Raw genomic sequence first — 230,686 nt, 5'->3', positions numbered from 1 at the left:
CTTTATTTCGCCAAGCTGTTCGGGGTGGAGGAACGGGTCGATATAAGCCCCCTGTTCGAAACGGAAAAGGCGCTGGAAACCGGCAGCCGCATCATCGAGCAATTGCTGGAGAACCCGCATTACCGCACCTATGTGCAACGGCGCGGGCGGCTTTGCATCCAGACCGGCTATTCCGATGCCGGCCGCTATCTGGGCCAGACGCCGGCCTCTGCCTCCATCGAGCGGCTGCGGCTGCGGGTGCTGCGCCTGTTCACGCGCCATGCGCTGAGCAATGTGCAGCTTGTCATCTTCGACACGCATGGCGAAAGCATCGGCCGCGGCGGCCATCCGGCCGGCCTGCACAACCGGCTGGCCTATGTCAGCCCGCCGGCCACGCTGGCCTTCGCCGCCAAGCACAATATCGAACTGAAGCAGGAGGTCAGCTTCCAGGGCGGCGATGGCTACACCTATTTCGTGACGCCGGCCTCCGCCCTGGCTGTCGTGACCCGCATCCTGGAATATATGATCGGCACGGCCAAGCCCGACCTGGACCATGACGTGTTCTATGCCAAGGGCGACTATATCCGGGAGTTCTTCACGACCGTGAAGGCCTTCCAGGTCGGCCTGGTGGAGGACCCGAACTATGGTGAACTGCTGGCGGCCTTTGGCACCAACCTGCTGTTTCCCAGCGGCAGCCGCGCCATCAAGCGCCAGCACGACAGCGCGCCGGACCCCGCGGCGGAGGTGCTGGCCGGGCAGTTCCGGGCCATCCCGCACAATGCCATCCTTCTCCAGCTCGGCCTGCCCGCCAATGTCCTGTCCGGCGTGGGAGAGGCGATCGACCGCGACCCTGAGCAGTTCCGCACGCTCTACGCCTCATCCCCGCGTTTCCGCGAACTGATCGGCATCGTCGTCTACGGCTCGGCGGTGTCCTGCCCGGACGCGCTGAAGGCCTATGTCGACACGCTGGACCCGGTCCATTGGCTGACCCGCGCCGCCCGGACCGGCAATCCGCTGGAAGCCGACGACATGCGCCGCATCGCCGCCGTGCTGGAGGAGACGCCGACCCAGGCCCGCCTGGTGCGCATCTTCCGCAAGCTGTACCGCGATTACGGCGTGCTGCGGCAGAACCTGGAGCGGGCCGGCGCCGCCCCGCCGCCGAATCCGGAACTGGAACGGCATCTGGCCCTGCTGCATGCCGTGCGGCTGTCGCTGATCAACCAGATTTATCGCCTGGCCGTGCATATCCCGGAATTCTCCAGCCAGCATTCCATCACCAACCAGCGGCTGGTGACCCGCCTGCTGCATCTGGACGTGCCATGGGCACTGGATCAGTTGGCCCGCATCTTCCCGGCCCGCAACGAGGTGATGCTGGATGAAGGGTTCGGGGAGGTGGCGACCTATGTCAGCGACGAAAGCCAGGATTACAGCCAGGAAAACCAGAACATCTTCCGGCCCATCGCATCGCTTTACGAGTTGATCCGCCGCACCAGCAACGCCCTGACGCAGCGCATCGGCTTCTTCGGATAGGCATCATGTGGACGAGGGGGCCGGCCGGGACATCCGGCCCCCATCTGTCCCATGCCAGGGGTCAGGCCAGGGGTCAGGCCAATGGCCCTTGCTGTCAGTGCTGCTCGGCCACCCACTGAAGACGGCGGCGCAGATTTTCTTCCGCCGTCTTCAGGTGGCGCTTGAACAGGGACAGCGCCGCAGCGGCATCCCGGCGGATCAGGGCCTCCAGGAAACCGTCATGCTCGGCCACCGATTCCGCCGGCAGATGTTCCAGCGGGCCGCGCAGGTTCTGCACCCGGATGATCTGACGCGAGACCAGCAGATGGGCATCGATCAGCGGTTCATTGCCGCTGGCCAGCACGATATGCCGGTGGACATCGTTGTTGGCATGCAGGAAGCCAGCGATGTCACCATTGGCCGCACAGGCCTTCATGCCATCATTGATGCGCAGGATGCCGGCCAGTTGGGCATCGTCGGCATTGCGGCAGGCCAGTTCCATGCCCAGCATCTCCAGCGCCTGGAGGAGATCATATTGCTGAAGCGTCAGTTCGGGCGTCGGCGTCGTCACCACCGCACCCTTGTTCAGCATGATCTCGATCAGCCCCTCCGCCGCCAGGGCCTGATAGGCCTCGCGCAGCGGGGAACGGGAAATGCCGAACCGCTCGCACAGCAGGCGTTCCTGCAACCGCATGCCAGGCTGCCAGATACCCTCGATGATCTCGCTGCGCAGGCGGTTGCAGACCTCGATCTGGAGGGAGGAACGGGGGATGATGTGGTCGGGCATGATCTCGGGGGGCCACGGGGTTTCGCAACGCCCTGATACCTACCTTGTCGATTGCACTTTGTCGACAAGATCGCGTCATACCGCTCGTGCGGCGCGCCCGAGCCAACGAATGTTGGCGCCGGCGATGGGGCGGTGACCAGAACCAATTGGTTCTGGTCACCGCAAAATAGTATCAGTGGGTGACCGCCCCCCGGTCGGCAGGCCCGACCAGACGGCGATATTTGGCCAGCGTGGGCGGCAGGTCGGCCGGCTCGGCGGGGATCCAGGCGCGCCGCCGCTCCTCCAGCACCGCCGGATCGACCTTCAGGTCCAGCGTGCAAGCCTGTCCGTCGATGGCGACGATATCGCCGTCGCGGATCAGCGCGATGGGGCCGCCGGCCGCCGCCTCCGGCCCGACATGGCCGATGCACAGGCCCCGCGTGGCACCGGAGAAACGGCCGTCGGTCAGCAGCGCCACCTGTTCACCCATTCCCTGGCCATAGAGCAGGGCGGTGACGCCCAGCATTTCCCGCATGCCGGGCCCGCCCTTCGGTCCTTCGCCGCGGATCACCAGCACGTCGCCGGGTTGATAGGCGCGGGCGCGGACGGCGGCCACGGCCGCCTCCTCGCCCTCGAACACGCGGGCGGGGCCCTCGTGGCGCACGCGCTTCAGACCGGCCACCTTCAACAGCGCGCCGTCCGGGGCCAGCGACCCGCGCAACACCACCACGCCCCCCGTGGGCGCCAGCGCCGCTGCCGCGGACCGCACCACCTCCCCGTCGGGCGGCGGGGCCGCCGCCGCGACCTCCCCGATGGTCCGGCCCGTCACCGTCGGGCAGTCCGGATACAGCAATCCCGCCTCCAGCAGGGCGCGCAGCACCACGGGCACGCCGCCGGCCATGTGCAGGTCGCGAGCCCAGAAGCGTCCGCCCGGCTTCAGGTCCGCCAGCAGCGGCGTGCGGTCGAAGATGGCGGCGATATCGTCCAGGGTGAAGGCGATCCCCGCCTCGTGCGCGATGGCCGGCAGGTGCAGGGCGGCGTTGGTCGATCCGCCCGTGGCAGCAACGGTCATGGCGGCATTGGCCAGGCTGTGGCGCGTGACCAGTTCGCGCGGGCACGGCCCGCCAGCCCGGATCAGCCTGGCCAGGGTGCGCCCCGCCTCCCGCGCCAGGGCCAGCCGCTCGGACGCCACGGCCGGCATCATGGCCGTGCCGGGCAGGGCCAGGCCCATGGCCTCGGCCGCCATCGCCATGGTATTGGCCGTGAACTGCCCGGCACAGGACCCGACCGTGGGCACGCCGGCCCGTTCCAGTTCCGTCAGCTCCGCCTCGGTCATGGTGCCGGCATAGACCTGGCCCACCCCTTCATACACATCGACGATGCCGATATCCCGGCCACGCCAGCGCCCCGGCAGCGCGGCCCCGCCATAGACGAAGACCGCCGGCCGGTTCAGGCGGACCATGCCCATCATCAGGCCGGGCAGGGTCTTGTCGCATGCCGCGAAGCCGATGACCCCGTCATAGGCGTGGGCACGCGCCACGGCATCCAGGCTGTCGGCGATGATCTCCCGCGAGACGAGGCTGTAGCGCATGCCGCCATGGTTCATGGACATGCTGTCGGCCACCGTGATGGTGGAAAACTCGAACGGCGTCACCCCGGCCCCGGCCAGCCCCTCCCTGGCCGCTGCCGCCTGCGGGGCCAGCGACATGGAACAGGGGGTGACACTGGCCCCGGTGGAGACGATGCCGGCGAAGGGCTGGGCGATGGCGCGCTCGTCATGACCCATGGCGCGCAGGAAGGCGCGGTGCGGCGCGCGGTCCAGACCGTCGGTCACGATGCGTGACGGCAGGCGGGGCGTGTTGTCGGTGGGCATGTCAATCTTCCCCGGTCTTGGCATAAAGGCGCGGCAGGCGCGCCAGATCCGCCGGTCCCAGCCCCAGGGCCAGGGCTTGGCGGTAAAGGGTGCGGGCGGCGGACAGGAGCGGCATGTCGGTTCCGGCCAGCGCCTCGGCCGCCGCCTCCACATCCTTGGCCATGGTGGCGATGCGGCCGCGCGGCGTCGGCTCGGCATCCGATACCATGGCGGCACCGAACTGGCGCAGCGGCGGGCTGTCGGCGAAACCGCCGGCCAGCGCCCCCGGCAGCCTGGATACATCCAGCCCCAGGGCGTGGCCGGCCGCCACCGCCTCGGCCAGGGCCAGCAGGGTGTTCGCAACGATGATCTGGTTGCACAGTTTCGTGGCCTGTCCCGCGCCCAGCGCTCCCATGGCGGTGACATGGGCGGCCACAGCGTCCAGCAGCGGACGGGCGCGGCCGATATCGGCCGCATCGCCGCCGCAGAAAATGGTCAGGCTGCCCGCCATCGCACCGGCCACACCGCCCGAAACGGGCGCGTCCACCCAGGCGCGGCCGGCACGGGCCGCCAGATCGCGGGTCGCCGCGACACCGATGGTGGAAAAATCCACGATCAGCGCATCCGGCCCCGCCCCGGCCAGGGCCCCATCCGGCGCGAACAGCACCTGTTCAACGGCCGCCGCATCCAGCAGGCACAGCGCGATGATGTCCGCACCGGCCGCCGCGTCGGCCGGTGCGGATGCTGCGCGCATGGCCGGACCGGCCAGCGCCGCCGCCTTGTCCAGGCTGCGGTTCCAGATGGCCAGCGGCAGCCCCGCCGCCGCCACACGGGCCGCCATGGGCGCCCCCATCAGCCCCAGCCCCAGAAAGGCGACGGACGGTGGCGGGGCGGTCATGCCGGGGTTCCCGCCACGTCGATGACGATCTTGCCGCGCGCCTGCCTGCTTTCACAATATTCATGGGCGGCCACCATCTCCGTCATGGGCAGCACGCGGTCAATGACGGGGCGGATGCGACCGGCCCGCACCAGATCACCGACGATGCGCAGCGCCTCGCCGTTCGGCTTCATGAAGGCCCAGGCATAGCGCCGCCCCAGGGCCTTCTGCGCCGCCACCCGTTCGGCGAACAGCGCCTCGCCCCTGGCCAGCCCCTCCTCCAGCCCGTGCCGGTCGATCAGCAGCAGCTTGGGCGTGACGATGCTGACATAGGCGGCGTCCGCCCCCGTCTTCAACGCGCCCAGCAGCTTGTCCTCCACATCGAAGGACGTGTCGAAGGCCACGTCATATCCATGCAGATGGTCCGCAAAATCCTGCCGCGTATAATCGATGACGGTGTCGGCCCCCAGTTCACGCACCAGATCGACATTGCGGGTGGAAACAATGGTCGCCACCTCCGCCCCCCAGGCCTTCAGCAACTGGATGGCCAGGCTGCCGACCCCGCCGGCGCCACGCGGCACGACCACGCGCTTTCCCGCCGCATTCTCCGGCGTCAGGCCGGCATGGTCGACCAGAGCGGCCCAGGCCGTCAGGATGGCATAGGGGATGGACCCGGCCTCCGCGAAGGACAGCGACGGCGGTGCCGGGGCGGCCCAATCGGCCGGGATCGCCATGTAATCGGCCGTGCCGCCCGACAGGGTGCCGGCCCAGACCGCATCACCAGGCGTGTACCCGGTCACCCCCTCCCCCAGCGCCGCCACGGTGCCGGCCACGTCGCGGCCCGGGATGTGCGGCTGCTTCACGAAGCCGATCTTCTCCCAATAGGCCGCGCCATAGCCGCCGCGCACGGCGCAGTCGATGGGATTGACAGAGGTGGCATGGACCCGCACCAGGATCTCGCCCGCCCCCGGCACCGGTATGGGCGCATCGTCGACAAGGTGCAGCACCTCGGCCGCGGTGCCATAGGTTGAATGCTGGATGGCTCGCATCTTCTTCGTTCTCTCCTGGTATGTGCTTTTCCCCGGGAACACCGGGTCCCTTCGGGGGGGGTGATGTTCCCCGGTGTCAATCGATGCGGGTGGCCGGCACTTCCGGGACGACGCGGTTCTCGATATGGCCCAGGCCTTCGATCTCCACGCGCACGCGCTGGCCGGCCCGCAGCCAGCGCGGCGGGTTGAAGGCCGCGCCCACGCCGCAGGGGCTGCCCGTCGACAGGATGTCGCCCGGTTCCAGGGTGAAGACGGCGCTGATATAGGCGATCATGGCGGCGATGCCGTTGATCAGTTCCCCGGTATTGCCGTCCTGGCGCAATTCCCCATCCACCCAGCTTCGGATGGACAGGGCCTGCGGGTCCGGCACGGCGTCGGCCGTGGTCAGCCAGGGACCGGTGGGGCCGTGGGTGTCGAACGACTTGCCCAGGATGGCCGTGGGCGCCTTCAACTGCCAGTCGCGCACACTGACATCGTTGCAGACCATATAGCCGGCGATGACGGTGTGCGCCTGTTCCGGCGGCACATGCCGGCACCGGCGGCCGATCACGACGCCCAGTTCAGCCTCGTAATCCAGCTGTTCCGAAGAGGCGGGCAGCTCGATCGGGTCATAGGGACCGGCAAGGCAACTCACCTGCTTGTTGAACCAGACCTGATTGGACAGGTCTGGAATGGGGATGCCCTTTCGCCGCACCTCCTCCACATGCGAGCTGTAATTGAAACCGATGCCCAGGAATTTGCGCGGGCGGGGCACGGGCGGGGCCAGGTCGGCGCTTTCCAGCGCGATGCCGTCGCCGCGATGGCGTTCCAGGCCCGCAGCCACCGCCGCCATCGCCGCCGGACCACCATTCAACAGCGCTTCCATGCTGTCCGGCAGGCCGGGCGACAGGCCGGCCACGGGCAGGATGCGGTCCTCCCGCAGCACGCCCAGGATCCGGCGCGCCCCCTCGCGGTATGTCACCAGTCTCATGGCGCGTGCCCCCCGTCCGTCAGCGTGCCTTCAAAGGTCACGGTCAGCCGGCGGCTGCAAAAACGCCAGCCATCGGCGGTCAGCATCACCTTGTCGGTGGAATGGCCCAGCACAAGGGTCGCCCCCTTCTGCGGGGCCGGCGGCACACCCACTGCCGTCATCACATTGGCCTCGGCCAGATAACCGTCACCATCCGGCGTCAGGCGCAGGTTGGACCAGTAATGGCGCGACAGCCGGTCACCGCGGGCCGACCGCTGCGTGAACCAGCGGTCGATCTCCGCCCGGCCCTGCAGGGTGAAATGCGGCGTCTCCACCGTCGCGTCCGGGGTGAACAGGGCCGCCACGCTGGAACCGGCGCCATTATCCACGCGCCAGGCGAATTCCGTCAGCAGCCCGCCGATGGCGTCGCGCGCCAGTGCCAGGCCGGCATCGCCGTGCGTCATTGCTTCCTCCCTCTCTTCGCTTGAGATCGCGGGGGCTTGGGCGGGACGCCGGCCCTTGTCGGCCGGTGGCATTCCCGTCGCCCCCTGTCCATTTCACTCATACCGGAAAAATGTCGATTGTCAAATGGTCGACAATATGTGATCGTCCATTAATCGAATGACGGGTCAATGTTTGCCCGGCCGGCGCCATGGCGCGGCCGGCACCGCCCGCACCCGACATCCCAGGAACAACAAGCAGGGAGGAAGCGATGACGCAGGCAAGCCCCACCGGCCCCCGCGTTCTGGAAACAAGGCCCATCAAGCCGGAAAAGCTGGCCCATGTGGTGATCCGCACCCGCCGCTTCGCCGAAAGCCGGCAATGGTGGGCAACCGTGCTGGATGCGGCCCCGGCCTATGAGAACGACCGGCTGTGCTTCATGACCTATGATGACGAACATCACCGGATCGGCCTGATCAACATCCCCGAGCTGGGGGATACCGATCCCGGCACCAACGGGGTGGAGCACGTGGCCTTCACCTACGCCACGCTGGGGGACCTGCTGGCCACCTATCGCCGGCTGTCGGCAGAGAGGATCGCGCCGTTCTGGACCATCAATCACGGCCCCACCATCTCGATGTATTACCGCGACCCGGACGGCAACAAGGTCGAACTGCAATATGACGTGTTCGACCGGGCGGGCGTGGATGCCTTCTTCGCCTCCGGCGCCTATGAGGAGAATTTCATGGGCATCATCTTCGATGCCGACGATATGGTGCGCCGGTACGAGGCGGGCGAACCGATCGGGACGCTGACAGCCCGCCCGCCCCTGCCACCCGGCATGGGACCATGGGACATGCATCGCGCCTGACGCAAAACGGAAGAACAATCGCCCGGACAAGGGCGGAAGAGAGCTTTTGGGAGGAAGAATTGATGCTGTTCGACAAGAAGGTGCGCGCCCTGTTGCTGGCGGGCGCCGCCACCGCCCTTGTGCCCGTGGCCCCGGCCCAGACCGGCGACGGCCTGCTGGAAGAGATCGTGGTCACCGCCCGCAAGCGGGCCGAGAACCTGCAGGACACGCCCATCGCCATCACCGCCGTCACCGGCGCCGCCATCGAGGAAAAGGGCCTGACCAGCCTGTCGGAAATCAGCTACAGCACGCCGAACCTGGTGCTGAACGGCTCCGCCCCCCTGTCGGGCAACCCCGCCGCCGCCGTGGTGTTCCTGCGCGGCGTGGGGCAGATCGACTTCGCCATCCATACCGATCCCGGCGTCGGCATCTATGTCGACGGCGTCTATGTCGCGCGCAGCGTCGGCTCCGTGCTGGACCTGCTGGACCTGGAGCGCGTGGAGGTGCTGCGCGGGCCGCAGGGCACGCTGTTCGGCCGCAACACAATCGGCGGCGCCATCAGCCTGACCTCGCGCGGGCCGGGGGACGAACTGGGCGGCCAGGTCGCCGTGACCATGGGGTCGGACAAGCGGCGGGAGGCGCAATTCTCCCTGGACGTGCCCGTCAGTGAGACCGTATCCACCAAGTTCAGCGGTTTCACCCGGCAACGCGACGGCTATGTCAGGCGGTTGCAGACGGGCGAGAAGATGGGCGACGACGATGTGCTGGCCGGACGGTTCCAGTTGCGCTGGCAGGCCAGCGAGAACCTGACGGCGCTGGTCGCCGCCGACGTGACGCGGCGGCGGGAGAAATCCGCCCCCAACGTGGCGCTGGACCTGGACCCGGATGCCTTCCCGCTGGCCTTCCTCTACAATAACCGCATCGCCACCAACCCGATCTGCCAGACCGCCCCGGACACCAGCCGCGACTGTTTCGGCGCCGCATGGCAGACGGGTACCCCCTATGCCACCAACGGTACGCGGCAGACCAAGGCCGATGTCGATGTGTTCGGCACGTCCCTGACCCTGGATTGGGAGGGGGATGGCGTTTCGGTGAAGTCCATCACGGCCTATCGCGAGATGCAGGCCGTGTTCGGCCGCGACACCGACCACACGCCCTTCGACTATCTCTATAGCGCCAACGACCAGGAACAGGACCAGTTCAGCCAGGAATTCCAGGTGACGGGCCGGTCGTTCGATGATCGGTTGAAATGGCTGGTCGGCGCCTATTATTTCAAGGAAAGCGCCTTCGACGATTATATCAGCGCCGGCGCCGTCAATGGCAGCCGCGGACTGAACCATGTGCGCAACAGCAACTGGGCGCTGTTCACGGAAGCCACCTACGACCTGACGCCGGACCTGCACCTGACGGCGGGCCTGCGCTACACGGACGAGACCAAGAAGCTGCGCACCGACCAGTATGTGAATACCGGCATCCGGTCCCCCATCGGCACCATCATCGTCGCCGACAATAGCTGGCAGAGCCGCAGCTTCACCGAAGCCACGCCGCGTGTCACCCTGGCCTATGATGTCAGCAGCGCGCTGATGGCCTACGGCACCTACTCCGAAGGGTTCAAGAGCGGCGGGTTCAACGCGCGCTATTCCTCCCCCGTGGCCGCACCCGTTCCCTATGACCCGGAATTCGCCACGCTTTACGAGGCGGGTTTCAAATATGAAAGCCCGGCCCGCGACCTGCGCCTGAACCTGGCGGCCTTCCGCACCGACTATGACGATATCCAGGTCGATTTCAGCTATCCGGGCGTGCTGGGCACGCTGGTCGGCAATGCCGCCGCCGGCCGTATCGAAGGGGTGGAGGTGGAATTCACCTGGTATCCGCTGCCGGGCCTGCATCTGGATGGCAGCGTCAGCCACCTGGATGCCCGCTATACCGGCGTGGATGCCACGGTGCCGGGGATCGCGGACGGCAACCGCCTGCCGCTGGCACCCCGCTGGTCCACCAACCTGGGGGCTGCCTACAGCTTCGACCTGCCGGCCGGCGCGCTGCTGACCCCGCGCGTGGACTGGGCCTACCGGTCCAGTGCCGATTACGACGCCGTCAACACCCCCATCATCCGCCAGCGCGGCTATCACCTGCTGAATGCCAGCATCGCGTATGAGACGGGCGACGGGTCCTGGCGCGTGACGCTGGGCGGCCGAAACCTGACGGATGAGCGCTATCTGACCTCCGCCGGCTACAGCGATGCGGCCGGCGTGGCAGAAGGCGTCTACGCGCGGCCGCGCGAATGGTATCTGTCGGCACGGTACAGCTTCTGATGAAAGGGACACCGCCGATGCGGCCCGAACCGCTTTCCCCCGCGCAGCGCCGGACCTTCCTGCTCTGCTTCGTCGTTGCCATGCTGGACGGGTTCGACACGCTGGTGGTGGCCTTCATCGCGCCCGTGCTGGAACAGGACTGGGCGCTGGATCCGGCCCGGCTGGGCCTGCTGTTCGGGGCGGGTCTGCTGGGAGCCGCCCTAGGCGGGTTCATCGGGGGGCCGCTGGCCGACCGGTTCGGCCGGCGGCGCACCCTGCTGGGCTGCGTCGCTCTTTTCTCCGTCCTGACGCTGGTCTGCGCCGTGGCGCCGGATTTCACCACGCTGCTGGTGCTGCGGCTGCTGGCGGGGCTGGGGCTGGGCGGCGCCATCCCCAACATCACGGCGCTGACAGCGGAAAACGTGCCGGCGTCCCGCCGTTCATCCCTGGTCACCCGCATGTTCATCGGCTTTCCGCTGGGGGCGGTGGTCGGCGGCGGCATCTGCGCCCTGATGGTGCCGGAGGTGGGATGGCGTTCGGCCTTCTGGCTGGGCGGTGTGCTGCCGCTTGTGCTGCTGCCGGCACTGTGGCGCCACCTGCCGCGGTCACTGGCCGCGGCGGGCGCGGCGGCACCGGCAGGGGCAGGGGCCGCCATCGCCGGCCAGTTCCGCGATGGCCGGGCCGCGGCAACGCTGCTGCTGTGGCTGGGGGCGTTCGGCATCCTGCTGGTCAGCTATTTCCTGATCAACTGGACGCCGATGGCCCTGTCCGCCGCCGGCCTGCCCACGGGCTGGGCCGTGGCGGGGGGCGTCGTGCTTAATCTAGGCGGCGTCGTCGGGGCCCTGTCGATGAGCCTGATCATCGACCGTTTCGGCCCCTTCCGCTGCGTCGGGCTGGCGCTGGCGGCGGGCAGCCTGGCCGTGCTGGCCATGGGTCTGGCCGTGGATCACCCGGTCGTGCTGGCCCTGCTGGTGCCGCTGGTCGGCTTCATGGTGATCGGGGCGCAGTTGAACATCCCGTCCATGGCGGCCCAACTATTCCCGGCCGCCATGCGGGGCACGGGCGTGGGCTGGACCATGGCGGCCGGCCGGGCCGGGTCGATCCTGGGGCCCACGCTGGGCGGCGGCCTGATGGCCACGGGCATGCAATGGGGCGTTCTTTTCGCCCTTGTCGGCCTGTCGGCGGCCATCGCGGCGGCGGCCCTGTTTGTGGCCGGGCTGAAGCGGCCGGCGACAGCCTGACAAGGGCGGCACAGGCCATCAACGGACAGGCGCAGACCGGTCGCGGGGGAACCCGTACCGGTCCGCGCCTGTTACCCCTGGGTCCAAGCGCCGCGCCGGCTGCGCACCCATGTTGATGGCAGGAGATGATGCAAAGAGAGCTTCAAATCGCATTCAAGGGCCTGGACAGTTCCCCGGCACTGGAATCCCTCATCCGCGAGCGGGCCAGCCGCCTGGAAAGGCAATATCCGCGGCTGGTGGGCTGCCGGGTGGTGGTGGAGATCCCGCATCGCGGCTCCCGGTCGGCCAAGGTACCCATCGCCGTCTCGGTGGAAGCCGAGGTGCCGGGCCGCCCCGCCATCGTCGGCAAGGACCAGACGGAACGGCGGGAGGCGAAGGAGGATTACACCGCCGCCCTGAACAACGCCTTCCATGCCGTCGAACGCCAGCTCGACAAGCTGGCCGACATCCGCAACCAGGATGTGAAACCCCATGCGGCCGATGGCCGGAGCGGCATGGTGGTCCGCCTGTTCCCGGAGCAGGATTACGGCTTCATCGAAGCCGACGGGTCACCCGAACTGCATTTCACGCGCAGCGCCGTGGCCGGCGATGCGTTCGATGAACTGACGGTCGGCATGATCGTGCAGATCACGCCGGCAACCGACGAAGGACCGATGGGGCCACAGGCAAGCTCGGTGCGGTTGCTGGACCGCAGCATGACGCCGTCCTGACCGGCAGCACCGGCATGGGAAGTGGGCCTTGGCGCCAGTTTGCCAAGGCCCGACCCGCCTGTACCACCCCCTTCACCATTACGATATCCGCGCGCTGGCCGTGGCCCGGCACTTTGCCGCCCCGCCATAATCGGGGATAGTGGCTGTCCATGGGCAGTCAGCCAGCAAGGCGGGAAGGCACGTTTTGAGCGAAACCGACGCACCCGGGGCCCCCGCCCGGCCGCCACGCCGCCGCCGCCGGTCGCAGCAGGAGATCATCACCCGCATCCTGGCGGCCGCCCAGCAGCAGTTCAACGAACACGGCTATTCCGCTGCCACGACGAAGGAGATCGCACGGCAGGCGGACGTCTCCGAAACGCTGCTTTACCGGCATTTCAAAAGCAAGGCGGGCCTGTTCGACCAGGTCGTCTTTGATCCGTTCGACATCCTGGCCAGCCAGCTTCTGGGCGCGCGCGACAAGACCCGCGACTGGAACATCGACCCGGCGCAAGGCCGTGTGCTGCTGGAACGGATGCTGGGCTTTCTGGAACAGAACCGCACCTTGCTGTGCGACCTTGCCGTCAAGGGGCTGGCGGAAACCGCCGATGAGCGGGCGGAACAGCGGCTGGACGGCATGCGCCGCCATTACCGGATCGCGGCCAGCCAGGTGGAGGCCTTCCACCGCGCGCGCGGCCATGCCTGCCCCGTCGATCCCGACATCGCCGTGCGGCTGTCATTGGGCATGCTGCTGTCATCGGTGCTGTTCAGCGAATGGCTGTTTCCCGACGGCGCGCCGCCGCGCGACCGGCTGGTCGAGAATATCAGACTGATGATGGTTCGCGCCCTGGCGACGCGCGGGGCCGATCCGGATTGATCCCGACCTGCGGCTATGTAGTGATACTGCATAAGCCACAAGGACGGGGAGAAACCGATGTCCAGGCAACCGGATCATGTTCCGGCCGACCGCGTCGTGCATTTCGATATCTACGACGTGCCGGGCGCGGATGAGGATATCCAACTGGCCTATCGTGCCTTCCAGCAGGCGCATCCCGACATCTTCTGGACCCCGGCCAATGGCGGCCATTGGGTGGCGACGCGGGCCGACGATATCGAGGCCATCCAGCGCGACCATGAGAATTTCTCCCACCGGCGCATCACCATCCCGCCCATGCCGCCGGAATATCCGCGACAGATCCCGCTGGAGGTGGACCCGCCGGAACATGCCGCCTATCGCCGGCCGCTGACCCGCGCCCTGCTGCCCCGGGTGGTGAACGCACTGGAGACCAAGATCACCGGTCTGACCGTGCAACTGGTGGAGGCGCTGCTGCCGCGCGGCGAATGCGAATTCATCGAGGATTTCGCCAAGATCCTGCCCATCGCCGTCTTCCTGGACCTGGTCGACCTGCCGCGCGCGGACCGGGCCCTGTTGCTGCCGCTGGCCGAGGATGCGGTGCGGGGCACCAGCGTGGAGGCGCGCCATCGCGCCCATGCCGGCATCGCCGCCTATCTGATGCCCTGGATCGAGGCGCGACGCGCCCATCCGGGCGACGACCTGCTGTCGCAGATCGTCAATGCCGACATCAATGGCAAAAAGATCAGCCAGGCCGAGGCCGTGGCGTTTGCCTCCCTGGTGCTGTTCGGGGGGCTGGATACGGTGGCGTCGTCGCTGGGCTTCATCGCGCATTTCCTGGCCCGCAACCCGGACCATCGCCGGCAATTGCGCGAAGGGCTGGATGATCCCGCCTTCATGCAGGGCGCGATCGAGGAACTGCTGCGCCGGCACGGGGTTGCCAATACGGCGCGCACCGTCACCCGCGACATGGAATTCCGGGGCATGCAGTTGCGGGCCGGCGACATGATCCTGCCACCCAATCTTCTGTACGGGCTGGACGAGCGCAAGGTGCAGGACCCGCTGCGCGTGGATTTCACCCGCCCCTTCCCCGTGCCGCACGCCACCTTCGGCAACGGCCCCCATACCTGTCCCGGCGCCGTGCTGGCCCGGCGGGAGATCAGGGCCTTCCTGACCGAATGGCTGCGCCGCATCCCCGATTTCGCCGTCAGGCCCGGCACGAAGCCGCGCCTGGCGACGGGCATGGTGAACGGGGTGCTGAGCCTGGAACTGGTCTGGTGAGAACAAGTACATATCGGGAGGAAACCATGTCCATCGACCTGCCCCTGCTGGGCCGGCTGTTCGGCCTTGCCGGGCGCAATGCCATCGTGACCGGTGCGGCCACCGGCATCGGACGGCGCACAGCCGAACTGTTCGCCGCCGCCGGCGCCCATGTCGCGGCCCTGGACCTGAATATCGCCAAGGCGGAGGAATTCGCCGCCCGGGTCCGCGATGCCGGCGGCCAGGCCACGGCCATCGCCATGGACCAGGGCGATCCGGACAGCATCCGGGCGGCCTTCGAGCAGGTGGACGCCACGCTCCCCCGCATCGACGTGCTGCTGAATTGTGCGGCCATCTACCCGCGCTGCAATTTCGAAAAGGCGACGACCGCCTTCCTGGACCGCATGCATGCGGTCAATGTGCGCGGCGTCTTCCAATGCACGCAGGAAGCCGTGCGCCGCATGAAGGCGACGGGCGGCGGCTCCATCATCAGCATATCGTCGGTCACGGCGCTGCGGGCCGGCATCTACGACAACATCCAGTACGGCATGTCCAAGGCCGCGCTGAACGCGATGACGCAATCGCTGGCCCTGGAATATGCGGAGGCCGGCGTGCGCGTGAACGCGATCATGCCCGGCGGTATCGCGACCGAGGCGGCCATTGCCTCCACCCAGGTGGGCGACCCGTTGCGCGGCCCGTTCCTTCAGCCCGGCCGCGTGCCGCTGGGGGGTGAGAATGCCGAGCCGCAGGTCATCGCCAATGCCTGCCTGTTCCTGGCGTCCGATGCCTCCCGCTTCGTCACCGGCCAGTTGCTGGCGGTCGATGGCGGCTTCCTGATCAGTTGACACCCCCGCCCCCGAGGATTGCCATGGACACGCACGCCATCCCCCGCATCCGCGATTTCGACGATCCGGATTACGATCCGTTCAACGCCATGGGCACGCTGGGCGGCGAGTACCGTATCCGGGACTGCTATCCCGAACTGGCACGCCTGCGCCGCCTGTCGCCCGTGTTCGACGGCGATATCAGGGTGCATTTCGGCCTGGCCCCCGATCTGACGATGAAGCACCTGCGCCAGTTCGCCGTGCTGGGCCACGCCGAATGCGTTTCGGTCCTGTCGGATTCCCGGACCTTCTCCAACGAGATCTACAACAATAACCTGGGGGTCTATTTCGGCCGCTCGGTCACCACCATGGACGGCCAGGCCCATTTCGACAACCGCCGCCTGTTCCAGAAGGCGTTCAACCCGAAGATGGTGGAGGATTGGGGCCAGCAGATGATCCCCCGCATGATCCATCGCCTGATCGACGGGTTCGCGGGCGAGGGGAAGGCCGAACTGGTCAGCGGGTTCACGCTGCATTTCCCCTTCCATTTCATCCATGAACTGATGGCCCTGCCGGAAGAGGACCGGGCCATATTCCACAAGCTCGCCTTTGGCCAGATCGGCATCATCTTCGACCATGAGCATGGGATGGATGCCATCAACAAGCTGAAGGAATATCTGACGGCCATCGTCCATCACCGGCGCGCGCACCCCCTGTCGGACAGCGATCTGATCAGCAATCTGGCCCGGCTGTCCGGCCCCGGCGGGGAACTGGAGGATGACATCGTCATCGCCTTCTTCCGGCAATTGATGAATGCCGGCGGTGATACCTCCTATCACGGTTTCTCCAGCGTGCTGGCGGCCCTGCTGACCCATCCCGAGCAGTTGGAGGCCGTGCGGCGGGACCGGTCGCTGGTGCCGCAGGCGCTGGAGGAGGGGCTGCGCTGGAACGCACCCGTGCCCGGCATCTCCCGCACCCCGACGCGGGAGATCGAAATCGCCGGCACCCTCCTGCGGCCGGGAGACCATGTACTGGTCATGCTGGGGGCCGCGAACCGGGACGAGAACGCATTCCCCGATCCCGACCGGTTCGACATTTTCCGCAAGCCCACGGGCCACATGCCCTTCGGGCACGGCCGGCATATCTGCATCGGCCAGCATCTGGCGCGCATGGAAATGACCGTGGCGCTGAACGCACTGCTGGACCGGCTGCCGGGCCTGCGGGCCGACCCCGACCACCCGCCCCCGGAAGTCGTGGGCTTCGCGCTGCGCGGCCCGCACGAGGTGCATGTCCGCTTCGATCCGGCATGAGCAGGAGTAAAGACACGATGACCACCCCCACCCTGGACCACCCCGCCAACCGCGCCGTCCAGTCCCTGCTGGACCGGCTTGTCGCCGAGGGGCGGGAAATCGGCGTACAGGTCGCGGCCTATCTGGGCGACGATCTGGTCGTCGATTGCTGGAGCGGGCACCGCGACCAGAACGGCACAGCCGTGACCGCTGACACCCTGTTCAACGTCTTTTCCGTCTCCAAGGCACTGACGGCCACGGCCGTGCATATCCAGGCGGAGAACGGTCACCTGGACTATGATGCACCCGTCGCCCGCTACTGGCCGGAATTCGCGGCGGCGGGGAAGGAAAAGCTGACCGTCGCACAGGTGCTGACCCATTGTTCGGGCCTGATGCAGATGCCGGCCGACGTGACGGTGGCGCAGATGTGCGACTGGGATTGGATGACCGGCTGGCTGGCGGCCCAACCGCCGCTGTTCGCACCAGGCACGCAAAGCGGCTACCAGTCGATGAGCTTCGGCTGGATCCTGGGGGAACTGGTCCGCCGCACCGATGTGAGCCGCCGCCCCTTCGGTTCCTTCGTGCGGGAGGAAATCCTGCTGCCGCTGGGAGCGCCGGATTTCTGGCTGGGCATCCCGGCGTCGCAAGCCCACCGCGTCGCCACCCTGGACGGCAGCGCGGTGCAGGCGGCACCCGACGGCACGCTTTACCGCGTCACCTGCCCGATGCAGGTGGACCTGATGCCGGACCCCTTCTCTCGTGCGGGCGTGCAGCAGGCCTGCATTCCGGCCGTGGGCGGCATCTCCAACGCCCGCAGCCAGGCACGGCTGTTCGCCATGCTGGCCAATGGCGGCCGGTTCCAGGGAACCCGGCTGCTGTCGGCCGACCGCGTGGCCGGCTTCAGCACGAAGCGGCATGATTTCGGGCCCGATCCCGTCTTCTTCGGCATGGATGTGCCCATCGGGCTGGGCGGCTATTGGCTGGGTGGCGACAATCCCCCCATCTCCGCCCTGCGCAACCCGCGCGCCATCTGCCATCCCGGCATGGGCGGGTCGCTGGGCTGGGCCGATCCCGACCGCAGGCTGGCCGTCGCCTTCTGCCACAACCGCATGTTCGACGCCTATACGCCGGACCAGGACAGCCGCACCCTGGTGGGCGACGCCATCCGCGCCGCACTCGGCCTGTCCTGACCGCTGGGAGCATCCGCCTTGACCGCGACATTGCCCATGTTCGACTACATTATCGTCGGCGCCGGTTCGGCCGGCTGCGTGCTGGCCAACCGCCTGTCGGAACAGCCGGGCGTCTCCGTCCTGCTGATCGAGGCGGGGCCGCCCGACAGCAGCCCCCTGATCCACATGCCCAAGGGCTTCGGCAAGCTTCTGTCCGACCCGAGGCATGCCTGGTTCTTCCAGACCGAGGCCGGCGACGGCATTCCGTCGGAAACCTGGGTGCGCGGCAAGGTGCTGGGCGGGTCCAGCGCCATCAACGGCATGATGTATTTCCGCGGCCAGCCGGACGATTACGACGAATGGGCGTCCCTGGGCGCCACGGGCTGGGACTGGGCCGCCATGCGCGCCTGTTTCCGGGCCATGGAGAACCATGCATCGGGCGCCGATGGGGAACGCGGCACGGGGGGCCCGCTGAACGTGTCGGTACCGACCGAACTCGACCCGCTGTCGCTGGCCCTGATCGAAGCGGGGGTGGCCATGGGCATACCGCGCAGGGATGACCTGAACCGCCCGGACCAGACCGGCATCGGACCCGCCCCGCGCACCATCCATCGCGGCCGCCGGTCCAGCGCCGCGCAGGCCTTCCTGAAACCGGCGCGCAACCGGCCTAACCTGACCGTCGTGACGGGCACGACGGTGGAGAAGGTGCTATTCGAGGGAACACGTGCCACCGGCGTGGCCGGGCACGATGCCGGCGGGGAGCGCCGCTTCCTGGCCGGCCGGGAAGTCATCCTGTCGGCCGGCGCCCTGCACACGCCACGGCTTCTCCAGCTTTCCGGGGTGGGGCCGGCGGGCCTGCTGCGTGACCTGCATATCCCCGTGGTGGCCGACAATCCCCATGTCGGAGAGCATATGCTGGAACACCGGCTGCTGATGATGCAATACCGGATGCTGCGCCCCTTGAGCCAGAACCGGGATTTCAGCGGCTGGCGGCTGGTGGCCAATACGCTGAAATACCTGATGTTCCGGCGTGGCGTCATGGCGGCCGGCGCCTATCAGGCCGCCGCCTTCATCAATGCCGTCGACCGCGACGGCCGGCCCGACACCGAACTGCTGGCCGCCCCCTATTCGCTGGAGATCAATGCCAAGGGCGTCGGGTTCGAGAAGGCGCACGGCCTGCACCTGTTCGCCTATCCCCTGCGGCCGCGCAGCGAGGGCAGCCTGCGCATCCGATCCAGCGATCCCGCCATGCCGGCGGCCATCCGTCCCAACTATCTGGCCGATCCCTATGACCGGCAGGTGACGGTGGCCGGCTTCCGCTTCATCCGCGAATGGATGCGCCATCCGACCCTGGCCGGGCTGGTGGGCGACGAGACGGCCCCCGGCCCCGGTGTGCAGAGCGATGACGAGATCGTGGCGGCCTTCCGCGGCATGGGTCAGGCCGGCTACCATGCCTGCGGCACCTGCCGCATCGGCGACCCGTCGCGCGGCGTGGTCGATGCCCGGCTGCGCGTGCATGGCGTCGGCGGGCTGCGCGTCGTTGACGGGTCGGTGATGCCGACCATGGTCTCGGCCAACACCAACGGCCCCATCATGGCCATCGGCTGGCGGGCGGCGGACCTGATCCGGGAGGAAGGGCGGTAAAACACCGCCCCCTTCCCACCCTTCACAGCATCATCAGCCCGCCATCGGCATTGATGGTCTGGCCGGTGACATAGCGGCTGTCGTCACCGGCCAGAAACACGGCGACCGGTCCGATATCGGACACAGGGTCTCCGAAGCGGCCCAGCGCGATCTCCTTGCGGTAGATTTCCGCCTCCTGCGGATGTTCGTCCAGATACTTCACCGCGATGGGGCTGAGCGCCGCGGGGCAGATGACATTGACACGGATGCCGTGCGCACCCCATTCGCGGGCCGCCACGCGCGACAGGGCGCGCACGCCCTCCTTGGCGGCGGCATAGATGCCGAAGCCCGGACCGCCATGGATCCCCTCGCGCGAGCCGAGATTGATGATCGACCCGCCGCGTTCCTTCAGGTGCGGGAAGGCCGCCTGCATGTGGTAGAGCGTACCGATGGGGCCGCTCTCCAGCGTCAGGGCGATGGTGTCGTCGTCGATCTCCTCCAGCTTCTGGCCGGGGTGGGAACTCTGGGCATTGTTGACCAGCACATCCAGCCGGCCGAAACGGGCGATGGTGGCGGCCACGGTCCTTTGTGCATCGGCACGCCGGCGGACATCGGCCGCCACGCATTCCACCGCGGCACCACCCGCCCGCAGGGGCCCTGCAGCCGTTTCCAGCTTGGCTGCGTCGCGGCCCGTGATGACCAGCGATGCCCCGGCCGCCGCCAGGGCCGTGGCGATGCCCAGCCCGACCCCCTGGCCGCCGCCCGTCACGATGGCAACCCTGCCCGTCAATCCTGCCATTGCATCCTCTCCTGATGTTTCACGCCCTCAGCGCGGCAGGCCCAGCACCCGCTCGGCCAGCACGTTCTTCAGCACCTCGTTGGTGCCGCCGGAAATGGTCCAGGCATAGGACCAGAGATAGGCGTCGTAGCTGTCGTTGGTCTGGTTGCTGTCACCGGTCATGCGCGGCACCGCCACCTGCCCGTCCAGCCCGGCCCGGGCCAGCATGAAAGCCCAATGGTCGTGCAGCAGTTCCGAATAGAGCAGCTTCACATAGCTGGGCAGGGGCGAATTGCCCATGTGCGGATCGGCGATCACCTCCGCCATCATGCGGTCGATGACGGCGCGCACGGCCAGCAGCCGGCCGTAAAGCCGCATATAAGCACGGCGATGGGCGGTATCGGCCCACCAGGCGACCTTGCCCGCCCTCGCATCGGCAAGCAGCATGTCCATGCCGCACTGAAGCCGCGCCGCCAAATCCACGATGATCAGGCCGCGTTCGGCCGACAAGGTGGACTGGGCGATGCGCCAGCCGTCATTCTCCGCCCCGATCAGGTTTTCCGCCGGGATTTCGACATCATCCAGGAACAGTTCGCAGAATTCCGCCCCGCCATTGATCTGCGGGATGGGCCGCCGGGTGACGCCGGGGCTTTCCATGTCCAGGATGAAATAGGAGATGCCGGCCTGCTTCTTCGGCGCCTGCGGATCGGTTCGGGCCAGCAGCAGGCAATAGCGGGCATGCATGCCGTAGGAGGACCAGACCTTCTGGCCGTTGACGACATAGGCGCAGCGCCCGTCCGCCCCCTCCCGCCGTTCCGCCCGCATGCGCAGCGATGCCAGGTCGGACCCGGCACCGGGCTCGGAAAAGCCCTGGCACCACACCTCACCGCGGTCGCGCACGCCCGCCAGATAGCGGTCGCGCTGTTCGGCCGTGCCATGCGCGAACAGGGTGGCCGGCAGGTGGAACAGGGAGATGGTGAACATGTCCGGACGCGGAGCGTCGGCGCGGGCCAGTTCCTCGTTCAGGATCACGGCATGACGCAGCGACAGTTCCTCCCCGCCCCAGGCGCGCGGCCAGTGCGGCGTAGCCAGCCTGACGCGGCGCAGTTCATCGAACCACCAATGCTGGAAGGCGACGTAGTCGCTTTCGGGCGCCCCCACCAGCTTCGCCTTCCAGTCCGGGGACAGGACGGCGGCCAGCCATTCACGGATGGCAGCGCGGAAGGCCCCCTCGTCCTCCAGATGGTCCAGCGGCATGGGATGGGTTTTCATGCGGCACTCTCCGTCAACAGCGTGGCGGCACGGTCCAGTGCCGCATCCTCCCCGCCGAACAGCAGGCGGTTCAGCCAGGCGCGCTTCAGGTAATGGTGGCATTCATGTTCCCAGGTGAACCCGATGCCGCCGTGAAGCTGGACCGCATCGTCGGCGATGGTCACATAGGCGTCGGCGGCCTGCGCGCGGGCCAGGTGGGCCAGGCCCAGGGACCGCGCGCCACCATCTTCCCCCGCCACCTGTACCGCCATGGCCACCAGGGCACGGGCGGATTCCAGGCGCAGCTTGTGGTTCGCCACCCGGTGCTTCAGGGCCTGGAAACCACCGATGGGCTGGCCGAACTGCGTGCGGATCTTCAGATATTCGATGGTCTTGTCCAGAATGGCTTCCGCCCCGCCGATACTGTCGCAGGCCACCGCCAGCGCCGCGTGCCGGCACAAGGCCGACCCATCCACGGGCACCGCCAGCACCGGTGCCTCATGCAGGTCCAGGACCGCCATGCCGCGCGTGCGGTCGACGGCGGGGGTCGGCGTAACCGTCACCCCGGCCGCCTGGCGCGGCAGTAGCAGATGGCGCCCATCCGTGGTGGCCAGCAGATAGAGGCCGGCGGCATCGCCATGCAGCACATGGGGCACCCGCGCCGTGATCCGGTCGCCCGGCGGGAGGTCCAGATCGAGCGCCAGGGTGGCGAACATCTCCCCCGATGCCAGCAGGGGCAGCCACTGCGCCCGCACCGCGTCCGGGGCGCCCTTCAGCGCGTCAGCCACCAGCAGCGTGGATGGCAATGGAAGGCAGGCGGGACCGCGCCCCAGTTCCTCATACAGCACGGCCAGCGCCGGCAAGCCCAGCCCCAGCCCGCCATCCGCCTCCGCAATGCCCAGCCCGGCCCAGCCCAGGCCCGCCACGGTGGCGGCCAGCGCCGCGTCGAACGCGCCCCCGTCATGTACATGGCGGCGTACCCGCCCGGCATCGGTCTCCGCATCCAGCACCGCGCGGAACTCCTGCCGCAACTCGGCCAGATCGATCGCGTCGCTCATCCCCGCCTCTCCCCCACCTGTCAGGCCAGCGCCAGTCCCATGGACACGAAGCGCCGCCGCTGTTCCCCGGCATCGCCCAGCCAGGCCGACAGGGTCAAGGCCCGCTTCACATAAAGGCCCAGGTCGTGTTCCTCGGTAAAGCCGATGGCGCCGTGAAGCTGGATGGCCTCACGCGCGATGCGGCTGGCGGCCTCCGAACAACGGCCCTTGGCGCGCAGGGCGGCGAGTGGCAGCGCCGCCGGGTCACCCGCCCGCGACAGGCCGAAGCCCAACGCCGCCACGGCGCGTTCCTTCTCGATGTAAAGATCGACGGCCTTGTGCTGCAGGGCCTGGAAACTGCCGATCAACTGGTCGTACTGCCGGCGGATGCCCAGATATTCGATGGTCATGGCCAGCATATGCTCGGCCAGGCCCAGCAGGGCAGCGGCCGCCACGATCCGCGTCTCGTCCAGGGCGCGGGCGATGGCGGCCGCTGCCGCCCGTGGCGGGACCAGCAGCGCATCGTCCGGCACGGCCACGTCAGCCAGCACCACCTGCCCCAGCGGGCTGTCATCCGCCCGCCAATGCCAGGAAAGTGCGACGCCGGCGGCCTCCACCGGCAGGACGAACAGCCCATGGCCCTTGTCCAGCCGGGCCGGCACCAGAAGATGCGTGGCGCCGGCCGCCCCGGCCACGGACAGGGCCCGGCCGGTCAGGCGGAACCCCTCCCCTTCATCGGCGGCCGTCACGACGGGCAGTCCTGCATCGAAATCCAGCGCCAGCGCGGGTCGGACAGCGCCCGACACCAGCCCTTCCAGCAAGGCCGCCCGCGCCGGGCCGGCCGGGGCATGCACCAGCACGCGCGCCGCCAGAACGGCACGGGACAGCAGCGGCTCGGCCATCAGCCCCTTTTCCAGCTCGCGCAGCAGGCCGGCCATCTCGGCCAGGCCCAGGCCGATGCCCCCATCGGCTTCCGGCACCAGCACGCCGTACCAGCCCAGTTCGGCGAAGGTGCCGGCCAGATGCGCATCATATCCGGGCAGGGTGCGGCGCAGGCGGCGGGTGCGCTGGTGGTCCCCATGGTCGGCGACCAGCCGCACCGCACCGTCGCGCAGTTCGGCGACCATGCCCTCGTCGGCGGAAATCCGGTTCATCGCGTCCCTCACGATGGCAGGCCAAGCACGCGCTTGGCCAGGATGTTGCGGTGGACCTGCACCGTGCCGCCATAGATCATGGGTGCGCGGGCCGTCAGGTAATCGCGCAGCAGGTCGGGCGTGCCGTCGGTGAACGGCACCTCGCCCCCCAGCCCGCCGCGTTCGCCCGCGACCTCCAGCGTCAGTTCGGTGATGCGGGCATAGGTCTCCGTCGCCACGATCTTCAGGGTCGACACCTCGAACCCGAAGGAGTGGCCGGCGCGGATCTCCTGGGCCAGCCTTTCATACATCTCGGCATTGTCGGCCAGATCAATCTGCAATTGCGCGATGCGGTCCAGCGTGACCGGATCGCGGTCGCGCCCCGCCAGCTTCGCCACGCGCACCAGCCGGTCCATGGCTTGTCGGCCCATATGCGGCGACCCGGCCCAGACCCGCTCGAACCCCAGCAGGGACTGCGCGACTTTCCAGCCATTGTTCAGCCCGCCGACCAGATTGGCCACAGGCGCGCGGACATCATCCAGGAACACCTCGGCGAATTCCGCGTCGCCATTGATGGTGACGATGGGTTTCACCGTCACGCCGGGCTGGCGCATGTCGACCAGGATGAAGCTGATGCCCGCCTGCTTGCGCACGCTCTTGTCGGTACGGGCCAGGACGAAGATGTGGTTGGCATCGACGGCACCGGAGGTCCAGATCTTGTGGCCGTTGATGATGAACGCATCACCCTCGATCCGCGCCTCGGTGCGCAGGGCTGCCAGGTCCGACCCGGCCCCCGGCTCGGAGAAACCCTGGCACCACAGATGCTCGGCCGAGATGATCTTTGGCAGGTAATGCGCAACCTGTTCGGGCGTGCCATGGGCCAGCAGCACGGGCCCGACATTCAGCACGCCTTGTTCCATCACCCGGGAAATACCGGCGCGCGCCCATTCCTCCAGATAGATCAGGTGCTTGGCCTGCTTCAGCCCCATGCCGCCATGCGCCACGGGCCAGCCGGGCGCCAGCCAGCCATGCGCGGCCATGGCCCGGTACCAGCCCTGGGACTGTTCCCAGCGCACATGTTCCTCCCCGCGCCGGATATGGGCGGGGCAGTGGGTTTCGATGAAATCACGGGCCGCGGCGCGGAACGCCTCGTCGGACAGCGCATTCCAATCCTGCATCTTCACCTCTCCTTGGACCCGCGCCTATACGCCCATCAGGGCCAGCACTTCCCTGCGGCTTTTCTCATCGTCGCGGAACACGCCCATCATGCGGCTGGTCTTCATGGTGACGCCCGGCGTATTGACGCCGCGCGCCGTCATGCAGCCGTGCGTCGCCTCGATCACTACGGCCACGCCCAGCGGCTTCAGATGCTCCCAGATGCAGTCCGCCACCTCCGCCGTCAGCCGTTCCTGCACCTGCAGGCGGCGGGCGAAGGCATGCAGCACGCGGGCCAGCTTGGAGATGCCCACCACATGTCTGTCGGGAAGGTAGGCGATGTGCGCCTGGCCCGTGATCGGGGCCATGTGGTGCTCGCAATGCGACTGGAACGGAATATCCTTCAGCAGCACGATCTCGTCATAACCGCCGACCTCGTGGAATATCCGCGACAGATGGAAGGCGGGGTCGTCGGCATAGCCGCGGCAATATTCCCTCCACGCCTTGGCCACGCGGCGCGGTGTATCGGCCAGCCCCTCGCGGCCGGGATCGTCCCCGGCCCAGCGGATCAGGCGGCGGATGGCATCCTGGATGTCGTCCGGGATATCGGCACCGGCGTTTGGTGATGTCGTCATGGTCCTGGCATCGGGTTCAGGGCGTCTCTGTTCCGGCATCATAGGAAGCCCCGTCCCATCGCCGCCAGCGATGCCGCCGCCCGGGGCCGAATGGATCATGCTTCTGATCCTTGGCCCCCCGCCGCACCGGCCCCTCACCCCTGGCGCCGGCCGCCGCAGACCTCCGTGTCCGTGCCCGTGATCATGGCGGCATCGTCGCTGAGCAGGAACAGGACGGTGGCGGCCACCTCCTCCGGCGTCACGGCCCGGCCGATCAGTTGCGCGCCCGAGGCGACGGTCACCTGCTGTTCGGGCGTCAACATACGGGCAACCACGGGTGTGGCGACCAGCCCCGGCGACACGCTGTTGACGCGGATGCCCCTGGCGGCATGGCTGTGCGCGGCATAGGCGGTCAGGTGGACGACCCCGGCCTTGGCCGCGCAATAGGCGGGCGACGCCACGGGCGTGACGATCCGGCCCGACATGGACGCGGTGTTGACGATCGCGCCGCCACCGCGCGCCGCCATGACGGGCAGTTCATGCTTCATGCACAGGAAGGTGGAGGTCAGCGACACGGCCAGGGTCCAGTCCCAATCCTCCCGCGACATGTCCTCCATCCCGCCATGCCGCGACAGGCCGACATTGTTGAAGGCATGGGCCAGCGGCCCATGGGCGGCCACTGCCGCCGCAATCAGGGCCGCGATGTCACCCTCCGCCGTGGCGTCAGTGCGCTGGAAAAGGGCCTGCCCGCCCGATGCGGTGATTTCCGCCACCACGGCCCGCCCGCCTTCCGCGTCCAGGTCACCGATGGTCACCAGCGCCCCTTCCCGCGCCAGGGCCAGGGCTGCGGCACGGCCGATGCCGGACGCGCCGCCCGTCACCAGCACGGATCGGCCCGCGAAACGCTGTCCGCCGGTCATTTCATCCCCCCTTCCACAGGCAGGCCGGTCAGGCCCGTCACGTCCACGCCCTGCCAGAAATCCGTCCAGCCGGGAAAATCCCCCGGCAGGCGGGGCGGCAGGTCCCGGCCCGGCCAATCGTTGAAGGGCGCCGTCGGCCGCTTGGCCCAGTCACTGGCATACCAATGCTTTTCCCGGCGCCGCACGAAGAACCATTCGCCGTCCACCCGGGCATATTCATCGAAATAGAGGATGGCCATGGTGATCCAGCGCCCGGCCTCCTCATGCTCCGCCCGGCAATAGACCGCGCCGGTCGCCCGGTCGGGGCCGTCGAAATCCAGCTTTTGCCCGCAGATCAGATGGACGGAACGGTAGAAGCCGCGCAGCAGCGGGGTGATGATGGATTTCAGCACGTCGCGCCCCCGGCCATACCGGCCGCAATCGACATCGGGCACGAAAAGGCCGGTCCAGGCGTCGATATCGCGACCATCCACGGCCAGGGCATAGCGCACGGGCAATTGCTGGATGGCCAGATGCGATTCCATCCGGTCCAGGCGCTGTTCAAGGGTCGGTTCCGTCGCGGTCATCAGGTCAGCCTTTGCAGGTTGGCGGGGTCGAACGGCAGGAATGGCTGCCCCGTCCGGACCCGTTCCAGCCAGCACGGATCGTTCAGCAGGGACCGGCCGACCGCGATCAGGTCGAACTCTCCCGCCCGCATCCTTGCCAGCACGCGGTCCAGATTGTTGGTGGCGGTCTGGCTGTCGTCGATATGGCGCGCAGGACCGCGCGCCTTGTCCAGCCCGACACCACCGACGGCCATCGACGGCACCCCCGTCAGAAGACGCATCCACCCCGCCAGGTTCAGGGCGGAGCCATCGAAGACCGGCGTATCGAAATAGCGCTGGCTGCCATCGAACAGATCCACGCCGGCATCGGCCAGCGGACGCAGCAAACGGCCCAGATCGTCCGGGTTGTCGGCCAGTACCGCCCGGTAATCCTGCATCTTGAACTGCGAGAGGCGCAGGCAGATGGGCATATCCGGCCCCACGGCGGCGCGCACGGCGCGTACCACGGCCGCCCCGAAGGCCGCCCGCCGTTCCGCGTCCCCACCCCAGCCATCATCCCGCCGGTTGGTGAAGGACCACAGGAAACTGTCGATCAGATAGCCGTGCGCGCCATGGATGGCGATGCCGTCGAAGCCCAGCCGCTTGGCCGCGCCCGCCGCCCGGCCATAGGCGTCGATGACATCCTGGATGTCGCCGTCACCGGCCGGCAGCGTGACGGGCAGCGCGGCCGCCTTGGCCTCGGCGGGGATGGAGATGGTGCCGTCCGCCGGACCCCAGATGCCCGACGGGCGCAGCGACGGCGTGCGCACCCCCAGCCGGGTACTTTCCACATTCCACATCGGCCCCTGGTGCCAGAGCTGCGGCCAGATGCGGCCGCCGGCAGCATGCACCGCCGTCACCACGCCGGACCAGCCGGCCAGCGCATCGGCCCCGAACAGGCGCGGGGCGGCCGGATGGTCCACGGAAAGCGGATGGTCGATCGCCACACCTTCCGTCACGACCAGCCCCACGCCATGGGCGGCACGGCGGGCATAATAGCCGACCACGTCCGGCCCCGGCACCCCGTCCGGACTGGCATAGCGCGACATGGGCGACATCACCACGCGGTTGGGCAGTTCCAGCCCGCGCAGCCGCATCGGGCGCAGCAAGGGTTCGATATCCACCGGCGGGCCTCCCACCCCGTCAAATCCGGCCCACCATCAAGACAGCGGCGGGCCAGGACAAGCGGGCCCCGGACAGCCATCGCACACGTGATGTTATCGGCCGGGGGGCTGAACAGGCGCCCCGGCCATGCGCTAATCAGCCGGCAGGCCTCAATGGAACCGGAACGATTGAAGATGAGACGCGCCGTCATCGCGACCCCGCTGCGCACGCCCGTGGGCAAGTTCCTGGGGCGGCTGCAGGATATGCCGGCGGAGGCCCTGGCCGCCCATATCGTCAAGGCCGTCATCGACCGGTCCGGCATCGATCCCGCCGCCCTGGACGAAGTGGTCTTCGCCCAGAGCTATGCCAACAGCGAGGCCCCCTGCATCGGCCGCTGGGCGGCGCTGGCCGCCGGGCTGCCGGTCGAGGTGGCGGGCATCCAGGTGGACCGCCGCTGCGGTGGCGGCCTGCTGTCCATCGCCACCGCCGTGATGATGGTGGAAACGGGCGCCGCCGATGTCGTGCTGGCCGGCGGCGTGGAAAGCATGAGCAATATCGAATATTACAGCACCAGCATGCGCAAGGGCGCACGGTCCGGCACCGTGTCCTTTTACGACCGGCTGGACCGGGGCCGCGAACGGTCGCAGCCGGTTGAACGGTTCGGCCCCATCTCCGGCCTGATCGAAACGGCGGAGAATTTGGCAAGGCGTGACGGCATCGGACGGGAAGCGGCCGACGCCTATGCCGCGCGCAGCCAGAGCCGCGCAGCCGCCGCTTGGGAAGCCGGCCTGTTCGCGGATGAGATCGCGCCCGTGCCCGTGCCCGGCCGCAAGGGCGCCATCGACCTGTTCGACCGGGATGAGGGCGTGCGCGGCGATACAAGCCCCGAAAGCCTGTCCGCCCTGCGCCCCATCATGAAGGGCGGCACCGTCACCGCCGGCAATGCCGCCCAGCAGAACGACGCCGCCGCCGCCTGTCTGGTGGTGGCGGAGGATCGCGCCGCGGCCCTGGGGTTGGTGCCCGTGGCGCGCCTGGCCGGCTGGGCATCGGCCGGCTGCGATCCGGCCATCATGGGCATCGGCCCCGTGCCGGCTGTGGCCAGGCTGTTCGCCCGCACGGGCCTTTCCTGGGACGATATGGACCTGGTGGAACTGAACGAGGCCTTCGCCGTACAGGTGCTGGCCGTGCTGAAGGGCTGGGGCTGGGACGACCCGTCGCGCCTGAATGTCAATGGGTCGGGGATTTCCCTGGGCCATCCGATCGGCGCCACGGGCGTGCGCATCATGGTCTCGCTGCTGCACGAGATGCAGCGGCGACGGGCCCGTTATGGGCTGGAAACCATGTGCGTCGGCGGCGGCCAGGGCGTGGCGGCCATCTTCGAGCGGCTGTGAGGAGGGGGAACGGACCATGGCGAGACTGCCCCTGGACAATATCCGCGTGCTGGACCTTTCGCGCGTGCTGGCGGGGCCCCTGGCGGCACAGATGCTGGGCGACCTGGGCGCCGATGTCATCAAGGTGGAACGGCCGGGCAGCGGGGACGATGCCCGCGTCTTCGGCGCCCCTTATCTAACCGGCACGGACGGCAGGCCCACGCGGGAGAATGCCTTCTATCTGTCGGCCAACCGCAACAAGCGATCCGTCACCGTCAATATCGCCCATTCCAGGGGACAGGAGATCGTCCGCGCGCTGGCGGCGAAGGCCGATATCGTGCTGGAGAACTACAAGGTCGGCGACCTGAAGCGCTATGGCCTGGATTATGACGCCGTGAAGGCGCTGAACCCCGGCGTGATCTATTGTTCCGTCACCGGCTATGGCCAGACGGGGCCCTATGCGGCCAAGCCCGGCTACGACGCCGTGTTCCAGGGGCAGTGCGGCCTGATGAGTGTCACAGGCCTGCCCGACGACAAACCCGGCGGCGGTCCCATGAAGGTGGGGCCCAGCATCGTGGACGTGCTGACGGGCCTGAACGTTTCCAACGCCATCCTGGCCGCGCTTTACAGCCGTGACGCCAATGGCGGTACAGGCCAGCATATCGACGTGGCACTGCTGGATTGCGGCGTCGCCGCCCTGTCGCACTATGCCCAGATCCACCTGACCAGCGGCGAGGTGCCGGTGCGGCGGGGAACACAGGGCAATGGCGGCATGCCCTCCACGCTGTTCCCCTGCGCCGATGGCGCCATCATGCTGACGGCAGGCAACGACGCGCAGTATGTCCGCCTGTGCGAGGCGGTGGAGCGGCCCGATCTGGCAGACCACCCGCTGTTCCGCACGAACATCCTGCGCGTGGAGAACCGCGACGCCCTGACCGACACGTTCGACGCCATCTTCCGGCGACGCAGCGTGGCCGTCTGGCTGGAACGGCTGGAAGCCTTCGGCATTCCCAGCGGTCCCATCAATGATATCGGCCAGGTCTTCGCCGATCCCCAGGTGCGTCACCGCGGCATGGCCGTGCCGGTCGCCCATCCGCTGGCACCCGACCTGTCGGTGATCCGCAGCCCGCTGAACTTCTCCCAGACCCCCATCCGAGACTACGCCCCGCCGCCCATGCTGGGCGAACATACCGACGGGGTGCTGGCCGCCGAACTGGGACTGGACGAGGCGGCGTTGCAGGCGCTGCGCGACGATGGGGTGATCTGATCGGACGATGGGACCGACCGTCCCTCCCGCACGCCGGCGGACGGTCAGGGCTCCACCCTGATATCGACACGGCGGCGGGATGTCTCGGTCAACCCGTCGAAGGCGGGGTCGGCCAAGGGCGCGGGATCGGTCTTCCAGTCCAATGTGACACGGTCCGGCGCCACGCCCAGGCTGACCAGCCAGAGCCGTGCCATCTCCGCACGGCGGCGGGCCAGATCGGCGGGTTCGGTCAGGGTCTGGCCGGAAACGTGCTGCACCTCCGTCTCCGCATAGCCGGTGACCAGCACCCTGCCCCCGGCCGCCCGCGCATAGGCGGCGGCATTCACCAGCATCCAGTCGCTTTGCTGATAGACGACGAAATCACGGCCGAAATCGAAGGGAATGGGAAACAGCGTGGCACTGTAGGGCGGCGGCGGGGCCGGGTCGGGCGCATGCAGCGGCCGGATGTTGCGGGGGGGCAGCACGAAGCGGCGGCCCGGAAACCCTTCCGCCGGGATCAGGACGCGGGTGCAGGCCTGCTCCGGCAGGATCGAAACCCGCACCGGTTCCAGCACAGTGGCACCACAGGCATTATCCTGTCTTTCCGCAATGCGCCCTTCGACCAGCACGGCCATGGACCAGTCCGGCTTGGTGGCTGATTGCGTGATGTCGAAGCGCCGGCCCGTCTCCCGTTCCTCCGCCAGCCAGCAGCCGGACTTGCGGCCGGCATCGGTGTCGCGATAGACGGGACAGCCGATGAAGCGCACCGCCTCTGCCGCCGGCGCCGCGCCGGTAATGGTCGCCAAGACCAACAATGCCGGAATGACCCGCCGCATCTAGAGCGCCCCCATCAGATTGACCAGATCGCGCTTCTCCTGCTCGGTATAGCCGATATTGTAGCGCCGGTCGTAATAGTCGATCACGGCCCGCAGGTCGGGGGCGGAACCGTTGGCGAAATAGGGCGCCCGGCCCGTCAGCCCGCGCAGGGTCTGCAGCGTGATCTTGCCCACATCCTCGCACCGGCCTGTGGTCAGGGCATAGCCCGGATCATGGGTATGGATCACCTTTCCGTAATGCGGATGGGCTGGCCCCTGGCAGGTGATGCGGAACAGGGGCAGATGCGGCTGCGGGTCGGCGAACGGCATGGATGTGGTGCCCAGATCCACCTGACCGGGCGCCACATCCATGCCCATCTGGCTCATATTATGGCAGAAGACGCAGGAATTGCGCACGGGGTTGCCGAACCCGACAGGGGAATTGATCCCGGCGCTGTCGGTGATCAGGAACATCTTTTCCCGGAAGACACGCGCTCCCCGCGCCACCGATTCCCGATAGGCACGCTGTTCGGGCGTGATGTCGGCATCGGCGGGGATGTTTTCCCAGGCCGCGAACTCGCTCCACACAGCCGTCCCCTGGCTGCCCAGGCGGCCGGGTTCGGACCTTGCCAGTGTTTCAGGGCCGCCACGGGCTCCCATATCATCCAGTTCACCACCGACCCGGTCGCGCTGCCGCGCCACGAAGATACGGTCCTGGAAATCGCGGATGCGCCGGATATCGTCAGGCGTCAGGGCGTCGAAACCCATATGGGAATGGGCAGCATCGCGCATCTGCGCTTCCAGCGACAGGACGCGGCGATCGGCCATCAGGTTGCCGCTGACCATCCGTCCCGTTTCCGGATCGATGGGCAGCGGCCGGCCCACCTTGGGATCGACGGCGAAACCCATGGCCAGAATATATTTGAAATTCGCCACCGGCCGCGGACGGCGGAACACGGATACCTGCGGGTCGGGGGAAGACAGGCCCCAGACCTTGGACAGGTTGCACCCCGTCGGATCGCGCACGACCTCCAGCGTGAAGTCGGGTTCGATCTTCCGTCCCTCATGATCGGCGGGCGGCCAGGGCCGCGCGATGCGGAACAGGCCATGGTCCAGCAGCAGGGAATGGGATGCCCGCTCCCCCTGGGCCAGGTCGGGGCAGTTGGCACCGTCGACAGCGGCGAACAAAGGGTCCCCGCCGCCCGTTTCATCCCACCGGATACGGGCGGTTTCAGCCGACAGGCTCATCCCGTCCGCGGGCTGGTGGCAGGTGACGCAGGCGCGGCCATATCTGCCTTTCGCCTCGAAGAAGGGATGGCCCTTCGTTTCCATCGGTCCGCCATCCAGCAGCAGGCGGGTAACGCCATCCGGGTCGGCATCATCCAACTGTGCCGGAAACGGCGTGCCGTCACCGGGTGACCACCAGGCCGCACCAGCCGGCAGGGCAAGGGCCGTCGCCAAGGCCAGGGCGGAAACGAAGGACCGCATTCCCCTTATACCTCCGCTCAGAACCGGTAGGTCAGGCGCGCGCCATATTGCCGGCGGGCGCCATAGATGATGCCACCATCGGCAGAAGAGGAGTTCTGCAACTGGCTGGCGATATAGGTTTCATCGAACAGGTTGGTGACGAACAGTTCCAGACGGACCGCCTCCGTCGGGTCGATGGAAAGGCGCGCATCCACGACGTCGCGCGACGGCAGCGTGGTGACGATGCTGGGGAACGGCGTCGCATAGCTCTGGCTCACATGGCTCCATTGCAGGCGGGGGGTTATGGCTGTCTCCCCGGCCATGATTTCGTACTGCACCCCGGCATTGACGGTCCATTCGGGCGAGAAGGGCAATGTGCTGCCCTTGCGCACCAGTTCGTTGCGGTTGGCAACCGTGTTCTGCAAGGTTGTGTCCTTGGCGAATTCCGCGTCCAGATAGCCCAGGCCGGCATTGAAGCCCAGCGCACCGAACCGGCCTTCCAGTTCCAGTTCCCCGCCCATGGCTTGGCCGGCCGCGGCGTTCTGGGTCAGGGGCAGGCCGTTGGCAAGGCTGGCAAGCTGCATGTCCTTGTAGTCGGAATAGAACAGCGACCCGTTCAGGCGCAGGCGGCGATCCAGCAGGGTGGTCTTCCACCCGGCCTCGTACACCAGATTGGTTTCCGGCCCGAAGGCGGGGCTGGCAGCCGGCAGGTTGCCGCCCCCGGCCTTGTAGCCGCGCGACACGCTGGCATAGAGCATCGTGTTGTCGGTGACATGGTAATTGGCGCCGACCTTGCCCGTCAGTTCCTTCGAGCTGAGCTTGCTGACCCCCGTGCCGCCGGCCGAGGCGATGCGGTTATAGGTCTGGTCGTCCCAGGAATGGCGCGCACCCAGGATCAGTTCCCATTGTTCGGTCGCGAAGAAATTTGCCTGACCGAACAGGGACTGCGACTTGTTCGTCACCTTGGAAATGATGGTCGAGGTGGAGGAGACGAAATCGACGGTGTTGTTGTTGTCGCGCAGGACCGACAGGGGGATGTCCTCATCCATGCGGAAGGCGCCGACCACCCAGGTGAACGGCCCGTCGCCCGCCGACAGCAGGTTCACCTCGTTGATCAGGGTCTCGATCGTCGTGTCGGTGAAGCCGACGCGGCCGACATTGGCGGCCGGCGGGCGCGGCAACGCCGTGGCGGTACGGTCGCCATCGGTCTGGTCGGTTGTGCTGCCATCCTGCCAGGATGTCAGGGCGCGCAGATCGACACTGTCGGACAGGGACCATTTCACCTCTGCCGACAGGCGGTATCCTTCCTGCTTCAGGTAGGATATGGCGTCTTCCTGGATGACATAGGGATTGCTGCTGACCGTATCATTGCGCCGCTTGACGGCGTTGTTGTCGGTATTGCTGTTGAAATATTCCCCGCGCAGGTTGATGCGCAGCGTTTCGGCATTGTTGCGCAGCGCGACGTTGATACGCGCCGCCTCCAGGTCGATATTGCCGGGGGAGCTGGGGCTGGGGCCGATATTCTTGGTGAAACTGTCGCGCTTGTCGCGGACGGCGGCCACACGGACAGCCACATTATCGCCCAACCCGACATTCAGGGCGCCGGTCGTGCGGAACCAGTCATAGGACCCGATGGTCTGGTCGATGAAGCCCTTGACCACACCGAATTCCGGCTCCGGGGTGCGCACATAGATGGCACCGCCGGTGGAATTCTGGCCCGTCAGCGTACCCTGGGGACCGCGCAGCACCTCCAGCGAGCCGATATCGTAGAAGGACTGGCTGATGAATTGTTCATGCGGGATCAGCTGCCCGTCGATGTAATAGGCGACACCGGGGCTGGAACTGGGCGCCGTCTGCGCGATGCCGACGCCACGGATATTGACGTAGGTGGAACGGTTCACCTGATTGATGGCGATGGAGGGGGAAACCTGCTGGATATCGGCCAGGTTGGACACGCCCTTGCGGATGATGTCCTCCCCCGACAATACGGTGGCGCTGATCGGCACGTCCTGCAGGCTCTGGGTCCGGCGCTCCGCCGTCACCACGATCTCCTCCAGCACGGGCATGCCGTCGGTCTGGGCCAGGGCGGCCGGGGTGATGGCGCTGCCGGCCAGCAACAGGGTGAGCAGGCGCGCCACCGGACGCGATGCCAGTCTGGTCATGGGGCTTCTCCCTTGAGACGGCCCGGTCGCGGGATGCGGGTCCGGGCTCTTGATTCGTTGAGTTGCCCAACGATACGTCAGGATAAATCGTAATTCAATATAACAGATTATCTCTTCAACGATTTTTCGGCACGCGGCGCCCGAAAGGGAGAAGCCGTCCCCCAAACCCCGCATCACCCCGGGTGCCCTGCCGTGATTTATCGGCGAAAGCCGTACTTGTCCGGAGCGGGGATCAAAGCGCTGCCGCGGCTGCAAGCCCGCCTGTCATCGGCGAGCCAATCATGCCTCGCCGGCCGGCACCATCACAAGACCGCCCGGATTGGCCCAAAATTGATTATATAATATAATTGTTTTGTTTGGACGCGGGCCTTGCTGCCTGATGTTTACCCCTTGAAACAGCTCTGATAAATCCGATCCAGCAGCTCCAGCAGCAGGGTGCGCTCCGCAGGTGACAGATGCGCCATCACGTCCCGCTCTGTCTCCTCCAGGTTGGCCAGAAGCTGCGACAGCGCATCCTGGCCCTTGTCCGTCACGACCAGTTCGTAAAAGCGCCGGTCGGTCGGTGACCGGCGCCGTTCGGCCCAGCCGCGACTTTCCAGGTCATCGACAATCTGCACGGTCGCCGACTTGTCCAATCCCACTTCCCGCGACAGGAGATTCTGGGAAATGCCGGGATTGGCGGCAATGATGGCCAGCGAACTGAACAGCCCGGACCGCAGGTTCCATTCGGCATTGCGGGCAGAGAAATTACGCGACAGATGGTTCTGGATGCGGCGGAGCCGGAAGCCGATAAAGTCACTGAGACGCCCCAGATCCACCTGGGGTGTGTCGGTCGCATCATTCTTGTCGTTCGCCATGGTCATCGTCGGAAAGGAAGAGGGGTTGGCACCAAAACTTGATAGCGGAAAGCGGCCCACCCTGTCCGCAAATTCCGTTCTCCGGGATCGCATTCGCGAATTTAGATAGTTGTGATCATCAACTATATATGTTATGAACGATAACGAAAGGCGAGAGAGCCTTCGCAGGGGCAAACAACCCCACCCGTACATCCAGGGAGGATGAAATGTTCCAGAAGTGGACGCCTCGCGGCGCCGCGCCTGTTGCGCTGGCCGTCGGTCTTTATGCCCTGCCCGCCTTGGCCCAGGCCCAGCCGGCACCGTCTCCCATCCAGCTTGAAGAGATCATCGTGACGGCCGAGCGCCGGTCCACGAACCTGCAGGACACGCCCATCGCCATCACGGCGCTGACGGCAGAAGACCTGCGGGAGAAGGGTGTCGTCGATCTGCGGGGCGTGGCGGAATCCACCCCGAACTTTCAGATGACGACCTCCGGCAACGGCTCCGGCGGCAGCAATTTCGCCCAGTTGTTCATCCGCGGCGTGGGCCAGCCGGATTTCATCATCACCAAGGACCCGGCCGTCGGCATCTATATCGATGGCGTCTATCTGGCCCGTGCGCCGGGTGCCGTACTGGAACTGCTGGATATCGAACGGGTGGAGGTGCTGCGCGGGCCCCAGGGCACGCTGTTCGGCAAGAACACGTCGGGCGGTGCGCTCAACATCACCACCCAGGCACCGTCGGATGATTTCGGCGGCGTGGCCGAAATGCGCATCGGCAATTACGGACGGCTGGATGTCGGCGGCTCTGTCAGCGTGCCGCTGGTGGAAGACACACTGGCCCTGCGCGTCAGCGCCCTGTCGCGCGATCAGGACGGCTATTACAAGCGGCTGCTGCCGTCGGCCGATGGCAGCCAGCGCAACGGCAACGACGTGAATGTGCGCAGCGGCCGCGCCACGCTGGCCTGGACGCCCACCGACACGCTGTCCATCACCCTGTCGGGCGACATCACCCGCGAGCGTCAGGCCGCGACCGACTATCAGGCCGTCGCCATTTTCAACGACGCCGCCAGCGCGCCCAATATCGAGCTGTATAATCGCGTCGTCCTGGCCCCGCAGGGCATGGTCTATGACAATCGCTGGGTGGCGCCCAAGCCCTGGACCACCTATTCGACCTCCACCTCCTACGCCAATTCCGATGTCTGGGGCGTGTCCGGCGTCGTGAACTGGAGCCCCGGGGCGGTGAATGTGAAATCCATCACCGCCTATCGCGACCTGGATGTGCGCAGCAAGGCGGACGCTGACGGCACCCCCGCCGACATCGTGGCATCGGCCGGCATCAGCGTGCAGCAGCATCAGTTCAGCCAGGAATTCCAGTTCAGCGGCACTGCGTTCGACGACCGGCTGAACTGGCTGGTCGGGTTGTGGTATTTCGAGGAAAAGGCCACCGATACGCAGTCCTCGCGCCAGCTTGTCGGTCTGGTCGATGCCCTGCGGGCCGCCCCCAACCGTTCCATCGCCCCGCCGGGCGTGGCGGCCTCGGTCTGCCCGGCCAGCGGCACCGGCCCCGCCTCCTGCCTGGGTGGCGCCAATAATCCCAACAACCTGCGCTATGATCAGGCCCGCCTGGGCAATCGCTGGCTGGATGGCTCCTCCTATGCCGCTTTCGCCCATGCCGGCTATAAGGTCACCGACGCGCTCAGCCTGACGGCCGGCGCGCGGATGAGCAAGGAGAAGAAGGATTTCCGGTACTACGAGGTGCGGCCCTCGCAGAACAATCTGGTCAGCTTCAACAATGTCAGGGCAGGCGACACCTGGGACGTGTTCACGCCCAAGCTGGGCGCTGAATACAAGCTCGACCGCAACATGATGGCCTATGTCTCCTGGTCCAAGGGCTTCAAGGCCGGCGGCGTCAATGGCCGCCCCACCCGCGCCGACCTGTTCAACACATTCGACCCGGAAAAGCTGACCGCCTACGAGGCCGGCTTCAAGGGTGATTTCTTCGACCGTCGCCTGCGCCTGAACCTGGCCGCCTATTTCAGCGAGTATGACGACATCCAGATCACCCGCAACACCACCGATGCCACGGGCGCCTTCATTCGCCTGGAAACCAATGGCGGTGATGGCGAGATCAAGGGGCTGGAAGCCGAAGCCACGGCCCTGCTGGCCGAAGGCCTGACCCTGCAGGCGGGCCTTGGCTATACCGATTTCAAGTTCACCTCCCTGCTGCCGCAGCAGGCAACGCCCGGCACCGTCCTGCTGACGTTGGATAATGAACTGCCGTTCGTTCCGAAATTCACCGCCAATCTGGGCCTGAGCTATGAGGTGCCGGTTTCGGCGGACGGTGCCGCCCTGCGCCTGCGCGGCGACTGGCGCCATTCCAGCAGCTATTACATCGATATCGACAATACCGAAGCCGTGGCCCAGGGCGCCTATGATGTATTCGATGGCCGCATCACCTTCGTGCCGGCCTCGGGCGGCTGGGAACTGTTCGTGGCGATGAGCAACATCACCAACAAGGCCGTGATTGCCAATGGCGTGGCGTCGCCCGCCAATGGCAATCAGATGGTCACCTACAAAGCGCCGCGCATGACCTATGGCGGGGTGCGGGTGACATTCTGAGGGTGTCATCCGGTTAGAACGTATCTGGTGAGTGGAGCCGGTTTGATTTGGTTTCGACCGTCATCCCCGCGAAAGCGGGGATGACGGAAGTGGGGCCGAAGAAAAGACCAACGGGAGGCATCTTGGCACAACGCTTTGACAAACCACCGCCAGCCAAGGGCGGTCTTATGACCCGGATTTCCTTCCTTCTGGGGTCGGCAGGTCTGCTGGTCGCCATGTCCGCCGATGCCATCGCCGTGCTGGGCCGGCATGTCGGCTTCACCTTCCTGGGCGCGATTGAGATTGTGCAGGCCAGCGTGGTGCTGGCGGCCTCGGCCGCGATGGTCGGCGCCACCCTGTCCGGCGCCCATGCCCGCGTTCATATCCTGATCGAGCGGCTGGGCACCCTCTGGCACCGGCGCATGGACCACGGCGCCGACCTCATCTCCTGCCTGTTCTTCCTGTTCCTGGCCGCCGGGTCCGCCTGGGTTGCGGCCGATCTGTGGGCGGGGTTCGAAGTGACGGAGATCCTGGGCCTTCCCCTGCGCTGGCTGCGGCTGGTCTGGATCGGCTCCTGCCTGCTGATCGCCGGCCTGTTCCTGTGGCGCGCCCTGACCCAACCGACGGAGCCCGGCCATGACGCCTGAACTCTGGGGTGCCGCGGGCGTCCTCGTTCTTTTGATCATGCTGACCCTGGGGCTGCCCATCGGCGTCGCCCTGGCCGCGGTGGGGGCCGGGGGCATCGCCATCCTGGTCACACCGGAAGCGGCCATGATCAAGGCCGGCGTGGTGGCGTTTGAGACCATCGCAAAATATGAACTGGGCGTGCTGCCCCTGTTCCTGCTGATGGCGCATCTATGCTTTGCGGCTGGTGCCAGCCGGGATTTCTTCGATGTCGCCGCGCGCTTCATCGGCCACCGGCCGGGCGGGCTGGCGCTGGCCTCCATCGCCGGCTGTGCCGGGTTCGGCGCCATCAGCGGCTCCAGCCTCGCCACCGCCGCCACCATCGGTTCCGTGGCCTTGCCGGAGATGCGCAAGCACAACTACTCCCCCGCCTTCGCGACCGGGGCGCTGGCTGCCGGGGGCACCTTGGGCGCGTTGATCCCGCCATCCGGTGCCTTGATCGTGTTCGGCATCATCGCCGAACAATCCATCGGTCGCCTGTTCGCCGCCGCCGTGATACCGGGGCTGAGCCAGGCCCTGTTCTACATGGTCGGCATCTATATCCTGTGCCGCATCTGGCCCGAACTGGGACCGAAGACGGCGCGGGTGCCGTGGCGGGACCGGCTGCCGGCACTGCGGCGGATCATCGATATCCTGGCGCTGGTCATGTTCGTGGTCGGCGGCCTGATGGTCGGCTGGTTCACCCCAACGGAGGCCGCATCGGTGGGGGCTGTCGGTTCCTTCCTGCTCTGTGCCATCCGGGGGGCGCTGACGCGCGCCGCCATGACCAAGGCGCTGGCGGACACGCTGCGCACCACGGGCATGATCTATGTCGTCATCATCGGCGCCATCCTGTTTTCCACTTTCGTCAGCCTGACCGGCATTACCGGCCACATGTCGGCCCTGGTGACCGATCTGGGGGCCGGCCCGATGGTGGCGGTGCTGGTGATCGCCCTGCTGCTGCTGGTGCTAGGATCGTTCCTGGACGGGCTGGCGCTGATGCTGCTGACGGCGCCCATCTTCCTGCCCATCATCGTTGAACTGGGCCTGTCGCCCATCTGGTTCGGCATCTTCCTGGTGCGCACCATGGAAATCGGCTTCGTGCATCCGCCGCTGGGGCTGAACTGCTACGTCATCCATGGCATCGCCAAGGATATCCCGCTGGGCACCATCTTCCGGGGCATCGTGCCCTTCCTGGCCATCGATTTCGTGCATCTGGCGGTCATCATTGCCTTCCCGGCGGTGACGCTGTGGCTGCCATCCGTGCTGGGGGCATGATGATGGGCAAGTATCTGAAACATCTTCTCGCCGCCTGCGCCCTGATTGCCCTGTCCGCCTGTGGCGGCAAGGAAGAACCGGCGCCCGGCGCCGTCATCCTGTCCTATGCCAGCCCCTATCCGCCCACCCACCCGTTCAGCAGGGCCGATCAGGAGTGGATGAAGGCAGTGACGGCGAAATCCGGCGGCAAGCTGGTGATCAAACCCTTCTGGTCGGGATCGCTGATCTCCTCCGACCAGAGCATGGTGGAAATCCGCCATGGCGTGGCCGATATCGGCCTGATCACGCCCATCTATGCCAGGGGCGGGGCGCATGCCCTGCGCGGGCAGGCCGGTTTCTATGGCGACATCAAGGATCTGCCTGATCAGGTCGCCATCTATAAATGCCTGGAAGCCGCCTTCCCCGTCTTCGGTAAGGAGTTGGAAGGGCTGCATGTGCTGGCGGTACAGGGCGGCAATTTCCCCGGCGTGCTGACGCGGCACAAGCCGATTGAAACGCTGGAGGATTTGCGCGGCCTGCGCCTGCGGGCCCAGACCGAGGCACTGGGCATGCTGCGCGACCTGGGCGCCGATCCCGTCAATATGCCGATGGGAGAGGTTTATTCCGCCCTGGCCAAGGGTGTGATCGACGGGGTCGTGGCCCCGGCAGACACGATCACATCGCTGCATTTCGGGGAAGTGGCGCCTTATTTCACGGCATTGCATTTCGACCGCGGCGCCTATCCGGCGCGTGCCATGTCCGACAAGGCCTGGCAGCGCCTGACGCCGGAATTGCGTCAGGTGATGGTGGAAACGCAGCCGATCTGGGAAGCGGCCCTGGCCCGCCAGATCCTGGTTGCTGAGGAGCGCGGGTTGGAAAAGGGCGCGGATCTGGGCATGCGCATGATCATGGCCCTGCCGCCGGCGGACCAGGAACGGTTCCGCAGCCTTTACGCCGAGAACGCCCGCCGCATCGCCGACGAGCTGGCGCATTTCGACGTCGATGGGCACCCGATCCTGACCCATGCCCAGGACCTGATCGCCGCACGGGCGCGGGGGGAAACCCCGGCCTGTTTCGGCCCCGAAAACCCGCAACAGGCGGAGGTGTCGCCATGACACGCGAAAACCCCCCGCAAGCCCCCCTGGCCGGGCTGCGCATCGCCGATTTCAGTTGGGTGGGCGCGGGCCCCCGCGCCACCAAGGATCTGGCCGATTACGGCGCCACAATCATCAAGGTCGAAAGTGCCAAGCGCCTGGACCTTGGCCGCCTGTCCCCGCCCTTCAAGGATGGAAAGCGCCACCATGACGCATCCGCCTTCTTCGCCATCACCAATACCGGCAAGCAGGGTGTCACCATCAACCTGAACGACCCGCGCGGGATTGAGGTGGCCAAAAAGCTGGTCGCCTGGGCCGATGTGGTGGTGGAGAATTTCGGCAAGGGCTACATGGACCGGATCGGCCTGTCCTGGGACACCCTGAAAGCCATCAAGCCGGACATCATCCTGCTGTCGGTCAGCGTCACCGGGCGCACCGGCCCCCTGTCCGACCTGCGCGGCTATGGCAATTCGGCTGCTGCCCTATCCGGTTTCGCCGCCCTGTCCGGCTGGCCCGACCGGGGGCCGCACATGGCGCCCTTTGCCTATGGCGACGTGGTGGCGCCGATGATGGCGACAGTGGCGGTTCTGGCGGCGCTGGAACATCGGCGGGTGACGGGCGAGGGCCAGCATCTGGACGTGTCGCAGGTGGAACCGATGATGCTGGTCACGTCCGACTGTCTGGCCGACGGGCAGCGCGGGATCGAGCCGCGCCGCGGCAATGATGATCCGCGCATGGAACCGCACGGCCTGTTCCCCTGCCGCGGTCCCGACCAATGGTGCGCCATCGCCGCGCGGGACGATGCGGACTGGCAGGTTTTGGCCGGGCTGGCGGGAATTGATGATCAACGTTTTGCCACGCTTGAAGGACGCAAGGCCCATGCGGCGGACCTGCGCGCGCTCCTGGCCGCCTGGACCCGGACACAGGACAAGCACCGGCTGGCCGACCGCCTGTGCGCCGCCGGGGTGCCGGCGGAAGCCGTGAATGACGGGCGCGACGTGTTCACCGACGCCGAACTGGAACGCGCCGGCCATTACCATCGCATTCAGCATGACAGGCTGGGCGATTGCGAGATGCCGGGACCGCCGCTGCGCTTTTCCGATGCCGCCATCCATGTCGGCCCGCCGCCCTTGCTGGGTGGCGATAACCGCGCCGTCTTTGTCGACCTGCTGGGCATGGACCCAGGCGTGGTCGACGAACTGACCGCCGCCGGCGCGCTGGCGTGAGGGGAATGATGATGCTGAACCATCTGACCATCATCGACGCCACGGGCGAACTGGGCGCGCTGGCCGGCCATATGCTGGCGCAATTAGGTGCCTCCGTGACAAGGCTGGTCCCCGCGGAGGGCGAGAAGGCCGATCCGGTGTGGAACCGGGACAAGCGTTGCGTGGCGCTGGACGATGGCGACCTGCCTTCCCTGCTGTCGGGTGCCGACATCCTGCTGCGCAATGGGCCGCTGCCGGGTGTGGCGCCGGCGGATTATCCGCACCTGATCGATGTGCTGCTGACGCCCTTTGCCTGTACGGACCGCCCGGCCACCGACCTGACCTTGATGGCGCGGTCGGGCCTGCTGCATATCGGCGGCGATCCGGACCGGGAACCGCTGCGCCTGCCGGGGCAGCAAGCCTATGCGCTGGGCGCCATCCAGGCGGTGATCGGCGCATTGACAGCGCTGCATGCCCGCCAGGACAAGGGACAGCGCGTCACCGTGTCGGCCTATCAATCTGCCGTGCTGGCCAATTACCGCGAGCCGGTGATGTGGGATTGGGCCGGCAAGGTCGGCGGGCGGCAGGGCAATCTGCTGGTGCGCGGGAAGTCGGGTGTCAATCAGGTCTGGAAGGTGGCCGATGGCTGGGTCACCTGGGCCCTGGTCGACAATCCCGGCATGATGCGTGCCATGGTCGCCCTGATGCAGGCCGATGACATGGCGGGGCCGCTGGCCGGGGTGGAGTGGGAGAGCATCCTGGTCGCCGATCTGCCGCAGGAAACGCTGAAGGAATGGGAGAAGGTGGTGGGGGCGTTCTTCGCCACCAAAACCCGCGCCTTCCTGGCCGACCAGTCCAACCGCCATGGCATGGGCCTGTCTGCCATTGATGAACCGGATGATGTGCTGAACAGCGCGCATCACGCGGCACGCAGCGCCTTCACCGACTTTGCCGATCCCGTGTCGGGCCGCACCCTCCGCGTGCCCGGCCCCCTGTTCCGGACCAGCCGGGAGGATGCGCGATGAACGGCCCGCTTTCCGGCCTGAATGTGGTCGATTTTTCCAAGTTCCTGCCCGGCCCCTATTGCACCTGGATGCTGGGCAATCTGGGCGCCGATATCATCCGGGTGGAAAACCCGCGCGAACTGGCCAAACAGGCGCAGGTGTTCGGCTGGGACAAGCTGGATGATGATGCCCGCGCGGACTTGCGCGCCCGTGACATCTATGCCCGCAACAAGCGCAGCCTGGTCATTGATCCCGGTCACGCAGACGCCCGCCCCGTGATTGCGGCGCTGGTGGCCAAGGCCGACATTTTGGTGGAGGATTACCGGCCCGGCGTGATGGACAGCATGGGCTATGGTGCCGCCGCCATGCTGGATCTCAACCCACGGCTGGTCTACGCCTCGGTCACGCTGTGCGGACAGACGGGGCCCTACCGGGACAAGCCGGGGCATGATCCGGTGGCACTCGCCATCGCCGGCGCCCTGTCCCGCATCGGGGAGGACCCGGCCAAACCCAGCTTCCCCGGCGTGCCCGTAGCCGATCTGTTGAGCGGATCGAACGCCGTCATCGGCATCCTGTCCGCCATCATTGCACGGGGCGTAACGGGCCGGGGCCAGCATGTCGATGTCGCCATGTCCGACGCCTCGCTGGCCCTGATCGCCAGCACCCTTTCCCGCAATCCCGACCTGTCGAAAGCACCCGGACGCGGCAAGCGACGGGCCGACAGCGGCATCTGGGAAACGGCGGATGGACGTTTCATCACCACCACCGACATGGAACCCCGCTACTGGCAGCGTTTCTGCGTTGCCGTAGGGCGTCCGGATTTCGCCGGCTTGCAGATGGATGTCAGCCGCCGGACGGAAATCGCCGACACACTGGCCGGTATCTTCCGCAGCAAGACCCTGGCCGAATGGCTGGACATATTGGCGGCGGCGGATACGCAATTCGCACCCGTGCATGACCTGCCCGCCGCCCTGTCCGACCCGCACAACCGGGCGCGCCGCATGGTGTTTGACGTGCCGCTGCCGGGTGGCGGCACCGCCCCGCATATCGGCCTGCCCATCCGCCTGTCCGACACGCCCGCCGCCCCGCCGCGACCGGCGGCCCCGGCGGGCGGCGACAGCGACACCATTCTGGCCGGCATCGGCCTTTCCCCAACCGACATCCAGTCCCTGCGCGACAAGGGCGCCCTGTCCGCCCGTCAAGGATCATGAGCATGAGCAGCACCGACAACAGCCAGCAGCGCCCCCTGGAAGGATTGCGCGTCCTGGACCTGACCCGCGCTTTGGCGGGCCCTTATGCCACCCTGCTGCTGGCGGGGCTGGGGGCGGAGGTGATCAAGCTGGAAGACCCGGTCGGCGGCGATCTGGCACGGGAGAACAGCCCCTATGTGGGGCGTGACGGGGTGGTGGTGGAACGCCGGCACGCGGACGATATCTCCATCTCCCACCTGACCCGCGCGCGCGGCAAGCATGGCATCAGCCTGAACCTGAAGCACCCCGACGCCAAGGCCGTCTTTGCCGATCTGGTGAAGGGCTGCGATATCGTGGTGGAGAATTTCACCAGCGGCACCGCCGACCGGCTGGGCGTGGGCTATGACGCCGCCAAGGCCGCCAATCCGCGCGTGATCTATTGCTCCCTGTCCGGTTTCGGGGCCAACGGGTCGGAAGGCGGCAAGGCCATGGATGTGATCATCCAGGCCCTGTCGGGCGCCATGTACACGTCGGGTGCGCCGGGGGAACCGCCGGTGCGCATGGGGGTGCCCATGGCCGACATGCTGGCCCCCGTCTTCGCCGTGATCGGCATTCTGGCCGCACTGGAACAAAGGCACCGGACCGGTGAGGGCCAGCATATCGACGTGTCGATGCTGGGGGCGCTGACGTCGTTCGTCGCCATCGAGAACTGGTCGGCCATGGCCGCCGCCGGCATGCCGTCGCGTACCGGCCTGACGGTACAGCGCCTGTCCCCCTTCGGCGTGTTTGAATGCGCGGACGGTTACATCGCCCTGGTGGCGGTGCATGACAAGCTGGCCGCCGGCCTGTTCCGCGCCATGGGGCAGGTGGAACTGCTCCAGCATCCGCAATTCGCCACCCGCGACGCCCGCGTCGCCAACGCGACCGAACTGGAAGCGCGGATCAATGGCTGGTCACGGGCATTGCCGGTGGCAGAGGTGGTGGCAGCCCTGGAGGCAGAGGGCGTTCCCGTGGCGCCTGTGCGCCATCCGGAGGATGCGCTGGTCGATCCGCGCGTGATGACCCGCAACGAGACGATGCCCATCGCCCATCCCAGCTACAGTTCTGACATCGACCTGCGCACGGCGGGCATCCCCATCCTGTTCTCCGGCGCGCGCACCGGCTTCGACCCCGTCTTGCCGGTGGCCATCGGCGAACATAATAGCGATGTCTATGAACGCCTGACCGGCTACACGCCCGAGCAGTTGCAGCGCCTGAAGCAGCAAGGGGTGATCTGATGGCCCGCCATCCCGCCCTGGCACCGCTGCTGGCCGCCGCCGACGATCCCGCCGGAACGCTGGAAACGCTGCGGAGCCAAGGGTTTCGGCCCATTCGCCTGCTGGGTGTGGATGCCCCCCGCGCCCTTGTGCGTGCGGCAGGCCTGCTGCCCGTGCGGCTGGTTCCCACAACGGACCCGACGCCGATGATGGACGCGCTGATGGGCGGCGCCGGCCTGTCGGTGCGGGGCAAGTCGCTGCTGGAACAGGTGGTGGGGGCCAACGCCAAACCCGACCCGATCCTGATCACCAGCGCCGACAATGAACAGCCCCAGGTCTTCGCCGCCCTGCGCGAACTGGCGCGACAGGCGGGTGACCGGCTAGGGCCGGTGCATTTCCTGGATCGTCTCTATGGCGAGGGGGAAACGGTGGCGCGGTACAATGCCCACCGTCTGGCGCAGGCGCAGAACTGGCTGGCCGATATCCGCGCACCTTTGGGTGATGTGGCCCAGGCAGAAGCAGACGAGGCCCGGTTACGCACCCTGCTGGCCCAGGCGGTGGACCTGCGATCAGCAGGCCGGCTGACGGGGGCCGAAGCGGCAAGGATCGTGGCCGCCGCCGCCATCCTGCCGCCGGAACAGGTTGAAGCATCCCTGTCGGCCCTGCTGGCTGATCCCCCGCCTGTGGTGCCTACAGCATTGCCCCTGTTCCTGACCGGCAGCACGCAGGAAGATTTCCGCACGTATGACGGGCTGGAAGCGGCCGGCGCGCTTGTGGTGGGCGAGGGACAGGATTGGGGGCGGCCCTGGTGCGACATGCAAGCCCCCCTGGCCCGCCGGACCCAAGACGATCCCGCCGCCATCATCACCATGGCCAAAGGCGCCGGTGCCGCCGCCCTGCTCCATGCCCTGCGCCCCGGTGACGAGGCGGCGCCCTGGGATACGAAGCCGCTGCGGACCGCCTGCGCCGCCGCCGGCCTGCCCTTCCTGGCCGTGACCTGGAACGGCAATGGTGAGATGCCCCCGACGCTCGCCCCTTTCCTGGCCGATCCCACGGCCCCGCCGGCACCGCCGGCCCCAAAGCCACCCCCCTCCCCCGCCCGTGCCGGCGGTGGCCGGGCAGCGTTGAAGCCGCCGACGCGCAGCCGCAAATCGCTGTCCGCCGTCGCCAGTTTCGGGCAGTTCCAGCGCGACTGGTTCGCGGGCCTGCGGGCACAGGTGGCGGCCGGCGCGCCGCTGGCCGTGGTCAATGCCAATGCACCGCAGGAAATCCTGCGCGCCATGGACATTCCCTTTGTCGTGAACCAATGGTGGGCGTCCATCGTGGCCGCGAAACAGCAATCCGGCCGCTATTTCCGCCTGCTGCGCGACCGGGATTATCCGGCCGATGTGGAAGCCTACAGCGCCCAAGGGCTGGCCGCCGCATTCGATGAGGATGCGGAGAATGCCCCCTGGGGCGGGTTGCCGAAACCGGATTTCCTGGCCGCCGTGACCGGCACCGACGCCACCCCCCGCCTTTTCCGCCAGTGGGCAATGGAGACGGGGGCCGACCTTTATCTCTACCAGCGCAGTTTCGACAGCCGCTGGCAGCTCCCCACCGACTGGTGGGACGATCTGCCCGGCGACTGGGACCAGCATCTGGAGCCCGAGCGACTGGACCTGATGGAAGGGGAATTGCGGGCCCATGTCGCGCGGCTGGAAGCGGCGACGGGCAAACATCTTGATCCGGAGCGTTTCGCCGAAGTGATGGATCTGGTGAATGAGCAGGAGGAATGGTATCGCCGTACCCGCGACCTGATCGCCGCGACATATCCCGCCCCCGTCAGCATTGTGGATACGATGCCGGCCACCATGGTGCCGCAATGGCATCGCGGCTCCGTCTGGGCCCGCGATGCCGCCAAGGCGCTTTATGAGGAGGTGGCAGCCCGTGCCGCGGCGGGGGATGCTGCCTGCGCGAAGGAGCGCGTCCGCCTGATGTGGGTAGGTCGCGGCCTGTGGAGCGATATGGGCTTCTACCAGCGCTGGGAGGAAAGCCATGGCGCGGTCTTCGTCTGCTCCATGTATCTGTCGCTTGCCGCCGATGGCTATATCCGCCATCACGACCGGGGGCGCGACCCGATGCGGGCACTCGCCGCGCGTTTCGTCACCATGGGCGACGAACTGCGCATGCCCACCTGGGCCGGTGCCTGGCACGTGCGTGATGCCCGCCTGCATGGCGTCCAGGGGGCCGTGGCATTGACCGATGCCGACCCGTTCGTGCTGCGGGCGCTGGAGGAAGCGGGCATCCCCGTGCTGCGCCTGGACCTGGATAATTATAACCAGGAAAGCGCCGATGCGGCCGGCGTGGATGCGGCGGTCACCCGCTTCATCGAGACGGTGGGACCAGGAGCGCACAATATGTGAAGCAGCGCAGCGGCCCTCCCATCGCCCCGCGACATCAAATCAAGGTCTCCGAAGTCGCGCCGTGAACCGCAGGGCGGCCGCCCGCACGGCCGCCCCATCCATGCCCGGGCGGTAGAGGGCGGAGCCCAGGCCGAAGCCATCGGCCATGGGACGCCATTCATGCAGGGTCTCCGGTGTTATGCCGCCCACGGCCAGTACCGGCACCTGCGTTGGCAGCACAGCCCTTTGGGCAGCGAGGAAGCGGGGCGATGCCACCTCCGCCGGGAACAGCTTCAGCCCCGTGGCACCGGCCGCGATAGCCAGCATGGCCTCCGACGGGGTCAGGAAACCCGGCAACGACACCATGCCAGCCGCCACGCTGGCCCGGATCACGTCGGCATCGGCGTTGGGGGACACGACCAGCCGCCCACCGGCACTATGTACCGCCGCCACCTGCGCCCTGTTCAGCACGGTGCCCGCCCCGATCAGCACCCGGTCCCCCAGGGTGCGGGCCAGCCTCTCAATGCTGCGCAGCGGATCGGGGGAGTTCAGCGGCACTTCGATCATCACGAATCCCGCCTCGGCCAGCACCTCCCCCACCCTCTCCACCTCATCCGGGGTGATACCGCGCAGAATGGCGACCAGGGGGCATTCGTTCAGGGCTCGGGTCAGTGTTTCAAGCGCAATCATCGGATCGTGCTCCAGATGGATGTAATACCATGTTGCGGTGAGTTGAACTCATCGCAACATGGTTGGCGCGCCCATGCGCGCGCAAGCCCAGCCGCCGGATGGCGGCACCGGCGCATGAGGGATGCCTTCATCAGGACCATAGGTTCTGATGAAGGCAGATACGTATGATGCCGGCCAGAAAGGCGGCCTGACTGGAGACCGGATGGACGGTTCCACCCGCCGCACCGATGGCGGTCGCGTAGAGCCGGGCCAGCATCCCATCGGCCAGCAGATGCACGGGCTGACCGGGAGCGAGCCCCTGTTCCGCGACATCGCCGCCGATCAGCAGCCCGCTGACCCGCGCCGCCACCGACGCCGGATCGCGCAGGCCCAGCAGGGCCGCGGCCCGTTCCCCGAACAGCCGGCCCAGCGGCGCGCCCTGCATTGCCAGCGCCAGTCCGGCATCGAAATCAGGCCCCGGTTCAACCGGCCCGTCCAGCAGGCCCGACAACAGGCTATGCCGGCGCAGCAACGCGAACAGTTCCCCCGTCATCGCGGTACGAAAGCCGGTAAGCGTGCCACCGGACAGGGTTGCCCATTTGCTGTGCGTACCTGGCTGGCACAGCAGGGCATCGGGTGGCACCAACCCGGCCTGGACGGCGCCCAGGATCTGCACCTCCTCGCCCCGCATCACCTCCGGCCGCAGCGGATCGGCAATCGCCACACCGGGCACGATGGCCGTGCGCCCCGGCTCCACCCAGCATAGCCGGCCGGCCAGCTCGCCCAACGTGACGGGACAGGGAAGATAGGGCACCTCCACCCAGCCCCGCGCCGACCCCACCATGCCGGCCGCGATGACGGTCAGGTCACCAAACCGGGCGCGCAAGGCCGCGATTTCCGCCGGGAACTGGTCGCGGGTCAGGGACAGCACGCCCTTGTCGTCAGCCTGCGTTGTCAGCAGGAAACCATCGGCACCCAACACATGGACGCGCCGGTTCGTGGTTCCCCAATCGATGCCGAGGAAGGCGGGTTTGCTCATGATAATGGAACCTTGAAGGGTCAAACCGGATGCTGGTCAGCTTCACTCATCCGCATCCGGTTCGGCAGCGACCGGCAGGGTCAGTGGAACAGGCTATTACCGTTCCGCCAGCCCGCGCCGGGCCGCGTCGATGCGGTCGGCGCGGCGCATCAGGTCCCAGACGCTGCCCCGGGCCGGACCGGTCCACAGCCGTTCGGCCATGACCAGCATCGGTTCCTCTGCCCGGCTCAGGAAGTAATTGTCCGTGTGCCGTTCCGCCCGGTCCGCCCAGATGGCCAGGGCATAGCCCAGCACCTGCGGCGAGGTATCATGGGGATAATGCTCATGGACCTTCTCCAGGTCGAACAGGCCGTAATTGCTGTTACGGTCGATATCTTCCCACGGGGTCACATACATCGTGTCTTCCGGCGTCAGGATGACATCAAAGCCGTCTTTCTTGATCTGGGCCTCCATATCCTGGTTCCAGACCTCCACGATGATGTCGCGATCCGGCAGGGTGGAGGTCTTGTCATCCTTGAAACCCCACCAGCTCCAGATCATGGTGCGCTTGCCGTGGGCCTTCACCACCTGGTTGGACTGATTGATCCAGTTGATGAAAACATCGCCCGGATATTTCAGGCCCATGCGCTTCGTTGCTTCCATCAGTTCCGGGCAGCGTTCCTTGTCCACGTCATACTGATATTCGTCACCGCCGACATGGAAATAGGGGCCGGAGAACCAGGGAATGAATTCCCCCAGCAGGCCCTTCAGCCATTCGGCATTTTCCGGCTTGGTGATGTCAATGGTCCAGGCCTTGTCCCCGATATCGGGTGCGGCTTCCCGCAGCCAGTGGGACGAGCGCATGGACGGACATTTGAAACCCAGTTCAGGCTTGTAATCGGTCAGGGCCACGGCATGGGCCGGGATGTCGATCTCCGGCACGATGGTGATATGGTGCTGGGCCGCCCAGGCCTCGATCTGCTTCACATCCTCCCGGTTGTAGGAGGCGCCGGCCGGGGCCAGACCGGGATAGCGCGGGCTGTCCAGGCGGAAGGCCGGCCAGTCGGTGAAATGCAGATGCAGGGTATTCAGCTTATAAAAGCCCATACGGGCGATCAGGGCCTTGATGGTCTGCATCTGGAAATAGCGGCGCCCCAAATCCAGCATGACCACGCGCGTGCCATATTGGGGGTGGTCGCTGCCCATCCCGCGCGGCAGCAACGCCTGGGCCGGATCGGGTGCCGTCAGCAGCCATTGCAGCAAGGTGCGCCCGCCATAATAGAGGCCCGCCCCAGCCGATGCCTCCACGGTGACCTTCTTATCGACGGACAGGCGATACCCCTCCGCCTGCAGGGGGGCGGCAGCGGGGCGCAGGGCCACCTCGCCGTCTCGCGCCGTCCTTCGCACGACCTGCCAGGGGCGGCCCGTTACCCTGGCCAGATCCGTCGCCAGCAGTTCCGCTTCCCCCGTCCAGTCGGCGGGGGCAGCGGGGTCCAGCGCCAGGGTGGATGTCGCGGCCAGCGACAGGGTGCCGCCGCTGCCGCGCCATTCCTGCATCAGCGGCAGAAGATGATCGACCGACAGGGTTGCCGTGGCGGCCGGCGCCGGGGGCTGCTGCCCCCAGGCCGGCACCGTCGTCAGGAGCGCTGCCGCCAGCAGGATCGACGCCGCCCTCACAGCTTCACCGACAGCATCAGGGTGAACCGGCGGCCATAGTCGGTATAGCCCAGGAACTGGTTGCTGTAGCGGCCATAGGCTTTCACCTTTTCCTCCGTCAGGTTCACGGCCGTGGCGGTCAATGCCGTGCTTTCTGTCACCTGATAGCCCAGGCGGGCATCGATCTGGTGATAGGGCGCGAAATATTGCGGTTCGCCCGTGCCGTTATAAAGCAGCGAGCCCAAGAAGTCCGACCGCCAGTTATAGGCAAGGCGCGCCGAGAACGGCCCCCGTTCATAGAAGCCCACCAGATTGGCCGTGTCGCTGAGCCCCGGCAGCGCAAAGCTGACATTGGGCTGTGCCTTGTCCAGGGTGGCGTTGCTGGTGACATGGGTATAGTTGGCCTGTACGCCAAAGCCCATGTCGAAGGCATAGGTGAAGGAGGCGTTGACCCCCTCGATCGTCGCCTTTTCCGCATTCACCGGCCGGGTGACGATGAAGGTCTGGTAAGCCGGGTTCGCCACAGAGGATATGACCTCCTCCGCCGTGCCCTGGACGATGAAATTGTCAACCTTCTTGCGGAAATAACCCAAAGCCAGCGCGCCGGTATCGGCGAAGTACCATTCGGCCGAGGCATCGAAATTGGTCGACAGGAAGGGCTTCAGGTTCGGATTGCTGCCCGTGGCGTAGCGGGCCACGACAAAGGTGCTGCCATAGGAAATCTGGGGTGCCAGATCCTCCAGCGTCGGCCGCGTCATGGTCCGCGACACAGCCCCGCGCAGCACCATGTCGGGGTGAACATCCAGCTTCACGTTCAAGGATGGCAGCCAGTTGGTATAAGTGTGGTCGGCGCTGATCTCTGTCAGGTCGGCGCTGGCATATTCCTTGTACAGCACACCGGGATTGTCGCCCGGCTGCACGGCCAGGTTGGTCAGCACCCGCATGCGGCCAGACGAGGTCAGTTCGGTATGGGAGACGCGCAGGCCGGCCGTGACATTGATCGGCATGGACCCGATCGTGTCATCCAGCTTCACGCTGGCATAGCCGGAGGTGACCTTCTCCTTGATCTCGAAACTGTCGCCCGTCTCCACCGCCTTCCAACTGCGGCCATTGGCGATGAATTCGGCCAGACCGCCGGCCCCGGCATTGCGGGTGCGGTTGGCCAGGTTGACGGGGTCGGCCATCCATCTGCGCAGGGCCTCGCCATCGATCCGGAACATGTCGGCGTTCAGCTTGTCGTTGCCGAACCTGTTGCCACCGCGATAGATGCCGCTGACGATGCTGTCATAGTCGATCACCTGTCCCATGGCGTTGGCCTGGTACAGGCGCTGGATGGGCAACGGCGTTTCCCAATTCTCGTTGGTCTTGCGCGCCTCGGTATAGGCGGCCCCCATATCCAGGGTCAGGTTGTCCAGCGCCTTCCAGCTTGTGTCCAGCTTGGCCTGGCCTGTGCTGGCGTCGACATAGGCGCCGCTATTCTTGTTGATACGGGCGCGTAGCAGCCGCTGGTTCGCCTCGTCGACCAGATTGCCGTTCTGTTCGAACCAGGGAACCCCGCCATCCATATGCACCAGGAAGCCAGGCTGATTCAGGATTTCCAGCGTCTGGCTCTCATCCAGGCCGCGATTGTCATTGCGCGCCGTGGAATAGGAGGCGTCGAAGACGGCCTTGAAACTGTCCGACGGTTCCCAGGCTGCGTTGAACCCGCCCAGTTGCGTCACCGTCGGCCGCTTCTTGCGGGTCAGGTTGAAGGCATAGCCGGTCAGGTCATAGCCGATGCCATGGTCGAAGGTGGTGTAGGAACCATTGGCATCGATGACGTTGCGGTTGGTGTCCTGCACAGCCCAGAACCAGTTGCTGGCGCTGTTGATCTCCGTCTCCACCTTGAAGCGGGAATAGAGATAATCCAGGCTCAGCGTCAGGTTCTCCGTCGCCTCGAACTGCACGGCCAGGGTGCCGCCGGTCCGGGTGCGGTCTTCCTCCACCACGGACCGGGTCAGATCCTGCATGCGCCAGGCCTCGTCCCGGTCGTCGGAGACATAGGCATAGGCGTCGGCATCGAAGAACAGGTTGTGGATCATGCCGCTGTTCTGGACATCATAGGTGCGCTGCTTGCGCTCCTGATGCACAAACGACGCCAGAATGCCCAGCCGACCATCATGAAAGCGGTTGGAGGTGACGAAGGAAACCTGCGGCGTGGCCTTTTCGCTGTTCTCCTCGTAATTCACCGAAACATTGCCGGCGAATTGAAAACCCTTGAAATCGAAGGGCTTGGCGGTCACCACATCGACGGTGCCGCCGACCCCGCCCTCCGCCACATTGGCGGGCTGGCTTTTGTAGACCAGGACATTGCCGATCAGGTCCGATGCCACGGTGTCGAAGCTGAAGGAACGGCCGGCATTCTCGCTGGCAATGGGACGACCATTGAACAGGACGTTGGCGAAGTCCGACCCCAGACCATTGATGCTGACATAGCGCCCTTCGCCGCCCGAGCGGTCGATAGAGACGCCGGGGATGCGCTGCAGCGCTTCCGCGATATTGGCATCGGGGAACTTGCCCACATCCTCCGACGAAATGCCATCGACAATGGCGTCCGACGCGCGCTTCATGTCGATGGCGCTTTTCAGGCTGGCGCGCACGCCGGTAACGATGATCTCTTCCAGCACATAGGACTGACTGTCTGTTTCCTGCGCAGTCGCAACCGGCGCGAAGCCCGTCAGCGCCAGCACCGATGCGCCCGTCAGCAGCAGGCCACGCCGTGGAAGACCCTTAAAGAAATGCTCCATCGCTCTACCCCCCGTGCCGGTCGATGCCGGCCGTCTTATGTGTCCCGTTCCTGCCTTCCCCGGGTTCAGTCCCGCATGGAAGCACCGGATGTCGGTAAGTTACATTTTTGAGCGCACAAATCAATCATTTTTGTATCAATGTTACTACATGGAGTCAGAACCGATAATCATGGGCCAGGATCACCGCCTGCTCATGCAGGCCCACCAGATCGCGCAGCGCCGGGCTGTAATAGTCACGGAAGGGACCATGCCGGCTGGTGTTCATCGGCGGTGCCTGCTCCAGGAACAGCGTCGCCAGCGGCTCCGCGGGCACGGCCAGGCCGGCCAGCAGTGCCCGCAACCCGCTACGCAGGTGTTCGGTGGGGATGATCCGCGGTGCAGCAGCGCCGGCATAAAGCCGGCGATAGAGAAAACTGTAGAAGCCCAGGCCGGTGCCCCGGATACCGGCGATACAGCGGCTGGTCAGGTTCAGTCCATGTTGCATGAATTCCGTCGGAAACGCGGCCTCCAGCACCCTTATCCGCGCCGGATCCTCATGCAAAGTGACCAGGTTGCGGATGGTCCCGGCGAAATCCAGTGCGCCATTGTCGGAGCAGGTCAGGAACAGGGCATTGGGCCGTTCCTGCTGGCGCTGGAAGAAATACCAGGAGACGTAATAGTCCCAGGGATTGCGGACGGTGCCGGCCACGGGCAGGTGCCGGTATGATACCGGCAGTTCCGCATAGGGCAGGTGATACCCCGCCCGCCGCGCGCCCGGCACGCATTTCAGCAGCAGTTGGTTGGCAAAAGTCCCGCCGGACTTGTGCAGATGCAGAAAAATGAATTCAGGGCAGATGATCATGTCGGTATGATATCATCCGATGTAGCAAAACTCCATATGGTCCCCTTCATGACCGTAACGATTCGGCAGAACGATTTCCATGCTCCGGCACTGGCGGCCCTGATCGCCGGCAGGCCTGAAAGGGCAGAGGCCCTGCTGCGGCCGATACTGGCCGGTGATCCGGCGGATGCCGCCGGCTGGTCGCTGCTGGCCCGCGCCATGGGGGACATGGGACGGTTCGCGGAGGAGTTGGAATTATGCGGACGGGCCGTGGCACTGGCCCCGACCACCGGCGAATACCGGGCGCAACTGGGCAAATGCCATGCAAGGCGCATGGATATCGCGGCAGCGGAGGAATGCGCGCGGGCGGCACTGGCCTGTTCGCCCCTGTCCGACCTGGTACTGGACGCCATCGCCGCCATCCATACAAGGCTTGGCCAGCATGAAAAGGCGGCCGTCGTGCTGAGCCGTGCCGCCGATGAAGGGTCACGCAACCCGGCCGTCCACTTCAACCTGGGCAGCAGCCTGAAATTCACGGGCGATTTCGACGGTGCCCGCCGGGCACTGGAAACGGCCATCGGTCTGGCCCCGCGATATATCAAGGCGCACGCAGCCCTGACATCACTGGGGGGGATCACAGCCGACCACCACCATCTGGACCGGCTGACCGCCCTGATCGCAACGGTCCCCGACGCCCGCGACCGCATCCATCTGGCCCATGCCGCTGCCAAGGAATGCGAGGCTTTGGGCCGGTATGACGAGGCCTTCATCCACCTGCGCGACGGCAAGGCGGCGCTGTTGAAAGCCCTGGGCGCCGACCCGCGCGAAAGTGCCAAGGCGCCGGCGGCGGTACTGGCGGCCTCCCCCCCTGCCGTCACCGGCACCTGCCGGGCCGAACCCATCTTCGTCGTGGGTATGCCCCGGTCGGGTACGACGCTGGTCGACCGCATCCTGTCAGGCCATCCGGACCTGACCTCCATCGGGGAGTTCCAGCATTTCGCCCAATTGCTGCGCCATGCGACTGGCGTCGCCACACGCCATCTGGTGGATGAGGCGATGCTGGAACGGGTGGCATCGGGCCGCGTGGACCTTGACGGGATCGGCCATGCCTATGTGGAAAAGGGGCGGCAACTGGCCGGCGGGGCGGAACGGTTCCTGGACAAGTTCCACCTGAATGTCCAACTGGTCGGGCTGATCGCCGCCGCGCTGCCCCATGCCCGTTTCGTCTGTCTGCTCCGTGATCCGCTGGACAGCGTGGTCAGCAACTATCGCCAGCTTTTCGAATTTGCCACCCCGCTCTACCGCTATTCCCTGGATCTGGCGGCGGCGGCCGAATTTTACACCGGTTTCCGGCAATTGGCGACACGCTGGGCAGCCTTGCTGCCCGGCCGGTTCAAAATGGTGGCGTATGAGGCGCTGGTGGCCGATCCGGAGCCTTGCGTGCGCGATCTGCTGAATTTCTGCGGCCTGTCCTGGCATCCGGCCTGCGTGCGGATCGAGGAGAACCGCGCCGCCGTGGCCACGGCCAGCGCGGTGCAGGTCCGCCAGCCGATCAACACATCATCGGTGGGCGGCTGGCGCCGCTACGCCGCCCATCTGGGACCGGCGCAGGCGGTGTTGGGATCAGCAGCAGCCTGACCGCGCCAGGAACCGGCCCGCCCGCCCGCCCGCCAGCCCGCCCTCGGCCCAGGCCAGCATACCGTTCACATATACCCGGTCGATCCCCGCAGCCATGGCCCTGGGATCGCTGTATGTCGCCCGGTCCTGGATCAAAGCCGGATCAAAGACGGTGATATCGGCGGCCAGGCCCGGTGCAATGCGGCCCCGGTCGCCAAGCTGGAAGGTGGCAGCCGACAGGCCCGTCATCCGATGCACCGCCTGTTCCAGGGGAAACAACCCCAGGTCACGGGAATACCGGCCCAGCACGCGCGGGAACGTGCCCCAGAGCCGTGGATGGGGTAGTGGATCGTTGGGCAACCCGTCGGAACCGACCATGCAGGCCTCGTGCGACAGGATGCGACGCATGTCATCCTCATGAATCTGGAAATAGCTGGCCCCACCTGGCATCAGCCTGGTCGCCGCCTCCGCCTGGGTGCAGCCCCATTGCGCAGCGATGTCCTTCATGGTGCGGCCAGCCATTTCCGGATGCGGTTCGGACCAGTTGACCAGCACCTCGATCTCCCCATCCGCCAGATCGGCGCGGATGACGGTGGAACCGGCATTGTAGGGGTAGCAATCCATGAAGACCGGCTGCGATACCCGCGCCGCGTCGATCAGGCCCAGCGTTTCCGCCGATCGGCCCCAATTGCGCACGCCGGCGCATTTATGGTGGGAGATGACCAGCGGCAGCCTGTCCGCCGCCGTCACGGCGAAGGCCTCGCGCAGGGCATCGGCCACCCCGTCATATTCGTTGCGGATATGAGCCGTATAGACCCCGCCTTCCGCCGCCACCAGATGCGCCAGACAGGTCAGTTCCGCGATATCCGCCGCCGCCCCCGGCGCATAGAACACCCCTGAACTGAGGCCCAGGGCACCCTGTCGCAGGGCATCGCGCAACAGGTCGCCCATCGCCCCGCATTCGCACGCATCGGCAGGCCGGCCCAGATCATCCATGCACATCAGGCGCAGGGCGGAATGGCCAACCAGGGCGCCGACATTGACACGCGGCACCGTCCGTTCCACGGCGGCACGGTAGCTGGCGAAATCTGGATAGCGGAAATCGCCTGCCGCCCCCAGCAGGTTGAACGGCTCCTCCACCCCGTCGGCAAGGCGCAGAGGGGCGGCGGAAAGGCCGCAATTGCCGACAATGACACTGGTCACCCCCTGGCTGACCTTGGCCGCCATGTCGGGGTTCGTCAGGCAGGCCAGATCGTCATGGGTGTGGACATCGATGAAGCCGGGCGCCACGGCCCGGCCCGCCACGTCGATCTCCTGCCGCGCACGCCGGTCGCGCAGGTCGCCGACGGCCAGGATGCGCCCGCCGCCCACCGCCACATCGGCCGTGAAGCCGGGCGCGCCGGTGCCGTCGATCACGGTGCCGCCACGCAGCACCAGATCGGGTTGGATGTCCGAATCCACGTTTCGGGCCCTTTCAGAAGAAGGTTTTCAGGCCGCCGGTGACGCGATAGCCGTCATCGACTTCCAGCAGCACGCGCCATTTGTCGAAGGTCGTGCAGGGATGGGAAATGCCCAGCGCCACCATGTCGCCCACGTCCAGCGGCGTCGCCGCCGCCGGCATCTCGGCCAGGACATGGGCATGCTGATCGCTCAGCTTCGTGATGCGCCAGCCGGCCACCGGCTGCGGCGCTTCATGCAGCCCCGGCCGGTACCAGGATTTCAGGGTGGGCAGGTCGATATCATGCGACAGGTCGCGCTTGCCGGCCGACAGGACCAGCAACCCCGGCTCCGGCCGCGACAGTACCCGCGCCCAGACCTCCAGCGCCGGCTCCAGGCCGGGCGCCTGGCCGCGTGCCGCCACGTCGCCCAACAGACGACGATAGAAGCCGTCATCATGGGTGATGTAACAGCCGCTGCGCAGGATGGGCACGATATCCGGTGCCCCCACCCCGCCGAACAGCCGGGTCACCAGATCGAAATAGGCCGACCCTCCGGCACTCAGCAGGATATGGTCGGGGTCGGCAAAGCGTCCGTCGGCGCGTAGAATGGTCAGCAGCCGGACGACAATGTCCAGATAGGCGTTCACCGCCTCGGGGCCGGGCAGCAACCCTTCATACCCCTCCACCCCCACCAGCCGCAGCCGGTCCAGGCGCTGGATCTCGTCAGCCAGGGTCAAACCGTCGGCCAGGCTGCGCACACCGCAGCGGCCGCCGGGAAACCCCACCTCGATCATCACGCGGGCCGGTGGCGCGTCGGGCCGGGCCGCCATGGCCGCCTGCACCTGCCGCGCCCCCGCCACACTGTCCAGCAACAGGTGATAGGTGCTGCCGGGAGCCTCGGCGCTCATGCCGGCAAAGGCGGCCAGTTCCGCCCGTCCCAGCACCTCGTTGGCGATCAGCACCCGTTCCACGCCAATGGCATGGCACAAGGCCAGCTGCTGGACATTGGCCACCGTGATGCCCCAGGCCCCGGCCTGCAATTGCCGCTCGAACAATTGCGGGCACATCGTGGTCTTGCCGTGGGGCGCCAGTTTCATGCCGCCGGTGGCCAGATAGGATTGCATGCGGGCAATGTTGCGGTCCATGGCGGACCGCTTCAGCACCGCAACCGGCAGCGGCACATCACCTGCCAGCACCCGCCAGCCCTGATCCGCGATCCGGTCCAGCGTGAAACCAGGGGGCAGCGGCGGCAACCCCTTGGTGCCCGGGGGCAGCGGCTCAGACAGAAGGGGGACGAGGGTCAGCATGATCAGAACTTTTCCAGCGTCAGTTCGGCCGCCATTACCGGATTGCCCGCCGTCAGGCCGGCATCCACGGGCAGCACCACACCGGTGATCATGCGCGCATCGTCACCGGCCAGGAAGGCGGCGGCCTTGGCGATGTCCGACGGGTCGGGGAAGTCGCGCAGCGGGTACCATTTGCGCAAGGACGTAAATATCTCCGGATTGCGCTCTGCCCGCGCGTTCCAAGCCTGGGTGCGCACCGTACCGGGGCAGATGATGTTGGCGCGGATGCCCAGCGGCCCATATTCGATGGCCAGCGAGCGGGTATAGGAGATCAACCCCGCCTTGGCCGCGCTATAGGCCGGATGACCCAGGGCCGTCATGGCGTTGACCGTGCCGATATTGACAATGACACCGGCGCCGCGCGCGATCATGGCCGGCTTCACCGCCTCCACGCAATGATAGGCCGCCGTCAGGTTGATACCCAGATCATGGGCCCAGGCCTCTGGCGTCAGGGTGGCCAGCGCCGTGGCCGCCGCCGCCCCGGCATTGTTGATCAGGATATCGACGGAACCGAATGCAGCCACCGCCGCCCGCACGGCGGCCAGATCGGTCAGGTCGACCGCGACCACCCGCAGCCGCTCTCCGCCATCCATGGCCGTCGCCAGCCGGTCCAGCCCGCTTGCATCCATGTCCAGGGCCAGCAGACGGGCACCCGCATCCAGGAAATGCCGGCACAGCCCGACACCGATACCGCCGGCCGCCCCGGTGATCAGGACGTTCTTCGCCGTAAAATCAGCCATTGGCCCCACCCCCGCGCAATGCCCGCACGGCCCGATCGACCCAGCCGATCTGGGGTGCCGGCAGCAACCCGAAATTATAGAAGGAGATATCGTTGACACCCTGCGCCCGCACGGAAGCCAGCGTATCGGTCAGTTGCGCCTCGCTGCCCATGTCGGGCAGGCCGGGACGCAGGATGACGCCGGGCACCGGTGCCTGACCCGCCAGTAAATCCAGGACATGGCGCAGGTCCGCCGCCGCTTGCGCAGCCGATCCCTGGTAGATGGGCAGTTCCAGCCCGTCGGTGACCCTGTTCAGCGCCCGCAGGTCTCCCCCCTCGCGATAGGTGGTGGCATGCGGGCGCTGGCAGGTGGAGATGACACGCACCGCCACCGCCGCCCGCACGGCAAGGCGGATTTCCGCGCACAGGGCCGTGACGATACCACAGCGCCAGGCGTGAAAAGCCGCCAGCAGGTCCGCGTCCACGGCCGCCGTCGCGCCCGCCAGTCCTGCGTCAATGGCGGCGCGGGCCTGAAGCCGCAGCGTATCGGCATCGATCCCGGCCGCCGTCGCCCCTGCCCGGCAATGGTCGCAGAAGCAAAGGCCCAGCAGTTCCTCGATTTCAGCCGGCAGGCCGCTTTGCGCGAATTCATGGTGATAGCCATGGGCATAGGTCAGCCAGCCCGGCGTTTCCAGCAGCAGGCTTTCCACGTCCAGACTGTCGGCGATGTCGGTACACAGCGCAACGGCATGGTCGCGCACCAAGGGATGGGCCGGGCACAGGCTGTAGACATAGGCATCCCCCCAGGCATTGCGGACGGTGCAGTCCGGATGCGCCATGCCCAAGCGGGTATTGTGGTTCAGCACGGTCCAGGCCCGGACGGGCATCGTCCCGGCCGCGCACAATTCGCCCAGCACGTCGCGCACGCCGGTCACCGCCGCCATCTGCGGTTTCAGCGCGCCATGCCGCACGCGGCCCCGGCTGCGGAAATAGATGGCGCCATCTTCCGGAAAATAAACCCGTGCCACGGGGTCGCGCGGCTGAATGAACTTCCCGGCATGATAAGACGTGGCCACCGTCAGGTGCGTCATGCCGGCATCGCGCATGCGGGCCAGATCACCCGCCGGGTCGTGCAGGTTCCAGGGATAGGCGTACCAGCCCAGCGACAAATCCATGGTCAGGCCGGCTCCCGATAGGCGGTGACATCGACCTCCACCTTTGCATCGACCATCAGCGGTGACTGCACGCAGGACCGGGCCGGCGGGCCATCAGGGAAATAGCTGGCATAGACACGGTTGAAAGCCTGGAAGTCGCGGGCATCATCCAGCCAGACATTGGTCTTCACCACGTCGGCCAGGGTGCAGCCGGCCTTTTCCAGGATGGCGATGACATTGCGCATTGTCTGATGTGTCTGCGCAACGATACCACCATCAATGATCTCCCCGTTCGCGTCCATGGCCACCTGGCCCGACACGAAGACGAAACCACCGGCCCTCGTCGCCTGGCAGAAGGGCAGCGCCTGCCCGCCCGTGCCCGTCTTCACACCACCGATCCGTTCAATCGCCATGATCCAGAAACCTCTCCCGCGACATGCGCCGTTCCATCGGCCTTTCTTCTTCATCCGCCGAATTGATCGGAACGTCAAACATAAAATGTAGCTTTGATACATTATTGATCTAAAATCGGCACCTCGTTCTCGCATCCAGAATCGGAGATCGGGCTGGCAACGCCCGCAAAGCTCTTTGGCCGCCCGCAAGGAGGCAGAGATGCCGGCATAAATTCTATTTATAATCAAATAACTATGACAAAGCCCCCTTCATCCGCCCCCGGCCAGCCAAAAATGTCGTTGATTGTTTGGCCAAAATGTAACAAACATCCAACAACATCAGAACACAGCAGAATCCGGTAGGATGGTCGATGGTATATCAGGACAATGCGGTGCCGGACGATCTGCTGGACCGGATAGAGGCGCTGCTGCCGTCGCTGTCCCGGTCGGAGGCGAAAATCGCCCGCAAGCTGATGGCGGAACCGGAGGAATTCGTGCGCTCCAGCGTGCGGGCCATCGCCGCCGATATCGGGATCAGTGAGCCGACGGTGGTCCGCTTCTGCCGTACCATCGGCTGCGAAGGGTTCCGCGACCTGAAATACCGTATCATTCAGGATCTGGCCCTGCGTCAGGCCCAGCGTGATGCCCGCCTGCCGGTGGAGGCCGGTAGCACCGGCACGGCCACCGAACCGCCTGCCGGGTTCGATGGCACGGCCAACGGTGAATTCGCCCGCCACCTGCATGGCCGGGCGCTGGCCGCCCTCGACGGGGCGATGGCGGGGCTGGACCTGGAAATGATCGGCCGGGCGGCCGCCGCGCTGGCGCGGGCGCGCAAGGTGCTGATCTACGGCCTGGGCGGCAGTTCCGCCATCCTGGCGCAGGAGATGCACAATCGCCTGTTCCGCCTTGGCATCGCGTCCACCTTCTATACCGACAGCTATATGCAGCGGATGAGCGCCGCGACCCTGGAGGCAGCCGACGCCGCCATCTTCGTCTCATCGACCGGGCGGCCGCGCGCCCTGCAGGACAGTGTGGAACTGGCGCGCTATTACCGGGCCCAGACGGTGGCCATCACCGACCGGGACAGCCCGCTGGGCCGCGATGCCGATATCTGCCTGCATGTCGATCTGACCCAATCGGGCGTACATGAATTCCAGCCCAACCCGATGCGGTTTGCACAATTGCTGATGATCGATCTTCTGGCCTATCAGGTTGCCGAAAGCCTGGGTCCCCGTGCAAAACTGATGCTGCGCCAGACCAGGGCCAGCGTCGCCTCCCTGCACGGGATCGCCCCGCAACAGCCCATCGGCGACTGACCGCCTTATACTGTTCCCGGTGATCGGCACCGATCACCGGACCGCAACTGCCGTCGCCCATATCCGTGGGCCTGGCTACGCGCCACGGGGCGCAGGGCGGCAGTCGCCGCCGGATCAAAATCCCGGACAACCGGGGCGGACATGGGGGGTGCGGACGGACGGCAGAACAGCCCGTCCGGATGAAACCCTGTGCCCGGATGAGAACAAGGGAAACAGGGATGAACACGGAATTACCCGGCCCCGCCGCCCCGCGCGGCACCCTCGCGATCCTGGGGGCCATGTTCTTCATCTTCGGTTTCGTCACCTGGCTGAATGGGCCGCTGATCTCCTTCGTGAAGCTGGCCTTCTCGCTCAGCGATGTCGGCGCCTTTCTAGTGCCGATGGTCTTCTACCTCTCCTATCTGGTTCTGGCATTGCCCAGTGCCGCCATTCTGCGCCGGACGGGCATGAAGCGCGGCATGGCGCTGGGCCTGTCGGTCATGGCCGTGGGGGCCGTCCTGTTCGGTCAGTTCGCCACCATGCACTGGTTCCCCGGCACGCTGGTCGGGCTGTTCATCATCGGCGGCGGACTGGCGGTCCTGCAAACGGCGGCCAATCCCTATGTCGTGCTGGCCGGGCCGCCGGAAAGTGCGGCCCGGCGCATCGCGGTGATGGGCATCTGCAACAAGGGGGCGGGCATGCTGGCGCCCATCGTCTTCGGCCTGCTGGTCATGCAGGGCGTGGGTGATCTGGCGGCCGAAGTGGCCGGCACCGCACCGGAGGCGCGCACGCCGCTTCTGGAAAGCTTCGCGCAGAAGGTCCACGGCCCCTATCTGGCCATGGCCGCCATCCTTGCCCTGCTGGCACTGGGCGTCTGGCGCTCTCCCCTGCCCGACCTGCGGGCGGAAGAAGGTGGGGGCGGCGGGGGCAACTGGCGCGATCTGCTGGGCTTCCGCCATCTGTGGCTGGGGGCCGTCGCCCTGTTCCTTTATGTCGGCGTGGAGGTGATGGCCGGCGATGCCATCGGCATCTATGGCGAAGCGTTCGGCCTGCCGTTTGAGCAGACGGCCTATTTCACCTCCCTGACGCTGGGCGGCATGATGCTGGGCTATATCGTGGGGCTGCTTCTCATTCCGCGCGTCGTCAGCCAGGAACGCTATCTGGCCCTGTCCGCGCTGCTGGGTGCGGCGGCGGTGGCGGGGGCCTGGGCGACACAGGGCTATGTCTCCGTGGGGTTCGTGGCGGCCCTGGGCTTTGCCAATGCCATGATGTGGCCCGCCATCTTCCCCCTTGCCATTCAGGGGTTGGGCCGGCACACCGGCACCGGTTCCGCCATCCTGGTCATGGCCATTTCCGGTGGTGCCGTCGTCCCCCAGATGTTCGCCCTGCTGAAGGAGGTGGCGCATTTCCAGTGGGTGTTCCTGGCGCTGATGGCGCCATCCTACCTGTTCATCTGGTATTTCGCCGTGCGCGGCAGCCGGCCTGTCATACGGTCGGCGTGATCGGAGGACAAACCATGTATTTCGACGGGGAATACCGCTTCATCGGCAGCGCCGATCCTGCTCCCGCCCAGGCTGCCATGGCCGCCATGGGGACGGATGCCTGGACGGCGGAGACGGGGCGCCAGCAGGTTTATCGCGCCCATGCGCAAACCGAAACGGTGGGCCTGATCTTCGATCCGGACATGCGGCACACCGATGCCACCATCCAGCCGGCCTTCGCCCGGTTCCAGCCCCTGCTGGAACCGGTGATGGACATCATCCGGGATTTCTACGCCCGCAACCCGCCGCCGGGCACCATCAGCGGCCCCGGCTATTTTCAGCGCATCATCCTGGTGCGGCTGGCGGCCGGGGGCAATATCGGCTCCCACCGGGACAATGGCGCCTCGCTGTCACGGGCGCATCGCATCCATTTTCCCATCGTCACCGCGCCAGGCGTGGATTTCGGCATCGCCGGTGTGGTTCGCCATCTGGCGGCGGGGGAGATCTGGGAGATCAACAACCGCAAGCCCCATGCCGTGCGCAACCAGAGCGCCCAGGCCCGCATCCATGCCATTCTGGATTATGTCCTGCCAGGGGAAATTGTACAGGACCCGGACGGGCAACTGGTGGCGTAATACTATTTTTCGGTGACCAGAACCTATGGTTCTGATCAATGCATCCCATGCGCCAGGCGACGCCATCCGGCAGCTTGGCACAAACCGCTTCAAAAATCCGCGAAGAAGGCGGCCACCTCCCGACTGAAAGCGGCCGGTTCCTCCATGGCGGCGAAATGGCCACCGGCCGGCATCGGCGTCCACCGGGTCACATGATAGCAGCGTTCCGCCACCGCGCGCGGCGGATAGGGCAGGAACTCCGCCGGGAACAGCGCGCATCCCGTGGGCACTGTCACGCGGTCGTCCGATCGCGGCTCGGTGAAGATGCTGTGATACATCCAGATGGCCGACTGCACCGCGTCATTGACCAGATAGATCATCAGGTTGGTCAGCAGGGCATCCTTGCCGAAATGGCCGTCGATATCACCCTTCGTATCTCCCCAGCCATGGAACTTCTCCACCACCCAGGCCGCGAAGCCGAGCGGATTGTCGGCCAGCGCCAGGCCGATGGTCTGGGGTTTCGTGGCCTGTTCCATCATATAGGCGGACTGCATCTGCTGCACGGCCAGCAGCCGCTGGCGCCAGGCCAGCGTTTCGGCATCGTCGCCGGCCGAAGGCACCACCGGCCCCATGAACAGGTTCAGGTGGATGGCGGCCACCACATCGGCATGGTCTCGCCCCAGCCAGGTGGTGACGGCCGACCCCCAGTCCCCGCCCTGCGCCCCGAACCGGGGATAGCCCAGCACATCCACCATCAGGCGGCGCCAGAGCGAGGCGACATGCCGGGGGCCGATGATCCCGTCGGGGCGGCCGGAAAAGCCGAAACCCGGCAGGGACGGCACGACCACGTCGAAACCGGCTGCCACCAGGGGTTCGACCACGCGGTCGAACTCGAAGAACGACCCCGGCCAGCCATGGGTCAGCACCAGCGGCAGGCGCGAACCGTCGCCGCGCAGATGGATGAAATGGATATCGGTCCCGTCCACGCTCGCCATGAACTGCGGCAGCCGGTTCAGATGCCGTTCCGCCGCGCGCCAGTCATACCGCGTCAGCCAATATTGCCGCAGGCCCGCCACCCAGCCGGCATCGGTGCCATAGCGCCAGTCCCGGTCATCGGCCGGGGCATGGCGGCGGGGCGCGGACAATTCCAGCCGCCGGCGGATCAGGTCCAGCGTTTCATCGGGAATGGCAATGGTGAAGGGGCGGGGGTGGTTTGACTGCGTGATCATGTCGTTCATACCGGATGCCCTTTCCCGCTACGCCCCGCCGCCGCCAGAGATGGCAACGGCGTCCCGTCACATTTCCCGCATCCGCTCGCTGTAGGCCGGCCGGGCCCAAGCGATCAGGGCGGCGGCGGCAGCACCCAGCACGACCAGCGACAGCGTGATGGACCAGCCGATCCGGTCGGGATCGGCGAAGACATAATCCGTCAGCCCGCCGATCAGCATGGGGCCCAGCGCCAGCCCGCCCAGGTTCGACACCAGCACGGCCAGCGCCCCGAACCGGCCCCGCATCTCCGGCGGCGATACCATCTGCACGGCGGTCAGCGCCGGGCCGAAGGAAGCGCCGACCGTCAGCATCAGCAGCAGGATGGCCAGGAACATCACCTGGGCCGACCCGGCCAGGATACCCAGGGCCACCAGCGGCGGCGCCAGCAGCAGCATCCAGAAATAAAGCCTGAGGGCGGCATCGCGGATGCCGCGGCCAAACAGCCGGTCGACCAGCAGCCCCATGGACAGGCCGCCCACGATGCCGCCCAGTGTGACGGCCAGGCCCATCATGGCCCCGACCTCCGTAGCACCCATGTCCAGCACGCGGCGGGCATAGGTCGGCGCCCAGATCATGGTGCCCTGCGTGGCCATGGCGGCCAGCAGATACCCGCCCATCATGCCGCCGATCAGCCGCGCATGCCGGCGCAGATGGGCGAAGAACACGCCCCAGCCGGCACCGGCACCTTGTACGGAAGCCCGGGCCGGTTCCCGGAAGCTGAAGGCCAGCAGCCCGATCAGCACCCCCGGCAGGCCGGTGACCACCAGCACCTGCCGCCAGGGCGCCAGCCCTTCCAGCGGACCACCCAGCGGCGAGCGGGTGAAATGATCGAGCAGGAAGCCCCCCAGCGCGAAGGACAGGCCGATGCCGGCCACACCCGCCGCGACGAAGCAGGACATCGGCGTGGCCAGCCTGTGGCGCGGGAATATGCCCGACAGCAGCGACTGCGCGGCGGGGGAGATGGCCCCCTCCCCGAACCCGACCAGCAGCCGGGCGCCGAAAAGCTGCGCATAGTTGCGGGCCAGACCTGTGGCGGCCGCGGCCAGCGACCAGAGCGTGATGCCCGCGAACATGATGCCCCGGCGCGACCAGCGATCCACCAGACCGCCGATGACCAGCCCCATGGCGCCATAGAACAGGGCGAATGCCATGCCCTGAATCAGGGAAAGCTGGAAATCGTTCAGGCCCAGATCGGCCCGCATCTCCGGGATCAGCACGGCAATGACCGTCCGGTCGATCAGCGAGACGATCTGGAACAACACGATCACCAGCACGGCCCACCACGCCCTCAGCGGCGTATAGCCGGGCGCGTACCCTTCCCCTGTGGTCATGCCGGCTGCTCCGCACCGGACGGGGCCAGATGCGACGGGGCGTGCGGCAGGAAAACCGTCTTGATCTCGGTAAAGCCGTGCAGCCCCTCGATCCCGCCTTCCCGGCCCACGCCGGACTGCTTGAAGCCACCATAGGGCAGCGTGAAATCGATGACGCGGCCGTTCTGGGCGAAATTGCCCGTCCGGATGCGCCGGGCAACGGCATAGGCCCGGTCGGTATCCTGGGTGAAGACACCGCCCGACAGGCCATAGGGGCTGTCATTGGCAATGGCGATGGCCTGCTCGACATCGTCGAAGGGGATGATGCTGCCCACGGGGCCGAAAATCTCCTCACGCGCGATGGTCATGGCATTGTCCACCTCGGCGAACAGCGTGGGCTCGATATACCAGCCGCGGGGCAGGTTTGCCGGCCGGCCGCCGCCGGTGACAAGACGGGCGCCTTCCGCCTGGCCACGGCTGACATAGTCGCGGACCCGGTCCAGCTGCCGCCGGGCGACAAGCGGGCCCATCTGTGTGTCCGCCGCGAACGGGTCGCCCACCTGCACCGACCGGAAGGCGGCGGCCAGCGCCTCGGTGATTTCCGCCTGCCGGGCACGGGGCACCAGGATGCGGCTGAAGGCGGCGCATTGCTGGCCGCACAGGCCGATCAGGTTGGGCATGATGCCGCCCACCACGGTGTCGACGGGCGCATCCTCCAGCACGATGGCGGCCGATTTGCCGCCCAGTTCGGTCGTGACGCGGGCCGACCGGGACGCGCAGATGGACGCCACATGCAGCCCCGCCGCCGTGGAGCCGGTGAAGCTGACCTTGTCCACCTCCTGCTTGCGGATAAGGTATTCGGACACCTCGCGCCCGGCCGGCAGGACGGAGAAGACACCTTCCGGCAGGCCCGCTTCCGCCACGCATTCAGCCAGCAGCAGCGCTTCCAGCGGCGTTTCGGGCGACGGCTTGGCGATCACGGTGCAGCCGGCCATCAGGGCCGGCGCCACTTTCAACAGCAAGGTGGCCAGCGGTGCATTCCAGGGCACGATGGTGACGGTGACGCCCACCGGCTCCCGCACCACCACACAGGTGCCACCCTGGGCCGGGGTGCGCAGCTCCTCAAAGCCCGTGCCCTCGGCCAGACCACAGAAATAGTCGAAATAGGCGCGGGCATATTGGGCGAACATGCCGGAATGGGCGATGGGCATGCCCACCTGCGCCGACCAGGCATAGGCGACATCCGGCGCGCGGGCGGCCAGCCGGTCGGCCACGCGGCGCAGGGCCGCCGCCCGGTCCCCCGCCGTCATGCGCGGCCAGGGACCATGGTCGAACGCATGGCGCGCGGCAGCCACGGCGCGGTCGACATCGGCCGGAGATGCCGCGACGACCGCGCCCAGCACCGCTTCCGTGGATGGTGAAACCAGTTCGATCCAGCCGCCGCCGGATGCCGGCCGGACCCACTGCCCGGCGATGAAGAGATGATCCGTGTGCGACAGGTTGGCAAGGTTCGTGGTCATGTCCCGTCCGTGCAGGCAGATGGCGGCAAAAAGGGGTGGCGGGCGGGGAACATCCCTGCCCGCCACCCCCTCGGGGCGATCAGAACTTGTAGCCCAGTTCCACACCGAACATGCGCGGCTCGCCATAGACGCTGGACTGGAAGCCCAGCCCTTCGGCCATCAGCCCCAGCACGCCGACGCGATACTGCTTGTCGAACACGTTCGTCCCGAACAGGGCCGCGCTGACGCCGGAACGGTTGATGTCGTTCCATTCCAGCCGCAGGTTGACCAGGCTGTAGGACGGCTGCAGGCCCTCCAGCTCGAAATCATCGAGATAGATCTTGCTGCGCACGGTGTAATTGGCCGTGAAGGCGGCCGTGCCCATGGCTTCATCGATGGGGAGGTTCACGGTGCCGGTCACACCGAACTGGTGCTTGGGCGTTCCGCGCTGCTCGATCTCCGGCAGGACCGTGCCGTTGGGCATGGTCATGGTGGTGCTGCCCCGCAGGACGTCGACCTTGATGTAGGAATAGAAGCCCGTCAGGCTGAAGGCATCTGTGGTGTAGCTGAAATCCAGCTCGCCGCCCTTGTTGCGCTGCTTGGCCGTGTTGTCGACGACGGTGATGATGTTGTCGACGACGCCGTCACCGTCGGTGTCGAAGCTGGTGGCGCGCTGCTTCTGCACATTCGACCCGTTTTGCAGGAACAGGGCCACGCCACCGGTCAGACGCCCGTCACCCAGCCAGGTGTCGGTCTTCACGCCCAGTTCGTACTCGTCCACCTTTTCCGGCAGGAAGGGCTGCGCCGCGATGGCATTCTGGGCGCGGGTGGAGAAGCCGCCCGCCCGGAAGCCATGCCGGTAGGAGGCGTAGGTCGTCAGGTTGTCGCTGGGCTTGTATTGCAGGGTCGCGTCGTAGGTGAACTCATCGAAGCTCTTCTGATTGGTGAAGAAGCACTGGTCGTAGGGCACCGACTGCACGCCCGGCGTGGTCAGGTTGAGATCGAACTCGCAGGTGCGCAGAACCGGCCGGGTGGGCGACAGCGTGATCTTGCGCTTGTCGTAATTGTAGCGCAGGCCGCCGGATGCCGTCAGATCGGGGGTCAGCTTGTAGGTGCCCGCCACGAAGCCGGCATAGGCCTCGGCGAAACCCTCGCCCGCGCTGTAGCCGACGAAGCGGCTGGCCGTGCCGGTCTGCAGGGCGCCGGCGCCGGCCATGGTCAGTTGCGGCAGGGTGTTCTGGTAGGAACCGTCGATGCCCTTTTCCTTGAAATAGAAGCCGCCGACAATATAGGTGAAATCCCCATCGGCGGACTCGCCCTGCAACTGGAGTTCCTCGGAAATATTCTCCACATAGGCGAACTGCCGCGGCGTGATCAGGAAGGCGGGGATGCCGTCATAATCCTGGACCACGTTCCGGCTCTGGTTGCGATAGCCGAAGATGTTCTTCAGGGTCAGCGTGTCGCTGAGCTCGATGGTCGTCTTGTTGGTGAAACCGTTATTGCGCGTCTTCTCGAACGGCTGGCCCAGCGCATCCATGCGGCCACCCTCGCCGGCGCCCATATCCAGGCTGTAGCGCTTCTTGCGGAACAGTTCGCGCGCGGCCTCGAACTCGGCCGGGATATTGTCGGTGATCAGGCCGCCGCGCCGCAAATTCTCATAGTTGGACAGGGCCGACGGCAGGGAGATGGAGGTCAGGAAGACCGCCGTGCCATTCTCATCGCTGACAAAATGGTCGAAGACCGTCAGGTTCTCCACCCCTTCCCAGGGCTTGGCCAGCAGCGAGATGCGGAACGTCTCGTAATGCTGGTTGTCATATTTGCGGCCGGTCGTCACCTCGTGCGCCCAGCCATCGCGGCGGCGGACCTTGCCGGCCACGCGGACGGCATAATTATCGCCCAGCGGGGCGTTCAGCACGCCATAGACCTCGTACATCTCGCGATTGCCGGCGGAAAGCTTCATTTCGCCTTCCGTCACGCCCAGCACGGGATGGTGCGGCTCGACCAGCACGGCGCCGCCCGTCATGTTACGGCCGAACAGCGTGCCCTGCACGCCCTTCAGCACCTGCACGGATTGCAGGTCGTAAAGCGCATTGCCGAAGCCATAGGGACGGGGCTGGACCACTTCGGCGAAATAGGTGCCGACGGCGGGATCGGTGAAAAGCTGCGTCTCCTGCACGCGCTGGCCGCGCATGGCGAAGGAGACGACGTTGCGCTGGCTGGCGGGGGCCGTGATGGTCAGGGACGGTGTCTGGTATTGCAGGCCCTGCACATCGGTGACGCCGACCTTGGCCAGAGCATCGCCGGAGATGGCGGAGACGGCGATCGGCACGTCCAGCAGTGCCTCCTCGCGGCGGCGGGCCGTGACGATGATCTCTTCCAGCAGACCGGCACTGGCCTGCGGCGCGGTGGGGGCAGCCTCCTGCGCGATGGCCGGTGCGGTGCCGCACAAGGTTGATGTGGCCAGCAGCGCCATGGTCAAGGTGCGCAGCTTCATGACTTCCCTCCCTCAAATAAGGTTCTGTTGTTTTATTTGGACGCGGGAACGGAACGACGCCGATACCAGGCGATGAACCTGGGGCACATCACATCTCATTCCGCTGTATGTCGAACAATGCGTCCTGCCACTCATTAAAATCGATCCAGCCTTTAAAGGAAGCCATCGCCTTCTCCAGCGAAGGATGGATCAGATACATGATCCCCGGCAGGCCGCAAACTCATCACTTGCATCGTGCAAAGCCTTACGGGGACAGGATTGTCAGGTTTCCACCACGACGGGCAGCGACAGGATGCCAGCCACGCCGCCATCCACGTTCAGCATGTGACCGGTGACGTAGGACGCGGCATCCGACGCCAGGAACAGGGCCGGGCCCACGATCTCCGACGGGTCGCCGAACCGGCCCATGGCGATGGCATCGCGGAAGATCTTCGCCCTTTGCGGGTTGCCGACCGTGGGTGCGGCCATGTCGGTATCGAAAAAGCCGGGTGCGATGGCATTGCAGGTGACCCCGCGTGGCGCCAGTTCCGCCGCCACGGACCGGGTCAGCCCCAACACGGCATGTTTGCTGGCGGTATAGGCGGCAAGGTTCGGCCGGCCCGTCTGCGCCACATAGGAGGCGAAATTGATGATGCGGCCCCAGCCGCGCGCCGCCATGCCGCGCGACAATTCCCGGCACAGAAGGTACATGGAGGCGACATTGACGTCGAACATGTTCTGCCACTGGGCCAGCGTGCTGTCGGGCAGCGCGCCCCAGCCGGCGATGGCACCATTGTTCACCAGGATGTCGATGGGCCGTTCATCACCGGCCAGCGACGCGGCGGCGGCCTCCACGGCCGTCAGGTCGGCCAGGTCGAAGCTGATCGTATCCGCACGGCGGCCCAGGGCGCGGACCTCGCCCGCCACTTCTTCCAGTCTGGCACCGTCGCGGGCGGCCAGCACCAGATCGGCACCGCCCCCCGCCAGCCCCAGGGCAATGGCCCTGCCCAACCCCCTGGATGCACCCGTGACGAGCGCACGGCGCCCCGTTGTGGAGAATAATGCTGTCATGCTGTCCTTCCCATTATGCCCCGATGGCTGGCCTCGGGCCTATTGATAGGGCATGGCGGAATCAGCGGGCAGCCGGGCGGGGCAAAGGATCACATCGGCGATGAGGGACGGCGTGACGCGAACACCCCTCCCCCAAGGCACCCGCGCGGGCTTAGAACAGGAACAACGGGACGGGTGGCGGCATGCTGGAAGCCCTTGCGGGCAACCGGGCACGCAGGATATTCGCCGTCCGCGGGAAGACAAGGCAGGGCGGAACATGACGCAGCTCGAAGCGGACTATATCATTGTCGGTGCCGGCTCGGCCGGGTGCGTGCTGGCCAACCGGCTGTCCGCCGATGGCCGCAACCGCGTGCTGCTGCTGGAAGCCGGCGGCGATGACCGCCCCCTGCGGGAACCCGCCCAGTTCGCCAGCAACGTCAACATCCATCTGCCGGCCGGCTTCACCCGCATGCTGGCCGACCCCCGGATCAACTGGAACTATAAGACAGAGCCCGACCCCGGCAGCAACGGACGCCAGCACCATTTCCCGCGTGGCAAGGTGCTCGGGGGTTCCTCCTCCATCAATGGCATGATCTATGTCCGCGGCCTGCCGGAGGATTACGAGGGCTGGCGTCAGCAGGGCTGCACGGGCTGGGCCTGGTCCGATGTGGCGGGGCTGTTCCGGCGCGTGGAGAACCAGACCGGCCGCGCGGACAGCCAGGAGGAGGCGGGCGTCGGTGGCCCGCTCGATATCGGCGACGTCCCCTTCCGCCACCCGGTGCAGCAGGCCATCATCGATGCCTTCGCCGAAGCCGGCGCACCGCGCAGCAACGACCTGAACGGCACGACGCGCGAAGGTGTGGCACCCGTGCGGCTGAACACGCGGCGTGGATTGCGCCGGTCGGCGGCCGTGGCCTATCTGCACCCGGCCATGCGCCGGCCGAACCTGACCGTGGTGACCCGGGCCCTGGCCACGCATGTCCGCTTCTTCGGCTCCAGGGCCACGGGTGTGCATTTCCTGCAGGACGGACAGGCCCGCTGCGCCACGGCCCGGCGCGAGGTGATCCTGGCCGGCGGGGCCATCAACTCCCCGCAATTGCTGGAACTGTCGGGCATCGGCGATGCGCAGCGCCTGTCCTCGCTGGGGATAACGCCGCTGGTCGACAGTCCGCGCGTGGGGGAGAACCTGCAGGACCATTATGCCAGCATGGTCCGCGCCCGCCTGAAGCCCGGCAGTCCCAGCCTGAACAGCCTGTCGCGCGGGCTGGGCCTTCTGGGGCAGGTGCTGCGCTATGCCACGGCCCGGTCGGGCCTGCTGGCCCTGGGGGGATCGAACCTGACGGCCTTCCTGCGGTCCGACCCGGCCCTGGACCTGCCCGATCTGCAATTCTTCGCCAGCCCCGGCACGGTCGATTTCAAGGCCCTGGCCGAAAGCGGGCGCATGCAGATGGAACGGGAACCCGGCATGACCATTGGTGGATATGTCATGCGCCCCCGATCGCGCGGGTCGGTGCATATCCGATCATCGGACCCGGCTGCGCATCCCGCCATCCGGCCGGGATTCCTGTCCGATCCCGCAGACCAGCGGGCAACCGTGGCGGCCCTGGAATGGGCGCGCCGCATCATGGGCCAGCCCGCCCTGGCGCCCTATTTCGACCATGAACTGACACCCGGCCCTGAGGCCGACAGCTACGACGCGCTGCTGGCCTTCTGCCGGGCCGCCGGCTCCACCGGCTATCACCAGTCCGGCACCTGCGCCATGGGTGGTGATGAAAGGTCGGTGCTGGACCCGCAATTGCGGGTGCGCGGCACGACGGGGCTGCGCGTGGTGGACGCCTCCATCATGCCGACCATCGTGTCCGGCAATACCCATGCCGCGACGGTGATGATTGCGGAAAAGGCGTCGGACATGATCCTGGCGGGATAGGACAGCCCCGGATCATACTATTTTGCGGTGATCAGCACCTATTGGTTCTGATCACCGCCCAATCGCCGGCGCCCACATCCGTGGGCGCACGCCGGTGCCAACATTCGTTGGCTTGGCGACGCCGAACGAGCGGTGCTGTGGCGGTCGCCGCCGGACCAAGTTGCGATGAATTCCATTCATCGCAACTTGTTCTCAGACCAAAAGATCGGGGTCGGCGAACAACTGTCTGAACCAGTCGACGGCAGGGTCGGCCTCCGTGCGCCGGTGCCAGACCAGTGAATAGGGAAAGTCCGGCACCGTGACGGGCAGCCGGAAAGAACTCAACCCCTGGGACGTCGCGACCGGGGCCAGCCTGGATGGCAGCGTGGCGATCAGGTCGGTCCCGGCGATGGTCGAGATATTGCTCATGAAGCTGGGCGAGCGCAGCACGATGTTGCGGCTCTGGCCCATCGCCGCCAGGGCCACATCGACCGGGCTGGGATTGGGATCGCGAAACTGTGCGATGGCGTGGGGATAGGCCAGATAGTCGTCCGTCGTGATCTGGCCCCGGCCGGCCTGCATCAACGGGTGCCATTTGCAGCAATAGCCGACGAAACTGTCCCGGAACAGCGGCAGCGACTGGTAGGGCGTTTCCGGAGGGCGCAGGCCCCAGAAGGTGCAATCCAGCTCCCCCTTCTCCAGCAGGGCCAGCGTCTGTTCGCCAACCGGCATGAGGTCCAGCGTCGTATCCGGTGCCAGCAGGCGCAGCTTGCGCATCAGCCGAGGGACAATGGTCAGGGCCGTGAAGTCGCTGATGGCAATGCGGAATGTACGGTTGCTGCTGCTGGCATCGAACTCCCCGCCCGCGACGACCCGGCTCACATCCTCCAATATCTTCGCAACGGGCCCGGCCATCGCCCGGGCACGCTCGGTGGGCACCAGCTTGTTATGGCTGCGCACGAACAGCGGATCGTTCAACATCTCGCGCAGGCGGTTGAGCGCATGACTGACCGCCGGCTGGCTCAATGCCAGCAGGGGTGCAGCGTCCTTGACGGAACCGGTGCGGACGACGGCGTCAAAAACCACCAGCAAATTCAAATCGATACGGCTCAAATTCATGAGATTGATTTCGTCATTCAGTTTTATTCATTTTACTTACTCGGAATCCACGGGTAAAGCAAAAACAAAGGTTTCCATTCCAGACCCAGCGAAAAAGGAATTCGACACATGTGGAGGGATAAATAAATCCTGGACACAAATCCTCTTGACAATCAAATAGGCACGATCAAAAGGTACTTATCATCATAAGGCGCTCCTGAATGGCAGATTCCATAATGTTAAGTACCAAAATTTCTTGTTAACTTTCCATTAACGCCGAGGTTTTTTGTACTTATGAAAGATTATTCAGTGGTATATTTAGTATTATGCGATCATGAATTTTAATTATTTCCACTTTTGGGAAAATTACAGTAAATTTTAGTTATTTTAAAATAACCAACCTTTCGAGTTCATGATTTTCTTGAACACGATCATTCATGAACCGCAAAACCATCAATCAATTGGGTGTTTATGAAAATTCAAAATCTACCTTTCCATGTACATTTCGACCAAGGTGACGGGGCAATGCCCGGCGCTGGATGAATAAACATGACCGGGAGAACCCTGGTCACCGGCCGGCGCCTTCGCATGACGGGCGTTGGCTTTCCGTACAGTTTCCCTGTTGAAATTTCCCTGAAGGCGATACGCGAGGCGTCGACGCCAAGGGGTTAAAAACAAACGGTTTTCAAGGAGAGCGCTATGGGTGTGGACGGCTATGTGTGGCAGGAACTCCGCAATATGGACAGCCGTTTGAACGGGGGCCGGTCGGAGGTCGCCTTCATCGACACCGCGGTGTCGGGCTGGGAAGCACTGGCCGAGGGGGTACCTGCCGGCATCGCCGTCGTGTTGCTGGACGGCCGCGGCGACGGGCTGTCGCAGTTGGCCGACTGGGCCGCCGGCCGTGCGGGCCATGATGCCTTCCACATCCTGTCACATGGCGGCGACGGCTATCTGAAGCTGGGCGCCCTGACGCTTGATGCCGCGATGCTGGCCGAACGCCCCGGCGACCTGGATATGCTGGGCGCGGCCCTGAAGCCGGGCGGCGACATCCTGCTCTACGGGTGTGAACTGGCCGGAGAACCGGCCGGCAATGCCTGGCTCGACCTGTTCGCCGACCTGACGGGGGCCAATGTCGCTGCCTCGACCAACCTGACGGGGGCCACCGATCTGGGCGGTGATTTCGTGCTGGCGGCCCGCATCGGCGTCGTGACCACGCAGGGCTTCGACATCCCCGCCTTCACCGGGGTGCTCAGCACGCTGGATACCCTGCCAACCCTGACCGCCACCGGCGTCACGACCACCTTCGTCGATGAAAGCAATGCATTGAGCCTGTTCTCCGGCTCGACTGCCAGCACCAACGATGCGGGTCAGGTCTTCACCTCGCTGACCCTGACGGTGACAGGCGTCCTTGACGCCTATGAAATGCTCGGCTTCTCCATGCCGAACGCTGTCGCCGGTGCCTTCGGCACACTGGCGCTGGTCAATGGCGCCAGCTTCGCCTGGGTGACCACTTCCGGTTCCGTGGGGGGCACGGTCAGCGTCACTGGCACCACCGCCACCGTCACCCTTTCGGGCTTCGGATATACGGCCAGCGAAATGCAGTCGCTGGTCGACAGCATCGCCTATAACAACACTGCGGAAAATAACAGCAGCACGCCCTCCGACGGCGCCCGCGTCATCACCCTGACCAGCGTCACCGACGATGGTGCCAGCAACAACACCGCCAGCCTTGCCGGCTCGTCCGCGACCGTCAATATCGGTAGTGTCACGCCGCCCCCGACCGGCACCCTGCCGACACTGACCGCCACCGGTGCGACCGCCACCTTCGCCGGTTCCGCCTCCCCGCCGGACCTGTTCTCCAGTGTCGCGGCCGACACCAATGACAGCGGCCAGCTTTTCACCTCGCTGACCCTGACGGTGACAGGCGTCCTTGACGCCTATGAAATGCTCGGCTTCTCCATGCCGAACGCTGTCGCCGGTGCCTTCGGCACACTGGCGCTGGTCAATGGCGCCAGCTTCGCCTGGGTGACCACTTCCGGTTCCGTGGGGGGCACGGTCAGCGTCACTGGCACCACCGCCACCGTCACCCTTTCGGGCTTCGGATATACGGCCAGCGAAATGCAGTCGCTGGTCGACAGCATCGCCTATAACAACACTGCGGAAAACAACAGCAGCACGCCCTCCGACGGCGCCCGCGTCATCACCCTGACCAGCGTCACCGACGATGGTGCCAGCAACAACACCGCCAGCCTTGCCGGCTCGTCCGCGACCGTCAATATCGGTAATGTCACGCCGCCCCCGACCGGCACCCTGCCGACCCTGACCGCCACCGGTGCGACCGCCAGCTATCCTCAGGGCACCTCCACCCCCGTCGACCTGTTTTCCAGCGTCACGGCCGACACCAACGATGTCGGCCAGAGCTTCGTCGGTTTCTCCATTACGATCAGCGGCCTCGCGGATATGATGGAAGGGCTGACTGTTCCCGGCGTGCTCGGGGGGATGAGCAGCGCCGGCGGCCAGGTCGATGTTGGCGGCATCCCGCATGGCAGCTACACCGCATCCGGTAGCGCCAACGCGCAGACCTATGATTTTGCCTTTACGACACCGATCACGGCAGCCCAGCTTCAGTCCATCATCGATGGTATCGGCTATATCAACCAGGCGGCGACCGTGACAGCCGGTCCCCGAACCATCACCCTCAACAGCGTCACCGATAACGGCAGCAGCAACAATGTCGCGAGCCTGAGCGGCATATCCGCAACGGTCAACGTCACCGTGCCCAATCCGCCGATAGTGCAGAGCGCCGCAGTCGATGGTTCCACCCTGGTACTGACTTATGACCAGGCGCTGGACGCGACGAATGTGGCACAGGTCGGGACCTTCGGCGTCAATGCCAGCGGCGGGATGCATCCCGGTGTCGTCATCGTCACGGCCGTGGCTGTCGACAGCGCCAACAAGACGGTGACCCTGACCCTGCAAAGGCCGATATTGTCGACCGAGACGGTCACCGTCAGCTATACGGACCCGACCAGTGGCAACGACACGCTGGCCGTCCAGAACATAGACGGCGACGATGCCGGCTCCATACTCAACATGGCCGTCACCAACAATACCTCGCCCCCCGTCGGGCCCGCGCTGGTCAGCGCCACCGTGAACTACACCAGCATGACGCTGACCTTCGATGATTTCCTGGATCAGCTCAACGCGCCGCTGTCGATGGCCTTTTCGGTATCGGTAGACAGCAGCCCGGTCGCCGTCAGCAGCGTGACCGTCAACAATGACAAGACCATCACCCTGGCCCTCAACGCGCCGGTGGCGTCGGGGCAGACGGTCACCATCACCTATACCGACACGCCCGGCGATGATCTTTTTGCCATCCAGTCAACCACCGGCGCGGATACGGCGACCTTCACCAACCAGTCCGTCACCAACAACACGCCGGCGGCTCCGGCCCTGCAGAGCGCCACGGTCAACGGTTCCACCCTGGTGCTGACCTATGACCAGATGCTGGATGCGATCAACGGGCCGACCGGGACCAATTTCTCGGTGATGGCCGATTCCATGCTGGTGACGGTGACCACGGCCACCGTGGACACCAACAACATGACCGTGACCCTGACCCTGGCGTCACCCGTCGCGGCGGGTGCGGTGGTCACCGTCACCTATATCGACCCCACGACCGGCGACGACACGGGTTCCGTCATCCAGTCGATGGGCGGCATCGACGCCGCTGGCTTCACCAGCCAGTCGGTCACCAACAACACGCCCGGCGGCCCGGCCCTGGTCAGCGCGACGGTCGATGGCGCCACGCTGACCCTGACCTTCGACGATTTCCTGGACCAGCTCAACGCCCCGCAACTGATGGCCTTCGGCGTGACGGTCGGCGGCAGCCCCGCCATCGTCAATAACGTGATCGTCAATGCGGACAAGACCGTCACCCTGACCCTGACCACGCCTGTGACGTCGGGGCAGATCGTCACCGTGTCCTATACCGATCCCACGGCCGGCAACGACACCTTCGCCATCCAGTCCGCCACCGGCAGCGATGCCAGCAGCTTCACAGGGCAATCCGTCACCAACAACACCGTCGCGCCACCCGCCCTCCAGAGCGCGACGATCGACGGCAATACCCTCGTCATGACCTACGACCAGGCGCTGGACGGGGTGAATATACCGACAAGTGCCAGCTTCAGCGTATTCGTTGGCGCCGGACTGGCCACGATCACCAATGTCGCCATCGATGGCCCCAACAAGACGGTGACCCTGACATTGTCGGCGCCGGTCGCCGTCGGCGACACGGTGGCCGTCTCCTACACTGACCCGACCGCCGGTGACGACGTGACCGCCGTCCAGTCCACGGCCGGTGTCGATGCCGCCAGCATCACGAGCCAACCGGTCACCAACAATACATTGCCGGCCACAGTACCGGTCTATGTGTCGAGCGTCGGCTATATCGGTGAAAACACGTTCACGGTTACCTTCGACGTGGCGCTGGACGGGGGCAATCCGCCCCCGTCCAGTGCTTTCGACGTGCAGGTGAACGGCACCAGCGTGCCGGTGACCGGCGTCACAGTCAATGGGGTGAACAAGACCGTCACCCTGACGCTCGACAGCAGCGCGTTGGGCGGGAGCGGCGCCCTGACCGCCGGCGACATCATCGACTTCATCTATACCGACCCGACCGCAGGCAATGATCTGGCTGCCATCCAGGGCACGACCGGTCTCGACGCGGCGAATTTCACTCGTTCCCTCGTTGTCGCGATCGCCCGGCCCGCCGTGGCACCGTCCTTCGTCAGCGCGGCGGTGGACGGCTCCTCGCTGGTCCTGACCTATGACCAGGCGCTGGATGCGTTGAACGGGCCCGCCGGGACCGATTTCACCGTCATGGTCGACAGCCAGAGCGTCAATGTCACCAATGTCGTGATTGATGGCGTCAACAAGACCGTCACCCTGACGCTGGCCACGCCGGTGACCAGCAGCCAGACCGTGACCGTCGCCTATACCGACCCGACCAATGGCAACGATACCAATGCCATCCAGAGTTCCGGCGGGCTTGATGCCGCCAGCCTGCCCGCGACCAGCGTCACCAACAATACGTCCGCAGGCGGCGGCGACACACCGCCGACCCTGACGCTGACACCCGAGAACCAGGGCTTCTGGAGCCTGAACGGCAGCACCGGCTATGATCTGTTCGACACGGTGACCGCCTCCACCGTCGATAACGGGCAGACCTTCACCGGCATGGTGCTGAAGGTCTATAATGTCGCCTACGGGACCGAGTACCTGAATATCGGCGGCACCGACATCACGCTGGCGGCAGGCACGGGCAGCGTCGCCGGCGGCAGCTATGCCGTGACGCTCGCCAATGGCGTCGCCACCGTCACCCTGAGCGGCCTTTCGCTGAGCAACAGCGACATGGGCACGCTGATCGACGGCATCGCGTACAAGGTCACGAACAACAATAGCAGCATCGGCCAGGGCTATACCCGCCCGGTGGTGCTGGAGTCCGTGACCGACAGCGGCGCGTCCAACAACACCACGACTATCAACGAAGTCGCCACGGTGACCTTCGTCGATTCTGTGATGATGCCGACTTTCTTCCTGTCCACAACACCGGACAGCCCGACCTACAACTTCACGCCCGGTGTGCCGACGCAGGTCACCTTCACCGCCACCGTCCTGGCGCCAACCACCATGATCGGCAGCATGGTCACCTTCTCCCTGGGGTTGCCGCAGGGCTGGACCGCGACCCCGTCGGGTACCGTCCCCAGCATATCGGGTTTGCTGAACCTGGGCACCACCTACACGCTGACCTATGACATCACCGCATCCGGCACGGACACTTCGGGGGCCTTTCCGGTCAGTCTCATACCGCAGACCACCGGCGTTTCCCTGAACTATAGTGCCTATAGCAGTTCCGCGATGGTCACGGTGGGGCCGCCCCCCGCACCCGCCTTCGTCAGCGCGGCGGTGAACGGGACCTCGCTGGTCCTGACCTATGACCAGGCGCTGGATGCGTTGAACGCGCCCGCCGGGACCGATTTCACCGTCATGGTCGACAGCCAGAGCGTCAATGTCACCAATGTCGTGATCGATGGCGTCAACAAGACCGTCACCCTGACGCTGGCCACGCCGGTGACCAGCAGCCAGACTGTCTCCGTCGCCTATACCGACCCGACCAATGGCGACGACACCAACGCCATCCAGGGCTCCACCGGTGTCGATGCCGTCAGCCTGCCCGCGACCAGCGTCACCAACAATACGCCGCCGCCCTCTGCCCCCCTCTATGTGTCGAGCCTGGCCTATATTGGTGAAAACACGATCACGCTGACCTTCGACGTCGCGCTGGACGGCGCCAGCCCACCTGCGGCCGGTGACTTCGACGTGCAGGTGAACGGCACCGGTGTCGTGGTGAGCGGGGTCAGTGTCAACGGCGCGAACAAGACCGTCACGCTGACGCTCGACACCAACCCATCAGGCAACCTCACCCTGCTGGCCGGCGATATCATCGACTTCGCCTATACCGACCCGACGGCGGGTGACGATCCGGCCGCCATCCAGGGCACGACCGGCATCGATGCCGCTGACTTCAACCAATCCTTCATCGTCACCACCATCCGCCCGGTCACCTTCCAGAGCGCGACGGTCGATGGCGCCACCCTGACCATGACCTATGATCAGGCACTGGCTTCGCTGCCCGGTCCCGCGCCGGGTGCCTTCACCGTGATGGTCGGCGGCAATGCGGTTGCCGTCAACAGCGTGCTGGTGGACGGTCCGTCGAAGCTTGTCATCCTGTCGCTGGCCACGCCCGTCACCGCCGGCCAGTCGGTCACCGTCGCCTATACCGACCCGAGTGGCAGCAATGACGTCAACGCCATCCAGGATATCACAGGCAACGATGCCTCCAGCCTGACCACCACGCCGGTCACCAACAACACTGCCGTCTCCACCGGCAACACGCCGCCCCTGTTGCACGCCGTGGCCGCCAATGACGGATTCCAGAATGGCAGCGGCGGCAGCGGCGTCGATCTGTTCAACCTGACCGTCGCCGACACGCTGGACATCGCCCAGGCCTTCGTCGGCTTTACCTTGACCGTGCATGGCGTGGATGGCACCGCCAATGAGAAGATCACAATCCACGGGCTGGATATCGATCTGGTCGATGGCGGGAGCTATAACTCCCCCGATCTCATCTACAACGTGTCGGTGACCGGCGATATTGCCACGGTCACCTTTGTCGGCATGACGGCCCAGGTCAATGAAATCACCGACCGGATCGACAACCTGACCTACAGCAATACCGGTACACTCGCCGGCATCACCCCTGGTGACAGTGCCTTTCGCGCCATTGTGCTGCGGTCGGTCCGCGACAGCGGCGGCAGCGATAATGTGACGCAGATCGAAATCGCCACCGGTGTGACGATCGCCCAGTCCGCCCAGGGCGGCGGCACCACCTTCGGCATGGTGGCGAAGGCGATCGACCCGACTGTCACCTTTGATGGCACTACGCCGCAGAAGGTGGAGTTCCTGGTCACCCTGGAAAGCGCATTGTCCGTGATCGGCACCACGATCGGCTTCGCACCCGCGCTGCCGACCGGCTGGACCGCAGGCCCCGTCGTGATCGAATACGTGGACCCGACGACCCTGGCCACCAGCAGCGTCGCCGGCATCACCGGGTTGCAAACCATCGGAACCATGTACAAGGTCTCGTTCGACGTCACGGCCATCGGCTCGGAGGTTTCCGGTTCCTTCCCGATCGGTCTGACATCGACGGTGACGGCCGGCATCCTGTCCGAATATCCCCGCCTGAAGTCCGGCGTGGCGATGATGAGTGTCGAGCTGCCACCGGATGTCACGCCCCCGGATGCCCCGGAAATTACCAGCAGCAGCCTGACCAAGGATGATACGCCGGTTATTTCCGGCACAGCAGAGGCCGGTGCCACCATCACCCTGACCATCGGCGGCGCCACCTACACCACCACGGCCACCGGCGGTAATTGGTCCATCGATACCGGCACCGCCACACCGACCAGCGGCAGCCTGTCGCTGAACGCCAATGGCACCAACGCCATTTCCGTCACCGCCACCGATGCCGCCACCAATGTGTCCACACCGGGCACCCAGACGCTGACCATCGACACGACCGCGCCCGCCGCACCGGTCGTCACCTCCGCCAACCTGACAAACAGCGCAACACCGACCATCAGCGGCACGGCAGAGGCAGGCGCCACCATCACGCTGACCATCGGCGGCGCCACCTACACCACCACGGCCACCGGCGGAAACTGGTCCGTCGATACCGCAACGGCCACCCCGACATCGGGCAGCCTGTCGCTGAGCACCAATGGCGCCAATGCCATTTCCGTCACCGCCACCGATGCCGCCACCAATGTGTCCACACCGGGCACCCAGACGCTGACCATCGACACGACCGCGCCCGCCGCACCGGTCGTCACCTCCGCCAACCTGACAAACAGCGCAACACCGACCATCAGCGGCACGGCGGAGGCCGGCGCCACCATCACGCTGACCATCGGCGGCGCCACCTACACCACCACGGCCACCGGCGGTAATTGGTCCATCGATACCGGCACCGCCACACCGACCAGCGGCAGCCTGTCGCTGAACGCCAATGGCACCAACCCCGTTTCCGTCACGGCCACCGATCCAGCCACCAATGTATCCACACCGGGCACCCAGACGCTGACCATCGACACGACCGCGCCCGCCGCACCGGTCGTCACCTCCGCCAACCTGACAAACAGCGCAACACCGACCATCAGCGGCACGGCAGAGGCAGGCGCCACCATCACGCTGACCATCGGCGGCGCCACCTATACCACCACGGCCACCGGCGGAAACTGGTCCGTCGATACCGCAACGGCCACCCCGACATCGGGCAGCCTGTCGCTGACCACCAATGGCACCAACCCCGTTTCCGTCACGGCCACCGATGCCGCTACCAATGTATCCACACCGGGCACCCAGACGCTGACCATCGACACGACGGCACCCGCCGCACCGGTCGTCACCTCCGCCGCCCTGAGCAACAGCGCAACACCGACCATCAGCGGCACGGCGGAGGCCGGCGCCACCATCACGCTGACCGTCGGCGGCGCCACCTATACCACCACGGCCACCGGCGGAAACTGGTCCGTTGATACCGCAACGGCCACCCCGACATCGGGCAGCCTGTCGCTGACCACCAATGGCACCAACCCCGTTTCCGTCACAGCCACCGATCCAGCCACCAATGTATCCACACCGGGCACCCAGACGCTGACCATCGACACGATGGCACCCGCCGCACCGGTCATTACGTCCGCCAACCTGACCAACACCGCAACACCGACCATCAGCGGCACGGCGGAAGCCGGCGCCACCATCACGCTGACCATCGGCGGCGCCACCTATACCACCACGGCCACCGGCGGAAACTGGTCCGTCGATACCGCAACGGCCACCCCGACATCGGGCAGCCTGTCGCTGACCACCAATGGCACCAACCCCGTTTCCGTCACGGCCACCGATGCCGCTACCAATGTATCCACACCGGGCACCCAGACGCTGACCATCGACACGACGGCACCCGCCGCACCGGTCGTCACCTCCGCCAACCTGACAAACAGCGCAACACCGACCATCAGCGGCACGGCAGAGGCAGGCGCCACCATCACGCTGACCATCGGCGGCGCCACCTACACCACCACGGCCACCGGCGGAAACTGGTCCGTCGATACCGCAACGGCTACCCCGACATCGGGCAGCCTGTCGCTGAGCACCAATGGCGCCAATGCCATTTCCGTCACCGCCACCGATGCCGCCACCAATGTGTCCACACCGGGCACCCAGACGCTGACCATCGATACGATGGCACCCGCCGCACCGGTCATTACGTCCGCCAACCTGACAAACAGCGCAACACCGACCATCAGCGGCACGGCGGAGGCCGGCGCCACGATCACGCTGACCATCGGCGGCGCCACCTACACCACCACGGCCACCGGCGGAAACTGGTCCGTCGATACCGCAACGGCTACCCCGACATCGGGCAGCCTGTCGCTGAGCACCAATGGCGCCAATGCCATTTCCGTCACCGCCACCGATGCCGCCACCAATGTGTCCACACCGGGCACCCAGACGCTGACCATCGATACGATGGCACCCGCCGCACCGGTCATCACCTCGCCCGGCCTGACCAATGACGGCACGCCGGTCATCTCCGGCACCGCGGAAGCCGGCGCCACGGTGATCCTGACCATTGGCGGTGCCACCTACATCACCACGGCAACCGGCGGGAGCTGGTCCATCGACACCGGAACCGCCACGCCGACAAGCGGCACCCTGGCGCTGAACCCGAACGGCAACAACAATGTGTCGGCCATCGCGACCGATGCGGCGGGCAACATCTCCGGCCAGGGCACCCAGACGCTGGTTATCGATGCCACGCCGCCGGGCGCGCCGGTCATCACCTCGTCCGGCCCGACCAATGACAGCACGCCGGTGATCTCCGGTACCGCAGAAGCCGGCACCACCATCACCCTGACCATCGGGGGCGCCACCTACACCACCACGGCCATCGGTGGTGTCTGGTCCATCGATACCGAAACGGCAACCCCGACCAGCGGAACGCTGGCGCTGAATACCAATGGCGACAACAGCGTATCCGTCACGGCCACGGACCCGTCAGGCAATGTGTCCGCGCCCGCCACGCAGACATTGACCATCGATACGACGGCACCCGGCGCGCCCGTAGTCACCTCCCCGTCGCTGACCGGTGACAACACGCCCGTCATCACGGGCACGGCGGAGGCCGGAAGCATCGTCACGCTGACCATCGGCGGCGCCACCTACACCACCCTTGCCACGGACGGCGTCTGGTCCATCGACACCGGGACGGCCACGCCGGCCAGCGGCACCCTGACGCTCAACCCCGATGGCGACAATGGGGTCACGGTGACGGCGACGGACCCGGCCGGCAACATCTCCGGACCCGGCAGCCAGACCCTGGTCATCGACAGCACCGCACCGGCGGCACCCGGCATCGACCTCGTGCCCCCCGGGGAGAACATGCCTGCCATCACCGGCACCGCGGAGGCCGGAAGCATCGTCACCGTCACGGTAGGCGGCGCGACCTATACGACGGTGGCCACGGGCGGTACCTGGACGGTGGACCTGGCCACGGCCACCCCGGTTTCCGGAACCCTGTCGCTCAACCCGGCTGGCGACAACGCCATCACGGCCACGGCGACCGATGGCGCCGGCAATGTTTCCGCCCCCGGCAATGGCAATGTGGTGATCGACGCCACACCGCCGGAGGCTCCGACGATCTCCTCGGCGGCCAACACGGGCAATCCCACACCGGTGATCACCGGCACGGCGGAGGCGGGGGCCACCGTCACCGTCACGGTGGGGGGTGCCATCTACAGCACGGTCGCCACGGACGGCGCCTGGTCCATCGACCTGGGCACCGCAACACCGGTATCGGGCACCCTGTCGCTCGACGTGAATGGCACCAATACCATCACGGCGACGGCGACCGACGCCGCCGGCAATGTCTCCGCGCCGGGCAACCAGTTCCTGGTCATCGACACCACGGCCCCGACCGCGGTGACGGTGGCCTTCGAGGACACCACCATCGATGCCGGCGAGCAGGTGAATGTCGCCTTCACCATTGCCGGGGCAGAGCCGGGCGCCAGCTATGTCTGGACCATCACCTCTTCCGGTGGCGGTTCGATCAGCGGCAGCGGCCTGCTGTCCGCAGCCGATGCCCGCATCAGCGGCCTGAACCTGTCCGGTCTCGGGGATGGGGCGCTCAGCCTGACCGTCACCGTGACGGACGCCGTCGGCAACATCTCCCCGACCTTCACCGCCAGTGCGGCCAAGGTGCAGGTGACGGCGGAGAAGCCGGTGCCGGAGGTCCCGGCCCCGGTGGAGAATATCGACGGCGCCCTGGTGGAGGGCGGCACCGCCACCCTGTCAGACGGCACCCAGGTCAGCACCGTCGTGATCGTCGCCCCGACCGAAAGCCGGGAAGAGGATCCCAGCACCCCGAACCAGAACCTGGCCGATGTGCCGGTGGTGCGGGAACGGATGCTCGACCCGGTCACCGGTCAGGTCAGCACGGTGATGACGTTGAGCGTGGGTGTGCCGATCGGTGTCAATGTCACCAGTTCGGGCAACTCATCGCGCACGACAGGAGCACAGTCGCTGACCGATCTGATCCGCGAGATCGAACAGCGCACCGACGCCGGCTCCAGCTCCCGCACCGACCTGACGGGCGGCGGCACCGGCTTCCTGTCGGTCCTGCCGCAGGACAGCGCGCTGCTGGTCCGCAGCATCGATCTTTCCGGTGCTGGCGACACCAGCCAGCCCGGCGGCAGCACCCTCCAGATCACCGGGAATACGCTGAGCGGGACCCTGCCCACCGCCATCGTGCTGAACACCAGCGCCGCGAACACCCCGATCACGGCCGACATCAACAATGTGGAGTTCATCGCGGTGATCGGTCAGGCAACCCTGATCGGCGGGAAGGGCAATCAGGCGGTCTATGGCGATGCCAGCAGCCAGGTGATGATCCTGGGTCCGGGCGACGACCTGTTGTCAGGCGGTGGCGGCAACGACACCATCGCATCGACGCTGGGCAACGACACCCTGTCCGGTGATGAAGGCGACGATGTCGTACATGGCGGCGAGGGCGACGACTGGGTGATGGGCGGTGCCGACAACGACCTGGTTGGCGGCGGCAGCGGCAACGACTACGGCTTCGGCGGCACCGGCAACGACACGGTGTTCGGCGAGGAAGGCGACGACATCCTTACCGGCAACGAAGGCAACGACACCGTCGATGGCGGCACCGGCAACGACACGCTGTTCGGCGAGGATGGTGACGACCTGCTGCATGGCGGCGAAGGCGACGACATCATCCTCGGCGGCACCGGCAACGACACCGCGATGGGAGGCGATGGCGACGACCTGATCAGCCTGGGCGAGGACGACGATATCGGCGTCGGCGGGACTGGCAACGACATCCTGTTCGGCGACGAGGGCAATGACACGCTGTTCGGCGGCGAAGGCGACGACATCATGAATGGTGGAGCGGGCGACGACCTGATCTTCGCCGATGGCGGGGCCGACACGCTGTGGGGCGGCGAGGGGGCCGACACCTTCGCCTTCGGCCGCCAGTCCGGCGGCACGGTCATCGCGGATTTCCAGGTGGGTGTCGACCGCCTGGCCATCTACGACGCCGGCCTCTCCCTCGCCGATGTCATCGCGTCGGCCCGGCTGGTCGATGGCAACACCGTGCTCGACCTGGGCAATGGTGGTTCCATCACCATCCTCGGTGTCACCGGGCCTGTGGCCACCTGGTTCCTGGACACCGCCGCCACCTGACCCGGCACCGCGCAGGCGGGTGGGGCCGGCGGGACCATCCCCGCCTGCCCCACCCGCCTTGTTCCGATCCATAACGATCTTCCTGCACCGGATGATCGCCGGCAAACACCGATACCGGCACGGCAACCCAAGGCCGTGCTGGTATCGGTGTTTGCCGGTATGGGGATTGTCCGGAACCGATGCGTCAGAATTTCGCGCCTAGCGTCAGACCCCATTCGCGCGGCCGGCCATAGCTGACCTCCGCCAGACCGAAGGCCCCGCTGGCATTGCCCGAGACGAAATAACGCCGATCCGTCACGTTCGTGGCGAACAGGGCAAGCGTCCAGCTATCATCCGGTGCGGTGTAGGTCAGACGGGTGTTGACGATGCCATAGCCGGACTGTGCCACCAGTTCGGTATTGGCCACGTCGTTGTAGAACTTGCTGTAGGCCGACAGGTCGCCGCGCAGGCTGAGCGCGCCGCCATTTTCCAGCACATGCGTATATTGCAGCCCGGTGCTGGCGGTCCATTTCGGGGTCTTCACGAACTTGGCGGCATCGGTGATGGGCAGGATCTGGGTGGGGCCCAGGCCGGTGCCGACCTTGTCATACTGGGCGTCCGTGTAACCGAGCGCCAGGTCGAAATCCAGGCCGCGGGCCGGCTTGGCCCGCACTTCCAGCTCGGCACCCTTGATGGTGCCCTTGGCGGCATTGGCCACGAAGTTGCGCGGCGTCTGGTTCACGGTGAGCTGGATATTGTCATATTTGCTGAGATAGGCGGCGACATTGACGATCAGCCTGTTGTCCAGCCAGCCTGTCTTGGCACCGGCCTCGTAGGTCCAGATGGTCTCGGGCTGATACTGCGTCACCTCCAACTCATCCGCCAGCGGGCGGGCATTGAAGCCACCGCTCTTGAAACCCTTGCCCGCAGAGAAGTACAGCAGCGCGTCGCTGCTGGCCTTGTATTCAAGCCCCAGCTTGGGCGTGAAGGCGTTCCAGTTGCTCGACCGCTGCACATCGGTGAAAACAACCTGATCGCGCTGCCGGCGGTTGAAGACCGAAATCCATTTCTTGTCGCGGTTCCACCGCGCGCCAGCCGTGACGGACAAGGCGTCGGTGAGCTTGAAATTCCCCTGGCCGAACACGGCATAGGAACTGTTGTCGATACGGTTCAGGATGATCGTGGCCGGCGACATGGGCGGGCCCAGCGGCGGCCACAGGCCCATGGCCAGATCGGCCCTGGCATCATCGGTCCCTTCCTCGGTGAAGTAATAGACGCCGCCCACCCAGGTGAAACGCCCGTCAAACCCGTCACCGCTCAACTGAAATTCCTGGCTGAACTGCCACTGGTCGTCATCATTGAAGGTCTCGCGATAGGTGAAGGGCGTATTGTCACCGTCGCGGGCGAAGGTGGCCTGCAATTCGCGATAGGCCGTGATGCTCTTGGCCTCCACATTTCCCAGGTTCCAGGTCAGGGTCCCGGCCAGGCCCCACAGGTCCAGGTCGTTGACATTGGGACCCGAAGCCCAGGTCGTGAAGGGACTGTCGGTGATGAAGGAATTGTTCAGCGTCCTCTGTCCGTTGGGCGCCGTGATGCCCAGGGTCGGCGCCACCAGATCGTTGTAGTTCACCAGGAAGGGAACCCCCGTCAGGCCCGGCGCGGGTGCGATGGCCAGAAGCTTGTTGGGTGCCGAATGTTCACGCGCCCGCGTGACGTCACCCACGAGATGGAAATTGATATCTTCCGTAACATTCGTGGAAATCTGCAGCCGGGCGCTGTCGGCGTTGCGGTCGCCCATATCCTGTCCGTCCGACAGGCGCTTGGCATAACCGTCCCGGTTCAGCGATGAAACCGACAGGCGGGTCAACACCCTGCCATCAGCCAGGGGAAGGTTCAGCGTCCCCTTCACGTCCAGCCGGTTGAAACGCCCCGTGGTCAGTTCCACCCGGCCGGTCAGCGCGTCGGTCGGCCGCTGGGTGGTGATCAGAACGGCACCGCCGATGGTGTTCTTGCCGAACAGTGTACCTTGCGGTCCGCGCAGCACCTCCACGCTCTGCAAATCCACGGCATCCATGATGCCGCCGATGGACCGCGCATAATAGACGCCATCGACATAGAATCCGACGCCCGGATCGCTGAAGATGGCGAAGTCGTTCTGGCCGATGCCTCGGATGAAGACGGTAGCGTTGTAATTGCCTCCCGACAGGGCCGCGGCCCCGTCGAATCGGATATTCGGGGTGAAACGGGCAATATTGTCCAGCGTCTCCACATTGCGGGCCTCCAGCGCCTCGGCGGTGAAGGCGGAGACGGCGACCGGCGTGTCCTGCAACGCTTCCGACCGGCGCCGGGCCGTCACGACGATCTCCTCCAGCGTCGCTGAATCGGCGGGCTGCGCCACCGGCTGGGCCGTGGCGGGCGCCGCCATGGCCATTGCCAGTCCTGATGCCAGCAAAACGCGACAAGCGGTCCGGGCATGCGGCGGCACTCCGGCCGAATGCGGCCGGCGTTCAAGAGAACCCATGGAATCCTTCCTATCGGATCTTGATCTTATTGGTGGCTGCACAGGGACCTGCGGTCCCGCAATTGCTCATATCATTTTTTAACATAATAATTATGCTTCATTCCTTTTTTCTTTGCAAGAAACAAACTGGGGCAAAAAGATTTCCATCACACGTGATTATATTTATACAAGACCAATATTCTCCATATACAAATGTTAATAGTTGATCATTTCAACTAATATGACCGAAACACCAGGCGGCTTGCAATCACAGCGGACCGGAACAACCGCCTTGTCCCTGACGCAGAACGAGGATTCCGGTTTCGCCATGGACCCGCCCGTCCTGTAGATTGATGGCGTCCGCACCGGCGGGGCCGCCGGTGCCATGGAATGGTTGTCAGGACAGTTGGATGCGTGAACAGGCAGAGAAGGGGCGGCGTGCCCTGATCACCGGCATCACCAGCCAGGACGGCGCCTATCTGGCGGCCCTGCTGCTGGACAGGGGCTATCAGGTGACAGGCACCCTGCGTCCCGGCGGCACAGTGCCGGCGGGGGCGTGGCGGTTGGCGGAAATGGGGCTGACGGGCCGGGTGGCAATGGTCACGGCGGACCTGACCGACGCGCAGGCCGCCACCGGGCTGCTGGACGAATGCCGGCCGGCGGAGCTTTATCATCTGGCCGCCCACAGCTCGGTGCATTCCTCCTTCCAGGTGCCCGCACAAACCTTTGCCAGCAACGCCGTCGCCACCACCAACCTGCTGGAGGCCATCCGCACCCGCCACCCCGCCACCCGCTTCTACCACGCCTCGACATCAGAGATGTTCGGGGCGGCGCCGGAGGTGCCGCAGCGTGAAAGCACCCTGTTCCGGCCACGCAGCCCCTATGCGGTGGCGAAAGTGGCAGCCCATCAGATGACGACGCTCTACCGCGTCGCCTATGGCCTGTTCTGCGTCAACGGCATCCTGTTCAACCATGAATCGCCGCTGCGGGGGCCAGAGTTCGTCACCACCAAGATCGTGCGCAGCCTGACCGACTGGCAGCAGGGCCGGCGGGCCGCACCCATGGCGCTGGGCCGGCTGGATGCCCGCCGCGACTGGGGGTTCGCCGGGGATTATGTTCGCGGCATGTGGGCGATGCTGCAGGCCGGACAGCCCGATGATTACCTGCTGGCCACGGGCCGGACCTGGAGCGTGCGCGATTTCGTCTGCATGACGGCCGATGCGCTGGGCCTGCGCCTGGAATGGCAGGGGGAGGGACTGACCGAGCAGGCGATCGACCTGGATACCGGTCGGCCCTGCGTCACGGTCGACCCTTCCCTGTTCCGACCAGCGGAGGTGGGGGAGTTGCGGGGCGACAGTACGCGGGCCCGTCTGCGGCTGGGCTGGTCGCCTACCGTCGATCTGCCGGCCCTGGTCACCATGATGGTGACGGCCGAACAGGCACGCCGGGGATGACATAGGCCGTTCCGGGAACGGCAGCGGTCCCGGCGATGCCCCCACCCGCGCCAGATGCACCAATCCAGTTAACATGAAGCCGCCGGCCTGCCATAAGGACAGCCGGCCCGATGAGCCCGGAACAGGAGCGGTCACGACCCATGCAGACCATCGCCGCGCTGATGGCCGACGCCACCGCCCAGCATGATGCCGGCCGCACCGCCGCGGCGGCGGCCGGATACCGCGCCGTGCTGGCCCGACAGCCGGACCATGGGGAGGCACTGCAACGGCTGGGCGTGCTGCATCTCCAGACCGGCGACCATGGGGCGGCGTTGAAGGTGCTGGACGCCGCGGTGGCGGCCGGGCCGGCCACCCCTGCCCTGCATTCCAACCGCGCCAGCGCCCTGCGGCGGCTGGGCCGCATGCAGGAAGCCCTGGAATCCTGCATGAGGGCCCTGCGTCTGGCGCCGGATTTCACCGACGCCTATGTCAATCTGGTCAATATCCTGGACCAGATGCAGCGCTATGGCGACGCCATCGTGGCGCAGAGGCAGTTGATCATCCTGCGGCCCTTTTCCGGGGAAGCCAGGCTGCAGCTCGCCCGGCTCCTGATCCTGGACAATCAGGCCGAGGCGGCGATCGACGCCCTGTACGACCTGCTGGGCATGCAGCCGCTATCGGTCGCCGCCTATGTCAATATGGGGGTGGCGCTGCGGCGGCTGGGTCGGCACGAGGAGGCGGAGACCGCCTATCGTACCGCCCTGGGCTTCGCACCGGATGATTCCGGCCTGCTCTCCAACCTGGGCATCATCCTGCAGGACCGCGACCGGTATGCCGAGGCGATCGATTGCTTCCAGCGGGCCATCGCCTGTCAACCCAACAGCGCCGCGGCCCATCTGAACCTTTCCGTTGCCTACCGGGATGAAATGCGCATCGCGCAATCGGTGGAGGCGGCCCGTGCCGCCATCCGGCATGACCCCGGCCTGGCAGCCGCCCACAGTGCGCTGGCCGTGGCCCTGCTGATGCAGGGAAACTATGCGGAGGGGTTTGCCGAATATGAATGGCGCAGCCGCATGCCGGACTTCTCCTCCCCCAAGCGGAATTTCACCACGCCCGTCTGGGACGGGAGGGACATGAAAGGCCGTACACTGGTGGTGCATGACGAACAGGGTGTGGGCGATGCGCTGCAGTTCGTTCGCTACCTGCCGCCGCTGCGGGCGCGCGGCATCGATATCGTGCTGGAATGCAACGGCCAGTTGACCCGCCTTCTGGGGAGCATGCCGGGGATGGACAGGGTGGTCGGCCGTTACCAGCCCCTGCCGCCGCATGATGCGCATGTGTCGCTGCTGTCCCTGCCCCATCTACTGGGAGCGCGGATCGACAACATCCCGGCCAACGTGCCCTATCTGGCGACAGAGCCGGCCCTGGAAGCCGAATGGGCGGGCCGGCTGGCAGGCTTCACGGGCCTGAAGGTCGGGCTGGTCTGGGCCGGCAACCCGGAATTCAAGGCCGACCGGCTGCGCTCGCCGGGGCTGGCGGCGTTCCGGCCGCTTCTGGATGTGGCGGGCGTGTCCTTCTTCGGCCTGCAGAAGGGCGCAGGGCGCCAAGACCTTGAAAGCATCGGGCCGCTGCCCGCCTGTTTCACCGATCTGGGGCCGGACATCGGCGATTTCGCCGACACCGCCGCCATCATGGCCAATCTGGACCTGGTCATCACCTCCTGCACCGGGCCGGCGCATCTGGCCGGCGCGCTGGGGCGGCCGACCTGGACTGTGCTGCCCTTCGCCCCCGACTGGCGCTGGCTGGAAGACCGGACGGACACGATCTGGTACCCGACCATGCGATTGTTCCGGCAGGAAAGGCGCGGCGACTGGACAGCCGTGCTGGCGCGGGTGATGGCGGCGCTGACGGAACGGGCCGCTATGTCCAGGGAATGAAGGGACGGATGCCGCCGGCCGCCATGTCCGGCTGCACACACAGACGGGCGCGCCCGTTCAACCGGGCCGCCAACTGGCTGAACCCGCTGGCCGCACTGATGCCGACAATGTCGGCCTGGGTCAGCACATGGAAATCCTGCAGGAATTCCAGCCCCGGCCAGGATGGCGCCGCGTCGTCCAGCGTCACCGGCCGGAATTCCCGGAAGGCGGCACGTACCGAGGGGATATCGTCACTGGCCAGATAAAGGACCGGCCGGTCCAGCGTCGGCCACAGGTCACGCAGCCAGTCGACATACCAACCCGTCTCCGTGATGGGATAGCCGAAGGCCAGGAAGTCGCCACGCCTGATATGGATGGCGACGACGGTCCGTCCGACGGCGCGCAGGGCATCGACCGGCGGGTCGATCCAGGGTGCCCATTGCGGGCGCGGACGCAGCCAGGATCGGATGCGGTCACGATATTCCACGGGGTATTCATAAAGGAATAGCGGCGACAGCACGTCCCGGTCCATCACCGGCGGCCCCTGCCGTTCGCCCGTGACAAATCCGTTCAGCACGCGCCGCGCGAACGGCCACGGTGGCAGCGGGCCACCGGGCGCCGGGTCGTCCAGATCGAAATAGGCCCCCCCGACCCAGTCCGGCGTCTCCAGCACGCAGCCATGCTTTTCCGCGTAAAGCCGCAGCAGCACATATTCCAGCACATTATGGGCAAAGCGCCCCCGGTTGCCCAGCGAGCTGGAGGTAAGGCGCGGCCGGTCAGGCGCCGGATTGGCCGGGCGGTGCCATTGCCAGCCCTGCTGGCGGCGGGTCTGTTCCAGGGCGGCCAGCGACCGGACGGTGAAGGTCCAGCAATTGTCGGTACGCAGCTTCTCCAGCCGGCCGGCCGCCACTGCCGGATCGGCGCCCTCAGCCAGATCCAGCGCCGACAGGGCGGTCAGGCATTCCACCGTGTATTGCCGGCCAGCCAGCGGCACCGTGGCCAGCCGGGTGAACAGGCTGCGCGCATCCGCCAGATGCCCGCGACGCAGCAGCAGCGTATAAAGCAGTTCCAGGCAGGTGGGCACGTCGGTGCCGGACAGCGGCATATACCCGGCCAGGGCCGCTTCCGCTTCCCCATCCCGGCCCAGATCCACCAGCACCGCCACGACCCGCGACCGCGCCGCCGCCAGCCCCAGCCGGGCGGCACGGCCGTAGCATGCCAGCGCCCCTTCCGGGTCGGCCAGCCGATAGCGCAGGTTGCCAAGGTTGAACCAGATTTCCGGCGTCCCGGGGGACAGGCTGGCGGCCAGACGCAGCGCCGCCAGCGCCGCGCCCGTGTCACCCTTCTCCAGCAGGGCATTACCCAGGCCCATCCAGGCGGCCAGCAGGCCGGGTTCCAGCGACAAAGCGCGCCGCTGGCAGGCGATGGCCTCGTCGATCCGGTCGTCCTGGCGCAGAAGCAGGCCCAGATCGTGCTGGATGTCCGCACGCGACGGCATAAGCCGTGCCGCGCGGCGCAAGGCGCGGATGGCATCCGGCCGCCCCGCCCCGCCATGGCCGGCGGATGCCGATCCCAGCGCATGCCAGGCCGGGGCGTTGGCCGGGTCGATCGCCAGCACCCTCCGCCATTGCATCATGGCCGCCGGCGTATCGCCCCGGGCCATCAGGATGTTGGCCAGGTTCAGCCGGGCCTCCAGCAGATGCGGGGCCAGGGTCAGGGCACGACGGATCAGCGTCTCCGCCTCCGTCACCCGGCCGGACTGCCGCTCGGTCATGCCCAGCAGGTGCAGGGCGTCGGCATTCCCGGGTTCCGCCGCCAGCACGTCACGATAGGCTGACGCCGCACGGTCGATCCGGCCGGCGCGATGATGGGTCAGGCCGGCATCCAGGGCATCACGCATCATTGTCATCGTCTTGCCGCCCGGGCCCGCCGGTTCAGATACTGCTTTCGTCCGTCAGGTTGACGGGGCCATGGCGGAAGGGGATCCAGTCCTTCAATTCCGCCGAATATTGCAGCCCGTAGATCGATTTCAGGAAGATGCGGTCCAGCGCCGGGCTTTCGCGCAGTGTCCGCTCCCGATCGACCAGGGGCGAGGGCGCGAACAGCTTCTCCCACAGTTCGGCAGCCTCCACCGGGCGGCCGGCCTTCTGGGTATAGTCGCGGGCGGCATCGCTCAACTGCCAGGTTTCCTCGACCATATCGTAATAGCCCATGATCCGTTCCCCGGTTACCCACATCGCAAGACAGATACAGAAGCCGGTCAGGCCCGGCAAGGCTTGGCGGCAATGGCCTTGGTCCGGGCCAGTTCCGCCAGGGCGGCCATCGCCTGATCGAACACCGGTTCCCAGTCCTGGTCGTCGATCTGGCGGAACAGACGCATGCTGGGATACCAGGGCGTGCCCTGCCCGCGCTCACCATAGATCCAATAGGGCATGAACTGCACTAGGTTCCATACTGGCCGGCCCAGCGAACCTGCCAGATGCGCCGTGGAACTGTCGGTCATGATGACCAGGTCCAGTTGTTCCACCAGGGCGGCGGTATCGGCGAAATCCTCGATATGCGGCCCCAGCGGGGTCACCAGCAGCCGGGAGACGAGGGGGTCGAGCTGTTCCTCCGGCGGGCCCTTCTGCAGGCTGTACAGCCGCACACCGGGCACCGTGCCGAACCGCAGGAACCGCGACAGGCTGGTGGCGCGCCGCCCATTGTCGGCGAAGGTGACGCGGCCCGACCAGATGATACCGACCCGCAGGATACCCGGTTGGGCCGGTCCCAGCACCCGTGCCGCCTTGGCCCGCGCATCGGGCGGGATGTGCAGCCGCACCGGCGGCGGCACCGTGTCGAAACGGGTGCCGCACAGGAACGGCAGGCTCATCTGCGACGCCTGCACATCGAAATCGGGAAAGGCGGATCCAGCGGGCACGAATTCATCGACCGGCAGGCCCCCCAGCACGCGGCGCAGTTCCGGATGGCATTCGAACAGGATGCGCCCGCCGCGTGCCTTCACAAGCGGCACATAGCGTGCGGCCATCAGCGCATCGCCGAAGCCCTGCTCGGTGGACAGGAAGATACGTCGCCCGTCCAGCGGGCTGCCGTCCCAGAGCGTGCCCGGCGTGGGGCGGGTGCGGTATGCCGGGATATGGCGGCGGAACTCGTACTCCCGGAATCCCTCCTCATAATTGCCGACCTGCAGCAGCGTCAGCGCCCGTTCCCAATGCAGGTTGGCCGAGCCGGGATCGTCGGCCAGCGCGCGGTCCAGCATCAGCAGCGCGTCATGATAGGCTGTGGCCTTACGCCGGCCGATGGCGGCGTTGAACAGCAATTGCGGGCTGTCGCCCAGCAGGCGCATCGCCCGCGCATGCGCGTCGCCGGCCTCCGCATGGCGGCCGGCATCGGTCAGAAGATTACCCAGATTCGACCAGATGCCGGCATTGTCCGGCTCGTACTCCAGACCCCGATGGTAACAGACCAGCGCCTCATCGTTCCGGCCCGCCCGGCGCAGCAGGACGCCCAGCATGCTCCATGCCGCACCGTCGCGCGGATTGGCGCGCAACGCCGCCTCCGCCTGCTGGTACAGCGCCTCGTCGCCATTGGCGGGCGCGGGGGCCGGGGCGGGGGGCGCCAAGGGGGCCGGGGCGGGAAACGGCACCGTCACCGAGGCTTGATGGGGCGGCGGCATGGTGCTGCCGCCCGTTGTTCCGCGCTTCTTCTTCGATGTCGCGTTCATGCGGGGTCCCGCTGATGGCTACCAGGCGAACCGGACCTGGGCGGTCAAACCGTGCTGGGTGCGATCGGCGCTCAACGCCGCGTCATAGCGGGCCGTCAGGCGGACATTGTTGGGCAGCGCCAACGCCAGGCCACCGCCCAGCACGGCGGTATCGCGACCGGGCTCCGCGGCACGCACGACGAAATCCTGGCCCAGCAGCGATTGTCGCGTGTTGTAGCCGGGCTTCGACAGGTCATGTTCCCAGCGGGCCGACAGTTCTGGCAGCAGGGTGCCACCGCCATCCAGGGCCACCGGATGGCTGAGCCGCAGGCCAAGCCCGCCGCGAAGGGCAGCGTGGCTGTCACTGTCGACCGACAGGTTCAGGAAGTCCGCGCCCGTTTCCGTGAAGGCATCGGCATCACTGTCATCATAGCGCAGGAAGGCGGAGGGGACCAGCAGCGTACCGCCCAGGTCCACGCGGTAACCGGCCTCCACGCCCGCACCGATGCTCTTGCCGTCGGTCTCGCCGCTGGCGGTGCGGGTGGCGGTGCCGACGGTGACGACGCGGGTCGTCTCGTAATTGCTGAAGGTCAGACCGGCCTGGGCATCGATGAACAGGCCGTCCTGGCTCCAGCCCAGGTAATTGCCGACATAATAGCTGTCGATACTGGCGCGCCCGCTGTCCCGGCGGCCGGTCACCTTGCTGTCGGCATAGCCGACGGCAAAGCCGACCCGGAATTCGTCGCTCATGCCATAATCGACGCCGGCCACACCGCCGGCCATCCGGTGGCGGAAGCCCGGATTGTTGCCGTCGTCGCTGGTGCGCGCCCGGTTGCCGAACGCGCGACCCCAGGATTGCCAACCGGTGCCGCTGCCATGCAGCCCGCCCTGGTGGGTGGCGACCATGTCACCAAAGCCACGGCTGACATCCAGGGCGGCCAGCGGCAGGTTGGCGTTGAATTCACCGGAAACGCCGCCCAGCGCCACCGACAGCCCGTCCATGTCCATCGGGATCAGCGCATTCAGCAGCGGCTGGGCTGCGGCATTGCCGGAGGCTTCCAGCGCATCGACGGCACCGCCGGCCGCAGCCTGGTTTGCGGTCAGGCCGGTCAGCCCGCGATAGGATGCGGCGGCGACATACAGATCGACGCTGGTCGGGCTGTACAGGGCCACGACGCGCGTGCCGGCCGCCAGGCCATCCGTTGGCTGGGTGATGGTCGCGAAGGTGCCGTTGACGCCACCCTCCGCCTGGATCACGCCCGTCAGCCGCTGGCCCAGCGACAGGGTGTAGCTGTTGGTGCCCGCGGTTTCCCCTGCGGCATAGGTGATGCCGCGCAGCACAGGGGTCAGCGTCACGCCGCTGCCGATCGTGTAGCTGTTGCCGGCGCCGGTGACGATGACGCGGGAATAATTGCCAGCACCATTGCCCGTGCCCGGACCGTCGATCTCCAGCGCGAGGGTGGACCCTGCGGCCTGGGTGACCGGACCCGTGAAGGTCAGCGTGCCTGGCGAGTTGCCGGGGCGCAGCGTGCCGGCGATGGTGGTGGCGCCGGTGACATGCCCGCCACCGCGCAGGGTGCCCTGCGCACCCACCGTCACGGTGCTGGCGGCATTGCCGTTGACATACAACTGACCGGCATCGACGGCGATGGCCCCGCCGGTGACGTTACCTGTCAGGGCAGCCAGGCCGCCATCGCGCACCGCCAGGGTGCCACCGGCATTGTCGATGGCACCCGACAGGGTGGTACGCCCTGTGGTGGCGACCACCAGCGTGCCCAGATTGTTGATGTTGCTGGCGATCGTGCCCTGGCCGCCGCCCGTCAGGGTCAGGGGCGTGGCCGCGGCAGCCGTGTTGATGATGGTGCCGGCCAGCGCGATGGCCATGCCGTTATTGTCGATGGTGCCGCCCGTCGTCGCCACGTTCAGCGCCAGGGTCAGCGGCTGGCCCGGCTGGCCCAGCGCGCCGGCCGTCGCCGGACGCAGCGTGCCGCCATCGAAGGTCAGCGTGCGGACGCCGGAAAGGTCGGTGCCCTGTCCGGCCAAATCATCGGTGGTATAGAAAGTCTGGCCTTTGTCGATCACCAGCCCCATATGACCGGAGGGGTTCGGCGTGCAGGACGGGCACAGCGTGACGGTGACATTGTCGATATTCTGGGCCGCACCCAGCGATTCCGCGACGAAGCGCAGTACGGACTGGCCGCTGAACGCCTGGACGTTGAAGCTGTAGGTGGTCCAGTCCGTCGGCACGGCGTCCTCGCCGGCATAGCTGAAGATTTGCGTATCGCCGAAATAGGCGCTCAACACCTCGCCACCTTCGCTTTTGAAGTCGAAGGTGACGGTGTATTTCGCCCCGACGCCCGTGGCGACACCCTGGCTCAGGCTGTTGCTGGAAAACAGGAACTCGGCGCTGTGGCCGGTGCCGTCGGACCCGGCGCCCGCCCTCACCCCATCGGGATCGCTGGCGGTCCAGTTGTCGAAGATCACGGCGTCGGAGCCGGGAACCGACGTGAAGCTTTCAAATCCGCCATTGCAGATCAGCGCACCGGCGTCACACGTGGCCGCACCCGCCTGGGAAGCCGTCACGGCGGGAATTGCCACCCCCATCAGCAGACCGGCCTTTAACCCGACCAAGACATTGGCGGCAATCGAAGACCGGATTGTGACGCGCTTCATGGAAAGGCTCCCAAGATTGATTAATGGCACTTTAACAAGACGCAGTGGCGGTCGATGAATAACCTTGATACCTGATAAATTATGTACCAACAATGATAACGGATAGAATATGGCAATTGAAAAAGTATGCTGCTCGATTATCCGGTTGAGGTAGGCACTCCTTGATTGTAGTGGCCAGCTCCTCATGGAGGGTACGTGGAAGCTGTGACATCCGCCGCAAGAAATACCAGGCTATGCCCAAAAGGATAGACCGCCCCTCCCCTCTCACCCGCCATGCCTGTGCATATTCCCGCTGATCGCCTGCGCCATTCGGCTGGTGACAGCGGCCCAGTCGCCAGGGGATGGCGCCCTGAACATCCGGACGCAATCATACCACGGCGTCCTGTCGGGATGGCGCAGCCAGCGCCAGTCAGCCAGCCAGGGCAAGGCCAGGAAGGTCGGGCGCCCCATGGCACCCGCGACATGGACCATGGCGCTGTCGCAACTGATCACCAGATCCAGATTGGCGATGATGGCGGCACTGTCGACGAAGCTGTTGAAACCATCGTCCTGTTCAGCATCGGCGAGGCAGATGATGCCAAGCGGGCCGGCCAGGGGGGCCAACTGGTCCAGGCCGGCCCGCTGCTGCAGGCTGAACAGGCGGATGCCGGGAATGGCGGCGATGCGGGCGAAGGCGGCCAGCGGGATGGACCTGTCGGGCCCGTTGGCGTGCCAGTTGATGCCAACCCGGAACCCCTCCTGCCCGATCCGTTCCGCCCAGGTGGCGACCAGATCGGCGGGGGGATGCAGATAGGGCCTGTCGCCACCCGGAATGGTATCCGCCCCGGTGCCACACAGGCCCGGCAGGCTCATCAGCGGGGCGAAGCAATCGGCGGGCGGCAGCGGATCGCCATGGCAGACCAGTTGGTCGATATCCGGCACGCAGCCCAATATGTCCCGCATCACCGGCTGGCATTCAAACAGGGTGCGGGCCCCCATCCGCTTCAGCACGCTCATATAGCGGATGAATTGCAGCGTATCGCCCAGCCCCTGTTCGAAATGGACAAGAATGGTCTTGCCGGCCAGGGGGGAGCCATCCCAGCGCGGCAGGCCGGGAAAATGACGCTTCCAGCCCCAGACGGCTTGACGGTCGCGCCAGTCATAATGCGGCCAGCCTTCCTGCAACCGGCCTTGGGAGATCAGACAGGCACCCAGATTCTTGTGATATTCCGGCACGGTCGGGGCCAGCCGGATGGCCCGGCGATACCAGATGGCCGCCGCCTCCGGCCGGTTCTGCCGCCCGATGGCACCCCCCAGATTATTGGCGACCGATGCCATGTCCGGCTTCAATGCCACCGCCAGCCGGTAGGCCCGCTCCGCCTCCGCCGGCCGGTCCAGCGCCATCAGCGCATTGCCCAGGCGGAAGGCCGCATCTGGAAAGTCCGGCTGCTGCCGCAGCAGGCGCGCCAACAGGACCAGGGCCGGTTCCGGCCGCCCCTGTGCCGCCAGCAGGCTGCCCAGCCGGAACAATATATGGGGATGGTCGGGGCGCAGCCGATGGGCTGCCGACAGCACCGGCAAGGCCGCCGCACCCTGTCCGGAATCTTCCAGCGCGATGCCCAGGTTGAACAGGGCGACGGGATGGTCGGGCATCAGGCGCACGGCAGCGGCGAAATGACCGGCGGCCTCTCCCGGCCGCCCCGCCGCATGGGCGGCGATGCCGGCCTCGACCTGCAGACGGAAATCATCGGACATTCCTTGCTTCCCCTGTGGCCCTTCCTTTTGCAGGCTGCCGCCCATGGTATTAGGCACTGACAAGCGGCTTGGCAATGTCGGCCAGCACCGTCATGCTCCCGCCACCCGCCCCCGAAGAGACAACGCCTTGCACCCCGCTTCCCCGCCCGACCTGCTGCGCGCCATCATGGATGCCTATCGCCAGGGCCGGCTGATGGATGCGGAGGGCCTGTGCCGCCGGTTGTTGCAGCAGGACGCCGCCCATGTCGGTGGTCTGTTCATGCTGGCCGTGCTGCGCATGGCGGTGGGTGATGATGATGCGGCGGCACACCTGTTCCGGCGTACCCTGGTGCTGTCGCCTGCCATCGCCGATGCCTATGGCAATCTGGCGGCCATCCGGCAACGCCAGGGGGCCGTAACGGAAGCCGCAAGATTGCTGGACCATGCCCTGGCCCTGTCGCCGGACAATGCCGGCTGGCGGGCCAGCCGCGCCCTGCTGCGGCCGGACGGGGCAGCGGCGACAGGGGATTGCCGGCGCGCGCTGGTGCGGGCACCGGGCCTGTCCGCCGCGTGGCGGGCCATGGGCCATGCGCGGCGTCAGGCGGGCGACGCGGCAGGGGCCGCCACCGCCTTTGACCGCGCCCACCGCACCGACCCGGCCTTTCCCCTGACGCAGGACGAGAGCTTTACCTGCAAACTGCTGGCGGCTGACTGGCGGGATTATGACGGGCAGCGGCAGCGGCTGCTGACGCGCATCGACCAGGGCGGCCCCGCCCTGCCCTTGTTGACGCAATGGATCGGGGCCAGTCCGGCGCAACAACGCCGCGCCGCCGAGCGCGTGTGGAAGCACCAGGGCCAGGCGCTTTCCCCCGTTTCCCCCGCCCCCCGGCGATGGGGCGGCAAGGATGATGGCCGGTTGACCATCGCCTATCTCTCCGCCGATTTCCACGAGCATGCCACCGCCTATCTGATCGCGGAACTGTTTGAGCAGCATGACCGGCAGGGCTTCCGCGTCCTGGCCGGCAGTTATGGCAGAGAGGATGGCAGCGCCATCCGCCAGCGCATCCAGGGGGCTGTGGACCGCTTCCACGATCTGACCCGCATGGGGAATACAGAGGTTGCGGCATGGGCAGCGGCGGAGCACGTGGATATCCTGGTTGATCTGAAAGGTTATACGGCGGGCGGGCGGCTGGACCTGCTGTCACGCCGGCTGGCGCCGATACAGGTGGCCTATCTGGGCTATCCGGGCACAATGGGCGGCGGGGTGCTGGATTACCTGATCGGTGACCCCGTGGTCAGCCCGGCGGACCATCAGGCTTTTTACCATGAAAAGCTGGCCATCCTGCCCGATTGCTATCAGGTAAATGACCGCAAGCGCCCCCTGCCCACCACCATGCCTGACCGCGCCGCCCTGAGCCTGCCGGACCGGGGCTTCGTGTTCGGGGCGCTGCATACGCCGCAGAAGCTCAATCCCGCCCTGTTTGCGCTCTGGATGCGGCTGCTGCGCGCCGTGCCGGATAGTTGCCTGTGGCTGTACGATCCGCACGGGGCCGCCACCGGAAACCTGCGGGAAGCCGCACGACAGGCGGGGGTGAACCCGGCCCGGCTGGCCTTTGCCGGCCCCGCGCCGTTACCCGTGCATCTGGCGCGCTACCGCGCCATCGACCTGTGCCTGGACAGCTTCCCCTATACCGGCCACACCACCACGTCGGATGCGCTGTGGATGGGCGCGCCCGTGGTGGCCATGCTGGGCGACGGCTTTGCGGCCCGTGTATCGGCCAGCCTGCTACGGGCCGTCGGGCTGCCCAACCTGATCACCGCCGATGCGGCGGGGTACGAGGCGCTGGCCCTGGCACTGGCGCGCGACCCACCGCGGCTGGCAAGTCTGCGGCAACATCTGGAACAGGCACGCCCCACGGCCCCCCTGTTCGACACGCCGCGCTTCACGGCGCATCTGGAGGAAGCCTACCGGATGATGTGGGGCCGCCACCGTGCCGGCCTGCCGCCGGACACCCTCACCGTACCGCCACGCGCCTGACCAGGGCGTCGCGCACCCGCGCCATTACCGGCCCCCAATCGCCAGCCCGTTCCTGCCGGAACAGGCGCATGGTCGGATACCAGGGGCTGTCCTCCCCCGCCTCCCGCCAGCGCCAGTCGGCATTCAGCGGCAGCACGGTCCAGACCGGGCGGCCCATCGCGCCGGCCAGGTGCGGCGGTGCGGTGCAGGAGGAAATGACCAGATCCAGACTGGCCATGATGGCGGCACTATCGGCAAAATCCGCAATGGCCGGCCCCAGATCGGTGACGTTGGCCCCCAGCCGCCGGGCCATCCCGTCAAGATCACGCCGCCCCCCACCCTTCTGCAGGGCGAAGAACTGCACGCCCGGCACATCCAGCAGCGGCAGGAAAGCCGCCAGTCCGGGGGAGCGGCGATGATCATCCTTGAAATCCGGATTGCCGGCCCAGACCAGCCCCACCTTCAAACCGCCAGCCCCCGCCAGCCGGTCTGCCCAATGCGCCGCCAGCCCCGGTTCTGCCGCCAGATAGGGCACCGGGGCGGGTATGTCATCCAGACCCAGCCGATGCGGCAGGCTCATCATGGAGACATGGGCATCGTGGGGCGGCAGCGGATCGCCCCGCGCCACGATGCCGTGAACACCCCGAAGGCCGGCGAACAGCCGGGCCAGCGGCCGGGCGCATTCCACCACCACCCGCACCCCACGCTGTGCCAGCAGCGGAGCAAAGCGGGCGAACTGTATCCCGTCACCCAACCCCTGTTCATCATGGACCAGCAGGGTCAGCCCGGCGGGATCACTGCCGTTCCAGGCGGGTGAGGGATAGGGCTGTTCAGGGGGCGCATATTCCTTCAGCCGCGTGCGCCATTCATAGGCCGCGAAACCCACCCGCATCTGCCCTTTCAGCAACAGGCAGGTCGCCAGCAATGTGTTGGCCGGCGCATGGGCGGGATCGGCGGCCAGCGCCTGCCGGCAATAATCCATGGCCGCGTCGATGCGGTTCTGGTTGCGCAGCACCAGCCCGAGATTGAGCCAGGCATCGGCGAAATCCGGCTTCAACCGTATGGCCCGGCGCAGCCATGCCGCGGCCTCATTGTCGCGCCTGCCATCCTGGGCCAGGGCCAGCCCCAGATTATTCAGCGTCGCCGGGTCGTCAGGGACCAGCACCAGCGCCCGGCGATAGGCGTCCACCGCCGCCTCATAGTGCCGCTGGTTCTTCAGGGCGACACCCAGATTGACATGGGCGCGGGCATCATGCGGCGTGAGGCGCAGCAGGTCGCGCCACGCGGTTTCCGCCTCTCCATCACGCCCCAGCGCCATCAGTGACGATGCCAGCAGGAAGCGCTGCAAGGCACTGTCCGGCACCCGCGCGATATAGCGGCGCAGCGGCACCAGCGCCCCTTCATGGTCGCCCATGTCCAGCAGCACGCTGGCCAGATTATGCTGGGCCATGTCCATGTCGGGGTCGATCAGCACCGCTTCCCGGCCCGCAATGGCAGCCTCTTCCAGCCGCCCCAGCGCCCGCAGGGCCGTACAGAGGTTGGTGAAGGCCGCCGCATTGCCATGCCGCCGCCGCAGCGACCGGGCCAGCAGCGGGACAGCCCCCGCCGCATCCCCCCGCGCCAGCACCAGCGCGCCCAGGGCGCTCAACAGGTCCGGGTCATCCGGTCGATCCTGCAGCGCGCGGCGGTATTCGGCTTCCGCCGCCGCCAGCGGTTCATTGCCGCCGCTCATCCCGTCCCCTCCGGTGCCACCCAGCCTTTGGCGATGAAATCCGGCAGCAAAGCGCGCAGGGCAGCGGGGAAATGATCGTCGATGGGCACGCGGGCCAGGGCCGTCCACATGCCGGGGATGGCCCCCTCATCAAACCGGCCGGTGGTGAAGAACCGTTCCAGTCGGGTCCGGTTGGCAGCATCATCCTGTCCGAAACTGCCAATCATCTCCCGATGCGCAAAGGCATCCAGCTTGGCCAGGAACCGGTCGATCCCGCCCATCCAGGTAAAGTGCCAGCCGGCGGCGGGCAGGGGCTGGCCGATGCGCTGCTTGGCCAGATAGCGCATATTGTTGGCCCCCACCCGCTGCACCAGCTCATAGGGGGCCGCCGCCACCGATATCCAGGGATCGGGGGAGCGCAGGTTCAGGAAATAGAGATAGATATCCAATTCCGGGGCGAACAGGGCGGGGCCACCCGGCCCGGCATCGCGCAGATGCTGCACCACGGACGGACGCAGGATTTCATCGGCATCGCTGATGATCACCATATCGTCCGGTCCGGCAGCGGTCAGGCCGCGCAGGATCGCCTGGCGCTGGTGCCCTTCCCGCACCCAGGCAAAGCCGCCGGGATCATCGGCCACCACGACATGAATGATCTTGTCGGCATAGGCGGCGAAGCGCTGGCGGTTTTCCGCGAAATAAAGCGGCTTGGGCGTGCCGGCATGGGTATAGGTCGCCTCCACCAGCACGAAATGATCGACCACGGGCGACAGTTCGGCCAGCCGCAATTCCAGCAGGTCCAGCTCATTATAGAACTGGAAGCAATCATAGATCTTGCGCCCGCCCGGCGGCGGGGCCGGCAGGGTCGGGGTGATGGCACCGGTGGCGTTGAACCAGGACAGGAAGGCATCATAGCCGCGCAGCGTGCCCCACATGACGGAGCGCTCGCCCTCGTCATTATCATCCAGATGCAGCGACTGGCCGATCTGCCCGATCAGGGCCGATGCTTGCGCCTGCCAGCCGGGCTCAAGCCGGCCATTGGCCCCGTCGGTCATCACCGATCCCAGATTTTCCAGCATCAGGCGTTGCGCCAGGGCCAGCCGCGCCTGATTGAGCCGCACTCCCGCCCCCTCGTCACCGCCAAGGGAAGCCGCCTGCCTCAACAGTTCCACCTGTTCCGCCCGCCGCCCCTTCAGCCGGTGGCGCGCCGCCACCATGCGCAGCAGCAGGGCATGACGCTGACCGGCATCGCGGGTGGCCGCCTGCCGGGCCAGGCTGGCATCTTCGCCCAAGGCCGCCGCCACCTGGGCCATGGCGGGGAACAGGCGGGCGGCCTCCGTCCCATCCAGGGAGCCCGCCCGCGCCAGGGCGGCTGTTTCCGACGCCTCCAGCCAGCCGGACAGCAGGGAACGGGCCTGTTTCGTGGACAGCACCGCCGCACTGTCGATCCGCAGGGCGGCATCCGCCAGGGTCAAAGCCAGCCCATGATCGCCCATGCCGTAGGCGGCAGCACCAGCGGCCAGCCGGATGCCGGTATCGTCCGGCACCATATCCGCCACCAGCAGACAGGCCGCCAGCAGGGCGGGCGCGTCCCCGACATTCTGGGCCTGCAGCGCCACCTGCCTAGCGGCTGCCACCAGCATGTCAGCAAAGGGCCCCTTGGCCAGCAGCGGCCAGACCCCGCGCAGCGCCGCGACACGCCGGGCCAAAGACGCCCCATCCTCCCCCGCCGCTGCACCGGCCAGCAGCGCCGGCATCCAGCCCTGCCATTCCGCCATCGGCACCGGTCCGGCCAGCCGGCATGCGCGGCCCAGCGACAGCAGCGCGTCGGTCGCCTGGCCCTGTGCCGCCTGCACCTGCAGCAGCATCCGCCACGCCCCGGCATGGGCCGGGTCCAGCGCCAGCACCTGGGCGCAGATATCCGCCATCCCGTCATGATGGTCCACCATCGCCGGGCCGCGCAGCCGGGCCAGCAGGCCCGGCACGTCACCCGGCGGCGCCTGCCAGACCGTGGCATCCTGCATCCAGGCCTGCCATTGCGCGGCCCGCCGGTTCCAGCCTTCGGCGGCATCGGCCTGTGCCATCTGGGCCCGCAGGTGGCGGGCGGTGGCGGCCGGATCATCCCGGCGGCGGCGCAACTCATCCACCAGCGCATCGGCAAAGCGGGTGGCATGGTCCACCGGATCGGCCGGCACCGGCAGCAGCCGGGCAAAGCCGGCAGCCGTCTCCGTCAGCGCGCCCAGCCGGCTGGACATAACAAGGCAGCCGGCGGCCATCGCTTCCAGCACGCTGATGCAGGAGGTTTCGGCAAAGCGGTTGGGATAGGCCAGGGCCGTTACATCGCGCAAGCCGGCGGCCAGCGCCGGCTGGGTCACCCCGCCAATATACTCCACCCCGTCGGTCCGGCGGCACTGTTCATACAGCGCGCCATAGGGGTCGCGCGCCAGGGGCACCTGATAGGTTTCCAGCGAGGAATAGACGCGCAGCCGCGTGCCGGGAAGGGCGGCCCGGATGCGCGGCATCGCGGCCAGCAGCACATTCAGCCCCCGGAAGGGCGTGCTGGTATAGGCCAGGATGGGCGGCCAGGGCTTGGCCGCCACAATGTCCGCCCCGGCGGGAAACAGGCCGGCGAAACAGGGGGAAGGCGCGTTGCGCATGATATGGCAGCGATGCCGGGGCAGCCGGAAGCGGCGGATGAAATCCTCCCGCTGCCAGCGGCTGACAAAGATGAAGGCATCCCACATGCCGGCGATGGCGGGGTCGGCCAGTCCGGCCACCGCCGGCTGATCCCCGGCATGCTGGGTCCATAGCACCAGATGCCGGTCACCGGTCATGGCGGCGCGCAGCCCACGCACCCCGTCACCATCACAGCCCCCCATCACCACCAGCATGTCGGACTGCGCCAGCCCGGACACCGGCATGGCGGTGTGATGGTGGCACGAAACCCCGTCCACCCTGCCCGGTGTCGTGGTGCCATTGACCAGGGAGACATCGAAACCACCCCGCGCCAGGGCCGGCGCCAGATAGCAGACGGCCGATTGCGTGCCGCCCAGCGGGGCCATCCGCACCGTAAGGGGCGTGTAATCGCCGAAGGTCGTGTCGAAGAAGACGAGTTTCATGACCCTATGGACCGGCACTATCGTTCCGCTTTTTCTTCCTGTTAGCATAATTTGGCTGCTATGGGACGCATTGACGAGACTGGGGCGGGGAAAGCATGCCTATCAACCCGGCGGAATGCCGCCGCCGTCTGGCGGATGATCCGGCCGACCTGATCGCGCTTCAGTCCCTGGCCATGCATATGCGGGACACGGGCGACGGGATGCAGGCCCTGCGCCTTTATCGCCGCGCCCATGTCCTGCATCGTGACACGCCCGCGTTCGATCGACAGGTCGACGCCACCCTGCATGTGGCGCTGAACCAGATATCCGCCCTGCTGGACCCCGGGCATTTCGAGGAAGCGGAGACCCGTCTGGAATGGCTGGCCAGCTTCATCCCGCCATCCGGCGATCTGGCCCGGTTGCTGGCCACGGTCTGGTTCATCCGGGGCCGCGAGGGCGATGCCATCGCCATGCTGCCGCGTGCCGGCATCACGGCGCCGGAGGATAGTGGCATTGCCGTCGCGATGAGGGCGCTTGACACCCATCGCCAGCAATATGGCGTCATCGGCACCGTGATCATCCCCGCCTTCAAGGCGGCCGATACCATCGGGGAAAGCCTGGACAGCATCCTGACCGCGCTGGCCCATTACCGCACCGCATCGGGGCGGGAGGATGCGCAGGTTCATATTGTGGTGGTGGATGATGCCTCGCCCGACGACACGGTGGACGTGGTGCGCCGATGGGGCCGGGCGCATCCGGACCAGGGGCTGGCCCTGATCGTCAACAATCAGAACCGGGGGGCGGGGCGGGCCCGCAATGCCGGCGTCGCCGCCGCCCTTGGTCCCTATCTCTGGTTCCTGGATGCCGACGACCGGTTCCTGGAACGGCATTTCCACCTCACGGCCAGCGTGCTGGATGCCAATCCGCGCTGGGACTATGTGCGCACGGACATCCTGTTCGACCATATCGACGCACAGATATCCACGGCATGGCGCGACGCCTCGGTGCGCACATATCCCTGCAACCTCTGCATCCGGCGGGAAGCCCACACGCGCTCGGGCGGATTTCCGGAGGAAACGCCCTTCTGGCCGGCCACGGCCGACGACGTCGCCTATTCCCGCGCCATCACGCTGATGCTGAAGGGCATACAGATCGGCGTGAAGACGGTTTTCTACCGAATGCGGCCCGGCAACGTCCTGGATCGCCTGCAGGCGGAGATGACCAGCCCCCGCCCCCCTGGAGTGGGGGGAGAGGTCGACGCCCGTTTCATGGCCATCGAGATCCTGATCCGCCGCCGCCTGCACGCGCTGACTGCCGGGCATGAGGCCACGGAGCGCGACCGGGCTAAAACCGCGACGGTGCTGGTGTCCCTGGCCCATGAACGCACCGGAGCGGATGATCACGCCACCGCCCATGCCCTGCTGCGCCGTGCCACGGGTCTGGCCCCCACCCTTGCCACCGCCTGGTTCGAGCTGGGCCTGGCCGCGCATCGCCTGTCACGGCGGAACGAGGCGAAAGCCGCGTTCGCCCGCGCGGTCGGCCTCTGTCCCGACCTGGCGCCCCCCCATGTCAATCTCGGCCTGCTGCTGGCGGAGGATGGGGATGCGGCCACGGCCCTGCCCCACCTGCACCGTGCCGTGGAACTGGCACCCAACAACGCCAACGCCCGTTTCCTGCTGGCCCGCGTCCTGCGCCGTCTGGGCCGGACAGCGGATGCGACGGTGAACCTGCAACAAGCCATCGCCCTTTCCCCCACCCTGGCGGAATATCATGCCGAATGGTCGGGCCTGCTGCTGGACGGTGGCGACGATGCGGCGGCGCTGGCGGCGGCGGACCGTGCCATCTCGCTTTCCCCCGGTCTTTATGGCGGGCACGCGGCCAGGGCCGCAGCACTGGAGGCCCTGGAGCGGCCGGGCGATGCGCTGGCCGCCTGGGACCGGGCCATTGCCTGCAACCAGGGCTATGGAGAGGCGTTCACCCGTCGCGCCCTGCTGCTGCTGACCGGGCAATGGGGCCCAGCGCCCACGCCGCGCGCGCGGGCCCGGAATGACGGTCAGCGGCTCGCCCTGACCCGGCTGGGCAGCAATGGCCGATTCGGCAATCAGATTCTCCAATATGGCACCGCCCGGCTCTACGCGCAGCGCCACGGCCTGACGCTCGAAACACCGCCCTGGATCGGCCGACACCTGTTCGGCCTGGATGATCCCCTGCCCGGGCCGGCCCTGCCCCGGCTGTCGGAGGAAGCGGCAGGATTGGCGACGGGCCTCGCCCCAGGCGCCCCACCCTTCGCCGCCGGTCACGATATCGACGGTTATTTCTGCGGCGACACCACGGCGTTCGCCCCCTTCGCCGACGATTTCCGCGGCTTCTTCACCCGCGCAGAGCGCTGGCGCGGGCGCATGGCGCAGGTGGCGGACCGGCTGCGGCAGGCCGGCGACACCGTTGTGGCCCTGCATCTGCGGCGTGGTGATTTCGGCTGGGGGCCGTTCTGGATCGCACCGGAGGCCTGGTATCTGGACTGGCTGGCGGATATCTGGCCCCGGCTTGAACGACCGGCGCTCTATATCGCCACGGATGATCCCGCCAGCCTGGCCGCCTTCGCCGGCTACCGGCCCCTGACCGCCGCCGGCCTGGGTCTGGCCCCGATCAGCGGCGCCGGCTTCCTGGATGATTTCCAGGCCCTCTGCGCGGCCGACATCCTGGCCATCTCCAACAGCACCTTTTCCTTCACGGCGGGATTGCTGAACGACCGGGCAATGGCGTTCCACCGGCCGGATCGTGCGGCCGGCCTCCTGATCTCCTTTGACCCCTGGGCATCGCCCGCACTTCTTCATTAACCAGTATATTTTTCAACACCATTACGTGTTAACAAATATATAGGGATTTTATACATTCATTAACACTCCGGCAATATGTCGGGAAGAATGATCCGCACCGCATGGCAAACATCAAAACAGTGCAATTCATGGAAATCAGCACTTTGCCTTCGCTTGATACGCTGTGACTTATCCATAAGATATTCCAAATTTTCTCCCGGCACCCGATTTTTGGGTTGCTATACCGCGGACAACAGGCAATACCTCGTTGTATGTAAGAATCTGTCCGGTCTCTGATCGGACGGGCGGGCGCGCACTATGCAAAGGTACGCGCATGTTCGGGGCGGATAGTGGGGATTTGACATGGCTGCTGGCGGTACCCTGACCCTTTCGGGCGGCGCGGACGTAACCCTCTCCACGGGGACGGTCTATTCCTTCGTTGTGGGGGTGAACAGCGGCACCCAGGGCCTCGTGCTGAACACCAACGGCCAGACAATGACCGTTACCAATATCGCCAGTCTGCGCGGCGGCACGAGCGTGGCCCGAAAGGATGTCATCACCCTTGGCGGCACCGCCGGCAATACGATGGCTGTTGCTTTGCTTGAAACGCTGATCGGCAATGTCGGCAAGGACGTCGTGACCCTTGCGACGAACGGCAGCACGATGGTGGTCGACGGCATCGAGACCTTTATCGGCGCCACCACGGGCACCGACTTCCTCACATTGGCCAATACCGGCGGCAACACCATCGCCGTCAGCTTCATCCACAGCCTGATGGGCAGCGACGGCAACGACGTTGCCGTCTTCCTCAATACGAACGGCACCACCACCGCCATCGGCCTGTTCGAAACGATCATCGGCAACGGCGCCAACGATTTAATCGCCAGCGTCGCTTCGGCGGGCGGCCAAACGGCGATGGTTGTCGATTTCGAAATCATCCTCGGCAATGGCAGCAAAATCGACGTCATCAGCCTGGGCGATGGCGGGAACACGATGGGTATCGGGTTCCTGGAAACGCTGATCGGCGGCACCGGCTACGACATCGTCACCAACGGTTTCAAATCCGGCACCATCAACCTGGCTTCCGGCGGCATGACGCTGAGGGTGCATAATATCGAGATGGTGGCCGGCGGCACCTCCGGACGCGATACCCTCATCCTGGGCGACACCAACACCACCATCACCATCGCCGATATCGACACGCTGATCGGCAGCGACGGCGTCGATGTGGTCACGATGGAGGAGCGGCGGACAACACCCATTTTCGGCAGCACTGCGCTGGCCACCACCACCAACACGGGCACGATGCTGGTGGCGATGGTGGAAACGCTGATCGGCACGGCCCAGTACGACACGATCTCAATGTCGGCGCCCGGCGCCACGAACGGCAACACCATCAATGTGTCGATGATCGAGGAGATCATCGGCTCTTCCATTGCCACCGACGATGTCGTACAGATCGACCAGACGGGCGGCAGCACCACGACCATCGCCCTGGTTGAAACCCTGATCGGTACCAGCGGCAACGATTTCGTGCAACTGGCCGCGGTCGGCAGCTTCGCCAACGACATCCTGCTTCAGGGCATCGAAACCATCGTCGGCAGCAAGAATGCCGACTCCGTGCAGTTCACCACCGCCGGGACGCTGACGACGGCGGCCGTGGAAGTGATCACCGGCACCAGCGGCGCCGACACGATCCAGCTTCTGTCGGGCATCACCACCTCTGCCACGATCGAATCCATCGAGACCCTGATCGGCGGTGACAGTACCAACATCATCACCACCACCCAGACCGGGGGCACGACGCTCAGCATCGACATGGTCGGCACGCTGATCGGTGCATCCACCTTCAACGATCTGGTGACCTTGCGCAGTGCCGCGACCGCCATCACGGTCAAGGATTTCGAGACGATCATCGGCAGCGCGTACCAGGACGTCGTGCAACTGGCCGTCAACACCGACCCCACGCAACAGGTTCTGGTGTCCGATGTCGAAACCCTGATCGGCAATGGCGGCGGGGCCATCCTGGCCGGCAGCAGCGGCAATACCGTTACCGTCTCCGCGCTCGCCACGCTGATCGGCGGCGGCGGCAACGATGTGATCAACCTGGGCAGCAACGGCAACACCACGGTCGTCAGCAATGTTGAAACGCTGATCGGCAATGGCGGCACCAACGATATCAGCATCGATATGGTGTCGGGGACCATCTATGTCTCGGGCGTGGACACGGTTCGGACGCCTTCCCAGACCATCGCCGTGGGCGGTGCAACGCAGACCATCGTCATCGGCGGCATCGACAACATATTGCACATGCCTGCATCCGGCGGCAGCAGCGATGTCGTCCTGCCATACGAAACGGTGATCGGCGACGGCGGCACCGACATCATCACCCTGACGCAAACGCAGGGTAGCACGATCGCGGTCCAGTTGCTGGAAACGCTGATCGGCAGCGCACAGAACGAACTGGTCGCGGTTATCGGCGGCGGCGGCAGCACCATGCTGGTGTCTCAGATCGACACCTTCCTGGGCGGCGGCGGCACCGACTTCGTGCAACTGGACAATGGTACCAACATTATCAGCGTCTCGCTGGTTGAAACCATCATCGGTGGCAGCGGGCAGGACGGGGTCCGGCTGGCCAATGGCGGCAATACCATTTCCGTCGCCGCGGTGGAGACGCTGACCGGTGGCAGCGGCACCGACGTCGTCACCCAGCTCGCCAGCGACGGCTCCACTCTCGGCATTTCCTTGATCGAAACCGCGATCGGCGGGGCGGGCCTGGATGTCGTAACGCTGGGATCCAGCGGCAATACGCTGACCGCCTGGCTGCTGGAAAGCATCATCGGCGGCATTGGCGGCGACCTGATCACCGTGGCCACGGCTGGCGCCGGCTTCCCGCCGGCGGCCGGCTCGATCGATGTCCTGATCGATGGCGGCAACGGCAATGATACCCTGATCGGCGGCGACGGTGACGACACGCTGATCGGCGGCAGCGGTGCCGACACCCTGACCGGTGGTGATGGCGAGGATGTGTTCGACGTCACCGATGGTGACCTGATCACCGACTTCACCGACAGCACCGACACGATCCGCATCTCCGGCACCAGCTATTCGATCAGCGACATCACCGTGACCGACAGCGGGGCCGATGCCATCGTGACGATCGGCGCCGGTCCGCCCATCACCATCACCCTGGCGGGCCGCGCCGGGCTGACCACAGCCAACTTCACGGTCAGCAACGCCAATGGTGCCACGCTGCTCACCAGCCGCGTGATCCCCGGCACCCCCACCGACAGCGACAACACCGCCAACAGCATCGCCGAAGGCGCGGCCAACGGCACCGCCGTCGGCATCACCGTGTCGGAACCGAATGGCTTGAGCAGCCTCACCTACAGCCTGACCGACGATGCCGGCGGACGCTTCGCCATCGATGCCACGACGGGCGTCGTCACCGTCGCCGACGGCACTCTGCTGGATTTCGAGACGGCAACCAGCCATTCCATCACGGTACAGGTCAGCGACGGTGCCGCCACCAGCAGCCAGACCTTCACCATCAACGTCACCAATGTCGCCCCCACCACCCCGACCGACAGCAACAGCGCGGCCAACAGCGTCCTGCAAGGCGCGGCCAACGGCACCGCCGTGGGCATCACGGCCAGTGCTACGGACGTCAATGGCGGCACCGTCACCTACAGCCTGGCCGACGATGCCGGCGGACGTTTCGCCATCAATGCCACGACAGGCGTCGTTACCGTCGCCGACGGCACCTTGCTGGATTACCAGACCGCCACCAGCCACACCATTACGGTCCAGGCCAGCGACGGCACCGACACCAGCACACAGACCTTCACCATCAACGTCACGAACATGCCGCCGGGCACACCGGACGACAGCGACAACGCCGCCAACAGCGTCGTGGAAGGGGCTGCAAACGGCACCGCCGTCGGTGTCACGGCGGCAGAGCCGAACGGCCTGCCCAACATCACCTACAGCCTGACCGACGATGCCGGCGGACGCTTCGCCATCGATGCCACGACGGGCGTCGTCACCGTCGCCGACGGCACTCTGCTGGATTTCGAGACGGCAACCAGCCATTCCATCACGGTGCAGGCCAGTGATGGCAGCAATACAAGCAGCCAGACCTTCACCATCAACGTCACGAACGCTGCCCCCGCCACCCCGACGGACAGCGACAGCGCCGCCAACAGCGTCGTCGAGGGTGCCGCCAACGGCACCGCCGTGGGCATCACCGCCAGCGCCACCGACGTCAATGGCGGTACCGTCACCTATAGCCTGACCGACGATGCCGGCGGGCGCTTCGCCATCGATGCCACAACCGGCGTCGTCAGCGTCGCCGACGGCACGCTGCTGGATTTCGAGACCGCCACCAGCCACACCATCACGGTCCAGGCCAGTGACGGGGTCGACACCAGCACCCAGACCTTCACCATCAACGTCACAAACGCCGCGCCCGCCACGCCGACCGACAGCAACAGTGCCGCCAACAGCGTCGTCGAGGGTGCCACCAGCGGCACCGCCGTGGGCATCACGGCCAGCGCCACCGACGTCAATGGCGGCAGCATCACCTACAGCCTGACCGACAATGCCGGCGGGCGCTTCGCCATCGATGCAACAACCGGCGTCGTCACCGTCGCCGATGGCACGCTGCTGGATTTCGAGACCGCCACCAGCCATTCCATCACGGTCCAGGCCAGTGACGGCACCGATACCAGCACCCAGACCTTCACCATCAACGTCACAAACGCCGCGCCCGCCACGCCGACCGACAGCGACAATGACGCGAACAGCGTCGTCGAGGGTGCCACCAACGGCACCGCCGTCGGCATCACGGCCAGCGCCACCGACATCAATGGCGGGACTGTCACCTACAGCCTGACCGACGATGCCGGCGGGCGCTTCGCCATCGATGCAACAACCGGCGTCGTCACCGTCGCCGATGGCACGCTGCTGGATTTCGAGACCGCCACCAGCCATTCCATCACGGTCCAGGCCAGTGACGGCACCGACACCAGCACCCAGACCTTCACCATCAACGTCACAAACGCCGCGCCCGCCACGCCGACGGACAGCGACAGTACCGCGAACAGCGTCGTCGAGGGTGCCGCCAACGGCACCACCGTGGGCATCACGGCCAGCGCCACCGACATCAATGGCGGTACTGTCACCTATAGCCTGACCGACGATGCCGGCGGGCGCTTCGCCATCGATGCAACAACCGGCGTCGTCACCGTCGCCGATGGCACGCTGCTGGATTTCGAGACGGCCACCAGCCATTCCATCACGGTCCAGGCCAGTGACGGGGTCGACACCAGCACCCAGACCTTCACCATCAACGTCACCAATGTCGCCCCGGCTACCCCGACCGACAGCGACAGTACCGCCAACAGCGTCGTCGAGGGTGCCGCCAGCGGCACCGCCGTGGGCATCACGGCCAGTGCTACGGACGTCAATGGCGGCAGCATCACCTACAGCCTGACCGACGATGCCGGCGGGCGCTTCGCCATCGATGCCACAACCGGCGTCGTCGCCGTCGCCGATGGCACGCTGCTGGATTTCGAGACCGCCACCAGCCATTCCATCACGGTCCAGGCCAGTGACGGCACCGACACCAGCACCCAGACCTTCACCATCAACGTCACAAACGCTGCCCCGGCTACCCCGACCGACAGCAACAATGCCGCCAACAGCGTCGTCGAGGGTGCCGCCAACGGCACCGCCGTCGGCATCACGGCCAGCGCCACCGATGTCAATGGCGGCACCGTCACCTACAGCCTGACCGACGATGCCGGCGGGCGTTTCGCCATCGATGCCACAACCGGCGTCGTCACCGTCGCCGACGGCACGCTGCTGGATTTCGAGACCGCCACCAGCCATTCCATCACGGTCCAGGCCAGTGACGGCACCGCCACCAGCAGCCAGACCTTCACCATCAACGTCACCAATGTCGCCCCGGGCACGCCGACCGACAGCGACAATGACGCCAACAGCGTCGTGGAAGGGGCGACCAACGGCACCGCCGTCAGCATCACGGCCAGCGCCACCGACATCAATGGCGGCAGCATCACCTATAGCCTGACCGACGATGCCGGCGGACGTTTCGCCATCGACGCCACAACCGGCGTCGTCACCGTCGCTGACGGCACGCTGCTGGATTTCGAGACGGCCACCAGCCATTCCATCACGGTCCAGGCCAGTGACGGCACCGATACCAGCACCCAGACATTCACCATCAACGTCACGAACGCCGCGCCCGCCACGCCGACCGACAGCAACAGTGCCGCCAACAGCATCGTCGAGGGTGCCGCCAACGGCACCGCCGTGGGCATCACGGCCAGCGCCACCGACATCAATGGCGGTACTGTCACCTACAGCCTGACCGACGATGCCGGCGGGCGCTTCGCCATCGATGCCACAACCGGCGTCGTCACCGTCGCCGATGGCACGCTGCTGGATTTCGAGACCGCCACCAGCCACACCATCACGGTCCAGGCCAGTGACGGGGTCGACACCAGCACCCAGACCTTCACCATCAACGTCACGAACGCCGCGCCCGCCACGCCGACCGACAGCAACAATGCCGCCAACAGCGTCGTCGAGGGTGCCGCCAACGGCACCGCCGTCGGCATCACGGCCAGCGCCACCGACATCAATGGCGGTACTGTCACCTACAGCCTGACCGATGATGCCGGCGGACGCTTCGCCATCGATGCAACAACCGGCGTCGTCACCGTCGCCGATGGCACGCTGCTGGATTTCGAGACCGCCACCAGCCATTCCATCACGGTCCAGGCCAGTGACGGGGTCGACACCAGCACCCAGACCTTCACCATCAACGTCACAAACGCTGCCCCGGCTACCCCGACCGACAGCGACAGTACCGCCAACAGCGTCGTCGAGGGTGCCGCCAACGGCACCGCCGTGGGCATCACGGCCAGTGCTACGGACGTCAATGGCGGTACTGTCACCTATAGCCTGACCGACGATGCCGGCGGGCGCTTCGCCATCGATGCCACAACCGGCGTCGTCACCGTCGCCGACGGCAGCAAGCTCGACCACCGGGCGGCCGCCAGCCACACCATCACGGTCCAGGCCAGTGACGGCACCGATACCAGCACCCAAACCTTTACCATCAACGTCACAAACGCACCGCCAAGCACCCCCACCGACGGCGACAGCTCTATCAACAGCATTGTGGAAGGGGCAGCCAATGGCACGGCCGTGGGCATCACGGCCAGTGCTACGGACGTCAATGGCGGCAGCGTCACCTACAGCCTGATCGACGATGCCGGCGGGCGCTTCGCGATCGACGCCACGACAGGTATCGTCACCGTCGCCGACGGCAGCAAGCTGGACTATGAGACCGCGACCAGCCACACCATCACGGTGCAGGCCAGCGACGGGATCGATACCAGCAGCCAGACCTTCACCATCAACGTCACCAATGTCGGCCCGGGCACGCCGACCGACAGCAACAATGCTGCCAACAGCGTCGTGGAAGGGGCGGCCAACGGCACCGCCGTCGGCATCACGGCCAGCGCCACCGACATCAATGGCGGCAGCATCACCTACAGCCTGACCGACAATGCCGGCGGGCGCTTCGCCATCGATGCCACATCCGGCGTCGTCACCGTCGCCGACGGCACGCTGCTGGATTTCGAGACCGCCACCAGCCATTCCATCACGGTCCAGGCCAGTGACGGCACCGACACCAGCACCCAGACCTTCACCATCAACGTCACGAACGCCGCGCCCGCCACGCCGACCGACAGCAACAATGACGCCAACAGCGTCGTCGAGGGTGCCACCAACGGCACCGCCGTGGGCATCACGGCCAGCACCACCGACGTCAATGGCGGTACTGTCACCTACAGCCTGACCGACGATGCCGGCGGACGCTTCGCCATCGATGCCACGACGGGTGTCGTCACCGTCGCCGACGGCACGCTGCTGGATTTCGAGACTGCCACCAGCCATTCCATCACGGTCCAGGCCAGTGACGGCACCGCCACCAGCAGCCAGACCTTCACCATCAACGTCACAAACGCCGCGCCCGCCACGCCGACCGACAGCAACAATGCCGCCAACAGCGTCGTCGAGGGTGCCACCAACGGCACCGCCGTGGGCATCACGGCCAGTGCTACGGACGTCAATGGCGGCAGCATCACCTACAGCCTGACCGACAATGCCGGCGGGCGCTTCGCCATCGATGCCACAACCGGCGTCGTCACCGTCGCCGACGCCACCAAGCTGGATTACGAGACCGCCACCAGCCACACCATCACGGTCCAGGCCAGCGACGGCACCGCCACCAGCAGCCAGACCTTCACCATCAACGTCACAAACGCACCCCCCGCTACCCCGACCGACAGTGACAGCGCGGTGAACAGGATGGCGGAGGGTGCCAGTGGTGGCACGGCCGTGGGCATCACGGCCAGTGCCACCGACGTCAATGGCGGCACCGTCACCTACAGCCTGCTCGACGATGCCGGCGGCCTGGTCCAGATCGATGCCAATACCGGCGTCGTCACGGTCAGGGATGGCATCAACTGGTCGCAAGGCATTGCCGGCGACAAGACCATCACCGTCCAGGCCAGCGATGGCGGCGGCGGGGTCAGCCAGCAGAACTTCACCTTCACCATCGCCCCCCGGACCACCAGCCCCACCAGCCCGACCCTGGCCCCGGGCAGCAATGCCGGCGTGCCGGATGTCGCCCGGCCGGGCCTGCTGCGCCTGACGGGCACAACGGAGGCGGGCGCCACCGTGACCCTCCTCCTCAACGGCAATGCCAGCGGCCTGACCACGGTGGCCGGCGCCGATGGGGTATACAGCTTCAGCTTCGATGCCAGCGCGTTGACCGGCAACCTGACCTTCAGCGCCACCGCCACGGGCAGTTCCGGTGTCCCCAGCACGCCCAGCGAAACCCGCATCATCACCCTGGACGGGACGTCGCCGACCATCGGGGGCGTGACGCTGATCGATAATCCCACCGCCGAGGCCACCAGCCTGACCTGGCGGATCAGCTTCTCCGAAGCGGTCTATGGCGTCACCGCCGCGGCTTTCGGCCTGATCACGACAGGCACGGCCAGCGGCAGCATCGGCAGCGTCACCATCATCGACAGCCAGACCATCGAGGTCACGGCCACCGGCCTGACCGGCGGCGGGACCGTATCCCTGAATGTCGGTGCCGCCGGCATCACCGACGGGGCGGGCAATGCGGTCGCAGCGCCGACAGCGGGCGCGCCCTTCAGCATCGGCCGGACCGCGATCGTGGCCGGCGGCTTGTCGCGCGATCTTGCCTATGTGGAGGATTCCGGCGCGCTTTCCCTGGCTGGCACCTTCCTGACGGCGGCACCGGCCAATGCTGTGCTGACAGCGGTCCTGACCCTGGCCAACCCGGCATTGGGCCGCATCGAAGGCGGTGGCAGCTACGACCCGGCGACCGGCGTCTGGACGGCGACCGGCACCATGGCCCAGATCAACGCGGCACTCGCGGCGGCCAGTTTCGTGGCCGTGGCCGACAATGACCTGTCGACCAGCGTCAGCCTGCTGATCACCGACAATATTGCCGGCAACGCACCGGTCACCGGCACCATCAACCTGACGGTCACCCCGGTGAATGATGCGCCGGTGGTTGGTGCGCCGATCGGTGACCATGCCGTGGCGGAAGGCGCCACCTTCACCCTGACGGTGCCGGCCTCGGCCTTCACCGACGTCGATACTGGCGATGTGCTGACCCTGTCGGCGACGCTGGCGGACGGTTCCGCCCTGCCATCCTGGCTGCGGTTCGACGCCGCCACGGGCAGTTTCACCGGCACGCCCGGTTTCCTTGATGCGGGGATAGTGCAGGTCACCGTCACGGCGACGGACAGGGCCGGGGCCAGCGCGGGCCAGACCTTCGTCCTGACTGTGACCGACGTCAACCAGGCCCCGGTGGCCGTGGATGATACCGGCACGGTCAACGAGACCGGTATCCTGAACGGCGCCAGCGTGCTGGACAATGATACCGACATCGATCCGGGCGATACCCGGACCGTCGTCGGCGTGAACGGCACCGCCGTGGTCGGGCAGTTCATCACCCTGGCGTCGGGCGCGCGGGTGCAGGTCAATGCCGACGGCACCTATGTCTATGATCCCAATGGCGCCTTCATTGCCCTGCCGGCGGGGGCGACGGGCACCGACAGCTTTACCTACACCATGGTCGACAAGGGGGGGCTGTCCTCCACCGGCACCGTCACCATCACCATCCTGGGCGAGAACAACGACCCGATCCTGCAGGCACCCAAGCAGGTGATCATCGCCAAGAATTCCGGCGCCATCGGCCTGTCCATCGAAAGGCCGGTCGATCCGGACGGCAATGCCCTGTCGGTCACCATCAGCGAACTGCCCAGCAATGGCCGCCTGCTGCGGGCCGACGGCACGGTGGTCAGCCTGGGCGATGTGCTGTCCGCCGCCGAACTGGCCGGGCTGGCCTTCCGGGTGGACCAGGGCTTCACCGGTGTGGCCGGGCGCGTCGCCTACAGCGTGTCCGACGGACAGAGCGAAATCGTCAGCCAGGTGGACATCACCATCGCCGAAGAGCAGATGGTCAGCATCGCCACCAAGCCCGGCACGGCATCGGTCCAGGCCGAGCCGACGGGTGACGGGCTGATCGCCTACAGTTTCGTCATCACCCGCAGCGCCGGCCAGGCACCGGCAACCGATGGCACCGTCTCCATCAACTGGCGGATCGATGCGGGCGGCGGCATCGACCGGTTCGATTTCGCCGGCGACGTGCTGCCGTCGGGCAGCGTGACCTTCAACCCCGGCGAATTCTCCAAGGAGATCACCATCCTGGTGCGGGCCGACACGCTGGAGGAGGGTGACGAGACCTTCACGGTGTCGCTGCACGGGCTGACCGCATCCGGCCTGGTGCTGCCGCCGCGGATCAACAATCCGTCCACGGCATCGGGCACCATCCTGGACAGCACGCGCGACCGCGTGCCGCCGGAGGTGACCGGCATCACGGCACCGGCCGCCGGCACCTATTTCCCCGGCGATATCGTTGAGATCAGCCTGACCTTCAGCGAGGTGGTCACCGTCAATGGCAGCCCGGCGCTGGACCTGCTGGTCGGGGACGCGGCACGCCAGGCCGTCTATGCCGGCGGGTCGGGCAGCAATGTGCTGACCTTCCGCTATGTGGTGGGCGATGGCGACGCGGACCGCGACGGCATTTCCGTCATCGACCGGATCGCCAATGCCGGCACCATCACGGACGCGGCCGGCAACGCCGCCCTGCCCGGCTTCAACCTGAACGGCGTCGATTTCGGCGGCGTGCTGGTCAATTATGTCCGCGGCCGGTCGGTTGACGGTTATATCAGCGGCGCCCAGGTCTTCGCCGACGCCAACGGCAATGGCGTGCTGGACCCGGGCGAGGTGGCGTCCACCACCGATGCGACGGGCAATTACGAGATCGCCGGCGGCGACGGCCCCTATGTCATGGTCGGCGGCACCGACATTTCCACCGGCCAGACATTCAACGGGGTCTATCTGGCGCCGGAACGGGCGACCGTCATCAATCCGCTGACCAGCGCCATCGTCGGGCTTGCGGGCTATCAGGCCGGCAATGCCGCCAATCTGGCGGCGGCGGCCCAGCTCAAGGCGGCTCTCGGCATCGCGCCTGGCCTGGACCTGATGAATGTCGATCCGCTGGACGCGGCCACGGCCGAGGGTGCGTCCCCCGATGCGGTGGCCCAGGCGGTCAACGCCCAGTCCGCGGCGGCAAAGATCGCCAACCTGATCGCGCAGGGCACCGCCGTGATGGACGGTGCCGCGGCGACGGCCCTGCCCACCGGGCAGGCGGGGCTGGCCATCCTGGCCTCGCTGGCCGACCGGATACGCGAACTGCCGGAAGGGGCCACGCTGGACCTGACCAGCAGCGCCACGCTGGCGGCCATCCTGCGCGGGGCCGCCGCCCGGCTGGGCGGCATCGACGCCGACAGGGTCAACGCCCTGTCGGAGGTGGCCGGCAGTATCATCGCCGCCGGCAACGCCAAGGTGGAGGCGGCCTCGGCCACGCCAGACCCGCTGGCCGCCCTGACGGCGATGGCCCGCGTGCAGGTGATCGTCCAGACAGAGGGCATCGCCGCCCTGCGTGACGGCGTGGCCGCGGGCAACCTGGATGCCGCCCTGGCGGCACTGACCGGGGCCAATCTGGACAATGCGGTGGCCGGCGCCGTGGTGGGCGTCATCGTGCCCACGCGGGTGTCGATCACGGCACTGGATGCCGTAAAGCCTGAAGGTGACAGCGGCACCACCGCCTTCACCTTCCAGGTCACCCGCAGCGGTGCCAATCTGGCCGCCGCCACGGTGGATTACCGCGTCAGCGGCAATGCCGGCCTGGACGCGGCCGATTTCGGCGGCGTCCTGCCCTTCGGCACGGTCCATTTCGCAGCCGGCGAGACCGTCAAGATCATCACGATCGAGGTCACCGGCGACAATACGGTGGAAGCAGACGAGCATTTCACCGTGGAGTTGCTGAACCCGTCGCCCGGCATGGACATTCAGGGCGTGCGGGCCGGCGGCACCATCCTGAACGATGATCCGGCGACACCGCGCATGCTGGTGCCGCAGGATGCCGCGATCCTGTCGAGCGGCAGCAGCCGTGTCACGGGCATCACCGTGCAGGCCGCCCGCGGCGGGAATGTCACCGTCACCCTGGCCGCCATCGGCGGGGCCATCCTGCTGATCGGGCCGGCAAGCCAGAGCTTCGGCGACGGCACCGTCACGCTGACGGGCAGCCTGGCCGATGTGAATGCCACCCTGGCCGGGCTGTATTTCACGCCCGCCGCCGGCAGCACCGCCGGTTCGTTGAGCATCACTGCGGGCAATGCCGGCAGCGGACCCAGCGACACTCGCACCGTCGCGCTGCGCGTCGCGGCCCCACCGGAAAATGTGCTGCCCGTCAGCCCGACCGTGGTCGCCGGCATCACCGACGAGATCATCGGTATCGGCGTGATCGACACCGACAGCCCGACCCTGACCGTCACCTTGACCCCGACCGATGGTGTAGTCAGCCTGACCGCCTTTGGCGACGTGACCGTGACACATGGTGCCAACGGTGTGCTGGTGGTATCCGGGTCCACCGCCGCCGTTCAGCAATCGCTGGCCAGCGTGGAGTTCACCGGCCTCGCCGGCCGGCCGACCGCCACGCTGCGGATGGATACCGACGACCATGACCCCATCACGCCGAACGACAGCGACCTGATCACCATCCAGGTGCTGCAGCCGCCGGTCACCAATCTGCCGGATGCCGCCACCGTGCTGCGCGGCACCGCGACCCGGATCGACGGTATCGGGGTTGCCGACGCGGACAGCGACCAACTGTCCGTCACGCTGACACCGACCGGGGGTTCGGTGGCGGTGACGCTGGCCGGCGGGACGGTGCTGACCCAGGTCAGCGACGCGGTGATCCGCCTGACCGGCAGCGTGGCCGACCTGAACGCCACGCTGGCGACGCTGATGTTCACCGCCGGCGGGGACGCGGCCACGGCACAGCTTCGGGTGCAGACATCCGACATGGATCCCCGCACGGCCGACAGCGACCGGACACTCACCATCCAGACCATCGAGGATGTGCTGCGCCTGCCGGCGGGGGGGGCCACGCTCAGCGTCGATCGCTATGCGACGATCATCGGCAATGCCGGGACCGACGTGATCACCTTCGCCCGGCCGGGCGGCACGACCATGGCCGTGATGGATCTGGAAACGCTGATCGGCAGCAGCGCACATGATGTCGTCACCGGCATCGGTGCGCAGGGCATGACCATGACGGTGGCGATGCTGGAAAGCCTGACCGGCACGCCCGGCACCGACGTGATCCATCTGGGCGGCGTCGGCAACACCATCTGGCTGCAGGGTATCGAAACCCTGGTCGGCAGCCGCACCAGGGACCATGTCACGCTGGGCGATGGCGGCAACGACATCACCGTGTCCGCCCTGGAAACCCTGATCGGCGGGGCCGGACTGGACCGCGTCACCCTGGCGGGCGGTGCCACCATCTCCGTGGAGGGGATCGAAAGCCTGATCGGCGGGGCGGGCACCAACTTCGTCTTCACCGGGACGGCCGGCGGCACCCTGACGGCCCAGGGTATCGACGTGCTGGTCGGCGGCAGCGGGCATGACGCGCTGCGGCTGGGTGACGGCGGCAACAGCCTGCTGGTGCGCGGTGTGGAGGATATCCAGGGCGGCGCCGGCCTGGATATCGTCACCATCGGCAATTCCGGTGCGACCATGACGGTCGCCGGGGTCGAGACGCTGGTCGGCGGGGCCTCCAAGGATGTGATCGGCCTGGGCAACCAGGGCAATACCATCCAGGTCAGCAATATCGAGACCCTGACCGGCGGGGCGGGCGCGGATGTCGTCACCGTCACGGGCACCAAGGCCATCCGTTTCGAAGGCGGGGCCGGGGCCGACCATATCACCCTGGGCACCAGCAACGCCGCCGACCAGATCGTCTATCGCGACCTGGGCGATGGCGGGGCGGCAGGGGCGAATACCGGCTTCGATCACATCGCCAACTTCCAGACGGCGAGCGACACGCTGGCATTGATCGGCAACCTGCGTTCCATGCTGGACCGCAACGGCGACGGTCTGGTCCAGGGGGCGGAACGGGGGACCGGCCAGATCGACCTGGCCACCGATGAGGTGGTGCGGCTGACGACGGTGACGGACAATCTTGCCGACGCCAGCCTGGCCTCCATCCGTGCCGCCATCGGCACCCTGCAGAACCAGCAGGTGGGCGGCAGCGTGCTGGTGCTGGCCGGCGACAATGCCAACAATACCGGCATCTACATGGTGACCAAGACCAGCGAGAGCCAGGATGTCGCCGCCAGCGAGATCCGGCTGCTGGGCGTGGTTTCCAACGCCCGGCTGAGTACGGGCAACGTCACCTTCGCATAGTGGCATCGGTCGGACATTTTGACCGGTGCCACGGCGGCGACTGCCGGCACCTGGGGCCTTGCACAACAAAACACCCGCCCGGATGGCTCCGGGCGGGTGAGTCGGGTGGGGGCAAAGGGGTTCGGGGGGTTATTGCCCGCCACCGAGGGCGTGAACATAGGTCGCCAGCACCTTGACCGTGGCCGGGTCAAGCCGTTCGATCCAGGCCGGCATGCTGCCGCGTCTGGCATTTGTGATGCTTTCGATGACCGTGGGCCGGTCGCCGCCATAGAGCCAGATGCCGTCCGACAGGCGCGGTGCGCCCACCTCGTGCATGCCCTCACCCCGCTCGCCATGGCAGGCGGCGCAATTGTCGGCATAGATCGCGGCCCCGCGGCCGATGGCGGCAGCGTCGCCCCCGTTGCCCGACAGCGACAGGACGAAATCGGCCGTATCGGCGATCTGCTCCTTGGTGAGAATGCCGTCAGCGCCGAAACGCGGCATGTCGGCGAAGCGGCTGTTGTCGTTGGCGTTGCGGATGCCATAGGTGATGGTCTGCAGGATCTGGTCCGGCGTGCCGCCCCAGATCCAGTCATCGTCGGCCAGGGTGGGGAAGCCCACGGCCCCCGCCCCGCCGGCCCCATGGCAACCGGCGCAATTGTCCGCGAAGGCGACCCGCCCCGCCGCCTGGACATAGCCCATCAGCGCCGGGTCCCGGCGGATGCTCTCGATATCCAGTGCCAGTATCTGCTCGCGCGTGCCGGCCTGCGCCTCCTTCTGGGCGGCCAGGGTGTCCGCCACCTCCGCCCGCCGGGTCCAGCCCGAGGTGCCTTCGAAATGGCCGGTCAGGCTGGGCCAGGACGGGAAGACAAGCGTATAGGCGAGGCCCCAGACGATGGTGGCATAGAAGGTGTAGAGCCACCATTTGGGCAGCGGCGTGTTCAGTTCCTTGATGCCGTCCCACTCATGGCCCGTCGTTTCCGTGCCCGTGGTGGCGTCCTTCTCGATCTTGCTGGGCATGGTGTCACCTTTCATCGCCGGCCGGGCCGGCACCGTCATTCAGCGGGATCATGGCATCGGCCTCGAACCGGCGCTTCGCCCCGGGGCGGAAGGCCCAGATGACGATGCCCATGAACAGGACCAGGAACCAGACGACCCAGAGCTGTTTCAGCAGGGGAAGAAATTGTTCCATGACCGCCCCCTCACTGCTTCAGGTCGTCGGGATTGATCTGCGTGAAATCGACCAGCGTGCCCAGCATCTGGAGATAGGCGACCAGGGCGTCCATCTCCGTCACCTCGTTCGGCTTGCCGTCGAAATCGCCCAGATGCGCCTTGGGATAGCGGGCCAGGAAGGCGTCTGTATCCTCGTCCGGCAGGGCGCCGGCCTGGATGCGCAGGTCCTTCACGGCATTGGCGACCATTTCGTCCGTATAGGGCACGCCCACCGTGCGGTTGGCCTGCAGGTGACGGTCCATGTCATCGAACGTCAGCGGCCGGTTCAGGAACGGATAGGCCGGCATGATCGATTCCGGCACCAGCGCCCGCGGATCGTTCAGGTGGGCCACATGCCAGTCGTTGGAATATTTGCCGCCGACACGGGCCAGATCGGGGCCCGTGCGCTTGGAACCCCACTGGAACGGATGATCGTACATGCTTTCCGCGGCCAGGGAGTAATGACCGTAGCGCTCAACCTCGTCCTTGAAGGTGCGTATCTGCTGGCTGTGGCAGGTATAGCAGCCTTCGCGGATATAGATGTTGCGGCCGGCCAGTTCCAGCGGGCTGTAGGGGCGCACCCCGTCGACACGCTCGATGGTGGTTTCCACCGTGAACAGCGGCACGATCTGCACCAGACCACCGATCGACACGGTGATCAGGGTCAGCACCGCCATCAGGATGACGTTCTTTTCGATGATCGCGTGGGAGAATTTCATGGTGGCGCCCCTCCTTACTCGGCCGCCACGGCCGCGGGCCGGGCCACCGGCTCCAGGGCCGGGGCGCTGCGCACGGTGCGGATCAGGTTGTAGGCCATGATGATGGCGCCCGTCAGGAACAGCAGGCCGCCGATGCCGCGGATGATGTAGTAGGGGTGCATGGCCGCGACCGTTTCCACGAACGAATACTGGAGGAACCCGTATTCGTCATAGGCGCGCCACATCAGGCCCTGCATGATGCCGCTGACCCACATGGCCGTGATGTAGAAGACGATGCCGACCGTGGCCGTCCAGAAATGCCACTCCACCAGCCGCTGCGAATAGAGGCGCTGACGCTTCCACAGGACCGGCACCAGATAGTAGATCATGCCGAAGCAGATGAAGGCGACCCAGCCCAGGGCGCCGGAATGCACATGCCCGATGGTCCAGTCGGTATAGTGCGACAGGCCGTTGACCGCCTTCACCGACATGACGGGCCCCTCGAAGGTGCTCATCCCGTAGAAGCCGACGGCCGTGACGGAGAAGCGCAGCGACGGGTCGGTGCGCAGCTTGTCCCAGGCACCCGACAGGGTCATGATGCCGTTGATCATGCCGCCCCAGCTCGGCATCCACAGGATGACCGAGAAGACCATGCCCAGCGTCTGCGTCCAGTCGGGCAGTGCCGTATAGTGCAGGTGGTGCGGGCCGGCCCAGATATAGAGGAAGATCAGCGCCCAGAAATGGATGATCGACAGCCGGTAGCTGTAGATCGGGCGGTTGGCGGCCTTGGGGATGAAATAATACATCATGCCCAGGAAGCCGGCCGTCAGGAAGAAGCCCACGGCATTGTGCCCGTACCACCATTGGATCATGGCGTCCTGCACGCCCGACCAGGCGATATAGCTCTTCGTGCCCGTGAAGCTGACCGGAACGGTCAGGTTGTTCACGACATGCAGCATCGCAATGGTGATGATGAAGGCCAGATAGAACCAGTTGGCCACATAGATGTGCGGCTCGCGGCGGCGGATGACGGTGCCGACAAACACGATCAGGTAGATGACCCAGACCAGCGTCAGCCACAGGTCCACATACCATTCCGGCTCGGCATATTCCTTGCCCTGGGTGATGCCCATGAGATAGCCGGTGGCCGCCATCACGATGAAAAGCTGGTAGCCGAAAAAGATGAACCAGCTCCATTCGCGCCCGCCGAACAGGGGCACGCGGCAGGTGCGCTGCACGACATAGAGCGACGAGCCGATCAGCGCGTTGCCGCCGAACGCGAAGATGGCCGCCGACGTGTGCAGCGGCCGCAGCCGCCCGAACGTCGTCCATTCCAGCCCCAGGTTCAGGGACGGAAAGGCCAGCTGGAACGCGATATAGACACCCGCGGCGAACGCCGCGATGCCCCAGAACATGGCGGCAACGACGAAGGCGCGGATGACATCCTCGTCATACGCCTCGACGGGCGTGGCCGCGGCCGAACCCCCATGTGCCCCGTGGGCGATTGCTACACCCATGACAAACCCCCGGTGTCAGCGGAATATTCCTGGATGGGGCGGGCCTTTGCCCTGTCCCCGACGCTGCCTTCATGGGCCTGCCGGCGGGAGGATGCATTGATATGCGTCAAACCGGGGGCCAGCGGGCGCCGCCGCCCCGCCCCGGTAGCGAACCGTCACATGAACGACACGCAGCGGACGCAGGGATGTAACCGGCGGCGCGGATACTCCCCCGCACCCTCCCTTCTTCCCCGCCGCAAGGGTTATCCCACGATGACGCCTGATCATCCGTTCAAGGTGCTGTTCGTCTGCCGCCGCAATGCCTCACGCAGCCTCATGGCCGAAGGGCTGCTGCGCAAATGGGGGATGGGCCGGTTCGAAACCTTCTCCGCCGGGCCCGACCCGCGTGAGATGGCGGACCCGATCACCCTGGACCTGCTGGAAAAGGTCGGGATCGAGACCGACACCCTGCGCCCCAAGCACTGGGACCTGTTCACCGGTCCCGAGGCGCCGGCACTGGACTTCGTCTTCTTCGTCTGCGAGGAGGCGGCGGCCAGGCCGGCCCCGCTTTGGAACGGCAACCCGATGCAGGCCACCTGGCGCTTTCCCGACCCGCTGGCCCTGGAAGGGTCGGAAACGGAGCGCCGTGCCCTGCTGAACCTGGTGTTCGGCATGGTGGAACGCCGGGTGAAGATTTTCTGCGCGCTGCCCGACCATCGCCTGGCCCGCCTGACGGCGCTGGAAGCATCCGACATCGCCCTGGCGGGGTGAACCCCATCGGGCGGACGGGAAGCAGGTGCCGATCGCACCCGTGCCCGTCACGCCGCGGTATCATACCATCGTCAGAATGTTCGACCGATGGGCATGACGGCGTCCGCCGCCGTACCGAATTGCCAACGGTATCAGAAGCCGCTTTCCCGGCGCAGGACGGCAATGGCGCCGGTCAGCAACCGGCCGGCGATGCTTTGGCGCTGCGCGTCGATATGGACCTGACCGCGCAACACCATGGCGGGGACGCCGTTGCCGGTCACGGTCAGCAGCACACGATAGACGGCCTGTTCAGGAACGGGGCCGCGCTGGGGATCGGGCAGGGCCGCGATGCCGCCGCCCTGGAGGGATGCCAGTTCGGCCACGGGCGCCAGCCGGGTCGTCGCCGCCGTGGCAATGGTGTCCAGCCGGAGCGAAAGCCGCGCCCTGTCCCCGGCCTCGGCAATGAAATGCGCTTCGGCGCCCACCTCCAGCCGCTTCAGATCGCGCTCCCCGACATAGGCTTCCACGACGGCACCGCCCGGCATCACCAGCGTGCCCAGCCATTCGCCGGCCGCCACCCATTCCCCCGATGCCAGCGGATGCGACATGTCGGCCAGCACACCGTCGAACGGGGCGGTGATGGTCAGCCGTTCCTTTTCCAGCAGCAGGGCGGCGCGCTTTTCCAGCGCTGCGGCGTAATCCTCCCGCACCACCCGCAGGCTGGCGGCGGATGCCCGGTCCAGCACCAGGAAACTATTCTGCCAGCGCAGGCGCAGCAATTCCCGGTCGACATTGGCCAGCCGGTGGTCCAGCAGGGGATCGACCAGCCGGAACAGCGGCTCACCCGCCTGCACCGCCCCGCCCGCCGCCGGCAATTGCGCAAGCTGGGCGCCCGCGGGGGCATAGAACTGATTCTGCTGTGCGGCGCGCAACAGGGCCGGCGCCCGCACCGTGCCGCCCCAGGGCAACAGCAGCAGGCCCAGCCCAAGCGCCACGAGAAGCCCGGTGCGCAAGGTCGCGGCGTTCCAGCGCAACGTGGTGCGACGCTTGGACCATTCCTTCATTTCCTTCCAGACCGGCATCCCGATGAACCATGCAAGCTCGATGATGAAGAGAAAAATGCCCAGCAGCTTGAAGAAGAAGTGATAGACCAGCAGGGCGATGCCCAGGAACAGGAAGAAGCGGTAAATCCAGGTGCCATAGGCATAAAGCGTCAGCAACCGTTCCAGCCGCGGGGGCAGCACCTCCGGCTTCTCCTCCCCCAGCCCGAACAAGGCCTCCCGCAGGCGCCAGCGGCCCAGGGCAAAGGAACGATCCTGCAGGTTGGCCACGTCCAGCAGGTCGGACAGCAGGAAATAGCCGTCGAACCGCATGAACGGGTTGGTGTTGACAGCCAGCGTCAGCAGCCAGGTGGTGGTCGCCACCATGAACGCGGCGCTGCGCAGCATGCCGTCGGGCAAAAAGCTCCAGGCCAGCGTGGCATAGCAGGCCAGGGCCAGTTCGCTGGCCATGCCGGCGGCACCGATGGCCAGACGCTGTTGCCGGCCGCGCAGTTTCCAGGCCGCCGAGGTGTCCGTGTACAGCACGGGAAACATCACCAGCAGCGCTACCCCCATGCTGGACACGCGGCAACCATAGCGCTTGGCCGTGAAGGCATGACCCAGTTCGTGCAGCACCTTGGTGAAGGACAGGGTCAGCGCGGCGATGGCCGCCCCCTCCAGGGTGAAGAAATGCATGAAGGTGGATGTGAAACTGTCCCATTGCCGCCCGGCCAGGATCAGGCCGACCAGCCCGGCCAGCAGGGTCAGCCAGAAAAAGCCCCGTGTATAGACGAAGGCGACATGCGGCAGCGCCTTTTCCAGCCAGGGATCGGGCCGTACCAGCGGGATGCGCACGAACAGATAATTCTTCAGCAGCCACTTGGACCAGCCCATACGCTGGGCGCCGCGCTGTTCCACCAGCCGGCCGATCGCATCGGGCCCGCGCACCTGCAACAGGTTGGCGCCGGCCAGAAACTTGGCAAACTGTTCCACATCCTCGACATCCACATCCAGGGTGGTCGCCTCGGCCACGGCGGCCGCCACGGCATTGGCCTCGCCCAGGTCCCAGCGGGCCAGCATCTCCATCTCGGGCCAGCCGATCTGGAAGAAGCGGTTGCGGGCCGGGTCCTCCAGCGTCCAGCGCGGCGCGCCATACCGGTCCGGCGGGGCCTGATGCAGGTGCAGTTCCTCCCGCAGGGCAGGCAGCGGAACGGGACGGGGGCCCGCATCGGCGTCCTGCTGCTGGCCGGGCATGGCGAGCGCGATGGCCATGTCAGTCACCAGCCCAGCCAGAGCCGCAGGGCCGCCAGCGGCCGGCGCAGCAGATAAAGCGCCAGCACCGTGCGCCGCCCCTCCAGCTTGGCCGTGCCGCGCAACCCGACGCGCAGCCTTTGCTTGTCGTCTGCGCTATCGGCAATGAAACGGCCCGTCAGGCGATAGGCCATGGTCCCTTCCGGGGTGGGGGCCGCGCGGTATCCGGCACGCAGCAGCGTGGCCGACAGCGGCGCCGCAGGGTCGATATTGAGAAAGAAGGAGATGCGGGCCCCTGGCTCCAGGGTGATGGCGTCCCCGACGCCCAGATGGATCTCCAGTTCGACCGCCGCCGGATCGGCCACGGTCAGGATGCGCTCGCCCAGCGAAACGGGCCGCCCGGCCCAGTCGTCGGGATTGTCATAGATGGCGATGCCGGCCTTGGGCGCCGTCAGCCGGCCGCGACCGAGCGTCTCTTCCAGGAATGCGGCCTCCGCCACCGCCTGTTCCCGGCGTGATGCCAGGATGGCCAGGCTGGCCTTGGCCCTTTCGTCGAACACGGCCTGCTGCTGCGCCTGGCGCTGTTCGGCGTCGGCCACGGCCAGCGCCTGACGCGCCACCTCCAGCCGGCTTTCCAGTTCGCGCGCATCCATCTGCACGAGCGGCTGGCCCTCCGTCACGGGCTCGTTCGGCTGCACCAGGATGCCCTCGACCACCCCGGCGATGGGCGCACGCAGCACGGCCGGATGCAGGGGCACGATCTCTGCCGGGGCCAGCACGGACTGGCGCACGGGGAACAGCAGCAGCAGCAGGGCCGCACCCGCGATCATGGCCAGACGCTTCCTGTCCTTGATCCAGCGCCACCGCCGCGCCGTGCGGCGCGTCAGCGCGTGCCAGGCATGGCCATAGGCATCGCCCAGCAGGTCCAGCAACTGCCGGTCCGGCTCCATGAACGGCTCGTCGCGGGCCAGCAGCAACAGGCCGACAGGCTTCGCCTGCTCCCCACCAGCCGGCGGAAACAGGGGCAGCAGCAGCGCATGGGCCGGCAGGTGTTCAGCCCAGGCCGCCCCCTCCTCCGCGGGCAGGTCGTCGGCGTCCAGCAGCCGCGGACCGCGCTTGGCGTCAACCACCCATTGCGCCATAAGGCGCCCCAGCCAGCGGTTGAAGGGCGCATCCTCGTCCGGAATGGCCAGCCCCGACATGGCCTGGATACCGCCGGTATCGGCCCGCCACAGCACGGCCTGGCGATAGGGCACCAGGGCATGCGTCTCGTTCACCATCAGGAAGGCCAGCTCGGCCGCCGTCGCCGCAGCACGCACCCGGCGTTCCATCTGCACCAGCCCGGCCAGCGCCGTAAGCTGGCGGTCCCGGGGGTCCGTGGCTGTCATGGCGTTCCACCCGCACCGGGCGGGCGCAGGGCAACCGATCCGCTCATGCCGGGCCGCAGGGCCATCACATCGCCCTTGATGCGGCCATAGACGCGCACGGACTGGCTGACGGGATCGACCTGGCCCGACAGCCGCGTCACCTCCGCCTCATGGACGCCCCCCGTCTCGTCCACCTTCAAACGGAAGGCATGGCCGGGCTTCAGCCAGGCGATCCAGGCCGACGGCACGATCATTTCCACATCGAAGGCGCCGGCATCATAGATGGCGACCAGCGGCGCTCCTTCCGCCGCGAAGGCGTAGCGCTGGGCTTCCACCCCGGCCATGCGGCCATCATAGGGGGCCGCGATGACACAGCGGCGAACCATCACGTCGGCCAGGGCCAGTTCGGCCTTGGCTTCCGCCTCGGCACTTTCGGCGGTCGCGAGTTCCAGCATGCTGATGGAGTTGAGCTGGTCCAGCTTGCCCGACACCTCCCGCCGGCGGGCGGCAGCCTGGGCGGCGGCGGCGGCCTGGTCGCGCCGGGCGCGCTGGGCGGCGCAATCGAACACGATCAGCCGGTCGCCGCGGCGGAAGGCCTCGCCATCGCGGAACGGCAGTTCCAGGATCTTGCCGCCCATCTCCGCCGACAGGACAGCATGATGGCGCGGCCTGACCTGGGCCCTGATTTCCGCCGGTGTGGACAGCGATTCCAGGCCCGGCGCCGGTGGCGATGTCTGCGCCAAGACCGGGCCGGCGGCCATCGCAAGGGCACCGGTGAAAACGCGGATAAGGATGGAAAGGCCGGATGGACGGCGCTGCACTATGGCGTTCCCCTGTTCCTGCAACGATATGACGGCGCCTTTATAGCACCACAACGTTGAATGGCATCCATCTCCGATGCCGCATGGACACCGATTTATGAGGGTCCGCTGGCATCAGGGGGCGATGGCGCGCAGCACGATCTCGACATCGTCCGGGCCGGTCAGGGTCAGGGTCCCGTCCTCGTCCATACCATGGCGCTCGACAGCACCCAGCGCCGACAGGAAGGCCTGTTCGCGGTGCATGATGTCCGGCAGACAGGCCATCATGGTGCCGGCCATGGACCGGCCATTGATGGACAGTCCGTCTGCATCGGCGCGGTATCGCGACAGGAAGCGGTTGCAGCCGGACCGGCCCGCCACCGTGCCATCCGGCATGAAAGTGATGGTCAGGCTTTCCGGCTGTGCCAGGGCCTCGCCATTCAGGCTGGTCACCCGCCATTCCCCGCGCTGCAGCACGGCCACCGTGTCACCGCCGCAACCGTCATAGCGCTGTTCGCCTTTGACCACGGCCACCTTGTCGGGGAACGGCACGCCGCTGCGCCGGTCCAGGCACAGGCCGGGTGTCACTGTCACCTTCAGATCGACATCGCCCAGCCGCGCGGCATAACGGTAGCCGTCGGCCAGCAATTGCCGCTCGGGCAGGTGAATGCGGGCGATCTCCGTCGTTTCGGCACCGATGCGCACAAGCTGCAGACGATCCCCCGCGATGCGCAGGGTCCAGGCCGGGCCATAGCCGTGCGCCTCATAGCTGGAACCGTCCCCCTCATCCTCGCCGATCATCTGCAGGCAGCGCGGATAGACGGTGTCGCCCAGGGTCAGCCGCGCCTCCCGCCCCTTGTTCCAGAATTCCAGCGGCTGGCCCGCGGCATCGCCGGTATAGCGGGCGCCGGAAGCCGAGAGGGACTGGGTCAGGCGATGGGTGGCGCCGTCCAAATGCAGTTCCATGGCATCGCCCGCGAACCGCGCCGTCACCTCATGCTCCCCGCACTGGAAGCCGATGGCCGGGGCCGCTGCGGTATCCGCCTCCTCCATGGACACACGGGTCAGCATCAGCACGCCCAGATTGGCCAGCGTCTCGCCCGGATCGATGACATGCGCGCTCTGGATGGACCAGAGCGGACGGCCGCGCTCATCATGGATCACGGCGCGCACCGCATAGCGCCGTCCCGCCTTCAGACTGACGGCCGCCGCCGTCAGGCGGAAGCGCAGCGGCACCTGCTGCCCGGCCAGATCGATGCGCTGCCGGGCCAGGGTGGGGGCATCGGGATCGGCCTGGTCCGGTTCGGTCAGCGTCACCAGAAGGGTGGCACCCGGCGGCAGGGCGATCCGCTCGCGATAAGTCAATTCGCCGATGATGGTGATCAACGGGCGCGCGACCGAGGAAGTCGGGGTCTGGGCGACGGCCGGGTCGAAACAGGATGGAAGCAGGATCAGCCCCGCCATCAGCCACCAGCGAACCCGCCGAACCATACGCGCCCCATCTTCCGCCCGAGACGATCCGCACCTGCGCGGGTGCCGATCATGCATTTATCCGGGGCCGCCTGCCAATCACGAAATGCGGGACGGGGCCGGTGGCGGAGGGCTGGCGGGGCGTCTGACCGGCTGGCGGTTGCCGGGATTTGCGGCTTTGTATCTGAATACGTATGCGTCGCAACGCAGCAATATTCTGCATACGTATTTTCGCGCTCTCCGTTTTTCTGCAATGAAACTAAATTCGGTTGTGCAGCGGGGCCATGAGGAACAAGGGCTGGCCCTGGCGCTGCCGGCGATGGCGCCGGCGATCGGCCAAAGGGTGTGGATGGTGCCACGGGTACACCGCCCCGGTCGGGTCGCCTGCGTCCGCCCGTCTTGGTTGTTGTGTTTTCCGCGGGTTTGGATCAGGTCCGGTGCCGGAAGGGGCAGCGGGCCAATGGCGGGGCATGGGCTTCCAAGGGCCGGCGCGGAACCGGCCGGCAATGAAGCGATGCCCCGAACGGGGTCAACAAGAACAATGGCGTCGGTGACGCGCGTTGATGGGGAGTGAGAGGAATGTCCAAGGTTAATCCAATGCGTTTCGCGTTGCTGGCGACCGTTGCCGGCGCCGCCATGTTGCAGGCCGGCACCGCCGGTGCGGCCGATGCCGGGGACAGCATCGTCGCCCAGCGCACCGACGCCCGGCAGGTGGCCCAGGCCGCCCCCGCCGCAACCGGTTCGGCCGGTGGCGAGATGCTGGAGGAGATCATCGTCAGCGGCTTCCGCCAGTCCCTGCAGGCATCGCTGGAACAGAAGCGCAATGCCACGCAGGTCGTGGAAGTGATCACGGCGGAGGATATCGGCAAGCTGCCCGACAATTCCATCGCGGAAAGCATCGCCCGCCTGCCCGGCATCGCCGCCCAGCGCATCGATGGCCGCGCACAATCCATCAGCCTGCGCGGCCTGGGGCCGGACTTCACCACCACGCTGCTGAACGGGCGCGAGCAGGTGACCACGGGCAACAACCGTTCGGTGGAATTCGACCAGTACCCGGCCGAAATCTCCAGCGGCGTGGCCGTCTACAAGACCTCGCAATCCAATGTGATCGGCCAGGGCCTGGCCGGCACCGTCGACCTGAAGACCATCCGGCCGCTGGATTACAAGGAGCGCGTCGTCGCCCTGTCGGCCCGCACCGAATATGTCACCAACGGCAAGCTGAACGGTGACAGCGACGAGTATGGCTACCGTTTCTCCGGTACCTATGTCGACCGGTTCGCCAATGACACGCTGGGCGTGTCGCTGGGCGTGTCGCACCTGATGCAGCCGACCCAGATCAAGTCGACGCGCTTCTGGGGTGACGGCAACTATCCCATCCCCAATGGAGACCTGCCGGTCAGCGACACCAACCCCTACATCATCGGCGGGGCAGAGGTGCGCGCCAATTCCCAGACGCTGAAGCGCACGGGTCTGGTCGCGACGGTGCAGTACGAGCCGACGGACAATTTCGTCACCACGCTGGACTTCTATTATTCCAAGTTCGATGACATCCAGTATCAGCGCGGGATCGAGATGCCGCTGTTCTGGTCGGCGGCGCAAGTGGGGCCCAACCCGACCGTGCAGGATGGCCTGGTCACGGGCGGCACCTTCTCCGACGTCAAGGGCGTCGGCCGCAGCGACATCCGCGAAACCAAGGCCGACCTCTATTCCGCGGGCTGGAACGGGCAGTATAGCAAGGACGGGTGGACCGTGACCGGCGATGTGGGCTACAGCGCCGCCGATCGTAAATCCTCCCGCTTCGAGGCCTATTTCGGCACGGGCCGCGCCGGCACCGGCGCCACCGACACGCTGGGCTTCACCTCCACCCCCAATGATTTCGGCTGGCAGTTCACCCACGGCCTGAACTATGCCGACCCGAACCTGATGCTGCTGACCGATCCGGGCGGCTGGTCGGGCGGGGCGCTGAAGAAGCAGGGCGCGGACGGGGTCCTTTACGATCTGGACCAGAACGGCTACCTGAACACCCCGACCATCAAGGACGAGCTGTGGTCGGCCCGGCTGGACGTGACGCGCGAGATCGAATCCGAGGCGTTCAGCGCCGTTACGCTCGGCGTGAACTATACCGACCGCACGAAGGATTACACGCAGCCGGAATGGTACGTCGTCACGACGGCCAATTTCCAGAACCCGGCCAACCAGGGTTCCATCACCATCCCGTCCACCGCGCTGCTGCGGCCGACCAAGCTGGGCTTCAGCGGGCTTGGCGACACCATTGCCTTCGACCCGCGCAAGCTGCTGGCCGACGGCACCTATACGCTGATGAAGTGCGAGCGGGCCAACTGCATCAACGACCTCGCCTATTCGATCGACGAGAAGGTGTGGACCGGTTTCGCCAAGATCGATCTGGATGCACAGCTCGGCAACGTCACCCTGACCGGCAATATCGGGGCGCAGTATATCCGCACCGAACAATCCTCCACCGGTCCCAGCATCACCACGGAAAACAACGTCACAAGCTTCAAGATCTATACCGCCGGGGCGAAGTACAACAACTTCCTGCCCAGCGCGAACCTGATCTTCACCATGCCCGACCCGGACCACAAGGTACGACTGGCCGCGTCCCGTCAGATGGCACGCGCCCGGCCCGACCAACTGTCGGCCCTGTCGACCTACAGCTACAACCCGGCGCAGGCGCAGAACCCCGATATCGACTATTCGCCCTGGAGTGCCGGCGGCGACAATAACGGCAACCCGACACTGAAGCCCTGGGTCGCCGATGCCGTGGATGCCACCTATGAATATTACTTCGCCGACGCGGGTTATCTGGCCATCAACACCTATTACAAGTGGCTGAAGACTTATATCTACAAGGAGAAGACGGTGATGGACTTCACCGGCTTCCCCGTGGACGGACCGGAGCCGGTGCTTCGCCAGGGCTATTCGGAACGCCCCTCCAACGGCAATGGCGGCGACATCTATGGCGTTGAATTCGCCCTGGCATTGCCGTTCGATCTGGTCAGCGAGGCGCTGGACGGGTTCGGCATGACGGGTAATGTCGGCTACACCAAGACCACCATCACCCCCGACCCCAGCCAACCGTCCCAGCCCATTCCCGGCTTCTCCAAATATACCGCCCAGGGCACGCTCTATTACGACAAGGACGGTTTCCAGGCCCGCGTGTCGGCCAATTACCGGTCCAAGTTCCTGGCCGAGGTCACGGGCTTCGGACAAAGCCGGTCGCTGCGCATGGGCAAGGGCGAAACCATCATGGACGCCCAGGTCTCATACGAGTTCCAGGAAGGGTCGAGCCTGAAGGGCCTGACCATCATGCTCCAGGGCTACAACCTGACCAACGAACCGTTCATCGCCTATGGCCGGGGTGATACCCGTCTGGTGGAACGGTACGAGGATTACGGTTCGCGCTATCTGCTGGGCGCCTCCTACAAGTTCTGATCCCGCCTCCCTCTGCCCCCTGCCGGCCCGCCGGCGGGGGCTTTCTTTCACATGGCTGGGGGCCACTCCCCTGCCATGGCCGCTGTCAGGCCTATCCGGCGGGGCTTGATATTCACCTGATCAGAACGAGTTTCCTTCGGCCAACGGAGGAACCCCATGCATTGCCCCGAATGTGAGAAGATCAAGGCGCTCGTTCATCCCCTCAACCGTCTGTTGCTGGCCCCGCCCATGGCCCACACGCGGATGAAAATACTGGATGTCGCACGGCGCCGATGCCTGACAATCATGGAGATGGATGATCCTGCTTGTCTGGATATCCGCCTGGCGCGCAGCGATATGGCTGCTTTCCTGACGGATGCCAATGGCGTCCTGTCCCAGGAAGAGACGGAGCATTGCCGCGCCCTGCTGCTGGAGGACGATAAAGAACCCACCATCTCTGATTACATGTCGACACGGACATTACGCTGGTTGATCGCTGCGGTGAAGGGGCAGTGGCTGGTCACCATGCTGGAGCAGGACAGGCTGTTCTCCATGCTGCAACCCATCTGCCGGCCCGACGGCAGCCTCTTCGGTTACGAAGCCTTGCTGCGGGGACGGGAGGAGAATGGCGACATCGTCTCGGCGGGTTCCCTGTTCACCGTGGCGGCCGACACGCAACTCATGTTCACGCTGGATTTAGCGGCGCGACGGCAGGCCATCACGGCCTTTGCCAGACGGCGTGCGCGGGGGATGAAGCTGTTTGTGAATTTCAACCCCTCCAGCATCTATGATCCCGCCTATTGTCTGCGAACAACCCATACATTCGTGCGGGATATGGGCCTGAACCCTGCCGACATTGTGTTCGAGGTGACCGAAACAACGGAAGTGAAGGATCAGGCGCATCTGCGCGGCATCCTGGCCTTCTACCGGCAAGCGGGCTTCCGTGTCGCGCTGGACGATATCGGCGCCGGCTTCTCCGGACTGAACATGTTGCAGGAGTTGCGGCCCGACTACGTGAAGATCGACATGGCCCTGATCCGCGACATCGATCAGGATCATTACAAGCAGAGCATTGTTCGTCATCTGGTCGGCATTGCCAACGACACCGGCGCCCGCATCGTTGCCGAAGGGATCGAAACGGATACCGAGCGGGCCTGGGTGGCGGATGCCGGTGTGGACCTGATGCAGGGATACTTGCTGGGAAGGCCGGCGGCAGCCTGACGGGCTGGTCGTTGCGCATAGGAAGCCAAACCATCCGGGGCCAGACATCATGCGCAAACCCATTCGCACCATCGTGATCGTCGGCGGCGGCACGGCCGGCTGGATGTCGGCGGCGGCCCTGGCCCGGGTGGCCGGCAAGACCCACCGGCTGCATCTGGTGGAGTCCGAGGAGATCGGCACCGTCGGGGTGGGCGAAGCCACGATCCCGCCGCTGGTCACCTTCAACCGTGTGCTGGGCATCAATGAGGATGATTTCCTGCGCGAGACGCAGGGCACGATCAAGCTGGGGATCGAGTTCAAGGACTGGTGGCGCCGGGGGCATCGCTATATGCACGCCTTCGGCGCCATCGGCCGGCCCCTGGGACTGACCCCCTTCCACCAGTTCTGGCTGCGCGCCCGGGCACTGGGTCTGGACGGGGATTGGGAGCAGTATGTGCCCAATACGGTCGCGGCCCGCGCCCTGCGCTATGGCCGGCAGCAGCGGCCGCGCACCCCGCTGGAGCCGCTGACCCACGCCTTTCATTTCGATGCCGGGCTCTATGCCGCCCTTCTGCGCCGCCATGCCACGGCGCAGGGCGTGAAACGCACGGAGGGCCGGATTCGCCGAACCGTGCTGAACGCCTTCGACGGGCATGTGGAAGCGGTGGAGATGGAGGATGGCAGCCGCGTGGCGGGCGACCTGTTCATCGACTGTTCCGGCTTTCGTGGATTGCTGATCGAACAGGCGCTGGGCACGGGGTTCGAGGACTGGTCCCACTGGCTGCCCTGCGACCGGGCCTGGGCCGTGCCCTGTGCCAATGGCGGCGACTTCACGCCCTATACAAGGTCCACGGCGCAGGGTGCGGGCTGGCAATGGCGCATCCCCCTGCAGCATCGCACGGGCAACGGCCATGTCTATGCCAGCCGCTATATGGGCGATGACGAGGCGGCATCCATCCTGATGGGGAACCTGGATGGAGAGGGGCTGGCCGAGCCACGGCTGCTGCGCTTCACCGCCGGGCGGCGCCGGCAGATGTGGAACCGCAATGTCGTGGCCATCGGGCTTGCCGGCGGCTTCCTGGAACCGCTGGAAAGCACCTCCATCCATCTGGTGCAATCGGCCATCTCCCGGTTGCTGACCATGTTGCCGAACGAAGGGATCGATGCGGAGGAGGTGGCGGATTTCAATGAGAAATCCCGGCTGGAATATGAGCGCATCCGCGACTTCATCATCCTGCATTACAAGGCCACGGAACGCGACGACACCCCCTTCTGGCGCGATTGCCGCCATATGGCCGTACCGGACGAGCTTGCCCGCCGGATGCGGCATTTCCAGGCCCATGGCCGGGTCAGCCGGCTTTACGACGAGCTTTTCCTGGAGGTGAGCTGGGTACAGGTTTTCCTGGGCCAGGGGGTCCTGCCTCGAGGCTACAACCCCCTGGCCGACCAGTTGACCGAGAAGGAACTGGTCGCGTTCCTGGCGGAGGTAAGGGCCATGATCGGGCATGAGCTTTCGGCCCTGCCCACCCATGCGGATTTCATTGCCGGCATCGCGGGCGCGGTTTTCTAGACAGGCCCGTGTACGCTCCTGGTGGGCGCACGTCAAAGCCGCCGATTGGCGGCGCCCGGCGCGTGACACCACCGGAAACCCGGCGGGCTCCCATCCGCCGGGCCGGCCCGGCCGCTGCCCTTTGCGGCCGGGTCCTTGCTCCCTCAAGGGAAACTGCCCCGGCCGGCGGGCCCGCCGGCCGGGTCTTTGTACCGACCTGTTGTAATTAGCACGATCGTTCGTTATCTTCCGGGAAGCGAACAAGCGATCGGACATGCCATGACGGCCGGCAGCACCATTGCCAGTCTCCACACCCAGCCCGGCGGGCACGCCGCTTCCCCCGAACAGGCGGCCCCGGAACAGCCGGTCACCATTCCCTGTCCGGACGGGCGGGAACTGGCCGGCCGGCTTTTCACGCCGCCGCACGGGCCGCCGGCCATGGCATTGGTACTTCATGGCGCCACGGGCGTGCCGCGCGACTATTATGCCCGCTTCGCCGCCTGGCTGGCTGGCCGGCGGCAGGCGGCGATACTGATCTATGACTACCGTGATTGCGGCCATTCGGCCCGCGGGCCCGTGCGGCTGGCACAGGCCAGCATGGCGGACTGGGCCGTCATCGACCAGGGGGCGGCCCTGGACTTCCTGTTCGACCGCCATCCCGGTCTGCCGGTGGAGGTGATGGGCCATTCGCTGGGCGGCATGGGCCTGCCGTTCCACGCCAAGGCCGACCGGGTGCGCCGCCTGACGAGCGTGGCCACGGGGCCCGCGCACTGGCGGCGTCACCCGAGCCATTTCATCGGCAAGGCCATGGCCTTCTGGTTCGTGCTGGGGCCGCTGGCCACAGCACTTCTGGGCTACATGCCGGGACGCATCCTGGGACAGGGCGCCGACCTGCCGGCCAACGCCTTCTGGCAATGGCGGCGCTGGTGTACCTCACGCGGGTTCTATCGCCGGGACTGGGGACGCCACCTGCCACAGCCCGACCTGGGCCGGATGACGGGCACCGTCCGGCTGATCGCGATCGAGGATGATCCCATGATCCCGCCCGCGGTCGTGCGCGACCATGCTGCCTTCTTCCCGGCCGCGACCGTGGAACATGCCGTCATCCCCGTGGCCGCCGCGGGTGTTTCGGCCATCGGGCATCTGCGCATCTTTTCGGAACGCTGCAGCAGCGCCTGGCCATTGCTGGCCGGTTCCGACTGAACCCGGCCGCCCCCCATGAGGGGGGGGGCCGGCCGGGGCCCCCGTCAAACCAGGATCGGCGCCCCATCGGCCAATGCCGCCAGGCCATCGGCTGTGACGCGCAGATGGCGCAGATTGCCCGGCGGGCCATTCAGGCTGGCTGCGGCCAGGACGTACCCATCGACATCCCACTGCGCCAGCCGCCAGTCGCCGGCCCGCTCCAGCCATTCCTCGTGTATCGCCATGACGGGGGACGTATCCGGTCCTGCCGCCGGGGTGACGGTGAAGCCCGTCAACTCCTGGGACAGGCCACGGCCCGTGGCCTTGATCACGGATTCCTTGAGGTTCCAGATGCGCATGAAGCGCGCGCGCTTGGCATCCTCCGCCTCCTCGCTGCCGATCTGTGCCACCTCGGCGGCGGAGAACCAGCGGTCGGCGATATCCAGTTCGATCGTGCGCCGCGGGTTGATCGGCTCGATATCCACGCCGACCTCTCCCTGCGCCGCCACGGCGACGGCCACCATGCCGCGCGTGTGCGACAGGTTGAACGACGCCCCGCCGCGCACCAGCGCCGGCTTGCCATAGGGCCCGGCATTGAAGGCCAGCGACCCCGCCGCGCGCCCCGTCCATGCCGACAGGAACAGCCGCGTCAGCCCGTGGGCCGCGATGTAGGCATTGCGGTCGGCATCGAAATGCAGGCGTGCGGCCTGCTCACGCTCCGCCTCATCCAGCGTATTGACCAGCGGCGCCAGTTCCCGGGGGCCCAACTCCTCCACGGCCAGAGTGACCACGATGACGTCATGTCGCCAGTCGCCACGCATGGCAAAACCGTCTCGCATCCGATCCCCCAAACTGTCAGAAGGGGCGGATCATAGGGCGGAAATAACGCTTTGGTAAGGAAAGAAGCCCCGACGAACGAAGGGGGCCGCCCCGCGAATCCTTCAGGTCGGGCAGGGCAGGCGCCAGACAAGGGCCCGGCTGCGATCAGCACCAGCATCCGACCGGCATCGGCACAAACCGATACAAAATGCGAAATCCCTACAATCATACGGCCCGATTCTTGCCGGGATCAGGATTCTGGCGCGCCGCATGACTAAAGGCTTTCGCCGCTTCCCGGCCCCAAGCATTATCGAGCCCTTGCGGCAACGGGCCCGGTCGGGCGGGGACCCCGGGTTGCATTGGTGGGGGCAAGGCATGGGTTTGTGGCGGGGAAAGATGGCACGCCTGGTGGCGGCCATTGCGTTGGTGCTGTTGCCGGTTCTGGCGCCGGCGACGGCTTTGGCCGATGCGGTCGATCAGACCAAGGGTGACTGGAAGGACAAGTTCCGGCAGCTCGACGTGGACCTGCCCACCGCCAACACCTATCGCACGGCGTCCGGCGCACCCGGCCATGAATATTGGCAGCAGCGGGCCGACTACAGCATCGATGTCCGGCTGGAGGTGGGGGCCAAGCGGCTGACGGCGCGCCAGACGGTGCGCTACCACAACAACTCGCCCGATACGCTGCGCTATCTGTGGCTCCAGCTCGACCAGAACATCTACAAGGAAGGCTCCATCGCCGAGCTGACGCGCACCAGCAGCCCCGGCCGGGACGGCGGCGACCAGATCAGCTACGATCAGCTTGCCCGCGCCCAGGCACTGAAGGACATCCGGTACGGGGTGGAGATCGCCGCCGTCACGGACGAGGGCGGACGGCCCCTGCCCTACAGGGTGGTCGACACGATGATGCGCATCGACCTGCCCCGCCCGCTGGCGCCGGGCGCCAGCTACGGCTTCAAGGTGGAATGGGCGCACAATATCATCAACGAGTTGGTGGTCGGCGGCCGCAGCGGCTATGAGCGGTTCGAGAACGGAACGGAGCTGTTCTTCATCGCCCAATGGTTCCCGCGCATGGCGGCCTACACCGACTATGCCGGCTGGCAGCACAAGGCCTTTCTGGGGCGCGGGGAATTTACGCTGGAGTTCGGCGACTACGACGTGTCGGTAACGGTGCCGGCCGACCATATCGTCAGTGCCTCGGGTGAATTGCAGAATGCTGGCGATGTGCTGACATCGGCCCAGCGCGACCGGCTGGCCCGCGCCGCCCGGTCCGATCAGCCGATCTTCATCGTGACGCCGGATGAGGCGCTGGCCAACGAGAAGGAAACCGACCGGGCGATGAAGACCTGGCGGTTCAAGGCCCGCAACGTGCGCGATTTCGCCTTTGCCAGTTCCAACAAGTTCATCTGGGACGCGATGGGGGTGAAGCAGGACAATCCCGACCAGCCGACGGTGCTGGCCATGTCCTTCTACCCGAACGAGGCGGAGCCGCTCTGGTCGAAATACTCGACCTGGGCCGTGGCGCATACGATCCAGGTCTACAACAAATATTCCTTCCCCTATCCCTATCCCACGGCCCAGTCCGTGAACACCTGGGAAAGCGGGGGCATGGAATATCCCATGATCACCTTCAACGGCTACCGCCCAAGTATCGACGCGAAGACGGGCCGGCGCACCTATTCGGCCAATGCCAAATATGGCCTGATCGGGGTGGTCATCCATGAGGTGGGCCACATCTATTTCCCCATGGTCGTCAATTCCGACGAGCGGCAATGGACCTGGATGGACGAGGGGTTGAACACCTTCCTCCAGAATGTGGCGCATCTGGAATGGGAGGAGAATTTCGGCGCCCACCGCCGCAACCCCAACCTGCCGGCCGGCATCACCAGCTACATGGTCAGCCAGGGACAGGTGCCGATCATGACGCAGTCGGACAGCGCCTTGCAATTCGGCCCCAACGCCTATGCCAAGCCGGCCACGGCCCTGACCATCCTGCGCGAGACGGTGATGGGCCGCGACCTGTTCGACCATGCCTTCCGCGAATATGCCCGGCGCTGGAAGTTCAAGCGCCCCACCCCGGCCGATTTCTTCCGCACCATGGAGGATGCATCCGGCGTGGATCTCGACTGGTTCTGGCGCGGCTGGTTCTACACGACCGACCATGTCGATATCGACCTGGCCTCGGTGCGCGAATACCGCATTTCCACGGGCAATCCCGATATCGAAAAGCCGCTGGACCGCGAGCGGGCCGGGCGGGAGGTGCGAGAGCCGCTGGGCCAGACCCGCAATCGCGAGCAGGGGCTGCGGACCCTGCTGGAGCGCCGGCCCGAACTGGCGGATTTCTACAACGAGAACGATCCGTTCACGCCCAGCAACAAGGACCGCAACCGTTTCAGCGACCTGCTGGAAGGGTTGGAGCCCTGGGAACGCGAAGCCCTTGCCCGCGCGGAGAAGGATGGCGACTGGGTCTATTTCATCGATTTCGTGAACAAGGGCGGTCTGGTCATGCCGCTGCCGCTCCAGATCACCTATGCCGACGGAACGGGGGAATTCCTGATGATCCCGGCTGAAATCTGGCGCTATGACAGCAAGGCGGTGACCCGGATGCTGATCCGGCCCAAGCAGGTGGTGGGCATCGAACTGGACCCGCGGCAGGAAATCGCCGATGCCGACCCGTCGAACAATGCCTATCCGCGCCGGATCGCGGCCTCACGCCTGGAACTGTACAAGGCCAAGCGTGACGAGCAGGACATGATGGCCGACATGCTGGTGGAACTGAAGGCCGGCAAGGACGCGCAGGGAACGGAGGGGGAGGAGCGGCAGGTGCCGCTGGCCCCCGCGGGCCAGCAGCCGTGACCGCCCACCTCCTGCCCCGCCGCCGCCTGCTTGCCATCGCCATGGCCGCCGCCGGTAGCACCATCGGGACCGCATCGCCCGGTCTGGCCCATCGCGCCAAATCGGTGCTAACCCTTGTGCGCTGGAATGCGGGCGCCGGCCTGCTGGAGGTGGACCACGCCCTGCACGCCCATGATGGCGAAATGGCGCTGAACCGGATCGTGAAGGTGGCCACACCCGACCTGTCACAGGTGAGGGACCAGGCGCGGCTGGCGCTCTATACGGAGGCGCGCTTCACGCTGACACCGCCGGACGCCGCGTCGCTGACCCTGCGCCTTATCGGGGCGGAACTGGCCGGTGACGATCTGCATGTCTATCAGGATGTGTCGCTGCCGGCGCCGCCGGCCCGCCTGCGGGTCCGCAACACCATCCTGCGCGATGTCTTCCGCACCCAGGTCAACCAGGTGAATTTCGATATGGGCGGCGGTGATCCGTCCCGGATCCGCACCCTTACCTTCATCGGCGCGGACACGGACAAGGACGTCATATTCTGACATTCCGGACCGTTTCCGGCGCGCACCCACCCTTCCCATGCCCGGCTTTTGCGATATCTCCCTGGTGGCGGTGATTGCCAGGGCCGGCACCGGGCCTGTAATGTGCAATCCTGGGCGGAAAAGAAAAGAAGCCAAGAAGAACAATGCGGAACAAGCGGCCGACATCCTTCGATATCGCCGAACTGGCAGGGGTTTCACAATCGACCGTCTCGCGCGCGCTGCGCCGCGATTCCATGGTCAGCGAGGACACGCGGCTGAAGGTGGAACAGGCCGCGCGCCAGTTGAACTACAAGGTCGACGTCAACGCCCGCAATCTGCGGTCCCAGCGCAGCAACACGCTGGCCCTGCTGCTCTATGAGGACCCCGGCACCTCGGAATCGCTGATCAACCCGTTCTTCCTGTCGATCCTGGGCTCCGTCACCCGCGCATCGGCACGGCGCGGCTATGACCTGCTGATCTCTTTCCAGCAATCCAGCACCGACTGGACGGCCGACTATGCCAGTTCCAAACGTGCCGACGGCATCATCTTCCTGGGCTATGGTGACTACACCTCCTATCTGGAGAAGATCGCCAGCCTGGACGAGGCGGGGATCGAATATATCACCTGGGGACCGGTACTGCCGGGCCAGCCCGGCCATTTCATCGGGTCGGACAATGTGCAGGGCATGTCCGACGCCGTTTCTCACCTGATCGCCACGGGCCATCGCCGCATCGCCTTCCTGGGCGACATATCGGAGAATTGTCCCGAATATCGGGACCGCTACCAGGGCTATGTGCAGGCGCTGGCGGCAGCGGGCCTGCCGGCGGACCCCGCGCTACGCCTGGACAGCCAGACGTCGGAGGAGGCGGGCCATGCGGCCGCCCTGCGTCTGCTGGATGCGGGCACGCCATTCGACGCCATCGTTGCCGCCTGCGATCTGGTCGCCATCGGCGCCATGCATGCGCTGCGCGACCGCGGTCTGGCCGTACCGGGCGATGTATCCGTCGTGGGGTTCGACGATATCCAGGCCGCCAGCTACACCAATCCGCCCCTGACCACGGTGCGGCAGGATACGGCGGCGGCGGGCGAATTGCTGGTGGAGAATTTGCTGCGCCTGATGGCCGGCCGGGCCCTCGACCAGACCATCATCCCCGCCCGTCTGGTGGTGCGGCAATCATCGCGGCCGCGCGGTCCCCTGGGGGCGTGACCGGGCTGGCCGGCCGGAGACGGGTCAGCCCTTCGACAATTCACTGTTCAGGGTGGCCACATCCTCGTTGGGTGCGATCTCGCGCGCCTTGATGGCGCTGACGGCCAGCATCTGGCCCATCAGATCTTCCAGGTGGCCGTTGGAGGCGCGCAGGTTGCGCGCCAGGATGCGGACGATGGAAGCGACGAACGGATCGGCCTCCGACAGGCGCTGTCGCACTTTCTCGCCGGAAATGACGATCAGGGTCGTGTCTTCCACCGCGTGGGCACAGGCCGACCGCGTGCCCTCGTCGATCAGGGCCATTTCCCCGAACAGGCAGTTGGGACCGACCTCGGCCAGCACGACGGGATGGTCGGGCTCGCCACGCCACAGGCGGATGCGGCCCGACTGCACCAGATACATGTGTTCACCCCGGTCTCCCGTGGCGAAAAGCTGGGTTCCGGCCTTGATGAACTTGCGGTTCAGGATACCTTCGGCCATCTCACGGGTCCTCATATGGGCATGGGCCTGTTATCGGTCCCGCACCGGGGGCAACGCAAGATTTTGTTGCACCGCTCCCTCATGACGGCGCCGCACCGGGCATGGGCACGGCCGGCCCGTGCCGGACAGCCGGTGAATGGTCAAAGCCCGAGGGGGGCAGAGCCCTACCGGGCCGCGCGGGTCAGGGCTGTGATGAAGCTGTCAAAGCCGGTGCGCAGGCCATCGGCCTTGCGGCTCAGCTCCTCCGACGCAGTGCCCAACTCACCGGCCACGCCCGCCACGGCCTCTGCCGCACCGGCCACACCGGCCACATTGTCCCCCACCTCCGCAGTGGCAACGGCGGCCAGTTGCACATTGCGCGCGATCTCCCGCGTCGCGGCCCCCTGCTGTTCCACGGCGGCGGCGATGGTGCTGGAAATCTGGTCCATCTCGCGGATGGTGCGGTCGATCGTGGCGATGGCGTCCACGGCCTTGGCCATGCGGGCCTGCATCTCCGACACCTGGCGCGCAATATCCTCCGTGGCGCGCGCGGTCTGGCTGGCAAGCTGCTTGACCTCGCCGGCCACGACGGCGAAGCCCTTGCCGGCCTCCCCTGCCCTTGCCGCCTCGATGGTGGCGTTCAGGGCCAGCAGGTTGGTCTGGCCCGCGATCTCGTTGATCAGGTCCACGACTTGGGTAATGCGGCCCGCCGCCTCGGCCAGGGCCACGATGGTCGTATCGGCATTGCCGGCCTCGGTCACGGCATCGCGCGCCACGGCGGTGGAGCGCGCCACCTGGCTGGCGATCTCGGCGATGGACGCCGACAGTTCCTCGGACGCCGACGCCACGATGCTGACATTGCCCGTTGCCTGTTCAGCCGCATGGCTGGCTGAATGGGCTCGCGTGGTCGTGTCATGTGCCGCCTGGCTGATACGCTGGGCATTGCCATCAAGCTGGCTGGCTGCGGATGCCACGCCATGCACCATGCCGCGCACATGCGCGTCGAGCTGGTTGGAGATATCGTCCAGATGCCGGGCATGTCGGGCGGCGTTCTCGTCCAGATAGACGGAGATCACCAGATCCATGTCCAGCATCACGGCCAGGTTGACAGCACGCATCGCCTCAGCCAGACGGGCCTCCGCTTCCTGCGGCCGCAGGCGGCTGGTAGAGCCGCGTATCAGCACGCCATAAAGCCGCGACATGGTCAGCGCATAGCCGCCCAGATACCAGCGCGGCTCCAGCCCCAGAACCGAATGCACACGGCCGATGGCACGCACGCTGTCGAAATAACTGTCGTCGAACCGGCCGGAGAACAGGTTCAGCCAATGTTCAAGCTGGCGCTGGCGCGCATGGCGCATGACGCTCTCATCCTTGAACAGGCGCATCATCTCCGGCCATTGCCGCAGATCGGCATAAAAGGCGTCGATGATCGCGGGAAGTGCCGTCTCGATCCGCGGCCTCAAAGCCGCCAGCACGGCCTGCGTGCCGGCATCGATCCCCAGAAATGCCAGCCGTCCCTTGCGATCAACCACCGTCTGCCCACCCATTCCCGTTCCTGTCCAACTGCCATGCCAAACTGATAGATGCCTGTTTCCCGCCCCAGCTGGGAACGCGCGTGACTATCGGACAACTTCCCGATACACGCAACAGATTGCAACCCGCACAATTGGACGGCACAAATTTGTCGTATACTTACGAAATGTTATCGATAACGATTTGTTATAACGCAACAAGGGCCGGCAACGCCGCCCATCCCCCCTCAGACCTGCGTCCAAGAAAAGGCCCTCCTTCCACCCAAACAGGTGATGGGCATCTGGCCGGTCGATCTCCGGGGCCCGAGGCGGGGCAGGGCTGCAAATGGAAGTCCCCATTTCATATCGCTGACGATATGATGGGCTTGCATCGTGCCCGCCTTCACCCCTTCCGCTGTCTGATATGAGGATCATCGTGAAACATTCACGCAAACGGGTTCTGGTTACGGGTGGGGGGGGCTTCCTGGGCTCGCATCTGTGCGAGCGGCTTCTGCAGGAGGGCAACAGCGTCATCTGCGTCGATAATTTCTACACAGGCACACGCGACAATATCTTCCCGCTGCAGGACAATCCCAATTTCGAAGTGATCCGCCACGACGTGACCTTCCCCCTCTATCTGGAGGTGGACGAGATTTATAATCTCGCCTGTCCCGCCTCCCCCATCCATTATCAGCGCGATCCGGTCGCCACGACCAAGGTCAGCGTCCATGGCGCCATCAACATGCTGGGTCTGGCCAAGCGGACGCGGGCCAGAATCCTGCAGGCCTCGACCAGCGAGGTCTATGGCAATCCCGATATCCACCCCCAGCCGGAAAGCTATTGGGGCAATGTCAATCCGATCGGGCCGCGCAGTTGTTATGACGAGGGGAAGCGCTGTGCCGAAACCCTGTTCTTCGATTATCACCGTCAGCATGGCCTGCGGATCAAGGTGGCCCGCATCTTCAATACCTATGGCCCGCGCATGCATCCCGACGATGGCCGCGTCGTGTCGAACTTCATCGTTCAGGCCCTGCGCCATGAGCCGATCACGCTTTTTGGCGACGGGCAGCAGACACGCTCCTTCTGCTATGTCGCCGACATGATCGACGGGCTGGTGCGGCTGATGAACAGCCCGGACGCGGTCACCGGCCCCATCAATATCGGCAATCCAGAGGAATTCACGATTCGCGAGCTGGCCGAACGGGTGATCGCGATGACCGGCTCCCGCTCATCCATCACCCACCACCCGCTGCCGACGGACGACCCGCGCCAGCGCCGCCCGGACATCACACAGGCCCGGACAGTGCTGAACTGGTCCCCGACCATTCCCCTTCAGACCGGCCTGGAACGGACCATCGCCTATTTCAGGCAACTCCTGGGATGCTGAGACGCCCGGCTCACCATCACCCATGCTGCCGGCGAACGACCCGCGCCAGCGCCGCAGGTGCGGCGTAGCCAGGCCAACGGATGTTGGCGCCGACACCTGATACGTAACTGCATTGATCAGAACCTATAGTGCTGATCAATGCATCCCTCATGCGCCGGGCGCCGCCATCCGGCGGCTTTGGCGCATGGGCGCGCGGGCGCTCAACGCGCCAACCAAAGGTGCGCCAACCAAGGTGCGCCAACCAAGGTGCGATGAGTTCAACTCACCGCACCTTGGTATGAGGCCCGGTGATCGGTTGCGATCACCGGGAACTGGTATCAAGCCCCAATACGCAACGGGAGACCCGTTGCGCACTGCCCCGTCTGTTTGCGGACAGCCTGGGGCTGACGGTCCCGCGCCCGTGTCCTAGATCATGGACGGGGCGGGCGGCAGGCGTTACGATCGGGGCTGGCGGTCGCCTGTCGTGGCCGCCAGTTCGCCGTCCGCACAGGCAACGTAAAGGCAAGAACGGACCCGCCGACCAGGCACTGACAGACCGACCCCGCCGCCCATGGTCCCCCCGGGCGTGGCGCATGGACAGTATCGGACTGCCCTTTTCCTGCGCCGCCCGCCGGGCTCCCGGCTTGGCCCCCCCTTTCTTGGGGCCCGCCATTTCTCGCGCGTCATCCGGCCCCTTCTTCCATTCGGGGGTCCTGCGCATCGCGGACCATGCCCTTGATCCCGTGACCGGCCCCTTCCGGCGGCCGGGACGCTCCATGCAGAAGAACCCGCAGGAGACACCATGCCCATGATGTTCCCCATGACCCGCACGCCCCGTGCGCCGGTCCTTTCCGCATTTTCCCGTCCGGCCACCTGGGTGGGGGAGTGACGATGCAGGGCACAGCGACGACGCCCCCCGATACGCCCCCTCATCCTGCCGACCAGCGCACGCTGAACCGTGCCATCGGCGCGTCGGCCATCGGCAACGCCACCGAATGGTTCGACTACGGCATCTATGCCTATGGCGTCACCTACATCTCCGCGGCACTGTTTCCCGGCGATGTGGACGAGGCCGTGCTGTTCGCACTGGCCACCTTTGCCATCTCCTTTCTGGTAAGGCCGCTGGGCGGCATGTTCTGGGGCCCGCTGGGTGACCGGCTGGGCCGCAAGTCGATCCTGGCGCTGACCATCCTGCTGATGTCGGGCGCCACGCTATGCGTCGGCCTGATCCCCACCTATGACAGTATCGGATTCTGGGCACCGACCCTGCTGATCCTGCTGCGCATGGTGCAGGGATTTTCCACGGGCGGCGAGTATGGCGGGGCGGCGACCTTCATGGCCGAATATTCCCCCGATGACCGCCGCGGCTTCTATGGCAGCTTCCTGGAGTTCGGCACCCTGGCCGGCTTTTCGCTGGGGGCGGGGCTGATGCTGGGCTTTTCGCTGATGCTGGGCGACCAGGCCATGCATGACTGGGGCTGGCGCATTCCCTTCCTGCTGGCGGGGCCGATGGGGCTGATCGGCCTTTACCTGCGGTCCCGCATCAAGGAAACGCCCGTATTCCAGGAGGCGGAGGCCAAGGCGGACGCGGAGGGCCGCGAGGCGCCGGGGCTGGGCGTGCTTTTGCGCCGATACTGGCGGCCCGTGCTGGTCGTGAGCGGGCTGGTGGTGGCGCTGAATGTCGTGAACTACACGCTGCTGAGCTATATGCCGACCTATCTCCAGCGCCGCATGGGGCTTTCCAGCGACGAGGCGCTGATCGTGCCCCTGATCGGCATGCTGTTCATGATGGTGCTGGTGCCCTTTGCGGGCTGGCTGTCCGACCGGGTCGGGCGGCGGCCGATGTGGAAATTCTCCCTGCTGGGGCTGTTCTTCCTGGTCATCCCCCTTTACATGCTGATGGGCACGGGCCTGACGGGAGCCATCGTGGCCTTCATCCTGCTGGGCCTGCTCTATGTCCCGCAATTGGCGACCATATCGGCCACCTTCCCCGCCATGTTCCCGACCCATGTGCGCTTCGCCGGCTTCGCCATCGCCTACAATGTCTCCACCTCCATCTTCGGCGGCACGGCACCGGCCATTGGCAGCGGCCTGATCACCATGACAGGCAACCCGCTGATGCCCGCCTTCTACATGATGGGGGCCTGCCTTGTCGGGTTGCTGGCACTGCGCCACATGCCCGAGACGGCCGGCCGGTCCCTGCGGGAGGATTGCTTCGCCCCCCGGTCATGATCCCAGTCACAGCGGGTGGGGTGGAGAGCCCGGCCCCACCCCACCCGGCCCGCGTCATCCAGCCTGGTCGACGGATCGTCCGGAAACCGTCGTGCCTTCCGATTGGGCGGCAACCGGCACAGGTGCCGCGAAGCGGCGGTATAGCGCCGGCAGCACCAGCAGGGTCAGCAGCGTGGCCGTGAACAGGCCGCCGATGACCACCGTGGCGATGGGCCGCTGCACCTCCGCCCCGACGCTGGTGGACAGGGCCATGGGCACGAAGCCCAGGCTGGCCACCAGCGCCGTCATCAAAACGGGCCGCAGGCGGGTGCGCGCGCCTTGCCGCACGGCCCGGTCCAGGTCCATGCCGCCCTGGCGCAACTGCCGGATATGGGACAGCATGACCAGGCCGTTCAGCACGGCGATGCCCGACAGCGCAATCATGCCCACCGCGGCGGAGATGGAAAACGGCATCCCCCGCAGGAACAGCGCCAGGATGCCGCCCGTCAGCGCCAGCGGCACGCCGCTGAACACCAGGGCGGCATCCCGCGCAGTGCCCAGCGCGCTGTAGAGCAGCAGGAAGATCAGCGCGAAGCAGGCCGGCACCACGACCATCAGCCGCTCGCGCGCCGCGATCAGGTTCTCGAACTGCCCGCCCCAGTCGATCCAGTAGCCGGCCGGCACCGCCACATTGGCGGCGATGGCCTGCTGCGCCTCCGCCACGAAGGACCCGATATCGCGGCCCCGGACATTGGCCTGCACCACGATGCGGCGCTTGCCGTTCTCGCGGCTGATCTGGTTGGGCCCTTCGGCGACGTCGAAACGCGCCACCTGCCCCAGCGGCACGGTCCGGGCATTGCCGGCGGCATCGGGCGGCAGGGGGATGGGCAGGGCCTTCAGCGCGTCGGGATCGTTGCGCAGGCCGCCGGGCAGCAGGGCCACGATGTCGAACCGGCGGTCGCCCTGATAGATCAGGCCGGCTTCCCGACCGCCGACCGCCATGGCGAGCACCTCCTGCACCTCGGCCACCGACAGGCCGAAACGGGCGGCACGGTCCCGGTCCACGGTGACGTTCAGGAAGGACGCACCCGACACCTGCTCCACCCGCACGTCGGCGGCACCGTCGATGCCGCGAACCTGGGACGCAATGGTGTTCGCCGTGTCCAGCAGCGTGTCGAAATCGTCGCCGAACACCTTGATGGCGACGTCGCCGCGCACCCCGGCCAGCAACTCGTTGAAGCGGAGCTGGATGGGCTGGCTGACCTCGTAGACCTGTCCCGGCAGTTCGGCCACGGCGGCTTCCAGCCGGCGGATCAGGTCCGCCTTGGAAAGGCTGCGATCGGGCCACTGGTCACGCGGCTTCAGCATCACGAACATGTGGGAGATGCCGGGGGGCATCACATCCGTCCCGATCTCCGCCGTGCCGGTCTTGGAGAAGGCGAAGGCCACCTCCGGAAAGGCGGTCACGGCCTTCTCGATCTCCATCTGCTGTGCCGTGGCCAGCGGCAGGCCCGTCGACGGGATGCGGAAGGAATTCAGCGCCACATCGCCTTCATCCAGTTGCGGGATGAATTCCTGGCCCAACTGGCCGAACAGCAGCAGGCTGCCGGCAAACAGGCCGGTGGCCAGCGCCGACATGCGCAGCGGCCGCCGCAGGGCCTTTTCCAGAAGCGGCTGGTAGATGCGGCCGGCCCGCGCGATGACGGCGTTCTCCTTCTCCTCCACCCGGCCCTTGACGAAGATGGCGATCATGGCCGGCACCAGCGTCAGCGACAGGACGAAGGCCGCCGCCAGCGCGATGATGACGGTCAGCGCCATCGGCTCGAACATCTTGCCTTCCACCCCCGTGAAGGTCAGCAGCGGCAGATAGACGGTGATGATGATGGCCTGGCCATAGACGGTGGGCTGGATCATCTCCCTGGCGGCCAGTGTCACCTCTCCCAGCCGTTCCTCCAGCGTCAGGACCCGCCCCAGCGCATGCTGGCGTTCCCCCAGGCGGCGCAGGCAGTTTTCCGCGATGATGACGGCACCGTCGACGATCAGGCCGAAATCCAGGGCCCCCAGGCTCATCAGGTTGGCGCTGACGCCGGCCTCCAGCATGCCGGTGGCCGTCAGCAGCATGGTCACGGGAATGACGGCCGCCGTGATCAGGGCGGCGCGGAAATTACCCAGCAGCCCGAACAGCACGGCGATGACCAGAAGCGCACCCTCGGTCAGGTTCTTCGCCACCGTCCTGATGGTGGCGTTCACCAGGTCGGTGCGGTCCAGCACCGTCTTGGCCAGGATGTCGGCCGGCAGGGAAGCGCGGATGATCTCCAGCCGGGCATCGACGGCGGCGGCCACCGTGCGGCTGTTCTGGCCGATCAGCATCAGGGCCGTGCCGACCACCACTTCCCGGCCGTTCTCGCTGGCGCTGCCGGTGCGTACCGCCTGGCCTGGCCGCACCTGTGCCACGTCGCCCAGGCGCACGGGCACGCCGCCGCGGGTGGCCACGACGACACCGGCGATCTGCTCCGGCCCCGACAGGCGACCGTCGGCCCGCACGATGAACAGTTCGCCGTTGCGCTCAAGCTGGCCGGCGCCCAGGCTCTGGTTGGCATTCTCCAGCGCCCGTGTCAGGTCGGCGAAGGAGATGCCGAAGGCGATCAGCTTTCCCGGGTCCGGCAGCACATGGTACTGACGCTCATGGCCGCCGATCGTGTCGATGCCGGCCACCCCGGCCACGCCCTTCATCTGCGGCGTGACGATCCAGTCCTGGACCGTGCGCAGATATGTGGCCCGCTCCACCTCGTCGGCCAGCCTTTCGCCCTCGGGGGTCAGATAGCTGCCGTCGGGCTGCCAGCCGGGCTGTCCCGCCCGCGCCGCGCCGGCGTCGAACGGGGCATATTCCACGGTCCACATATAGACCTCGCCCAGACCCGTGGAGATCGGACCCATGGTCGGGGTCAGGCCCGGGGGCAGTTGCTCCCTGGCCTCGGTCAGCCGTTCGCCCACCTGCTGGCGGGCGAAATAGATATCCACCGTCTCCTGGAAGATGGCGGTCACCTGCGACAGGCCGTTGACCGAGATGGACCGGGTGCTTTCCAGGCCGGCGATGCCGGCCAGCGCCGTTTCCACGGGGAAGGTCACCTGCTGCTCCACCTCGAACGGCGACAGGGCGGGGGCCAGCGTGGTGATCTGGATCTGGTTGTTCGTGATGTCGGGCACGGCGTCGATGGGCAGGCGCAGCAGCGATTGCAGCCCGAAGGCCGCCGCCACCGCCACCAGCAGCACCACCAGATACCGTCGCTGCACGGAAAGGGAGAGGATGCGTTCGATCATGCCGGCCCCCTCAATGCGCGTGCGAATGTTCGGCTTCGCTGCGCGATGCCTCGGCCTTAAGGACGAAGCTGTTGCCGCTGGCCACCACGTCGCCGGGGAACAGCCCGAAGGTGATTTCCGCCACCGCGCTGTTGCGGCGGCCGACCTCCACGGCGCGCATTTCGAACCCTTCGGCATTGCGCACGAAGACCACGTCCTCACCCTTGATGGCCTGGATGGCGTCGGCCGGCACCGTGACGTCGGCCGGCAGGCCGCCGGCCCGGATCACCCCGGCCGCGAAGTCGCCCGGCCGCCAGCCGCCATCGGCATTGTCCAGGCTGGCCACCACACGGGCGGCCCCCGTCTGCGGGTCCAGCGTGGGGCCGGCGAAGATCACCCGTCCCGTTCCCTTCTGGCCATCGGGACCCGTCAGGGCGACCGTCTGGCCGGCCCGCACCTGCGCCACGTCCCTGGCATAGACGGGCAGTTCGACCCAGACTTCCGACAGGTCGGCGATGGTGAATATCTCCTTCTCCGCCGCCAGCAGCTCGCCACGCACGCCCTCGCGCCAGGTGACGCTGCCGGCGATGGGGGACCGGATTTCCAGCCGGGCCAGGGTGCCGGGGTCCTGCCGCGGCAGGCCATCGATATCCGCCCGCGACAGGCCCAGGGCCGCCAGCCGCTGGCGCGCGGCGTCCAGGGTGATGCGGGCCGTGGCCGCATTGGTACGGGCATCCAGGTAATCCTGCTCGGCGGAGATTTTCTTCCGCCACAGTTCCTCCTCCCGCTTCAGGTTGGTCGCGGCCAGCGCGTCATGGCGCAGGGCCGACAGGAAGGCGGCCTTGGCGTCGGCCAGGTCGCGGCTTTCCAGCACGGCCAGCAGGTCGCCGGCCGCCACAGGCTCACCCAACTGCTTGTGCAGTTCGGCGACCACGCCCGGCGCGCGGGTCGTGACATGGGCCATGCGCTCGTCATCGGCCGCAACAGTGCCTGACACGCGCAGTTCGGCCGCCACCTCGCCGGGGGCTGCCGCAACCAGCCGGATGCCGGCCCGGGCGATCTGGGCTTCGGTCAGGTGGATCACCCCTTCCTCGCCCTCATGATCGTGCCCGTCGCCACCCGCATGATCGTGCCCGTCGCCGGCGGCATGGCCGGCCGCAACGCCATGGTCATGGTCATGGTCATGGTCATGGTCATGGTCGTGGCCGCTTTCGAAAACGGCATAGCCGATGCCGGCCACCACCAGGGCGGCCACCGAAATACCGATCAGTCTCGTCTTCATCGGGATCATTCCTCCCCGTCGGGGGCAGCGGCACCCAGCCGTTCAAGCTCGGCCCGCGCATCATGGAAGCCGCGCAGCGCCTCGATCAGGTCGCGCTCGACATCGAACAGGGTCCGCTGCGCGTCCAGCACGTCCAGATAGCCGAACTTGCCCTGGCGATACCCTTCATTGACATTGTCCAGCGCCTGACGCGCCGTCGGCACGATCTGGTCGCGCAGGGCATCGGCCTGTTCGCGCGCACTGTCGAACCGGGCGCGGGCCAGCGCCCGGTTGCGCTCCTGTTCCATCCGCGCGGTCGCCAGGTCGGCCTCGGCAGCCACCATTTCGGCCCGGGCCCGGGCAATGGCGCCGCGATTCTGGTCGAACAGCGGAATGGGCACGCTGACGCCGACCAGGAAGGCGTTGTCCCCGCTGTCGCGGAACCGGCGGAAGCCGGCCGATACGGTCAGGTCGGGCACGACGCGCCCCTTCTCCTGCGCCAGCTCGGCATGGCCCTGCCGCACCTGCGCCTCCAGCCGGCCGATCTCCGGGCTGCGGCCGGGATCGCCAGCCGGCACCGGCGGCGGGGCCGGGTGGCCGGTGCGCATGAACCAGCCATCCTCCAGCGCGGCATCGATGGCAGGCAGGTTCAGCAGGGTGGCCAGCGACTGCCGCGCAGCCGCCTCGTCACGGCCGGCGCGGGCCAGCGCGATTTCAGCCTGACGGCGGTCGATGCCGGCACGGCCGGCCTGGGGCGGGGCCTCTCGCCCGGCATCGACGCGGGCCTGGATGGACCGTTCCGTCTCCTGCGCCAGCCGGACACGCTCGGCGGCCAGCCGCCGCTCGGCCGTGGCGGCCACAGCGGCCGTGAAGGCCTGGCGCACGTCGCGGGCCAGGTCCTGCCGGGCCAGTGCCAGGTCCTGCCGGCTGGCATCGCGCGCGGCGGCCGCGGCATCTTTCCGTGCCCCGCGCTTGCCCCCAAGCTCGATGGTCTGCGACAGGCTGTAGGTGGTCTCCACACTGTCGAAGCCACGATAGGGGCCGGAGCCGCGGAAATTCTCCATCTCCACGGACAGTTCGGGATTGGGCAGCGCCGCGGCCTGCTGCGCGGCACCGGCCGCGGCATCCAGCCGGGCGGCAGCGGCTGCGGTACGGGGGGACCGGGCCAAGGCCAGGGCCACGGCTTCAGCCGGGTCCAGGCGGGCCGGCAGCCCGGAAAGGGGGGATCGGTGGCGCGCGCACCCTGCGCGGCGGCCACCGGCACCCAGCCCATGCAAAGGGCCAGGGCGGTTGCGGTCAGCAAACGCATGTTCTCTCCGCGTGAAAGCACCAGGACGGGACGCGGCAGGGGCCGGTCGGCCCCGAACCACATCCGGTTCAGGCGTCAGGCACGCGGGGGTTTATAGGGCGGGCTTAGATCGGCGGTGGCCGGTGGTGGCGTTTCGACCAGCAGATAGCGGGCCGGCATCCAGACCACAGGCATGACCATGCGCTGCGCGGGCACGGGGCTGGCGGCATGCACATGGCCGCAGCCATGATGGCAGTCGAAGCAGAGCTTGCCCGCCACGCCGTCATGCGCGGCGGGGTCCCCCTCACCCGGCCCTTCCCCTTGCGCATGCACATGCCCCGCATCCACCACATGGCCATGGCCAGGGGGCGTGATGAACAGGGCCAGCAGGATGGCAAGAAGGGCGATCAGGCGCATGGGACGCGACCATAGGGGCAGCAGGCGGCGAAGACAAGCCCGCACGGAAAAGACCGGCGGCGGGCGGCACGAGGAGGAGCCTGCAACCTCCAGCCGCTATAGGGTCAAGGGAAAAACGACGCAGGCCGCCTTACCCCCATCGCGATAAAAGTCACGGTCACGGTCGCGGTAAAGGGGGGCATCCGCTTCCCCGTCTCCCGCCTTTCCGGTCTCCCCCGTCTCCCGCAAAGTGCCATCAGCCCAGCAGCAGCCAGATCAGCAGCAGGTTGAGCGCCACACCGATGGCCATCTCCCCGCGACCGATCCGGAAGCGGGGCTTCACGGGTCCACCAGAGCGGCCCCGACAGCCTGGGGGTCGGGGCTGGCGACAAGCTGGGCAACCCGTTCCAGGACCCGCGTGTCGGCGTTGCCCAACAGGGCATAGACATAGGGGCCGGATCGCCAATAGACCACCTCCCCCTCATCCGTGTGGCCCAGGGTCGGGGGCAGGGTCTGCGGCATGGCGGTGGCCGTATCCTCGGCCACGAACAGGACGACGGTGCCCTTCCTGTCATGCTGCCAGAAGACCTGGATGGCGTCGCCATTGTCCCAGGCCGTAAGCTGGGCGCCCAGCAGGCGCCATTTGGGCGTCGGCGGCCCCGGCACGGGCAGCGGCGGCCGCCCCGCATGCAGGGCCGCCAGCCGGGCCGGCACCGCCGTGTCGGCATAGGTCAGGCCGCGCGTGGCGATATCCTCCCGCATGGCGGTGCGATAGGCCTCCGCCGCCTCGTCGGCGAACAGTGGGACCCGATGCGCCGCCTCCGCCAGCGACAGATAGCCCGGCACAAGCCAGTTGATGCCATATCCGGCACCCAGCAGCACGACCACGGCCGCCACCCGCCGCAGCACATGGCCGGCCTGATCGACCAGCAGGCGGCGGCGCAGGCGGCCGGCAAGCTGTCGCGTGGCGGCGTCCGGCGGCGCGTCGAACCGGTCTTCCCCCAGGCCGACGCGCAGCAGGTCGGCGGTGCCCAGATCGGCCATGACCCGGGCCGCCTCCTCCGGATGGCGGGCCAGCCAGCGCTCGACATCGGCACGGCGGCCCACATCCAGGCCACCGTCGATGAAGGCATTCAGGTCATCCTCGGTGATGGGGTCGAAGGGCGGCATGCGGCCTACTCCACCAGCTTCAGCGCGGGGCGGCGGGTGGGAACGGCGGCCCCCTCCACCTGCTCGCGCAGGGCGGCACGGGCGCGGGCCAGCCGGGACATGACGGTGCCCATGGGGATGCCCAGCATCTCCGCGATCTCGCGATAACTCATCTCCTCCACCACGGCCAGCAGCAGGATTTCACGCATGCCGTCGGGCAGCGCCAGCAGCCGGTCGATCACCTGCTGCACCTCCACCTGCATGTCTGGCCGGGCCGGGCCGGCGCCCGGCGGCAGGGCCGCGGCGGCCCCGTCCAGTGCCGACAATTCCACCCGCTCCCGCCGCCAGCCGGAAACGAAGCTGTTATGGACGATGGACAGAAGCCAGGTGCGCATGTTGGACCCCGGCTTCCAGGTGCGGTGCGCGGCCAGCGCCCGCGCCAGGCTTTCCTGAACCAGGTCTTCCACCCGGTGGCGGTCGCGCGTCAGGACCAGCGCATAACGCCGCATGGCGGGGATATGAAGGGTGATGTCGGGCAGCACGGGGGACAGGGCTCTGGCGCTCGGTCTGTTGCGGGAAAGGCTACCAGCGATATACGCACCAGTCCCGCCTTTATTCCCTGCACCCCCGCATTATTTGCCGGAACGCACCGTCCCGGCGAAAAGGGCCGGCCGTCAGGCCAGGCGCTCCACCACCAGGGCCACGCCCACACCCTGCGCACCCGTCGCCACGACCAGTCCCAGCGTGCCGTCGGCCTCGTCCAGCGCGTCCAGCAGTGCAGACAGCAGGATGGCCCCCGTGGCACCCATCGGATGGCCCTTGGCCAGATGCCCGCCGCCGACATTCACGCGCGCCGGATCGATGGCCCGGTCCCGCAGGAAGGCGGCGATGGTGACCGCAAAGGCCTCCATGAATTCCACCCGGTCCATGTCGGCCAGCCCCAGCCCGGCCCGGGCCAGGGCCTGATCCATGGCCGTGAAGCCGGCCATCAGGCTGTCGCGCGGATCGCCGCCGGCTTCGGCATAGGCCAGGATGCGGGCCCGCGGCGGGCGTTCGCCGCCGGGGCCGCCCACCAGGGCCAGCCCCGCCCCATCCGCCATGGGCGGGGCATGGGCCACGGTGTGGCGATGGTCCAGGGCCGCACCGTCCAGGGCCGGGCGATAGGCATCGGCCAGCTTGGCGAAGGCCGGGCGCAGGGCCGCCAGCCCGTCGGCCCGCGTCTCGCGGGGCAGTTCCTCGCCCGTCAGCCGGCCGGCGGGAATGCGCGAGGCGTTCAGCGCCGGCCGGGCCTCCGCCGCCGCCGCGCGCTGCTGCGACATCAGGGCCATGGCGTCCAGTTCGGCCCGCGACACGCCCAGCCTGCCGGCCAGCAGATCGGCCGCCAGCGCCACGGGGATATAGCGGCGAACAGGCGGCAGGTCGGCAGCCGTATAATAATCCGCATTGTCGCCCATGAAGGGCACGCGGGACATCATCTCCACCCCGCCCGCCAGCACATGCCGGGCCTGGCCCGCCGTCACCAGCGCCGCGGCCTGGCCGATGGCCGACAGGCCCGAGGCGCAGAAATTGTTGATGGAATGGACCGGCACGCCATCGGCGCACAGGCCGGCCAGCTTGGCCACCATGGCCACATGCCCGCCCTGGGCACCCACCTGACCGACGCAGCCGATGATGACCTGATCGGCCAGCATGCCCGCGGGCCGGCCCCGGTCGGCCAGGGCCGTGCCCAGCCCGGCCAGCAGCCCGGCCGGCGTCAGGGCGGCCAGGCCGCCTTCGGCATGGGCACGGCCTCGCGGCGTGCGCACGGCATCATGGATATAGGCGCCCTTCATGCCCCGCCCCCGTTCAGCCGGGGCCGCCAGGGACCGGGGGGGCGATAGGCGAACAGGCCCGGCGGGGCGGCCAGCACGTCGGGGATGGCGTTGAAGGCGACGGCCACCGTGGCGTCGGCCAGGGCGCGGGTGGGGGGGGCCGCGGGATCGGCCTCGCCGATATCCAGGGTCATGCGGATCGTGGGCCGCCCGTCGATCGTGATGGTCCAGTGTCCGCTGCCCCGATCGGGATGCAGCGCCGGGTCAGCCGTCCACAGGATGGAAAGCAGCAGTTCGGCCCCGTTCTCCATCAGGGCCAGCCAGCGCCACTCGGTCGCCGCCACCGTGCCCGCCGGGATGGTGCCGGCCGGGATCACCACGTCGCGCGGGGCCAGCGTCAACTGATGGTCGGGCGTGACGGTGACCAGCCTGGTGCCAAGCGCGTGGGCCGCGAATTGCAGCACCTCCCCGAACAGCTTGGCATAGAGCGTGGCCAGCGGACCCTTGCGGATATCGTTCACCGCCGGGTCGCTGCCCAGCCCCATCAGGTCGAACACGAAGGGTGCCGCGGTCATGGCCGAGGCGTCGACCATCTCGCTGATGCCGATCCGGTCCACCCGCGCGCACAGGCCCGTGGCGGTCAGGGCCAGCCGTTCCACCACCATGCCGGGATTGACCCCCAGCCCGGCCAGCGTCACCCCGCCTTCCAGCGCCGCCTCATGCAGGCGCGCGGCGTAATCGCCGGACTGCGCCGCCGGCCAGTGGAAGCCGGCCAGCGAAATGACGTTCTTGCCCGACCGCAGCAGCCGGATCACATCGTCGGCCAACGCCTCATATGGCAGGGTGATGCGCGGCGTGTGCAACACCAGATCGGCCGGCGTGGCCAGAATCTCCTCGATGTCGGCGGTGGCCAGGATGCCGGTTTCCGGCCGCTTGGCCAGCGCCCCGGCATCCGTGCCGGCCTTCTTGGCGCCATATACATAGACACCGGCAAGTTCCAGGTCGGGATGGTCGATGATCCGGCGAAGCGACGTGCGCCCCATCGATCCCGTTGCCCATTGGATGACACGCACCATGCGGAAGCCCCATATTTGCGCCCGGAACGGCGCAGACAGTTGATCAGGACAGTAAGTATTGTTATGAAAGCCACATAATTCGGTGAATGACAAGATGCATCCAGCAGGGAGGACCCATGTTCACGACCGACGCGGCGCGCATCGCCGATTACGAGGCCCGCGGCTGGTGGGCGGGGACCACCGTCGACGCCATGTTCCAGCAGACGGCCGCGGCCGCCCCCGACGCCCTGGCCCTGATCGATCCGCCCAACCGGCCCCTGCTGGACGGACAGCCGCAGGAACGGCTGACCTGGGCGCAGGTGCGCGACCGCGTGGAACGAATGGCCGCGGCCCTGCTGGCGGCGGGGCTGGTCAAGGACGACGTGATTTGCGTCCAGCTTCCCAACACGACCGACGCCGTGATCCTGTTCCTGGCAGCCGCGCGGCTGGGCCTGATCATCAGCCCCGTGGTTATGCAATATCGTGAGCACGAGCTGTCGCACATCTTCGACCTGACCACGCCCAAGGCTTTCATTACAGTACCCACATTCCATAAGCACGACCATGCCGCCATGGCGGCAGGCCTTCTGGCCAGCCGGCCGGGCCTGCGCCTGCTGCTGCTGGCGACCAGTGCCGAGGGAACGGACCGGGAAGCGGACCTGCGCGCGGCCATGGCGGCCGCCGATCCGGCTCCGGTCGCGGCCCATGTCGCCGCCAACCCCACGGCCGGCGGCGAGGTGCTGACCATCTGCTGGACCTCGGGCACGGAAAGCCGGTCCAAGGGCGTGCCACGCGACCATAATCATTGGGTACTGAACGCCCGCATCGTGGCGGAAGCGGCCGGCATGCGGGACGGCGACGTGCTGCTGAACCCGTTCCCTCTGGTCAATATCGGGTCGATTGGCGGACAGGTGATGCCCTGGCTGCTGCTGCGCGGCCGTCTGGTCCTGCACCATCCGTTCGACCTGCCCTTGTTCCTGGCCCAGGCGGCGGCGGAACGGGTGACCTATACCATAGCGCCCCCGGCGGTGCTGACGGCCCTGCTGAAGCAGCCCGACCTGATGCGCGGCACGGACCTGTCGGCCCTGCGGGCCATCGGCTCCGGCTCGGCACCACTGTCGCCCTGGCTGATCGAGGGATGGAAGGAACAGCACGGGATCGAGATCTGCAACATCTTCGGGTCAAACGAGGGGGCGTCGCTGTTCTCCAGCCCCGGCGACGTGCCGGACCCCACGGAGCGCGCACGGTATTTCCCCCGGTTCGGGGCGGCGGGGCAGGATTTCGACAGCATTGTCCACCGCGTGATCCGCACGCGCCTGGCAGACCCGGACACGGGAGAGGAGATCACCGTTCCGGGCCGGCCGGGCGAACTGCGCATCACGGGGGCTGCGACCTTCAGCGGCTATTGGCGATCCCCGCACCTGACGGCGGCGGCGTTCGACGATCAGGGCTGGTACCGCACGGGCGACCTGTTCGAAATTGCGGGCACGGGGGCGCTGTCACGTTTCTACCGGTTCGTGGGCCGCTGCAAGGAGATCATCGTGCGCGGTGGGGTCAACATCTCCCCCGCCGAACTGGACGAGTTGCTGACCGGCCTGCCGCAGGCGCGTGAGGCGGCAACCGTCGGCATCCCCGACCCCGATCTGGGCGAGCGGGTGGCCGTGGCGCTGGTGCCGCGCGACGGGGCGGAACCGACCCTGGCCGATGTGCTGGACTGGCTGAAGCGCGCCGACGTCGCCGTTTTCAAACGGCCCGAGCGGCTGGTGCTGCTGCCCGTCCTGCCGCGCAACGCCATGAACAAGGTGCAGCGCGACCAGTTGCGCGCCCAGGTCCTGGCCGCCCTGGACGCGGCTTAATGCCAGCGGCCGAAAATCTTGACCGATGGTCAAGGTTTTCGGCACCTCAAACGCCGCACAAGCGGCACGGCGGCAGCCGCCGCCGTGCCAGATTGCGGGCTTGGAGGCGGATCATCCCCCGGCACCCGCCAGGGTGGAGAAGCGGTAGACCGACACATGGCGGTAGGTCTGGCCGGGGTCCAGCCGGGGGCTGGGAAAATCCGGCTGGTTGATGGCATCGGGGAAGCGCTGGGGTTCCAGGCACAGCCCGGCGGATTGGCGGTAGAGCCGTCCGCCCTTGCCGGCCAGATCGCCCGCCAGGGCATTGCCGGAATAGAATTGCAGCCCCGGTTCGGTGGTCGCCAGTTCCATCACGCGGCCCGTGGCCGGGTGTTCCAGGCGGGCGGCCGGTTCCGGGTTCGGCCCGCCACCAGCCCGCAGGGCGAAATTATGGTCATAGCCGCGGCCCAGCCGCAACTGCGCGTCGCCCGCGTCACGGATGCGGTCGCCGATCCTGTGCGGCGTGCGGAAATCGAACACAGTGCCCGCTACGGATGACAGCGCGCCAGTGGGGATCAGGGTAGCGTCCACGGGCGTGAACCGGTCGGCTGCCAGGGTCAGCACATGGTCCAGCACGTCACCGCCGGCCACCGCCCCGCCCAGATTGAAATAGGCATGGCTGGACAGATTGACGATGGTGGGCGCGTCGGTCTGCGCCGTCAGGGTCAGGGACAGCGCCCCCTGCCCGTCCAGCGCATAGACGGCGCGGATGGACAGGGCGCCCGGATATCCTTCCTCCCCGTCGGGGCTGTCATAGCGGAAAGTGGCGCTGCCGGGCGTCACCGCCTCCAGCGTCCATAGCCGCATGTCCAGCCCCTGGTTCCCGCCATGCAGGCTGTTCGGCCCGTCATTGCAGGGCACCTGGAAGGCACGGCCATCCAGCCGGAAGCGCCCGCCCGCGATACGGTTGGCACAGCGCCCGACAATGCCGCCCAGAAAGCTGCGCCGTTCCACATAGCCCGCCAGATCGTCATGCCCCAGCACGACATCACCCATCCGCCCCGCCCGGTCGGGCACCCACAGCCCCTGCAGGCCCGCCCCCAGGGTGATCAGCCGGGCCGTCATCCCGCGTGCATCGGCGATGGTCACCGCCTCCACCACCCGGCCGTCCGGCAGGGTGCCGAACAGGCTGCGGCCCGGCACCGGCGGGAAAGCGGAACCGCCGGCGGCGGAGGCGGCTGGAACCTGCATGTTCATCGGGGCCTCGTCGGAAGAACGGGAGGAATGGGGATGGTCAAAGGGCGGCGGGGTGACGGGCATGACGGGCACGAGCCCCTGATCCCGTCAGCCTCCGTGATAGGTGCCGCTCTTGCCGCCTTCCTTATAGGCCAGATGCACGCCGCCGATGATCATGCCCTTATCGACCGCCTTGCACATGTCATAGATGGTCAGCGCCGCGACCGACACGGCGGTCAGCGCCTCCATCTCCACGCCCGTGCGGCCCTTCAGCTTCACGGTGGCCTCGATCTCCACGCGCGATGCCGCCTCGTCGATGGTGAAATCGACGCCGACCCTGGACAGCATCAGCGGGTGGCACAGCGGGATCAGGTCGGGCGTCTTCTTGGCCGCCATGATGCCGGCCAGCCGCGCCACGCCCAGCACGTCGCCCTTTTCCATCCCGCCATCGCGGATCAGGGCCAGCGTCTCCGGCTTCATGGCGATATGGCCGCGCGCTGTGGCGATGCGCACCGTTTCGTCCTTGGCCGAGACATCGACCATGGCTGCATGGCCGGCCTCGTCGAAATGGGTCAGCGGGTTGGTCATGCCGCCTCGATCATGGGCGTGGACAGGAGTGCGCGGGTCGCGGCCGTCACGTCCGGCTTGGACATCAGGCTTTCACCGATCAGGAACCGCCGCGCCCCGGCACGGGCCAGGCGGGTCAGGTCGGCGGGGCTGTGGATGCCGCTTTCGGCCACCAGGTGCCGGCCGGCGGGCACCATGGCGGCCAGCCGCTCGGTGGTGGCCAGATCGATGGCCAGCGTCTTCAGGTTGCGGTTGTTCACGCCCAGCAGCCCGCCGGGCAGGTCCAGCGCGCGTTCCATCTCCGCCTCGTCATGCACTTCCACCAGCACATCCATGCCGAGTTCCACGGTCGCATCGTAAAGCTCGCGGGCCAAGGCATCATCCAGGCAGGCCATGATCAACAGGATACAATCGGCACCCAGCGCCCGGCTTTCCACGATCTGATAGGGATCGATCATGAAATCCTTGCGCAGGGCCGGCAGGTCCACGGCCGAGCGCGCGGCGCGCAGAAAGGCGTCGTCCCCCTGGAAATACGGCCTGTCGGTCAGCACCGACAGGCAGGTGGCGCCGGCATCGCGATAGGCAGTGGCCAGCGTCGGCGGGTCGAAATCGGCCCGGATCAGGCCCTTCGACGGGCTGGCCTTCTTGATCTCGGCGATCAGGGCCCATCGCCCCTGCGCCACCGTGGCATCCAGCGCGCGCGCGAAGCCGCGCGGGGCCGGTTGCGCCCGGGCCAGCCCGGTCACCATGGAAAGCGGACGCAAGGCCTTGGCGCGGGCCACGTGGTCGGCCTTGTCCGCGCAGATGCGGGCCAGCACGTCGGGTGTCGGATTGCTGTTCATAGGGTCATCGGCACGTTGGTGATGGAAGCCAGCCGGTCCAGCGCCAGGGAGGCCTGTCCGGATGCGATGCAGTCGGCGGCCCTGGCCACGCCGGCCTTCAGGTCGGGCACGGCATCGGCCACCACCAGGGCCGCGGCGGCGTTCAGCAGCACGATGTCCCGATAGGGGCCTTCCTGACCGGCCAGCACGGCGCGCAGGGCCGCCGCGTTATGCTCCGGATCGCCGCCGCGCAGGTCGCCCAGCGTCGCGCGCGGCAGGCCTGCATCCTCCGGCGTGATCTCGAACCGCCGCACCCGGCCATCCCGCAATTCGGCCACATGCGTGGCCCCGGTCGTGGTGATCTCGTCCAGCCCGTCGGCCCCGGACACCACCCAGGCACGGATGGAACCCAGATTGCACAGCACCTGGGCCAGCGGTTCCACCCATTTCGCGTCATAGACGCCCATCAATTGCCGCTTGGCACCCGCCGGATTGGACAAGGGCCCCATCAAGTTGAAGATGGTGCGCGTCCCCAGTTCCACCCGCGTCGGCCCGACATTGCGCATGGCCGTGTGATGGCGCGTGGCCAGCAGGAAGCCGATATGCGCATCGAACAGCGCACGGCGCACCAGCGCGAAATCGGCATCCAGGTTGACCCCCAGCGCCGACAGCACGTCGCCGGCCCCGGACCGGGAGGAGATGGCGCGGTTGCCATGCTTGGCCACGGGCACGCCGCAGCCCGCGATGACAAAGGCCACGGCCGTGGAGATGTTGTAGGTGTGCGCCCCGTCGCCGCCTGTGCCGCAGGTGTCGATGATGCCTTCCGGCGCCTCGATCGCCAGCGCCTTGGACCGCATGGCGCGCACGGCCCCCGTGATCTCGGGCACCGTTTCGCCGCGCACGCGCAGCGCCATCAGGAACCCGCCCATCTGGGCCGGCGTGGCATTGCCCGACATGATGATGGAGAAGGCATGTTCCGCCTCCGCCTCCGTCAGGGTGGCGCCGGTGGCGACCGTCGCCAGCAGCGCCTTGAAATCACCCATGTCCCCCGACATCACCGCCTCACGCCACTCGCAATTGCGGCCCGCGCTTCACGCCGGCCAGGTTGAGGAAATTGTCGAAGATCCTGTGCCCATGCTCCGACGCGATGCTTTCCGGATGGAACTGCACGCCATGGATGGGCAGGGTCTTGTGCGACAGGGCCATGATCATGCCGTCGGGTAGCCAGGCCGTGGCCTCCAGGCAGCCGGGCAGGCTTTCCCGCTCCACGATCAGCGAATGGTAGCGCGTGGCCTTGAACGGGCTGGGCAACCCCGCCATCAGGCCCTGCCCCTGGTGGAACATGTCAGACAGCTTGCCATGCATGGGCTCCGCGGCGCGCACCACCTTGCCGCCAAAGGCCTGGCCGATGGCCTGATGACCCAGGCACACACCCATCAGGGGAATATTGTGGGCCGCGGCGGCCCCGATCAGCGGCAGGCAGATGCCGGCCTTGTCCGGGTCGCACGGGCCGGGGGACAGGATGATGGCCTCCGGCTTCAGCGCCAGCGCCTCCTTCACCGACAGCGCGTCATTGCGCCAGACAGCCATCTCAGCGCCCAATTCGCCCAGATAATGCACCAGATTCCAGGTGAAACTGTCGTAATTGTCGATGAACAGCAGCATGGCTTCATTCCGTGACCGGCCCCCGGGGGCTTGGACCGCAAAGCCTACAGACAGCGGCCCGCGATTTCCAGCCTGTGCAGCCCTGCCAAGGCCGGCCATCGGCAATGCGGATGGGGCATTGCACCCAGCCCCGGATTTGTAGCACTAAACATTCCGTCCCGTTCCCAGACGAGTTGATGCCGCAATGCCCCCCAAGCCCCGGCCCCCCGGCAGCAACCGCCAGCGCCCGCGCGTGCAGGTGCGCCGGCGGCCATCGACCCGTGGCCGTGACGGCCTGCTCCGGGGACGACGTTCCCTGATGCTGTTCCTGTCACGTCTGGGCAGCGGCGGGCGCGTCGGTCTGGCCGTCCTGGCCTTCGTGCTGGTGGCCGGCGCCATGACGGCGCTTCTGGGTGGAGAACGCTACAATCCGGTGCCGGCCGGACCGCCCCTGACCCCGGTGGAGGAGGCGGCGGACGCCTCCGGCCTGGACGAACCGGAAGAGGCCGATGACGAGGACGCGGCGGAGCGGGCCGACCTTCCCGCCCGCCCCGGCCCCGCCCCGGCCGTGCCGGAAACACCGCCGCCCGCCCCGGCCGAACCGCCGCCGGCGGCACCGGCCCCGCCCCGGGAACAGGCACCGCCACAGGCCGCCGCCCCACCGGCGGCGACCCCGCCCCGTCCCCTGCCGCCGCTGGTGGAACCGCCGGCCGGCACACCCGCCTGGCAGCATCACGCCCTGCCGGCACCCGCACCCGATGGCCGGCCGCGCATCGTCGTGGTCATCGACGATATGGGGATCGACCGGCCGCGCACGGCCAAGGTTGTCACCCTGCCCGGCCCGCTGACGCTCGCCTGGCTGCCCTATGCCCGCGACCTGCCGTCCCAGACCGCCAAGGCTCGGGAGGCGGGGCACGAGTTGATCGTGCATATGCCGATGGAACCGTCCGGCAAGGAGGATCCAGGCCCCGGCGCGCTGCTGACCCGGCTGGACGAGCCGGCGTTGCGGCAGCGTCTGGACAACGGCCTGTCGGCCTTCCCCGGCTTCGTCGGGATCAACAACCATATGGGCAGCCGCTTCACGGCCGACCAGCAGGGCATGGCCGTGGTCATGGCCGAACTGGCGGCGCGCGGCCTGATGTTCCTGGACAGCCGCACCACTGCCGACAGCAAGGCCGCCCCCCTGTCGGCGCATTATCATGTGCCCATGGTGGCCCGCGACGTGTTCCTGGACCATGTCATGACGCCGCAGGGCGTGGCCGCATCCCTTGCCAAGGTGGAGGAGATCGCGCGGCGCCGCGGCCTGGCCATCGCCATCGGCCATCCCCACGACGTGACGACGCAGGCCTTGTCCCAATGGCTGCCCACCCTGGCCGACAAGGGTTTCCAACTCGTGCCGCTGACCGCCGCCGTGAAGGCGCCCTGACAGGCCGCATACCCTGCCTTGCGCTGCCGGAACGGCTTTCCGGTCAGGGAAAGCCGTTCCAAGGCGAACCCGGATGGATCGTTCGCCGGCCAACAGGGTGGGCCGGGCATCCGTGCGCCAGTTTGATAGTCTTCATCTATCAAATTTTGAGAATTTATCTATTTCATATATCAACAGCGGGACTATATGGTGTCACCGTAGATGCGGGCCACGGCCCGCGAGCCTTTCAATTTCACACCGGGAATCAGACATGTCTCTCGTGAACACCAAGGTCAAGCCCTTCAAGGCCCAGGCATTCAAGGACGGCAAGTTCATCGAGGTCACCGATGCCGACATCGTCGGCAAGTGGTCCATCTTCTTCTTCTATCCGGCGGACTTCACCTTTGTCTGCCCGACGGAGCTGGGCGACGTCGCCGACCATTACGAGGAGCTGCAGAAGCTGGGCGTGGAAGTGTACTCGGTGTCCACCGACACGCACTTCACCCACAAGGCCTGGCACGACGCCTCCGAGACGATCGCCAAGATCAAGTACACCATGATCGGCGATCCGACCCACGAGATCTCGACGAACTTCGAGGTTCTGCGTCCGGGCCAGGGCCTGGCCGACCGCGGCACCTTCATCGTTGATCCCGATGGCGTGATCCAGGCCGTTGAAGTCACCGCCGAGGGCATCGGCCGCGACGCCGCCGACCTGCTGCGCAAGGTCAAGGCCGCCCAGTATGTCGCCAGCCATCCGGGCGAGGTCTGCCCGGCCAAGTGGCAGGAAGGCGAGAAGACCCTCGCCCCCTCGCTGGACCTGGTCGGCAAGATCTAAGGTCAGGTACCCGGAGCCGCCCCGCCGGGGCGGCTCCCCCCCTTGCTTCCCCTTTTCCCTTTTAAAAATTCCATCAGGCCGCAACTGCCGACACCCGGCGGAACGCTATAGCTTTGCCTGATGTGACCGGAGAACCCGCATGCTTGATAATGCCATGAAGACCCAGCTCAAGGCCTATCTGGAGCGGGTCGTGCGTCCCATCGAGATCAAGGCCTTTGTCGATGACAGCCCGCGGTCCCGGCAGATGCTGGATCTGCTGGCGGATATCGCGTCCGCTTCCGACAAGGTCACCGTCGTGGAAATCCGCGGCGACAAGGATGCCCGCGTCCCCTCCTTCGCGCTGAATTCGCCCGGCCAGGATATCACCCTGGTGTTCGCAGGCCTGCCCATGGGGCATGAATTCACCTCGCTGGTGCTGGCGCTTCTGCAGGTCGGCGGCTATCCGCCCAAGGTGGAACAGGCGCTGATCGACCAGATCAAGGATCTGGATGGCGACTTCACCTTCGAGACCTATTTCTCCCAATCCTGCCAGAACTGCCCCGATGTGGTGCAGGCGCTGAACCTGATGGCCGTGCTGAACCCCCGCATCCGCCATGTCGCCATCGACGGCGCCGGCTTCCAGGCGGAGGTGGAGCAGCGTCAGGTCATGTCCGTCCCCACCATCTACATGAACGGCGCCGTCTTCGGCTCCGGCCGCATGGGGGTGGAGGAGATCGTCGCCAAGCTGGACGCCGGCGCCGCCGTGCGGGAGGCCAAGCGCCTGAACAATCTGGAGCCGTTCGACGTGCTGGTCGTGGGCGGTGGCCCGGCCGGTGCCGCGGCCGCCATCTATGCCGCCCGCAAGGGCGTGCGCACGGGCGTGGCGGCGGAACGGTTCGGCGGCCAGGTGCTGGACACGATGGAGATCGCCAATTTCATCTCCGTCCCCCATACGGAGGGGCCGAAGCTGGCCACGGCGCTGGAAACGCATGTCCGCGACTATGAAGTGGACATCATGAACCTGCAGACCGCCACGAAGCTGGTGCCCGGTGGCGACCTGATCGGCGTGGAACTGGCCAACGGCGCCACCTTGCGGTCACGGTCGGTGATCTTGTCCACCGGTGCGCGCTGGCGCCGCATGGGCGTGCCGGGCGAGGACCAGTACATGGCCAAGGGCGTGGCCTTCTGCCCCCATTGCGACGGCCCGCTGTTCAAGGGCAAGCGCGTGGCGGTGATCGGCGGCGGCAATTCCGGGGTGGAGGCGGCCATCGACCTGGCCGGCATCGTTTCCCACGTCACGCTGCTGGAATTCGACAGCAAGCTGCGCGCCGATGATGTGTTGCAGCGCAAGCTGCGGTCCCTGCCCAATGTCCGCATCATCCTGTCGGCCCGCACGACGGAGGTGACGGGCGACGGCACAAGGGTGAACGGCCTGAAATACGAGGACCGCACCAGCAGCGAAATCCACCATGTCGCGCTGGAAGGCATCTTCGTGCAGATCGGCCTGCTGCCCAACACCGAATGGCTGAAGGGCACGGTGGAGCTGTCGCCGCGGGGCGAGGTCCTGGTCAATGACCGGGGCGAGACCTCCATCCCCGGCGTGTTCGCGGCCGGCGACTGCACGACCGTGCCCTACAAGCAGATCGTGATCGCCATGGGCGAGGGGGCCAAATCCTCCCTCGCCGCCTTCGACCACCTGATCCGCACGTCCGCTCCCGCGGTTGCGCAGGACGCCGCGGCGTGATCAGGTAGGAAGCGGCGCCCCTTCCCTCCCCCCTCCGGGGCGCCGCTTCCCTTATCCCTTGACCGGGCAGCCCATGACCCTGCGTGAACTGCAATATCTGGTCGCCCTGGCCACCCACCGGAATTTCCGGCGGGCGGCAGAGGCGTGCCTGGTCAGCCAGCCGACCCTGTCCACCCAGATCAGCAAGCTGGAGGACGAGCTGGGCGTGCTGCTGCTGGAGCGGGACCGGCGCAAGGTGATGCTGACCGCCGCCGGCCACGACGCCGTGGAACGCGCCCAGCGCATCCTGCGTGAGGTGGACGAGATGAAGGAGGCCGCCCGGCATGCCGGCACGGTGGAGGCCGGCACGCTGCGGCTTGGCATCTTCCCCACCCTTGGGCCCTATCTCCTGCCCTATCTGGTGCCCCAGATCCGCGACCGTTATCCGCAGTTGAAGCTGTTGCTGTTCGAGGAGAAGAGCGACACGCTGCTGGCCCGGCTGGACAAGGGCGCGCTGGACGCGGCCTTCCTGGCCCTGCCCGTGCAGGATGACCGGCTGGTGAGCGCGTTCCTGTTCCGCGAGCCCTTTCTGATGGCCGTTCCCGCCGACCACCCGCTGGCGGCCCAGGGCAGCGTGACGCTGGAGGACCTGCGCGCCCACACCCTGATGCTGCTGGAGGAAGGCCATTGCCTGCGCAATCAGGCGCTGGAGGTCTGCCAATTGTCCGGGGCGCAGGAAACGACGGAGTTCCGCGCCACCAGCCTGGAGACATTGCGCCAGATGGTGATCGCCGGCATGGGGGCAACGCTGCTGCCGGCCCTGGCCGTCAACAGCACGGGCGCACAGGCGGAGAATATCCGCCTGCTGCGGTTCAAGGAGGATGAGCCCAGCCGGGAGATCGGGCTGGTCTGGCGCCGCACCTCCCCCATGGGCTTCTTCTTCCGCCAGATCGCCGATATCTGCCGGCAGGCCATGCAGGACGAGGAAAAGCTCCTGCCGGCCTGACGGCCGGCCTCACCGGCCGATATGTCTGGCCAGGAACCGTTCCCATTCCTTCAGCACCGTGACCATCTGATCGGTGAGCAGCGGGGAATGATCCATGCCCGCGATTTCGACATACTCCACAGGCTTGCCGGCACGGCTCAGCGCCCGCGCCATCTCCTTGCTGTGATCGACAGTGGCCTGGATGTCCAGGTCCCCGTGGATCAGCAGCACCGGCGCACCCACCTTCTCCACATTGTGGAAAGGGGAAATGGGGCGAAGCTCGTCGGGATCATCCCCGAAGAAGATCCCGCGATACAGGTTCCTGGCGCTGCTGGCTCCCACCTCCCGGTAAAGCCGGATCAGATTGGTGACGGGTGCGGTTGCAATGGCGCACTTGAACAGCGCCGGCGTCTTGATCGTGGCCATCAGGGCGGCATAGCCGCCATAGCTCCAGCCCACGATGCACATGCGGGCCGGATCGGCATAGCCCTGGGCCACGGCCCATTGTGCCGCGTCCGTGACATCATCCTGCATCAGGCCGCCCCATTGCCGCTCGCCGGCCTGCTGGAACGCAGCGCCATAGCCGGTCGAGCCCCTGAAATTAGGCTGTAGAACGGCATAGCCCCGGCTGGCCAGAAACTGCGACAGGATGTCGAAGCCGCCATCATCGCGCGCCATCGGCCCGCCATGCGGCATGACGATGAGGGGCAGGTTCCGCTCCGGCATGCCCACGGGCAATGTCAGATATCCCGGAATCTCCAGCCCGTCGCGCGCCTTGAAGGAAACGGGCCGCCGGGCGCTGACAAGATTCTGCGGGATGCCGGGATAGGTGTCGCCGAAGAAGGAATACTCGCCCGTCCGCCGGTCGAACAGACGATAGGTCGTGGGGGCGGCCAGGGAATGGCTTGCGGTCAGCAGGAGGCTGCCATCGGCCGCGGTGTCGATGATGATCTCCCGGCTGTCGGGAACGGCCTTGTCCAGCGCTTCCTGCATCTTCTGGACCGCCGGGTCCAGCCAGCGCCGCTGCGGCAGGTCATCAGTCCAGGTAACCGCCGTCACAGCACCACCCCGCACCATCGCCGCCCCCACGTCGTAACGGGGATCGTCGGCTATTTTCCCGCCGATGGTATCGGTGTCGATATCGTAGGTATAGACGGCCAGCCGGTCGCCCTCGTGCCGGGAGGCCACGAAAAGATCCTTGCCGCTGCGGCCGAACCCCAGCACCGTGAATGCGTCCTCGTCGGAGAGCAGCTTCTGCATGCGCATTTCCCGGAACGGCCCGCCCGGCGCCCGGCTGAGATACCGTAGTTCCAACCGTCGGTCGTCATAGGTCGCCGCGACGCGAATTCCGCCCGTCGGATCGGGAATATAGGAAACGACGTTGGGCAGCGGCCACTGCACCTGGCTGTGCCGCCCCGTCACGATATTCACCTTCACCACACCGGGCCACGGACCGGTGTCGGCTGGATACGCCATCAGCACATGTTCGGCATCGACGAAGTTGAGGATGGGCGTGTCCGACAGATAGAAGCTGTAACCCTTCGGCCGCCGGTCCAGCAGGACCTTCATGTCCTTCATGTCGCGGGAAACCGAGATGACGCGCGAAAATCGCAGCGGCAGGCTCCGTGACGTGCCGACCATGGCGGCGCGCACCTTTTCCGTTCCCAAGACCTCCAGCAACAGCCGTTCGTTGGAGGGCCAGTGGATGCCGGTGATCTCGGCATCATTGGGGGCAAGGATGGACGGGGATTGGTCATCACGCAGCGGCACCGGTCGCACCACCAGATGCTGCCGCCCCCCGATGGGGGTCAGATAGGCAACATGGCTGCCGTCCGGCGACAGGCTGACGTTCGACATCACGGGCCGGTGGGCGAAAACCTCCACCGGCAGGTCCGACGGCCGCATCTCCCGCGCCACCGCCGAACCGGCCAGCATCAACCCCGCCACGGCCCCGGCCAGCCAGCGCACTTGCCACCCGCCCCGCATCATCCGCCCCCCCGTGATCGTTTCCCAATCCGTTACAGCCGGCAGGGTAGAGGATATGGTAAATAAGTGTAAACCTGCGATATCACCACTCTTAAAGGAAACTGTAGGGATCGATATCAACCTGCACACGCACGGAGGCGGGCACATCCACCACCGACAGCCAGTCATGCAGGATGGGCTGCAGGGCGACACCCTTCGGTCCCTTCAGCAGCAGGCGGCGGCGGAAACGTCCGCGCAGCACGGCCAGCGGCGCCGGGGCCGGCCCCAGGATGGTCAGGTCCTCCCGCTCCCGCGGGGCGCGGCGGCCCAGGGCGGCGGCGGCGGCGTCCACGGCCTGCTCATCCTCTCCCGACACGATGATGGCGGCCAGCCGGCCGAAGGGGGGCATCTCCAGCTGCCGCCGCTGCTCGCTCTCGATCGCCAGGAAACTGTCGCGGTCATGGGCGGCCAGCGACTGCATGACGGGGTGCTCGGGCATATGGGTCTGCAGCAGCACCCGGCCCGGCCGCTCCTCCCGGCCCGCCCGGCCCGCCACCTGGTGCAGAAGCTGGAAGGTGCGCTCCGCCGCGCGCAGGTCGCCGCCCGACAGCCCCAGATCGGCATCCACCACGCCCACCAGGGTCAGCAGCGGAAAATGGTGGCCCTTGGCCATCACCTGCGTGCCGATCAGAAGATCGATGGCGCCGGCCTTCACCTGCTCGATCACCTCTCGCATGGCGCGGGGGCCGGCCAGCGTGTCGGATGTCATCAGGGCGACGCGCGCGTCGGGGAACAGGGTCGCCACCTCCTCCGCCACACGCTCCACCCCCGGACCGCAGGCCACGAAGCTGCCTTCCGCCTCGCATTGCGGGCAGGCGTCGGGGCTGCGGGCCTGATAGCCGCAATGATGGCATTGCAGGCGCCGCGACAGCCTGTGTTCCACCAGCCAGGCGGTGCAGTTGGGGCATTGCAGCCGGTGGCCGCAGCCGCGGCACAAGGTCAGCGGCGCATAGCCACGGCGGTTCAGGAACAGCATCCCCTGCTCGCCGGCCAGCATGGTCTGCGATAGCGCCTCGCGCAGGACGGGCGACAGCCATTGGCGCGCCGGGGGGGCCTGCTCCTTGCGGCGCAGGTCGATCAGGGTCACGTCGGGCATGCTGGCCCCGCCATGGCGCGACGGCAGGTCGATGCGGGCATAGCGCCCCGTCTCGGCATTGACCAGCGTCTCCAGCGACGGAGTGGCGCTGGCCAGGACGATGGGGATGCGCCCCAGATGCGCCCGCGCCACGGCCATGTCGCGGGCATGGTAGATGACGCCGTCCTCCTGCTTGAAGGCGGCCTCGTGCTCCTCGTCCACCACGATCAGGCCCAGATCGGGATAGGGCAGGAACAGGGCGGACCGGGCACCGACGATAACCCGTGCCTCGCCCCTGGCCACGGCGCGCCAGGTGTGGCGGCGCAGGGGCGGGGCCATGTCGGAATGCCATTCGGCCGGCCGCACGCCGAACCGGTCCGCGAACCGGTCCAGCCACTGCGCCGACAGGGCGATTTCCGGCAGCAGGACCAGGGCCTGCCGGCCGGCGCGCAGTGCTGCCGCCACCGCCTCGAAATAGACCTCCGTCTTGCCCGATCCCGTCACGCCGTCCAGCAGGGTCGCACTGTAGCCGCCGGCCGCCGCCTTGCCGGCCAGGTCATCGGCGGCCAGTCGCTGCGCGCCCGACAAGGGCTTGGGATTGGCATCGGGGTCGGGGCGGGGAAAGCGCGGCAGGGCCAGCATGGGCACGGTGGCCAGCACCCCGGCCTCTGCCAGTCCGCGCACCACGGCGGGACCGCACCCGGCCTCTGCTGCCAGATCGGCCGCCAGGCGCGGCGGTCCGTCGGACAGCAGGTCCAGGATGCGCCTGCGCGCCGGTGTCAGGCGCAGCCCGTCGGGCAGGTCGTCCCCGGCGCGCATATAGGCCGTCAGGGCGCGCGGATCCTCCAGCGCGGCCGACACCGACACGGCCATGCGCAGCACGGCACCGACGGGCGCCATCGTATAGGCCGCCACCCATTCGATGAAGCGCCGGCCGACATCGGGCATGGGCGGCAGGTCGATATGGCGCAGCACGGGCCGCAGGCGGCGTTCCTCCACGCCGCCCTGCGCATCCCCGTCTCCCCAGACGACACCGAACAGGCGGCGCGGGCCCAGCGGCACCTCCACATAGGACCCGGGCACCAGGGCCATGTCGCCCGGCACCTTGTAATCATAGGGTTCCGGCAGCGGCAGCGGCAATTGCACGCGCACGCGGGCCGGCGGCGCCGTGACCGCGCCCAGCAGGTCGCCCGTCATGTACCGTCATCCACGCGCCGGCACCTGCCCCCGATGCGCCAGGGGGCCCGGCGGGACGCCGCCGGCCGCAAACCGCGATCCATCACGCTTCATCTCTCGGCATGGGCGGGAACGACCGTGGAAATGGGCATGGAAAGGCGACACCGGAACCTTGGCACGGGCGGCCATCCTGGCATAATCGGCAGACCCTGCCAACGCCCTGCCTACCCGGCCATCGCCGCCATTCAAGGACGGGGAGGCAGCAGCCGCCGGTGCGCCACCAGACCGGCCAGCGCACTGCTGCACAGGATGGCTGACATGGGCAGGGGCGACCCGCCTTGTGTCAGCACGCCGACCAGCCCGCCGGCAAGGGCGCCCGCGCAAAGCTGCAGGGCGCCGGCAAGGGAGGACGCCGTGCCGGCCATATGGGGGAAGGCAGCCAGCGCCCCCGCCATGCCATTGGACCCGACCAGGCCCAGCGCGCCCAGATAGAAGAACAGCGGCACGGCGACGCCCCACAGGCCGCCGATCCCCAGACCGGCCGTGACGATCAGCACCGCCCCCGTGGCGGCCGTGGCCAGGATGCCCCAGCCGAGCATACGATCCACACCATGGCGCAGCACCAGCCGGCTGTTGATGATATTGGACACCATCAGCGCCACGACATTGACCCCGAACAGCAGGCCGAACTGTTCCGGGGAAACGCCGAAATGCTCGATATAGATGAAGGGCGTGCCGGAGATATAGGCGAACATGCCCGCCGACACGAAGCTGCCGGGCACCGCATAGCCCATGAAGCGGCGATCCAGCATCAGCAGCATGTAATTGGCCAGCACACCGCCACCCACCCGCGCGCCCGTCACGGGACGACGGGTTTCCCGCACGGTCAACAGGCTCAACCCGGCGATCATCCCGAAGACCGTCAGACACCAGAAGATGCCGCGCCAGCCGATATGGTCCAGCACCATGCCACCAGCCAGGGGCGCCAGCATGGGCGCCACCCCCATGACCAGCATCATCAGCGACATGACAGAGGCGCCGCGGTCGCGGTCAAAGGCATCGCGCACCATGGCGCGCGCGATGACAGGGGCCGCGCAGGCCCCGACCCCGTGCGCCACGCGCCAGGCCGTCAGGGCCCAGATATCACTGGCCAGCGCACATCCGACCCCCGCCAGCACGAACAGGGCCACACCCGCCGCAGCCGGCAGCTTGCGACCGAACCGGTCGCCCAGCGGCCCCCACAGCAACTGTCCCGCGCCATAGCCGATCAGAAAGGATGAGAGCGTCATCTGCACCTGCGCCTGTTCCACGCCCAGGTCAGCACCGATGGCCGGCAGGGCCGGCAGGTACATGTCGATGGCCATGGGTCCGAACATGGTCAGGCATCCCATGACCATGACGAACCAGACGAAGCTGGTGCCGGGCGGCAGGCCACCGGAACCCGGCGCGACATTGCCACCCGCCGTCTGTTCCAGCCGAACTTCCCCCATGTCACCCGTGCGCATCTTCACTGATCCCGGACCCGGCCGGCGGGCCGGTGCGGGCAGGATGCCCGGGCCGGCCGTCACGCGGCAGAAATGGCGGGCGCCCGTTTCATCCCCCGTTTTGTCATTGGCAACGGAACAGGGGCAACAGAACAGGCGCCGGACCCGGTCAGTACCGGGCAGTGCATTAATTAAAGCACCACCCGTGCTGCGACGCACCCGGACCTTGCCCATGGCAGCCGCCCGCCCGCCGCATGGCCGGTCAACCGGCCAGCCGCGTTTCATACTCCTGTTCCAGGGCGGTATGCAGTGTCCAGAAGCCGGGGGCCGCCGCCCCTTCCAGTTCCGCCGACAGGATGCCCAGATGCGTATGCCAGCCGGCCGACACGCTGATCATCACGGCACGGCTGTTCACCCGCCGGTGCGTCAGGATCAGCCGCACCTTCCCGTCACCTTCCGGCCCGTCACCTTCCGGCCCGTCACCTTCGGGTGCCAGTTCGATGGTCACCAGCGACGGATCGCCCCCCGCCTCGTCCCAGGTGAAGGAAAGAAGCCGTCCCGGCTCCCATGCCTGAATGCTGCCCGTGGTGGCGCAGCCATCGGCCGCCACATCCTTGTATTTGTCGGGCACGGCCATATCGCCCGGCCCCAGCCGGGTATTGTGGAATTCCAGCCGGAACGGAGCGCCCATACGCGCTTCCATGGCCCCGAAGGCCAGCCAGCGGCCCCGCAGGTCGCTGTCGGTCAGATAGCGCCAGACCCTGTCCAGGGGGCCGGGCAGCACCCGTTCGAACCGGACCGACCCGGCTTCCGTCACGATACCGAAATCACTCATCACCATCCTCCTCCCGCAGGGCCTGTTCCAGAGCATCCAGGCGACCGGCCCAGAAGCCGCGCACCCGTGCGATCCAGGCGTCCATTGCATCCAGCCCGGCAGGATCCAGGCTGTAGATGCGTCGCTGTCCATCCACCCGCACCCGCACCAACCCCGCCTCCCGCAGCGCCTTCAGGTGCTGGGAAACGGCAGGGGCGCTGATGCGCGCATCCTGCTGCAGGAAGGTTACGATCTCCCCGGCGCCGCGGGGACCATGCCCCAGCATCTCCAGGATCGAACGCCGCATAGGATCGGCAAGGGCGGTGAAGCTGTCCATGGGTCTATGTTTTCATATTCACTTAATTAAGTCAAACAAAAAATATAAACAAGCCGCCCCTGCAAGGCGACCATACAGGTCAGAACGAACGGCAGGGGGGCGGAACGGGTTCACGTTCCGCCCCCCTGCCCTCTGGGCCCCGACCACAACAGCGGAAAGATCAGTTCTGCAGCAGCAGATTGAACCCGCCCCAGATTAGGCGCTTGCCATCGAAGGGCATGTCGGCCATCTCAGCCTGCATGCGCGGATCGGCCATGACCTTGGCATTGACCGCATCGCGCACCTCGCGCGAGGGATAGGTGATCCAGGAGAAGACGACGACCTCGTCCTCCTTGGCCAGCACCGATCGGGGGAAGGATGTCACCTCGCCATAGGGGGTGTCGTCGCCGACGCATTCCACATAGGAAAGGGCGCCATGGTCCATCCATATCTGGCAGGCCCGCGCCGCCACTTCCTTGTAGGCGTCCATCTTGTCCTTGGGTACGGGCAGCACGAAACCGTCGACATAGGTCATCTTCATCTCCCTTGGTGATAGTGTGTCGGCACGCCCCAAGGACGATCCTGCCCCCTTCATCCCGACAGGAGCAGCGCGTTTTTCTTCAGGAAAATCGCCGGCCCATGACAATCGCCCGGAAAGCAGGATCGTGACCGCCGGAAAGGCTTGCCAGCATCCCGCCGGATTTCCATCATGCCCGCCATCCCATCACGCCCCCCTGTCCACGGGATTCCCTCCATGGCACCCGCCTCCGCCCCTGTCGACTGGTCCGTCACCCCCGCCGTGCGGGTGGACGGGCACGTGGCGGGGCGGCTGGTACTGGAACTGGCGGCGGGGCGGCCCGTGCGGCTGGTTTCCGCCCCCGGCATCGCCGGACTGGCGGGGGCCGGGTGGTGGGCCGGGCTGCTGCGGCTGTGGCGGACGGAGGCGACGGGGCCGTTCCTGGCGCTGCTGGACTGCACCGACCTGGAAGGCCAGGTGCTGTCAGCACTGCGCGCCGGGGTGACGGACATCGTGTGGCAGCCGCGGCCGGATGCGGCGGACGGGGTTGCCGCGCGGCTGCTCTCGCTGGCCACGGCCCACGGGGCCCGGCTGCATCCCCCGCCGGTGGGGGTGACAGAGCCGTGCTGGCGGCGCAACCGTGCTGCCCCCTTAAGGCAATACCTGTCTCAATGCCTTGATTTTGCTCAAATGTAACGCGACTACAAACACTACCGGACGGGGGTGCTGCGTTGCATTGCACCCCCTTCTGGGCTATCAAACCGGCATCCGACACGGCCCTTTCCACGGGGGCCCACAAACCTGGCAGGAAAACGAAAATGAAGCTTACCCGCCGCGTGAAGGAAATCCTTTCCTGGTATGAGAGCGACAATCCCGGCACCAAGGCCAATCTCGCCCGTATCCTGATGGAAGGCCGCCTGGGCGGCACTGGCAAGCTGGTGATCCTGCCCGTCGACCAGGGGTTCGAGCATGGGCCCGCCCGCAGCTTCGCCATGAACCCGGCGGCCTATGATCCGCACTACCATTACCAGCTTGCCATCGATGCCGGGCTGTCGGCCTATGCCGCCCCGCTGGGCCCGCTGGAAGCCGGTGCTTCGACTTTCGCCGGCTCCATCCCGCTGATCTTGAAGATGAACAGCGCCAACAGCCTGTCCACCTTCAAGGAAGGTGCCGATCAGGCCGTGACGGCCAGCGTCGATGACGCCCTGCGCATCGGCGCATCGGCCATTGGCTTCACCATCTATCCGGGCTCCGATGCGCAGTTCGGCCAGATGGAAGAAATCCGCGAACTGTCGCGTGAGGCCAAGTCCAAGGGCATCGCCACGGTGATCTGGTCCTATCCGCGCGGCGGTGCCATCTCCAAGAAGGGTGAACTGGCGCTGGATGTGGACGCCTACGCGGCCCACATGGCCGCCCTGCTGGGCGCCCACATCATCAAGGTCAAGCTGCCCACCGCCGACCTGGAGCAGGATGAAGCCCGCAAGATCTACGAGAAGCACGACATTCCGCGCGCCACCCAGGCGGAGCGCGTGAAGCACATCACCCAGGCCTGCTTCAACGGCCGCCGCCTGGTGGTCTTCTCCGGCGGTGCAGCCAAGGGCGAGGATGCCGTGTACGATGACGCCCGTGCCATCCGCGACGGCGGCGGCAACGGCTCCATCATCGGCCGCAATGCCTTCCAGCGCTCGCGCGAGGATGCGCTGGCCCTGCTGGACAGGCTGGTCCGCATCTACCAGAACAAGGAATAAGCGCTTTACGCTTGTTGCTTGAGACGCCGGCGCCCACATCCGTGGGCTGGCTTCACGCCTTCACGTGCGGGCGCGGCGCCGGTCGGCGCGGATAGCAGGGGTCAATGCCATTAACCCCTGCTATATACTGGGCTGCTATGGGGCCCGGCGCGGTTCAACACCGCGCCGGGCTTTTTTCATGACCGCCTCTTCCTCCGGAACCATCCATGTCCGACTGCCGCCTCTATCTGATCACCCCGCCGCGCATCGATCTGGCCACCTTCCCCGCCCAACTGGCATCGGCCCTTGATGCGGGGGACGTGGCCTGCGTGCAGTTGCGGCTGAAGATGGTGGGGGACGACGATATCCGTCGAGCCATCGATGCGCTGCGCCCCATCGCCCAGGACCGGGACGTGGCTTTCATCCTGAACGACCGCCCCGACCTAGCAGCGACCGGCGGCTGCGATGGCGTGCATGTCGGGCAGGAGGACACGCCCTATACCCAGGCGCGCAAGATCATGGGCCGCGACGCCATCGTCGGCGTCACGTGCCATGACAGCCGGCACCTGGCCATGGTGGCAGGGGAGGACGGGGCCGATTACGTGGCCTTCGGCGCCTTCTTCGACACGGCGACCAAGGAGCCCAAGGCCCGGGCCGAGCCGGAGATCCTGTCCTGGTGGCAGGAGATGATGGAGATCCCCTGCGTGGCCATCGGCGGCATCACCGTCGATAATTGCGCCGCGCTGGTGAAGGCGGGGGCCGACTTCCTGGCCGTCAGCGGCGGCGTCTGGAACCATGCGGATGGTCCGGTCGCCGCGGTAAAGGCCTTCAACCAGCGGATCGCCGGCAGGTAAGCGCCGGCCACCGGCCCTGACCGGCCGGCCGGCCGGCGCCCCGACAGGGTCACCCGGCCAGCCGCGCCGCGTGCCAGCGCAGATGGTCTTCCATGAAGCTGGAAATGAAATAATAGGAATGGTCGTACCCTTCCTGCAGGCGCAGGGTCAGGGGGATGCCCGCCCGCGCGCAGGCATCGGCCAGCAATTGCGGACGAAGCTGGCCATCCAGGAACCCGTCGGCCGTACCCTGGTCCACCAGCAGGTCGGGCAGGCGCGCGCCATCCTCGATCAGTGCGACGGCGTCGTGCCGGCGCCACAGGTCCTTGTCGTCGCCCAGATAGGCCGGCAGCGCCTTGTGGCCCCAGGGGACCTGCGTCGGGGCCACGATGGGTGCAAAGGCCGACACCGACCTGAACCGGCCGGCATGGCGCAGCGCCACCGTCAGCGCCCCATGCCCGCCCATCGAATGGCCCGTGATACCCTGACGCTCCATGTCGACGGGGAAATGCGCGGCCACCAGGGCCGGCAGTTCCACCGTCACATAGGTCCACATCCGGAAATGCGGTGCCCAGGGCGCCTCGGTCGCGTCCACATAGAAACCGGCCCCCTGCCCCAGGTCCCAGCCCGCATCGTCGGCCACCCCTTCACCGCGCGGGCTGGTGTCGGGGCAGATGATGACCAGGCCCAGTTCGGCGGCCCAGCGGCGGAACTCCCCCTTCTCCGTCACGTTGGCATGGGTGCAGGTCAGGCCCGACAGATACCAGACGACGGGGCATTTCGCGCCGTCGGCGGCCTGCGGCGGCGTGAAGACGCTGAATACCATGGGCGTGCCCGTCGCCGTGGAGGCATGGCGATAGACGCCCTGCACACCGCCATGGGACCGGGTGGTGGAGACGGTTTCCAGCGCCATGGATCAGAACACCACGACGGAACGGATGCTCTCGCCCGCATGCATCAGGTCGAACCCCTTGTTGATCTCCTCCAGGCTCAGCACATGGGTGATCATCGGGTCGATCTCGATCTTGCCCTGCATGTACCAGTCGACGATCTTCGGCACGTCGGTGCGGCCGCGGGCGCCGCCGAAGGCCGAGCCCTTCCAGACGCGACCCGTGACCAGCTGGAACGGGCGCGTGGAGATTTCCTTGCCGGCTTCCGCCACGCCGATGACCACCGACACGCCCCAGCCGCGGTGGCAGGCTTCCAGCGCCTGGCGCATGACCATGGTGTTGCCCGTGCAATCGAACGTATAGTCGGCCCCGCCATCGGTCAGGGCGACCAGATGCTGGACGATGTCACCTTCGACCTTCTTCGGGTTGACGAAGTGGGTCATGCCGAAGCGGCGGCCCCATTCCTCCTTCCGGTCGTTGATGTCGACACCGATGATCTTGTCGGCCCCCACCATGCGGGCCGCCTGGATCACGTTCAGGCCGATGCCGCCCAGCCCGAAGATCACGACGTTGGAGCCCGGCTCCACCTTCGCCGTGTTGGTCACCGCCCCGACGCCCGTGGTCACGCCGCAGCCGATATAGCAGGACGACTGGAAGGGTGCGTCCTCTCGGATCTTCGCCAGCGCGATCTCCGGCAGGACCGTGAAATTGGAGAAGGTGGAGCAGCCCATGTAATGATAGACCGGCGTGCCCTTGTAGCTGAACCGCGTGGTGCCGTCGGGCATCAGGCCCTTGCCCTGCGTGGCGCGGATGGCCGTACACAGGTTGGTCTTGCGCGACAGGCAGCTTTTGCACTGGCGGCATTCCGGGGTGTAGAGCGGGATGACATGGTCACCGGGCTTCACCGACGTGACACCGGCCCCGACCTCCCGCACGATCCCCGCCCCCTCATGCCCCAGGATGGAGGGGAAGATACCTTCGCTGTCGAAGCCATCCAGCGTATAGGCGTCGGTATGGCAGATGCCCGTGGCCATGATCTCCACCAGCACCTCGCCCGCCTTGGGGCCTTCCAGGTCCAGTTCGACGATTTCCAGGGGCTTCTTGGCTTCAAAGGCGACGGCGGCGCGGGTTTTCATGGGTATCGTGTCCCGATCGGCAAGGGTCAGCAGCAGGCACCCCGTCGCATGCGACATGGGACGGGACCGGCAGACTATAGCCGGAAAGTTCTGGCAACGATCATGCATTTCGGCAAATGATTATTGCACAGTTGGGATAATCAGGCCGGTCACGCGCATGGGTTCCTGGGACGGCATCGACAGTTTCATCGCCGTATGCGAGGCGGAGAGCTTCTCCGGCGCGGCGGCCCGGCTTGGGGTCTCCACCTCCCATGTCAGCCGAGAGGTCGCCCGGCTGGAGGACCGCCTGCAGGTGCGGCTGCTCTACCGCACGACGCGGCGGGTCAGTGTCACCGATGCCGGCCGCGCGTTCCTGGAACGCTGCCGGCGGCTGGTGGAGGAACGTGACGAGGCGTTCGCCGCCATCATTGAACGTGACGGGGCGGCACGCGGCCATCTGCGACTGACCTGCTCCATCGCCTATGGGGAGCGGTTCATCGTGCCGCTGGTCAACCGGTTCCTGCGCGATCATCCGCAGCTCTCGGTCGCCATCGACCTGACGAACCGGCTGGTGGACCTGGTGGGCGAAGGCTTCGATCTGGCCGTGCGCACGGGGGCGAGCCTGGATGACAGCCGGTTGATCGCCGTGCGGCTGGCCACCCGGCGGCGCTACCTCTGCGCCGCTCCCGCCTATCTCCGGCGCCATGGCGTACCGTGCAGCCTGGAAGATCTGGCACATCATGCCTGCCTGACGGGCACGGCGGACCTCTGGCATTTCAGCGAGGGGGAGCGTCTGATCGATTTCCGCCCCGCCGGCCCCTGGCGCTGCAACAGCGGATTCGCCGTGCTGGATGCGGCGCGGCAGGGGCTGGGCATCTGCCAGCTGCCGGATTTCTATGTCGAGGCCGATATGAAGGCCGGCACGCTGGTCAGCCTGCTGGACACCGCCCGCCCCCCCGCGGAAGGCATCTGGGCCGTCTATCCGCACCGCCGCCACCTGTCGCCCAAGGTGGCGCTGCTGGTGGAATATCTGAAACTGCATGTGGGGCGGATATGAGGGCGGATTGCCCGTCGCCCCTCCGGTCCGAAAGGGAGTTTCCATGCGGATACCCCTTTGCGGTGGAATATTAGAACTATCGGATGAATTGACCTGAATTGTCAGTGGCCTGAAATTCCGTCATCCTTCTCCATCCGGCCTGCTTCCTGGCCTCCGACTGGAAATCGATCTCTTGAATATTGCACCCTCTGGACAGTTCGCAGAGAATAGGGCTGGAGAACGCCATCTCCAGCTTTTGATCGAGTGTGTCACCGACTATGCCATTTACATGCTGGACCCGACCGGGATCGTCAGCAGTTGGAATGCCGGGGCCCAGCGTTTCAAGGGATATCAGGCGGCAGAGATCATCGGCCAGCATTTCTCCCGGTTCTTCACGCCGGAGGACCGGGAAGCCGGCATGCCGCAGCATGTCCTGGCCACCGCCCTGCGCGACGGGCGGTTCGAGGCGGAAGGCTGGCGCGTGCGCAAGGATGGCCGGCGTTTCTGGGCCAGCGTCGTTGTGGACCCCATCCGTGACGATGATGGCAGTCTGGTCGGCTTTGCCAAGATCACGCGCGATATCACGGAAAAACGGGAAACCCAACTGGCACTGGAAGAAGCGCGCGACGCCCTGTTCCAGGCGCAGAAGCTGGAAACCATCGGCAAGCTGACGGGCAGTGTGGCCCATGATTTCAACAATCTGCTCCAGGCCATCGGCAGCAGCCTGGAAATGATCGGCCAGCGTGCAGGCTCGCACCAGACGGATATCCACCGCCATCTGGGCGTCGCCCGATCGGCGCTGGAAACGGCCGGGGCCGTGACGCAGCGCCTGCTGGCCTTCGCCCGGCGTCAGCCCCTGCGGCCGGAACCGACCGACATGGCGCGGCTGGTATATGGGATGGCCGAACTGGTCCGCCGTTCCGTGGGGGAGATGGTGCGCGTTGAACTGTCCCTGGCCGATACCGGATGGATCTGTCAGGTCGACCCGCACCAGTTGGAAAGCGGCATCCTCAACCTGGCGCTGAATGCGCGCGATGCCATGCCGGGCGGCGGCACGCTGACCATCGCCACGGCCAATGTCACCCTGCCCCGCCGCATGCTGCCCGGACAGACCATCGAGGCCGGGGATTACCTGATGCTGTCCGTGTCCGACACCGGCATCGGCATGTCGGCAGACGTGCTGTCCCGCGCCGTGGAGCCCTTCTTCACGACCAAGCCCATGGGTCAGGGGACAGGCCTGGGCCTGAGCCAGCTTTACGGCTTCATCCACCAGTCGGGCGGCTTTCTGGAAATGGAAAGCCGCGAGGGGGAGGGCACGACCATCAAGCTTTATCTGCCGCGCCTGGCAGGGGGAATGCACCATGCCGCTCCGGGCGACGAAGTGGTGACACAGGCCCCGCCGCCCCCGCCACCGGTTCCGCAGGAACGGCCCAGCATCCTGCTGGTGGAAGATGAGGTGCTGATCCGCCTCGTCCTGGCCGAGGCGCTGACGGAACAGGGCTATCACGTGCATCAGGCCGGCAATGGCGAGGAGGCGCTGCCCATCATCTCTTCCGGCACGCCCATCGATGCCATGATCACCGATGTGGGCCTGCCCGGCATGAATGGCAGGCTGCTGGCGCAACTGGCCCATGCCCGCCGGCCGCGGATCAAGATCCTGTTCCTGACCGGCTATATCGACCGGGCCGACAGCGAGGCGTTACCCCCCGGCAGCGCCCTGCTGTGCAAGCCGGTGTCCATGGTCACCCTGCTGGCCCGGCTGCGTGCCGTCCTGTCCGGCTGAACGCCGCTGGCGGTTTGTTCGAATATCCGTCGGATCGCCGTCAAATTGCCTGCATATCGACAGATCGCCGCCTTCCGACCGGCCGCCGCCCCCGTCACCATTCCCTTCAAATCCATCCAAGGGAACGAACGGGGACACATGATGAAGAACATCCTGTTGCTGGGCGCCGGCAAGATCGGCATCGCCATCACCCTGCTGCTGCGGCGCACGGGCGAGTACAAGGTGACCGTGGCCGACCATAGCGCCGCCGCCCTGAAGCGCTTCTCGGATATCGGCGTCGATACGCTGGAACTGGATATCAATGACGGCCCGGCCCTGCGCCGCGCCATGGAAGGCCAGTATGCGGTGCTGAACGCCCTGCCCTTCCACACCACGGCGACGGTCGCCTATGGCGCCTATGATGCCAGCATCCATTATTTCGACCTGACCGAGGATGTGGCCAGCACCCGCGTGGTGAAGGAAGTGGCCGCCAAGGCCAATTCCGCCTTCGTGCCGCAATGCGGCCTGGCCCCCGGCTTCGTTTCCATCGCCGCCCACGGTCTGGCAGCGGGATTTGACAGCCTGCGCGACGTGCAACTGCGCGTCGGCGCCCTGCCCCGCTATCCGACCAACGCGCTGAAATACAACCTCACCTGGTCGACCGACGGGCTGATCAACGAGTATCTGAACCCGTGCGAGGCGGTGCAGGATGGCAAGAATGTCGAGTTGCCGCCGCTGGAGGACCTGGAGGAATTCGCGCTGGAAGGCATCACCTACGAGGCGTTCAACACCTCGGGCGGCCTGGGTTCCCTGACCGAGACGCTGGCCGGCCGGGTGGAGAACCTGACCTACAAGTCCGTGCGCTATCCCGGCCATTGCGCCATCATCAAGCTGCTGGTCGAAGACCTGCGGCTGGCGCGCCGCCGCGACCTACTGAAGGAGGTGCTGGAGGAAGCGCTGCCCATCACCATGCAGGACGTGGTGCTGGTCTTCTGTACCGTGTCGGGCAAGCGCCATGGCCGCCTGGAACAGGAAAGCATCGTCCGCCACATCCATGGCGAGGAGGTGGAAGGCCAGTTCCTGTCGGCCATCCAGATGAGCACGGCCGCCGGCATCTGCGCCATGCTGGACCTGCACGCCGCCGGCCACCTGCCGGCCAAGGGCTTCGTCCGCCAGGAACAGATGCCGCTGGACCTGTTCCTTTCCAACCGCTTCGGGAAGGTCTATGCGTGAGGTTCGGGGGCTGTTTCCTGCCTCTTTACCGTCCTTCCCGCGCAGGCGGGGATCCAGCGTGAGGATGACGGTAGAGAAAGCTGGAACGAAGTGCCCCGGCGTCTCACAAAGGCGGGAATACCCTTCCCGCACAACAAGAACCACCCAGCCGATCCAGATACCGGAGTCCTGCCCCATGTCCGATACCGCCGCCCTCCTTTCCCGCCTGGGCATCGCGCATCTCGTCGCGGACGGCGACATCGTTTCCCGCTCCCCCATCGACGGGTCCCGCCTGGGTGCGGTGAAGGCCCATTCGCCTGCACAGGTGGATGCCGCCCTGGCCCGGTCGGCCGATGCCTTCAAGGCATGGCGCACCGTGCCGGCACCGCGCCGGGGTGAACTGGTCCGCCTGCTGGGGGAGGTGCTGCGCGAGCATAAGGCCGACCTGGGGGCCCTGGTCACGCTGGAAGCCGGCAAGATCGTCCAGGAAGGCCTGGGCGAGGTGCAGGAAATGATCGACATCTGCGACTTCGCCGTCGGCCTGTCGCGCCAGTTGCATGGCCTGACCATCGCATCGGAACGCCCGCGGCACCGCATGGTGGAGACATGGCAGCCGCTGGGGCCGGTGGCCATCATCACGGCCTTCAACTTCCCCGTCGCCGTCTGGGCCTGGAACGCAGCACTGGCGCTGGTCTGCGGCGACCCCGTCATCTGGAAGCCGTCGGAAAAGACACCGCTGACGGCGCTTGCCACCCATGCCCTGTTGGAAAAGGCCCTGGCCCGGTTCGGCGACGCGCCGGAAGGCCTGGCTCAGCTTCTGTTCGGGCTGCGCGACGTGGGGGAACGCATCGCCGCCGACGGCCGTGTGCCGCTGGTCAGCGCCACGGGCTCCACCCGCATGGGCCGGGAACTGGCACCGGTCGTCGCCGGGCGGTTCGGCCGGTCCATCCTGGAACTGGGCGGCAACAATGCCATGATCGTGACGCCGTCGGCCGACCTGAAGCTGGCCGTGCGCGCCATTCTGTTCGCTGCCGTCGGCACGGCGGGCCAGCGCTGCACCACCCTGCGCCGCCTGATCGTCCATGCCGACTGCTATGACAAGGTGGTGTCGGCGGTGAAGAATGCGTTCGCCGCCATCCGGCCGGCCGACCCGCGCGAAGCCGGCACCCTGATGGGGCCGCTGATCGACAAGGCGGCGTTCGACGCCGTTTCGCGCGCGCTGGATACGGCGCAGAATCAGGGCGGCACCGTCCATGGCGGCGGCCGGGCCCTGGCCGACCGTTTCCCCGATGCCTGGTATGCCTATCCTGCCCTGGTGGAGATGCCGGCCCAGACGGAGATCGTCCGCCACGAAACCTTCGGCCCCATCCTCTATGTCCTGCGCTATGAGAGCTTCGAGGACGCGGTGGCGATGCAGAACGACGTGCCGCAGGGCCTGTCCTCCAGCATCATCACCCGCGACCTGCTGGAAGCGGAGCGCTTCCTGGCGCCCAACGGCAGCGATTGCGGCATCGCCAATGTCAATATGGGGCCCAGCGGGGCGGAAATCGGCGGCGCCTTCGGTGGCGAGAAGGAAACGGGCGGCGGGCGCGAGAGCGGATCGGATAGCTGGAAGCAGTATATGCGCCGCCAGACCTCCGCCATCAATTACGGCACCTCCCTGCCGCTGGCCCAGGGGATCGAGTTCCCCGAACTGTGATGCATGTGGGGATCAGGGCGGGGGCGTCGCGCCCGTCCTGATCCCCCGTCTTCACAGATTCTGTTTCACTGCCGTTTCCAGCCTTACCACACTCATCCCGGCGAAGGCCGGTATGACGGTTGGTGAGAACAGGAAACGCTGGTGATACGACCCGCGCGATTTGATAACGAGACCTGATAAGACACCCCCAGCCAGGACCCCGCCCATGGATGCCGCCGACGCCCAGCAGGATGCCATCGATACGGCGCTGCTTTCCCTGCTGAAGGCAAATGCGCGCGAACCGGCGGCCTCGCTGGCCCGCAAGCTGGGGCTGGCAAGGTCGTCGGTCCAGGCGCGCATCGCCCGGCTGGAACGGCTGGGCATCATCCAGGGCTATACCCTGCGTCAGGACCCCGGCAGCAGCCGGACGATCCGGGCCTATGTGCTGCTGTCCACCAACCCCAAGATGCTGGCCCGCATCGTGTCAGAGGTGAAGCGCATCGCAGAGGTGGAAAGCCTGTCGGCCATCAGCGGCACCTATGACATGATGGCCGTGGTCGCGGCGCAGTCGGTGCAGGAGATCGACCGGGTGCTGGACCAGCTCGGCCAGCTTGCGGGCGTGGAACGCACCATGTCCTCCCTGGTGCTGTCCGACAAGTTCCGCCGCTGACAGGTGCCGGTCCCCCCCTATCACACGATCACCGTGTCGACCGTGATATTGCCCTTCGTGGCGTGGCTGTAGGGGCAGACCTTGTGGGCACGGGCCGTCAGGTCCTCCGCCGCGGCCCGATCCAGGCCCGGCAGGCTGACATTCAGCGTGACGGTCAGACCGAACCCCTCGCCATCATCCCGCGGACCGATGCCGACATTGCTGGTCACGGAGACGGTGGCCGGCACGGCGATCTTGTCGCGGCCACCCACGAATTTCAGCGCGCCGATGAAACAGGCGGCATAGCCGGCGGCGAAAAGCTGCTCGGGATTGGTGGCGCCACCGGCCCCGCCCAGCGCCTTGGGCGCCGCCAGCGCCACATCCAGCAGCCCGTCATCGGAGACGGCCCGGCCGTCGCGCCCACCGGTGGCCGTGGCCGTCGCGGTATAGAGAACCTTCATGATCATCACTCCTCTTCGCAAGGGGGCGCCCCGGGCCCGGCGGGCCATTGGAGGGTGCCGTTGTCGTGAGGAGAACATCGCACACGATCTAATCGTTCGCAACATATTATATCGCGCACGATTTGATCGCTTGATATGCATTATCGGCGTTTGACAGGATCAGGGGCTGGGGTGGACGGCCGCGGGGAAAGCAGGCCGGGTTGAAGGCGGCCTGTGAGACACCCTTCCCGGCGGCCGTCCGATGGTCATGCCGATGGGGGCACGACCATCGGGCCTTCCGGCCGGCCTTCCGTCAGTGGAAGGGCCTGACGCCGGCCCTTGCGGGATGGGGGGTCGCCTGGATCACAGCCGTTCAGCCGTTCCGTCGACCACGCCGCCGGGTCCCCTCTGCGGACGCCGGAACGGGTGGCCGGCATCCAGGTGGCCGGACAGCAGCTTCACATTGCGGTCATTGGCCCGGAAGAACATGTCGCCCAGCCAGCCGACGACGGGTACGGCGCTGATGGCGGCATCGATCAGCACATTGCCGGCCATGCGGGCACACAGGCCCCGCGTGGCCCCCAGCCGCGCAGCCTCCAGGATCAGCCAGGTCGAAAGACCCGTGGTGGTGACCAGGCCCACGCCGGGGATCAGGTTCAGGGGCGCATCCAGCCCCACGCGCCAGCCTAGCACGGGCAGGCGCACTACACTGTCAAGCAGCCGTGCCGTGCGCTCCAGCCGGCGGCGCAGGCGCCAATGCTGGTCCCTGTAGGCCTGCCAGGCGGGATCGGTCCATACCGATAAATCTTCGCCCATGACGGCCCCTTCATGACCAGCCCGGATGCCGACGCGCCGGCATAGCGGGCCAAAAGACGCAATGTCGGGGCATCTGGGATGCCCACCCCTTCCGGTCAAGGGCCGGCGGACCGGCATCCGCCCCTTTTTCAGGCATTCCCCCGCAGCACTTCTGTTGCGCCGCCGGCTCTGGCATTCATGCGAGGGTATAAGGAAACACATCCTCCGGCAGCAGGAAGCCCCCATGACCAAGGTCACGATCTATCACAATCCGGCCTGCGGCACGTCGCGCACCACGCTGGCCATGATCCGCAACAGCGGGGTGGAGCCGACGATCATCGAATATCTGAAGACGCCGCCCGACCGCGCTACCCTGGTCCGGCTGATCGCCGCGGCCGGTCTGACCATGCGCGAGGCGATCCGCCAGAAACAATCCATATATGGCGAACTGGGGCTGGATGATCCGGCGGTTTCCGATGAGGCGCTGATCGACGCCATGCTGGCCCATCCCGTCCTGATCAACCGCCCCATCGTGGAAACACCGCTGGGCGTGCGCCTGTGCCGGCCGGCCGACAGGCTGGTGGAAATCCTGCCCGCCGCCGGGGCCTGACCGGCAAACCGGCGTCCCTTGCCCCCTCCCCCTGAACCCGCTGGCATTTCAGACCGGCCGCAGGCACCCTTGCGCGCTTGTCCAACAAGGTGGGGGGGCGCCATGTGGGTGCTGCTGGGCGTCGGCGTCGTGGTTCTGGGGTTCATCCTGCGGCTCAACCCCCTGCTGGTGATTGCGGCGGCGGCCATCGTCACGGGGCTGACGGCGGGCATGGACCCGGTCAGCCTCATATCGGCCCTGGGCCGGGCTTTCAATGACAACCGCTATGTCAGCCTGGTCTGGATCGTGCTGCCCGTGATCGGGCTGCTGGAACGGGAAGGCCTGCAGGAACTGGCGCGCGGCCTGATCACACGGGTGAAGGGTGCCACGCCGGGCCGGCTGCTGCTGGGCTATTTCATGGCCCGGCAGGCGCTGGCGGCCGTGGGCCTGACCTCCGTCGGCGGGCATCCGCAAACGGTCCGCCCCCTGCTGGCCCCCATGGCGGAGGCGGCGACGGAGGCACGGCGCGGCCCGCTGGACGCCGACACCCGCCATCTGATCCGCGCCCACAGCGCGGCGGCTGACAATATCGCACTGTTCTTCGGCGAGGATATCTTCCTGGCCATCGCTTCCATCCTGCTGATCAAGGGCTTTCTCGAACAGAACGGCGTGATGGTCGAACCTTTGCAGCTTTCGCTCTGGGCCATCCCGACGGCCATCGCGGCGCTGGGTGTGCATGCCGTGCGGCTGCGCATGCTGGACCGGCGCCTGGGTGTGGCAGGGATCCGCGCATGATCGGGCTGCATGAAATTTACATCGTGGGCGGACTGTTCTTCGCCGCCTGCGCCCTGCTTGGCCTGCGCGACCGGGACAACCCCCGTCGCTGGCTGAACGGCCTGTTCTGGGGCGGGCTGGCCCTGTCCTTCCTGGCCGGTGATGCGCTGGGCGATTTCGGCAACGGGCTGCTGGTCCTGGCCATGGTGGCCGTCGGCGCCGCCGGCCTGGGACGCGGCGGCGTGGCGACGACGGGACCGGCAGAACGCCGGGAACGCGCCCAGCGGCGCGGGGCGAAGCTGCTGCTTCCGGCGCTGGTCATCCCGGCCACGGTGCTGGCCGGCACCCTGGTCTTCAAGCATCTGACCATCGGCGGCGTGGCCCTGGTGGAAAGCCGCCACGCTACGCTCGTGTCCCTGACGCTGGAGGTGCTGCTGGCGCTGGGCCTGTGCCTGGCCTGGCTGCGCCCGGCCCCCGCCGTGCCGCTGCAGGAAGGCCGGCGGCTGCTGGACGCCGTGGGCTGGGCCGCCATCCTGCCGCAGATGCTGGCCTCGCTCGGGGCCGTCTTCGCGCTGGGCGGGGTGGGTCAGGCCGTGGGCACGCTGGTCGGCGAATGGCTGCCGCTGACCACGCCGCTGGCCGCCACGCTGGCCTATTGCCTGGGCATGGCGCTGTTCACCATCGTCATGGGCAATGCGTTCGCGGCCTTTCCCGTCATGACGGCCGCCATCGGCCTGCCGCTAATCGTCGGCCGGTTCGGCGGTGACCCGGCCGTGATGGGGGCCATCGGCATGCTGTGCGGCTTCTGCGGGACCCTGATGACCCCCATGGCCGCCAATTTCAACATCGTGCCGGCCGTGCTGCTGGAACTGCCCGACCGCAACGGCGTGATCAAGGTCCAGATCCCCACCGCCCTGCCCATGCTGCTCATCAACACCACCCTGATGTATATCCTGGCCTTCCGCGCCTGGTAGGCCGGTGGGCGGCGCCCCCGACCACCGGCTACATGACGCGCCACCCGCCAGCGCGTAGACTATCCCGTCCCGGCCATGGGCGCACGACCCGTGGGCGTGCAGAGGGTCATGCTCCATGGCCCTTGATTGAGGTTCAAGGGTTCAGGTTCAGGGGTTCAGGCATGTCGAGCTGGCCGGTTCTGGGATTGGCGTTGAGCTATCTGGCGACCCTGTTCGCCATCGCCTGGTGGGGCGACCGTTATGCCGCGCGCCAGCCGGAGGTCCAGGAACGCCGCGCGCCACTGCTCTATGCCATGTCGCTGGCCGTCTATTGCACGTCCTGGACCTTCTATGGCGCCATCGGGCGGGCGGCGGCCAGCGGCTGGGATTTCCTGCCCATCTATGTCGGCCCGATCCTGATCTTCTCCCTGGGCAGTCCCATCCTGGTGAAGATGGTGCGCGTCGCCAAGGCGGAGAATGTCGTCTCCATCTCCGACTTCATCTCCGCCCGCTATGGCAAGAGCCGGGCGCTGGCGGCCCTGATCACCGTCATGGCCGTGACCGTCGTGCTGCCCTATTTCGCCTTGCAGCTCAAGGCCATCACGATCAGCCTGGAGGCGCTGGCCGGCGATCCCTTCGCCAACCGCATGATGGCGATCCCGGGGGAGACGACCTTTCTCATCACCTGCGCCATGGCACTTTTCGCCATCCTGTTCGGCGTGCGCAACATCCATGCGAACGAGCATCATCGCGGCCTGATGATGGCCATCTCCTCAGAAAGCATCGTGAAGCTGGCGGCGGCCTTCATGGTCGGCGGCGTCATCGTCTATGCCGTGGCCGACGGTCCGGCCGGCGTTTTCCGGCGCGCCATGGAGCAGCCCGACCTGGCCGGGCTGCTGACCCCGAACCTGGGGTTCGGCTGGTGGGCCATGACGCTGCTGGCGGCGCTGGCCATCCTGTGCCTGCCGCGGCAATTTCATGTGACGGTGGTGGAGAACACCCATGTCGGCGACATCCGCACGGCAAGCTGGCTGTTCCCGCTCTATCTGGTGGCCATCAACATCTTCGTGCTGCCCGTGGCGCTGGCCGGGCTGATGATGTTTCCCGATGGCAGCGTGAATGCCGACACGTTCCTGGTGACGGTGCCGCTCAGCCTTGGGCATGACTGGATGGCCGTGCTGGCCTTCATCGGTGGCCTGTCGGCGGCGACCAGCATGATCATCGTCGGCGCCGTGGCCCTGTCCACCATGGTCTGCAACGACCTGATCGTTCCCATGCTGATGGGCTGGCCCGCGGCCATGCGCCGCTGGCACGACGATCCCAAGCCGATGCTGCTGACCGTGCGGCGGCTGGCCGTCGTGGCCCTGCTGGGCATGGCCTATCTCTATTATCTGATGATCGGCACCACCTTTCCGCTGGCCACGATCGGCACCGTGTCGTTTGCCGGCGTGGCACAGTTCGCGCCTGCCCTGCTGATGGGCCTGTTCTTCCGGCGGGTCACGAAGGCGGGGGCCATCACCGGGCTGGTCACGGGTTTCGGCGCCTGGATGTACACGGTGCTGATTCCGTCCTTCGCCGTGGCCGGGCTGATCCCCGGTGACATGATGGACCGGGGGCTGTTCGGGCTGGGCTGGCTGGCGCCGGCGGGCCTGGGCGGCATCCACGATGTCGACACGCTGGCCCATGGCGCCGTGATCAGCCTGGGGCTGAACCTGTTCATGATCGCGCTCGTCTCCGGCATCACGGGACAGTCGGAACTGGAAAAGCAGCAGGCCCGGCGTTTCGTGTCCATGCGCCACGACGCGCGCGACGGCCCGTCCCCGTCGCGCGGTGCGGCGCTGGCCGACCTGCACGGGCTGGCCGCCCGCTATGTCGGCGCGGCCCGCGCCGACGCGGTCTTCCGCGACCTGGTCCAGGCGCGCGCGCCGGATGTGGAACGTTTCGAGGAAGGGCTGCTGGAACGTATCGATGACGAGGCGATCCGCGCCACAGAGTGGCTGCTGGCCGGTGCCATCGGCTCGGCATCGGCCCGCGTCGTGGTGGCCAGCCTGCTGTCGGACCGCCACCTGTCGCGTTCCGACGCCCGGCTGATCATTGACGAGGCGTCGCGCGCCATCCTGGACCAGCATGTGCTGCTGCGTTCCACGCTGGAGAATGTGGGCAAGGGCATCTGCGCCGTGGACAAGGATTTCCGCCTGCGCCTGTGGAACCGCCGCTTCCTGGAGATGCTGGACGTGACCGAGGCCATGATCAAGGTCGGCACCCCCATGGGCGAGCTTGTGGCCTATCTCCAGGGCCGGGGGGAGTTCGGCGAGGAGGGGGAGGTCGAAACCCTGTTCGCCCGCCGGCTGGACCCCCGGCGGCGCGAGATGCCCGACAGTTTCCACCGCACGCGGCCGGACGGATCGGTGCTGGAAATCACATCCAACCCCCTGCCCGACGGCGGGTTCGTCGCCGTCTATACCGACGTGACGGAGCGCCACCGCGCAGCCGAGGCTTTGCGCGCCGCCAATGAAGGGCTGGAACGCGGCATCGCGGAACGGACGGTCGATCTGGCCGCCGCCAAGTCGGAGGCCGATCGCGCCAACCAGGCCAAGACGCGCCTGCTGGCCGCTGTCAGCCATGATCTGCTGCAACCCCTGCATGCCGCGCGGCTGTTCATCTCCGCCGCCCTGGACCGGGGGCCGGACGCGCTGGTCAACCAGGCCGACGCGGCCCTGCGGTCGGTGGAACATTTGCTGGGCGACCTGCTGGACATCACCAAGCTGGATACGGGCGTGGTGAAGCCCAACCGCACGCCCGTATCCATCGACGACGTGTTGCGCCCGCTGACCGACGAACTGGCCGTGGTGGCCAAGCGCCACGGGCTGGACCTGCGCTGGGTGCCCTGCCGGGCCAATGTGGACACCGACGCCGTGCTGTTGCGGCGCATCGTGCAGAACCTGCTGGCAAACGCCCTGCGCTACACGCCGCGGGGGCGTATCCTGGTCGGCTGCCGGCGTCTGCCCGGCGCGGTGCGGGTGGAGGTCTGGGACACCGGCCCCGGCATCCCGGAGGAGAAGCAGCGCGAGATCTTCCAGGAATTCCGGCAGTTGGGCAACGGGCCGGGGGACCGCGACAAGGGGCTGGGCCTGGGGCTTTCCATCGTGGAACGGTTCGCGGCCATCCTGGAGCATCGTGTCGGCCTGCGCTCCACCGTGGGCAGGGGAAGCTGCTTTTCGGTGGAGGTGCCGCTGGCCACCCGCGCCGCGCTGCCGCAGCGCCAGACAGCCGGCGCCAGCGTCGCGGGCCTGGAAGGCACGCTGGTCTTGTGCGTGGAGAACGAGCCCGCCATCGCCCAGGCAACCATCGCCCTTCTGTCCGGCTGGTCTTGCGAGGTGGTATGGGGCCAGACGGGGGCGGCCGCCCTGTCGGCGCTGGGCGACCGGGTGCCCGACATCGTGCTGACCGATTTCCACCTGGACCATGGGTTGAGCGGCCTGGAATCGCTGACGCTGATCCGTACCCGTTTCCCGTCGCTGCCTGCCGCCGTGATCACGGCCGACCGCAGCGACGGGGTGAAAGACAGTGTGGCCGCCGCCAACTGCCGCATCATCTACAAGCCCGTGCGCCCCGGCGCCCTGCGCGCGCTGCTGTCGCACATGCTGGCCGAAAAGCGCCGGGAACGGGCGGCATAGGCGGCCTGCGCGCCCGGACCTGCATTCCCGGCGGCGGCCCGCAAGCCTATGCCGTCCCGGCCGCCAGTCCTTGCGCGGTATCCCGCAGCACCTTCACGAAGGCCGTGACGGCGGCACTCTGGCTGCGGTTGCGCAGCAGGTGGATGCCGTCATTCGTCTGCTCCCCGCTGCCCATGGGATAGGCGGTCAGGTCGCCGTCGCGGCAGGCGCCCAGCGCCAGCGAACGCGGCACCACCGTGATGGCCGGCCCCTGGCGCACCACCTCCAGGCAGGCCAGCGTGCTGTCCAGTTCATAGTCGGGAAAGCTGCGCTGGGCGATGCGGGCCCGGATGGCCGGGGCGAAGCGGTGTTCGCTGCCCGGTGCCGGACGCGGCAGGGCCCAGGGGCGCTCCACGATGGCGGCCTTGCGGTCCCGCCCGCCGGGCAGCGGGTGGGCCGTGGCCGCGATGATCATCAGCGGCTCGCGCGGCAGGGCCGTCACCACCACCTCGTCAGCATAGGCGGACCCGTCGAACTTGCTGATGTCGCAGACCACCAGGTCCAGCGACCGGTCCACCAGCCCCTGCAGAAGCACGTCGGACGTACCCGACGTGACCGTGACCCGCACGCCCGCATGCGCCGCCCCGAACCGGCCGATGGCACGGGTCAGCAGGGGCTGCAGCGGATAGGGTCCGACACCCACCCGCACCGTGCCCGATCCCGGCCGGCCCAGCTGGTGCGCGGCGGCGTCCAGGTTGCCGGCGGCGGCCAGCACGTCCTGAACGGGCCGGATCAGCCGGTCGCCGGCATCGGTGGGCCGCACATAGTGGGTCGTGCGGTCGAACAGCACGGCCCCCAGCTCCTCTTCCAGCTTCTGGAGACTGCGCGACAGGGCCGACTGGGTGATGGCCAGCTCGTCGGCCGCGCGCGCGAAGCTTTGCAGGCGGTACAGTGCCTCGAAATGCTGCAGGCGGCGCAGGTTCATGATCCACCCCCGATGAACAGCCGCGTGACCAGCCGCACAAGCCGGCCATAGGGGGCCGCCACCATGTGCGAGGCGTTGAAGCGCCCCATGCGCAGCACGGCCCGCGCATGCGACAATTGGCGGAATCCCTCGCGCCCGTGATAGGCTCCCATGCCGCTCTCGCCCACGCCGCCGAAGGGCAGGTCCTCCTGCCCCACATGCAGCATGGTGGCGTTCACCGTCACCCCGCCCGACCGCGTGCGGTCCAGCACCTCAGCCACCTGCCTCTCGTCCCGGCCATAGCAATAGAGCGCCAGCGGCTTGGGCCGTTCATTGACGAAGCGCACGGCGTCCTCCACCCGGTCATAGGGGACCAGCGGCAGGATGGGGCCGAATATCTCCTCCCCCATCACGGCACTGTCGGCCGGCGGGTCGATCAGCAGCGTGGGCGGGAACAGCCGGCGGCCCGCGTCACCGGGATCGGCATGGCGCCGTACCCCGGCCCCGGCCGCAACGGCCCCTTCCACCAGCGAGACCAGCCGCGCGTAATGGCGGCCCGTGATGATGCTGGTATAGTCGGGATTACCCGTGATGGCGGGATACATGCGCTCCGCACAGCGCAACATGGCCGCGGCGAAACCCGCCATCTGCGCGCGCGGGACCAGCACGTAATCGGGCGCCACGCAGGTCTGGCCGGCATTGAAGAACTTGCCCATGGCGATGGTGCGCGCCGCGCGGTCGGGGTCCTGGCCCGGCAGCAGCAGCACGGGCGACTTGCCGCCCAGTTCCAGGGTGACGGGCGTCAGGTTGGGGGCCGCCGCCTGCATCACGGCCCGCCCGACACCCGTCGACCCCGTGAAGATCAGATGGTCGAAGGCCAGCCGGGAAAAGGCCTGCGCCACCCCGGCACCCCCACGCACCACGGCCACCTGGTCGGGCGCGAACAGCCCGGCCAGCAGCCGTTCCAGCAGTTCCGCCGTGCGCGGGGCCAGTTCGGATGGCTTGATCATCACCCGGTTGCCGGCTGCCAGCGCATCCACCAGCGGCCCCAGCGTCAGGAACAGCGGATAGTTCCAGGGCGACAGGATGCCCACCACGCCCAGCGGCTGATATTCCACCCGCGCCGACGCCGGGCGGAAGGCCAGCCCCGGCCGCCGCCGCTCGGGCCGCATCCAGGATTTCAGATGGCGGCGCACATGCCGGATGCCGTTCATCAGCGGCAGAAGCTCGCCCAGTTCGGTTTCCTGGCGCGCGCGGTTGCCGAAATCGGCGCTGACGGCGGCGATCATCGCCTCCCGATGGGTGCGAACCAGACCGGCCAGGGCATCCAGGGATTGCCGGCGGGCCGCCAGGTCGGGGGGATTGGCCGCCAGCACGGCACGGCGCTGGGCGGCCAGCAGCCCTTCCAGGTCGGGTGGCGCGGTCTCTTCCACGGGTTCCCCGGTACGCATGTTCATGATCCCCCCGTACCCGTTTGCGCTGATCACGCCCGATCACCACGCAATGCCCACCGCGCATCATGACAATCGCGCATCGATTACCGGCGCGGCCACCATACAGGGACGGCCATGGCTGCGGACCTACGCATCAGGAATGAATTGATGAGATTTTGGCAAGAAGCGGTTCGCAGTCCGCCGCCTTATGATCCCTCCGGTCTGAAAGGGCGAAACCCCATGACACTTCTTTATCTGATTGCAGGCAGTGCTGCCTCCATCCTTTTCATCACGGCATTGCATCATTGGCTGGGGCGAAGCGACAGCCCGCGCCTGCCCGACACTGCGACAGCCATGCGGCAGTTCGCCGACCTGATGCCGGATGAGAAGGCGACGGGCGCCACCTTGTCGGCTGATGGCGGATCGGCCCTGCTGGATCTGGATATGCGGGACCGGCTGGGGTTGCTGCTGCCCATGGGGCAGTTCTGGGTGGCGCGCCGCCTCCATCCGGCCGATATCGCGGGCTGGGCCATCCGCGACAGTGTCCTGACCCTGCGGCTTGCCGATTTCACGACGCCCGCCTTCCGGCTGGCCTTTGCCGACGCCGCGACGGCCGCGCAATGGCGCCAGCGCCTGGACAGTTTCAAACCCTGACCTCACCCGCGGGGGATTTGATGCCCGACAATCTGAGCTTTCCCGACGTCGCCACCCTGGCCAGCCCGCTCTATCTGCTGCTGCTGGTGCTGGAACTGGTGCTGATGCGCCTGCATCTGGTGCGGGCGCATTACGAAACGCGCGACAGCGCGGCCAGCCTGACCATGGGGTTGGGCTATGTCATCACGGGGCTTCTGTCCGGCCTGGCGATCGGGGGTGCCATCTCCGCCGCCATGTTCTGGGCCTATGGCCACCGGCTGTTCGATCTGGGCACCTCCGTCTGGGTCGTCGCCGCCTGCTTCCTGATCGACGACATGCGCTATTACTGGGCGCACCGCTTCATGCACCGCATCCGCTGGCTCTGGGCCTCGCATGTGGTCCATCATTCCAGCCAGCATTTCAACTTCGCCACCGCCCTGCGCCAGCCCTGGACCAGTGCGGTGACGGGGATGTTCGTGCTGAAGCTGCCGCTGGCCTTCCTGGGTTTCCACCCGGCCATCCTGATCTTCGTATCGTCGCTCAACCTGCTGTACCAGTTCTGGGTGCATACCGAATCCATCGGCCGCATGCCGCGCTGGTTCGAGGCGGTGATGAACACGCCCTCGCACCATCGCGTGCATCACGGGTCCAATCCCCGCTATCTGGATGCCAACTATGCCGGCACGCTGATCGTCTGGGACAAGCTGTTTGGCACCTTCGTGCCTGAACTGGACCGCGAGCCCGTGAAGTACGGGCTGGTGCATGACCTGGGCACCTTCAACCCGCTGCGCATCGCCGTGCATGAATATGTCGGCATCTTCAAGGACCAGGCCCGGCGGGGGCTGCGCCTGCGGGACCGTTTCATGTACCTGTTCGGCCCGCCGGGCTGGAGCCATGATGGCAGCCGCGACGATACCGACCGGATCAAGGCCGCCTATCTGCGCCGCCATCCCGATCAGGCGGGCACGCCCGGCCTGCCCGCCCCGGCCACCGCCCCGCCAGCGCCTGCGCGCCTGCTGGGGGAGGAGGTGGCCGATGCTGCTGGCAGCCAGTGATGCGCTGCTGGCCCTGGCCTGCCTGTGGGCGGCCTGGACCCTGACAGGTCGGGCGGGGCCCGCGCCGGGGCCCGTGCGGCTGCTGGCGCTGGCCATAGCCGCCCTGGCCGTGCCGTCGGCCGCCGGGGCCGCGCGGTTCGGCGGGGTTCAGGCCCCCTGGCTGGTCAGCCTGCATCAGGGGGCGTCGGACCTTTACGCCCTGCTGGGTTTCGCCACCGTGGCCGCAGCACTGTTCATGCTGCCCAACCCACGGCGCTGGCCACTGGTGACCGGGGTCGCCATCCTGATGGTCGCCGCCCTGGCGCTGGCCGGACAGAAGGCCCTGGTCGGGCCGCTGGCCAGCCTGTTCATCCTGGCCGCCACGGTACGGCTGATGGCGGGGCGGCCGGGACAGGCCCGGCTGTGGCTGGGCCTGTCGATGGCGGGCATGGTGGGTGCGGCCCTGACGCGCGTACCGGGCCTGCTGGCACCGGATGCCCGCATCATCGGGCTACATCTGGGCCTGATGCTTTGGGTGGCGGCGCTGGCCGCCGGGATCGCCCGCCTGCCTCCGCGACCACCCGCCCAACCGTGACGGAGAGCGCACCCATGACCCGTGCCGCCCGCTCGCTGCGCCTGTTCGCGCTCTATCTGGGCGTCAGCGGTCTGGTGCTGCTGCTGCTGCCCAACCTGCTGCTCACCACGCTGGGACTGGCACCGACGCAGGAACCCTGGATCCGCGTGCTGGGGATCATCGTCTTCAATCTGGGGCTCTACTATCATGCCGGGGCCGATGGTGCCGCCTTCCAGCGGATCAGCATCGTCACCCGCCTGATCGTCCTGGCCGGTTTCGCGGGCCTGGTGCTGGCCGGGCTGGCCCCGGCTCTGCTGATCCTGTTCGGTCTGGTGGATGCCGCCGGCGCCCTCTGGACGGCCCTTGCGATCCGCCGGGACGAACAGGCTGCACCAGTTCTTTCCCAGAACGCATCACCATAGAAGCGGCAATTCCCATACGGTCTGACGACGCCAAGATTTCGTATGTCAGGGAAGGGAACGGGAAGATGGGGGCGAGCCTGAACGCCGGTGACCGCGCCGCCTGCTTCGCCCGGCTGGAAGGCGAGGTTTTCGATCTTGCCATCATCGGGGCGGGCATCACGGGGGCCGGCATCGCCCGCGACGCGGCCCTGCGCGGCCTGTCGGTCGCCCTGGTCGAGGCACAGGATTACGCCGCCGGCACCAGCAGCCGGTCGTCCAAGATGATCCATGGCGGCCTGCGCTATCTGGCCCAGGGCGATGTGGCGCTGGTACGCGAAAGCGCGTCGGAACGCCAGGTGCTGCGCCGTATCGCGCCGCATCTGGCCCGGCTGACGCCCTTCGTCATCCCCACCACCTCGCTGGCCATGCAGGCCAAGCTGCGGGCGGCGCTGTGGAGTTTCGAGAAGCTGGGCGCCGTGCCCGCCGCGGAGGGGCATGAGGTCTGGAACCTGACCGAACTGGCCCGGCGGGAGCCGCTGCTGCGCCGTGACCGGCTGAACGGGGCCGTGGCCTATCCGGAATTTCTGACCGACGACGCCCGCCTGACGCTGGCCAATGTCCGTTCCGCCGCGGCGGCCGGGGCCGTGGTGCTGAACCATGCCCGCGTCGAACGGCTGGTGGAGGAAGGCGGCCGGGCCACAGGCCTGCTGGTGCGCTCCACCCTGGCGGGCGAGGACAACAGGGGCGCGCATCTGCGGGCGCGCACCATCGTGAACGCCGCCGGTCCCTGGGTGGATGGGATCCGGGCGCTGGCGGCGGGAGATGGCAGCCCCCGGCTCGCCATCTCCAAAGGCATCCATCTGGTTCTGCCCCGCGCGCGCCTGCCCGTGGAGTCCACACTGATCCTGCGGGCGCCGGACAAGCGCAACATCTTCGCCGTGCCGCGCGGGGACTTCACCTATCTGGGCACCACGGACCAGTTCCATCCCGGCGTGGATTACTGGCCGGAGATCGGGCGCAGCGATATCGACTATCTGCTGCGCGCGACGGAAACGGCGCTGGACGTGCCGCGGCTGCGCGATGCCGACATCGTATCGCTGTGGGCCGGCATCCGCCCCCTGATCGGGGAGGCTGGCAAGAAGGCGACCGAGGTGTCGCGCAAGGACGAGATGTGGACGGGCCCCAGCGGTGTCATCGCCATCGCCGGCGGCAAGCTGTCAGCCTACCGCGCCATGGCGGCCCGCATCGTCGATGCCGTGGCCGGGCGACTGGACCGGCGCGTGCCCGCCTGCGCCACGGCCGACCAGCCCCTGCCCGGCGGGGACCGCGCCATCGGCGGCGATGACCGGCTGGACCGGCTTTATGGCACCGAAGCCGCCGCCATCCGCGCCGGCGGCGGTGGCGTGGCGTCGGAGGCGGCCCACGCCGTGCGCCATGAAGGGGCGGCGACGCTGGAGGATTACTGGGTCCGGCGCAGCGCGCGTGCCTGGTTCGACCGGGGGGCCGGGCGCGAGGCGCTGGCCCCGGCGGCCGATACCATGGGTGCCCTGCTGGGCTGGAACGCGGACCGCCGCCGGGCCGAAATTGACCATTGCCTGCAATTGGACAGGAACAGCCGCCGGGCACTGGACCCGGCGCAGGGGGGATCTGAAGGATGAACATCATGACGGCCCTGGCCGAACGGATCGGCCGCGAAAAGGTTCTGGGCGACGCCGACAGCGTGCGCGCCCGCCGCTACGATCAATGGTGTGTGAAGCATCTGCGCGACTGGCGCGGGCAGGCGATACCGGCCCCCGGCATCGTGGTCCGCCCGGCCGACGTATCGGACGTGCGCCAGGTGGTGCTGTTCGCCAATGAACACCGCCTCCCCCTCATCCCCTTCGGCCTGGGGTCCGGCGTCTGCGGCGGGATCGAACCGGCGGGCGACAGCATCCTGCTGGATATGGGTGCCATGGCCGGCGTCCGCTTCATCGACGAGACGAACCTGCTGGCCGGCTTCGATGCCGGCATGAACGGCATGGCGGCGGAAGAGGCGGTGGCCGCCCGGGGGCTGACCATCGGCCATTGGCCGCAATCCATCGCCATCAGCAGCGTCGGTGGCTGGGTGTCCACCCGCGCATCGGGCCAGTTCTCCACCGCCTATGGCAATATCGAGGACATGATCCATTCCATCGAGGCCGTGCTGCCCAATGGCGACATCGTCACGCTGGGCAAGGCGCCGCGCGCCGCGGCCGGACCGGACCTGCGCCATCTGCTGATGGGGGCGGAAGGCACCCTGGGCGTGATCACGGGCGTCACCCTGTCGCTTCGCCGCGCGGCACCGGCCCGGCAATGCGCCATATTCTATGCTGCGGACATGGACGCCGGCTTCGAGGCGCAGCGCCGCATCATCCAGGCCGACTGGAAGCCCCCCGTGATGCGCCAGTATGACGGGCGGGAGGTGCGCCGCCTGTTCAAGGATTTCCAGCGGGACGGCAAGGCCATGCTGCTGCTGGTGCATGAAGGCCCGGCGGAGCGGGTGGCCGCGGAAGTGCCGGCCGTCGCCGCCATCGCCCGTGATGCGGGGCTGGAGGCCGGCGATCCCGCCGCGGCCGAGCAATGGCTGCAGCGCCGCAACCATGTCCCCACCTGGCGCGACATGTTCGAACGCGGCTATGTAGCCGATACGGCCGAAATCTCCGGCACCTGGACGCAGATCGGCGCCATCTACCGCGACGTGATCGCCGACCTGAACAAGGTCGACGGGGTCATCAACGCCTCTGCCCACAGTTCCCATGTCTACCGGTCCGGGATTAATCTCTATTTCTCCTTTGCCGCCACGTTCGAGGATACAGCGCGCATGGAACCGGCCTATTTCGAATGCTGGCGGCGCATCATGGAGGCGACGGCCCGCCATGGCGGCGGCGTGGCCCATCACCATGGCGCCGGCCGGCTGCGCAAGCCCTATCTGGCCCATGACCTGGGCACGGCCGGCATCGACCTGCTGCGCCGCGTCAAGGTGGCCATCGATCCCAACGGCATCATGAACCAGGGGAACCTCATCCCCGATGCCTGAACTGCTGCTGGCCCTTGATTGCGGCACGACCGGTGCCCGCGCCCTGCTGGTCGACCCGGCAGGAGCGGTGCTGGCCACCGTCAAGCAGCCCATCGCATCGCACTTCCCGGCACCGGGGCGGGTCGAACAGGATGGGGAACAGGTCTGGTCCATCTGCCTGTCCGTCATCGGCCGGGCCCTGGAGCAGGCGGGGCGTTCCATGCGCGACGTGGCCGCCATCGGCGTGACGACACAGCGTTCCAGCACCCTGGTGTGGGACCGGGCCAGCGGCCGGCCGCTGGCCCCGGTGCTGGTCTGGAGCGACCTGCGCGGCATGGCGCGCTACAAGCAGCTGCGCGCGGCCGGCTTTACGCTCTGGCCGCAGGTGCCGGCGGCCAAGCTGGAGGCGGCGTTGGAGATGGTGCCCGAAGCGCAGGCCCGCATGGCGCGCGGGGACCTGTGCTGGGGCACGCTGGACAGCTACCTGATCCACCGCCTGTCGGGCGGGGGGGCCCATGTCACCGATGTCGGGTCGGCCTGGCTGTCGGGCTATATCGACTATCCCGACCGCGCCGCCTGGAACCGCGCGCTCATCGCCCATCAGGGGCTCGATGGCGGGATGTTCCCCGCCATCGCCGACAGTTGGGGGCCGCTGGGCACGGGCGATGCCGGGGTCCTGGGCGCGCCGGTGCCCATCACCGCCGTCCTTGCCGACCAGCAGGCCGGCATGCTGGCCCATGGCGGGCTGGCGGCGGGAACCTGGAAGGCGACCTACGGCACCTCGGGCGTCGTCATGGCCTCCGCGGGCGCGCGGGCCGTCAGCCCGCATCGCACCGTGCCCATCCAGGCCCTGGCCCGCGTGGGGGGCGAGGTGTCCTGGTGCGTGGAAGGCATGGTCATCACCTGTGGCGCCTTCATCACCTGGCTGTGCGGGGAAATGGGGATGTTCGCCGATGCCGCCGCCCTGTCGGATGCCGCGGCATCTGTTCCCGACACGCGCGGCATCGTGGTCCGCCCGTCGCTGCAGGGGCTGGGGGCCCCGCACGGACGCTTCCATGAACGCGCCCTGATCGCGGGCCTGGATGCCGGGGGCGGACGGGCGCATGTGGCGCGCGCCGCGCTGCAGGGCATCGCCTTCCGGTTCAAGGAGGTGGCGGACACCATCGCCGCCACGCCGGGCCTGACGGTGCCCGACCATTTCCCCGTCGATGGCGGGGTGGCCGCCAGCGACGCGCTGATGCGGATGCAGGCCGACGCGCTGGGCCGCCCCGTGCGCCGGCACAAGGTGCGGGAGGCGACGGCCTATGGTGCCGCCATCGCCGCCGGGCTGGGTGCGGGCGTGCTGACCCCCACCGACCTGCCCCGCTTCGCCCGGTACGAGGCGGAATTCACCCCTGCCATGGGCCGGGATCAGGCCGACGCCGCCTATCGTGCCTGGGCGCGGGTGGCCCTGGGTGGCGATGGCGTTACCGCGCCCCCCGTGTGAAGACGCGACCCAGACATCCTGTTCAAGGCGCTATTGCGATATCATTGATCAAGGCGCTATTGCGCCAGCCGCGCGAAGGCGCCCGCGGCGAAGGCATCCACCCAGCCCTCGCACATGGCCACCCCCTCCTCCACACTGAAATTGGCGGGGTTGAGGCACCAGGTCAGCCACAGCCCGTCCAGCATGGCGTTCAACGCCGTGGCCGCCGCCTGCACATTCATGGGCGGCAGGCCGCGTTCACGGGCCAGCGCGCCCAGATGGCGCTCCAGCACATGGCGATACTGGCTGTAGGTGCGCTGCTGCACGGCGCGCATGTCGTCGGAATGGCGGACCAGGCTCCAGAACACGATCCACACGCCCAGCATGTCCGGGTCCATCACACCCGGCCCGAAGCTTTCCTGGATGAAGCGGCTCAGGCTTTCCCGCGGACCGGCCCCGCTTTCCGACGCCTCCAGCAGGCTGGCCGCGATCCCGCCGGACAGTTTCTCATAGGCATGGCTGATCAACTGGTCCACGCTGGGATAATAATGGTTGATCAGGCCAATGGAGACATCGGCCGCCGCCGCGATCTTGCGCACCGACACACCGGCATGGCCATGTTCGGCCAGACAGCGCAGCGTGGCCTCCACCAGATGCTCCCGGCGCAGTTCCGGCTGGATGCGGGAGAATTTGCGGGTCGGCGGCGGCATCCCTGAACTCCTTGTTGAACGACCGACCCATTTATAGCGCGCCCGCCCGGCTTGTCGCGCGCAAAGACGCCGCGGGCCGACATCCACACCTGGCCCGGCCATCGCCACGCTTGGCCATTGACAGGCCGCAACCATTCTTGTACGAATGTTCAACAAGAGCGATGAACGATCGCTCCCCTTCCCCCTCATAGCCTGGAGGCGGCCCCATGGCTGACGCGATCCGGACCCGCAGCGACAACCAGACGACCCAGGGCGCCGATGCCGATGATGCGTTCAGCCTGCCCGGCTGGATTTATCGCGACGCCGATTTCCTGGAGGTGGAGCGGGAGGTGATCTTCCGCCGGGCCTGGCAGGTGGTCTGCCACCTGAACGACATTCCCGCCGTGGGCGACTACCACACCTTCAACTTCCTGGGTGAAAGCGTGGTGGTGCTGCGGGGGGGCGACGGGACCGTGCGCGCCTTCCACAATGTCTGCCGCCATCGCGCGGCGCGCCTGCTGGATGGCGACAGCGGCAATTGCGGCCGCCGCATCACCTGCCCCTACCATGCCTGGAGCTACAATACCGAAGGCCGCCTGATCGGCGTGCCCCACCGGTCGGAATTCCCCGATTTCCAACTGGCGGATTATCCGATGATGCCGGTGGCGTTCGAAATCTACCACGGCTTCATCTTCATCCGGCTGGAGGATGATGGCGGCCCCGGCGTGGCCGAGATGATGGCCCCGTATGAGCATGAGATCGCACCCTACCGGCTGGAGGAACTGGTGCCGCTGGGCCGCGTCACGATGCGGCCGCGGGCGGTGAACTGGAAGAATGTCGGCGACAATTATTCCGACAGCCTGCATATCACGGTCGCCCATCCGGGCCTGACCCGCCTGTTCGGCTTCGGCTATGGCCTGGAATCGCAGGAATGGGTGGACAAGATGTGGGGCCATCTGATCGATCCGCCGTCCCGCAACCTGTCGGAACGCTTCTACCAGAAATACCTGCCGCAGGTCCTGCACCTGCCGGCGGAACGCCAGCGACTCTGGACCTATTTCAAGCTCTGGCCGAACCAGGCATTCGACATCTATCCCGACCAGATCGATTTCATGCAGTGGATCCCCACCTCCCCCACGGAATCGGTGATCCGGGAAATCGCCTATGTCCATCCGGACGAACGGCGGGAGATGAAGGCCGTGCGCTATGCCAACTGGCGCATCAACCGACAGGTCAACATCGAGGACAAGGCCCTGATCGAGCGGGTGCAGCAGGGCATGGGGGGCCGCGCCTATGCCACGGGGCCGCTGGGCCGGAACGAGGTTTCCCTGCGATCCTTCGCCCGCCGCATCCGCTCGCTGATCCCGGAAAGCCGGCTGATGCAGGCGCCGGCCCCCGGCTGGAAGGGCCGGCGGGCCGTCCCGATGAAGTGAGGATGTACAGGCATATCCTGTACCGGACCGAAGCACCTCATTACCAGACAATCAGAAGCCCGGCGCAGCCGGCGAACAGGAGCAGGGTTCATGCGCGATGTCGTGATCATCGGGGGTGGCCATAACGGCCTGGTCTGCGCAACATATCTGGCCAAGGCCGGCCTGAAGGTCACCGTGCTGGAACAGCGTTCTGTCGTCGGCGGGGCCGCCGTGACGGAGGAATTCGTTCCCGGCTTCCGCAATTCCGTGGCCGCCTATACCGTGTCGCTGCTGAACCCCAAGGTCATCCGCGACCTGGACCTGCATGCCCACGGCCTGAAGGTGGTGGAGCGGGAAATCGCCAATTTCCTGCCGCTGGATGATGGCCGCTACCTCAAGGCCGGCGGTAATGGCCTGACCGGGCGCGAGGTGGCGAAATTCTCCCGGCGCGACGCCGACCGGCTGCATGATTACGAGGAGAAGACCGGCGCCATCGCGGATGTGCTGCGCGACATCGTTCTGCAGACCCCGCCCAATGTCGTGCGCGGCGGCCTGTTCGCCGCCATTCCGGAACTGATCAAGGGTGCGAAGCTGGGCCAGCGCATGCGCCAGCTTGACCTGGAATTGCAGCGCGAGCTGCTGGACCTGTTCGCCATGTCGGCCGGCCATTATCTGGACCGCTGGTTCGAAAGCGATCCTATCAAGGCCCTGTTCGGCTTCGACAGCATCGTCGGCAATTTCGCCAGCCCCTATACGCCGGGCTCCGCCTATGTGCTGCTGCACCATGTGTTCGGGGAGGTGAACGGCAAGAAGGGCGCCTGGGGCCATGCCATCGGCGGCATGGGCGCCATCACGCAGGCCATGGCGCGGTCGGCCATGGCGGCAGGCGTGGAGATCGTCACCGACAGCCCCGTGACGGAGGTGATCATCGAGAAGGGCCGTGCGGTGGGGGCGGTGACCGCCAAGGGCACGGCCGTGCGCGGCCGACTGGTGGTCTCCAACCTCAACCCCAAGCTGCTGTTCGGCCGGCTGGTGGCCGCCAACGAGCAACCGGCCGAATTCCATCACCGGATCACCAACTGGCGCTGCGGCTCGGGCACCTTCCGCATGAATGTCGCCCTGTCGGAACTGCCCAGCTTCACGTCCCTGCCCGGCAAGGTGCGGGCGGAACACCACACCGCCGGCATCATCATCGCCCCCAGCCTGGATTACATGGACAAGGCCCATATGGATGCCAAGCGCGATGGCTGGTCGCGGAACCCCATCGTGGAGGTGCTGATCCCGTCGACCATGGATGACACGCTGGCCCCGCCGGGACAGCATGTCGCCAGCCTGTTCTGCCAGCATGTCTGCCCGGAACTGCCCGACGGCAAGTCCTGGGACGACCACCGGGAGGAGGTGGCGGACCTGATGATCGAAACGGTCAACCGCCACGCCCCCAATTTCAAGGCCTCCATCATCGGCCGCCAGATCAACAGCCCGCTGGACCTGGAACGCACCTTCGGCCTGCTGGGCGGCGACATCTTCCATGGTGCGCTGGACCTGAACCAGATCTTCTCCGCGCGGCCCATGCTGGGCCATGCCGATTACCGCACCCCCATCAAGGGTCTTTACCTCTGCGGCGCCGGCACGCATCCCGGCGGCGGCGTCACCGGGGCGCCGGGCCACAATGCCGCGCGCGAGATCCTTGCCGACCTGCACGCCCGGCGTATCCCCCATTCCGCCTAGGACCCCACTCCCGCGTGAGGATGGACGCGGTTTCCTGCCGCCCCCGGGCCCCGAAAGGACCCGGGGGCGGGATTTTCCGCGACGGACGGCAGGTGCTGCACATCTGATACTATTTTGCAGTGCTCAGAACCTGTTGGTTCTGAGCACTGCCCTCAATCGCCGGCGCCAACATTCATTGGCTTGGCGACGCCGCACGAGCCGTTGGCATGTGGGCGCCGGCGCTTGAGGTGCCGAAAACCTTGACCATCGGTCAAGATTTTCGGCCGCTGGCATGATACGCGCCACTCGGCGCGGATACCGGGGTCAAGATTTCCCGATCCGGGTATGAAAGGGCCGGAAGGAGCGTCAATGGCCATCCCCCAGCCGATCCGCGATCTGTCGCCGCCCTTGCTGGCCAGCGCGCTCTATGCCGTGGGCTCGGGCCTGTTCCACACGCTGCTGCCGTTGCGGCTGGCGGCGGAGGGGCATTCGGCGGCGGCGGTCGGGTTGGCCGTCACGGGCTATTCCGGCGGGTTCCTGCTGGGCTGTCTGCTGTCGGAACGGCTGATCGTGCTGGTCGGCCATGTGCGGGCCTGTGCCGCCTTCTGCGCGGCGGCGGCCGCCGCCGTGCTGGGCTTCGACTGGCCCCTGCCGCTGGTGCTGATCATCGCCCTGCAGGTGGTCGGCGGGTGCAGCGCGGCGGCCCTGGCCACCGTCACCGAAAGCTGGCTGAACGAACGGGTGCTTCCGGCCTGGCGGGGACGGCTGCTGACCATCTATGTCATCCTGCTGTCGCTGTGCTGGGGGCTGGGCCAGGTGATCGCCATTGGCGTGGCGCCCACGGGCAGCCGGCTGCTGATCCTGGCCGCGCTGTTCCATGCCCTGTCGCTGGTGCCCATCGTGGCGCTGAAGGTCGAAAGCCCGCCCGTGCCGGCGCCCATCAGGCTGCAATGGCTGCGGGCCTTCCGCGTGTCGCCGGTGGGCGTCATGTGCTGCCTCTATACCGGCCTGGTGGCCGGAACCTTCGCCGGGATCGGCCCGCTCTACGGCGCCACGGTGGGATTCGGGCAGCAGGATATCGTTATCCTGATGGCCGTGATGCAGATCGGCGGGCTGGTCCTGCAATGGCCCGTGGGGGCGCTGTCGGACCGGTTCGACCGGCGCTTCCTGATGCTGGGCATGGCGATGGCCATGGCGGTGGTCGCCATCGGCTTTCTGGGCGTGGGTCCGGCCACGCCCTTCTGGATCGCCTGCATCCTGTTCGCCGCCCTGGGCGGCCTGTCGGATGCCTTCTATCCCGTGGGCGTGGCCCATACCAATGACCGGGCACAGGCCGGGGAATATGTGGCCCTGTCGTCCAACCTGCTGCTGATCTGGGCCGGCGGGCGCACGGCCGGTCCCCTGGTCGGCACGGCAACGCTGGATGCGGGCGGCGGCGACGGGTTCTTCCTCTATGTCCTGGGGCTTTCCCTGCTGCTGGGCCTTTATGTCGCCTGGCGCCTGGCCCGCCGCCGCCGCGGCCTGCTGCGCGAGGAAACCGTGATCTATCCGCAAACCTCCCCCACCGTGTTCCAATGGTCGCCGCACCGGCCGCTGGACCCCGGCCCCCCGGAACAAGCAGCCGGGCATACACCCGATGACGCCAACAACCAGCCGAAAGGGCCCGCCCCATGAGCCTGCCCCCGCCCGCCCCCTCCCCGGCCGCAACCGACGCCGCGACGCTGGAAAAAAGCCTGCCGTCCCGCTACTACCATGACCCTTCCGTCTGGGCGCTGGAACGGGAGCGCATCTTCGCGCGCGAATGGGTCTGTGCGGCACGGGCGGAACAATTGCCGGGACCCGGCAGCCGCCTGCTGGTCGATATCGCAGGAGAGAGCATCCTGCTGACCCGTGCGGCCGACGGGCAGGTCCGCGGCTTCTACAATGTCTGCCGCCACCGCGGGGCGCAGCTATGCCAGACGGCGGCCGGGACGGCGGGAACGGCCGGGGCACCGGCCAGCCTGATCCGCTGTCCCTACCATTCCTGGGCCTATGGGCTGGATGGCCGCCTGATCGGCGCACCGCATATGAAGGAGGGGACGGATTTCCGCAAGGCCGACTTCTCCCTCCATCCCGTGGGCGTGGCGGTCTGGGGCGGCTTCGTCTTCGTCCACCTGACCCCGGCAGAGGCCATGCCCATTGCCGCACAGTTCGGGGAAATGCCGGAAAGGGTGAAGCGCTATCCCTTGTCGGACCTGCGCATCGGCCGCACCATCACCTATGACGTGGCCGCCAACTGGAAGATCCTGGCCGAGAATTATAACGAATGCTACCACTGCGCCGGGGTGCATCCGGAACTGTGCGAGGTGGTGCCCGCCTTCCGGGAGCGCGGCGGATCGGAACTGGACTGGTCACGCGGTATCCCCCATCGGGAGGGGGCCTATACCTTCACGCCCAGCGGCACCACCAACCGTCCGCCCTTCCCCGGCCTGGATGCCGACGAGCAGGTCCGGCACAAGGGCGAACTGGTCTATCCCAACCTGTTCATCAGCCTGGCCTGCGAGCATGTGGCCGCCTTCCTGCTGTTTCCCCGCGGGCCGGACCGGACGCAGGTGGTGGTGCATTTTCTGTTCGCCGCCGAGGAGATCGCCAGCCCGGACTTCACGCCGGAGGACACGGTCGATTTCTGGGACCTGGTGAACCGCCAGGACTGGGCCATCTGCGAAAGCGTGCAACGGGGCACGGGCTCGCGCATCCATACCCATGGCTATTACGCGCCCATGGAGGATTGGAACCTGGATATCCGCCGCTATGTCCTGGACCGGATCGGCTGAGCGGCAAAAGTGTGCCGCAGCGCCAAAACGTCTATTGAACGAACGATCAACTGCTGATACCGTTCTGGACGTTCAACGATAGCAGACAAAAGAATCGCTACGTCGGGCGGCTTCACGGGTAAATTCCCTCCAATCACATGGGAGTCTGGGCCATGCGATGTCATCGCCGTGGACGGGGCGGGCTTGCGCGCACCCTGACGGGTACCGCCGGTATCCTGGCAATCCTCATGGGCGCCGCCGCGACGCCCGGGCAGGCACAAGCCGCCGATCCGGCCGCCGATCTGGAAATCGAGGAAATCATCGTCACGGGCTCACGCCTGCGCATGGGACCGGCCGAAAGCCCCAACCCCATTTCGGTCGTGACGGACGAGGCCATCGCGCGCACCGGCGCCACCACGATGGAACAGTTCCTGGCCAAGCTGCCGGCGGCCGACTTCACGGGCGGCGTGTCGGCCGGCACCGTCTATGGCGGGGGCGGCGCCTCTTCCATCGGGTTACGCAACCTGGGGGCCCAGCGCACCCTGGTGCTGGTCAACGGCCAGCGCTTCATCGGCACGGATTTTCCGTTCGCCTCCAGCACCACGGTCGATCTCAACAACATTCCCGTTTCGATGATCGACCGGGTGGAGGTGCTGCGCGACGGCGCCTCGTCGGTCTATGGCGCCGACGCCATCGGTGGTGTCATCAACGTCATCCTGAAGAACCGGTTCCAGGGCACGAAGGTCGACCTGTCGATCGGCACGACCACGCATGGCGACGGCATGACCTATGGCGGGTCGGTGACCAGCGGCTTCGACCTTGGCAGCCGGGGCTCCCTGGTCCTGAACGTCGCCGCAGACCGGCGGGACGCGATCAAGGCCAGGGATCGCGGCTGGGCCACCAACCAGTATGAGGACGTGCCCTATACCGGGCTCTACAACGTCTCCTATGTTCCGTTCGGCACCATCGCCCGGACCAGCGGCGGCACGCTCTACTATTACAGCGCGTCGGCCCCGCCGCATGATGCCTATGACACGGCCTTCTTCCTGGCCAACAGGGACAGGCTGCCGGACGGACTGATCTTCAATGACGATGCCTGGTGCAATCCCTGCCAGGATTTCTCCCAATTGCCCAATCTGACGGGCAAGCTGGAAAGGCGGCAGGTGAACGCCGTCGGCTCCTACGCGCTGACGGAGGATGTGACGCTGAAATTCCGGGGCCTTTACACCCGGCGCGACAGCGAGGAGGTCTATTCCCCGGCCATCCTGGGCTATTACAGCGCCACGCCGAAATTCCCCTATGGCATCTATGTGCCCGCGACATTGCCGGATGGCAGTCCCCATCCCTACAATCCCTATGGCGAGGATGTCAGCTTCGACAGCCGCCTGCCGCTGGAATACCGGCGCGGCTACCGGGACAAGATCGACACCTATCAGGCCTCCCTGGGGCTGGAGGGCACGGCCTGGACGGATTTCGACTGGGAACTGGGCGCCAGCTACGGCCTGTCGAAATCGGCCTATTCCACGCCGCGCATGATCGATTTCCGCCGCGCAGCGCAGGTGGCCGGGATGGAGGCCTGCACCGCCGCCGACAGTGCGGCCGGCTGTTCGGTCGGCAATTTCCTGGGCTACAACCAGTTGACGGCGCAGCAGATCGATTATTTCACCTATACCGAGGATAATCGAAGCGAAATCAGCCATCATTACGTGCATGGCAATATCTCCGGCCCCGTGGCCATGCTGCCGGCCGGCGCGCTGCGCATGGGCACGGGCTTCGAGTTCCGCACCGAAAAGGGCAAGGTGACGCCGGATGCCGTGGTGCAGGCCGGCGACGGCGAGCGCTACACCACGGCCAGTTCCGGCAGTTACGACGTGTCGTCAGCCTATGTGGAGGCGCTGGTGCCGCTGCTGAGGGACCAGCCGCTGGCCGAGGCGCTGACCCTGGCAGCGTCCGGCCGCTTCGACCATTATTCGGCCTTCGGCGATGCCTGGACCTGGAAACTGGGGCTGGATCACCGGGTCAATGACAGTTTCCGCCTGCGCGGCGCCCGTTCCACGGGCTTCCTCGCCCCGCAGATCAAGCAGCTCTATGGCGGCGTCTTCCTGGATACCAAGTACCAGTCGGACCCGTGCGCGCAGGGCGGCACCTATGCCGACCAGGGCGTCTGTGCCCGGCAACTGGCCGAACTGGGGGTCGGTGGATCGGGCGATGTCGAACAGTTCGGATCGATGGCCGTGCTGCGCGGCGGCAACCCGGACCTGCAGCCGGAAAAGTCCGGCGAATGGTCGGCCGGCATGGTCGTGACACCGGCCGCCCTGCCGGGTCTGGCCATCACGGCCGATTATTACCGCGTGAAGATCCGGGGCCTGATCTCCGAACAGGATCTGGGCAGCATCCTGGAGGCCTGCTATGGCCAGGACGACCCGGCCGCCTGCGCCAAGATCAACCGCGTTCCCGGCACAGGCCAGATTCTGAATGTCGAAAGCGTGCTGATCAATGCCGGCCGGCGCCTGACCAGCGGCATCGATGTCGGCCTCGATTACGTGTTCGACCTGGACGCGGTGGGCCGCATCGCCCTGTCGGGGGAAGCCAAGTACACGATCGAGGATAAGCGGACCAGCGTGACGGGCGGCACCGTGGATTATGTCGGTCTTTTCCTGGGGGACGAGGCGTCGCCGCGCTGGAAGGGCAAGCTGGGCGCCATCCTGACGCGCGAGGACTGGAGCGTCGGCTGGTCCACGCGCTATTACGGCCGCGTGGAATGCGCGCCCAACAATTGCTATGTGGCGCCCGACTATTTCGGGGATTACGCGCCGTCGGTCTTCTATCATGACCTGTCGGCAACCTATTCCTGGCAGGGTCTGGACCTGTCGGCCGGGGTGGAGAACATCTTCGACAAGGACCCGCCCTATGTCGTGGGCGGTGCCCAGATCAATACACTGACCTCGGCCGGCTATGACCTGATCGGACGCTTCTTCTATCTGAAGGCCTCCTACACGTTCTAACCTTCCTGGACAGGATGGGGTGGCCGTCGTCACACCGGTGATGTGCCGGACTGATGTCGTGCCACCCTTCCTGTCCCCCGTCCGGTGAAGCTGGAAAGGACCGCGCCGCCCATGATCGTCCCCGCCGCCTCCGCCCCTGTCCTTTCCCGGCGGGGCCTGCTGTCGGGCCTGGCCGGGCTGGGGATAGCGGGGACGTGGCTACCGGGATCGTCGGTCCTGGCGCAGGGCGACGACTGGCTGCATCTGCGGGTGCGCAGCGATATCGGCACGCTGGACCCCGCCCTGCACCGGGGCAACATGGAGGAGGAGATCATCCGCTGCCTCCATGTTACCCTGAACCGGCTGACCGATTTCCGCCAGCCGCTGGAATCCTCGCCCGCCGCGGCACAGAGGCTGGAATGGCTGGATCCGTTGCGGCTGCTCTTCACGCTGCGCCGCGGACTGGTCTGGACCGGCGACTATGGTCCGGTCACGGCTTCCGACGTGAAATTCTCCATGGAACGCATTGCCGATCCGGCGACCGCCTCGCCCTGGTTCTCCTATTTCGACATGCTGGAGCAGGTGGAGGTGGTGGATGACCGCACCGGCATCCTGCATCTGAAGGAGCCGCGGCCGGCCTTCCTGCTCACCTCACTGCCCTGGTATGGCGGGCATATCGTCTGTGAAAAGGCCGTGCGGGCCTTGCCGCCGGGCACGCACGCACCCCTGCCCCCGGCCACCTGCGGCCCCTACATGATCGATCATTGGCGGCCGGGGCAGGAAATGCGGCTGGCCGCCAACCCGGCCTGGACGGGACCGCGCCCCGCCTTCTCCCGCATCCGCCTGTCGGTCATCCTGGATGATGACGTGGCGATCCTGGCCTATCAGGCGCGGTCGCTGGCCTTGACCAACATCTCCGTCAACACGCTGGCCCTGCTGCAAAAGCGCAACCTGCCGGCCACGACGCTGATCGCGGAGCCGGGAAACAACCTGATGTGGCTGACGCTGAACATGGACAATCCGGCCCTGGCCGACATCCGCATCCGCCGGGCCATCCAGCATGCCATCAATGTCGACGACATCATCCAGGCCGTCTATGCCGGCATCGCGCAGCCGGCGACAGGCATCATCCCGGACGGGATGACCGGCCATCGCGATGCCAATCTGGTGGCAGGCAACGACCCCGACGCCGCCCGCCGGCTGCTGGATGCGGCGGGGGTGGAGACGCTGGATCTGACGCTGTCCATCGTCAACAATACGACCAACATGACCATCGCCCAGATCATCCAGGCGCATCTGCGCGATGTGGGCATCCATGTCCGCATCCTGCCCTATGACGAGGGCACCTACTGGACGCTGGGCGATCAGTCGCTGGGGGCGCAATGGCGCGATCAGCAGCTTGTCCTGATGAATTTCGCGGGCGGGGTCGACCCGTCGGACAATACGCTGTGGTTCCTGTCGGCCCAGGTCGGCGCCCTCAACTGGTCGCGCTTCGCCGATCCAGAATATGACGGCCTGCACCAGGCAGCGCTGGTGGAGACCGATCCGTCCCGGCGCGACGCCATGTACCGCCGGATGCAGGACCTGATGGAACTGTCCGGCGGCTTCTGCTTCCTGACCCATGGCATCATCACCATCGTGCATGAGGACAGGCTTTCGCCCTGCATCCTGGCCGACGGGCTGCTGGACCTGCCCCGCATGGCAAGGGCCGGGCAAGCAGCCGTCCCCGCCACCCCGCCCGAGAGCACCGCGCCATGACACGCACCGTCACCGACCTGCCGCACCGGGTGGAAACCCGCGACCCCGTCTTCATCACCCTGCCCGACGGTACACGGCTGGCCGCCACGCTTTGGCTGCCCGTGGACGCGGACATCCGGCCCGTGCCGGCCGTGGTTGAACTGCTGCCCTATCGCCGGCGCGATGGCACCATCTTCCGCGACCTGCGCAATCAGCCCTATGTCGCCGGCCATGGCTATGCCTGCCTGCGCGTGGATATCCGCGGGTCCGGCGACAGCGACGGCGTGCTGGAAGATGAGTATCTGCCGCTGGAACAGGAAGATGCCTGCCACGTCATCGAATGGGCCGCCGCCCAGCCCTGGTGTACCGGCGATGTGGGCATGTGGGGCCTGTCCTGGGGCGGTTTCAACGGGTTGCAGGCGGCGGCGCGGCGGCCGAAGGGCCTGAGGGCCGTGATCAGCATGTATGCGTCCGACGACCGCTATGCCGACGACGTGCATTTCATGGGCGGGTCGCTGCTGACCGAAGACCCGATGTGGTCCGCCTTCATCCTGGCCCTGAACGCCATGCCGCCCGACCCCGCCATCGTCGGCGATGCCTGGCGGGAGATGTGGCAGCGGCGGCTGGACGCCAACCGCTGCTGGTCGGAAACCTGGCTGGCCCACCAGCGCCGGGATGCCTATTGGAAACAAGGATCGGTGTGCGAGGATTATGGCGCCATCGACATCCCCATCTATGCCGTGGCGGGCTGGGACGACAGCTATTCCAACGCCATGTTCCGGCTGCTGGCAGGGCTGAAGGGACCGCGCAAGGGGCTGGTCGGCCCCTGGAGCCATGCCCATCCCAATGCCGGCTCCCCTGGTCCCCTGATCGGGTTCCTGCAGGAGACGATCCGCTGGTGGGACCACTGGCTGAAGGGGATCGACAACGGCATCATGGACGAGCCCATGCTGCGCGCCTGGATCAACGACGCCAAGCCGCCGCGCGCCTTCTATACCGAGCATCCAGGCCAGTGGGTGGCCGAACCCTGCTGGCCCCCGCGGGAGGATCGCGACCATGTCCTGCACCTGAATGCCGGCTGGCTGCATGAACAGCCGCATCCCGGCCCCTGGATGCGCCTGCGCTCCCCCGCCAATGCCGGGCGGGATTGCGGACGCTGGGGCGGCTATGGCGGCGACGCACCCGACATGGCCATCGACCAGCGGCGGGAGGACGGGGCCGGCCTGTCTTTCGATACCGCCCCGCTGGAACGGGAAATGGTGCTGCTGGGTGCCCCCGTGGTGGAACTGGTCGCGCAAAGCGACGCGCCGCACGGTACCGTGACGGCCCGGCTCTGCGCCGTGGCGCCGGACGGCACCTCCGCCCTGCTGACCTGGGGGACACTCAATCTGGCCTTCCGCGACGGGTTCGACGCGCCGCGGCCCCTGGCACCCGGCCGGCATTTCACAGTCAGGCTGGCGCTGAACGAGATCGGCACCCGCGTGCCGGCCGGCCATCGCCTGCGCCTGTCGCTGGCCAATCAGCATTGGCCCATCCTGTGGCCGCAGCCCGGCCGGCCGGCTCTGGACATGCCGGCCGGTGTCAGCCGCCTGCGCCTGCCCGTGCGCCAGCGGCGGGCCGACGATGCGCGGCTGGTCCCCTTCGGCCCGGCAGAGGCCACGCCCGGCGTCCCCTGCACCGAGGAACGCCCCACCCGCCACACCCGCCGCATCACGGAGGATGTGGCCACGGGGGAGCAGACCATCGACATGATGACGGATTTCGGCCGCTACCGCCTGTCGGAAACCGGGCTGATCAGTGACAATGTGGCGCGCGACATCTTCACGATCCGCGCTGACGACCCGCAAAGCGCCCGCCTGGCCAGCAGCTATACCATCGCCTGCGACCTGGGCACCGCCGCCCGCGGTGAAATCCTGATCGAGGCGCGGATCGACATGTGGGCCGATGCCCGGCACTTCCACCTGGATTGGCAGGTGGAAGTGCAGGAAGGCGGAGAACGCCTGCACATCCAGGCCGACCGGCTGGCCATCCCGCGTGACGGAATGTGAAGACAGGCGGCATGCAGGCCGCCCCGGGACCTGTCACATCTTCTTATTGAACGAACGTACAATACAAGCTACCATTGCCCGATCCCGTTCCCCCGAAAGGTCTTTCCCAGATGGCGCGCGACCCCCGCTTTGACATCCTGTTCGACCCCGTCCGCATCGGGCCGGTGACGGCGCCGAACCGGTTTTATCAGGTGCCCCACGCCAGCGGCATGACCAACGCCCTGCCCCGCGTGCGCGCCGGGTTCCGGGAAACCAAGGCCGAGGGCGGCTGGGGCGTGGTCTGCACGGGCGCCTGCTCCATCCATCCCAGCAGCGATGACAGCCCCCTGCCCTTTGCCACCCTCTGGGACAAGGACGACATCAAGGCGCATGCCCTGATGACCGAGGCCGTCCACCGGCACGGGTCGCTGGCCGGGGTGGAACTGTTCCATGGCGGGGCCGTGGTGATGAACCGCACCACCCGGACCCCGCCTCTGTCGCCCTCCGGCACGCCCTGGATGGCCACGCATATCGGCTTCATGTCCAACCTGCGCCCCAGGATCATGGACAAGCAGGACATCCGGGATTTGCTGCAATGGCAGGCGGAAGGCGCCCGCAAGGCACGGTCGGCCGGGTTCGACATCGTCTATGTCTATGCCGGCATGGGTTACCTGCCTTATGAGTTCCTGCTGTCGGACTATAATCAGCGCACCGACGAATATGGCGGGTCGGTGGAAAACCGTGTCCGCCTGATCCGTCAGATGATCGAGGTGACGAAGGAAGCGGTGGGCGACACCTGCGGCGTGGCCCTGCGGGTCAGCCTGGAGGAATTGCGCAAGCGCCCCGGCCGGCACATGGCTTCGGAGGCGCATGAGGTCATCGCCCTGCTGAAGGACGATCCCGACCTGTTCGACGTGAAGCTGGACACCACGCCGACCGATTGTTCCGCCTCGCGCTTCTCACCCGAAGGCAGCCACGAGCCGATCATCAGCTTCGTGAAGACACTGACCGACAAGCCCGTGGTCGGCGTCGGCCGCTTCACCTCGCCCGACACGATGGTGTCGCAGGTGAAGCGCGGCGTGCTGGACCTGATCGGCGGGGCGCGCCCGTCAATCGCCGACCCGTTCCTGCCCAACAAGATCAAGGAAGGGCGGGAGGACGAGATCAGGGAATGCATCGGCTGCAACATCTGCATTTCAAGCTGGCATGATGGCGTGCCGGTCCGCTGCACCCAGAACGCCACGGCGGGGGAGGAATGGCGGCGCGGCTGGCACCCGGAGAAGTTCGCCCCCGCCCGCCGGCAGGAAAAGGTGCTGGTTGTGGGCGCCGGCCCCGCCGGCCTGGAATGTGCGCGCGTGCTGAGCCGGCGCGGCGTGCAGGTGACCCTGGCCGACAAGGCCGATGAATTCGGCGGCCGTCTGCGCTTCGAAACCAGGCTGCCGGGCCTGTCGGCCTGGGGCCGCGTGCTGGATTACCGCATGCAGGCCCTGCGGTCCGACGCCAATGTGGAGATGTATCCCGGCAGCGCCCTGTCGGCCGACGACATCCTGGAATTCGGCTGTGATCGCGTGGTGACCGCAACGGGCAGCCGCTGGGGCACGGAGCTTTACGCCGACAGCGAATTGCCAACCGCACCGTTCAACGCGCCCGGCGTCTACACACCCGATGATCTGGCGGCCGGCGCCGTGCCGGAGGGACCCATCACCGTCTTCGATTTCGACAGCTATTACATGGGCGGGCTGATCGCCGAATGGCTGGCGCGGCAATATGGCGACGTCACCTATGTCACGCCGGCCGGCCAGGCATCCGCCTGGACCATCATGACCAACGAGTTGCCCCGCGTGCATCAGGCCCTGACCCGCGCCGGCGTGCCCGTTCGCACCTTGTCGCGGGTGGCCGGGTTCGGCGGCGGCGCGCTGACGCTGACCGGCCTGTTCGTGGACCAGCCGGAACGCATCGCCTGCCGGTCCCTGGTGATCACGGGCCTGCGCCGTCCCGACGACACGCTTTATCAGCAGTTGATGGCGCGGCCGGCGGATCTTGCGGCGGCGGGCATCCGGTCCGTGGACCGGATCGGTGATGCCATGGCCGCCGGGGCCATCGTGCATGCCGTCTTCTCCGGCCATGAATATGCCCGCGAATTCGACCTGACCCCGGCGGAGCGCAACTGGCGCCGCGACCGGCCGGTGGTGACCGAACCGTTCGGGCCGGGCATTTACGAGGGGTGACCCTGCCGGGCGGCACCGCCCCATGCGCCGGCCGCATCGGCCATTCGCCGGGATTAAACCGGCCGATCGACGCAATGCCGGCTTCCGCCCGGCAGGAGCGCGGCCGATGCTGGCCCCCGACATTGCTGCCACCTTTGATAGGGGTGAAACGAGGATGAGCCATCTGTCGACCCTGACGGCGGGCGTGCTGGGCGCCGATGCGGCGGCCCGCCTGCTGGACCTGCTGGAAATCCGCGCCGACCTGCGCGATGCCGACGGGCCGGAGGTGCCGCGCGCCGTGCTGGCCAAGGCGCTGACCCTGGTGCTGTTCCATCGCCTGCTGGGCGAGGTGCCCGAGGCCGCCCGCTATGTCGCCGAACAGGCGGGACAGGCCAAGCTGGTGTTCGACCATGGGGCGCTGCGCACGGTGGCCATGGACCTGGGCGACCTGCCCGGCGGCACGGCGGCCTTCGGGCGCATCCTGGAACCGCTGGGCTATGCCGTGGCCGGCATCTATCCGCTGGAACGGCTGCGCATGACGGGGCGGGCCTATGCGCACCGCGATTTCCCGGAGGATATCGCCCAGTATTTCGTGTCGGAGATCTATCCCGACCGCTTCTCTCCGCCCGTGCAGCAGGCGGCGCGCGCCATTTTCGGCCTGTCGGCCGATCCGCTGGACGGCGACGCCAAAGCGCTGCTGGACAGGCTGTCACGCCGTGGCAGCCTGTCCCCGGCCGAGGCGGCGGCCCTGCTGCCCGTGCTGTCACGTGCCTTCGACCGCCATCACGGCGTGCCCCGGCTGACCGATTACGAGACGGTGCTGACTGAGTTTGCCGAACTGGCCTGGATCGCGACCGAAGGCAACCGCTTCAACCATGCCACCGACCGGGTCCCCGACGTGATCGGCCATGCCGAAACGTTGAAGCAGCGCGGCTTTCCCATGAAGGAAGCCGTGGAGATTTCCACCCAGGGCACGGTACGCCAGACGGCCATCCGGGCGGCCCAGGTGGAAAGGCCCTTCCTGGACGAAGACGGATCGGTCATCCTGCGCACGGTGCCGGGCAGCTTCTACGAGTTCATTTCTCGCGATGCGGTGGCCCCGGCCAATGATGCAGCGCCCCGGGGGCTGGACCTGCGGTTCGACAGTTCCAACGCCCAGGGCATCTTCAAGATGACCGCCGCCGGGAACAAGAATGGCCGCCCCTGACGCCCATCCGCCGACCGCCGCCCCAGCCCCGGACGACAGTCTGGCTCCAAGCCTGACAGATGGCTTGGCCGCCATCGTGGGCGCGCGCCATGTGCTGGCCGATCCGGCCGACATGGCGCCCTATGTCAGCGCCGCGCGCTATGGCGGCGGGCGGGCGCGGCTGGTCGTGGCCCCGGCGGACGCAGCCCAGTTGTCGGCCGTGCTGCGGCTGTGCCAGGCGCGGGGGGTGCCCACCGTGCCGCAGGGGGCCAATACCGGCCTTGTCGGCGCCTCCACCCCCGATGGCAGCGGCGCACAGGTTGTGCTGTCGCTGCGCCGGCTGACCGGCACGTTCGACCTGGACCTGGACAACCGGGCCGTGACGGTGGGGGCCGGCTGGGACCTGGACAGCCTGAACCAGCGGCTGGAGCCGCATGGCCTTTGGTTTCCCGTCGATATTTCGGCCAGCCCCAGCGTGGGCGGCATGATCGCCACCAATGCCGGCGGGTCGCGCGTGCTGCGCTATGGCGACATGCGCCGCAACGTGCTGTCGCTGGAAGCCGTGCTGGCCGACGGGCGCATCGTGGGCGACCGGCGGGGCCTGCGCAAGAACAGCACGGGCCTGGACCTGAAACAGCTTTTCATCGGCACCGGCGGCAGCTTCGGCATCGTCGCCACGGCCGTGCTGGACCTGCAGCCCCTGCCCCGGCAAATGGCCACGGCGCTGGTCGTGCCGGCCGATACCGGGGCCATCAATGGCCTTCTGGCACTGTTGGAACGGCGGGCGGGTGAATATCTGTCGGCGTTCGAAAGCATGTCGGGGCCGGCGCTGGCGGCGGCCCTGCATCACCGTCCACAATTGCGCAACCCGTTCGGTGGTGGTCCCGTGCCGGCGGAAACCATCCTGGTGGAACTGATGTCCGCCACGGAACCCGGCACCGGCCTGGACCTGGATGCACTGTTGCTGTCGATCCTGGAACAGGGATATGGCGATGGCGTCATCGCCGATGCCATTCCCGGCCCGCCGGCCGATCTCTGGGCCCTGCGCCATGCCATTTCCGAAGGGTTGCGGGGGCTGGGGCGTGTC

At 67.0% G+C, this 230,686-nt stretch carries 157 protein-coding genes (2 of these 157 cut by a window edge); 77 read left to right on the top strand and 80 right to left on the bottom strand.

Annotated features, from left to right (window positions below; genetic code table 11):
• Positions 1 to 1,509: the final stretch of a phosphoenolpyruvate carboxylase gene (locus ABC728_RS02350; RefSeq protein WP_416619810.1), read on the top strand. Its footprint begins 1,527 nt before the window's first position; 1,509 of the gene's 3,036 nt are visible here — the last part of the coding sequence; its start codon lies off the left edge, out of view; its stop codon occupies positions 1,507 to 1,509.
• 94 nt (positions 1,510 to 1,603) lie between these two features.
• On the opposite strand, the gene ABC728_RS02345 is transcribed toward ABC728_RS02350, so the two are convergent.
• The 6 genes from ABC728_RS02345 to ABC728_RS02320 all read right to left on the bottom strand — a co-directional run bounded on the left by ABC728_RS02345 (position 1,604) and on the right by ABC728_RS02320 (position 7,445).
• On the bottom strand, positions 1,604 to 2,275 hold the full coding sequence (locus ABC728_RS02345) for a GntR family transcriptional regulator (protein WP_416619809.1): 672 nt from the start codon (positions 2,273 to 2,275) through the stop codon (positions 1,604 to 1,606).
• 172 nt (positions 2,276 to 2,447) lie between these two features.
• The gene (gene ilvD, locus ABC728_RS02340) at positions 2,448 to 4,127 is read right to left on the bottom strand and encodes a dihydroxy-acid dehydratase (RefSeq protein WP_416619808.1); all 1,680 of its coding nucleotides are present in this window, start codon (positions 4,125 to 4,127) and stop codon (positions 2,448 to 2,450) included.
• Between the two features lies 1 nt (position 4,128).
• Positions 4,129 to 5,004 (bottom strand): NAD(P)-dependent oxidoreductase, encoded by an 876-nt coding sequence (locus ABC728_RS02335; protein WP_416619807.1) that lies wholly within the window; start codon positions 5,002 to 5,004, stop codon positions 4,129 to 4,131.
• Positions 5,001 to 6,032: a zinc-binding dehydrogenase gene (locus ABC728_RS02330; protein WP_416619806.1), complete on the bottom strand. Its 1,032-nt coding sequence runs from the start codon at positions 6,030 to 6,032 to the stop codon at positions 5,001 to 5,003. Before ABC728_RS02330 ends, ABC728_RS02335 begins: the two co-directional genes overlap by 4 nt.
• 76 nt (positions 6,033 to 6,108) lie before the next feature.
• Positions 6,109 to 7,002 carry a fumarylacetoacetate hydrolase family protein gene (locus ABC728_RS02325; RefSeq protein WP_416619805.1) on the bottom strand — a complete coding sequence of 298 codons (894 nt, stop codon included), beginning with the start codon at positions 7,000 to 7,002 and terminating at the stop codon, positions 6,109 to 6,111.
• Positions 6,999 to 7,445, bottom strand: a complete 447-nt coding sequence (locus tag ABC728_RS02320) for a nuclear transport factor 2 family protein (protein ID WP_416619804.1) — start codon at positions 7,443 to 7,445, stop codon at positions 6,999 to 7,001. Before ABC728_RS02320 ends, ABC728_RS02325 begins: the two co-directional genes overlap by 4 nt.
• A gap of 248 nt (positions 7,446 to 7,693) precedes the next feature.
• Here ABC728_RS02320 and ABC728_RS02315 point away from each other — a divergent pair, with 248 nt between their 5' ends.
• The 10 genes from ABC728_RS02315 to ABC728_RS02270 all read left to right on the top strand — a co-directional run bounded on the left by ABC728_RS02315 (position 7,694) and on the right by ABC728_RS02270 (position 19,529).
• Entirely contained in the window at positions 7,694 to 8,293 is a 600-nt protein-coding gene (locus ABC728_RS02315) for a VOC family protein (RefSeq protein WP_416619803.1), read from the top strand.
• 62 nt (positions 8,294 to 8,355) lie between these two features.
• Positions 8,356 to 10,584, top strand: a complete 2,229-nt coding sequence (locus ABC728_RS02310; protein WP_416619802.1) for a TonB-dependent receptor — start codon at positions 8,356 to 8,358, stop codon at positions 10,582 to 10,584.
• Positions 10,585 to 10,601: 17 nt separating this feature from the next.
• Positions 10,602 to 11,804 (top strand): MFS transporter, encoded by a 1,203-nt coding sequence (locus ABC728_RS02305; protein ID WP_416619801.1) that lies wholly within the window; start codon positions 10,602 to 10,604, stop codon positions 11,802 to 11,804.
• Between the two features lie 125 nt (positions 11,805 to 11,929).
• A complete protein-coding gene (locus tag ABC728_RS02300) occupies positions 11,930 to 12,514 on the top strand; it encodes an HPF/RaiA family ribosome-associated protein (protein WP_416619800.1) in 585 nt (194 codons plus the stop codon).
• A 184-nt stretch (positions 12,515 to 12,698) separates the two neighbouring features.
• Positions 12,699 to 13,367: a TetR/AcrR family transcriptional regulator gene (locus tag ABC728_RS02295; RefSeq protein ID WP_416619799.1), complete on the top strand. Its 669-nt coding sequence runs from the start codon at positions 12,699 to 12,701 to the stop codon at positions 13,365 to 13,367.
• A gap of 57 nt (positions 13,368 to 13,424) precedes the next feature.
• Positions 13,425 to 14,624, top strand: a complete 1,200-nt coding sequence (locus ABC728_RS02290) for a cytochrome P450 (protein ID WP_416619798.1) — start codon at positions 13,425 to 13,427, stop codon at positions 14,622 to 14,624.
• Positions 14,625 to 14,650: 26 nt separating this feature from the next.
• Complete coding sequence (locus ABC728_RS02285) at positions 14,651 to 15,448, top strand: SDR family NAD(P)-dependent oxidoreductase (RefSeq protein WP_416619797.1); 798 nt, start codon at positions 14,651 to 14,653, stop codon at positions 15,446 to 15,448.
• Between the two features lie 23 nt (positions 15,449 to 15,471).
• Positions 15,472 to 16,737: a cytochrome P450 gene (locus tag ABC728_RS02280; protein WP_416619796.1), complete on the top strand. Its 1,266-nt coding sequence runs from the start codon at positions 15,472 to 15,474 to the stop codon at positions 16,735 to 16,737.
• Between the two features lie 17 nt (positions 16,738 to 16,754).
• Positions 16,755 to 17,906 (top strand): serine hydrolase domain-containing protein, encoded by a 1,152-nt coding sequence (locus ABC728_RS02275; RefSeq protein WP_416619795.1) that lies wholly within the window; start codon positions 16,755 to 16,757, stop codon positions 17,904 to 17,906.
• A 36-nt stretch (positions 17,907 to 17,942) separates the two neighbouring features.
• Positions 17,943 to 19,529, top strand: coding sequence for a GMC family oxidoreductase (locus ABC728_RS02270; protein ID WP_445376320.1), 1,587 nt, complete (start codon positions 17,943 to 17,945; stop codon positions 19,527 to 19,529).
• 22 nt (positions 19,530 to 19,551) lie between these two features.
• On the opposite strand, the gene ABC728_RS02265 is transcribed toward ABC728_RS02270, so the two are convergent.
• From ABC728_RS02265 to ABC728_RS02225, 9 genes are all read right to left on the bottom strand, one after another.
• Complete coding sequence (locus ABC728_RS02265) at positions 19,552 to 20,307, bottom strand: SDR family NAD(P)-dependent oxidoreductase (RefSeq protein WP_416619793.1); 756 nt, start codon at positions 20,305 to 20,307, stop codon at positions 19,552 to 19,554.
• A gap of 27 nt (positions 20,308 to 20,334) precedes the next feature.
• Positions 20,335 to 21,558 (bottom strand): acyl-CoA dehydrogenase family protein, encoded by a 1,224-nt coding sequence (locus tag ABC728_RS02260; RefSeq protein ID WP_416619792.1) that lies wholly within the window; start codon positions 21,556 to 21,558, stop codon positions 20,335 to 20,337.
• A complete protein-coding gene (locus ABC728_RS02255; RefSeq protein ID WP_416619791.1) occupies positions 21,555 to 22,595 on the bottom strand; it encodes an acyl-CoA dehydrogenase family protein in 1,041 nt (346 codons plus the stop codon). The genes ABC728_RS02260 and ABC728_RS02255 overlap by 4 nt, the downstream gene beginning before the upstream one ends.
• A gap of 20 nt (positions 22,596 to 22,615) precedes the next feature.
• Entirely contained in the window at positions 22,616 to 23,728 is a 1,113-nt protein-coding gene (locus ABC728_RS02250; protein WP_416619790.1) for an acyl-CoA dehydrogenase family protein, read from the bottom strand.
• Positions 23,729 to 23,736: 8 nt separating this feature from the next.
• Entirely contained in the window at positions 23,737 to 24,885 is a 1,149-nt protein-coding gene (locus tag ABC728_RS02245; protein WP_416619789.1) for an acyl-CoA dehydrogenase family protein, read from the bottom strand.
• Between the two features lie 24 nt (positions 24,886 to 24,909).
• Positions 24,910 to 25,497 (bottom strand): GTP cyclohydrolase I FolE, encoded by a 588-nt coding sequence (folE, locus tag ABC728_RS02240; protein ID WP_416619788.1) that lies wholly within the window; start codon positions 25,495 to 25,497, stop codon positions 24,910 to 24,912.
• A 134-nt stretch (positions 25,498 to 25,631) separates the two neighbouring features.
• Positions 25,632 to 26,396, bottom strand: coding sequence for an SDR family NAD(P)-dependent oxidoreductase (locus ABC728_RS02235; RefSeq protein WP_416619787.1), 765 nt, complete (start codon positions 26,394 to 26,396; stop codon positions 25,632 to 25,634).
• Positions 26,393 to 26,962 (bottom strand): nuclear transport factor 2 family protein, encoded by a 570-nt coding sequence (locus tag ABC728_RS02230; protein WP_416619786.1) that lies wholly within the window; start codon positions 26,960 to 26,962, stop codon positions 26,393 to 26,395. The genes ABC728_RS02235 and ABC728_RS02230 overlap by 4 nt, the downstream gene beginning before the upstream one ends.
• Complete coding sequence (locus ABC728_RS02225) at positions 26,962 to 28,077, bottom strand: oxidoreductase (protein ID WP_445376319.1); 1,116 nt, start codon at positions 28,075 to 28,077, stop codon at positions 26,962 to 26,964. The genes ABC728_RS02230 and ABC728_RS02225 overlap by 1 nt, the downstream gene beginning before the upstream one ends.
• 201 nt (positions 28,078 to 28,278) lie before the next feature.
• On the opposite strand from ABC728_RS02225, the gene ABC728_RS02220 reads away from it, so the two are divergent.
• Complete coding sequence (locus ABC728_RS02220) at positions 28,279 to 29,475, top strand: acetyl-CoA C-acetyltransferase (protein WP_416619784.1); 1,197 nt, start codon at positions 28,279 to 28,281, stop codon at positions 29,473 to 29,475.
• Positions 29,476 to 29,491: 16 nt separating this feature from the next.
• The gene (locus tag ABC728_RS02215; protein ID WP_416619783.1) at positions 29,492 to 30,721 is read left to right on the top strand and encodes a CaiB/BaiF CoA transferase family protein; all 1,230 of its coding nucleotides are present in this window, start codon (positions 29,492 to 29,494) and stop codon (positions 30,719 to 30,721) included.
• A 44-nt stretch (positions 30,722 to 30,765) separates the two neighbouring features.
• Here ABC728_RS02215 and ABC728_RS02210 read toward each other — a convergent pair whose 3' ends face one another.
• The 4 genes from ABC728_RS02210 to ABC728_RS02195 all read right to left on the bottom strand — a co-directional run bounded on the left by ABC728_RS02210 (position 30,766) and on the right by ABC728_RS02195 (position 36,001).
• A complete protein-coding gene (locus ABC728_RS02210; RefSeq protein WP_416619782.1) occupies positions 30,766 to 31,506 on the bottom strand; it encodes a hypothetical protein in 741 nt (246 codons plus the stop codon).
• A gap of 30 nt (positions 31,507 to 31,536) precedes the next feature.
• Positions 31,537 to 33,003 carry a hypothetical protein gene (locus ABC728_RS02205; protein WP_416619781.1) on the bottom strand — a complete coding sequence of 489 codons (1,467 nt, stop codon included), beginning with the start codon at positions 33,001 to 33,003 and terminating at the stop codon, positions 31,537 to 31,539.
• A 17-nt stretch (positions 33,004 to 33,020) separates the two neighbouring features.
• On the bottom strand, positions 33,021 to 35,144 hold the full coding sequence (locus ABC728_RS02200) for a TonB-dependent receptor (protein WP_416619780.1): 2,124 nt from the start codon (positions 35,142 to 35,144) through the stop codon (positions 33,021 to 33,023).
• 383 nt (positions 35,145 to 35,527) lie between these two features.
• Positions 35,528 to 36,001: a MarR family winged helix-turn-helix transcriptional regulator gene (locus tag ABC728_RS02195; RefSeq protein WP_416619779.1), complete on the bottom strand. Its 474-nt coding sequence runs from the start codon at positions 35,999 to 36,001 to the stop codon at positions 35,528 to 35,530.
• Between the two features lie 206 nt (positions 36,002 to 36,207).
• On the opposite strand from ABC728_RS02195, the gene ABC728_RS02190 reads away from it, so the two are divergent.
• The 9 genes from ABC728_RS02190 (at position 36,208) to ABC728_RS02150 (ending at position 48,651) form a co-directional block, all read left to right on the top strand.
• Positions 36,208 to 38,601, top strand: coding sequence for a TonB-dependent receptor (locus ABC728_RS02190; RefSeq protein ID WP_416619778.1), 2,394 nt, complete (start codon positions 36,208 to 36,210; stop codon positions 38,599 to 38,601).
• Positions 38,602 to 38,768: 167 nt separating this feature from the next.
• Positions 38,769 to 39,227 carry a TRAP transporter small permease gene (locus ABC728_RS02185; protein WP_416619777.1) on the top strand — a complete coding sequence of 153 codons (459 nt, stop codon included), beginning with the start codon at positions 38,769 to 38,771 and terminating at the stop codon, positions 39,225 to 39,227.
• Positions 39,217 to 40,521 (top strand): TRAP transporter large permease, encoded by a 1,305-nt coding sequence (locus ABC728_RS02180; protein WP_416619776.1) that lies wholly within the window; start codon positions 39,217 to 39,219, stop codon positions 40,519 to 40,521. Before ABC728_RS02185 ends, ABC728_RS02180 begins: the two co-directional genes overlap by 11 nt.
• Positions 40,518 to 41,615 (top strand): TRAP transporter substrate-binding protein DctP, encoded by a 1,098-nt coding sequence (gene dctP / locus ABC728_RS02175; RefSeq protein WP_416619775.1) that lies wholly within the window; start codon positions 40,518 to 40,520, stop codon positions 41,613 to 41,615. The genes ABC728_RS02180 and dctP overlap by 4 nt, the downstream gene beginning before the upstream one ends.
• Positions 41,612 to 42,820, top strand: coding sequence for a CaiB/BaiF CoA transferase family protein (locus ABC728_RS02170; protein WP_416619774.1), 1,209 nt, complete (start codon positions 41,612 to 41,614; stop codon positions 42,818 to 42,820). Before dctP ends, ABC728_RS02170 begins: the two co-directional genes overlap by 4 nt.
• A gap of 5 nt (positions 42,821 to 42,825) precedes the next feature.
• On the top strand, positions 42,826 to 43,824 hold the full coding sequence (locus tag ABC728_RS02165) for a CoA transferase (protein ID WP_416619773.1): 999 nt from the start codon (positions 42,826 to 42,828) through the stop codon (positions 43,822 to 43,824).
• Complete coding sequence (locus ABC728_RS02160) at positions 43,821 to 45,014, top strand: CaiB/BaiF CoA transferase family protein (protein ID WP_416619772.1); 1,194 nt, start codon at positions 43,821 to 43,823, stop codon at positions 45,012 to 45,014. Before ABC728_RS02165 ends, ABC728_RS02160 begins: the two co-directional genes overlap by 4 nt.
• 2 nt (positions 45,015 to 45,016) lie before the next feature.
• Complete coding sequence (locus tag ABC728_RS02155) at positions 45,017 to 46,270, top strand: CaiB/BaiF CoA transferase family protein (RefSeq protein WP_416619771.1); 1,254 nt, start codon at positions 45,017 to 45,019, stop codon at positions 46,268 to 46,270.
• Entirely contained in the window at positions 46,270 to 48,651 is a 2,382-nt protein-coding gene (locus ABC728_RS02150; protein WP_416619770.1) for a 2-hydroxyacyl-CoA dehydratase, read from the top strand. Before ABC728_RS02155 ends, ABC728_RS02150 begins: the two co-directional genes overlap by 1 nt.
• Before the next feature lie 39 nt (positions 48,652 to 48,690).
• Here the strand turns inward: ABC728_RS02150 and ABC728_RS02145 are convergent, their stop codons facing one another.
• The 5 genes from ABC728_RS02145 to ABC728_RS02125 all read right to left on the bottom strand — a co-directional run bounded on the left by ABC728_RS02145 (position 48,691) and on the right by ABC728_RS02125 (position 55,600).
• Complete coding sequence (locus ABC728_RS02145; protein ID WP_416619769.1) at positions 48,691 to 49,320, bottom strand: 2-dehydro-3-deoxy-6-phosphogalactonate aldolase; 630 nt, start codon at positions 49,318 to 49,320, stop codon at positions 48,691 to 48,693.
• 130 nt (positions 49,321 to 49,450) lie between these two features.
• Positions 49,451 to 50,338, bottom strand: a complete 888-nt coding sequence (locus tag ABC728_RS02140; protein ID WP_416619768.1) for a 2-dehydro-3-deoxygalactonokinase — start codon at positions 50,336 to 50,338, stop codon at positions 49,451 to 49,453.
• Between the two features lie 96 nt (positions 50,339 to 50,434).
• A complete protein-coding gene (locus ABC728_RS02135; RefSeq protein ID WP_416619767.1) occupies positions 50,435 to 51,994 on the bottom strand; it encodes a family 20 glycosylhydrolase in 1,560 nt (519 codons plus the stop codon).
• Positions 51,991 to 54,759 (bottom strand): TonB-dependent receptor, encoded by a 2,769-nt coding sequence (locus ABC728_RS02130; protein ID WP_416619766.1) that lies wholly within the window; start codon positions 54,757 to 54,759, stop codon positions 51,991 to 51,993. The genes ABC728_RS02135 and ABC728_RS02130 overlap by 4 nt, the downstream gene beginning before the upstream one ends.
• Positions 54,760 to 54,913: 154 nt before the next feature.
• On the bottom strand, positions 54,914 to 55,600 hold the full coding sequence (locus tag ABC728_RS02125) for a hypothetical protein (RefSeq protein ID WP_416619765.1): 687 nt from the start codon (positions 55,598 to 55,600) through the stop codon (positions 54,914 to 54,916).
• Between the two features lie 48 nt (positions 55,601 to 55,648).
• On the opposite strand from ABC728_RS02125, the gene ABC728_RS02120 reads away from it, so the two are divergent.
• Complete coding sequence (locus tag ABC728_RS02120; RefSeq protein WP_416619764.1) at positions 55,649 to 57,217, top strand: tetratricopeptide repeat-containing sulfotransferase family protein; 1,569 nt, start codon at positions 55,649 to 55,651, stop codon at positions 57,215 to 57,217.
• Here the strand turns inward: ABC728_RS02120 and ABC728_RS02115 are convergent.
• From ABC728_RS02115 to ABC728_RS02095, 5 genes are read right to left on the bottom strand one after another with little or no spacing between them, the layout of a single operon-like run.
• The gene (locus tag ABC728_RS02115) at positions 57,203 to 58,657 is read right to left on the bottom strand and encodes an N-acyl-D-amino-acid deacylase family protein (RefSeq protein WP_416619763.1); all 1,455 of its coding nucleotides are present in this window, start codon (positions 58,655 to 58,657) and stop codon (positions 57,203 to 57,205) included. The genes ABC728_RS02120 and ABC728_RS02115 overlap by 15 nt on opposite strands.
• A 13-nt stretch (positions 58,658 to 58,670) precedes the next feature.
• Positions 58,671 to 59,942: an alanine racemase gene (locus tag ABC728_RS02110; RefSeq protein ID WP_416619762.1), complete on the bottom strand. Its 1,272-nt coding sequence runs from the start codon at positions 59,940 to 59,942 to the stop codon at positions 58,671 to 58,673.
• 2 nt (positions 59,943 to 59,944) lie between these two features.
• Positions 59,945 to 60,721: an SDR family oxidoreductase gene (locus ABC728_RS02105; protein ID WP_416619761.1), complete on the bottom strand. Its 777-nt coding sequence runs from the start codon at positions 60,719 to 60,721 to the stop codon at positions 59,945 to 59,947.
• A complete protein-coding gene (locus ABC728_RS02100; protein WP_416619760.1) occupies positions 60,714 to 61,874 on the bottom strand; it encodes a hypothetical protein in 1,161 nt (386 codons plus the stop codon). Before ABC728_RS02100 ends, ABC728_RS02105 begins: the two co-directional genes overlap by 8 nt.
• Positions 61,875 to 61,876: 2 nt before the next feature.
• Entirely contained in the window at positions 61,877 to 62,266 is a 390-nt protein-coding gene (locus ABC728_RS02095; protein ID WP_416619759.1) for a RidA family protein, read from the bottom strand.
• A gap of 350 nt (positions 62,267 to 62,616) precedes the next feature.
• Between ABC728_RS02095 and ABC728_RS02090 the strand changes: the two genes are divergently transcribed.
• From ABC728_RS02090 to ABC728_RS02080, 3 genes are all read left to right on the top strand, one after another.
• Positions 62,617 to 63,561, top strand: a complete 945-nt coding sequence (locus ABC728_RS02090; RefSeq protein ID WP_416619758.1) for a MurR/RpiR family transcriptional regulator — start codon at positions 62,617 to 62,619, stop codon at positions 63,559 to 63,561.
• A gap of 218 nt (positions 63,562 to 63,779) precedes the next feature.
• Positions 63,780 to 65,042: a sugar MFS transporter gene (locus ABC728_RS02085; protein WP_416619757.1), complete on the top strand. Its 1,263-nt coding sequence runs from the start codon at positions 63,780 to 63,782 to the stop codon at positions 65,040 to 65,042.
• A gap of 14 nt (positions 65,043 to 65,056) precedes the next feature.
• The gene (locus tag ABC728_RS02080; protein ID WP_416619756.1) at positions 65,057 to 65,656 is read left to right on the top strand and encodes an aspartyl/asparaginyl beta-hydroxylase domain-containing protein; all 600 of its coding nucleotides are present in this window, start codon (positions 65,057 to 65,059) and stop codon (positions 65,654 to 65,656) included.
• 89 nt (positions 65,657 to 65,745) lie between these two features.
• Here ABC728_RS02080 and ABC728_RS02075 read toward each other — a convergent pair whose 3' ends face one another.
• The 5 genes from ABC728_RS02075 to ABC728_RS02055 form a co-directional block, all read right to left on the bottom strand.
• Positions 65,746 to 66,873, bottom strand: coding sequence for an epoxide hydrolase family protein (locus tag ABC728_RS02075; protein ID WP_416619755.1), 1,128 nt, complete (start codon positions 66,871 to 66,873; stop codon positions 65,746 to 65,748).
• 57 nt (positions 66,874 to 66,930) lie between these two features.
• Positions 66,931 to 68,235: an MFS transporter gene (locus ABC728_RS02070; RefSeq protein WP_416619754.1), complete on the bottom strand. Its 1,305-nt coding sequence runs from the start codon at positions 68,233 to 68,235 to the stop codon at positions 66,931 to 66,933.
• A complete protein-coding gene (locus tag ABC728_RS02065) occupies positions 68,232 to 69,734 on the bottom strand; it encodes an aldehyde dehydrogenase (protein ID WP_416619753.1) in 1,503 nt (500 codons plus the stop codon). The genes ABC728_RS02070 and ABC728_RS02065 overlap by 4 nt, the downstream gene beginning before the upstream one ends.
• A gap of 79 nt (positions 69,735 to 69,813) precedes the next feature.
• Positions 69,814 to 72,207, bottom strand: coding sequence for a TonB-dependent receptor (locus ABC728_RS02060; RefSeq protein WP_416619752.1), 2,394 nt, complete (start codon positions 72,205 to 72,207; stop codon positions 69,814 to 69,816).
• A gap of 261 nt (positions 72,208 to 72,468) precedes the next feature.
• Positions 72,469 to 73,257 (bottom strand): SDR family NAD(P)-dependent oxidoreductase, encoded by a 789-nt coding sequence (locus ABC728_RS02055; protein ID WP_416619751.1) that lies wholly within the window; start codon positions 73,255 to 73,257, stop codon positions 72,469 to 72,471.
• Between the two features lie 256 nt (positions 73,258 to 73,513).
• On the opposite strand from ABC728_RS02055, the gene ABC728_RS02050 reads away from it, so the two are divergent.
• Positions 73,514 to 75,163: a GMC family oxidoreductase gene (locus tag ABC728_RS02050; protein ID WP_416619750.1), complete on the top strand. Its 1,650-nt coding sequence runs from the start codon at positions 73,514 to 73,516 to the stop codon at positions 75,161 to 75,163.
• A gap of 192 nt (positions 75,164 to 75,355) precedes the next feature.
• Here ABC728_RS02050 and ABC728_RS02045 read toward each other — a convergent pair whose 3' ends face one another.
• Positions 75,356 to 76,261 carry a LysR family transcriptional regulator gene (locus ABC728_RS02045; protein ID WP_416619749.1) on the bottom strand — a complete coding sequence of 302 codons (906 nt, stop codon included), beginning with the start codon at positions 76,259 to 76,261 and terminating at the stop codon, positions 75,356 to 75,358.
• 717 nt (positions 76,262 to 76,978) lie between these two features.
• Between ABC728_RS02045 and ABC728_RS02040 the strand changes: the two genes are divergently transcribed.
• On the top strand, positions 76,979 to 89,632 hold the full coding sequence (locus ABC728_RS02040; RefSeq protein WP_445376312.1) for a SwmB domain-containing protein: 12,654 nt from the start codon (positions 76,979 to 76,981) through the stop codon (positions 89,630 to 89,632).
• A gap of 184 nt (positions 89,633 to 89,816) precedes the next feature.
• Here ABC728_RS02040 and ABC728_RS02035 read toward each other — a convergent pair whose 3' ends face one another.
• The gene (locus ABC728_RS02035; RefSeq protein ID WP_445376311.1) at positions 89,817 to 92,036 is read right to left on the bottom strand and encodes a TonB-dependent receptor; all 2,220 of its coding nucleotides are present in this window, start codon (positions 92,034 to 92,036) and stop codon (positions 89,817 to 89,819) included.
• Positions 92,037 to 92,521: 485 nt separating this feature from the next.
• On the opposite strand from ABC728_RS02035, the gene ABC728_RS02030 reads away from it, so the two are divergent.
• Entirely contained in the window at positions 92,522 to 93,565 is a 1,044-nt protein-coding gene (locus tag ABC728_RS02030; protein ID WP_416621905.1) for a GDP-mannose 4,6-dehydratase, read from the top strand.
• A gap of 110 nt (positions 93,566 to 93,675) precedes the next feature.
• On the top strand, positions 93,676 to 95,481 hold the full coding sequence (locus ABC728_RS02025) for a tetratricopeptide repeat protein (RefSeq protein ID WP_416621906.1): 1,806 nt from the start codon (positions 93,676 to 93,678) through the stop codon (positions 95,479 to 95,481).
• Here ABC728_RS02025 and ABC728_RS02020 read toward each other — a convergent pair.
• From ABC728_RS02020 to ABC728_RS02000, 5 genes are all read right to left on the bottom strand, one after another.
• On the bottom strand, positions 95,465 to 97,363 hold the full coding sequence (locus tag ABC728_RS02020; protein ID WP_416621907.1) for a tetratricopeptide repeat protein: 1,899 nt from the start codon (positions 97,361 to 97,363) through the stop codon (positions 95,465 to 95,467). The two genes, ABC728_RS02025 and ABC728_RS02020, sit on opposite strands and share 17 nt — an antisense overlap.
• Before the next feature lie 31 nt (positions 97,364 to 97,394).
• Positions 97,395 to 97,673, bottom strand: a complete 279-nt coding sequence (locus ABC728_RS02015) for a hypothetical protein (protein ID WP_416621908.1) — start codon at positions 97,671 to 97,673, stop codon at positions 97,395 to 97,397.
• A 47-nt stretch (positions 97,674 to 97,720) separates the two neighbouring features.
• A complete protein-coding gene (locus tag ABC728_RS02010; protein ID WP_416621909.1) occupies positions 97,721 to 99,184 on the bottom strand; it encodes a tetratricopeptide repeat protein in 1,464 nt (487 codons plus the stop codon).
• Between the two features lie 18 nt (positions 99,185 to 99,202).
• Positions 99,203 to 101,836: an autotransporter outer membrane beta-barrel domain-containing protein gene (locus tag ABC728_RS02005; protein ID WP_416621910.1), complete on the bottom strand. Its 2,634-nt coding sequence runs from the start codon at positions 101,834 to 101,836 to the stop codon at positions 99,203 to 99,205.
• A 264-nt stretch (positions 101,837 to 102,100) separates the two neighbouring features.
• Positions 102,101 to 103,570 carry a tetratricopeptide repeat protein gene (locus ABC728_RS02000; protein ID WP_416621911.1) on the bottom strand — a complete coding sequence of 490 codons (1,470 nt, stop codon included), beginning with the start codon at positions 103,568 to 103,570 and terminating at the stop codon, positions 102,101 to 102,103.
• Positions 103,571 to 103,697: 127 nt separating this feature from the next.
• On the opposite strand from ABC728_RS02000, the gene ABC728_RS01995 reads away from it, so the two are divergent.
• Positions 103,698 to 105,587 (top strand): O-linked N-acetylglucosamine transferase, SPINDLY family protein, encoded by a 1,890-nt coding sequence (locus tag ABC728_RS01995; protein WP_416621912.1) that lies wholly within the window; start codon positions 103,698 to 103,700, stop codon positions 105,585 to 105,587.
• Here ABC728_RS01995 and ABC728_RS01990 read toward each other — a convergent pair.
• Positions 105,565 to 107,298 (bottom strand): tetratricopeptide repeat protein, encoded by a 1,734-nt coding sequence (locus tag ABC728_RS01990; protein ID WP_416621913.1) that lies wholly within the window; start codon positions 107,296 to 107,298, stop codon positions 105,565 to 105,567. The two genes, ABC728_RS01995 and ABC728_RS01990, sit on opposite strands and share 23 nt — an antisense overlap.
• Complete coding sequence (locus ABC728_RS01985) at positions 107,295 to 110,396, bottom strand: glycosyltransferase (RefSeq protein ID WP_416621914.1); 3,102 nt, start codon at positions 110,394 to 110,396, stop codon at positions 107,295 to 107,297. Before ABC728_RS01985 ends, ABC728_RS01990 begins: the two co-directional genes overlap by 4 nt.
• A gap of 95 nt (positions 110,397 to 110,491) precedes the next feature.
• On the opposite strand from ABC728_RS01985, the gene ABC728_RS01980 reads away from it, so the two are divergent.
• Positions 110,492 to 113,212 (top strand): glycosyltransferase, encoded by a 2,721-nt coding sequence (locus ABC728_RS01980; protein ID WP_416621915.1) that lies wholly within the window; start codon positions 110,492 to 110,494, stop codon positions 113,210 to 113,212.
• A 342-nt stretch (positions 113,213 to 113,554) separates the two neighbouring features.
• Complete coding sequence (locus tag ABC728_RS01975; protein WP_445376310.1) at positions 113,555 to 128,146, top strand: beta strand repeat-containing protein; 14,592 nt, start codon at positions 113,555 to 113,557, stop codon at positions 128,144 to 128,146.
• A 129-nt stretch (positions 128,147 to 128,275) separates the two neighbouring features.
• Here the strand turns inward: ABC728_RS01975 and ccoP are convergent, their stop codons facing one another.
• The 4 genes from ccoP to ccoN are packed head-to-tail and all read right to left on the bottom strand — an operon-like array spanning position 128,276 to position 131,552.
• Complete coding sequence (gene ccoP / locus ABC728_RS01970; RefSeq protein ID WP_416618557.1) at positions 128,276 to 129,145, bottom strand: cytochrome-c oxidase, cbb3-type subunit III; 870 nt, start codon at positions 129,143 to 129,145, stop codon at positions 128,276 to 128,278.
• A gap of 4 nt (positions 129,146 to 129,149) precedes the next feature.
• Positions 129,150 to 129,317: a cbb3-type cytochrome oxidase subunit 3 gene (locus ABC728_RS01965; protein ID WP_416618558.1), complete on the bottom strand. Its 168-nt coding sequence runs from the start codon at positions 129,315 to 129,317 to the stop codon at positions 129,150 to 129,152.
• 10 nt (positions 129,318 to 129,327) lie between these two features.
• Entirely contained in the window at positions 129,328 to 130,056 is a 729-nt protein-coding gene (gene ccoO / locus ABC728_RS01960; RefSeq protein ID WP_416618559.1) for a cytochrome-c oxidase, cbb3-type subunit II, read from the bottom strand.
• 14 nt (positions 130,057 to 130,070) lie between these two features.
• Positions 130,071 to 131,552, bottom strand: coding sequence for a cytochrome-c oxidase, cbb3-type subunit I (ccoN, locus tag ABC728_RS01955; RefSeq protein WP_416618560.1), 1,482 nt, complete (start codon positions 131,550 to 131,552; stop codon positions 130,071 to 130,073).
• A gap of 252 nt (positions 131,553 to 131,804) precedes the next feature.
• Between ccoN and ABC728_RS01950 the strand changes: the two genes are divergently transcribed.
• The gene (locus ABC728_RS01950) at positions 131,805 to 132,302 is read left to right on the top strand and encodes an arsenate reductase ArsC (protein ID WP_416618561.1); all 498 of its coding nucleotides are present in this window, start codon (positions 131,805 to 131,807) and stop codon (positions 132,300 to 132,302) included.
• A 131-nt stretch (positions 132,303 to 132,433) separates the two neighbouring features.
• On the opposite strand, the gene ABC728_RS01945 is transcribed toward ABC728_RS01950, so the two are convergent.
• The 4 genes from ABC728_RS01945 to ABC728_RS01930 form a co-directional block, all read right to left on the bottom strand.
• Positions 132,434 to 134,593 carry an HlyD family efflux transporter periplasmic adaptor subunit gene (locus ABC728_RS01945; RefSeq protein WP_416618562.1) on the bottom strand — a complete coding sequence of 720 codons (2,160 nt, stop codon included), beginning with the start codon at positions 134,591 to 134,593 and terminating at the stop codon, positions 132,434 to 132,436.
• A 5-nt stretch (positions 134,594 to 134,598) separates the two neighbouring features.
• Positions 134,599 to 135,960, bottom strand: a complete 1,362-nt coding sequence (locus ABC728_RS01940; protein WP_416618563.1) for an efflux RND transporter periplasmic adaptor subunit — start codon at positions 135,958 to 135,960, stop codon at positions 134,599 to 134,601.
• Positions 135,957 to 136,760, bottom strand: a complete 804-nt coding sequence (locus tag ABC728_RS01935) for an efflux RND transporter periplasmic adaptor subunit (RefSeq protein ID WP_416618564.1) — start codon at positions 136,758 to 136,760, stop codon at positions 135,957 to 135,959. The genes ABC728_RS01940 and ABC728_RS01935 overlap by 4 nt, the downstream gene beginning before the upstream one ends.
• Positions 136,761 to 136,874: 114 nt before the next feature.
• Positions 136,875 to 138,230, bottom strand: a complete 1,356-nt coding sequence (locus tag ABC728_RS01930) for an META domain-containing protein (protein ID WP_416618565.1) — start codon at positions 138,228 to 138,230, stop codon at positions 136,875 to 136,877.
• Positions 138,231 to 138,806: 576 nt separating this feature from the next.
• Between ABC728_RS01930 and ABC728_RS01925 the strand changes: the two genes are divergently transcribed.
• The 4 genes from ABC728_RS01925 (at position 138,807) to ABC728_RS01910 (ending at position 145,593) form a co-directional block, all read left to right on the top strand.
• Complete coding sequence (locus ABC728_RS01925; RefSeq protein WP_416618566.1) at positions 138,807 to 141,662, top strand: TonB-dependent receptor; 2,856 nt, start codon at positions 138,807 to 138,809, stop codon at positions 141,660 to 141,662.
• A 156-nt stretch (positions 141,663 to 141,818) separates the two neighbouring features.
• Positions 141,819 to 142,862 (top strand): EAL domain-containing protein, encoded by a 1,044-nt coding sequence (locus ABC728_RS01920; protein WP_416618567.1) that lies wholly within the window; start codon positions 141,819 to 141,821, stop codon positions 142,860 to 142,862.
• A 49-nt stretch (positions 142,863 to 142,911) separates the two neighbouring features.
• Positions 142,912 to 144,411 carry a tryptophan halogenase family protein gene (locus ABC728_RS01915; protein WP_416618568.1) on the top strand — a complete coding sequence of 500 codons (1,500 nt, stop codon included), beginning with the start codon at positions 142,912 to 142,914 and terminating at the stop codon, positions 144,409 to 144,411.
• Between the two features lie 258 nt (positions 144,412 to 144,669).
• Positions 144,670 to 145,593 carry an alpha/beta hydrolase family protein gene (locus ABC728_RS01910; protein ID WP_416618569.1) on the top strand — a complete coding sequence of 308 codons (924 nt, stop codon included), beginning with the start codon at positions 144,670 to 144,672 and terminating at the stop codon, positions 145,591 to 145,593.
• Positions 145,594 to 145,637: 44 nt separating this feature from the next.
• On the opposite strand, the gene ABC728_RS01905 is transcribed toward ABC728_RS01910, so the two are convergent.
• On the bottom strand, positions 145,638 to 146,411 hold the full coding sequence (locus tag ABC728_RS01905; protein WP_416618570.1) for a 4'-phosphopantetheinyl transferase family protein: 774 nt from the start codon (positions 146,409 to 146,411) through the stop codon (positions 145,638 to 145,640).
• A gap of 376 nt (positions 146,412 to 146,787) precedes the next feature.
• On the opposite strand from ABC728_RS01905, the gene ABC728_RS01900 reads away from it, so the two are divergent.
• The 3 genes from ABC728_RS01900 (at position 146,788) to ABC728_RS01890 (ending at position 150,967) form a co-directional block, all read left to right on the top strand.
• Positions 146,788 to 149,247 carry a M1 family metallopeptidase gene (locus tag ABC728_RS01900; RefSeq protein ID WP_445376309.1) on the top strand — a complete coding sequence of 820 codons (2,460 nt, stop codon included), beginning with the start codon at positions 146,788 to 146,790 and terminating at the stop codon, positions 149,245 to 149,247.
• On the top strand, positions 149,244 to 149,780 hold the full coding sequence (locus ABC728_RS01895) for a DUF6702 family protein (RefSeq protein ID WP_416618572.1): 537 nt from the start codon (positions 149,244 to 149,246) through the stop codon (positions 149,778 to 149,780). The genes ABC728_RS01900 and ABC728_RS01895 overlap by 4 nt, the downstream gene beginning before the upstream one ends.
• 143 nt (positions 149,781 to 149,923) lie before the next feature.
• A complete protein-coding gene (locus ABC728_RS01890) occupies positions 149,924 to 150,967 on the top strand; it encodes a LacI family DNA-binding transcriptional regulator (protein ID WP_416618573.1) in 1,044 nt (347 codons plus the stop codon).
• A 24-nt stretch (positions 150,968 to 150,991) separates the two neighbouring features.
• Here the strand turns inward: ABC728_RS01890 and ABC728_RS01885 are convergent, their stop codons facing one another.
• On the bottom strand, positions 150,992 to 151,447 hold the full coding sequence (locus ABC728_RS01885) for a Crp/Fnr family transcriptional regulator (RefSeq protein WP_416618574.1): 456 nt from the start codon (positions 151,445 to 151,447) through the stop codon (positions 150,992 to 150,994).
• A gap of 164 nt (positions 151,448 to 151,611) precedes the next feature.
• The gene (locus ABC728_RS01880; RefSeq protein WP_416618575.1) at positions 151,612 to 152,973 is read right to left on the bottom strand and encodes a protoglobin domain-containing protein; all 1,362 of its coding nucleotides are present in this window, start codon (positions 152,971 to 152,973) and stop codon (positions 151,612 to 151,614) included.
• Positions 152,974 to 153,373: 400 nt separating this feature from the next.
• Here ABC728_RS01880 and ABC728_RS01875 point away from each other — a divergent pair, with 400 nt between their 5' ends.
• Together ABC728_RS01875 and ABC728_RS01870 are read left to right on the top strand one after the other, a co-directional pair.
• Positions 153,374 to 154,324, top strand: coding sequence for a UDP-glucuronic acid decarboxylase family protein (locus tag ABC728_RS01875; RefSeq protein WP_416618576.1), 951 nt, complete (start codon positions 153,374 to 153,376; stop codon positions 154,322 to 154,324).
• An 870-nt stretch (positions 154,325 to 155,194) separates the two neighbouring features.
• The gene (locus tag ABC728_RS01870) at positions 155,195 to 156,535 is read left to right on the top strand and encodes an MFS transporter (protein ID WP_416618577.1); all 1,341 of its coding nucleotides are present in this window, start codon (positions 155,195 to 155,197) and stop codon (positions 156,533 to 156,535) included.
• 54 nt (positions 156,536 to 156,589) lie between these two features.
• Here the strand turns inward: ABC728_RS01870 and ABC728_RS01865 are convergent, their stop codons facing one another.
• From ABC728_RS01865 to ABC728_RS01830, 8 genes are all read right to left on the bottom strand, one after another.
• Positions 156,590 to 159,835 carry an efflux RND transporter permease subunit gene (locus tag ABC728_RS01865; RefSeq protein ID WP_416618578.1) on the bottom strand — a complete coding sequence of 1,082 codons (3,246 nt, stop codon included), beginning with the start codon at positions 159,833 to 159,835 and terminating at the stop codon, positions 156,590 to 156,592.
• A 10-nt stretch (positions 159,836 to 159,845) separates the two neighbouring features.
• A complete protein-coding gene (locus tag ABC728_RS01860; protein ID WP_416618579.1) occupies positions 159,846 to 161,096 on the bottom strand; it encodes an efflux RND transporter periplasmic adaptor subunit in 1,251 nt (416 codons plus the stop codon).
• A gap of 5 nt (positions 161,097 to 161,101) precedes the next feature.
• On the bottom strand, positions 161,102 to 162,256 hold the full coding sequence (locus tag ABC728_RS01855; protein WP_445376308.1) for a TolC family protein: 1,155 nt from the start codon (positions 162,254 to 162,256) through the stop codon (positions 161,102 to 161,104).
• Positions 162,257 to 162,459: 203 nt separating this feature from the next.
• Positions 162,460 to 162,780: a hypothetical protein gene (locus tag ABC728_RS01850; protein WP_416618581.1), complete on the bottom strand. Its 321-nt coding sequence runs from the start codon at positions 162,778 to 162,780 to the stop codon at positions 162,460 to 162,462.
• A gap of 318 nt (positions 162,781 to 163,098) precedes the next feature.
• On the bottom strand, positions 163,099 to 163,929 hold the full coding sequence (locus ABC728_RS01845) for an anti-sigma factor family protein (protein WP_416618582.1): 831 nt from the start codon (positions 163,927 to 163,929) through the stop codon (positions 163,099 to 163,101).
• A gap of 5 nt (positions 163,930 to 163,934) precedes the next feature.
• Complete coding sequence (locus ABC728_RS01840) at positions 163,935 to 164,450, bottom strand: sigma-70 family RNA polymerase sigma factor (RefSeq protein ID WP_416618583.1); 516 nt, start codon at positions 164,448 to 164,450, stop codon at positions 163,935 to 163,937.
• A 132-nt stretch (positions 164,451 to 164,582) separates the two neighbouring features.
• Positions 164,583 to 165,740: a thiolase family protein gene (locus tag ABC728_RS01835; RefSeq protein ID WP_416618584.1), complete on the bottom strand. Its 1,158-nt coding sequence runs from the start codon at positions 165,738 to 165,740 to the stop codon at positions 164,583 to 164,585.
• Entirely contained in the window at positions 165,737 to 166,795 is a 1,059-nt protein-coding gene (locus tag ABC728_RS01830) for an NAD(P)H-dependent amine dehydrogenase family protein (protein WP_416618585.1), read from the bottom strand. The genes ABC728_RS01835 and ABC728_RS01830 overlap by 4 nt, the downstream gene beginning before the upstream one ends.
• A 116-nt stretch (positions 166,796 to 166,911) precedes the next feature.
• Between ABC728_RS01830 and ABC728_RS01825 the strand changes: the two genes are divergently transcribed.
• Complete coding sequence (locus ABC728_RS01825) at positions 166,912 to 168,630, top strand: class I adenylate-forming enzyme family protein (protein WP_416618586.1); 1,719 nt, start codon at positions 166,912 to 166,914, stop codon at positions 168,628 to 168,630.
• Between the two features lie 111 nt (positions 168,631 to 168,741).
• Here the strand turns inward: ABC728_RS01825 and ABC728_RS01820 are convergent, their stop codons facing one another.
• From ABC728_RS01820 to ABC728_RS01800, 5 genes are all read right to left on the bottom strand, one after another.
• Positions 168,742 to 169,860 carry an aldose epimerase family protein gene (locus tag ABC728_RS01820; RefSeq protein ID WP_445376318.1) on the bottom strand — a complete coding sequence of 373 codons (1,119 nt, stop codon included), beginning with the start codon at positions 169,858 to 169,860 and terminating at the stop codon, positions 168,742 to 168,744.
• Between the two features lie 93 nt (positions 169,861 to 169,953).
• Complete coding sequence (gene moaC / locus ABC728_RS01815) at positions 169,954 to 170,433, bottom strand: cyclic pyranopterin monophosphate synthase MoaC (RefSeq protein ID WP_416618588.1); 480 nt, start codon at positions 170,431 to 170,433, stop codon at positions 169,954 to 169,956.
• Positions 170,430 to 171,254: an indole-3-glycerol phosphate synthase TrpC gene (trpC, locus tag ABC728_RS01810; protein ID WP_416618589.1), complete on the bottom strand. Its 825-nt coding sequence runs from the start codon at positions 171,252 to 171,254 to the stop codon at positions 170,430 to 170,432. Before trpC ends, moaC begins: the two co-directional genes overlap by 4 nt.
• Entirely contained in the window at positions 171,251 to 172,288 is a 1,038-nt protein-coding gene (trpD, locus tag ABC728_RS01805; RefSeq protein ID WP_416618590.1) for an anthranilate phosphoribosyltransferase, read from the bottom strand. Before trpD ends, trpC begins: the two co-directional genes overlap by 4 nt.
• 7 nt (positions 172,289 to 172,295) lie before the next feature.
• Positions 172,296 to 172,898: an anthranilate synthase component II gene (locus ABC728_RS01800; protein ID WP_416618591.1), complete on the bottom strand. Its 603-nt coding sequence runs from the start codon at positions 172,896 to 172,898 to the stop codon at positions 172,296 to 172,298.
• A gap of 184 nt (positions 172,899 to 173,082) precedes the next feature.
• Between ABC728_RS01800 and ABC728_RS01795 the strand changes: the two genes are divergently transcribed.
• From ABC728_RS01795 to oxyR, 4 genes are all read left to right on the top strand, one after another.
• Positions 173,083 to 174,303 carry a divergent polysaccharide deacetylase family protein gene (locus tag ABC728_RS01795; protein ID WP_416618592.1) on the top strand — a complete coding sequence of 407 codons (1,221 nt, stop codon included), beginning with the start codon at positions 173,083 to 173,085 and terminating at the stop codon, positions 174,301 to 174,303.
• 250 nt (positions 174,304 to 174,553) lie between these two features.
• A complete protein-coding gene (ahpC, locus tag ABC728_RS01790) occupies positions 174,554 to 175,117 on the top strand; it encodes an alkyl hydroperoxide reductase subunit C (RefSeq protein WP_416618593.1) in 564 nt (187 codons plus the stop codon).
• Positions 175,118 to 175,256: 139 nt separating this feature from the next.
• Positions 175,257 to 176,840, top strand: coding sequence for an alkyl hydroperoxide reductase subunit F (ahpF, locus tag ABC728_RS01785; protein WP_416618594.1), 1,584 nt, complete (start codon positions 175,257 to 175,259; stop codon positions 176,838 to 176,840).
• Positions 176,841 to 176,913: 73 nt separating this feature from the next.
• Complete coding sequence (gene oxyR, locus ABC728_RS01780; protein ID WP_416618595.1) at positions 176,914 to 177,825, top strand: DNA-binding transcriptional regulator OxyR; 912 nt, start codon at positions 176,914 to 176,916, stop codon at positions 177,823 to 177,825.
• 9 nt (positions 177,826 to 177,834) lie between these two features.
• Here the strand turns inward: oxyR and ABC728_RS01775 are convergent, their stop codons facing one another.
• The 6 genes from ABC728_RS01775 to ABC728_RS01750 all read right to left on the bottom strand — a co-directional run bounded on the left by ABC728_RS01775 (position 177,835) and on the right by ABC728_RS01750 (position 185,229).
• On the bottom strand, positions 177,835 to 179,793 hold the full coding sequence (locus ABC728_RS01775; RefSeq protein ID WP_416618596.1) for an alpha/beta hydrolase family protein: 1,959 nt from the start codon (positions 179,791 to 179,793) through the stop codon (positions 177,835 to 177,837).
• Between the two features lie 88 nt (positions 179,794 to 179,881).
• On the bottom strand, positions 179,882 to 182,101 hold the full coding sequence (locus ABC728_RS01770) for a primosomal protein N' (RefSeq protein WP_416618597.1): 2,220 nt from the start codon (positions 182,099 to 182,101) through the stop codon (positions 179,882 to 179,884).
• A gap of 224 nt (positions 182,102 to 182,325) precedes the next feature.
• Complete coding sequence (locus ABC728_RS01765; RefSeq protein ID WP_416618598.1) at positions 182,326 to 183,585, bottom strand: Bcr/CflA family multidrug efflux MFS transporter; 1,260 nt, start codon at positions 183,583 to 183,585, stop codon at positions 182,326 to 182,328.
• A 241-nt stretch (positions 183,586 to 183,826) separates the two neighbouring features.
• Positions 183,827 to 184,399 carry an SRPBCC family protein gene (locus ABC728_RS01760; RefSeq protein ID WP_416618599.1) on the bottom strand — a complete coding sequence of 191 codons (573 nt, stop codon included), beginning with the start codon at positions 184,397 to 184,399 and terminating at the stop codon, positions 183,827 to 183,829.
• A complete protein-coding gene (locus ABC728_RS01755) occupies positions 184,392 to 184,715 on the bottom strand; it encodes an ArsR/SmtB family transcription factor (RefSeq protein ID WP_416618600.1) in 324 nt (107 codons plus the stop codon). Before ABC728_RS01755 ends, ABC728_RS01760 begins: the two co-directional genes overlap by 8 nt.
• Before the next feature lie 160 nt (positions 184,716 to 184,875).
• The gene (locus ABC728_RS01750) at positions 184,876 to 185,229 is read right to left on the bottom strand and encodes a DUF1428 domain-containing protein (protein WP_416618601.1); all 354 of its coding nucleotides are present in this window, start codon (positions 185,227 to 185,229) and stop codon (positions 184,876 to 184,878) included.
• A gap of 219 nt (positions 185,230 to 185,448) precedes the next feature.
• On the opposite strand from ABC728_RS01750, the gene ABC728_RS01745 reads away from it, so the two are divergent.
• From ABC728_RS01745 to thiE, 3 genes are all read left to right on the top strand, one after another.
• Positions 185,449 to 185,907 carry a hypothetical protein gene (locus ABC728_RS01745; protein ID WP_416618602.1) on the top strand — a complete coding sequence of 153 codons (459 nt, stop codon included), beginning with the start codon at positions 185,449 to 185,451 and terminating at the stop codon, positions 185,905 to 185,907.
• Positions 185,908 to 186,029: 122 nt separating this feature from the next.
• On the top strand, positions 186,030 to 186,959 hold the full coding sequence (locus ABC728_RS01740) for a class I fructose-bisphosphate aldolase (RefSeq protein WP_416618603.1): 930 nt from the start codon (positions 186,030 to 186,032) through the stop codon (positions 186,957 to 186,959).
• Positions 186,960 to 187,165: 206 nt separating this feature from the next.
• Positions 187,166 to 187,792 (top strand): thiamine phosphate synthase, encoded by a 627-nt coding sequence (gene thiE, locus ABC728_RS01735; RefSeq protein ID WP_416618604.1) that lies wholly within the window; start codon positions 187,166 to 187,168, stop codon positions 187,790 to 187,792.
• 49 nt (positions 187,793 to 187,841) lie between these two features.
• On the opposite strand, the gene fghA is transcribed toward thiE, so the two are convergent.
• Together fghA and ABC728_RS01725 are read right to left on the bottom strand one after the other, a co-directional pair.
• On the bottom strand, positions 187,842 to 188,684 hold the full coding sequence (gene fghA, locus ABC728_RS01730) for an S-formylglutathione hydrolase (RefSeq protein WP_416618605.1): 843 nt from the start codon (positions 188,682 to 188,684) through the stop codon (positions 187,842 to 187,844).
• A gap of 3 nt (positions 188,685 to 188,687) precedes the next feature.
• The gene (locus ABC728_RS01725; RefSeq protein ID WP_416618817.1) at positions 188,688 to 189,797 is read right to left on the bottom strand and encodes an S-(hydroxymethyl)glutathione dehydrogenase/class III alcohol dehydrogenase; all 1,110 of its coding nucleotides are present in this window, start codon (positions 189,795 to 189,797) and stop codon (positions 188,688 to 188,690) included.
• 157 nt (positions 189,798 to 189,954) lie between these two features.
• Here ABC728_RS01725 and ABC728_RS01720 point away from each other — a divergent pair, with 157 nt between their 5' ends.
• From ABC728_RS01720 to ABC728_RS01700, 5 genes are all read left to right on the top strand, one after another.
• A complete protein-coding gene (locus ABC728_RS01720) occupies positions 189,955 to 190,833 on the top strand; it encodes a LysR family transcriptional regulator (RefSeq protein WP_416618606.1) in 879 nt (292 codons plus the stop codon).
• Between the two features lie 172 nt (positions 190,834 to 191,005).
• Positions 191,006 to 192,595 carry a PAS domain-containing sensor histidine kinase gene (locus ABC728_RS01715; protein ID WP_416618607.1) on the top strand — a complete coding sequence of 530 codons (1,590 nt, stop codon included), beginning with the start codon at positions 191,006 to 191,008 and terminating at the stop codon, positions 192,593 to 192,595.
• A gap of 141 nt (positions 192,596 to 192,736) precedes the next feature.
• Positions 192,737 to 193,807 (top strand): saccharopine dehydrogenase family protein, encoded by a 1,071-nt coding sequence (locus ABC728_RS01710; RefSeq protein ID WP_445376317.1) that lies wholly within the window; start codon positions 192,737 to 192,739, stop codon positions 193,805 to 193,807.
• Between the two features lie 175 nt (positions 193,808 to 193,982).
• The gene (amaB, locus tag ABC728_RS01705) at positions 193,983 to 195,485 is read left to right on the top strand and encodes an L-piperidine-6-carboxylate dehydrogenase (RefSeq protein ID WP_416618609.1); all 1,503 of its coding nucleotides are present in this window, start codon (positions 193,983 to 193,985) and stop codon (positions 195,483 to 195,485) included.
• A 205-nt stretch (positions 195,486 to 195,690) separates the two neighbouring features.
• Entirely contained in the window at positions 195,691 to 196,134 is a 444-nt protein-coding gene (locus ABC728_RS01700) for an Lrp/AsnC family transcriptional regulator (RefSeq protein ID WP_416618610.1), read from the top strand.
• Between the two features lie 20 nt (positions 196,135 to 196,154).
• On the opposite strand, the gene ABC728_RS01695 is transcribed toward ABC728_RS01700, so the two are convergent.
• Positions 196,155 to 196,574, bottom strand: coding sequence for an organic hydroperoxide resistance protein (locus tag ABC728_RS01695; RefSeq protein WP_416618818.1), 420 nt, complete (start codon positions 196,572 to 196,574; stop codon positions 196,155 to 196,157).
• Positions 196,575 to 196,916: 342 nt separating this feature from the next.
• A complete protein-coding gene (locus ABC728_RS01690; RefSeq protein WP_416618611.1) occupies positions 196,917 to 197,369 on the bottom strand; it encodes a DUF4112 domain-containing protein in 453 nt (150 codons plus the stop codon).
• 223 nt (positions 197,370 to 197,592) lie between these two features.
• On the opposite strand from ABC728_RS01690, the gene arsC reads away from it, so the two are divergent.
• The 4 genes from arsC (at position 197,593) to ABC728_RS01670 (ending at position 203,341) form a co-directional block, all read left to right on the top strand.
• The gene (gene arsC / locus ABC728_RS01685) at positions 197,593 to 197,958 is read left to right on the top strand and encodes an arsenate reductase (glutaredoxin) (RefSeq protein WP_416618612.1); all 366 of its coding nucleotides are present in this window, start codon (positions 197,593 to 197,595) and stop codon (positions 197,956 to 197,958) included.
• Between the two features lie 102 nt (positions 197,959 to 198,060).
• Positions 198,061 to 198,732, top strand: coding sequence for a DUF969 domain-containing protein (locus tag ABC728_RS01680; RefSeq protein WP_416618613.1), 672 nt, complete (start codon positions 198,061 to 198,063; stop codon positions 198,730 to 198,732).
• Positions 198,729 to 199,685 carry a DUF979 domain-containing protein gene (locus ABC728_RS01675; protein ID WP_416618614.1) on the top strand — a complete coding sequence of 319 codons (957 nt, stop codon included), beginning with the start codon at positions 198,729 to 198,731 and terminating at the stop codon, positions 199,683 to 199,685. Before ABC728_RS01680 ends, ABC728_RS01675 begins: the two co-directional genes overlap by 4 nt.
• A 161-nt stretch (positions 199,686 to 199,846) precedes the next feature.
• Entirely contained in the window at positions 199,847 to 203,341 is a 3,495-nt protein-coding gene (locus tag ABC728_RS01670) for a hybrid sensor histidine kinase/response regulator (RefSeq protein ID WP_416618615.1), read from the top strand.
• A 46-nt stretch (positions 203,342 to 203,387) separates the two neighbouring features.
• On the opposite strand, the gene ABC728_RS01665 is transcribed toward ABC728_RS01670, so the two are convergent.
• A complete protein-coding gene (locus ABC728_RS01665) occupies positions 203,388 to 204,305 on the bottom strand; it encodes a LysR family transcriptional regulator (protein ID WP_416618616.1) in 918 nt (305 codons plus the stop codon).
• Positions 204,302 to 205,741 (bottom strand): coniferyl aldehyde dehydrogenase, encoded by a 1,440-nt coding sequence (locus ABC728_RS01660; RefSeq protein ID WP_416618617.1) that lies wholly within the window; start codon positions 205,739 to 205,741, stop codon positions 204,302 to 204,304. The genes ABC728_RS01665 and ABC728_RS01660 overlap by 4 nt, the downstream gene beginning before the upstream one ends.
• A gap of 216 nt (positions 205,742 to 205,957) precedes the next feature.
• Here ABC728_RS01660 and ABC728_RS01655 point away from each other — a divergent pair, with 216 nt between their 5' ends.
• The 7 genes from ABC728_RS01655 to ABC728_RS01625 all read left to right on the top strand — a co-directional run bounded on the left by ABC728_RS01655 (position 205,958) and on the right by ABC728_RS01625 (position 212,879).
• Positions 205,958 to 206,371, top strand: a complete 414-nt coding sequence (locus tag ABC728_RS01655) for a hypothetical protein (protein WP_416618618.1) — start codon at positions 205,958 to 205,960, stop codon at positions 206,369 to 206,371.
• 20 nt (positions 206,372 to 206,391) lie between these two features.
• Entirely contained in the window at positions 206,392 to 207,405 is a 1,014-nt protein-coding gene (locus ABC728_RS01650) for a sterol desaturase family protein (RefSeq protein WP_416618619.1), read from the top strand.
• Positions 207,386 to 207,979 carry a hypothetical protein gene (locus ABC728_RS01645; RefSeq protein ID WP_416618620.1) on the top strand — a complete coding sequence of 198 codons (594 nt, stop codon included), beginning with the start codon at positions 207,386 to 207,388 and terminating at the stop codon, positions 207,977 to 207,979. The genes ABC728_RS01650 and ABC728_RS01645 overlap by 20 nt, the downstream gene beginning before the upstream one ends.
• A gap of 14 nt (positions 207,980 to 207,993) precedes the next feature.
• Positions 207,994 to 208,380, top strand: a complete 387-nt coding sequence (locus tag ABC728_RS01640; protein WP_416618621.1) for a hypothetical protein — start codon at positions 207,994 to 207,996, stop codon at positions 208,378 to 208,380.
• A gap of 65 nt (positions 208,381 to 208,445) precedes the next feature.
• Entirely contained in the window at positions 208,446 to 210,017 is a 1,572-nt protein-coding gene (locus tag ABC728_RS01635) for a glycerol-3-phosphate dehydrogenase/oxidase (RefSeq protein ID WP_416618622.1), read from the top strand.
• On the top strand, positions 210,014 to 211,414 hold the full coding sequence (locus ABC728_RS01630) for an FAD-binding oxidoreductase (protein WP_416618623.1): 1,401 nt from the start codon (positions 210,014 to 210,016) through the stop codon (positions 211,412 to 211,414). Before ABC728_RS01635 ends, ABC728_RS01630 begins: the two co-directional genes overlap by 4 nt.
• Positions 211,407 to 212,879, top strand: a complete 1,473-nt coding sequence (locus tag ABC728_RS01625) for an FGGY family carbohydrate kinase (RefSeq protein ID WP_416618624.1) — start codon at positions 211,407 to 211,409, stop codon at positions 212,877 to 212,879. The genes ABC728_RS01630 and ABC728_RS01625 overlap by 8 nt, the downstream gene beginning before the upstream one ends.
• Positions 212,880 to 212,935: 56 nt before the next feature.
• Here the strand turns inward: ABC728_RS01625 and ABC728_RS01620 are convergent, their stop codons facing one another.
• Positions 212,936 to 213,568 carry a TetR/AcrR family transcriptional regulator gene (locus ABC728_RS01620; RefSeq protein ID WP_416618625.1) on the bottom strand — a complete coding sequence of 211 codons (633 nt, stop codon included), beginning with the start codon at positions 213,566 to 213,568 and terminating at the stop codon, positions 212,936 to 212,938.
• 206 nt (positions 213,569 to 213,774) lie between these two features.
• Here ABC728_RS01620 and ABC728_RS01615 point away from each other — a divergent pair, with 206 nt between their 5' ends.
• The 10 genes from ABC728_RS01615 to ABC728_RS01570 all read left to right on the top strand — a co-directional run.
• On the top strand, positions 213,775 to 214,980 hold the full coding sequence (locus tag ABC728_RS01615) for an aromatic ring-hydroxylating oxygenase subunit alpha (RefSeq protein ID WP_416618626.1): 1,206 nt from the start codon (positions 213,775 to 213,777) through the stop codon (positions 214,978 to 214,980).
• A gap of 90 nt (positions 214,981 to 215,070) precedes the next feature.
• The gene (locus ABC728_RS01610; protein WP_416618627.1) at positions 215,071 to 216,687 is read left to right on the top strand and encodes a phytoene desaturase family protein; all 1,617 of its coding nucleotides are present in this window, start codon (positions 215,071 to 215,073) and stop codon (positions 216,685 to 216,687) included.
• Between the two features lie 348 nt (positions 216,688 to 217,035).
• Positions 217,036 to 218,340 carry an MFS transporter gene (locus ABC728_RS01605; protein ID WP_416618628.1) on the top strand — a complete coding sequence of 435 codons (1,305 nt, stop codon included), beginning with the start codon at positions 217,036 to 217,038 and terminating at the stop codon, positions 218,338 to 218,340.
• Positions 218,337 to 219,479, top strand: a complete 1,143-nt coding sequence (locus ABC728_RS01600) for an aromatic ring-hydroxylating oxygenase subunit alpha (protein WP_416618629.1) — start codon at positions 218,337 to 218,339, stop codon at positions 219,477 to 219,479. The genes ABC728_RS01605 and ABC728_RS01600 overlap by 4 nt, the downstream gene beginning before the upstream one ends.
• Before the next feature lie 152 nt (positions 219,480 to 219,631).
• Complete coding sequence (locus ABC728_RS01595) at positions 219,632 to 222,463, top strand: TonB-dependent receptor (protein ID WP_416618630.1); 2,832 nt, start codon at positions 219,632 to 219,634, stop codon at positions 222,461 to 222,463.
• A gap of 111 nt (positions 222,464 to 222,574) precedes the next feature.
• A complete protein-coding gene (locus ABC728_RS01590; protein ID WP_416618631.1) occupies positions 222,575 to 224,200 on the top strand; it encodes an ABC transporter substrate-binding protein in 1,626 nt (541 codons plus the stop codon).
• Complete coding sequence (locus ABC728_RS01585) at positions 224,197 to 226,227, top strand: CocE/NonD family hydrolase (RefSeq protein ID WP_416618632.1); 2,031 nt, start codon at positions 224,197 to 224,199, stop codon at positions 226,225 to 226,227. Before ABC728_RS01590 ends, ABC728_RS01585 begins: the two co-directional genes overlap by 4 nt.
• A 110-nt stretch (positions 226,228 to 226,337) precedes the next feature.
• Positions 226,338 to 228,434 (top strand): oxidoreductase, encoded by a 2,097-nt coding sequence (locus ABC728_RS01580; protein WP_416618633.1) that lies wholly within the window; start codon positions 226,338 to 226,340, stop codon positions 228,432 to 228,434.
• A 154-nt stretch (positions 228,435 to 228,588) separates the two neighbouring features.
• Positions 228,589 to 229,620 (top strand): 2-oxoadipate dioxygenase/decarboxylase family protein, encoded by a 1,032-nt coding sequence (locus ABC728_RS01575; protein ID WP_445376307.1) that lies wholly within the window; start codon positions 228,589 to 228,591, stop codon positions 229,618 to 229,620.
• Positions 229,607 to 230,686 carry the 5' portion of an FAD-binding oxidoreductase gene (locus ABC728_RS01570; protein WP_416618635.1) on the top strand. It continues 378 nt past the right edge of the window, so the window shows 1,080 of its 1,458 coding nt (coding positions 1-1,080); it begins with the start codon at positions 229,607 to 229,609; the stop codon falls past the right edge of the window. Before ABC728_RS01575 ends, ABC728_RS01570 begins: the two co-directional genes overlap by 14 nt.

It is taken from the genome of Niveispirillum fermenti (genome assembly GCF_052474395.1).
This window is presented reverse-complemented; position numbering and strand designations above follow the sequence as displayed.

Bases quoted from the DNA above. Each gene is read 5' to 3' on its own strand.
- ABC728_RS01950 (WP_416618561.1), top strand. From the start codon at position 131,805: ATGACGCCTGATCATCCGTTCAAGGTGCTGTTCGTCTGCCGCCGCAAT.
- ABC728_RS02220 (WP_416619784.1), top strand. From the start codon at position 28,279: ATGAGACGCGCCGTCATCGCGACCCCGCTGCGCACGCCCGTGGGCAAG.
- ABC728_RS01725 (WP_416618817.1), bottom strand. From the start codon at position 189,797: ATGAAAACCCGCGCCGCCGTCGCCTTTGAAGCCAAGAAGCCCCTGGAA.
- ABC728_RS02315 (WP_416619803.1), top strand. From the start codon at position 7,694: ATGACGCAGGCAAGCCCCACCGGCCCCCGCGTTCTGGAAACAAGGCCC.
- ABC728_RS02245 (WP_416619789.1), bottom strand. From the start codon at position 24,885: ATGCAGGATTGGAATGCGCTGTCCGACGAGGCGTTCCGCGCCGCGGCC.
- ABC728_RS01575 (WP_445376307.1), top strand. From the start codon at position 228,589: ATGAGCCATCTGTCGACCCTGACGGCGGGCGTGCTGGGCGCCGATGCG.
- ABC728_RS02100 (WP_416619760.1), bottom strand. From the start codon at position 61,874: ATGGATTTGTCGCTGGGCTGGTACGCCTATCCCTGGAACCTGCACGAC.
- trpD (WP_416618590.1), bottom strand. From the start codon at position 172,288: ATGTCGGGGGACATGGGTGATTTCAAGGCGCTGCTGGCGACGGTCGCC.
- ABC728_RS01615 (WP_416618626.1), top strand. From the start codon at position 213,775: ATGGCTGACGCGATCCGGACCCGCAGCGACAACCAGACGACCCAGGGC.
- ABC728_RS02185 (WP_416619777.1), top strand. From the start codon at position 38,769: ATGACCCGGATTTCCTTCCTTCTGGGGTCGGCAGGTCTGCTGGTCGCC.
- ABC728_RS02075 (WP_416619755.1), bottom strand. From the start codon at position 66,873: ATGAACGACATGATCACGCAGTCAAACCACCCCCGCCCCTTCACCATT.
- ABC728_RS02040 (WP_445376312.1), top strand. From the start codon at position 76,979: ATGGACAGCCGTTTGAACGGGGGCCGGTCGGAGGTCGCCTTCATCGAC.
- ABC728_RS02085 (WP_416619757.1), top strand. From the start codon at position 63,780: ATGAACACGGAATTACCCGGCCCCGCCGCCCCGCGCGGCACCCTCGCG.
- ABC728_RS01920 (WP_416618567.1), top strand. From the start codon at position 141,819: ATGCATTGCCCCGAATGTGAGAAGATCAAGGCGCTCGTTCATCCCCTC.
- ABC728_RS01625 (WP_416618624.1), top strand. From the start codon at position 211,407: ATGCCTGAACTGCTGCTGGCCCTTGATTGCGGCACGACCGGTGCCCGC.
- ABC728_RS02000 (WP_416621911.1), bottom strand. From the start codon at position 103,570: ATGTCCGATGATTTCCGTCTGCAGGTCGAGGCCGGCATCGCCGCCCAT.
- ABC728_RS01925 (WP_416618566.1), top strand. From the start codon at position 138,807: ATGCGTTTCGCGTTGCTGGCGACCGTTGCCGGCGCCGCCATGTTGCAG.
- fghA (WP_416618605.1), bottom strand. From the start codon at position 188,684: ATGGCGCTGGAAACCGTCTCCACCACCCGGTCCCATGGCGGTGTGCAG.
- amaB (WP_416618609.1), top strand. From the start codon at position 193,983: ATGTCCGATACCGCCGCCCTCCTTTCCCGCCTGGGCATCGCGCATCTC.
- dctP (WP_416619775.1), top strand. From the start codon at position 40,518: ATGATGATGGGCAAGTATCTGAAACATCTTCTCGCCGCCTGCGCCCTG.
- ABC728_RS02330 (WP_416619806.1), bottom strand. From the start codon at position 6,032: ATGCGAGCCATCCAGCATTCAACCTATGGCACCGCGGCCGAGGTGCTG.
- ABC728_RS02145 (WP_416619769.1), bottom strand. From the start codon at position 49,320: ATGATTGCGCTTGAAACACTGACCCGAGCCCTGAACGAATGCCCCCTG.
- ABC728_RS02005 (WP_416621910.1), bottom strand. From the start codon at position 101,836: ATGAAGCGCGTCACAATCCGGTCTTCGATTGCCGCCAATGTCTTGGTC.
- ABC728_RS01915 (WP_416618568.1), top strand. From the start codon at position 142,912: ATGCGCAAACCCATTCGCACCATCGTGATCGTCGGCGGCGGCACGGCC.
- ABC728_RS01650 (WP_416618619.1), top strand. From the start codon at position 206,392: ATGCCCGACAATCTGAGCTTTCCCGACGTCGCCACCCTGGCCAGCCCG.
- ABC728_RS01680 (WP_416618613.1), top strand. From the start codon at position 198,061: ATGTGGGTGCTGCTGGGCGTCGGCGTCGTGGTTCTGGGGTTCATCCTG.
- ABC728_RS02160 (WP_416619772.1), top strand. From the start codon at position 43,821: ATGAACGGCCCGCTTTCCGGCCTGAATGTGGTCGATTTTTCCAAGTTC.
- ABC728_RS01645 (WP_416618620.1), top strand. From the start codon at position 207,386: ATGCTGCTGGCAGCCAGTGATGCGCTGCTGGCCCTGGCCTGCCTGTGG.
- ABC728_RS02195 (WP_416619779.1), bottom strand. From the start codon at position 36,001: ATGGCGAACGACAAGAATGATGCGACCGACACACCCCAGGTGGATCTG.
- ABC728_RS01850 (WP_416618581.1), bottom strand. From the start codon at position 162,780: ATGCGCCTGATCGCCCTTCTTGCCATCCTGCTGGCCCTGTTCATCACG.
- ABC728_RS01605 (WP_416618628.1), top strand. From the start codon at position 217,036: ATGGCCATCCCCCAGCCGATCCGCGATCTGTCGCCGCCCTTGCTGGCC.
- ABC728_RS01655 (WP_416618618.1), top strand. From the start codon at position 205,958: ATGACACTTCTTTATCTGATTGCAGGCAGTGCTGCCTCCATCCTTTTC.
- ABC728_RS02020 (WP_416621907.1), bottom strand. From the start codon at position 97,363: ATGATGCGTGATGCCCTGGATGCCGGCCTGACCCATCATCGCGCCGGC.
- ABC728_RS02190 (WP_416619778.1), top strand. From the start codon at position 36,208: ATGTTCCAGAAGTGGACGCCTCGCGGCGCCGCGCCTGTTGCGCTGGCC.
- ABC728_RS01825 (WP_416618586.1), top strand. From the start codon at position 166,912: ATGTTCACGACCGACGCGGCGCGCATCGCCGATTACGAGGCCCGCGGC.
- ABC728_RS02275 (WP_416619795.1), top strand. From the start codon at position 16,755: ATGACCACCCCCACCCTGGACCACCCCGCCAACCGCGCCGTCCAGTCC.
- ABC728_RS02310 (WP_416619802.1), top strand. From the start codon at position 8,356: ATGCTGTTCGACAAGAAGGTGCGCGCCCTGTTGCTGGCGGGCGCCGCC.
- arsC (WP_416618612.1), top strand. From the start codon at position 197,593: ATGACCAAGGTCACGATCTATCACAATCCGGCCTGCGGCACGTCGCGC.
- trpC (WP_416618589.1), bottom strand. From the start codon at position 171,254: ATGAACAGCAATCCGACACCCGACGTGCTGGCCCGCATCTGCGCGGAC.
- ABC728_RS02095 (WP_416619759.1), bottom strand. From the start codon at position 62,266: ATGGCGATTGAACGGATCGGTGGTGTGAAGACGGGCACGGGCGGGCAG.
- ABC728_RS01845 (WP_416618582.1), bottom strand. From the start codon at position 163,929: ATGCCGCCCTTCGACCCCATCACCGAGGATGACCTGAATGCCTTCATC.
- ABC728_RS01945 (WP_416618562.1), bottom strand. From the start codon at position 134,593: ATGGCCATCGCGCTCGCCATGCCCGGCCAGCAGCAGGACGCCGATGCG.
- ABC728_RS01985 (WP_416621914.1), bottom strand. From the start codon at position 110,396: ATGAAACTCGTCTTCTTCGACACGACCTTCGGCGATTACACGCCCCTT.
- ABC728_RS02090 (WP_416619758.1), top strand. From the start codon at position 62,617: ATGGTATATCAGGACAATGCGGTGCCGGACGATCTGCTGGACCGGATA.
- ABC728_RS02015 (WP_416621908.1), bottom strand. From the start codon at position 97,673: ATGGGCTATTACGATATGGTCGAGGAAACCTGGCAGTTGAGCGATGCC.
- ABC728_RS02260 (WP_416619792.1), bottom strand. From the start codon at position 21,558: ATGAAAACCCATCCCATGCCGCTGGACCATCTGGAGGACGAGGGGGCC.
- ABC728_RS02265 (WP_416619793.1), bottom strand. From the start codon at position 20,307: ATGGCAGGATTGACGGGCAGGGTTGCCATCGTGACGGGCGGCGGCCAG.
- ABC728_RS01720 (WP_416618606.1), top strand. From the start codon at position 189,955: ATGGGTTCCTGGGACGGCATCGACAGTTTCATCGCCGTATGCGAGGCG.
- ABC728_RS01990 (WP_416621913.1), bottom strand. From the start codon at position 107,298: ATGAGCGGCGGCAATGAACCGCTGGCGGCGGCGGAAGCCGAATACCGC.
- ABC728_RS02300 (WP_416619800.1), top strand. From the start codon at position 11,930: ATGATGCAAAGAGAGCTTCAAATCGCATTCAAGGGCCTGGACAGTTCC.
- ABC728_RS02130 (WP_416619766.1), bottom strand. From the start codon at position 54,759: ATGGAGCATTTCTTTAAGGGTCTTCCACGGCGTGGCCTGCTGCTGACG.
- ABC728_RS01830 (WP_416618585.1), bottom strand. From the start codon at position 166,795: ATGGTGCGTGTCATCCAATGGGCAACGGGATCGATGGGGCGCACGTCG.
- ahpC (WP_416618593.1), top strand. From the start codon at position 174,554: ATGTCTCTCGTGAACACCAAGGTCAAGCCCTTCAAGGCCCAGGCATTC.
- ABC728_RS02285 (WP_416619797.1), top strand. From the start codon at position 14,651: ATGTCCATCGACCTGCCCCTGCTGGGCCGGCTGTTCGGCCTTGCCGGG.
- ABC728_RS01860 (WP_416618579.1), bottom strand. From the start codon at position 161,096: ATGAAGACGAGACTGATCGGTATTTCGGTGGCCGCCCTGGTGGTGGCC.
- ABC728_RS01930 (WP_416618565.1), bottom strand. From the start codon at position 138,230: ATGGTTCGGCGGGTTCGCTGGTGGCTGATGGCGGGGCTGATCCTGCTT.
- ABC728_RS02290 (WP_416619798.1), top strand. From the start codon at position 13,425: ATGTCCAGGCAACCGGATCATGTTCCGGCCGACCGCGTCGTGCATTTC.
- ABC728_RS01695 (WP_416618818.1), bottom strand. From the start codon at position 196,574: ATGAAGGTTCTCTATACCGCGACGGCCACGGCCACCGGTGGGCGCGAC.
- ABC728_RS02335 (WP_416619807.1), bottom strand. From the start codon at position 5,004: ATGACCGCCCCGCCACCGTCCGTCGCCTTTCTGGGGCTGGGGCTGATG.
- ABC728_RS01890 (WP_416618573.1), top strand. From the start codon at position 149,924: ATGCGGAACAAGCGGCCGACATCCTTCGATATCGCCGAACTGGCAGGG.
- ABC728_RS02110 (WP_416619762.1), bottom strand. From the start codon at position 59,942: ATGCTGACCCTCGTCCCCCTTCTGTCTGAGCCGCTGCCCCCGGGCACC.
- ABC728_RS01835 (WP_416618584.1), bottom strand. From the start codon at position 165,740: ATGAAGGGCGCCTATATCCATGATGCCGTGCGCACGCCGCGAGGCCGT.
- ABC728_RS02250 (WP_416619790.1), bottom strand. From the start codon at position 23,728: ATGAACCGGATTTCCGCCGACGAGGGCATGGTCGCCGAACTGCGCGAC.
- ABC728_RS02030 (WP_416621905.1), top strand. From the start codon at position 92,522: ATGCGTGAACAGGCAGAGAAGGGGCGGCGTGCCCTGATCACCGGCATC.
- ABC728_RS02055 (WP_416619751.1), bottom strand. From the start codon at position 73,257: ATGACAGCATTATTCTCCACAACGGGGCGCCGTGCGCTCGTCACGGGT.
- ABC728_RS02045 (WP_416619749.1), bottom strand. From the start codon at position 76,261: ATGAATTTGAGCCGTATCGATTTGAATTTGCTGGTGGTTTTTGACGCC.
- ABC728_RS01765 (WP_416618598.1), bottom strand. From the start codon at position 183,585: ATGCGCACGGGTGACATGGGGGAAGTTCGGCTGGAACAGACGGCGGGT.
- ABC728_RS02280 (WP_416619796.1), top strand. From the start codon at position 15,472: ATGGACACGCACGCCATCCCCCGCATCCGCGATTTCGACGATCCGGAT.
- ABC728_RS01740 (WP_416618603.1), top strand. From the start codon at position 186,030: ATGAAGCTTACCCGCCGCGTGAAGGAAATCCTTTCCTGGTATGAGAGC.
- ABC728_RS01965 (WP_416618558.1), bottom strand. From the start codon at position 129,317: ATGGAACAATTTCTTCCCCTGCTGAAACAGCTCTGGGTCGTCTGGTTC.
- ABC728_RS02205 (WP_416619781.1), bottom strand. From the start codon at position 33,003: ATGCGGTCCTTCGTTTCCGCCCTGGCCTTGGCGACGGCCCTTGCCCTG.
- ABC728_RS01980 (WP_416621915.1), top strand. From the start codon at position 110,492: ATGCCTATCAACCCGGCGGAATGCCGCCGCCGTCTGGCGGATGATCCG.
- ABC728_RS01900 (WP_445376309.1), top strand. From the start codon at position 146,788: ATGGCACGCCTGGTGGCGGCCATTGCGTTGGTGCTGTTGCCGGTTCTG.
- ABC728_RS02325 (WP_416619805.1), bottom strand. From the start codon at position 7,002: ATGAGACTGGTGACATACCGCGAGGGGGCGCGCCGGATCCTGGGCGTG.
- thiE (WP_416618604.1), top strand. From the start codon at position 187,166: ATGTCCGACTGCCGCCTCTATCTGATCACCCCGCCGCGCATCGATCTG.
- ABC728_RS01770 (WP_416618597.1), bottom strand. From the start codon at position 182,101: ATGACGGGCGACCTGCTGGGCGCGGTCACGGCGCCGCCGGCCCGCGTG.
- ABC728_RS02165 (WP_416619773.1), top strand. From the start codon at position 42,826: ATGATGATGCTGAACCATCTGACCATCATCGACGCCACGGGCGAACTG.
- ABC728_RS02140 (WP_416619768.1), bottom strand. From the start codon at position 50,338: ATGAGCAAACCCGCCTTCCTCGGCATCGATTGGGGAACCACGAACCGG.
- ABC728_RS02025 (WP_416621906.1), top strand. From the start codon at position 93,676: ATGAGCCCGGAACAGGAGCGGTCACGACCCATGCAGACCATCGCCGCG.
- ABC728_RS01885 (WP_416618574.1), bottom strand. From the start codon at position 151,447: ATGGCCGAAGGTATCCTGAACCGCAAGTTCATCAAGGCCGGAACCCAG.
- ABC728_RS01800 (WP_416618591.1), bottom strand. From the start codon at position 172,898: ATGCTGCTGTTCATCGACAATTACGACAGTTTCACCTGGAATCTGGTG.
- ABC728_RS01820 (WP_445376318.1), bottom strand. From the start codon at position 169,860: ATGCAGGTTCCAGCCGCCTCCGCCGCCGGCGGTTCCGCTTTCCCGCCG.
- ABC728_RS01600 (WP_416618629.1), top strand. From the start codon at position 218,337: ATGAGCCTGCCCCCGCCCGCCCCCTCCCCGGCCGCAACCGACGCCGCG.
- folE (WP_416619788.1), bottom strand. From the start codon at position 25,497: ATGACGACATCACCAAACGCCGGTGCCGATATCCCGGACGACATCCAG.
- ABC728_RS01760 (WP_416618599.1), bottom strand. From the start codon at position 184,399: ATGAGTGATTTCGGTATCGTGACGGAAGCCGGGTCGGTCCGGTTCGAA.
- ABC728_RS01795 (WP_416618592.1), top strand. From the start codon at position 173,083: ATGCCCCCCAAGCCCCGGCCCCCCGGCAGCAACCGCCAGCGCCCGCGC.
- ABC728_RS02060 (WP_416619752.1), bottom strand. From the start codon at position 72,207: ATGAAGCTGCGCACCTTGACCATGGCGCTGCTGGCCACATCAACCTTG.
- ABC728_RS02180 (WP_416619776.1), top strand. From the start codon at position 39,217: ATGACGCCTGAACTCTGGGGTGCCGCGGGCGTCCTCGTTCTTTTGATC.
- ABC728_RS02070 (WP_416619754.1), bottom strand. From the start codon at position 68,235: ATGACCACAGGGGAAGGGTACGCGCCCGGCTATACGCCGCTGAGGGCG.
- ABC728_RS02120 (WP_416619764.1), top strand. From the start codon at position 55,649: ATGACCGTAACGATTCGGCAGAACGATTTCCATGCTCCGGCACTGGCG.
- ABC728_RS01690 (WP_416618611.1), bottom strand. From the start codon at position 197,369: ATGGGCGAAGATTTATCGGTATGGACCGATCCCGCCTGGCAGGCCTAC.
- ABC728_RS02225 (WP_445376319.1), bottom strand. From the start codon at position 28,077: ATGCGGCTGCGCGGGCTGGAACTGCCCAACCGCGTGGTGATGTCGCCC.
- ABC728_RS02230 (WP_416619786.1), bottom strand. From the start codon at position 26,962: ATGACCGCGACGGAACCGACCCTTGAACAGCGCCTGGACCGGATGGAA.
- ABC728_RS02150 (WP_416619770.1), top strand. From the start codon at position 46,270: ATGGCCCGCCATCCCGCCCTGGCACCGCTGCTGGCCGCCGCCGACGAT.
- ABC728_RS01755 (WP_416618600.1), bottom strand. From the start codon at position 184,715: ATGGACAGCTTCACCGCCCTTGCCGATCCTATGCGGCGTTCGATCCTG.
- ABC728_RS01585 (WP_416618632.1), top strand. From the start codon at position 224,197: ATGACACGCACCGTCACCGACCTGCCGCACCGGGTGGAAACCCGCGAC.
- ABC728_RS02345 (WP_416619809.1), bottom strand. From the start codon at position 2,275: ATGCCCGACCACATCATCCCCCGTTCCTCCCTCCAGATCGAGGTCTGC.
- ABC728_RS01630 (WP_416618623.1), top strand. From the start codon at position 210,014: ATGAACATCATGACGGCCCTGGCCGAACGGATCGGCCGCGAAAAGGTT.
- ABC728_RS01635 (WP_416618622.1), top strand. From the start codon at position 208,446: ATGGGGGCGAGCCTGAACGCCGGTGACCGCGCCGCCTGCTTCGCCCGG.
- ABC728_RS01665 (WP_416618616.1), bottom strand. From the start codon at position 204,305: ATGAACCTGCGCCGCCTGCAGCATTTCGAGGCACTGTACCGCCTGCAA.
- ABC728_RS01675 (WP_416618614.1), top strand. From the start codon at position 198,729: ATGATCGGGCTGCATGAAATTTACATCGTGGGCGGACTGTTCTTCGCC.
- ABC728_RS02155 (WP_416619771.1), top strand. From the start codon at position 45,017: ATGAGCAGCACCGACAACAGCCAGCAGCGCCCCCTGGAAGGATTGCGC.
- ABC728_RS01640 (WP_416618621.1), top strand. From the start codon at position 207,994: ATGACCCGTGCCGCCCGCTCGCTGCGCCTGTTCGCGCTCTATCTGGGC.
- ABC728_RS01745 (WP_416618602.1), top strand. From the start codon at position 185,449: ATGGCACCCGCCTCCGCCCCTGTCGACTGGTCCGTCACCCCCGCCGTG.
- ABC728_RS02080 (WP_416619756.1), top strand. From the start codon at position 65,057: ATGTATTTCGACGGGGAATACCGCTTCATCGGCAGCGCCGATCCTGCT.
- ABC728_RS01905 (WP_416618570.1), bottom strand. From the start codon at position 146,411: ATGCGAGACGGTTTTGCCATGCGTGGCGACTGGCGACATGACGTCATC.
- oxyR (WP_416618595.1), top strand. From the start codon at position 176,914: ATGACCCTGCGTGAACTGCAATATCTGGTCGCCCTGGCCACCCACCGG.
- ABC728_RS02270 (WP_445376320.1), top strand. From the start codon at position 17,943: ATGTTCGACTACATTATCGTCGGCGCCGGTTCGGCCGGCTGCGTGCTG.
- ABC728_RS01590 (WP_416618631.1), top strand. From the start codon at position 222,575: ATGATCGTCCCCGCCGCCTCCGCCCCTGTCCTTTCCCGGCGGGGCCTG.
- ahpF (WP_416618594.1), top strand. From the start codon at position 175,257: ATGCTTGATAATGCCATGAAGACCCAGCTCAAGGCCTATCTGGAGCGG.
- ABC728_RS01940 (WP_416618563.1), bottom strand. From the start codon at position 135,960: ATGACAGCCACGGACCCCCGGGACCGCCAGCTTACGGCGCTGGCCGGG.
- ilvD (WP_416619808.1), bottom strand. From the start codon at position 4,127: ATGCCCACCGACAACACGCCCCGCCTGCCGTCACGCATCGTGACCGAC.
- ABC728_RS02305 (WP_416619801.1), top strand. From the start codon at position 10,602: ATGCGGCCCGAACCGCTTTCCCCCGCGCAGCGCCGGACCTTCCTGCTC.
- ABC728_RS01700 (WP_416618610.1), top strand. From the start codon at position 195,691: ATGGATGCCGCCGACGCCCAGCAGGATGCCATCGATACGGCGCTGCTT.
- ABC728_RS01870 (WP_416618577.1), top strand. From the start codon at position 155,195: ATGCAGGGCACAGCGACGACGCCCCCCGATACGCCCCCTCATCCTGCC.
- ABC728_RS02125 (WP_416619765.1), bottom strand. From the start codon at position 55,600: ATGATCATCTGCCCTGAATTCATTTTTCTGCATCTGCACAAGTCCGGC.
- ABC728_RS02235 (WP_416619787.1), bottom strand. From the start codon at position 26,396: ATGACCGGCGGACAGCGTTTCGCGGGCCGATCCGTGCTGGTGACGGGC.
- ccoP (WP_416618557.1), bottom strand. From the start codon at position 129,145: ATGCCCAGCAAGATCGAGAAGGACGCCACCACGGGCACGGAAACGACG.
- ABC728_RS02170 (WP_416619774.1), top strand. From the start codon at position 41,612: ATGACACGCGAAAACCCCCCGCAAGCCCCCCTGGCCGGGCTGCGCATC.
- ABC728_RS02050 (WP_416619750.1), top strand. From the start codon at position 73,514: ATGACGCAGCTCGAAGCGGACTATATCATTGTCGGTGCCGGCTCGGCC.
- ABC728_RS02035 (WP_445376311.1), bottom strand. From the start codon at position 92,036: ATGGCGGCGCCCGCCACGGCCCAGCCGGTGGCGCAGCCCGCCGATTCA.
- ABC728_RS02200 (WP_416619780.1), bottom strand. From the start codon at position 35,144: ATGACCAGACTGGCATCGCGTCCGGTGGCGCGCCTGCTCACCCTGTTG.
- ABC728_RS01660 (WP_416618617.1), bottom strand. From the start codon at position 205,741: ATGAACATGCGTACCGGGGAACCCGTGGAAGAGACCGCGCCACCCGAC.
- ccoO (WP_416618559.1), bottom strand. From the start codon at position 130,056: ATGAAATTCTCCCACGCGATCATCGAAAAGAACGTCATCCTGATGGCG.
- ABC728_RS01670 (WP_416618615.1), top strand. From the start codon at position 199,847: ATGTCGAGCTGGCCGGTTCTGGGATTGGCGTTGAGCTATCTGGCGACC.
- ABC728_RS02010 (WP_416621909.1), bottom strand. From the start codon at position 99,184: ATGAACGCGACATCGAAGAAGAAGCGCGGAACAACGGGCGGCAGCACC.
- ABC728_RS02105 (WP_416619761.1), bottom strand. From the start codon at position 60,721: ATGGCTGATTTTACGGCGAAGAACGTCCTGATCACCGGGGCGGCCGGC.
- ABC728_RS01610 (WP_416618627.1), top strand. From the start codon at position 215,071: ATGCGCGATGTCGTGATCATCGGGGGTGGCCATAACGGCCTGGTCTGC.
- ABC728_RS02065 (WP_416619753.1), bottom strand. From the start codon at position 69,734: ATGACCACGAACCTTGCCAACCTGTCGCACACGGATCATCTCTTCATC.
- ABC728_RS01975 (WP_445376310.1), top strand. From the start codon at position 113,555: ATGGCTGCTGGCGGTACCCTGACCCTTTCGGGCGGCGCGGACGTAACC.
- ABC728_RS01710 (WP_445376317.1), top strand. From the start codon at position 192,737: ATGAAGAACATCCTGTTGCTGGGCGCCGGCAAGATCGGCATCGCCATC.
- ABC728_RS01880 (WP_416618575.1), bottom strand. From the start codon at position 152,973: ATGGGTGGGCAGACGGTGGTTGATCGCAAGGGACGGCTGGCATTTCTG.
- ABC728_RS01775 (WP_416618596.1), bottom strand. From the start codon at position 179,793: ATGATGCGGGGCGGGTGGCAAGTGCGCTGGCTGGCCGGGGCCGTGGCG.
- ABC728_RS02320 (WP_416619804.1), bottom strand. From the start codon at position 7,445: ATGACGCACGGCGATGCCGGCCTGGCACTGGCGCGCGACGCCATCGGC.
- moaC (WP_416618588.1), bottom strand. From the start codon at position 170,433: ATGACCAACCCGCTGACCCATTTCGACGAGGCCGGCCATGCAGCCATG.
- ABC728_RS01595 (WP_416618630.1), top strand. From the start codon at position 219,632: ATGCGATGTCATCGCCGTGGACGGGGCGGGCTTGCGCGCACCCTGACG.
- ABC728_RS01910 (WP_416618569.1), top strand. From the start codon at position 144,670: ATGACGGCCGGCAGCACCATTGCCAGTCTCCACACCCAGCCCGGCGGG.
- ABC728_RS02215 (WP_416619783.1), top strand. From the start codon at position 29,492: ATGGCGAGACTGCCCCTGGACAATATCCGCGTGCTGGACCTTTCGCGC.
- ccoN (WP_416618560.1), bottom strand. From the start codon at position 131,552: ATGGGTGTAGCAATCGCCCACGGGGCACATGGGGGTTCGGCCGCGGCC.
- ABC728_RS01580 (WP_416618633.1), top strand. From the start codon at position 226,338: ATGGCGCGCGACCCCCGCTTTGACATCCTGTTCGACCCCGTCCGCATC.
- ABC728_RS01865 (WP_416618578.1), bottom strand. From the start codon at position 159,835: ATGATCGAACGCATCCTCTCCCTTTCCGTGCAGCGACGGTATCTGGTG.
- ABC728_RS01620 (WP_416618625.1), bottom strand. From the start codon at position 213,568: ATGCCGCCGCCGACCCGCAAATTCTCCCGCATCCAGCCGGAACTGCGC.
- ABC728_RS02255 (WP_416619791.1), bottom strand. From the start codon at position 22,595: ATGAGCGACGCGATCGATCTGGCCGAGTTGCGGCAGGAGTTCCGCGCG.
- ABC728_RS01750 (WP_416618601.1), bottom strand. From the start codon at position 185,229: ATGACCTATGTCGACGGTTTCGTGCTGCCCGTACCCAAGGACAAGATG.